Annotated in this window: 203 protein-coding genes, 1 tRNA gene, 7 pseudogenes and 1 riboswitch (1 of these 212 running past the window's edge); of the genes and pseudogenes, 111 read left to right on the top strand and 100 right to left on the bottom strand. The window is 70.7% G+C overall.

The features are described from left to right. Both IF78_RS0116550 and IF78_RS0116545 read right to left on the bottom strand, forming a co-directional pair. Positions 1 to 214 carry the start of a zinc ribbon domain-containing protein gene (locus IF78_RS0116550; RefSeq protein ID WP_078662472.1) on the bottom strand. Its footprint begins 530 nt before the window's first position, so the window shows 214 of its 744 coding nt (coding positions 1-214); its start codon is at positions 212 to 214; the stop codon falls past the left edge of the window. Then, positions 211 to 1068, bottom strand: coding sequence for a Nif3-like dinuclear metal center hexameric protein (locus tag IF78_RS0116545; protein WP_031476414.1), 858 nt, complete (start codon positions 1066 to 1068; stop codon positions 211 to 213). Before IF78_RS0116545 ends, IF78_RS0116550 begins: the two co-directional genes overlap by 4 nt. A gap of 270 nt (positions 1069 to 1338) precedes the next feature. Between IF78_RS0116545 and IF78_RS0116535 the strand changes: the two genes are divergently transcribed. Next, positions 1339 to 2493, top strand: a complete 1155-nt coding sequence (locus tag IF78_RS0116535; protein ID WP_031476412.1) for a hypothetical protein — start codon at positions 1339 to 1341, stop codon at positions 2491 to 2493. Positions 2494 to 2826: 333 nt separating this feature from the next. Here the strand turns inward: IF78_RS0116535 and IF78_RS0116525 are convergent, their stop codons facing one another. The 3 genes from IF78_RS0116525 to IF78_RS0116515 are packed head-to-tail and all read right to left on the bottom strand — an operon-like array spanning position 2827 to position 5778. Further along, positions 2827 to 3765 carry a 3-oxoacyl-ACP reductase gene (locus IF78_RS0116525; RefSeq protein WP_031476410.1) on the bottom strand — a complete coding sequence of 313 codons (939 nt, stop codon included), beginning with the start codon at positions 3763 to 3765 and terminating at the stop codon, positions 2827 to 2829. 11 nt (positions 3766 to 3776) lie between these two features. Continuing rightward, positions 3777 to 4853, bottom strand: a complete 1077-nt coding sequence (locus tag IF78_RS0116520) for a Zn-dependent alcohol dehydrogenase (protein ID WP_031476408.1) — start codon at positions 4851 to 4853, stop codon at positions 3777 to 3779. A 49-nt stretch (positions 4854 to 4902) separates the two neighbouring features. Beyond that, entirely contained in the window at positions 4903 to 5778 is an 876-nt protein-coding gene (locus IF78_RS0116515) for a MaoC/PaaZ C-terminal domain-containing protein (protein ID WP_031476407.1), read from the bottom strand. A gap of 693 nt (positions 5779 to 6471) precedes the next feature. On the opposite strand from IF78_RS0116515, the gene IF78_RS0116510 reads away from it, so the two are divergent. Together IF78_RS0116510 and IF78_RS0116505 are read left to right on the top strand one after the other, a co-directional pair. Further along, positions 6472 to 6678 (top strand): hypothetical protein, encoded by a 207-nt coding sequence (locus tag IF78_RS0116510; protein WP_158751405.1) that lies wholly within the window; start codon positions 6472 to 6474, stop codon positions 6676 to 6678. A 98-nt stretch (positions 6679 to 6776) separates the two neighbouring features. Next, entirely contained in the window at positions 6777 to 7409 is a 633-nt protein-coding gene (locus IF78_RS0116505; RefSeq protein ID WP_031476403.1) for a response regulator transcription factor, read from the top strand. A 31-nt stretch (positions 7410 to 7440) separates the two neighbouring features. Here IF78_RS0116505 and IF78_RS0116500 read toward each other — a convergent pair whose 3' ends face one another. The 3 genes from IF78_RS0116500 to IF78_RS0116490 form a co-directional block, all read right to left on the bottom strand. After that, entirely contained in the window at positions 7441 to 8274 is an 834-nt protein-coding gene (locus IF78_RS0116500) for a hypothetical protein (protein ID WP_031476401.1), read from the bottom strand. Further along, positions 8271 to 8813, bottom strand: a complete 543-nt coding sequence (locus IF78_RS0116495; RefSeq protein WP_031476399.1) for a SigE family RNA polymerase sigma factor — start codon at positions 8811 to 8813, stop codon at positions 8271 to 8273. The genes IF78_RS0116500 and IF78_RS0116495 overlap by 4 nt, the downstream gene beginning before the upstream one ends. A gap of 113 nt (positions 8814 to 8926) precedes the next feature. Continuing rightward, the gene (locus IF78_RS0116490; protein WP_031498319.1) at positions 8927 to 10375 is read right to left on the bottom strand and encodes an MFS transporter; all 1449 of its coding nucleotides are present in this window, start codon (positions 10373 to 10375) and stop codon (positions 8927 to 8929) included. A gap of 154 nt (positions 10376 to 10529) precedes the next feature. On the opposite strand from IF78_RS0116490, the gene IF78_RS0116485 reads away from it, so the two are divergent. The 6 genes from IF78_RS0116485 to IF78_RS0116460 all read left to right on the top strand — a co-directional run bounded on the left by IF78_RS0116485 (position 10530) and on the right by IF78_RS0116460 (position 16482). Beyond that, the gene (locus IF78_RS0116485) at positions 10530 to 12275 is read left to right on the top strand and encodes an MFS transporter (protein ID WP_031476395.1); all 1746 of its coding nucleotides are present in this window, start codon (positions 10530 to 10532) and stop codon (positions 12273 to 12275) included. Between the two features lie 109 nt (positions 12276 to 12384). Further along, positions 12385 to 13035: a class I SAM-dependent methyltransferase gene (locus IF78_RS0116480; RefSeq protein WP_031476393.1), complete on the top strand. Its 651-nt coding sequence runs from the start codon at positions 12385 to 12387 to the stop codon at positions 13033 to 13035. A 69-nt stretch (positions 13036 to 13104) separates the two neighbouring features. Then, positions 13105 to 14049, top strand: a complete 945-nt coding sequence (locus IF78_RS0116475; protein WP_031476391.1) for an N-acetylmuramoyl-L-alanine amidase — start codon at positions 13105 to 13107, stop codon at positions 14047 to 14049. 167 nt (positions 14050 to 14216) lie between these two features. Beyond that, positions 14217 to 15032: a DUF5336 domain-containing protein gene (locus IF78_RS0116470; RefSeq protein WP_031476389.1), complete on the top strand. Its 816-nt coding sequence runs from the start codon at positions 14217 to 14219 to the stop codon at positions 15030 to 15032. Positions 15033 to 15131: 99 nt separating this feature from the next. Continuing rightward, a complete protein-coding gene (locus IF78_RS0116465; RefSeq protein ID WP_031476387.1) occupies positions 15132 to 16142 on the top strand; it encodes an LLM class F420-dependent oxidoreductase in 1011 nt (336 codons plus the stop codon). Between the two features lie 46 nt (positions 16143 to 16188). Then, positions 16189 to 16482 (top strand): hypothetical protein, encoded by a 294-nt coding sequence (locus IF78_RS0116460; RefSeq protein ID WP_031476386.1) that lies wholly within the window; start codon positions 16189 to 16191, stop codon positions 16480 to 16482. 13 nt (positions 16483 to 16495) lie between these two features. Here the strand turns inward: IF78_RS0116460 and IF78_RS0116455 are convergent, their stop codons facing one another. The 3 genes from IF78_RS0116455 to IF78_RS0116445 all read right to left on the bottom strand — a co-directional run bounded on the left by IF78_RS0116455 (position 16496) and on the right by IF78_RS0116445 (position 19855). Beyond that, positions 16496 to 17566, bottom strand: a complete 1071-nt coding sequence (locus IF78_RS0116455; protein ID WP_031476384.1) for a prenyltransferase/squalene oxidase repeat-containing protein — start codon at positions 17564 to 17566, stop codon at positions 16496 to 16498. Beyond that, positions 17563 to 18297, bottom strand: coding sequence for a class I SAM-dependent methyltransferase (locus IF78_RS0116450; RefSeq protein WP_031476382.1), 735 nt, complete (start codon positions 18295 to 18297; stop codon positions 17563 to 17565). The genes IF78_RS0116455 and IF78_RS0116450 overlap by 4 nt, the downstream gene beginning before the upstream one ends. A 64-nt stretch (positions 18298 to 18361) precedes the next feature. Next, complete coding sequence (locus IF78_RS0116445; RefSeq protein ID WP_031476380.1) at positions 18362 to 19855, bottom strand: glycosyltransferase family 4 protein; 1494 nt, start codon at positions 19853 to 19855, stop codon at positions 18362 to 18364. A 209-nt stretch (positions 19856 to 20064) separates the two neighbouring features. Between IF78_RS0116445 and IF78_RS0116440 the strand changes: the two genes are divergently transcribed. Next, on the top strand, positions 20065 to 20682 hold the full coding sequence (locus tag IF78_RS0116440) for a TetR family transcriptional regulator (RefSeq protein WP_031476378.1): 618 nt from the start codon (positions 20065 to 20067) through the stop codon (positions 20680 to 20682). A 244-nt stretch (positions 20683 to 20926) separates the two neighbouring features. Here the strand turns inward: IF78_RS0116440 and IF78_RS0116435 are convergent, their stop codons facing one another. Next, a complete protein-coding gene (locus tag IF78_RS0116435; protein ID WP_031476376.1) occupies positions 20927 to 21160 on the bottom strand; it encodes a ferredoxin in 234 nt (77 codons plus the stop codon). A 3-nt stretch (positions 21161 to 21163) separates the two neighbouring features. Continuing rightward, positions 21164 to 22621, bottom strand: a complete 1458-nt coding sequence (locus tag IF78_RS0116430) for an aldehyde dehydrogenase (RefSeq protein ID WP_031476374.1) — start codon at positions 22619 to 22621, stop codon at positions 21164 to 21166. Positions 22622 to 22936: 315 nt separating this feature from the next. Here IF78_RS0116430 and IF78_RS0116425 point away from each other — a divergent pair, with 315 nt between their 5' ends. Both IF78_RS0116425 and IF78_RS49695 read left to right on the top strand, forming a co-directional pair. After that, on the top strand, positions 22937 to 24001 hold the full coding sequence (locus IF78_RS0116425; RefSeq protein ID WP_051827927.1) for a Strvi_7410 family MBL fold metallo-hydrolase: 1065 nt from the start codon (positions 22937 to 22939) through the stop codon (positions 23999 to 24001). A gap of 9 nt (positions 24002 to 24010) precedes the next feature. Next, positions 24011 to 24491: pseudogene (locus tag IF78_RS49695) on the top strand (nuclear transport factor 2 family protein); the annotation flags it as partial. A 223-nt stretch (positions 24492 to 24714) separates the two neighbouring features. Here the strand turns inward: IF78_RS49695 and IF78_RS0116415 are convergent. Together IF78_RS0116415 and IF78_RS0116410 are read right to left on the bottom strand one after the other, a co-directional pair. After that, entirely contained in the window at positions 24715 to 25857 is a 1143-nt protein-coding gene (locus IF78_RS0116415; protein ID WP_234439699.1) for an IS4 family transposase, read from the bottom strand. A gap of 95 nt (positions 25858 to 25952) precedes the next feature. Continuing rightward, complete coding sequence (locus IF78_RS0116410; RefSeq protein ID WP_031476368.1) at positions 25953 to 26606, bottom strand: phosphotransferase; 654 nt, start codon at positions 26604 to 26606, stop codon at positions 25953 to 25955. 33 nt (positions 26607 to 26639) lie between these two features. Next, a riboswitch (cobalamin riboswitch) is annotated at positions 26640 to 26785 on the top strand. A 117-nt stretch (positions 26786 to 26902) separates the two neighbouring features. On the opposite strand from IF78_RS0116410, the gene IF78_RS0116405 reads away from it, so the two are divergent. The 9 genes and pseudogenes from IF78_RS0116405 (at position 26903) to IF78_RS50675 (ending at position 35215) form a co-directional block, all read left to right on the top strand. After that, entirely contained in the window at positions 26903 to 28129 is a 1227-nt protein-coding gene (locus tag IF78_RS0116405) for an SCO2321 family membrane protein (RefSeq protein ID WP_031476366.1), read from the top strand. Beyond that, the gene (locus tag IF78_RS0116400; protein ID WP_031476364.1) at positions 28126 to 28776 is read left to right on the top strand and encodes an SCO2322 family protein; all 651 of its coding nucleotides are present in this window, start codon (positions 28126 to 28128) and stop codon (positions 28774 to 28776) included. Before IF78_RS0116405 ends, IF78_RS0116400 begins: the two co-directional genes overlap by 4 nt. Next, entirely contained in the window at positions 28769 to 29965 is a 1197-nt protein-coding gene (locus IF78_RS0116395; RefSeq protein WP_031476362.1) for a CbiQ family ECF transporter T component, read from the top strand. The genes IF78_RS0116400 and IF78_RS0116395 overlap by 8 nt, the downstream gene beginning before the upstream one ends. Then, positions 29962 to 31566: pseudogene (locus IF78_RS0116390) on the top strand (ABC transporter ATP-binding protein); the annotation flags it as partial. The gene IF78_RS0116395 and the pseudogene IF78_RS0116390, both read left to right, overlap by 4 nt. A gap of 107 nt (positions 31567 to 31673) precedes the next feature. Then, entirely contained in the window at positions 31674 to 32471 is a 798-nt protein-coding gene (locus IF78_RS0116385; protein ID WP_051827946.1) for an ECF transporter S component, read from the top strand. Between the two features lie 337 nt (positions 32472 to 32808). Further along, positions 32809 to 33225 carry an aggregation-promoting factor C-terminal-like domain-containing protein gene (locus IF78_RS0116380; protein ID WP_031476357.1) on the top strand — a complete coding sequence of 139 codons (417 nt, stop codon included), beginning with the start codon at positions 32809 to 32811 and terminating at the stop codon, positions 33223 to 33225. 361 nt (positions 33226 to 33586) lie between these two features. Continuing rightward, positions 33587 to 34366 carry an SDR family NAD(P)-dependent oxidoreductase gene (locus tag IF78_RS45055; RefSeq protein ID WP_078662471.1) on the top strand — a complete coding sequence of 260 codons (780 nt, stop codon included), beginning with the start codon at positions 33587 to 33589 and terminating at the stop codon, positions 34364 to 34366. A 26-nt stretch (positions 34367 to 34392) separates the two neighbouring features. Beyond that, positions 34393 to 34647 carry a PAS domain-containing protein gene (locus IF78_RS49140; protein ID WP_031476353.1) on the top strand — a complete coding sequence of 85 codons (255 nt, stop codon included), beginning with the start codon at positions 34393 to 34395 and terminating at the stop codon, positions 34645 to 34647. Positions 34648 to 35095: 448 nt separating this feature from the next. Further along, positions 35096 to 35215, top strand: coding sequence for a DUF397 domain-containing protein (locus IF78_RS50675; protein WP_324617251.1), 120 nt, complete (start codon positions 35096 to 35098; stop codon positions 35213 to 35215). Here the strand turns inward: IF78_RS50675 and IF78_RS0116365 are convergent. Next, on the bottom strand, positions 35203 to 36372 hold the full coding sequence (locus IF78_RS0116365; protein ID WP_031476351.1) for a steroid 3-ketoacyl-CoA thiolase: 1170 nt from the start codon (positions 36370 to 36372) through the stop codon (positions 35203 to 35205). The two genes, IF78_RS50675 and IF78_RS0116365, sit on opposite strands and share 13 nt — an antisense overlap. A 191-nt stretch (positions 36373 to 36563) precedes the next feature. On the opposite strand from IF78_RS0116365, the gene IF78_RS0116360 reads away from it, so the two are divergent. Next, on the top strand, positions 36564 to 37799 hold the full coding sequence (locus IF78_RS0116360) for a cytochrome P450 (RefSeq protein WP_031476349.1): 1236 nt from the start codon (positions 36564 to 36566) through the stop codon (positions 37797 to 37799). Between the two features lie 151 nt (positions 37800 to 37950). Further along, the gene (locus IF78_RS0116355) at positions 37951 to 39588 is read left to right on the top strand and encodes a hypothetical protein (protein WP_425314618.1); all 1638 of its coding nucleotides are present in this window, start codon (positions 37951 to 37953) and stop codon (positions 39586 to 39588) included. On the opposite strand, the gene IF78_RS0116350 is transcribed toward IF78_RS0116355, so the two are convergent. After that, complete coding sequence (locus tag IF78_RS0116350; RefSeq protein WP_031476347.1) at positions 39542 to 41599, bottom strand: bifunctional glycosyltransferase 87/phosphatase PAP2 family protein; 2058 nt, start codon at positions 41597 to 41599, stop codon at positions 39542 to 39544. The genes IF78_RS0116355 and IF78_RS0116350 overlap by 47 nt on opposite strands. Positions 41600 to 42136: 537 nt before the next feature. On the opposite strand from IF78_RS0116350, the gene IF78_RS0116345 reads away from it, so the two are divergent. After that, positions 42137 to 42805 carry an O-methyltransferase gene (locus IF78_RS0116345; RefSeq protein WP_031476346.1) on the top strand — a complete coding sequence of 223 codons (669 nt, stop codon included), beginning with the start codon at positions 42137 to 42139 and terminating at the stop codon, positions 42803 to 42805. Between the two features lie 13 nt (positions 42806 to 42818). On the opposite strand, the gene IF78_RS0116340 is transcribed toward IF78_RS0116345, so the two are convergent. Continuing rightward, positions 42819 to 43211 (bottom strand): FHA domain-containing protein, encoded by a 393-nt coding sequence (locus IF78_RS0116340; RefSeq protein WP_031476344.1) that lies wholly within the window; start codon positions 43209 to 43211, stop codon positions 42819 to 42821. A 98-nt stretch (positions 43212 to 43309) separates the two neighbouring features. On the opposite strand from IF78_RS0116340, the gene IF78_RS0116335 reads away from it, so the two are divergent. After that, positions 43310 to 43792 (top strand): DnaJ family domain-containing protein, encoded by a 483-nt coding sequence (locus tag IF78_RS0116335; RefSeq protein ID WP_051827923.1) that lies wholly within the window; start codon positions 43310 to 43312, stop codon positions 43790 to 43792. Here IF78_RS0116335 and IF78_RS0116330 read toward each other — a convergent pair. Both IF78_RS0116330 and IF78_RS0116325 read right to left on the bottom strand, forming a co-directional pair. Continuing rightward, positions 43756 to 44082: a hypothetical protein gene (locus IF78_RS0116330; protein ID WP_037640578.1), complete on the bottom strand. Its 327-nt coding sequence runs from the start codon at positions 44080 to 44082 to the stop codon at positions 43756 to 43758. The genes IF78_RS0116335 and IF78_RS0116330 overlap by 37 nt on opposite strands. A 5-nt stretch (positions 44083 to 44087) precedes the next feature. Beyond that, on the bottom strand, positions 44088 to 44657 hold the full coding sequence (locus tag IF78_RS0116325; RefSeq protein ID WP_037640575.1) for a hypothetical protein: 570 nt from the start codon (positions 44655 to 44657) through the stop codon (positions 44088 to 44090). Positions 44658 to 44765: 108 nt separating this feature from the next. Here IF78_RS0116325 and IF78_RS0116320 point away from each other — a divergent pair, with 108 nt between their 5' ends. Continuing rightward, positions 44766 to 45257, top strand: a complete 492-nt coding sequence (locus tag IF78_RS0116320) for a GNAT family N-acetyltransferase (protein WP_031476335.1) — start codon at positions 44766 to 44768, stop codon at positions 45255 to 45257. 362 nt (positions 45258 to 45619) lie between these two features. Here the strand turns inward: IF78_RS0116320 and IF78_RS0116315 are convergent, their stop codons facing one another. Then, positions 45620 to 47677 carry an MDR family MFS transporter gene (locus IF78_RS0116315; protein ID WP_031476333.1) on the bottom strand — a complete coding sequence of 686 codons (2058 nt, stop codon included), beginning with the start codon at positions 47675 to 47677 and terminating at the stop codon, positions 45620 to 45622. A 168-nt stretch (positions 47678 to 47845) separates the two neighbouring features. Here IF78_RS0116315 and IF78_RS0116310 point away from each other — a divergent pair, with 168 nt between their 5' ends. Then, positions 47846 to 48859, top strand: coding sequence for a peptidoglycan-binding domain-containing protein (locus IF78_RS0116310; RefSeq protein ID WP_051827919.1), 1014 nt, complete (start codon positions 47846 to 47848; stop codon positions 48857 to 48859). 242 nt (positions 48860 to 49101) lie between these two features. Here the strand turns inward: IF78_RS0116310 and IF78_RS0116305 are convergent, their stop codons facing one another. Both IF78_RS0116305 and IF78_RS0116300 read right to left on the bottom strand, forming a co-directional pair. Next, complete coding sequence (locus tag IF78_RS0116305; protein WP_031476329.1) at positions 49102 to 49779, bottom strand: HAD family hydrolase; 678 nt, start codon at positions 49777 to 49779, stop codon at positions 49102 to 49104. A gap of 196 nt (positions 49780 to 49975) precedes the next feature. Continuing rightward, on the bottom strand, positions 49976 to 50557 hold the full coding sequence (locus IF78_RS0116300; RefSeq protein ID WP_031476327.1) for a TMEM165/GDT1 family protein: 582 nt from the start codon (positions 50555 to 50557) through the stop codon (positions 49976 to 49978). Between the two features lie 374 nt (positions 50558 to 50931). Between IF78_RS0116300 and IF78_RS0116295 the strand changes: the two genes are divergently transcribed. The 5 genes from IF78_RS0116295 (at position 50932) to IF78_RS0116275 (ending at position 57037) form a co-directional block, all read left to right on the top strand. After that, the gene (locus IF78_RS0116295; RefSeq protein WP_031476325.1) at positions 50932 to 51576 is read left to right on the top strand and encodes an HNH endonuclease family protein; all 645 of its coding nucleotides are present in this window, start codon (positions 50932 to 50934) and stop codon (positions 51574 to 51576) included. 109 nt (positions 51577 to 51685) lie between these two features. Continuing rightward, positions 51686 to 53326, top strand: coding sequence for an alkaline phosphatase D family protein (locus tag IF78_RS0116290; RefSeq protein WP_031476323.1), 1641 nt, complete (start codon positions 51686 to 51688; stop codon positions 53324 to 53326). A 369-nt stretch (positions 53327 to 53695) separates the two neighbouring features. Beyond that, positions 53696 to 55609, top strand: coding sequence for an FAD/NAD(P)-binding protein (locus IF78_RS0116285; RefSeq protein ID WP_031476321.1), 1914 nt, complete (start codon positions 53696 to 53698; stop codon positions 55607 to 55609). A gap of 90 nt (positions 55610 to 55699) precedes the next feature. Next, entirely contained in the window at positions 55700 to 56137 is a 438-nt protein-coding gene (locus IF78_RS0116280) for a DoxX family protein (protein WP_031476319.1), read from the top strand. A gap of 276 nt (positions 56138 to 56413) precedes the next feature. Further along, a complete protein-coding gene (locus tag IF78_RS0116275; RefSeq protein ID WP_031476317.1) occupies positions 56414 to 57037 on the top strand; it encodes a DedA family protein in 624 nt (207 codons plus the stop codon). A 432-nt stretch (positions 57038 to 57469) separates the two neighbouring features. Here the strand turns inward: IF78_RS0116275 and IF78_RS0116270 are convergent, their stop codons facing one another. Beyond that, complete coding sequence (locus IF78_RS0116270; RefSeq protein WP_031476315.1) at positions 57470 to 57703, bottom strand: DUF2277 domain-containing protein; 234 nt, start codon at positions 57701 to 57703, stop codon at positions 57470 to 57472. Between the two features lie 89 nt (positions 57704 to 57792). On the opposite strand from IF78_RS0116270, the gene IF78_RS0116265 reads away from it, so the two are divergent. From IF78_RS0116265 to IF78_RS0116255, 3 genes are all read left to right on the top strand, one after another. Then, positions 57793 to 58713: a ketopantoate reductase family protein gene (locus tag IF78_RS0116265; RefSeq protein WP_037640573.1), complete on the top strand. Its 921-nt coding sequence runs from the start codon at positions 57793 to 57795 to the stop codon at positions 58711 to 58713. A 128-nt stretch (positions 58714 to 58841) separates the two neighbouring features. Then, positions 58842 to 59186: a hypothetical protein gene (locus IF78_RS0116260; protein ID WP_031476311.1), complete on the top strand. Its 345-nt coding sequence runs from the start codon at positions 58842 to 58844 to the stop codon at positions 59184 to 59186. A 46-nt stretch (positions 59187 to 59232) separates the two neighbouring features. Further along, complete coding sequence (locus tag IF78_RS0116255) at positions 59233 to 59775, top strand: GNAT family N-acetyltransferase (RefSeq protein ID WP_031476310.1); 543 nt, start codon at positions 59233 to 59235, stop codon at positions 59773 to 59775. A 69-nt stretch (positions 59776 to 59844) separates the two neighbouring features. On the opposite strand, the gene IF78_RS0116250 is transcribed toward IF78_RS0116255, so the two are convergent. Further along, entirely contained in the window at positions 59845 to 60399 is a 555-nt protein-coding gene (locus IF78_RS0116250; RefSeq protein WP_031476309.1) for a DUF1062 domain-containing protein, read from the bottom strand. A gap of 279 nt (positions 60400 to 60678) precedes the next feature. Further along, positions 60679 to 60753, bottom strand: a tRNA-Val gene (locus IF78_RS0116245). Positions 60754 to 60966: 213 nt separating this feature from the next. Between IF78_RS0116245 and IF78_RS0116240 the strand changes: the two genes are divergently transcribed. The 3 genes from IF78_RS0116240 (at position 60967) to IF78_RS46130 (ending at position 63492) form a co-directional block, all read left to right on the top strand. Then, positions 60967 to 61758 carry a DUF4097 family beta strand repeat-containing protein gene (locus IF78_RS0116240; protein WP_031476307.1) on the top strand — a complete coding sequence of 264 codons (792 nt, stop codon included), beginning with the start codon at positions 60967 to 60969 and terminating at the stop codon, positions 61756 to 61758. Between the two features lie 74 nt (positions 61759 to 61832). After that, complete coding sequence (locus IF78_RS0116235; RefSeq protein WP_031476305.1) at positions 61833 to 63245, top strand: hypothetical protein; 1413 nt, start codon at positions 61833 to 61835, stop codon at positions 63243 to 63245. Between the two features lie 25 nt (positions 63246 to 63270). Continuing rightward, a complete protein-coding gene (locus tag IF78_RS46130; protein WP_037640570.1) occupies positions 63271 to 63492 on the top strand; it encodes an FmdB family zinc ribbon protein in 222 nt (73 codons plus the stop codon). A 60-nt stretch (positions 63493 to 63552) separates the two neighbouring features. On the opposite strand, the gene IF78_RS0116230 is transcribed toward IF78_RS46130, so the two are convergent. The 3 genes from IF78_RS0116230 to IF78_RS0116220 are packed head-to-tail and all read right to left on the bottom strand — an operon-like array spanning position 63553 to position 68164. Then, positions 63553 to 64371, bottom strand: a complete 819-nt coding sequence (locus IF78_RS0116230) for an HAD family hydrolase (RefSeq protein ID WP_031476303.1) — start codon at positions 64369 to 64371, stop codon at positions 63553 to 63555. Further along, complete coding sequence (locus IF78_RS0116225) at positions 64371 to 66974, bottom strand: phosphoribosyltransferase (RefSeq protein ID WP_031476301.1); 2604 nt, start codon at positions 66972 to 66974, stop codon at positions 64371 to 64373. The genes IF78_RS0116230 and IF78_RS0116225 overlap by 1 nt, the downstream gene beginning before the upstream one ends. A gap of 23 nt (positions 66975 to 66997) precedes the next feature. Next, positions 66998 to 68164 (bottom strand): HpcH/HpaI aldolase/citrate lyase family protein, encoded by a 1167-nt coding sequence (locus IF78_RS0116220; RefSeq protein ID WP_031476299.1) that lies wholly within the window; start codon positions 68162 to 68164, stop codon positions 66998 to 67000. Positions 68165 to 68352: 188 nt separating this feature from the next. Here IF78_RS0116220 and IF78_RS0116215 point away from each other — a divergent pair, with 188 nt between their 5' ends. Next, entirely contained in the window at positions 68353 to 69177 is an 825-nt protein-coding gene (locus IF78_RS0116215) for a TerD family protein (RefSeq protein ID WP_031476297.1), read from the top strand. A 141-nt stretch (positions 69178 to 69318) separates the two neighbouring features. Here IF78_RS0116215 and IF78_RS0116210 read toward each other — a convergent pair whose 3' ends face one another. From IF78_RS0116210 to IF78_RS0116185, 6 genes are all read right to left on the bottom strand, one after another. Beyond that, the gene (locus IF78_RS0116210) at positions 69319 to 70056 is read right to left on the bottom strand and encodes a TerD family protein (protein ID WP_031476295.1); all 738 of its coding nucleotides are present in this window, start codon (positions 70054 to 70056) and stop codon (positions 69319 to 69321) included. Between the two features lie 124 nt (positions 70057 to 70180). Next, the gene (locus IF78_RS0116205) at positions 70181 to 71326 is read right to left on the bottom strand and encodes a DUF475 domain-containing protein (protein ID WP_031476293.1); all 1146 of its coding nucleotides are present in this window, start codon (positions 71324 to 71326) and stop codon (positions 70181 to 70183) included. A 125-nt stretch (positions 71327 to 71451) separates the two neighbouring features. Then, entirely contained in the window at positions 71452 to 72027 is a 576-nt protein-coding gene (locus IF78_RS0116200; protein ID WP_031476291.1) for a TerD family protein, read from the bottom strand. Between the two features lie 122 nt (positions 72028 to 72149). After that, on the bottom strand, positions 72150 to 72725 hold the full coding sequence (locus IF78_RS0116195) for a TerD family protein (protein ID WP_031476289.1): 576 nt from the start codon (positions 72723 to 72725) through the stop codon (positions 72150 to 72152). Between the two features lie 148 nt (positions 72726 to 72873). Continuing rightward, positions 72874 to 73332: a peroxiredoxin gene (locus IF78_RS0116190; RefSeq protein ID WP_031476287.1), complete on the bottom strand. Its 459-nt coding sequence runs from the start codon at positions 73330 to 73332 to the stop codon at positions 72874 to 72876. A 118-nt stretch (positions 73333 to 73450) separates the two neighbouring features. Continuing rightward, positions 73451 to 73888 carry a DUF3052 domain-containing protein gene (locus tag IF78_RS0116185; RefSeq protein ID WP_031476285.1) on the bottom strand — a complete coding sequence of 146 codons (438 nt, stop codon included), beginning with the start codon at positions 73886 to 73888 and terminating at the stop codon, positions 73451 to 73453. Positions 73889 to 74251: 363 nt separating this feature from the next. Between IF78_RS0116185 and aceE the strand changes: the two genes are divergently transcribed. After that, complete coding sequence (gene aceE / locus IF78_RS0116180; protein WP_031476283.1) at positions 74252 to 76999, top strand: pyruvate dehydrogenase (acetyl-transferring), homodimeric type; 2748 nt, start codon at positions 74252 to 74254, stop codon at positions 76997 to 76999. A gap of 92 nt (positions 77000 to 77091) precedes the next feature. Continuing rightward, positions 77092 to 77844 carry a potassium channel family protein gene (locus tag IF78_RS0116175; protein ID WP_031476282.1) on the top strand — a complete coding sequence of 251 codons (753 nt, stop codon included), beginning with the start codon at positions 77092 to 77094 and terminating at the stop codon, positions 77842 to 77844. Positions 77845 to 77996: 152 nt separating this feature from the next. On the opposite strand, the gene IF78_RS0116170 is transcribed toward IF78_RS0116175, so the two are convergent. Beyond that, the gene (locus IF78_RS0116170) at positions 77997 to 78302 is read right to left on the bottom strand and encodes a hypothetical protein (protein WP_031476280.1); all 306 of its coding nucleotides are present in this window, start codon (positions 78300 to 78302) and stop codon (positions 77997 to 77999) included. A gap of 238 nt (positions 78303 to 78540) precedes the next feature. Further along, complete coding sequence (locus IF78_RS0116165; RefSeq protein ID WP_031476278.1) at positions 78541 to 80160, bottom strand: MFS transporter; 1620 nt, start codon at positions 80158 to 80160, stop codon at positions 78541 to 78543. 66 nt (positions 80161 to 80226) lie between these two features. Between IF78_RS0116165 and IF78_RS0116160 the strand changes: the two genes are divergently transcribed. The 3 genes from IF78_RS0116160 (at position 80227) to IF78_RS0116150 (ending at position 83082) form a co-directional block, all read left to right on the top strand. After that, positions 80227 to 80853, top strand: a complete 627-nt coding sequence (locus IF78_RS0116160; RefSeq protein ID WP_031476276.1) for a TetR family transcriptional regulator — start codon at positions 80227 to 80229, stop codon at positions 80851 to 80853. 93 nt (positions 80854 to 80946) lie between these two features. Beyond that, a complete protein-coding gene (locus IF78_RS0116155; RefSeq protein WP_031476274.1) occupies positions 80947 to 82164 on the top strand; it encodes an alpha/beta hydrolase in 1218 nt (405 codons plus the stop codon). 57 nt (positions 82165 to 82221) lie between these two features. Further along, entirely contained in the window at positions 82222 to 83082 is an 861-nt protein-coding gene (locus tag IF78_RS0116150; RefSeq protein WP_031476272.1) for a DUF4429 domain-containing protein, read from the top strand. A gap of 118 nt (positions 83083 to 83200) precedes the next feature. Here the strand turns inward: IF78_RS0116150 and IF78_RS0116145 are convergent, their stop codons facing one another. Both IF78_RS0116145 and IF78_RS0116140 read right to left on the bottom strand, forming a co-directional pair. Further along, positions 83201 to 84214, bottom strand: coding sequence for an aldo/keto reductase (locus IF78_RS0116145; protein WP_031476270.1), 1014 nt, complete (start codon positions 84212 to 84214; stop codon positions 83201 to 83203). Then, complete coding sequence (locus IF78_RS0116140; RefSeq protein WP_031476268.1) at positions 84211 to 84681, bottom strand: MerR family transcriptional regulator; 471 nt, start codon at positions 84679 to 84681, stop codon at positions 84211 to 84213. The genes IF78_RS0116145 and IF78_RS0116140 overlap by 4 nt, the downstream gene beginning before the upstream one ends. Before the next feature lie 445 nt (positions 84682 to 85126). Between IF78_RS0116140 and IF78_RS0116135 the strand changes: the two genes are divergently transcribed. After that, a complete protein-coding gene (locus IF78_RS0116135; protein ID WP_031476266.1) occupies positions 85127 to 85942 on the top strand; it encodes a serine hydrolase domain-containing protein in 816 nt (271 codons plus the stop codon). Here IF78_RS0116135 and IF78_RS0116130 read toward each other — a convergent pair. Continuing rightward, complete coding sequence (locus tag IF78_RS0116130) at positions 85914 to 88154, bottom strand: MMPL family transporter (protein ID WP_051827917.1); 2241 nt, start codon at positions 88152 to 88154, stop codon at positions 85914 to 85916. The two genes, IF78_RS0116135 and IF78_RS0116130, sit on opposite strands and share 29 nt — an antisense overlap. A 90-nt stretch (positions 88155 to 88244) precedes the next feature. Next, on the bottom strand, positions 88245 to 88898 hold the full coding sequence (locus IF78_RS0116125) for a pirin family protein (RefSeq protein WP_031476262.1): 654 nt from the start codon (positions 88896 to 88898) through the stop codon (positions 88245 to 88247). A gap of 291 nt (positions 88899 to 89189) precedes the next feature. Here IF78_RS0116125 and fasR point away from each other — a divergent pair, with 291 nt between their 5' ends. From fasR to fabF, 5 genes are all read left to right on the top strand, one after another. Beyond that, positions 89190 to 90395, top strand: coding sequence for a fatty acid biosynthesis transcriptional regulator FasR (gene fasR / locus IF78_RS0116120; RefSeq protein WP_031476260.1), 1206 nt, complete (start codon positions 89190 to 89192; stop codon positions 90393 to 90395). An 89-nt stretch (positions 90396 to 90484) separates the two neighbouring features. After that, entirely contained in the window at positions 90485 to 91396 is a 912-nt protein-coding gene (locus IF78_RS0116115) for an ACP S-malonyltransferase (protein WP_031476258.1), read from the top strand. A 15-nt stretch (positions 91397 to 91411) separates the two neighbouring features. Continuing rightward, complete coding sequence (locus IF78_RS0116110; protein WP_031476256.1) at positions 91412 to 92443, top strand: ketoacyl-ACP synthase III; 1032 nt, start codon at positions 91412 to 91414, stop codon at positions 92441 to 92443. A gap of 102 nt (positions 92444 to 92545) precedes the next feature. Then, a complete protein-coding gene (locus tag IF78_RS0116105) occupies positions 92546 to 92794 on the top strand; it encodes an acyl carrier protein (RefSeq protein WP_004001566.1) in 249 nt (82 codons plus the stop codon). An 85-nt stretch (positions 92795 to 92879) separates the two neighbouring features. Beyond that, positions 92880 to 94151 (top strand): beta-ketoacyl-ACP synthase II, encoded by a 1272-nt coding sequence (gene fabF / locus IF78_RS0116100; protein ID WP_031476254.1) that lies wholly within the window; start codon positions 92880 to 92882, stop codon positions 94149 to 94151. A gap of 66 nt (positions 94152 to 94217) precedes the next feature. Here the strand turns inward: fabF and IF78_RS0116095 are convergent, their stop codons facing one another. Further along, on the bottom strand, positions 94218 to 94712 hold the full coding sequence (locus IF78_RS0116095; protein WP_031476253.1) for a DUF3145 domain-containing protein: 495 nt from the start codon (positions 94710 to 94712) through the stop codon (positions 94218 to 94220). Positions 94713 to 94966: 254 nt separating this feature from the next. Between IF78_RS0116095 and IF78_RS0116090 the strand changes: the two genes are divergently transcribed. Both IF78_RS0116090 and IF78_RS0116085 read left to right on the top strand, forming a co-directional pair. Beyond that, positions 94967 to 95854: an SGNH/GDSL hydrolase family protein gene (locus IF78_RS0116090; protein WP_031476251.1), complete on the top strand. Its 888-nt coding sequence runs from the start codon at positions 94967 to 94969 to the stop codon at positions 95852 to 95854. Between the two features lie 10 nt (positions 95855 to 95864). After that, positions 95865 to 96842 carry an aldose epimerase family protein gene (locus tag IF78_RS0116085; protein WP_031476249.1) on the top strand — a complete coding sequence of 326 codons (978 nt, stop codon included), beginning with the start codon at positions 95865 to 95867 and terminating at the stop codon, positions 96840 to 96842. A gap of 109 nt (positions 96843 to 96951) precedes the next feature. On the opposite strand, the gene IF78_RS0116080 is transcribed toward IF78_RS0116085, so the two are convergent. After that, positions 96952 to 99396 carry a beta-glucosidase H gene (locus IF78_RS0116080; protein WP_031476247.1) on the bottom strand — a complete coding sequence of 815 codons (2445 nt, stop codon included), beginning with the start codon at positions 99394 to 99396 and terminating at the stop codon, positions 96952 to 96954. Positions 99397 to 99466: 70 nt separating this feature from the next. On the opposite strand from IF78_RS0116080, the pseudogene IF78_RS0116075 reads away from it, so the two are divergent. Then, positions 99467 to 99769 (top strand): annotated as a pseudogene (locus IF78_RS0116075) (TetR family transcriptional regulator C-terminal domain-containing protein); the annotation flags it as partial. Here IF78_RS0116075 and IF78_RS0116070 read toward each other — a convergent pair. Beyond that, on the bottom strand, positions 99741 to 100142 hold the full coding sequence (locus IF78_RS0116070) for a RidA family protein (RefSeq protein ID WP_031476243.1): 402 nt from the start codon (positions 100140 to 100142) through the stop codon (positions 99741 to 99743). The pseudogene IF78_RS0116075 and the gene IF78_RS0116070 overlap by 29 nt on opposite strands. 49 nt (positions 100143 to 100191) lie before the next feature. Between IF78_RS0116070 and IF78_RS0116065 the strand changes: the two genes are divergently transcribed. Then, positions 100192 to 101124: a LysR family transcriptional regulator gene (locus IF78_RS0116065; protein WP_078662475.1), complete on the top strand. Its 933-nt coding sequence runs from the start codon at positions 100192 to 100194 to the stop codon at positions 101122 to 101124. A gap of 74 nt (positions 101125 to 101198) precedes the next feature. Next, positions 101199 to 102455: a pyroglutamyl-peptidase I gene (locus IF78_RS0116060; RefSeq protein WP_031476239.1), complete on the top strand. Its 1257-nt coding sequence runs from the start codon at positions 101199 to 101201 to the stop codon at positions 102453 to 102455. Here IF78_RS0116060 and IF78_RS0116055 read toward each other — a convergent pair. After that, complete coding sequence (locus tag IF78_RS0116055; protein ID WP_031476237.1) at positions 102445 to 103239, bottom strand: EI24 domain-containing protein; 795 nt, start codon at positions 103237 to 103239, stop codon at positions 102445 to 102447. The genes IF78_RS0116060 and IF78_RS0116055 overlap by 11 nt on opposite strands. Positions 103240 to 103309: 70 nt before the next feature. Further along, positions 103310 to 104173, bottom strand: a complete 864-nt coding sequence (locus IF78_RS0116050) for a hypothetical protein (RefSeq protein ID WP_031476235.1) — start codon at positions 104171 to 104173, stop codon at positions 103310 to 103312. Positions 104174 to 104356: 183 nt separating this feature from the next. Here IF78_RS0116050 and IF78_RS0116045 point away from each other — a divergent pair, with 183 nt between their 5' ends. Together IF78_RS0116045 and IF78_RS0116040 are read left to right on the top strand one after the other, a co-directional pair. After that, positions 104357 to 106927, top strand: a complete 2571-nt coding sequence (locus IF78_RS0116045; protein WP_031476233.1) for a M14 family zinc carboxypeptidase — start codon at positions 104357 to 104359, stop codon at positions 106925 to 106927. After that, positions 106924 to 108075, top strand: coding sequence for an EstA family serine hydrolase (locus tag IF78_RS0116040; protein ID WP_031476231.1), 1152 nt, complete (start codon positions 106924 to 106926; stop codon positions 108073 to 108075). Before IF78_RS0116045 ends, IF78_RS0116040 begins: the two co-directional genes overlap by 4 nt. Before the next feature lie 74 nt (positions 108076 to 108149). Here IF78_RS0116040 and IF78_RS0116035 read toward each other — a convergent pair whose 3' ends face one another. Both IF78_RS0116035 and IF78_RS0116030 read right to left on the bottom strand, forming a co-directional pair. Then, positions 108150 to 108569, bottom strand: a complete 420-nt coding sequence (locus IF78_RS0116035) for an organic hydroperoxide resistance protein (RefSeq protein ID WP_031476229.1) — start codon at positions 108567 to 108569, stop codon at positions 108150 to 108152. Between the two features lie 108 nt (positions 108570 to 108677). Then, positions 108678 to 109676, bottom strand: coding sequence for an NADP-dependent oxidoreductase (locus tag IF78_RS0116030; RefSeq protein WP_031476227.1), 999 nt, complete (start codon positions 109674 to 109676; stop codon positions 108678 to 108680). A gap of 101 nt (positions 109677 to 109777) precedes the next feature. Between IF78_RS0116030 and IF78_RS0116025 the strand changes: the two genes are divergently transcribed. The 3 genes from IF78_RS0116025 to IF78_RS0116015 all read left to right on the top strand — a co-directional run bounded on the left by IF78_RS0116025 (position 109778) and on the right by IF78_RS0116015 (position 113282). Then, positions 109778 to 110227 carry a MarR family winged helix-turn-helix transcriptional regulator gene (locus IF78_RS0116025; RefSeq protein WP_031476225.1) on the top strand — a complete coding sequence of 150 codons (450 nt, stop codon included), beginning with the start codon at positions 109778 to 109780 and terminating at the stop codon, positions 110225 to 110227. A 90-nt stretch (positions 110228 to 110317) separates the two neighbouring features. Beyond that, entirely contained in the window at positions 110318 to 113023 is a 2706-nt protein-coding gene (locus IF78_RS0116020; RefSeq protein ID WP_234439697.1) for a winged helix-turn-helix domain-containing protein, read from the top strand. A 55-nt stretch (positions 113024 to 113078) separates the two neighbouring features. Next, entirely contained in the window at positions 113079 to 113282 is a 204-nt protein-coding gene (locus tag IF78_RS0116015) for a hypothetical protein (protein WP_031476221.1), read from the top strand. Positions 113283 to 113308: 26 nt separating this feature from the next. Here IF78_RS0116015 and IF78_RS43680 read toward each other — a convergent pair whose 3' ends face one another. The 5 genes from IF78_RS43680 to IF78_RS0115990 form a co-directional block, all read right to left on the bottom strand. Continuing rightward, positions 113309 to 113686 (bottom strand): SHOCT domain-containing protein, encoded by a 378-nt coding sequence (locus IF78_RS43680; RefSeq protein WP_324617249.1) that lies wholly within the window; start codon positions 113684 to 113686, stop codon positions 113309 to 113311. 88 nt (positions 113687 to 113774) lie between these two features. After that, entirely contained in the window at positions 113775 to 114395 is a 621-nt protein-coding gene (locus tag IF78_RS0116005) for a GAP family protein (protein WP_031476219.1), read from the bottom strand. Between the two features lie 18 nt (positions 114396 to 114413). Then, positions 114414 to 114830, bottom strand: a complete 417-nt coding sequence (locus tag IF78_RS0116000; protein WP_031476218.1) for an SHOCT domain-containing protein — start codon at positions 114828 to 114830, stop codon at positions 114414 to 114416. A gap of 89 nt (positions 114831 to 114919) precedes the next feature. Next, positions 114920 to 116173 (bottom strand): hypothetical protein, encoded by a 1254-nt coding sequence (locus tag IF78_RS0115995; RefSeq protein WP_051827915.1) that lies wholly within the window; start codon positions 116171 to 116173, stop codon positions 114920 to 114922. 102 nt (positions 116174 to 116275) lie between these two features. Beyond that, positions 116276 to 116695: a DUF7144 family membrane protein gene (locus IF78_RS0115990; RefSeq protein WP_031476214.1), complete on the bottom strand. Its 420-nt coding sequence runs from the start codon at positions 116693 to 116695 to the stop codon at positions 116276 to 116278. Positions 116696 to 116865: 170 nt separating this feature from the next. Between IF78_RS0115990 and IF78_RS0115985 the strand changes: the two genes are divergently transcribed. After that, positions 116866 to 118176 carry a cation:proton antiporter gene (locus tag IF78_RS0115985; RefSeq protein WP_063762123.1) on the top strand — a complete coding sequence of 437 codons (1311 nt, stop codon included), beginning with the start codon at positions 116866 to 116868 and terminating at the stop codon, positions 118174 to 118176. On the opposite strand, the gene IF78_RS0115980 is transcribed toward IF78_RS0115985, so the two are convergent. Then, positions 118148 to 119584, bottom strand: coding sequence for a DUF2252 domain-containing protein (locus IF78_RS0115980; protein ID WP_031476210.1), 1437 nt, complete (start codon positions 119582 to 119584; stop codon positions 118148 to 118150). The genes IF78_RS0115985 and IF78_RS0115980 overlap by 29 nt on opposite strands. Positions 119585 to 119682: 98 nt before the next feature. On the opposite strand from IF78_RS0115980, the gene IF78_RS0115975 reads away from it, so the two are divergent. After that, positions 119683 to 121065: a diacylglycerol/lipid kinase family protein gene (locus IF78_RS0115975; protein WP_051827914.1), complete on the top strand. Its 1383-nt coding sequence runs from the start codon at positions 119683 to 119685 to the stop codon at positions 121063 to 121065. A 5-nt stretch (positions 121066 to 121070) separates the two neighbouring features. On the opposite strand, the gene IF78_RS45415 is transcribed toward IF78_RS0115975, so the two are convergent. The 6 genes from IF78_RS45415 to IF78_RS0115945 all read right to left on the bottom strand — a co-directional run bounded on the left by IF78_RS45415 (position 121071) and on the right by IF78_RS0115945 (position 128301). Further along, positions 121071 to 122099 (bottom strand): SCO2400 family protein, encoded by a 1029-nt coding sequence (locus IF78_RS45415; protein ID WP_031476206.1) that lies wholly within the window; start codon positions 122097 to 122099, stop codon positions 121071 to 121073. Between the two features lie 222 nt (positions 122100 to 122321). Then, positions 122322 to 123362 (bottom strand): galactofuranose ABC transporter, permease protein YjfF, encoded by a 1041-nt coding sequence (gene yjfF, locus IF78_RS0115965; RefSeq protein WP_031476204.1) that lies wholly within the window; start codon positions 123360 to 123362, stop codon positions 122322 to 122324. Continuing rightward, positions 123359 to 124459: an ABC transporter permease gene (locus IF78_RS0115960; RefSeq protein ID WP_031476202.1), complete on the bottom strand. Its 1101-nt coding sequence runs from the start codon at positions 124457 to 124459 to the stop codon at positions 123359 to 123361. The genes yjfF and IF78_RS0115960 overlap by 4 nt, the downstream gene beginning before the upstream one ends. After that, positions 124456 to 125994, bottom strand: coding sequence for a sugar ABC transporter ATP-binding protein (locus IF78_RS0115955; RefSeq protein ID WP_031476200.1), 1539 nt, complete (start codon positions 125992 to 125994; stop codon positions 124456 to 124458). The genes IF78_RS0115960 and IF78_RS0115955 overlap by 4 nt, the downstream gene beginning before the upstream one ends. A gap of 100 nt (positions 125995 to 126094) precedes the next feature. Next, positions 126095 to 127099, bottom strand: a complete 1005-nt coding sequence (locus tag IF78_RS0115950) for an ABC transporter substrate-binding protein (protein WP_031476198.1) — start codon at positions 127097 to 127099, stop codon at positions 126095 to 126097. A gap of 155 nt (positions 127100 to 127254) precedes the next feature. Continuing rightward, positions 127255 to 128301 (bottom strand): LacI family DNA-binding transcriptional regulator, encoded by a 1047-nt coding sequence (locus IF78_RS0115945; RefSeq protein ID WP_031476196.1) that lies wholly within the window; start codon positions 128299 to 128301, stop codon positions 127255 to 127257. A gap of 564 nt (positions 128302 to 128865) precedes the next feature. Here IF78_RS0115945 and IF78_RS0115940 point away from each other — a divergent pair. The 8 genes and pseudogenes from IF78_RS0115940 (at position 128866) to IF78_RS0115905 (ending at position 139184) form a co-directional block, all read left to right on the top strand. After that, positions 128866 to 130029: a mandelate racemase/muconate lactonizing enzyme family protein gene (locus IF78_RS0115940; RefSeq protein ID WP_031476194.1), complete on the top strand. Its 1164-nt coding sequence runs from the start codon at positions 128866 to 128868 to the stop codon at positions 130027 to 130029. A 37-nt stretch (positions 130030 to 130066) separates the two neighbouring features. Beyond that, positions 130067 to 131071, top strand: a complete 1005-nt coding sequence (locus IF78_RS0115935; protein WP_031476192.1) for a zinc-dependent alcohol dehydrogenase — start codon at positions 130067 to 130069, stop codon at positions 131069 to 131071. Between the two features lie 207 nt (positions 131072 to 131278). Then, entirely contained in the window at positions 131279 to 132241 is a 963-nt protein-coding gene (locus tag IF78_RS0115930) for a glycosyltransferase family protein (protein ID WP_031476190.1), read from the top strand. 137 nt (positions 132242 to 132378) lie between these two features. Further along, positions 132379 to 133491 carry a multiple monosaccharide ABC transporter substrate-binding protein gene (chvE, locus tag IF78_RS0115925; RefSeq protein ID WP_369122745.1) on the top strand — a complete coding sequence of 371 codons (1113 nt, stop codon included), beginning with the start codon at positions 132379 to 132381 and terminating at the stop codon, positions 133489 to 133491. A gap of 32 nt (positions 133492 to 133523) precedes the next feature. Beyond that, complete coding sequence (gene mmsA, locus IF78_RS0115920) at positions 133524 to 135074, top strand: multiple monosaccharide ABC transporter ATP-binding protein (RefSeq protein ID WP_031476186.1); 1551 nt, start codon at positions 133524 to 133526, stop codon at positions 135072 to 135074. Further along, complete coding sequence (gene mmsB / locus IF78_RS0115915) at positions 135071 to 136315, top strand: multiple monosaccharide ABC transporter permease (protein WP_031476185.1); 1245 nt, start codon at positions 135071 to 135073, stop codon at positions 136313 to 136315. The genes mmsA and mmsB overlap by 4 nt, the downstream gene beginning before the upstream one ends. Positions 136316 to 136378: 63 nt before the next feature. After that, positions 136379 to 137440: pseudogene (locus IF78_RS0115910) on the top strand (aldose epimerase family protein); the annotation flags it as partial. 151 nt (positions 137441 to 137591) lie between these two features. Further along, the gene (locus tag IF78_RS0115905; RefSeq protein ID WP_031476181.1) at positions 137592 to 139184 is read left to right on the top strand and encodes a pyridoxal phosphate-dependent aminotransferase; all 1593 of its coding nucleotides are present in this window, start codon (positions 137592 to 137594) and stop codon (positions 139182 to 139184) included. A gap of 118 nt (positions 139185 to 139302) precedes the next feature. Here IF78_RS0115905 and IF78_RS46125 read toward each other — a convergent pair. After that, positions 139303 to 139757: pseudogene (locus IF78_RS46125) on the bottom strand (RICIN domain-containing protein); the annotation flags it as partial. 337 nt (positions 139758 to 140094) lie between these two features. Between IF78_RS46125 and IF78_RS45410 the strand changes: the two are divergent. From IF78_RS45410 to IF78_RS0115875, 4 genes are all read left to right on the top strand, one after another. After that, positions 140095 to 141786: a nucleic acid/nucleotide deaminase domain-containing protein gene (locus IF78_RS45410; protein WP_063762122.1), complete on the top strand. Its 1692-nt coding sequence runs from the start codon at positions 140095 to 140097 to the stop codon at positions 141784 to 141786. A 96-nt stretch (positions 141787 to 141882) separates the two neighbouring features. Further along, positions 141883 to 142455 carry an SUKH-4 family immunity protein gene (locus IF78_RS0115885; RefSeq protein WP_031476175.1) on the top strand — a complete coding sequence of 191 codons (573 nt, stop codon included), beginning with the start codon at positions 141883 to 141885 and terminating at the stop codon, positions 142453 to 142455. A 67-nt stretch (positions 142456 to 142522) separates the two neighbouring features. Next, on the top strand, positions 142523 to 143362 hold the full coding sequence (locus tag IF78_RS0115880) for a nucleic acid/nucleotide deaminase domain-containing protein (protein WP_078662466.1): 840 nt from the start codon (positions 142523 to 142525) through the stop codon (positions 143360 to 143362). Between the two features lie 10 nt (positions 143363 to 143372). After that, positions 143373 to 145169: a hypothetical protein gene (locus IF78_RS0115875; protein ID WP_107049944.1), complete on the top strand. Its 1797-nt coding sequence runs from the start codon at positions 143373 to 143375 to the stop codon at positions 145167 to 145169. 102 nt (positions 145170 to 145271) lie between these two features. On the opposite strand, the gene IF78_RS0115870 is transcribed toward IF78_RS0115875, so the two are convergent. Next, positions 145272 to 145754, bottom strand: coding sequence for an ATP-binding protein (locus tag IF78_RS0115870; protein WP_031476169.1), 483 nt, complete (start codon positions 145752 to 145754; stop codon positions 145272 to 145274). A gap of 130 nt (positions 145755 to 145884) precedes the next feature. On the opposite strand from IF78_RS0115870, the gene IF78_RS0115865 reads away from it, so the two are divergent. The 3 genes from IF78_RS0115865 (at position 145885) to IF78_RS0115855 (ending at position 148354) form a co-directional block, all read left to right on the top strand. After that, on the top strand, positions 145885 to 146736 hold the full coding sequence (locus tag IF78_RS0115865; RefSeq protein ID WP_031476167.1) for a helix-turn-helix domain-containing protein: 852 nt from the start codon (positions 145885 to 145887) through the stop codon (positions 146734 to 146736). Next, positions 146733 to 146924, top strand: a complete 192-nt coding sequence (locus IF78_RS0115860; RefSeq protein WP_031476165.1) for a DUF397 domain-containing protein — start codon at positions 146733 to 146735, stop codon at positions 146922 to 146924. Before IF78_RS0115865 ends, IF78_RS0115860 begins: the two co-directional genes overlap by 4 nt. 287 nt (positions 146925 to 147211) lie before the next feature. Beyond that, positions 147212 to 148354, top strand: a complete 1143-nt coding sequence (locus IF78_RS0115855; RefSeq protein ID WP_031476163.1) for an ATP-binding protein — start codon at positions 147212 to 147214, stop codon at positions 148352 to 148354. On the opposite strand, the gene IF78_RS43675 is transcribed toward IF78_RS0115855, so the two are convergent. The 9 genes and pseudogenes from IF78_RS43675 to IF78_RS43665 form a co-directional block, all read right to left on the bottom strand. After that, positions 148344 to 149027 (bottom strand): DUF4232 domain-containing protein, encoded by a 684-nt coding sequence (locus IF78_RS43675; RefSeq protein WP_037640562.1) that lies wholly within the window; start codon positions 149025 to 149027, stop codon positions 148344 to 148346. The genes IF78_RS0115855 and IF78_RS43675 overlap by 11 nt on opposite strands. Positions 149028 to 149229: 202 nt before the next feature. Then, positions 149230 to 149469: a hypothetical protein gene (locus IF78_RS0115845; protein ID WP_031476161.1), complete on the bottom strand. Its 240-nt coding sequence runs from the start codon at positions 149467 to 149469 to the stop codon at positions 149230 to 149232. A 635-nt stretch (positions 149470 to 150104) separates the two neighbouring features. After that, on the bottom strand, positions 150105 to 150764 hold the full coding sequence (locus IF78_RS0115840; protein ID WP_031476159.1) for a DUF4360 domain-containing protein: 660 nt from the start codon (positions 150762 to 150764) through the stop codon (positions 150105 to 150107). Between the two features lie 368 nt (positions 150765 to 151132). Then, positions 151133 to 152047, bottom strand: a complete 915-nt coding sequence (locus IF78_RS0115835; protein WP_031476157.1) for a sulfite exporter TauE/SafE family protein — start codon at positions 152045 to 152047, stop codon at positions 151133 to 151135. Between the two features lie 129 nt (positions 152048 to 152176). Continuing rightward, positions 152177 to 153685, bottom strand: a complete 1509-nt coding sequence (gene arfA, locus IF78_RS0115830) for an arabinosylfuranosidase ArfA (protein ID WP_031476155.1) — start codon at positions 153683 to 153685, stop codon at positions 152177 to 152179. Between the two features lie 105 nt (positions 153686 to 153790). Continuing rightward, positions 153791 to 154765 (bottom strand): arabinan endo-1,5-alpha-L-arabinosidase, encoded by a 975-nt coding sequence (locus tag IF78_RS0115825; RefSeq protein ID WP_031476153.1) that lies wholly within the window; start codon positions 154763 to 154765, stop codon positions 153791 to 153793. Between the two features lie 21 nt (positions 154766 to 154786). Beyond that, positions 154787 to 155639: pseudogene (locus tag IF78_RS43670) on the bottom strand (carbohydrate ABC transporter permease). Beyond that, positions 155636 to 156583 (bottom strand): carbohydrate ABC transporter permease, encoded by a 948-nt coding sequence (locus tag IF78_RS0115815; RefSeq protein ID WP_031476151.1) that lies wholly within the window; start codon positions 156581 to 156583, stop codon positions 155636 to 155638. Before IF78_RS0115815 ends, IF78_RS43670 begins: the two are co-directional and overlap by 4 nt. Beyond that, a pseudogene (locus tag IF78_RS43665) lies at positions 156580 to 157849 on the bottom strand (extracellular solute-binding protein). Before IF78_RS43665 ends, IF78_RS0115815 begins: the two are co-directional and overlap by 4 nt. Before the next feature lie 278 nt (positions 157850 to 158127). Here IF78_RS43665 and IF78_RS43660 point away from each other — a divergent pair. The 3 genes from IF78_RS43660 to IF78_RS0115795 are packed head-to-tail and all read left to right on the top strand — an operon-like array spanning position 158128 to position 161395. Continuing rightward, complete coding sequence (locus IF78_RS43660) at positions 158128 to 158763, top strand: hypothetical protein (RefSeq protein WP_031476149.1); 636 nt, start codon at positions 158128 to 158130, stop codon at positions 158761 to 158763. 41 nt (positions 158764 to 158804) lie between these two features. Further along, on the top strand, positions 158805 to 159992 hold the full coding sequence (locus IF78_RS0115800; protein WP_051827941.1) for an MAB_1171c family putative transporter: 1188 nt from the start codon (positions 158805 to 158807) through the stop codon (positions 159990 to 159992). 59 nt (positions 159993 to 160051) lie between these two features. After that, positions 160052 to 161395: an NAD(P)/FAD-dependent oxidoreductase gene (locus IF78_RS0115795; protein ID WP_037640607.1), complete on the top strand. Its 1344-nt coding sequence runs from the start codon at positions 160052 to 160054 to the stop codon at positions 161393 to 161395. A gap of 99 nt (positions 161396 to 161494) precedes the next feature. On the opposite strand, the gene IF78_RS0115790 is transcribed toward IF78_RS0115795, so the two are convergent. From IF78_RS0115790 to IF78_RS45045, 3 genes are all read right to left on the bottom strand, one after another. After that, on the bottom strand, positions 161495 to 162346 hold the full coding sequence (locus tag IF78_RS0115790; protein ID WP_031476145.1) for an SMP-30/gluconolactonase/LRE family protein: 852 nt from the start codon (positions 162344 to 162346) through the stop codon (positions 161495 to 161497). Beyond that, a complete protein-coding gene (locus tag IF78_RS0115785) occupies positions 162343 to 163116 on the bottom strand; it encodes an IclR family transcriptional regulator (RefSeq protein ID WP_031476144.1) in 774 nt (257 codons plus the stop codon). Before IF78_RS0115785 ends, IF78_RS0115790 begins: the two co-directional genes overlap by 4 nt. Before the next feature lie 123 nt (positions 163117 to 163239). Next, positions 163240 to 163716 (bottom strand): hypothetical protein, encoded by a 477-nt coding sequence (locus tag IF78_RS45045; RefSeq protein ID WP_051827910.1) that lies wholly within the window; start codon positions 163714 to 163716, stop codon positions 163240 to 163242. Positions 163717 to 163905: 189 nt separating this feature from the next. On the opposite strand from IF78_RS45045, the gene IF78_RS0115775 reads away from it, so the two are divergent. Next, the gene (locus tag IF78_RS0115775; RefSeq protein ID WP_234439696.1) at positions 163906 to 164520 is read left to right on the top strand and encodes a DUF2269 domain-containing protein; all 615 of its coding nucleotides are present in this window, start codon (positions 163906 to 163908) and stop codon (positions 164518 to 164520) included. Between the two features lie 5 nt (positions 164521 to 164525). Here IF78_RS0115775 and IF78_RS0115770 read toward each other — a convergent pair whose 3' ends face one another. Genes IF78_RS0115770 through IF78_RS48885 form a run of 3 tightly spaced genes read right to left on the bottom strand, consistent with a single transcriptional unit; the run spans position 164526 to position 166248 of the window. Beyond that, entirely contained in the window at positions 164526 to 164789 is a 264-nt protein-coding gene (locus IF78_RS0115770; protein ID WP_031476139.1) for a hypothetical protein, read from the bottom strand. A 56-nt stretch (positions 164790 to 164845) separates the two neighbouring features. After that, complete coding sequence (locus tag IF78_RS0115765; RefSeq protein WP_031476137.1) at positions 164846 to 166093, bottom strand: PucR-like N-terminal domain-containing protein; 1248 nt, start codon at positions 166091 to 166093, stop codon at positions 164846 to 164848. A 2-nt stretch (positions 166094 to 166095) separates the two neighbouring features. After that, a complete protein-coding gene (locus IF78_RS48885) occupies positions 166096 to 166248 on the bottom strand; it encodes a hypothetical protein (RefSeq protein ID WP_167348315.1) in 153 nt (50 codons plus the stop codon). A 213-nt stretch (positions 166249 to 166461) separates the two neighbouring features. Here IF78_RS48885 and pgfA point away from each other — a divergent pair, with 213 nt between their 5' ends. The 11 genes from pgfA to IF78_RS0115705 all read left to right on the top strand — a co-directional run bounded on the left by pgfA (position 166462) and on the right by IF78_RS0115705 (position 179024). Beyond that, entirely contained in the window at positions 166462 to 167448 is a 987-nt protein-coding gene (gene pgfA / locus IF78_RS0115755) for a cell envelope lipid trafficking protein PgfA (protein WP_031476135.1), read from the top strand. Between the two features lie 225 nt (positions 167449 to 167673). Further along, complete coding sequence (locus IF78_RS0115750) at positions 167674 to 168870, top strand: glycosyltransferase family 4 protein (RefSeq protein ID WP_031476133.1); 1197 nt, start codon at positions 167674 to 167676, stop codon at positions 168868 to 168870. 136 nt (positions 168871 to 169006) lie between these two features. Continuing rightward, entirely contained in the window at positions 169007 to 169684 is a 678-nt protein-coding gene (locus IF78_RS0115745) for a class I SAM-dependent methyltransferase (RefSeq protein ID WP_031476131.1), read from the top strand. After that, a complete protein-coding gene (locus IF78_RS0115740) occupies positions 169681 to 173985 on the top strand; it encodes an alpha-(1->3)-arabinofuranosyltransferase domain-containing protein (protein ID WP_078662464.1) in 4305 nt (1434 codons plus the stop codon). The genes IF78_RS0115745 and IF78_RS0115740 overlap by 4 nt, the downstream gene beginning before the upstream one ends. After that, positions 173982 to 175448, top strand: coding sequence for a condensation protein (locus IF78_RS0115735; protein ID WP_031476127.1), 1467 nt, complete (start codon positions 173982 to 173984; stop codon positions 175446 to 175448). Before IF78_RS0115740 ends, IF78_RS0115735 begins: the two co-directional genes overlap by 4 nt. Continuing rightward, a complete protein-coding gene (locus IF78_RS0115730) occupies positions 175445 to 176185 on the top strand; it encodes a class I SAM-dependent methyltransferase (protein ID WP_031476125.1) in 741 nt (246 codons plus the stop codon). Before IF78_RS0115735 ends, IF78_RS0115730 begins: the two co-directional genes overlap by 4 nt. A 23-nt stretch (positions 176186 to 176208) precedes the next feature. Beyond that, positions 176209 to 177132 (top strand): hypothetical protein, encoded by a 924-nt coding sequence (locus IF78_RS0115725; RefSeq protein ID WP_037640556.1) that lies wholly within the window; start codon positions 176209 to 176211, stop codon positions 177130 to 177132. Beyond that, complete coding sequence (locus IF78_RS0115720; RefSeq protein ID WP_031476121.1) at positions 177129 to 177338, top strand: Trm112 family protein; 210 nt, start codon at positions 177129 to 177131, stop codon at positions 177336 to 177338. Before IF78_RS0115725 ends, IF78_RS0115720 begins: the two co-directional genes overlap by 4 nt. Further along, a complete protein-coding gene (locus IF78_RS0115715; protein ID WP_031476119.1) occupies positions 177335 to 178138 on the top strand; it encodes an FkbM family methyltransferase in 804 nt (267 codons plus the stop codon). Before IF78_RS0115720 ends, IF78_RS0115715 begins: the two co-directional genes overlap by 4 nt. Next, positions 178104 to 178703 (top strand): hypothetical protein, encoded by a 600-nt coding sequence (locus IF78_RS0115710; RefSeq protein WP_031476117.1) that lies wholly within the window; start codon positions 178104 to 178106, stop codon positions 178701 to 178703. The genes IF78_RS0115715 and IF78_RS0115710 overlap by 35 nt, the downstream gene beginning before the upstream one ends. A gap of 60 nt (positions 178704 to 178763) precedes the next feature. Then, entirely contained in the window at positions 178764 to 179024 is a 261-nt protein-coding gene (locus IF78_RS0115705) for a hypothetical protein (RefSeq protein ID WP_031476115.1), read from the top strand. A gap of 12 nt (positions 179025 to 179036) precedes the next feature. On the opposite strand, the gene IF78_RS0115700 is transcribed toward IF78_RS0115705, so the two are convergent. Further along, positions 179037 to 179915: an ATP-grasp domain-containing protein gene (locus tag IF78_RS0115700; RefSeq protein ID WP_031476113.1), complete on the bottom strand. Its 879-nt coding sequence runs from the start codon at positions 179913 to 179915 to the stop codon at positions 179037 to 179039. A 152-nt stretch (positions 179916 to 180067) separates the two neighbouring features. On the opposite strand from IF78_RS0115700, the gene IF78_RS0115695 reads away from it, so the two are divergent. Beyond that, positions 180068 to 181138: a MerR family transcriptional regulator gene (locus IF78_RS0115695; protein ID WP_031476112.1), complete on the top strand. Its 1071-nt coding sequence runs from the start codon at positions 180068 to 180070 to the stop codon at positions 181136 to 181138. 42 nt (positions 181139 to 181180) lie between these two features. Then, complete coding sequence (locus IF78_RS50670) at positions 181181 to 182272, top strand: S1 RNA-binding domain-containing protein (protein ID WP_078662463.1); 1092 nt, start codon at positions 181181 to 181183, stop codon at positions 182270 to 182272. Between the two features lie 43 nt (positions 182273 to 182315). Here IF78_RS50670 and IF78_RS0115685 read toward each other — a convergent pair whose 3' ends face one another. From IF78_RS0115685 to IF78_RS0115675, 3 genes are all read right to left on the bottom strand, one after another. Beyond that, positions 182316 to 183539: an acyltransferase family protein gene (locus tag IF78_RS0115685; protein WP_234439695.1), complete on the bottom strand. Its 1224-nt coding sequence runs from the start codon at positions 183537 to 183539 to the stop codon at positions 182316 to 182318. A gap of 32 nt (positions 183540 to 183571) precedes the next feature. Then, complete coding sequence (locus IF78_RS0115680; protein ID WP_078662461.1) at positions 183572 to 185971, bottom strand: glycosyltransferase; 2400 nt, start codon at positions 185969 to 185971, stop codon at positions 183572 to 183574. Positions 185972 to 186157: 186 nt separating this feature from the next. Beyond that, positions 186158 to 186865, bottom strand: coding sequence for a FadR/GntR family transcriptional regulator (locus tag IF78_RS0115675; protein ID WP_031476105.1), 708 nt, complete (start codon positions 186863 to 186865; stop codon positions 186158 to 186160). A 214-nt stretch (positions 186866 to 187079) separates the two neighbouring features. Here IF78_RS0115675 and IF78_RS0115670 point away from each other — a divergent pair, with 214 nt between their 5' ends. The 5 genes from IF78_RS0115670 to IF78_RS0115640 all read left to right on the top strand — a co-directional run bounded on the left by IF78_RS0115670 (position 187080) and on the right by IF78_RS0115640 (position 193483). Continuing rightward, complete coding sequence (locus tag IF78_RS0115670) at positions 187080 to 188468, top strand: SLC13 family permease (RefSeq protein WP_031476103.1); 1389 nt, start codon at positions 187080 to 187082, stop codon at positions 188466 to 188468. Between the two features lie 52 nt (positions 188469 to 188520). Beyond that, positions 188521 to 189966, top strand: coding sequence for an acyl-CoA synthetase (locus tag IF78_RS0115665; RefSeq protein WP_031476101.1), 1446 nt, complete (start codon positions 188521 to 188523; stop codon positions 189964 to 189966). Then, a complete protein-coding gene (locus tag IF78_RS0115660) occupies positions 189959 to 191314 on the top strand; it encodes a carboxyl transferase domain-containing protein (RefSeq protein WP_031476099.1) in 1356 nt (451 codons plus the stop codon). Before IF78_RS0115665 ends, IF78_RS0115660 begins: the two co-directional genes overlap by 8 nt. Positions 191315 to 191610: 296 nt before the next feature. Next, the gene (mreB, locus tag IF78_RS0115655; protein WP_031476097.1) at positions 191611 to 192672 is read left to right on the top strand and encodes a rod shape-determining protein; all 1062 of its coding nucleotides are present in this window, start codon (positions 191611 to 191613) and stop codon (positions 192670 to 192672) included. A gap of 514 nt (positions 192673 to 193186) precedes the next feature. Continuing rightward, positions 193187 to 193483, top strand: coding sequence for a DUF1876 domain-containing protein (locus IF78_RS0115640; protein ID WP_031476093.1), 297 nt, complete (start codon positions 193187 to 193189; stop codon positions 193481 to 193483). Positions 193484 to 193518: 35 nt separating this feature from the next. Here IF78_RS0115640 and IF78_RS0115635 read toward each other — a convergent pair whose 3' ends face one another. Both IF78_RS0115635 and IF78_RS0115630 read right to left on the bottom strand, forming a co-directional pair. Continuing rightward, positions 193519 to 194202 carry a response regulator gene (locus IF78_RS0115635; protein WP_031476091.1) on the bottom strand — a complete coding sequence of 228 codons (684 nt, stop codon included), beginning with the start codon at positions 194200 to 194202 and terminating at the stop codon, positions 193519 to 193521. A 13-nt stretch (positions 194203 to 194215) separates the two neighbouring features. After that, entirely contained in the window at positions 194216 to 195922 is a 1707-nt protein-coding gene (locus IF78_RS0115630) for a sensor histidine kinase (protein ID WP_078662459.1), read from the bottom strand. Between the two features lie 97 nt (positions 195923 to 196019). Here IF78_RS0115630 and IF78_RS0115625 point away from each other — a divergent pair, with 97 nt between their 5' ends. The 7 genes from IF78_RS0115625 to IF78_RS0115595 all read left to right on the top strand — a co-directional run bounded on the left by IF78_RS0115625 (position 196020) and on the right by IF78_RS0115595 (position 203816). Then, entirely contained in the window at positions 196020 to 197030 is a 1011-nt protein-coding gene (locus tag IF78_RS0115625) for a Bug family tripartite tricarboxylate transporter substrate binding protein (protein ID WP_031476087.1), read from the top strand. Further along, a complete protein-coding gene (locus IF78_RS0115620; RefSeq protein ID WP_031476085.1) occupies positions 197027 to 197563 on the top strand; it encodes a tripartite tricarboxylate transporter TctB family protein in 537 nt (178 codons plus the stop codon). The genes IF78_RS0115625 and IF78_RS0115620 overlap by 4 nt, the downstream gene beginning before the upstream one ends. A gap of 7 nt (positions 197564 to 197570) precedes the next feature. Beyond that, complete coding sequence (locus tag IF78_RS0115615) at positions 197571 to 199073, top strand: tripartite tricarboxylate transporter permease (protein ID WP_031476083.1); 1503 nt, start codon at positions 197571 to 197573, stop codon at positions 199071 to 199073. A 26-nt stretch (positions 199074 to 199099) separates the two neighbouring features. Next, positions 199100 to 199495: a universal stress protein gene (locus IF78_RS0115610; RefSeq protein ID WP_031476081.1), complete on the top strand. Its 396-nt coding sequence runs from the start codon at positions 199100 to 199102 to the stop codon at positions 199493 to 199495. Between the two features lie 2 nt (positions 199496 to 199497). Beyond that, positions 199498 to 200652, top strand: coding sequence for a DUF475 domain-containing protein (locus IF78_RS0115605; protein WP_031476079.1), 1155 nt, complete (start codon positions 199498 to 199500; stop codon positions 200650 to 200652). 167 nt (positions 200653 to 200819) lie between these two features. Then, positions 200820 to 202592 carry a VanW family protein gene (locus tag IF78_RS0115600; protein WP_051827908.1) on the top strand — a complete coding sequence of 591 codons (1773 nt, stop codon included), beginning with the start codon at positions 200820 to 200822 and terminating at the stop codon, positions 202590 to 202592. Between the two features lie 147 nt (positions 202593 to 202739). Further along, on the top strand, positions 202740 to 203816 hold the full coding sequence (locus IF78_RS0115595) for a hypothetical protein (protein ID WP_031476075.1): 1077 nt from the start codon (positions 202740 to 202742) through the stop codon (positions 203814 to 203816). Between the two features lie 23 nt (positions 203817 to 203839). Here IF78_RS0115595 and IF78_RS0115590 read toward each other — a convergent pair whose 3' ends face one another. The 15 genes from IF78_RS0115590 to IF78_RS0115520 form a co-directional block, all read right to left on the bottom strand. Beyond that, on the bottom strand, positions 203840 to 204355 hold the full coding sequence (locus IF78_RS0115590; RefSeq protein WP_031476073.1) for a YbaK/EbsC family protein: 516 nt from the start codon (positions 204353 to 204355) through the stop codon (positions 203840 to 203842). Then, complete coding sequence (locus IF78_RS0115585; RefSeq protein WP_031476072.1) at positions 204355 to 205698, bottom strand: glutathionylspermidine synthase family protein; 1344 nt, start codon at positions 205696 to 205698, stop codon at positions 204355 to 204357. Before IF78_RS0115585 ends, IF78_RS0115590 begins: the two co-directional genes overlap by 1 nt. Positions 205699 to 205736: 38 nt before the next feature. Beyond that, a complete protein-coding gene (locus tag IF78_RS0115580) occupies positions 205737 to 206417 on the bottom strand; it encodes a hypothetical protein (protein ID WP_234439694.1) in 681 nt (226 codons plus the stop codon). Between the two features lie 31 nt (positions 206418 to 206448). Beyond that, the gene (locus IF78_RS0115575; protein ID WP_051827906.1) at positions 206449 to 207438 is read right to left on the bottom strand and encodes a TauD/TfdA family dioxygenase; all 990 of its coding nucleotides are present in this window, start codon (positions 207436 to 207438) and stop codon (positions 206449 to 206451) included. Then, positions 207435 to 208721 (bottom strand): cation:proton antiporter, encoded by a 1287-nt coding sequence (locus tag IF78_RS0115570; protein ID WP_051827904.1) that lies wholly within the window; start codon positions 208719 to 208721, stop codon positions 207435 to 207437. Before IF78_RS0115570 ends, IF78_RS0115575 begins: the two co-directional genes overlap by 4 nt. Then, positions 208711 to 210495: an ABC transporter substrate-binding protein gene (locus tag IF78_RS0115565; protein ID WP_031476064.1), complete on the bottom strand. Its 1785-nt coding sequence runs from the start codon at positions 210493 to 210495 to the stop codon at positions 208711 to 208713. The genes IF78_RS0115570 and IF78_RS0115565 overlap by 11 nt, the downstream gene beginning before the upstream one ends. After that, positions 210492 to 210851, bottom strand: coding sequence for an avidin-fold protein (locus IF78_RS0115560; protein ID WP_031476062.1), 360 nt, complete (start codon positions 210849 to 210851; stop codon positions 210492 to 210494). The genes IF78_RS0115565 and IF78_RS0115560 overlap by 4 nt, the downstream gene beginning before the upstream one ends. Positions 210852 to 210878: 27 nt before the next feature. Then, the gene (ddaH, locus tag IF78_RS0115555) at positions 210879 to 211748 is read right to left on the bottom strand and encodes a dimethylargininase (RefSeq protein WP_031476060.1); all 870 of its coding nucleotides are present in this window, start codon (positions 211746 to 211748) and stop codon (positions 210879 to 210881) included. Positions 211749 to 211798: 50 nt separating this feature from the next. Continuing rightward, positions 211799 to 213043: an ATP-grasp domain-containing protein gene (locus tag IF78_RS0115550; RefSeq protein WP_031476058.1), complete on the bottom strand. Its 1245-nt coding sequence runs from the start codon at positions 213041 to 213043 to the stop codon at positions 211799 to 211801. Positions 213044 to 213064: 21 nt separating this feature from the next. Next, the gene (locus IF78_RS0115545) at positions 213065 to 214375 is read right to left on the bottom strand and encodes an MFS transporter (protein ID WP_031476056.1); all 1311 of its coding nucleotides are present in this window, start codon (positions 214373 to 214375) and stop codon (positions 213065 to 213067) included. Beyond that, positions 214372 to 215598: an FAD-dependent oxidoreductase gene (locus IF78_RS0115540; protein ID WP_051827902.1), complete on the bottom strand. Its 1227-nt coding sequence runs from the start codon at positions 215596 to 215598 to the stop codon at positions 214372 to 214374. The genes IF78_RS0115545 and IF78_RS0115540 overlap by 4 nt, the downstream gene beginning before the upstream one ends. 4 nt (positions 215599 to 215602) lie before the next feature. Further along, complete coding sequence (locus IF78_RS0115535; RefSeq protein ID WP_031476052.1) at positions 215603 to 217225, bottom strand: class I tRNA ligase family protein; 1623 nt, start codon at positions 217223 to 217225, stop codon at positions 215603 to 215605. Positions 217226 to 217227: 2 nt separating this feature from the next. After that, positions 217228 to 217590, bottom strand: coding sequence for a cupin domain-containing protein (locus tag IF78_RS0115530; protein ID WP_031476050.1), 363 nt, complete (start codon positions 217588 to 217590; stop codon positions 217228 to 217230). Positions 217591 to 217682: 92 nt separating this feature from the next. Then, positions 217683 to 219011: a lysine N(6)-hydroxylase/L-ornithine N(5)-oxygenase family protein gene (locus IF78_RS0115525; RefSeq protein WP_031476048.1), complete on the bottom strand. Its 1329-nt coding sequence runs from the start codon at positions 219009 to 219011 to the stop codon at positions 217683 to 217685. Between the two features lie 61 nt (positions 219012 to 219072). Continuing rightward, positions 219073 to 219255: a hypothetical protein gene (locus tag IF78_RS0115520; RefSeq protein WP_031476046.1), complete on the bottom strand. Its 183-nt coding sequence runs from the start codon at positions 219253 to 219255 to the stop codon at positions 219073 to 219075. Between the two features lie 434 nt (positions 219256 to 219689). Here IF78_RS0115520 and IF78_RS0115515 point away from each other — a divergent pair, with 434 nt between their 5' ends. The 3 genes from IF78_RS0115515 (at position 219690) to IF78_RS0115505 (ending at position 224099) form a co-directional block, all read left to right on the top strand. After that, positions 219690 to 220943 carry an ATP-grasp domain-containing protein gene (locus IF78_RS0115515; protein WP_031476044.1) on the top strand — a complete coding sequence of 418 codons (1254 nt, stop codon included), beginning with the start codon at positions 219690 to 219692 and terminating at the stop codon, positions 220941 to 220943. An 83-nt stretch (positions 220944 to 221026) separates the two neighbouring features. Continuing rightward, positions 221027 to 223579: an aminopeptidase N gene (pepN, locus tag IF78_RS0115510; protein WP_031476042.1), complete on the top strand. Its 2553-nt coding sequence runs from the start codon at positions 221027 to 221029 to the stop codon at positions 223577 to 223579. A 124-nt stretch (positions 223580 to 223703) separates the two neighbouring features. After that, complete coding sequence (locus IF78_RS0115505) at positions 223704 to 224099, top strand: hypothetical protein (RefSeq protein WP_031476040.1); 396 nt, start codon at positions 223704 to 223706, stop codon at positions 224097 to 224099. A gap of 72 nt (positions 224100 to 224171) precedes the next feature. Here the strand turns inward: IF78_RS0115505 and IF78_RS0115500 are convergent, their stop codons facing one another. Next, positions 224172 to 224363 carry a hypothetical protein gene (locus IF78_RS0115500; protein WP_031476037.1) on the bottom strand — a complete coding sequence of 64 codons (192 nt, stop codon included), beginning with the start codon at positions 224361 to 224363 and terminating at the stop codon, positions 224172 to 224174. Positions 224364 to 224662: 299 nt separating this feature from the next. On the opposite strand from IF78_RS0115500, the gene IF78_RS0115495 reads away from it, so the two are divergent. After that, a complete protein-coding gene (locus IF78_RS0115495; protein WP_031476036.1) occupies positions 224663 to 226435 on the top strand; it encodes a hypothetical protein in 1773 nt (590 codons plus the stop codon). A gap of 56 nt (positions 226436 to 226491) precedes the next feature. Here IF78_RS0115495 and IF78_RS0115490 read toward each other — a convergent pair whose 3' ends face one another. Then, positions 226492 to 227091, bottom strand: a complete 600-nt coding sequence (locus IF78_RS0115490; RefSeq protein WP_158751403.1) for a hypothetical protein — start codon at positions 227089 to 227091, stop codon at positions 226492 to 226494. 352 nt (positions 227092 to 227443) lie between these two features. On the opposite strand from IF78_RS0115490, the gene IF78_RS0115485 reads away from it, so the two are divergent. Then, a complete protein-coding gene (locus IF78_RS0115485; RefSeq protein ID WP_031476032.1) occupies positions 227444 to 227761 on the top strand; it encodes a hypothetical protein in 318 nt (105 codons plus the stop codon). Positions 227762 to 228527: the final 766 nt, after the last annotated feature.

Genomic DNA, 228527 nt, shown 5'->3' with positions numbered 1-228527 from the left:
CGTCCTGCTCGGCCTTGGTCTGCTCGCGGGCGCAGTCGCTCTCCTCGGTCTGCGCGGCCACGAGCAGGTCGCGCAGCTGGGTGTGGTCCTTGGTCAGCGACTCGATCTCGGCGTGCTCGGGCAGCGACCTCCGCTTGTGCGCGAGCTGCTGGAGGCGGACGTCGAGTGCCTGGACGTCGAGGAGTCGGATCTGGTCGGCCGGCGCGGCGTTCAGTTGGGGGCTCCAGTAGTGCTAGTGGGCGGGTTGGACGCCGCGTGGGCGGTCCAGGGGTCGGTGACCGTCTTCGAGACGTGGACGCGCAGGTCCCATCCGTGCCGGTCGGAGATCTCGTCGAGCTGGGCGGCGGCCAGCTCGCACCAGGGCCATTCGGTGGCCCAGTGCGCCGCGTCGAGCAGCGCGAGAGGAGTGTGGGCCACGGCCTCGGACGCCGGGTGGTGGCGGAGGTCCGCGGTGAGGAAGGCGTCCACGCCGACCGCCCGTACCTGGTCGAAGAGGCTGTCGCCGGAGCCGCCGCTCACGGCGATCGTACGGACCGTCGCCTCGGGGTCACCGGCCACGCGGATGCCCTGCGCGGTGGCGGGCAGCCGCTCGGCGGCCCGTGCGGCAAGTTCGCGGACGGTCAGCGGGTGGTCGAGCTCGCAGACACGGCCGAGGCCGCGGCGGCCGTCCGGGTCCGTCGGGTCGGGCACCAGGGGGCGTACAACACGCAGGTCCAGCGCCCCGGCCAGCGCGTCGCTGACTCCGGGGTCGGCTGTGTCGGCGTTGGTGTGCGCCACGTGCAGGGCGATGTCGTTCTTGATGAGGGTGTGGACGACCCGGCCCTTGAAGTGCGTCGCCGCGACCGTCGTCGTGCCGCGCAGATAGAGCGGGTGGTGGGTGACCAGCAGGTCGGCGTCGAGCTTCACCGCCTCGTCCACGATCTCCTGGACCGGGTCGACGGCGAACAGGACCCGGGAAACCTCCTGGTCGGGGTCGCCCACGACGGTGCCGACCGCGTCCCAGGACTCGGCCCGCTCGGCGGGCCACAGGTTCTCCAGCGCGGCGATGACTTCAGACAGACGGGGCACGAAGGACAGGCTACCTGGCTGTTCCGTACGGCTGTACCGGCGCCGGAGCCGTGGGATGGACCCCGTCATCGTCCCCGTCGTCGTCGCCGCCGTCGACCCCGCCTTCGCGACCCGGTGGCCACCCGGGGCCACCCTCGCTCCGCTCAGCACAACCACCCCCGTTTCCTCAGGCGAATCGTTCCTCGGCCACCCCTTTGTGTGAAGGGACAGCCCGCCGATCCCCCGCCTGTGCGTGCGAAAACTAGCTTCGTCACTGGAGGTGACCGGACGATGACGGCCTGTGCGATCGAGCCCGCGGCGGAGTCCGACAACGGCGACGCGCCTCGGGCGGAATGCACCATCACGGCGGACGGTTCCTACGCCGCCCGCCTCGCGCTGAACGGTGACTGCTGGTTCCCGGAGCGCTGGACCCTGGACGGCCCCGAGCCCTACGCCGTGCCGCTGCCCGCCCACCAGCCGGAGGAGCCCGGCACCGAGGTGCAGCCCATGGGCGACGGGCGGGTCCTCATCCGCCGCCCGACCGACGGACGGCACGTCTTCTCGCTGCTGTACCCGACCGGGCCCGGCACCGGCGAGCTGCCGCTGGGCGCGGTCCAGTGCCCGGAGGAGGGTGCCCGGCTGCGACTGCTGCCCCCGGCGCCGGGCGGCGACAAGGCGTACGCCCTCGCGGTGGGCCGGCGCTCCAGCGCGGTGTGGCTGGTGGCGGGGGGCGCCTTCGGGCCCGAGCAGGTCGCGCAGGTGCCGGGGCGTTGCTCGGGCGGGGTGTGGCTGGACCGGGGCGGGCGGATGCTGGCCCTCGACCGGGAGTCCGGGGGCCGTACGAAAGCCGTCGTGGTGGACCTGGGGCGGGGCGGCGAGGTGTCGCCGCTGTTGCAGATCGCGGACGGCAGCGACGACCGGTTGCTGCTCGCCGACCCGGACAGCGGGCTGCTGCTGATCCGGTCGGACGCGCCGTCGCCGGGGCAGGAACGGTTGGGCTGGGGGGTGCTGGGCAGCACGCTGCCGGTGCGTTTCCCGGAGTGCCTGCGGATGGCGGAGTGCGCGGTGACGCCGTTCGCGATCCAGCCGGGGCAGGTGCTGACGCCGGAGAGCTGTGGGGTGGCGCTGCGCATCGCCGGGCCGGTGGGGAGCTGGGTCGGGGTGTGGCGGCCGGCCGAACGGCGGGTTCGTCATCTTCCGGCGCCCGAGGGGTGGTTGGCGGGTGCCGGGTTGTGGACTCGGGACGGGGTGCTTCAACTGCCGTATGCCACGCGGGAGGTGAGGTGTGGAGTGGCGCGGGTGGGGTTGCCGTCGCCGGAGGAAGGACCGGAAGCAGAACCGGAGTCGAGGTCTTCCACGGCGGTGGAAAAGGAGCCTCCGGGTCCTGTCGCGCCCCGTCCCGTGCCGTTGCAGCAAGCGCCGTTGGGCGGTCTTGTAACGAAGTAGTGGCGGTTGGCGTGGCCGTCTGGATTCGGCCCGTGGTCGTCCGGTTAAACTCGCCCGGCTGTAAGAAAGATCATGTTGACGGGGTGAGTTTTCCGATGAGCAACGCCAGCACGACCCAGCCGGGGCCGGCCGACGTTCACGACGTTCAGAAGGCTGCCGGCCACGGCAGGCACCGGGGTCCGGTGTCGTCCCACGACAGCGAGACGGCTCCCCGCGGCCGTCACCGCAAGCCGGCCGAGGAGACCGAGTCAGCAGCCTGACACCGGGCGCCGACGACTGCGACGGCCCTGTTCCTCCTCGAGGGACAGGGCCGTTGCCGTACCTACCCGCCGCCTACCCGCGTTTCAGCGCCAGGACCTCTGCCGCCCCGAACGTCTCCCCCGCCGGCCGCTGCGCGTAGTGCGCGGTGAGCAGGGCGTCCAGCTCGTCGTACGTGAAAGCCTCCTGCTTGCTGTCGAACTTCGCGGACACTCGCGGCCGTTCGACGATCGCCACCATGCCGCCGTGCACGACGAGCAGCTGGCCGTTGACGCGGGCGGCGGCCGGTGCGGCCAAGTAGCCGACGAGCGGGGCGACATGCTCGGGGGCGAGGGGGTCGAGGCCGTCCTGCGGCTGTTGGAGGCCCGCGAAGACGTCCTCGGTCATACGGGTGCGGGCACGTGGGCAGATCGCGTTCGCGGTCACGCCGTACTTGGCGAGCGCGAGGGCCGTGGAGGTGGTGAGCCCGACGATTCCGCCCTTGGCCGCCGCGTAGTTGGGCTGCCCGGCGGATCCGGCGAGGAACGCCTCCGACGAGGTGTTCACGATCCGTCCGTACACCGGCCCGCCCACCGCCTTGGACCGCTCGCGCCAGTGCGCGGCGGCGAAGCGGGTGGTGTTGAAGTGGCCCTTGAGGTGGACCCGGATGACCGAGTCCCACTCCTCCTCCGACATGGAGAAGACCATGCGGTCGCGCAGGATGCCCGCGTTGTTGACGAGGATGTCCAGCTTGCCGAACTCGGTGATCGCCAACTGGACCAGTGCGGCGGCCTGTTGGTGGTCGGCGACGTCCCCGGTGTGGGCGAGGGCCTTGCCCCCCGCCGCGCGGATCTCGGCGGCGACCTGCTCGGCGGGGCCTGCGGAGGCCTCCCCCGAACCGTCCCGTCCGGGCCGTCCGTAGTCGTTGACGACGACCGCCGCGCCGAGCCGGGCGAGCTCCAGTGCCTCGGCCCGGCCCAGACCGCGGCCGGCGCCGGTGACGATGGCGGACAGTCCCTCAAGTGGCAGCGACACACGCACTCCCGTCAGATCTCGATGCACGTACGCAGCGCCGTGCCCGTGCGCATCTGATCCAGGGCCTCGTTGATGTCGGCGAGCGGCACGCGGTGGGTGATCAGGCCGGCCAGGTCGATGCGGCCGGCGCGCCAGAGCGCGACCGTCCGCTCGTAGGAGCTCAGGACGTCGCCGCCGCCGTACATGGACGGCAGGATCCGCTTCTCGTCGAAGAACAGCTCGAACATGTTGAGCTGGAGGAAGTCGTCCATGGCGCCCGCGCCGACGATCACGAGCGTGCCGCCGCGCCGGGTGTTCTCGTACGCCGTCCGGGCGGTGGCCGACTTGCCGACGACCTCGAAGACGTAGTCGAAGCCCTCGCCGGCGGTGACCTGCTGCTTGGCGTCGGCCAGCTCGTCCGGCGAAACGGCCCTGGTGGCACCGAACTTGAGGGCGGACTCGCGGCGCGAGGCGACCGGGTCGACGGCGACGATCTCGGCGGCCCCCTTGAGCCGGGCGCCCTGGATCGCGGAGATGCCGACGCCGCCGCAGCCGATGACGGCGACGGACGAACCGGCCGCCACGTCGGCGGTGTTGAGCGCGGCGCCGAGTCCTGTGGTGACCCCGCAGCCGATGAGGGCGGCGATGTCGAAGGGGACGTCGTCGGGGATCGGCACCGCGCAGCCGGCGTCGACGACGACCTCCTCGGTGAAGGTGCCGGTGCCGGCGAAGCCGAAGACGTCACCGCCGGGGCGCTTGAAGTTGGGGGTGCCGGCGTTCATGAACCCGGCCAGGCACAGCTGGGTCTGGCCACGTTTGCAGGCGGGGCAGGCACCGCAGGCGGGGAGCCAGCAGACGACGACGCGGTCGCCGGGCTTCAGGTGCCGTACGCCTTCCCCGACTTCGAGTATCTCGCCGGCGCCCTCATGACCCGGCACGAAGGGCGCCGGCTGCGGAAGCACCCCCGCCATCGCGGACAGGTCGGAGTGGCACAGCCCCGTGGCCCGCACCCGGACCCTCACCCTGCCGGGGCCAAAGCCCACCGCCTCGACGTCGTCGAGGATCTCGAGCTTGTCCTGGCCGATCTCGTGCAGTACGGCTGCTCGCATGGTGCGGCTCCCCTCTGGAGTACGGGCGTGAGGCTGTGCGGTGGCGGGCTCAGGTGTGTTCGACGACCGTGTCGGCGAGGACGGGAGCGTCGTCGCGCTCCACCGCGCCCACCTCCACCCGGACCCGGCCCTCCTGCCGCCACATGCGGATGCGCAGGGTCTCCCCCGGGAACACGACGCCGGCGAACCGTGTGACGTACGACCGCACCCGGCTCACGTCCCCGCCGAGCAGCGTGTCGACGACCGCCTTGAGCGTGATGCCGTAGGTGCACAGGCCGTGCAGGATGGGCCGCTCGAATCCGGCGATCTTGGCGAACTCCGGGTCCGCGTGCAGCGGGTTGAGGTCGCCGGAGAGGCGGTAGAGGAGGGCCTGGTCCGCACGAATGGGCCGCTCGACGACCTTGTCGGGGTGGCCGGCCAGTGGTTCGAGGCGTGCGGAGGGGCCGCGGTCGCCGCCCCAGCCGCCCTCTCCGCGTACGAAGATCTGCGCGTCGTTGGTCCACAACGGGCCGTCGGCGTCGGCGACCTCGGTGCGCATGACGAGGACGGCCGCCTTGCCCTTGTCGTAGACGGCGGCGATACGGCCGGTCGCGGTCGCGGTGCCCGCGACGGGCACCGGGCGGTGGACGGTGAGCGACTGCCCGCCGTGCAGGATGCGGGCGAGGTCGACCTCGATGCCGGGCATGGACAGGCTGCTGATCACGCCGGGTGAGCCGGCGCCGGCGACGGTGGCGAAGCTCGGCAGGACGTGCAGCCGGGACTCCAGGGTGTAGCGCAGTTCGTCGGGGTCGGTGGCGGGACCCGCGATGTCCGGGCGGGCGCCCGCGCCGATGCCGAGGTGGTAGAGCTGCACGTCCTTCGCGGTCCAGGAGATCTCGCCGGTCCGGGGTTCGGCGGCTACGGCCTTGGCGGCGTCGATGGGCATGGGGCTCCTGACAGAACGGGGCATCCGGCAGATCGGGCGTCCAGCAGATCGGGCATCCGGCAAACGAACCGGGGGCATCCGGTGTATCGGGCAAGACCTCGGTACGGCCGTCCGCACCGTCGGCCGCACCGAGGTCGTCACGGGCCGTTCTAGAACGCGTTCCAGTCCGGCGACCTCTGTATAGCCGAGCGCCCTGCACTTGTGAAGACTCCTGACGCCTCATCAGATGAGGTTCGCCGGATCGACGCGCCGGGGCCTTACCCGTGCCGGACCTGGCCAACGGACCGGCCCCAACGCTCACTCGCCGCCGAAGGCTGCGGGCGGTGGCGAGTTCGAGCCACGTTCACGGCTTCCGTCACCGATTCGCCTGCCGCTCACGGCACTCGGCCGAACCACCGATCATCGCTATCCGGTCATCAACTCCCTTGCGATCACGATCTGTTGTGTGCCGCGGCGGTAGACTGGCCGAGGCCCAGTCAACGGGTTGGACGACCCACGACGACGCGCAGGGGGATGCACATGAACACCTTGGGCCACGCCGGTTCCGCCGCGTGGTTACCCCGGGCCCGCTCCATGAGCGGCTTCCCGCGGTTACGGCCTCATCGCGTGGACATGGGCCGTCCGGGTGACGTGTGCGCTTGCTCCCACGGGATCCGGATGCCGATGTTCTGACAGAACTCGGAAGGATCGTCGTTGTCTGCTCCGTCTCCGGTGTGCAATCACCGGGTCTTCGTCGTCGTCATCGTTGCCCTCTTGTCGGTCATCGCGGGCATCATCGTCGGAATTCTCATGAGCGCAGGGGGCGCCGGGCTCCCGGCGGCGCTCATCGGCGGCGGGGGCGGTTTCGTCTCCTCCGTGACCGTGAGCCTGCTCATCACGAACGCCATCGGTCTGACGTGACCGGGACGGGTGGCGCGGCTCGAGAACCGGTTCCCTTCGGGTCGTGCCACCCGGGCTCTCACCAGGCCCGTCCCCCATACGCTGGCCGTGTGAACGAGATGCCCCGGGACCACCGGCCCGCGAAGTCCATCAGGGTCCTGCTCGCCGAGGACCAGGGCGTGACGCACGGGGCGCTCGCCTTACTGCTCGGGATGGAGCCGGACCTCGAGGTCGTGGTGCAGGTGCCGGCAGGGGAGGCGATCGTGGACGCCGCTCTCACGTACCGGCCCGACGTCGCCCTCCTCGACGTCGAACTCCCGGGGCGGAGCGGCCTCGACGCCGCGGCGGAGCTGCGCGACCAGGCGCCGGACTGCCGGGTACTGCTTCTCACCACCCACGGCCGCCCCGGCCACCTCCGCCGGGCCATGGACGCGGGCGCCGCCGGTTTCCTGGTCAAGGACGCCCCCGTCGAGGAACTGGCGACCGCGATCCGCCGAGTCCTGACCGGCGAGACGGTCATCGACCCGGCCCTCGCCGGCACCGCCCGCGACGCCGGCCCCAACCCGCTCACGGCCCAGGAGTGCGACGTCCTCAGAGCTTCGGCGAACGGCGCGACCGTCGCCGACATCGCCGCCCGACTGCACCTCCCCGAGCCGACGGTCCTCGACTGCCTCGTCTCCGCCACCGCCAGGACGGCCTCCGCCAACCACACGGAGGCGCTGCGGGAGGCCCGGCTGCGGGGGTGGCTGTAGCCCTTGTCGCGGACTCCGGCCGCTCCGCCTCCTACTCCGCCACATGCACCGCCTTGAAGACCGTGTCGTCCGGCGCCAGGCACACGAACCAGTTCACCGGGGAGCCGTCCACCGGGCGGATCGCCTCGTCGTCGGTGTTGATGTCGTAACCCGCCGGCACCTTGCGGACGTCGGTCATCGTGCCGTTCTGCCAGGTGCAGGTGACCGTCCGGGCGGTCTTGCCGACCTGTCCGATCACCAGGCGGTTGGGGGCTTCGGCATCCGGGTCCAGGGGGAGCGCGGCGGCCTCGATGTCCGTCCCGGTCATGCTGCCGTCCTCCTTGGTGAACACGTCCAGCATCGTGATCTGGGGCTCCGCGCCGGCGCCGTATGCGCGGGCCACGAAGAAGGCCTTCTTGCCGATCAGTTCGGAGGGCTTGTCCACCGGTCGGTTGCCGTAGGTGGCCATCGCCTCCCACTGGACCTGTGCCTCCGCCGCGTTCCTCGGCGCACCCCACACGTCGATCGTGACCGACCACTCCTTGCCGTGGTCGTTGCCGGTCGCGATCGTGGATCGCTGAGGCACGAACACATGCTCGTCCTGCGCCGACGGCGGCTGCGTCGCCACGTGCGAGCCCCGGCTCCCGTCCCCGCCCGGCAGTCCCGCCAGTGCCAGCGTCCCCGCCGAGCCGACCAGCACCAGGGCCGTCGCCGTCGCCACCACCCAGCGGCGGGCCCTGCGGCGGCGGCCGCCCCGGATCACCGCCTGGTAGGGGGCTATGCCGATCTCGGCCCCGTCCGCGGCGTCGGCCAGCAGCAGGGCGATGTCCGTGTTGCTGATGTCGTGGCTGCTCATGCCGTGGTTCGTCTCCCGGTCCGCGCTCATCGGCCCCGTCCTCCCTGCGTCACCATCTCGGCCAGTCCAGGTATGGCCCGGAGTTTCGCGATCCCCTTGGCCGCGTTGCTCTTCACCGCGCCGACGGAACAGCCCATCGCCTCCGCCGTCTGCGTCTCGGTCAGGTCCTCCCAGTAGCGCAGCACCACCGCCTCCCGCTGCCGGGGCGGCAGTTGGGTGAGCGCCGACAGCAGGGAGCTGCGGTCCTCGGCCCGGCCGATGCGGTCATCGGTGTCCGCCACCTCCCGCGCCAGCCCGGAGTCGTCCTTCGGCGCCAGGAACTCCTTGAGCCGTCGGCGGTGTTTGCGCGCGTGCGCGTTGATCATCACGCGTCGTACATACGCCTCCGGGTCGTCGGCCGAGCCGACTCTGCGCCAGGCCACATAGACCTGTTCCAGCGTCGACTGGACCAGGTCCTCCGCGGCGTGCTGCTCCCCCGTGAGGAGAAATGCCGTCCGCATCAGCCGCGGCCAGCGGCCGATGACAAAGCTCTGGAACTCCGTGTCCCGAGCCGCCTTGCGATCCCCCATGGGCACCTCCTTGATATTCAAAGGAGTCCACGGACCGTCCGGACCGTTGCCTCACGAGGCAGAAGTTTTTCAGGACGGCGCGTTGCCCACCGCCGAGCATGGCCGGGAGGATCTCAGGACGCGGAAGCCTTCCTCGGCAGCCACAGCAGCATCAGCACCGCCCCCGCCAGCAGCAGCACCGCCGACGCACGGAACACCAACGCATACCCCTCGGTCAGAGCCTGCGGCGTCTCCGTCAGCGCGTGCGGCCCCCCGCTCCCCGCCGAACGCCCCGCCGCAATCGTCGACATGACCGCGAGCCCCAGCGAACCACCCATCGTGCGGGAGGTGTTGACCAGCCCCGACACCAGCCCGGCCTCACCGGGACCGGCCTCGGACGTGGCCAGCGACGCGAGCGGCGTCATCCCCAGACCCGCGCCCAGCATCATCAGGATCCCCGGCACCATGATCGAGGTCACATACCCGCCCTCCACACTGAGCGTCGACTGCCAGCCGAAGCCGACGGCCGCGACCGCCGTGCCCAGCACCGCCACGGTGCGCGGGCCGACCGCACGCATCAGCCGGGGTGCCAGTTTGGAGCCGACGACCACGGCCAGCGAACTCGGCACCAGCGCCAGCCCGGCCTCCAGCGGGGTGTAGTGGAGCACGTTCTGGGCGTACAGCGTCATGAAGAACCACATGCAGAACATCGCCGACCCGGACAGGAACATGGCCACGTTCGCCGACGCCACGGCCCGCAGTCGCAGCAGCCCGAGCGGCATCAGCGGAGCCGCCGTACGTGACTCCACGACGAGGAAGACGCCGAGCAGAGCGGGGCCGGCGAGCAGCGGTACGACCGTGGCGGCCGCCATCCAGCCCGAGGCCTCCGTCTGCGAGATGCCGTACGCCAAGGTCGCCAGCCCGGCCGTCACCAGCACCGCACCCGGCAGGTCCAGTCGCCGCCGGTCCCCGGCCCGGCTCTCCGCGAGCCACCGCACCGCCCCGGCCAGCACCACCGCCCCGATCGGCACGTTGATCAGCAGCACCCAGCGCCACGACAGCACATCCACCAGCACCCCGCCGACGAGCCCGCCCGCGGCGCCACCCCCCGCACCGACGGCGGTCCACGTCCCGATCGCCCGCGCCCGAGCCGCCCCCTCCGGCACCGCCGCCGTCAGGATGGTCAGCGTCGAGGGCGCCAGCACCGCCGCGCCCAGCCCCTGCACGGCCCGCGCGACCAGCAGCTGCCACTCCTGCTGGGCCAGCCCGCCGGCCAGCGAGGCCAGGGTGAACAGGCCCAGCCCGACGAGGAACATCCGCTTACGGCCGTACAGATCCCCGGCCCGCCCGCCGAGCAGCATGAAGCCCGCGAAGGCGATGGCGTACGCGTTCACCACCCACTGCAGTCCCGGCGCGCTCAGCCCCAGGTCGGCCCGCATCGACGGCAGCGCGACGTTCACGACGGACACGTCGAGCACGACCAGGAACTGTCCGGCGCACGCGAGGGCGAGCACCAGCCAGGTGGGCGGGTTGGTACGGCGAGGGGCGCGGGTGACATCGGCGGCTTCGAGCATGAGTGTCATGCTCTCAACGACCGACGCTCCTGGCATCGGGAATTCGGTCTAGGACCGGCGCCCCCTCGCGCCATGAGCCCGTTCATCCAAGAGAAGGTCAAGAAATCGTTAGCTGGCCAAAGCATCGGAATAGTTGCCCAGGCACACCGGGTTGATCCCCCACATGACACAAACGACCAACGACCAGCCCACCAGCAGAGCGACCTCCGGCGCCCTCGTCCCGGTCCTCGCCTTCGCGGGCATCGTTGTCGCGGTGATGCAGACCCTGCTCGTCCCGGTCATCAAGGACCTGCCGCAGCTGCTGAGCACCGCGCCCAGCAACGCCACCTGGGTCCTGACCTCGACCCTCCTCTCGGGCGCCGTCGCCACCCCGATCATGGGCCGTCTGGGCGACCTCTACGGCAAACGGCGCATGCTGATAGCCAGCCTGTCGGTGATGGTGGTCGGCGCGCTGATCAGCGCGTTCACCAGCACCCTCCTCCCCATGATCGTCGGCCGTACCCTCCAGGGCTTCGCGATGGGCGCGATCCCCCTCGGCATCGGCCTGATGCGCGACATGCTGCCCCGCGAGCGACTCGGCTCGGCGATGGCCCTGATGAGCTCCTCGATCGGCGTCGGCGGCGGACTCGCGCTGCCCGCCGCGGCCCTGGTCGCCCAGCACGCCGACTGGCACGCCCTCTTCTACGGAGCCGCCGGCCTCGGCGCCCTGTCCATCGTCCTCACCCTCCTCGTCGTACCGGAGTCCAAGGTCCGCGCCGAAGGCTCCTTCGACGTGCTCGGCGCGCTCGGCCTCTCCGCCGGCCTGGTCCTCTTCCTCCTGCCGATCACCAAGGGCAGCGACTGGGGCTGGACCTCCGGCACCACCCTCGGCATGTTCGCGGCCTCCGCAGCCGTACTCCTCCTGTGGGGCGTCTACGAGCTGCGCACCAAGGCACCCCTGGTCGACCTGCGCACCACGGCCCGCCCCGCCGTCCTCTTCACCAACCTCGCGTCGATCATGGTCGGCGTCAGCTTCTACGTCGTCTCCCTCGTCCTCCCCCAGCTGCTCCAGCTCCCGAAGGCGACCGGCTACGGCCTCGGCCAGTCGATGGTCGTCGCCGGTCTGCTCGTCGCCCCGCTGGGCCTGACGATGATGTTCACGGCACCCGTCTACGCCCGCCTCTCGGCGAAGTACGGCCCGAAAGTCACCCTCATCCTCGGCATGCTGATCATCGCGATCGGCTACGGCGCCGGCCTCGGCCTGATGAGCGCCCCCTGGCAGAGCCTCGTCATCGCGGTCGTCCTGGGCGCCGGCATCGGCCTGGCCTACTCCTCCCTCCCCGCGCTGATCGTCGGCGCGGTCCCGGCCTCCGAGACGGGCGCGGCGAACGGCCTCAACACGCTGATGCGTTCCATCGGTACGTCGGTCTCCAGCGCCGTCATCGGCATGGTGCTGGCCAACACCGCGAACACGGTGGGCGGCGTCGAGATCCCGACCATGCACGGCTTCCGCGTCTCGTTCCTGATCGCGACCGCCGCGGTGGCCATCGGCCTGCTGATGGCCCTGTTCCTGCCGAGGCAGCGTCCGGCCGCCGCCCACCCGCAGCTGCGCGCCAGCAGCGAGGAGGACGCCAACCTGGAGCGCGCCGAGGAGGCATTGCGCGGCTTCCGCGGCCGCGTCCTGGACGCCGAGGGCACGCCGGTGGCCCGCGCCAGGGTGACGCTCATCGACCGCCGGGGCCGCCAGGCGGGCGCGACCCTCTCCGCCGAGGACGGCACCTACGCCCTCTCGGTCCCCGCCCAGGGCGCCTACGTCCTGGCCGCCCGGGCCGACGGCCACGCCCCGCTCGCCTCGTCGGCGACGCACACCGGCGATGACAGCCCGGTCGACCTGGACCTGTCGCTGCCGGGAGAGACGGTCACCGCGTAAGAGACGGTCACCGTGTGAGACCCGGCAGGTCACACCCCCCGTCGCACACATGACGGGGGGCGTGGTGCACCATGGGCGCCCAAACACCCGTACGACCGAGAGGACCCTCATGGCCCCGGCGCCCAAGCCCGAGATTCTCGCCGCCTTCGAGGCCGCCAAGGGCTTCATGCCGATGCACGAGGGGCTCGCTCTGTACGCGGCCGCCGTCGAGGCCGGGCGGCTCGGCCTGCCGCTCCTGGAGGTCGGCACCTACTGCGGCCGCTCCACGATCCTGCTCGCCGACGCCGCTCGCGAGGCCGGGGTGACGGCCCTCACGGTCGACCACCACCGGGGCAGCGAGGAGCAGCAGCCGGGGTGGGAGTACCACGACCCGGAGACGGTCGACCCCGAGATCGGCCTGATGGACACGCTGCCCACGTTCCGCCGCACGCTGCACCGCGCCGGTCTGGAGGAGCACGTCGTCGCCCTCGTCGGCCGCTCCCCGCAGGTGGCGAAGGTCTGGGGCGGCCCCCTCGGCCTCGTCTTCATCGACGGCGGCCACACCGACGAGCACGCGAACGCCGACTACGAGGGGTGGGCCCCGCATGTCGCCGACGGCGGGCTGCTCGTCATCCACGACGTGTTCCCGGACCCGAAGGACGAGTTCACCGGCCAGGCCCCGTACCGGATCTATCTGCGGGCACTGGAGTCCGGGGCGTTCACGGAGGTGTCGGTGACCGAGTCGTTGCGGGTACTGAAGCGGACGGGGACAGGGGTCTGATCCCACGGTCGGCGGCGCTCGACCGTGCCTTCCCCGCGGAGCGCGTGGTCGGCCCGTAAGGTGGCAGGCGTGTCGTACGTAGGACCGGACTTCGATCCACCCCAGCCCCGCCGCCCCCGCCGCCGCGCCCTGACCGTCGTGGCCGCCGCCCTCGTGCCGGGGGCGCTGCTCGGGTGGGTGATGTACGAGGCGATGGGTGACTCCGGCAACACGGGCGGAGCGGGCAACGCGGCCGTACGGCCGTCGGGCACGACTCCGGAGATCTCCGGCACGAGCGACGACAAGCCGCCGGGCCCGACGCCGACCACCGACTCCACCGCCGACTCCACGGCCGCCTCCGGCCCCCTCCAGGGCAAGGTCGTCGTCATCGACCCGGGCCACAACCCGAACAACTTCCAGCACACGGCCGAGATCAACCGCAAGGTGAACATCGGCACGAACTGGAAGGAGTGCGACACGACGGGTACATCCACCAACGACGGCTACACGGAAGCCGAGTTCACCCTCGACGTCGCCCACCGTCTGCGCACCCTGCTGCAGAAGCAGGGCGCCACGGTGAAGTTCACCCAGGACGGCGACCGGCCCTGGGGCCCCTGCGTGGACGAACGGGCCCGCATCGGCAACAAGGCACACGCCGACGCCGTCGTCTCCATCCACGCGGACGGCGCGGGCGCCGACCAACGCGGCTTCCACGTCATCCTCCCGGCCAAGGTGTCCGAGGGCGCCGCCGACACCGGCCCGATCGTCACCCCCTCCCGCGAACTCGGCGAACGCATCGCGGGCTCCTTCGTCCGCGTCACGGGCAGCGCGCCCTCCAACTACGTCGGCGGCGGCACGGGTCTCGTCACACGTAAGGACCTCGGCGGTCTCAATCTGTCAACGGTTCCCAAGGTGTTCATCGAGTGCGGCAACATGCGCGATAACAAGGACGCGGCGTTGCTCACCAGCGGTGCGTGGCGACAGAAGGCAGCGCGGGGGATCTCTGAGGGAATCGTGAGTTTCCTGCGCGGGTAGTGATCACCGGGCTGATACCGGCGGACACTCTCGCCGGTCGGAAGATAGGGTCGTCCCTACGATGAGGGGCCACCCCTGCGCTTCACACCGGGGCCTTACGGCGACATGGTGACAGCGACGCCTCCAGCGATGCCGATGACGAGACGACTGACGAAGGACCTCCTGAAGTGAATATCCGCTCCCTCACTCGAGGCGACGGCGTGGTGATCGGAGCAGCGGTGTTGCTGTTGATCGCGTCGTTCCTCGATCTCTACTCGATCGACGGGGCTTCCGACAGCGCCGACCTCCCGAATCTCTGGGGAAGTGGGCCGGTCCTGATGAGCGTCGTCCTGGCCGGGATCATCGGCGGCGCACTCGTCATCGTGTCCCGGGGCCTGCCGCAGGTGCCCAAGGTTGCCGGCCTGGACCTGGGGCAGTTCGGCGCCGCCTTCGCGGTCTTCGCTGCGTGGAGCGCGCTGGGCAACATCTTCGACGTGATGGGCGGAGCCGACAACGGCGGCACGGATATCGGGGTCAGCCCCGGCATCGGCCTGATCCTCGCCCTCATCGCCACCCTGGTCATGGCCGGCGCCGCCATCGCCACCCCCCTCGTCCCCGCCCTCCAGGCCGCCCTCATCCCGGCCCCCCGCCCCGCCGCCCCCCAGCCCTACGGCGGTCAGCCGCAGGGCGGTTACGGCTACCCGGGTGCCCAGCAGCCGCAGCAGCCCTACGGGGGTCAGCCGCAGCCCGGGCAGCCCTTCGGTGGGCAGCCCCAGCAGCCGCAGACGCCGCAGGCGCCCGCCGCGGACTTCTCTCCGTTCTGGTTCGCCGTGCCCGTGCCGCGTCCGCTGTTCGCGGAGGACGGCTCGCCCACGCCGATCGCCGAACTCGCGCCGGGCACCTGGTACCTGGCCGTCGAGCAGCGCGGCCCGGCCCTGGTGGCCCAGACGCAGGACGGCCGCCGTGGTGTGCTGCAGGACACCTCGGGGATCCAGCGCGGCTGAGCCCGCGAACCCCGCTCTACGGCCCCTCACCCTTCCCGGTGAGGGGCCGTTGTCGTACAGTCGCCCTCCCAGCTGACATACCGTCAGGAGGAGGCAGGCATGCGGCTCGGGCTCGCTCTCGGTTACTGGGGTCGCGGCCCCTCCCCCGACCACGTCCCCCTCGCCCAGGAGGCCGAGCGGCTCGGCTACGACTCCGTATGGACCGCCGAGTCCTGGGGGTCCGACGCGTTCGCCCCGCTCACCTGGATCGCCGCACAGACCTCAAGGATCAAGCTGGGTACGGCCGTTGCCCAGATGGCGGCCCGCTCACCGACCACGACCGCCATGCACGCCCTCACCCTCGACCACCTCTCCGGTGGCCGCATGATGCTCGGGCTGGGGCTGTCGGGGCCGCAGGTGGTGGAGGGGTGGTACGGGCGGCCGTTCCCGGCGTCGCCGCTCACCGCTACGAGGGAGTACGTCGATGTCGTACGGCAAGTCCTGCGTCGCGAGGCTCCGGTTGAGCTCGACGGGCGTTTCCACTCCCACCCGTACCGCGGCCCGGACGCCACCGGTGTCGGCAAGGCGCTCAAACCGATCACCCACCCCCTCCGCCCGGACCTGCCGATCCTTCTCGGTGCCGAGGGCCCCAAGAACGTCGCTCAGACCACCCGCATCGCCGACGGCTGGCTGCCGTTGTACTGGTCGCCGAGTAGGCCCGAGGTGTACGGGGACGCCGTACGCGACCTTCCACAGGGATTCCTCGTCGCTCCGATGGCGCGGGTGAAGGTATGTGACGACGTCTCCGACGGCCTCCTGCCCGTCAAGGCCATGCTCGGCTTCTACATCGGCGGCATGGGCCACGCGGCCCGCAACTTCCACGCCGACCTCATGGCGCGCATGGGGTACGAGGACGAGGCCAGGCGGATTCAGCGGCTCTTCCTTGACGGGCGCCGGGAGGAGGCCGTACTCGCCGTGCCCGACGCCTTCGCCGACGAGATCTCCCTGGTCGGGCCGCGTGAACGCATCGCGGAGCGGCTGGAGTTGTGGCGGAAGGGGCCGGTGACCGATCTGCTGGCACTGGTGCCGGATCGGGAGTCTCTGCGGGTGCTGGCGGAGCTGAACGCGTAGTCCGCCTCCGGGTTTCATCCAGACATCAAGGGCTACCCGAAGGGGCATGTCCCCTCGATATCGCAACGGTGCCAACCAGGCCGGCACGGTCATCGCGATCGTCGCCGACGTCATGGCCGTCATCCTGGGCCTGTGGATCCTGATGTATCTGCTGGACGCCAACCGCGCCAACGACTTCGTCCAGTTCGTGCATGACGCGGCGCGTTGGCTGGCGGGCTGGTCACACGACCTGTTCACGTTCGACGAGGAGTGGGCGAGGGTCGTGGCGGGCTACGGCCTGGCGGCGGTGGTCTACCTGTTCATCGGGCACGCGATAGCCAATCGAGTCCACCGCCACTGAAACGCGCTCGCTGTCAGGCGCAGCAGTCCGGGTCCAGCCCCAACGGCAGCCGGTCCCCGCCGAACACCGCGCATGTCGCCTCGTGCCCGCCCAGCGCCGCGACGGCGAGCAACAGCGACCCCGCCGTCCAAGTCGTCAGCTCCTGCGGCCAGATCGCGTCGTCGTCGAAGACATAGCCCGTCCAGTACAGGCCGCTCTGCGGATCCCGCAGATGCTGGATGGACTGCAGGATCTCCAGTGCCCGGTCCGACTCCCCCATCGCCCAGAGCGCGAGGGCGAGTTCGGCCGACTCGCCGCCCGTGACCCACGGGTTGGGCACGACACACCGCACGCCGAGCCCGGGAACGACGAAACGCTCCCAGCCGTCCTCCATCCGGGACTTGGCCTCGGCTCCGGTCAACGCACCGCCCAGCACCGGGTAGTACCAGTCCATCGAGTACCGGTCCTTGTCCAGGAACCGCTCCGGGTGCCGGCGGATCGCGTGCCGCAGTGCGCCCGCCGCCAACTCCCAGTCCGGCTGCGGCTCTTCCCGCTGCTCGGCGATGGCCAGCGCGCACCGCAGCGCATGGTGGATCGAGGAGGAACCGGTCAGCAGGGCGTCCGCCGTCGCCGTCCCGTCGTCGTCGCGCCGCCAGCCGATCTGCCCGCCCGGCTGCTGGAGCTGGAGGACGAACTCGATCGCGGCGTAGACGGACGGCCACATGCGGTCCAGGAACGTGTCGTCGCCGGTGGAGAGATAGTGGTGCCAGACGCCTACGGCTATGTAGGCGACGAAGTTGGTCTCGCGCCCGGTGTCGGTGACGTCGTCGAAGGCGCCGTCCTGGTAGGCGGCGTACCAGGAGCCGTCCTCGTTCTGGTGCGTCGCCAGCCAGGTGTACGCCCGCTCGGCGGCCGTGTGCTCACCGGCGGCGTCCAGCGCCATCGCGGCCTCTACGTGGTCCCACGGGTCGAGGTGGTGCCCGCGGAACCACGGGATCGCCCCGTCCTCCCGCTGTACCGCGAGGATCCCCGCCACGGTCGCGGCGGCCTGCCCTGCGGTGAGGACCCCGGGCAGGACGAGGTGTTCTGTCCGGGGGGTGGTCACCGGGCGTCCACCGCCGGCAGGTGGGGCTTGGTCGCGTACGCCACGAAGCTCTTGCCGATCAGCGGGTTCAGCGCCTGTTCGGCGACCCGGGTGGCCAGCGGTTTCTTCATGATGTCCCAGACCAGCAGCTTGTGGTACGCCCGCACCGGCAGCGCCTTGTCGTTGTCGACGCCGAACGCGCACTTCAGCCACCAGTAGGGCGAGTGCAGGGCGTGGGCGTGGTGGGTGCCGTAGGGCTTGAGGCCGGCCTCGCGGATCTTGGCGAGCAGCTCGTCCGCCTTGTAGATGCGGATGTGGCCGCCCTCGACCTCGTGGTACTCGTCGGACAACGCCCAGCAGACCTTCTCGGGGCCGTAGCGCGGGACGGTGATGGCGATACGGCCGCCGGGCCTGAGCACCCGCACCATCTCGGCGAGGACGCCCTTGTCGTCCGGGATGTGCTCCATGACCTCGGAGATGATCACGACGTCGAAGGACTCGTCGGGGAAGGGCAGCGCGAGGGCGTCGCCCTCCATGGCGGTGGCGGTGGCCCCCTCCGGCGCCTCCCCCGCCTCCTTCATCGCCGCGAACCACTTCGCGACCTCGCGGATCTCCTCACCGTTCTGGTCCAGCGCCACGACCTGGGCGCCGCGCCGGTAGCACTCGAACGCGTGCCGGCCGGCACCGCAGCCGAGGTCCAGGACGCGGTCGCCCGGGGCGAGCGGGAACCGGGAGAAGTCGACGGTCAGCACGTGGGCCTGCTTTCGCGGTCGGAACGATGGGCGGGGCGGGGGGCACCGGGCGTGTGTACGGCGGTCATTGGGCGGCCTCGGTCACGCGGGCGGCCTCGGTGACGCCGGCGGCGTCGGTGGCGCGCGCCGGCTCGGCGGGCTCGGTCACCCTCGCCGGTGCGGCATCCGTCGCGGCCGCGGAGCGGCCGGGAGCCGGGGTCGCGGAGCGGCTCGTCGCCGCCGCTGCGGAGCGGCGTGGCCCCCCGCCCGCGGAGCGGGCTATCGCCTCGCGGTAGCGGGCCACCGTTCCCTCGGCGGCCCGCGCCCAGGTGAAGTGCTCCAGCACGCGCTCACGCCCGGCGTGACCCAGCCGCACGCGCAGTTCCTCGTCCCCCAGCAGCCGGCTCAGCCCAGCGGCCAGCGCCCCCGCGTCGCCCGGCGGCACCGCCAGGCACGTCTCGCCGTCCCGCCCCGCCACCTCCGGGATCGCCCCGCCGGTCGTGGCGACCAGCGGCGTTCCCGTGGCCATGGCCTCGGCGGCCGGCAGGGAGAAGCCCTCGTACAGCGACGGCACGCACGCCACCTGCGCCGAGCGCACCAGGTCGACGAGCTCCGCGTCGGAGATGCCCTTGACGAACTCGACGGCGCCTTCGAGGCCGTACCGTTCCATGGCCTGGGCGACCGGGCCCTCCTCGGGCCGCTTGCCGACGACCACGAGATGGGCGTCGGGGTGCTCGGTACGGACCTTGGCGAGTGCCTCGACGAGGAAGACCAGGCCCTTGAGCGGGACGTCGGCGCTTGACGTCGTCACGATCCGGCCGGGGATCCGCCGTACCGACGGATCCGGCGAGAAAAGGTCCGTGTCCGCGCCGATGTGCACGACGTGGATGCGGTCCTGGCGTACGCCGAGATGGTCGACGATCTCGTCGCGGGACGTGCCGGAGACGGTGAGGAGGGACGGCAGGCGGCGCGCCACGCGCTTCTGCATGCGTGTGAAGGCGTACCAGCGCCGTACCGACATCCGTCGCTGCCAGCCCTCCGCCGCGTCCAGCTCCAACTGGCGGTCCACGGTGATGGGGTGGTGGATGGTGGTGACGAGGGGGGCGCCGACGTCGCCCAGCAGGCCGTAGCCCAGCGTCTGGTTGTCGTGCACGACGTCGAACTCGCCGCGCCGGGCGCGCAGATGGCGGCGGGCGCGCAGTGAGAACGTCAGCGGTTCGGGGAAGCCGCCGGTCCACATGGTTCCGACTTCCAGCGCGTCGATCCAGTCGCGGTACTCGTCGCGCTTCGGGGTGCGGAAGGGGTCGGGCTGGCGGTAGAGGTCGAGGCTGGGGAGCTCGGTGAGGGTGAGGCGGTCGGCGTAGTCGTCGCCCTCGTCGAGGACGGGGTACGGCTGGGAGCCGATGACCTCGACGCGGTGGCCGAGGCGGGCCAGCTCGCGGGAGAGGTGCCGTACGTAGACGCCCTGGCCGCCGCAGAACGGGTTCCCTTTATAGGTGAGGAGGGCGATGTCGAGCGGTCGCTGCCCGTCGGCGGCAGGGTCCTTGGGGGACCCGGCCTCCCTGGCCTCAGCGGTCACTCCGGACCCCCTTCTCGCTCTGCTGTCCCGCGAGATTACGACGGGACGCTAATCTAGAACAAGTTTCAGACTTGATCGTTCAAGAGCTCTGAATCTACCGGCAGGTAGCGCCGCTGTGAGCGATGGATCAGGTGATTCACGCCACGACCGACACCCTGGCATGCTCTGTCCGGTCACTCACCCTCACCGACTGTCACGGAACGGGATCCATGCCTGCGGAAGCCAGTAGCGCGAGCCCCTCCTCACCGCCCCTCACCGAGCGGCAGGAGGCCCGGCGCCGGCGCATCCTGCACGCCAGCGCGCAGCTCGCCAGCCGGGGTGGGTTCGACGCCGTGCAGATGCGGGAGGTCGCGGAGTCCTCGCAGGTGGCGCTGGGCACGCTGTACCGCTACTTCCCGTCCAAGGTGCATCTGCTGGTCGCCACGATGCAGGACCAGCTGGAGCACATGCACGGCACGTTGCGGAAGAAGCCGCCGCAGGGTGAGACGGCGGCGGAGCGCGTGGCGGAGACCCTGATGCGCGCGTTCCGCGCCCTGCAGCGCGAGCCCCACCTGGCCGATGCCATGGTGCGCGCCCTGACCTTCGCCGACCGCAGCGTCTCCCCCGAGGTCGACCAGGTCTCCCGGCAGACGACGTTGATCATCCTGGACGCGATGGGTCTGGAGAACCCCACCCCCGAGCAGCTCTCCGCCGTCCGCGTCATCGAGCACACCTGGCACTCGGCCCTGATCACCTGGCTGTCGGGGCGTGCCTCCATCGCCCAGGTGAAGATCGACATCGAGACGGTGTGCCGACTGATCGACCTCACGGCGCCCGCGGACACATGAATGACCTACGAGACGGGTTCCCTGCGCCGGTATTACCCGGATCAGGTATTGGGGGTCGCCTTCCGGCCTGACTGCTGCCTTCCGGCCTCTCAGCCCGGACCGTCGATGTCGGCCCCAGCGGAAGCCTTTGCTTCCCGCCAGAGTCGGCTACTCCGGTTCGGGCTCCCTCACTCGTCCCGTAGGCCTACCTCCATAATAGGACATCCGCCCGAAAACGAACCCCCTGAAGGGGACATTTCTGGCATTATTCCTCGGGTGGAAACACCGGCTCCCCGCTCTCCAGCATCGTGATCACGATCGCCTCCACCGGGCAGCTCTCCGCCGCGGCCAGGAGCTGCTCGTTCGCGTCGGTCTCCGGGTCGGCGGGATGGGACTGGCGGCCGGTGTCGAGGCGGAAACCGTCGGGAGCGTGGTGGACGCACTGGGCCGAGCCGATGCACACCGACCGGTCGACCTCGACGTGCCAGCGGTCGCCCATCCCTTACGCCTCCCAGCCCGCCGGGAGGTGGATCATCTTGTGCTCCAGATACTCGCCGTAACCCTCGGGGCCGAACTCCCGCCCCAGGCCCGAGTTCTTGTAGCCGCCGAACGGACCCAGCATGTCCAGGCTGAAGGTGTTCACCGAGTAGGTGCCGGTGCGGACCTGGCGGGCGACCTCGATGCCGTGCGCGGTGTCGGCCGTCCAGACGCTGCCGCTGAGGCCGTAGTCGGAGTCGTTCGCGATCTTCACGGCCTCGGACTCGTCGCCGTACGGGAGCAGGCAGATCACCGGGCCGAAGATCTCCTCGCGTGCGATCCGCATGGAGTTGTCGACGTCACCGAAGAGGGTCGGCTCGACGTACCAGCCCCTCTCCAGACCCGCCGGACGCCCGCCGCCCGTAAGGATCTTGGCACCCTCTTCCTGCCCGATCCGGATGTAGTCGAGGTTCCTGCGCTGCTGCCGCTGCGCCACCAGCGGGCCCACCTGGGTCGCCGGGTCCAGCGGGTCGCCGACCACCAGCGCGCCGGCCGCCGCGGCGAAGGCCTCGGCGAACTCGTCGTAGCGGGAGCGCGGCAGCAGGATCCGGGTCTGGGCCACGCAGGCCTGGCCGTTGTTCATCCAGGCCGCCGGGACGACACCGGCGACGGTCGCCGCGACGTCCGCGTCCGGCAGGACGACGGCCGCCGACTTGCCGCCCAACTCCAGCGTCACGCGGGTGAGGTTGCGGGCCGCGACCTCCATGACGCGCTTGCCCGCCGCCACCGAGCCGGTGAAGGAGACCTTGTCGATCCCCGGGTGCCCGACGAGGTACTCGCTGACCTCGCGGTCCGCCGGGAGGATCGACAGCACGCCCTCCGGCAGTCCGGCGTCCTTCGCGATCTCGGCGAGCAGGTAGGCGTCCAGCGGCGACTCCGGCGACGGCTTGAGCACCACCGTGCACCCGGTGAGCAGCGCGGGCGCGAGCTTGGCGGCGGCGACGAACTGCGGGACGTTCCAGGGGACGACGGCCGCGACGACCCCGACGGGCTCGCGCCGCACGAGGATCCTGCCGAGCACGCCGTCGCGCCGCTCCTCGTACGTGAAGTTCCGTGCGACCGTGATCGCCGCGTCCCACACCATCATCGCGCCGAGCGCCTGCGCGAGGACGCTCCAGGAGTACGGGGAGCCGTTCTCGGAGGAGATCACGCGGGCGATCTCCTCGTGCCGTACGGCGATCCCGTCCTTGATGCGGGTGACGACCTCGATCCGCTCGTCGAGGCTCATCCGCGGCCAGGGCCCCTCGTCGAACGCCTTCCGCGCCACCGCGACCGCCCGGTCGACGTCGGCCGGCGAGGCGTGCGGCACGCGTCCGATGACCTCCTCGGTGTGCGGTGAGATCACCTCGATGACGTCCTTGCCCACGGGGTCGGTCAACTCCCCGCCGATGAACAGCTGTCCGTGTTCCACGAGCTCGGTCATGGCCGACGCCTCCTGCGGAGCTGGAGCGGGTTCCTTGATTTCTGACGCTGTTTCAGGAACTGATACCAGTTCTACTACGAGGAGTCCACGGATCGCACATCAATGGCGCCTACGCTGATCGAGCTGGGACGACGTCGCACACGGCAACGGGGTGTCCGTCCAACGGGAGACGAAGAGCCCCGAGGAGATCAGGGAGTTCTGGACACCGGGCCGGATGCGGAACGCCAAGCCTGGATGACTCAGGCTCCCATCGAAACTCGTTCTAGTTATAGTGAACCGGTCGGCCGGAGGCGTGTCGCGGCGATTGGGGAGCCCATGACGCAGGTGTACGACCACGGCGGCGGCGTCCGGTCCATCCAGGTCCCCATCCCGGACAACCCGCTCGGCCATACCCTCGTGTACGTCGTCGACACCGACCGCGGCCCGGTGCTGATCGACACCGGCTGGGACGACCCGGCGTCCTGGGACACCCTGGCCGAGGGCCTGACGGCGTGCGGCACCGCGCCCGCCGAGATCCACGGCGTGGTGATCACCCACCACCACCCCGACCACCACGGCCTGTCCGGCAAGGTGCGCGAGGCCTCCGGCGCCTGGATCGCGATGCACGCGGCGGACGCGGCGATCGTACGGCGCACCCGCGCGACCCACCCCGAGCGCTGGTTCTCCTACATGGCGGACAAGCTCACCGCGGCCGGCGCCCCCGACGCCCATGTGTCCCCCCTGCGCTCCGCCCGCCGCCGGAGCACCCTGCCCGGCTTCTCCCCCGCCCTGCCGGACCGCGAGATCGTCCCCGGCGAACTCCTCGACCTCCCCGGCCGCCGACTGCGCGCGATCTGGACGCCGGGCCACACCCCTGGCCACGTCTGCCTGCACCTGGAGGAGGAGCACCCCGCCCAACTACCCGGCCACGGCCGCCTGTTCTCCGGCGACCACCTGCTCCCCGAGATCACCCCGCACATCGGCCTCTACGAAGACCCCGACGACACGACCGTCACCGACCCCCTCGGCGACTACCTCGCCTCCCTCGAACGCGTCGGCCGCCTCGCCCCCGCCGAGATCCTCCCGGCCCACCAGCACACGTTCACCGACGCACCCGCCCGGGTACGGGAGTTGCTGGCCCACCACGAGGAACGCCTCACCGGACTACTGGCGTTGCTGTCCGAGCCCCTCACGCCCTGGCAGCTGGCCGAGCGCATGGAGTGGAACCGGCCCTGGGAGCAGATCCCGTACGGATCGAGGAACATCGCCATCGCGGAGGCGGAGGCCCATCTGCGGCGGCTGGTGAAGCTGGGGCGGGCGGAGGCGGTGGCGGGGAGTGAGCCGGTGGCTTATGCGGCGGTGTCTCCGCCGCCCGCAGCCACCACCAGGTCCCCCGTTTAATGGATGACCATGGAGTGTTTTGAGCGCCTTCTCGCCGAACGCGCCTGCGAACGCATCGTCGTCGGCTTCGTCCACCGCCTCGATCTGGCGAACCGTCCTCCGTCGCCGAGCTGTTCACCGAGGACAGCACCTGGGAGTGGCCGGCGGGCGAGCGGCTCGCACAGGGGCGGGACGCGCTGCGCGTGTACTTCGGATCCCGCCCCGCCGACCGTCTCTCGCGCCGCGTGATGTCCGACATCCTCGTCACGGTGACGTCCCCCGACACCGCGACGGCGACCTCGTACTTCACGACGTACCGCGTCGACGGCCACCAGGGCGACCTGATCCCGCCGGGTCCTCCGGTCCAGGTGGGCCTCCCCCACTCTCGGCTTCGCTCGAGCGGGGGACCCCCATCCAGGACACGTTCCGCAGGTCGCCGGACGGCGTGTGGCTGCTGTCCGCCCGGGTCCTCCATCTGGCCTTCGGCGGGCCGACCCCGCGTCCGCCTAGCCCCAATGCTGTTGCTTTACGCGTTCGCAGGTTGGGGTCGTTGGACGCGGACTGCTCGGGTGCCAGTGCGGGTGGGCTGGGGCCAGGTGTGGTGTTCGGCCCGTTTGAGCCGGTAGTTGGACATCTTGCGTTTGACGACGCGGGGCTGGCTGCGCAGGCGTCTGTGCGGCAGGAGGCGTTCGAGCAGGTCGTGCTGGAGCACGACGAGGGCCCTGACCAGCAGGTCAGGGGGAAAAGCTGCCCGGCGTGACGGTCACGCTGCGCCGGGCGGAGCGCAGGGTCTCGGTGAAGGAGACCCGGTCGGCATCCAGGCCCCGGGTGGCGGCGGTTCTGACCATCAGCTCGCGCAGCGCGTGGTGGACCAGCAGGTGTGCCCAGATCTGCTGCAGGACGCCGTCGGGGGTTTTGCTGCTGAGCACGACGCGGGCGCCGCGTTGATGAGTCTTGAGCTCGGCGAAGACGGCTTCCGCCTCCCAGCGCTCTTGGTAGAGCGCGGCCAGCTGGCGGGCGGGATAGCGACGGGCATCGAGCAGGCTGGTCACCAGCCGGTAGTCCTCACCCTCACGGCCAGTGCCGTGCAGCTGGTAGGCCACCACCCGCACCGCGACCGGATCGGTGTGAGTGCGATCGGTCTGAGCGTGGATGCGGGAGATCCAGGAGCCGTCCCGCAACTGCCGCTCCAGGGGCAGGATGCGGTTGGCGGGCACCCGCCACAGCAGGTCGGCGCCGCTGGCGGTGAAGGCCCGCCACAGCGGCACGCCGAGGAACTCCCGGTCGGCCAGGACGAGTTGGCCCGGTCCGCAGGAGCGGGGCAGGCGGCCGACCAGGGTGACTTCGCCGGTGCGGCAACCGGCCAGCTCGGCGTCCAGGACCAGGTGGGTGCCCACCTCGATCAGACAGGCCATCCGCACCTGGGGAAAGGAGGACTTGTCGTGGCCGCGGCTGTTTCCGGGGCGGCCAAAGGCGGCCTCGTTGGCCGCGCCGTCGGCGACGTCCCAGCAGGTGGCGTCCACCGCCAGCAGGCGCAGCCCGCGCCAAAAGCAGCCCGGGGTGGCCTGGGTGCCGATCGGCTTTGCGGTCGTGGCGAACAGCACCCGCAGCGGCTCCGGACCCAGCCGCTGGCGGGCCCGAAACAGTGACGACTTCGCCGGGATGTGCCACTCGCCCAGCAGTCCCCGGCCCCGCAGGCCCTCGACCAGATGCCGCATCACTTCCAGATACGGCGCCGGGGAGAACAGGGCCAGCCCGAGCACGAAGTACACCACCAGCCGGGCCGGCAGCAGGCGTCTGCGCTGCTCCGCACGACCGCACGCGGCCACCACACGATCCACCAACCCGGACGGATACACCCAGGTCAGCAGCCCCAAGCCCGATAACTCACCGACGTCTGCAGACACCCGCACCACCCCCGGGAGCACTGCACAGCAGCGTACGCCCACGAGCTATTGCAACGGCATTGCGCCTAGCCCATGAACGACCGGACCAACTCCTCCGCCTCGCCGAGCACTTCGACCTCCCGCGCAGTCATCGTCGGGTTGGCGGCGCGCCGGCGCCGGGCCTCCGTCAGGCCGTCCGCGGTGAGGTCGGAAGGGTCGGCGAGGAGGGTGGTGAGCATGGTGCGGACGGGTGCGGCGAACTGTTCGTCGGCCATGGCCACCTGCGCGAGGATCATCGCGGACATGCCCCAGTCCAGGCCGGGATCTCCCTCCTCCGCGTTGGCCCAGTCGATGACGTAGGGGCCGTCGGGAGTGAGCATCACGTTCTCCGGGTGGAGGTCCAGGTGGACCACGCGTCCGGGGAGGGCGTGCAGTTGTCGCAGGAGACGGGCCAGGATGTCCCCGCTCTCGCACGCGTCGATCCGTCCCGCGACGAAGGCCTCCACCATCGTCGGCCCGTACAGCCGTTCCATGACCAGCTCGGACCGCGTGGAGTCGGCGAGCCGGACCCTCGGCACCGGGTAGCCGTGCGCGCGCAGCCGCTCCATCAGGGCGGCCTCAGCGAGTCCGTCGGCGTAGCCCTCCCGGTCTCGGCGCAGCACCCAGGCCTCGTCGATCTCGTACACGTCGGACGCGCGCCCCGAACCGAGCAGCCGTCCGGCGCTCCCCGTGATCCCCATGCGCCCGAACCTACCGCCTGGCACAGCCTCCCCTCTGCCGCTTCCCTACGGGCCGGTAGAGTGACGGCGTCGTCATCACACCCGTACAGGGGGAAGCCGGTGCAAATCCGGCGCTGACCCGCAACCGTGAGCCGGTCGTCGAAGCCGGCAAGCCGGATCGCCCCGTACGGATTCGTGACCGGCTCACGTGCACCGGCAACCGGCCGGAGCACGGCACCGTCGAGGTATACGGAGCCGAGCCGCCGGGGGTCTCCCCTGCGCTGCCCGGTTCCCTCAGGGAAGGGCACCCGCCGATCATGTACGTCCGCCGCAGCGCCGCGGCCCTGGCCGCCGTCACCGTGATCGGCACGGCCACCGCCGCGCCCGCAGTCGCCGCCGACTCCTCCCCGTCCGCCTCGCCGTCCGTCGCGCTCCCCGCCGGGCTGTACGGCACCACCGACCCGACGTACGACGGCGTCTGGCGCCAGTCCCTCGCGCTGCTCGCCCAGGACACGGTGGGCGTGAAGCCGGCCGCGAAGGCCGTGGACTGGCTCACCGGGCAGCAGTGCGCCGACGGGGCATTCGCTCCGTTCCGCGCCGACGCCTCGACGGCCTGCGACGCGAAGACGCCGGTCGACACCAACAGCACGGCCGCCGCCGTCCAGGCCCTCGCCGCGCTCGGCGGGCACGACGCCGCGACCGGCAAGGCGGTGGCCTGGCTGAAGTCCGTCCAGAACAAGGACGGTGGCTGGGGCTATGCGGCGGGTGGGGCGAGCGACACGAACTCCACGTCCGTCGTGGTCGGCGCGCTGGCCGCCGCGGGCGAGGAGCCGCAGAAGGTCGTGAAGGACGGCCGGTCCGCGTACGACGCCCTGATCCGGCTCGGCTTGCCCTGCGAGGGCGACGGCGCGGGCGCCTTCGCCTTCCAGCCGGACAAGAAGGGCGACCTGGCGGCCAACGCCGACGCGACGGCGGCGGGAGTCCTCGGCGCGCTCGGCGAGGGTCTCGTGGTGAAGCCCGGCAAGCAGTCGGACGCGGGCTGCGCCGACGCCGGTTACCCGACCCCGCAGCAGGCCGCGGCCAACGGTGCGGCCTACCTGGCGAAGGCGGTCGCGAAGGAGGGCTACCTGAAGTCCGCCCTGCCCGGAGCCGCGGACCAGCCCGACTACGGCAACACGGCCGACGCGGTCGTCGCGATCGCCGCGCAGGGCGGGCCGGCCGCGGCCCAGAAGCCCTTGCGCTGGCTGGAGCAGAACTCCGCGAAGTGGGCCGAGCAGAGCGGTCCCGCCGCCTACGCCCAGCTGATCTTCGCCGCGCACGCGACCGGCACCGACCCGCGTGACTTCGGCGGCACGGACCTGGTCGAGCAGCTCAACGCGCAGGGCCCGGCGCCGCGGACGGCAGCGGCCGAGGCACCGAAGGCCTCGCAGAAGCAGGACGACGACAACGGCGTCAGCGTGTGGTGGATCGTCGGCGTCGGCCTGGTCGCAAGCATCGGCATCGGCTTCCTGCTGAGCGGCCGCAACAAGGGCCGGCGACCGTGATCCGCCGCGCTGTCGCTCCGTTCCTGGCAGCGCTGGTCCTCCTGACCGTCGCGGCCCCGTCCCACGCGGCCGGCTACCGCTACTGGTCCTTCTGGGACCGCGACGGCGACACCTGGACCTTCGCCACCCAGGGCCCCTCCACCGCCCGCCCCTCCGACGGCGACGTCCAGGGCTTCCGCTTCGCGGTGAGCGAGGACTCCAAGGACGCGGCCCGCCCGAGGGGTACCGCCGTGTTCGAGGTGGTCTGCGCGAGGACGCCGGCGCAGGACGGCAAGAAGCGGGTGGCGTTGGTCATCGACTTCGGTACGGCGGCGGACGCCCCGTCGGGCGAAACACCGCCGACCCGCCGCACGGCATGCGCCCGCGTCGCCGAGGACGCCACCACGGCAGAGGCCCTGGCCGCGGTGGCCAAGCCCCTGCGCTACGACACGAACGCCCTGCTGTGCGCGATCGCCGGGTATCCGGAGACGGGGTGCGGGGAGCAGGTGTCGGGGGCGAAGGAGCCGACGGAGACCGAGCGGAAGACCGGCGCTCAGGAGGACGATTCGAACGACGGCCCGTCGCTGGGCTTGGTGACCGGGATCGCCGTGGTGGCAGTACTGGGAGCGGCGGCCCTGTGGCAGGCACGCCGTCGTCGACATGCGTAGCTGCGGGCAGCCGTACGGCTCGGACGGCACCCGTCCCGAAGAGAGCGGCACCCGGCCGGCGCCGGCGAGCCTCCCCACCCGCCGGCCCCGGCGCACGGCAGGTCGACAAGGCACGGTGCACCCAGGCGCCTGGTGGCTCTGGGCCCTGGCCCTCGGCACCGCCGCAACCCGCACCACCAACCCCCTCCTCCTCACCCTCCTCATAGCGACCTCCGCCTACGTGGTGACGACCTGCCGCCCCAACGCCCCCTGGGCCCGCTCCTACACGGCCTTCGTCAAACTCGCCCTGGCCGTCCTCCTCATCCGCCTGGCCTTCGCCGTGGCCTTCGGCTCGCCCCTCCCCGGCACCCACGTGATCGTCACCCTCCCCGAAGTCCCTCTCCCCCACTGGGCACAAGGCATCCGCCTGGGCGGAAAGGTCACCGCCGAGACGCTCACCAAGGCCCTCTACGACGGCCTGAGACTGGCCACCCTCCTGATCTGCGTGGGCGCCGCGAACTCCCTCGCCAACCCCGCCCGCCTCCTCAAGTCGCTCCCCGGCGCCCTGTACGAGATGGGCGTCGCGGTGGTCGTGGCCCTCACCTACGCCCCCAACCTGATCGCCGACGTCCAGCGCCTGCGCGCCGCCCGCCGTCTGCGCGGCCGCCCCGACAGCGGCATCCGCGGCCTCCTGCAGGTCGGACTCCCGGTCCTGGAGGGCGCGTTGGAGCGCTCGGTCGCCCTGGCCGCCGCGATGGACGCCCGCGGCTACGGCCGTACCGCCGACGTCCCGCCCCGAGTGCGCCGTACGACCACCGCGCTCACCCTCGGCGGCCTCCTCGGCGTCTGCGCGGGAACGTACGGGCTGCTGACCGCCGCGGGCGCCACCTACGGACTGCCGGTCCTGCTCACCGGACTCACCGCCGCCCTGGCAGGCCTCCGCCTGGGCGGTCGCCGCACCCTGCGCACCCGTTACCGTCCGGACCGCTGGGACATCCGGGCCTGGCTGATCACCGGTTCCGGCGCGGCGGTCGCCGCCCTGCTGACCCTCGCCGCGACCCGTGAGCCGGCGGCCCTGAACCCCGCCGTGATCCCCCTGACCGCACCCGCCCTCCCCCTGTGGCCGGCGGCGGCCGTCCTCCTGGGCCTGCTCCCGGCCTTCATCAGCCCCGCCCCCACCCCTGACCCCGCCCTCAAGGAGCCGTCGTGATCCGCTTCGAGAACGTCTCCGTGACGTACGACGGCGCCACCGAACCCACCGTCCAGGGCGTGGACTTCGAGGTCCCGGAGGGCGAACTGGTCCTGCTCGTGGGCCCGTCGGGCGTGGGCAAGTCCACCGTCCTCGGCGCGGTGAGCGGCCTCGTCCCGCACTTCACCGGCGGCACCCTGCGCGGCCGCGTCACGGTGGCCGGCCGGGACACCCGCACCCACAAGCCGCGCGAACTCGCGGATGTGGTGGGCACGGTCGGTCAGGACCCCCTCTCCCACTTCGTGACCGACACCGTCGAGGACGAACTGGCCTACGGCATGGAGTCGTTGGGCCTCGCCCCCGACGTGATGCGCCGCCGCGTGGAGGAGACCCTCGACCTCCTCGGCCTCGCCGACCTCCGCGACCGCCCCATCTCCACCCTCTCCGGCGGCCAGCAACAGCGCGTGGCGATCGGCTCGGTCCTCACCCCACACCCCAGGGTCCTGGTACTGGACGAGCCGACCTCGGCCCTGGACCCGGCCGCCGCCGAGGAGGTCCTGGCGGTCCTCCAACGCCTGGTCCACGACCTGGGCACGACGGTCCTGATGGCCGAACACCGCCTGGAGCGCGTAATCCACTACGCCGACCGGATCGCCCTGCTCCCGGCCCCCGGCGAGGCGCCGATCCTGGGCAGCCCGGCGGAGGTGATGGCCGTATCCCCCGTGTATCCACCGGTGGTCGCCCTGGGCCGCCTGGCGGGCTGGACCCCTCTGCCGCTGACGGTCCGCGACGCGCGCCGCCGAGCGGCAGACCTACGGCAGCAGCTTGAGAAGCGGGACATCGTCGCCCCCCAGGGGCGCGGGGCTGCAGTCGATTTGCGGCTACCGCCGCGTGGGCGCGATCAACCACAACAAACCCGCAGCCGCCAAGAATCAACACCCCCCGAGCTATTGGGCGAAAAAGCCACTCACCGCCGATGGTTCCAGCGCAGGCGCACCCCCACACCGCCCCCCTCGCCTTACACGGCCGAAGTACAAGACCTCGCCGTATCCCGCGGCCACATCCAGGCCCTCCGCAACATCAACCTCGGCCTCACCCTCGGAGAGATCGTCGCTGTCATGGGCCGCAACGGCGCCGGAAAATCCACCCTTCTCAACACCCTGGTCGGCCTCATCAAACCCTCCGCCGGCTCGGTCAACACCGGCGGAGCCGTCGGCCTGGTCCCCCAGGAGCCCCGGGACCTCCTGTACGCCGACACGGTCGCCGGCGAGTGCGCGGCCGCCGACGCCGACGCCGGCGCAACCCCCGGCACCTGCCGCGCCCTGGTCTCCGAGCTACTCCCGGACATCCCGGACGACACCCATCCCCGAGACCTCTCCGAGGGCCAGCGCCTCACGCTCGCGCTGGCGGTCGTCCTGACCGCCCGCCCTGCCCTGCTCCTCCTCGACGAACCGACCCGCGGCCTGGACTACGCGGCGAAGGCCCGCCTCGTCACCCTGCTGCGCGACCTCGCCGCCCGCGGGCACTCCATCGTCCTGGCCACCCACGACGTGGAGCTGGCCGCCGAACTGGCCCACCGGGTGATCCTGCTCGCCGACGGCGAGGTGATAGCGGACGGCCCGGGGGTCGCGGAGGGGAGAGAGGCCCGGGCATCCCCGCCCCCCCCCCCCCTGCCCCCCCCCCCCCCGCCCCCGCCACTCCCGACCGCTCTACCCCTCAGGCCCGCCCCATCCGCCTCGGCCCCCGGTCAGTCGCCGCCCTCGCCCTGGTCAGCGCGGTCGGTGTCGCCGCTCTCGGCTGGCCCTTCCTCGCACCGCCCGAGTCGGCGGTCGTCGCGCACAGCCAGGACGCCCCGTGGTTCTTCGCGTGCCTGCTGGTGCTGCTGGTCGCGGTCGTCGCGGCGACGATCTCCGAGTCGGGGCTCGGGCCGAAGGCGGTCGCGATGCTCGGGGTGCTGGCCGCGACGGGAGCCGCCCTGCGCCCGATCGGCGCCGGCACGGCCGGTCTCGAGCCGATGTTCTTCCTCATGGTCCTGAGCGGCCGCGTCCTCGGCCCCGGCTTCGGTTTCGTGCTCGGCTCGGTCACGATGTTCGCGTCGGCACTGCTCACGGGCGGGGTGGGCCCCTGGATGCCGTTCCAGATGCTCGCGATGGGCTGGGTCACCATGGGGGCCGGGCTGCTGCCGGGCCGTGACCGCCTGCGCGGTCGCGCGGAACTCCTTCTCCTGGGCGCGTACGGCGCCCTGGCGGCCTTCGCCTACGGCACCGTCACGAATCTGGCGGGCTGGCCCTTCACGGACCAGGCGGCCTCGTCCATCGCCTTCGACCCGGACGCCCCGGTGGCCGGCAACCTGGCCCGCTTCGTGACGTACTGCCTGGCCACCTCCATGGGCTGGGACCTGGGCAGGGCGGTCACGACCGTCGTCCTGACGCTGATCCTCGGCACGGTGATCCTCAAGGCGCTGCGCCGGGCCACCCGCCGCGCGGCCTTCGAGAGCCCGGTCACATTCGACGCACCCGCAGGGTGAAGCCCCGCACGCGGACCGTCACCCACCCGGTGAACCACCCCACATGACCCAGATCACCTACTACCCTCTTTAGTCGGGCAAATCGGAAGCCATGGCCATGCCAATACGGCCTCTGACCTGCACATTGAGAGCCACGTCACACAAACGACCTTCACCCCGCATACGACCACAACTAGCAAAAGGGCTCATTGCGGACGTCTTCCCGGCCTGCTTGTCTGGAGGACGTCGCACGGCGCCGACGTGCCCTCAGGGCCGCGGCGCCGACGCATGCCCCCCGCCTCGCATCGCGTGGTTCCGGCATGCCCGCGGCGAAGACGTCCCCGACGAAAGGCTCCCCGTGTCCGCTGTTTCCCTCTTCCGCCGCATCTCCGCCCCGAAGAAGGCCCTCGCCGGTGCCGCTCTGGCCGCCGCCACCGCCGGCACCCTGTTCGCCGCCGCCCCCGCGCAGGCCGCGACGACCTCGACCTCCTCGGCGCAGGCGATCGCGAAGAAGATGATCTCGGACTCGGCCCAGTACCAGTGCTTCTCGAACATCGTCGACCACGAGAGCGACTGGAACGTCAACGCGACCAACGCCTCGTCCGGCGCCTACGGCCTCGTCCAGGCCCTCCCGGGCAACAAGATGGCCTCCGCCGGCTCCGACTGGCAGACCAACCCGGCCACCCAGATCAAGTGGGGCCTGGACTACATGAAGGAGCGCTACGGCAGCCCGTGCGGCGCCTGGAGCTTCTGGCAGTCGAACGGCTGGTACTGAGCCGACTCTGCCCAGCGGAACTGAAGGCGGCGGCCCCCTGATCCCCGGGGCCGCCGCCTTCGCCGTATCCGCACCGTCCGCGCCGTACGGCGTGCGCCGGTCACCAGCGCCGTAAAAACAAACCCGCTGAAACGATCTGGAGCCGGCCGGAAGTAGGAAGGTAATGGTCCGTTTCCCGCCCGCGGCGCCGCGATCTCCGGAATCGCACAAGCTGATCAACTGCCCGCCACTCTTGAGTAGTTGAGGTTCGAGAGTCCGGGAATTCGCGCTAACCTGAGGTGAGTGACTGGACGGGGGCGCATCGGTGAGCTCCGCCGTCAGGCCCGCTCAGCCCGAAGCCCGGCCCTCCAGCGGAGATGTGATGAGCAGACGAGCCACGGTAGTGGTCACCGGAGCGGCAGCCCCGGGAATCGGCCAGGCGGTCACCCGCCGTCTGCTCGACAACTACCGGGTGATCGGCACCTACGGCGAAGCCCACATCGACGACGCCGAACAACTCCGCGAGGACCTGCGAGAACAAGAAGTCGACTGCGAATTGGTCCAGGTCGACCTCGGGAACCGCGATGAGCTGGACGGCTTTGTGACCCGCCTCTGCGAGGAGGCGCACAACGAGGATGAGGCTATCCACGCACTCGTCAACGCCGAGTACTACTTCACTCCGGAAAATCCCGACGACTTCGATCACGAGGAGTGGGACCGGAGCGTGGCCGTCAACCTGACAGCGCCCAACTTCCTTGTGCGGCAGCTGGTGGGGCAGCTCGCGGACCACGGCGCGATCGTGACGGTGACGAGCACCGAGGCCTTCGTCGGCTCGTACGGCGCTTCCGCGTACGCCGCGTCCAAGGCCGCCATTCACAACCTGACCAAATCCTGGGCCAATACGATGCCCCGGGACATCAGAGTCAACGCCGTGGCCGCGGGGTGGATCGACGGCGCCCTGGAGGAAGTCGTCACCAAGGAATCGAGCGTGATCACACCGCTCGGGCGTCCGGGAAAGCCCAAAGAGGTAGCCGCCGCAGTGGCCTTCCTGCTTTCCGAGGAAGCGAGCTTTGTGAACGGCACGGTCCTCACCGTGGACGGCGGATACACAGGTGCCGACACCGTGTCGAAATTCGAGTTCGAGCTGACGAAACAGGCATAGCACCGGCAGGCGTACATGGGGGTGGGGTGGCGGAAAACGTCAGTGCTCAGGGCCTGCCGGACGAGGGCGCGGAGCTGATCCATGCCCTGCTCGACCAGATACCGGTGAGTTTCTGGATGTCGCGCGGGCGCGACGGCGGGTACGAAATCGTGCTGTGGAACGCGGCGGCAAGCCGTATCTACGGCTACAGCAAAGCGGAAGCCATCGGCACCAGTTTCCTCGACCTTTTCGTGGAGCCGGAGTCCCGTTCCCTTCCCGAGAAGTGGAATGGGGAGGTGTGAGAAGCCGGTCGCTCTGGTGTTTCCGGACAACCTCGGCGATGTCGGTGTCCCAGTTGGCCGGTAGCTGCGAAGTCACGTCGAAGGTCGTCCATGCGAACATCTCCCCCACCCTCCATGACCGCCGTATCGTCCCCTACGGCCGCGGATTCCAGAGTAGCCGCGGAGCGCTGCCGGAGTTCCCCTTCTCAGGCCGGTAGTTGAGCGCCGCCATGGCACTCGAACCACACGGTCTTGCCGGCTCCGCACCTGACATCCACACCCCACTTGTCGGACACGGCGTCCAGCAGCAGGAGTCCTCGGCCGCTCTCGCCATCCGGTCGCGAATGCGGGCAGTTGGCCGAAGCCGTCGGTCGATCAGGGCGGATCCTGTGTCGAATGCGCGCCGCTCGGAACCCTGGCCTGGCGCAAGTCCACGCACAGCGGTGATCAGGGCGGCAACTAAGTCGAGATCGCCGAAACCCCCCACACCACCATCGCCATCGGCGACTTCAAGAACCCGGCGGGACCGATCCTCACCTTCGACCCCGCCGCCTTCAACACCTTCGTGGGTGGGGACTACAGCCGCTGAATGATCGTGCCGGTGGCCAACCCCCCACCCGCACACATCGTCACCAGCGCGAACTCCTTGTCCGCCCGCTCCAGTTCATGGAGTGCGGTCGTGATCAGCCGGGCCCCGGTGGCCCCCACCGGGTGCCCCAGCGCGATCGCGCCGCCGTTCACATTCACCTTCTCCAGGTCCTGCTCGAAGACCTGGGCCCAGCTCAACACCACTGACGCGAACGCCTCGTTGATCTCGACGAGGTCGATGTCCTTCAACGACATCCCGGCCTTCCCCAGCACCGCCTTCGTCGCGTCGATCGGCCCGTCGAGGTGGAAGTGCGGGTCGGCTCCCACCAGCGCCTGCGCCACGATCCGCGCCCTCGGCCGCAGCTTCAGCGCCCGCGCCATCCGTTTCGACGCCCACATGATCGCCGCCGCGCCGTCACTGATCTGGGACGAGTTGCCCGCCGTATGGACGGCCGTCGGCATGATGGGCTTGAGCCGCGCCAGGGCCTCCATGGAGGTGTCGCGCAGGCCCTCGTCCTTGTCGACGAGGCGCCACATGCCCTGCCCGGCGCGCTGCTCGTCCTCGGTCGTGGGGACCTGGACGGCGAACGTCTCCCGCTTGAAGCGCTCCTCGGCCCAGGCGGCGGCGGCCCGTTCCTGTGAGACCAGGCCCAGTGAGTCGGCGTTCTCGCGGGTCAGGCCGCGGTGGCGCGCGATACGTTCCGCCGCCTCGAACTGGTTCGGGAGGTCGACGTTCCACTCATCCGGGAACGGCTTCCCGGGCCCGTGCTTGGACCCCGACCCCAATGGCACCCGTGACATCGCCTCGACGCCGCAGCTGATGCCGACGTCGATGACGCCCGCCGCGATCATGTTGGCCGTCATGTGCGAGGCCTGCTGCGAGGAACCGCACTGGCAGTCGACCGTCGTCGCGGCCGTCTCGTACGGCAGGCCCATGGTCAGCCAGGCCGTGCGCGCGGGGTTCATGGACTGCTCGCCGGCGTGGGTCACCGTGCCGCCGACGATCTGCTCGACGCAGTCGGCGGGGATGCCGGTACGGCCCAGGAGTTCGCGGTAGGTCTCGCCCAGGAGATAGGCGGGGTGGAGGTTGGCGAGCGCGCCGCCGCGCTTGCCGATGGGGGTGCGTACGGCTTCGACGATCACGGGTTCGGCAGCCATGGGTGCGGATCCTCTCCGAGGGCTCTGCGGAACTAGTACGCGTTCTAGTTCCGTGTTGCAGTGTGCTGACGGAAGTTCAGTGACGGCAAGGGGTGTGCGGGCAACTGGGGGGTTCATGGCTATTGCCAGTTGTAGAACCCGTTACTACCGTCACGACGACCCCTTTGCTGATGGACCGTCAGGAGCTGTCCATGTCCTGTCCAGCGCTTCCCGACGGGTTCGACTTCACCGACCCCGATGTGCTGCACCACCGCGTACCCCTCCCGGAGTTCGCCGAGCTGCGCCGGGCCGAACCGGTCCGCTGGATCCCCCAGTCGGGCAACGTGGCCGGGTTCCAGGACGAGGGCTACTGGGCGGTGACCCGGCACGCGGACGTCAGGTACGTCTCGACGCACCCGGAGTTGTTCTCGTCCTCCCTCAACACCGCGATCATCCGCTTCAACGAGCACATCGAACGCGACGCGATAGACGCCCAGCGGTTGATCCTGCTGAACATGGACCCGCCCGAACACACCAGGGTCCGGCAGATCGTCCAGCGGGTCTTCACCCCGCGGGCCATCCGCGCGCTGGAGGAACGCCTGCGGACGCGGGCCGGGAACATCGCGGCCACCGCCCGCGCCCACTCCGGCCCCTTCGACTTCGTCACCCAGGTCGCCTGCGAACTGCCCCTCCAGGCCATCGCCGAGCTCATCGGCATCCCGCAGGACGACCGGGCCAAGATCTTCGACTGGTCCAACAAGATGATCGCGTACGACGACCCCGAGTACGCCATCACCGAGGAGGTCGGGCAGGAGTCGGCCACCGAGCTCATCGCGTACGCGATGAACATGGCCGCCGACCGGAAGGCATGCCCGGCGAAGGACATCGTCACGACGCTCGTGGCGGCGGAGGACGAGGGCAACCTCCGCTCCGACGAGTTCGGGTTCTTCGTGCTGATGCTCGCCGTCGCGGGCAACGAGACCACCCGCAACGCCATCACCCACGGCATGCACGCCTTCCTCACCCACCCCGAGCAGTGGGAGCTGTACAAGAGGGAGCGGCCCGAGACGGCGGCCGAGGAGATCGTGCGCTGGGCGACGCCGGTGGTGTCCTTCCAGCGCACGGCCACCCAGGACACGGAGTTGGGCGGTAAGCGCATAAAAAAGGGTGACAGGGTAGGCATCTTCTATGCCTCGGCGAACCACGACCCCGAGGTCTTCGAGAACCCGGACGCCTTCGACATCACCCGCGACCCCAACCCCCACCTCGGCTTCGGCGGCGGCGGCCCGCACTACTGCCTGGGCAAGTCCCTGGCCGTCCTCGAAATCGATCTCATCTTCAACGCCGTCGCCGACGCCATGCCCGACCTGCGGCTGGCCGGCGATCCACGCCGGCTGCGCTCCGCGTGGATCAACGGCGTGAAGGAACTGCGGGTCAGCACCGGCTGACCCGTCCCGAGGGAGGCAGGAGCACCCCCTATCCCTACGCCCCGTTCCTGCCTCCCCCGAGACGCCGGGCCTGCTGGTCGACATGCGAGCCGGCGTAGCCATCCTCACTCGCCCAGTGAACGCTTTCCCCTGATTCCACGTCTACGATCACGTGGCCCAAGCCGAGCAACTCACCCGCGCCCCAGTCCCAGAGACGGCGCCCCCTGCCCGGAACCAACTCCTGCGCACGGTCTGGACCCGCCACCGGATCCCCCTGCTGGCCACCCTCCCCACCATCCCCTTCTACGCGCTCTGGTGGGCCTTCCTCGCCACCGGCGGCGGCGACTTGGCCGCCCAGTACGCCTGGGCCGGCTTCGCCGCACGCCACGGTGAGTCGGCGTACAACCTGTTCTGGTACGGCGGCACGCACACCGCCAACTACAGCCTGATATCGCCGTATCTGATGGCCGCGCTCGGCGTGCGCGCGGTCACCGTCGTCTCCGGTCTCGCCGCCTCCTGGCTGGCGGCCGTGCTCATGGAACGCGCGGGCCTGCGAAGACCCCTCGGCCCGGCCCTCCTCGCCTCCTTCGCCCTGTGGTGCAACGTGGCCTCCGGCCGCACCACCTTCGCGCTCGGCGTCGCCTTCGGGCTCGGCGCCTGTCTGATGCTCACCGGCCGGCGCCGCGTCGTCCTGGCCGCCGCCTGCGCCGCCCTCGCGACCATGGCGAGCCCCGTGGCGGGGCTGTTCCTGGTGGTCGTGGGTGCCGGGTTCCTGCTCACCCGGGACTACGCACGCACCCTCGCCCTGCTCGTCCCGCCCGCGCTCACCGTCGGCGTGACCACCCTGCTCTTTCCCTTCAAGGGCGAGCAGTTGATGTTCGCGGGCCGAATATGGCCGCCGTTCTTCCTGGGCCTGGCCGTGACCGTCTTCGCCCCCCGCACCTGGCGCGTCGCTCGCTGGAGCGGTGCCGTCTACGCGGCCGGGACCGTCCTGACGTATCTCATCGCCTCCCCCATCGGCACGAACGTCGAGCGCTTCGCCGAACTGTTCGCGCCCGCCGCCCTCCTGGCCGTACTGCTGGCCCGGCCCGATCTCGCCAAGGCCCGCCGCAACCTGCTGATCGCCGCGCTGGTCTTCTCCGTCGCCTGGGTCGGCAAGAAGACCGGCGACGACCTGTACGTCTCCACCAAGGTGCCCGCCTGGGCCGCCGAGACCCGCGGAGTGGTCCGAGCCCTGGAGCACCTCGGCGCCGACCGCACCCGCGTCGAGGTCGTCCCGGCCCGCAACCACCGTGAGGCCAGCGGGCTCGCCCCGCACGTCAACATGGCCCGCGGCTGGAACCGGCAGCTCGACATGGAGCGCGCCCGGCTGTTCTACGACGGGTCGTTCTCCGCGGCGACCTACCGACAGTGGCTGGACCGCTGGGCCGTCGGGTACGTCGTCCTGCCGCTCGGCAAACCCGACGGGTACGCGAAGGTCGAGGCCCGGCTCATCCGCGAGGACCGGCCCGACTGGCTGGAGCCCGTGTGGCAGGACGCGCACTGGCGGGTGTTCCGGGTGCGGGACGCCGTGCCGCTGGTGTCCGGGCCCGCGAGCGTCGTGTCGACGTCCAGCGCCGACGTCGTCGTACGGATGCCGCGGGCCGGGACGGCCACCGTGCGCGTCGCCCATTCGCCGTGGCTGCGCGTCGACGGCGGCGGCTGTCTCGCCCCGAAGGGCGAGTTCACCCGGTTGACCGTGTCCGCGCCCGGCGAGTACCGGATCAGCTCGGAGTACGGTCCTTCACCGGAACCGGGGAGTCACTGCTGACCTTCTCCGCCCGCGCCGTCACCGTCCGGGCGCGCGGGCCCTGGAGCAGGTACGTCATCCCGAAGCCCGCGCCGACGACCAGTGCGCCGCCGGCCGCGTCCAGCACCCAGTGGTTGCCGGTGACGACGATCGCGGTGACCGTGAACAGCGGGTGCAGCAGGCCCAGGGCCTTCATCCACCCTCTGGGGGCGAGGACGAGGATCACCAGGCCGCACCACAGGGACCAGCCGAAGTGCAGGGACGGCATCGCCGCGTACTGGTTGGTGAGCTCGGTGAGGGTGCCGTAGTCGGGCTGGGAGAAGTCCTGCGGGCCGTGGACCGTGTCGATGAAGCCGAGACCGGGCATCAGGCGGGGCGGGGCGAGCGGGTACAGCCAGAAGCCGATCAGGGCGAAGACGGTGGCGAAGCCGATCGCGGAGCGGGCCCAGCGGTAGTCGACGGGGCGGCGCCAGTAGAGGACGCCGAGGATGGCGAGCGGGACGCCGAAGTGGAACGACTCGTAGTAGAAGTCGAAGAAGCCGCGCAGCCAGTCGACCGTTACCACCGCGTGGTTGGCCCAGTGCTCGATGTCGATGTGCAGGGCGCGTTCGATGGAGTGGATTTCCTCGCCGTGCTCCTCGGCGGTGGCCCGGCCGGCCGAGTTGGAGCCGCCGGCCGCGGCGAGGCGGATCTGGGCGTAGGCGTAGTAGGTGACGCGGATCAGCAGCAGCTCGAAGAGGAGGTTCGGGCGGCTGATCACCCGGCGCAGGACCGGCACCAGCGGGATGTGCCGGAAGCGGGCCGGGACCCGGTCCGCGTACCGGGTCGGGACCGGTGTCTGCCAGTACGGCGAGGTGCGCGACAGGAACGGCACGACGGCGGCCGTGGCGAGCGCGGCCAGGAGAACGAGGTCGGCGCGCAGGGGGTGGAAGAGCACCTTGTCCGGCACCATCATCCGCGCCGGCAGCGTCATGACCAGCACGATCGCGACCGGCCAGACGTAGCGGTCGGAGGCCCGCCTGCCCACCTGGCCGACGACCGCGAGCAGCACCCACAGCAGCTGGTGCTGCCAGGCGGTGGGCGACACGACGATCGCCGCGCAGCCGGTGATCGCGACGGCGAGGAGGAGCTGTCCGTCGTGGGCGTAGCGCACGGCGCGGCGCACGGCGAGGGCGGCGACGGCGGCGCCGAGGAGCAGGAAGAGGGCGATCTCCAGGGGCCCGGTGAGCCCCAGTCGCAGCAGCGCGCCGTGCAGGGACTGGTTGGCGAGGTCGTCGGCGCGCCCGCCGAGGCCGACGCCGGCCATGTGGTGGACCCAGTAGGTGTACGAGTCGTGCGGCATCGCCACCCAGGCGACCGCCGTGCACCCGGCGAACGTGGCCCCCGTGGAGAGCACGGCCCGGCGGCGGCCGGTGAACCACAGCAGCGGCGTGAACAGCAGCAGCGTCGGCTGGAGTGCGGCCGCGAGGCCGATGAGGACGCCGCTGGCGCGCTCGCCGCGCACGGCGAAGCAGCCGAGCAGGACCAGCAGCACCGGCATGATGCTGGTCTGGCCGAGGTAGAGCGTGTTGCGCACCGGCAGCGACAGCATGAGCAGGCTGATCGCGACCGGCGCGGCGAGCAGGGAGGTGCGCCGGCTGACCGGCTGGGGCAGGGCGCGGGCGGCGACCAGACCGAGGGCGACGACGAGCAGAAGGGTGCCGAAGGTCCAGCCCCAGCCGAGGGCCTGCTCGGCGGCGCGGGTCAGCGGCTTGAGGACGAGTCCGCCGAACGGGGTGCCGGTGAACTGCGTCGAGTCGTACAGCGAACCCTTCACATGCAGGACGCCGTACGGGCCGACCCAGGTCTCCAGGTCCGTCAGCCGCTCCCCGCGCGGGGTACCGAGGACGACGGCCACCTGTCGGACGGCGAGGATCGCGGCGACCATCCACAGGCCGAGCCGCGCCACGCGCACGCGTGCCTGAACAGCGCCGACGGCCGTGGCTCCGCCGAGCGCCTCCGCCGAGCGCCCACCGCGTTCCGCGTTCGCCACGCCTCGTCGGCCTCCCGCCCCGCCTCGTCCCACACGGCACATGCGTCAGGAATCCCCACGAACCCTATGTGCTCGCACCACCCCCGGGAGAGACGCCGGCAACCCCCGATTCACCTGACGTCCGCCTTCCTTTTGTCCGGATGACGATAGTCCGGGCCCGGTCCGCCCGCCTCCGGTGAGGTCACGCACCGGCGAGCTCGCGCACCGCGGCTCACGCCCGGCGGGGCACCAGCACCCCCAACGGACTCACGCACCGCGGGATCACACACCGGCAGGCTCACACCCCGCAGGTCACGCCCGGCACGGCTGCGCACGGTGGCCGGAATCCCGGCATGGCTGCTGACGGTGGCCGGCGCGCTGACGCCGGCCGTGGCGACGGCGGCGACATCGGCCGTACGACGCTCCCGCCGGCCTGGGACACCCCAGCGGCCGCCGGCCCAGGCACCTGCGCCGACCGCCGGAATCGACCATCCTGGTATCGCGGACCGGGAAGAGGGGTAGTTAGGGCATCTAACGACCCATACGAAAGGCAAGGCGATGAGCGAGTCGCAGCTCTGGGACGACGTCGACGAGTACTTCTCCGCCCACCTCTCACCCGACGACGACGTCCTCCAAGCGGCCCTGCGCGACAGCGAGGCGGCGGGGCTCCCGATGATCAGCGTCACCGCGCCCCAGGGCAAGCTCCTCCAGCTGCTCGCCGAGATCCAGGGCGCCCGCAACATCCTGGAGATCGGCACCCTCGCCGGCTACAGCACCATCTGGCTGGCCCGCGCCCTGCCCGTGGACGGCCGCCTGATCTCGCTGGAGTACGACCCCAAGCACGCCGAGGTCGCCACCCGCAACATCGCGCGCGCGGGCCTGGACAAGATCGTCGAGGTGCGGGTCGGCGCGGCCCTGGACGCGCTGCCCAAGCTGGCCGACGAGAACCCGGCCCCCTTCGACCTGGTCTTCATCGACGCCGACAAGGCCAACAACCCGCACTACATCGAGTGGGCCCTGCGGCTCACCCGCACCGGCAGCCTGATCGTCGTGGACAACGTGGTGCGCGGCGGCCGGGTCGCCGACGCCGGGAGCACCGCGCCGGACATCCAGGGCAGCCGCGCCGCGATCGAACTGATCGGCAGCCACCCGAGGTTGACCGGCACGGCGGTCCAGACGGTGGGCGGCAAGGGCTACGACGGCTTCGCGCTGGCGCGGGTGCTGTAGCCGGACGCCGGGCTCAAGCCTCGTGATAGAAGCCGACGTTGACGCTACGGGGCGCCGTACGGTCCTGGACGACGATCTCACCGCTGCCGCCCCTGGGCAGCGGGACCGTCCCGCCGTACGCGATCGGCTGGGCGTACTCCCCCACGGTCAGCCGCACCTCGGAGGACGGGTCGGCCTGCGAGCCGCGCAGCCAGGTCACCTGCCAGCCGCCGTCGGGCCCGCACAGGAACTCCAGGTGGACCCGCGACACGAACAGCCAGTCGTCCGGCGTCGCCAGCCGGCACACCGCCTTGTCCCGGCCCACCCGCAGCACGGCGCCCGGCTCGCTGGGCGCGTCGGCCATGAGCATGCCGGCCGTGGCACCCTCGTCCGCCGCGGACACGGCGGCCATGGTGAGTTCGAGCACGAGCGCCCCTCCTGAAACATCCTTGTACGACGGCCGTTTTGGCCACCGAGCCCGCATGATAAATCGCCCGGCACCGCCGCGTCCGGCACAATGAGCTCATGACCGAGCGAAAGCCCCCCGGCGTCCCGTTCGAGTCCTGGGTCGACAAGCAGATCCACGACGCGCAGGAGCGCGGCGACTTCGACAGCCTGCCCGGCGCGGGCGAACCACTGCCGAACGACCTGGAAGCCCCGTACGACGAACTGTGGTGGGTCAAACGCAAAATGGCCCGCGAGGGCCTGTCGGTCCTGCCCCCGGCCCTGGCCCTGCGCAAGGAGGCGGAGGACGCGCTGACGGCGGCATACGCGGCGCCCAGCGAACGGATCGTCCGGAAGATCATCACGGACGTGAACGTCAAGATCCGCGACATGCTGCTGAAGCCGCCGCCCGGCCCGCCCCTGGGAAAGAAGCCGTACGACGTGGAGGAGGTCGTACGTCAGTGGCGCGAGCGCCGGGAGGGAAACGGGCCGGCCGACGGGACTGAGGCGTCGGATGCGTCGGGTGGTCAGGTACGGAGAAGCCGTTCCGCCAGCTCCCGATAGTCGCGCAAGGCGAGCCGGAGCTGCTCCGTGTCGGCCGTGTCGGCGGCGTCAGCGGTCGCGGGGATCTCGTCGGCGCCGTCCGTGGACTGCCAGGTCCTGCGCAGGGTACGGCGGCGCTCGGCCAGGGCCTCGGTGAACCGGCCGACGAGGTCCTCTACCGCGTGATCGGCCTCCTCGACGGCGGCACGTGGCTGATCGACGAAGTGTGCCACCGCCTGCTGCACCCGCAGTTCGAGCTTGTCGCGCTCCTCATGGGCGAGGAGCGGGGCTGCTTTCGTGACGTCCGGCATGTCCCTCAACTCCTGCCCGCGTGCTGCTTGTGGGAGGCCCCCATCAGGTCCTCGAAGAGCGCGCGTCCCTCGATCATGGCCTCGCGCATGTCCTCCGTACCGGATCCTTCAGCGGGTGCGTGGGCGACCCGGTGGACGTGCCGGTAGCCCTGCACATGGGCGGCGTGGTGCACGGAGAGGGCGGAGAGTTGCTCCTCGTACTGCGCGCCGTCCGGGAACCCGCGCGCCCGCGCCAGGTCGGCGAGCAGCCGGTCGGCCTCACCGACCGCCTCGCGCGGCGCGTCGACGAAGTGCTCCTGGGCCGCCGTCCAGCGCGCCTCGAACCGCTCGGCCTCGGTCGGCTCCAGCGGCCGCTCACGCAACCCGCCGTGCCGTTCGACCCGCTGGGCGAGCTCACGCTCGGCGGCCTTGGTGTCGCCGTCGTGCCGGGCCACGGCCCGCTCGTACTCGGGACCGAAGCGCCGCTTCAGACCCCTGCTGCCCTGCGTACCCCGGGCACGCAGGGCCAGGACGGCCGCGCCGAGCACGATGACGACCGCCACGATCACTATCAGAACGATCACACCTGTGGACATGTCTGGCGGGTTGCCCCAAGGAGGTCCCTCAAACGGCCCGCGACTCGCCGCACCGGATTGTCATATTCGCTTGCGAAGCCATTGGTTCCCCCTCCCACAATGACGGCCATGACCTGGACCGTCGCCCCGGAACCCCACAACTCCCCCGTCGCCGCCGCGCTCTGGCGGGCGTACTACACGGAGGTCAGCGACCGCTACTACCTCCGCCACGAGGGCCACCGCACCGACCCGGCCGAGCTGGAAGGCGAGCTCGCCGCCCACACGGGTGCCGAACTCACCCCGCCCAAGGGCCGGTTGCTGGTCGCCCGATACGCGGGCGAGCCGGCCGGTTCCGCCGGCGTCAGACTGCTGGACGCGGACACCGCCGAGCTCACGCGGGTCTTCGTCCACGGGGCGCTGCGCGGCAAGGGCGGCGGCCAGGTCCTGGTCAGGGCCGCCGAGGAAACCGCCCGCACCTTCGGCGCCACCCGCATGATCCTGGACACCCGCCACGACCTGACAGAGGCACGGGCCCTGTACACCCGCCTCGGCTACGCGGAGACGGCGCCGCACAACGACGACGTCTACGCCGAGCACTGGTTCAGCAAGGCACTGCGGTGACTCTGGGCGGGGCGGGGGTGGGTGCACGGCCCGGCGCGACCGAGTGCCGCTGCGCCCACCCGTGCCGCCCCAGCGGCACGACTGCCCGCAGCTAGGCGGGCGTGCACCCCCACGGCCCGCAGCCGCCGACGGCGGGAAGGGGACGGGCCGGGGGGTGTCCGCCCGCAGTGGCCGGCGTCAACACGCAGCACCTCCCGGCCTAAGCCCAGCCGCCGGTCCGAGGACGGACACCCCCCGGCCCGGCCCCGACCCACAACCCACCCGCAGGCGCTACGCGCACCCCCACCAAACCCGCACAGGCGCCGCAGGCATCCGCACGCGCACCCCACCAAACCCGCGCAGGCCGCCGCAGGCACCCCGGCCTAACCGCCGGAGGCACCCGGCTGCTCACGATCCGAGCCGCACAACTCCTCGTTCAGCTCCTTCACCAACTGGATCAGATCGGTAGGCCGATCCGGCCCCCACCAGTCCCCCAGCAACTCCGCCAGCGACTCCTCCCGCACCCGGGCCAACCGCTCGGCAACCTCCCGCCCCCGATCGGTCAGCACAAGATCCAGCCCCTCCCGCCGGGCCAGCCCCCGCCCCTCCACCTGCCGCGCCGCATCGAGGACGACGGTCAACGGCACGGCACTGCGCTCGGCGAGCACCGCCGGCTCCACCCAGCCGTACTTCTTGATCCGCAGCAGCAGCCAGCCGGCCGCGGGCAGCAGGTCGTACCCGGCCCGCTCGGTGATCTTCCGGTACACCTCCCGCCGCCCCTCCCGCGTCCCCAGCACCGACAACGCCCGGCACACCTCGTCGTACGACGACCGCTCGACCGGATTGCTGGCCAGCGTCTCGGTGACGTCGGGCGCCCTGACGGACCCCCGCAGCCTGTCCTCCCGCAGGAACCAGGCGAGCACGAATCCGAGCAGCGCGACGGGAGCGGCGTAGAGGAACACGTCCGTGATCGCGGACGCGTACGCCTCCAGCGCCCCCGGCCGCAACCCGGTCGGCAGTTCGGCGATGCCCCGAGGGTCCGCCTCCAGCCCTTCCAGCGACACACCGCCAGGAAGCCGTACCCCCCGGAACGCCTCCACGAGCTTGTCGTCGAGCCGGCCCGCGAAGATCGTGCCGAAGATGGCGACGCCGAACGAGGCCCCGATGGACCGGAAGAACGTCGCCCCGGACGTGGCGACGCCGAGATCCTCGTACGACACGGCGTTCTGCACGATCAGCACGAGCACCTGCATGACCAGCCCGAGCCCCAGCCCGAACACGAAGAAGTAGACACTCATCTCGCCGGTGGAGCTGTCCATGTCGAGCTGGTGAAGCAGCAGCAGCCCCAGAACGGTGACCCCGGTCCCGGCGATCGGGAACACCTTCCAGCGCCCGGTACGACTGACGATCTGCCCGGACCCGGTCGACGACAGCAGCATGCCGACGACCATCGGCAGCATGTGCACCCCGGACATGGTCGGACTGATCCCCTGCACGACCTGCAGAAACGTCGGCAGATAGGTCATCGCGCCGAACATCGCGAACCCGATGATGAAGCTGATGACCGCGGACAGCGTGAACGTCCGCACCCGGAACAGCTTGAGCGGCAGGACAGGTTCGGCGGCCGCCCGCTCCACGGCCACGAACGCGACGGCGAGCACCACCCCGAGCAGCGCCAGCCCGACGATCTGCACCGATCCCCAGCCCCACGTAGTCCCCCCGAGGGACGCCACCAGCACCAGACAGGTGGCGACCGACGCGATGAGGAACGTACCGAGGTAGTCGATGACATGCCGCGTCGCCCTGTGCGGAATCCGCAGCACGGCGGCGATGACGGCAAGGGCGACGAACCCCAGGGGCAGATTGACGTAGAACACCCACCGCCAGCTCAGATGCTCGGTGAACACCCCGCCGAGCAGCGGCCCCAGCACACTGCTCGCCCCGAACACCGCACCGAACAGCCCCTGGTACCGCCCCCGTTCACGAGGCGGGACGATGTCACCGACGATCGCCATCGACAGCACCATGAGCCCGCCGCCCCCGAGCCCCTGAACGGCCCGGAAGGCGATGAGCTGAGCCATGTCCTGCGCCATGCCGCACAGCGCGGAACCGACGAGGAAGATCACGATCGCGATCTGGAAGAGCCGCTTGCGGCCGTACTGGTCACCGAGCTTGCCCCACAGCGGAGTCGCGGCGGTGGACGCCAGCAGATACGCGGTCACGACCCACGACAGGTGCTCCAGCCCGCCGAGGTCGCTGACGATGGTCGGCAGCGCGGTCGACACGATGGTCTGGTCGAGGGCGGCGAGCAGCATGCCGAGGAGCAGCGCGCCGATGGTGACGAGGACGTTGCCGGGCACGTTCTCGTGCGTCTGGACTCCCCGCCTCGGGGGCTGCGCGTCACGCACATTTCCCGTCATACCGTGCGCATCCCCGCCCATGAAGACCTCCCGAGACCGTCGTTACACCTCCCACGCATCTCCATCGTGATCGCTTCGCCCCGTTATGGCCTGTCGAGTCCCTTTGGAATCAGTTATTCCGGGGGTTGGGGAGGCCACGTGAGGAACGTCTGCATAACCTGGGGAGTTCACGAGGGGAGGGGCGAACACGTGAGCGAGCCGAGGGGAACAGCGGGACCGGAGGGTCCGGACGACCCGGGGCACCCGACGGACCGCCGGTGCCCGGAGTGCGGGGCGCCGAGAGCGGCCGACAACACCCCGTCGTGCGGCTGCGGCCCACGCGCGTCCGAGGCCCTGCGAGACGCCCGTACGGCGGAGGCGGCCGCGGCGGAGGATTTCGATCCGCTGCGGATACGTCCATACGTGGAACTGGAGGGCGGCGCCGACGAAACGATGCCGCTGCGGCCCGTACCGCCGATCGCGCCGTCCCCCACGCCGCCGTCACCCCCGGCGGCGGCACCGAGCCCACAGAACCTGAGCCTGTTCGAGCCGGACGCGGGCTCCTACGACGACGAGGCGGGGGACGGGGACGACGGCGGTGCCGACGACACCGCCCCGCGCCGGGCCCGTCGACGCCGCCGTACGGCTCTGCTTGGCGCGGGCGGGGCACTGGTGGCCGTAGTGGCGGCGGCGGGCCTGGCGAGCGGCATGCTCAGCTACGAGAAGCCGTCCCGGGACACGGCACTCCCGGACGAGTTGCGGCCGAGCATCCCGGCCGCCCCGTCGACGAGCGAGGCATCGCGGGAGCCGTCACCTGCCGGGCCGTCGACGCCGTCGGCACGGCAGCCCGCGTCCGCGTCACCCACGCAGAGCGCGTCTCCCTCACGGTCGAGGTCGAGCGCGTCCCCCACGCCGTCCCGCTCGGCGGAACCGACGCCGGCTCCCTCGACAGCGCAGCCCACGGCCTCCCAGGAGGGATCCGCCGCCCTCGAGCCCACACCTCCGACTCTGCGCCCCGGCGACCGGGGGCCCGAGGTCACGGAACTCGAACTCCGCCTGACCCAACTCGGCCTCTACACGCGGGAGGCCGGTGGCAACTTCAACGAGGGTGTCGAGGACGCGGTCGCCAGGTACCAGTGGGCGCGGGGGGTCCAGGCGGAGGAGTACGGGGTGTACGACCTGGCGACGAGGGAGAAGCTGGAGTCGGAAACGAGCGAGCCGTGACGCGGTTCGCCCAGGAGCTCGGGGGTTCGGGTGCGATGGCGCCGCGGGGTGTGTCGGGTTGCTCGCGCAGGTCCCCGCGCCCCTTGAGGTCGGCTGCGCCTGAGCCCACCCAAGGGCGCGGGGCTGTATCGACATGCGGCTCCGCCGCGATGGGGGTCCCCCCGCTCGAGCGAAGCCGAGAGTGGGGGAGCGACCAGCCACAAACCACCCGCAGCCGCCATCGCACCGACCACCCCGAGCCCTCAGGCGACAATCACCCGAATCCCCCCACCCTCCGCGCCCTCAACCCGCACCTGCCGCAAGTCCGCCACCACCACATCCGGCTCATGGAACCCGGCGCGAGGCCCAACCCCCACCACCCGCATCCCCGCGGAGCGCCCCGCCTCGATCCCCGCCCCGGAATCCTCGAACACCACGCAGTCCGCGGGCGCGACGCCCAACTCGGCAGCCCCCTTCAAGAACCCCTCGGGGTCCGGCTTGCTCGCCCCCACCGACTCCGCGGTCACCCGCACCTCCGGCAGCTCCAGCCCCGCGGCACCCATCCGCGCCGTAGCCAGCGCCAGGTCCGCCGATGTCACCAGCGCATGCGGCACCCCCCGCAACGACGCCAGAAACTCCGGTGCCCCGGCTATCGGCACCACACCCTCCACCTCCGCCGTCTCCTCGGCGAGCATGCGCGCGTTGTCGGCGTGGTTCTGCTCCATCGGCCGGTCGGGCAGCAGCAGCGCCATTGAGGCGTACCCCTGCCGCCCGTGCACGACCTTCATCACCTCGTCGCCGTCCAGCCCGTGCTGCTCGGCCCAGCGACGCCAGATCCGTTCCACGACGGCGTCGGAGTTGACGAGCGTGCCGTCCATGTCGAGCAGGAGGGCGCGGGCGGTGAGGACGGTGGGCACGGCGGGCACGGTGGTGGCCGGCATCGGCAGCTCCAAGGCGAGGGGCGCCCGGGGGAGCAGGGGCCCCCGGAGGGACAAGGTGGTCCCGCCCGCCGGTCAGGGAAAACGGGCGGGAGCCACTTTGTTCCCCCACGGTACAAAACCGATCCCGATTGCGCTACCGCCTCCAGAAACCGTTCACCGACAGTTCAGCTCGACCCGCTCCCGGTCCGCCGGCGACTCAGCCGGCGATCGCCTCCCACAGACTCCACGCACCCAGGCCCAGCATCACCAACGCCGCCACCTTGGTGATCAGCTTCAACGGCACCCGCCGCATCAGCGCCTTCCCCCCGACGATCCCGATCGCCGCCACGGCCCACAGCGCCAGCACCGCACCGAGCCCGACCGACAGCGGATCGTCGTACCGCGCCGCGAGGTTCGCCGTCATGATCTGCGTCAGGTCCCCGAACTCGGCGACCAGGATGAGCATGAAGCCGGCCCCGGACACCTTCCAGAAGGACTGGTTCTCCGGCTTGCGGACCTCCTCCTCGTCCTCGTCCCGCTTCATGAGCAGCACGGCGGCGCCGCCCAGGAAGAGCACGCCGGTGAGCGCCTGCACGATCTGCTGCGGCAAGAGGGTCAGCATACTGCCGGCCGCCACGGCCAGCGCGACGTGCACGGCGAACGCGGCGGCGACACCGGCGAAGACGTACGAGGCGCGGTAGCGCGTACCGAGGACGAGCCCGGCGAGCGCGGTCTTGTCGGGCAGTTCGGCGAGGAAGACGACGCCGAAGACGACCGCCGTCACGGTAAAGCTGATCAAGGTTCCTCAATCGGTCGGGGCCGCCCCACCGAGAGCATTGTCACTGCGCTGCGACACCTCGGCACGGCAGCACACTCGGCACCCGTGCCGTACGGCGCGGGCGTGCACTGCTTGCCGAAGGTCTCGCTGGCCGACCCGTGAACGAGGTCCGCCTCCGGGCGCCGGCTCAGGCGAGCTGAGCAGTATGTCGACGGTCCGGCGAAGAGCTACTCCCCTTCTGCGCCCACCATCATACGAGATCGTTTCGCCGTGAACCTTGTTATGTCATGTACGCGTCACTAACTTCTTACCGGACGCACACCTCCCGGCAATGCGGCGTGACGAGCATTCCATCGCTCGCTCGCCAACGCCCCCACCCCTCAAGGGAGTTCGCCATGTCGAAGTTCTACGCGCGTCGACGCGTCAGCATACTCGCGGCGCTGACCGGTGTCATAGCCTCCGTCGGCCTCTTCAACGGCCCGACCGCCTCCGCCGCGCTCCCCACCCCCGTCAGCGCCTCCACCGCCCGCACCTACCTCGCCTCGCTCACCGTGGCGACCGAGGACCGCACCGGCTACAGCCGCGACCTCTTCCCGCACTGGATCACCCAGTCCGGCACCTGCAACACCCGCGAGGTCGTCCTCAAGCGCGACGGCACGAACGTCGTCCAGGACTCCTCCTGCGCCGCCACCAGCGGCAGCTGGTTCTCCCCGTACGACGGCGCCACCTGGACCGCCGCCTCCGACGTCGACATCGACCACCTCGTCCCGCTGGCCGAGGCCTGGGACTCCGGCGCCGACAGCTGGACCACCTCCCGCCGCCAGGCCTTCGCCAACGACCTGACCCGGCCGCAGCTGATCGCCGTCACCGACAACGTCAACCAGGCCAAGGGCGACCAGGACCCGGCCACCTGGATGCCGTCGGTCAGCTCCTACCGCTGCACCTACGTGCGCGCCTGGGTGCAGGTGAAGTACTACTACGACCTCTCGGTCGACTCCGCCGAGAAGTCCGCCCTGACGAACTACCTCGCGAGCTGCTGACCACGCGCCGACGCGGTACCGCCGGAGTTCGGCAAACCGTGATCTGCGGAATCTCGCCGTTCCCCTCCGTCGTTCCGTACCGTACGGGGCGACGGAGGAGGGCATCGACGTGGCCGAACTGCGCCTGGGACCACTGCTGAGGTATGCCGACGGCTCGTCCGCGACCGTCTGGGTCGAGGCGAGCCGTCCGTGCACGGCCGAGGTGCGCGGTGCGGACGGAGCCCAGGGCGAGTCCCGTACGTTCCAGGTCGCCGGGCATCACTACGCCCTGATCCCGGTGACCGGCCTCACCCCCGGCACGGCACAGTCGTACGAGGTCCTGCTCGACGGCACGCGCGTGTGGCCGCTTCCCGGCTCCCCGTTCCCGCCCTCCCTCATCCGCACCCCGGCCGGCGGCGACCCCGTCCGCCTCGCCTTCGGCTCCTGCCGCTGGGCCGCGCCGCCCGCCGGCGAGGAGGACCCGGTCGGGCCGGACGCGCTCGACACACTGGCCGCCCGGATCGCGGCCGACCCGGACGGTGAGCGGCCGGACGTGCTGGTGCTGCTGGGCGACCAGGTGTACGCCGACGAGACGTCCAAGGCGACCAGGCGCTGGCTGGCCGCCCGGCGCGATCTGAGCGAGCCGCCGGGCAACGAGGTCGCGGACTACGAGGAGTACACCCGCCTCTACTACGAGTCCTGGCTCGACCCCGAGGTGCGCTGGCTGCTGTCCACCGTGCCGAGCTGCATGATCTTCGACGACCACGACGTCATCGACGACTGGAACACCTCCGCCGCCTGGCTGGCCGACATGCGGGCCACCCCGTGGTGGCGCGAGCGCCTGCTGAGCGGACTGATGTCGTACTGGGTGCACCAGCACCTCGGCAACCTCTCCCCGGCCGAGCTGGCCACCGACCCGCTCTATGCCGACGTACGCGAAACCCCCGACGGCACCGACGTGCTGCGCTCCTTCGCCTGCAAGGCGGACGCCGACCCGGCGTCCGTCCGCTGGAGCTACCGGCGCGACTTCGGCCGCGTACGGCTGCTGATGGTGGACACCCGGGCCGCGCGGGTGCTCGACGAGGGCGCGCGCTCCATGCTCCACCCCGGCGAGGAGCGGTGGCTGCGCGAGCAGGCGCTCGACGCGCGTGACTCGTACGACCACCTCCTCATCGGTACGTCGCTGCCGTGGCTGCTGCCGCACCTCGTGCATGACGCCGAGGCGTGGAACGCCGCCCTGTGCCGGGGTGAGCGCGGGGAGCGCTGGGCGCGGTTCGGGGAGGATGTGCGACGGCGGGCGGACCTGGAGCACTGGGCCGCGTTCCCCCCGTCCTTCGACGCGCTGGCGGAGCTGATCGCCGAGGCCGGGTCGGGGGCCGGGGCACCGGCGACGGTGTGTGTGCTGTCGGGGGACGTGCACCACGCGTACGTGGCCGAGCCGGCCTGGCCGCGGGGCGAGGGGCCCGACGCCCGGGTCTTCCAGCTGACCTGCTCACCGGTCCACAACGCCATCCACCTGGCGATCCGGCTCGGCTTCCGGTTCGGCTGGAGCGGCGCGGGCCGCTGGCTGGGCCGCCGGTTCGCCGGCCACGGAAGCTGTCCGCGCCCCCCGATCGACTGGCGCCGGACGGGCGGCCCGTGGTTCGGCAACCAGCTGATGACCCTGACGTTGAGGGGGCGTTCGGCGCGGTTGCGGCTGGAGCAGGCGCGGGAGTCGCGTGGGGGTGGGGCGCGGCTGAGGACGATTGCCGAGTCGGAACTCGCGCGATGAGCGTGAGGCGGTGCGCCTGAGAACTCGGGGTGTTCGGTGCGATGGCGGCTGCGGGTGGTTCGTGGTTGCTGTTGGTTGCTCGCGCAGTTCCCCGCGCCCCTGGAGGCGCGTCCGCTGCACGTCCGCAAGGGGCGCGGGGAACTGCGCGACCAGCCACACACAACCCGCAGCCGCACATGAACCCAAATCCCCCAAACCCCCCGCGAAGTCCGAACTCGCCCCCCATCGACCCATGACACGCGTGATGCATCCCACACTCACACACCCCCGGGCTCAGTCACCCCCGCTCCCGACGGCATGATGAGCCGGGCCCTCCGCTTCCAACCGGCGGCTCGCTCCACTGCGCCCCCACGCCCGGGAGTCCCCCCTTTGACTGCACCGCCCTCCGCACCGACCCCGGAGTCCCCCACGGTCTCCGTCGCCCTGGTCGGCGCCGGCCCCCGCGGCACCAGCGTCCTGGAACGCCTCTGTGCCTCCGCTCCCGAACTCCTCCCGCCCGGGGCGTGCCTCACGGTCCATGTCATCGACCCGGCGCCACCCGGTCCGGGCCGCGTGTGGCGGACCGCGCAGTCGGCCGAGCTGCTGATGAACACGGTGTCCTCGCAGGTCACGCTGTTCACCGACGACAGCGTGGACTGCTCCGGCCCGATCCGGCCCGGCCCCAGCCTCCACGACTGGGCGGCCGGCGCGCTCGGCCCGGACGAGTACCCGACCCGCGCCCACTACGGCCGGTACCTGGAGTGGGTGTTCGCGAAGGTCGTGCGCGAGGCGCCGCCCGCGATCCGCGTCGAGACGTACGCGGCCCGTGCGGTACGGCTCGACGACGCGCCCGACGGCCGCCAGGTCCTCACCCTCGACGACGGCCACACCCTGCCCGGCCTGTCCGCCGTGGTCCTCGCGCAGGGGCATCTGCCGACGGCCGCCGACGCGACCCAGCGCCGCCTCGCCGCGTACGCCGACCGGCACGGCCTGCGCCATGTGCCGCCCGCGAACCCGGCCGACGTCGACCTCTCCGCCGTATCCCCCGGCGAACCGGTGCTGTTGCGGGGCCTGGGCCTCAACTTCTTCGACCACATGGCCCTGTTGACGACAGGCCGGGGCGGCCACTTCGTACGTGACACCGGGCGACTGCGTTACGTCGCCTCCGGCAACGAGCCCCGCCTGTACGCCGGTTCGCGGCGCGGCATCCCGTACCAGGCACGCGGCGACAACGCGAAGGGGCCGTACGGCCGCCATCTCCCGCTCGTCCTGACCCCCGAGGTGATCGCCGGCTTCCGCAAGCGCGCGGACTCGGGCGAGGCACCGGACTTCCTGGCGGAGATATGGCCGCTGGTGGCGAAGGAGGTGGAGACGGTGTACTACACGGCGCTGATACCGGCCGGCCCCCGGCGGCCCGAGTTCACCGAACGCTTTCTCGCCGTCCCCCACCGCCACCCGCAAGAGGCCCTGATGCTCGACGAGTTCGGCGTCCCGGAGCGCGAGCGCTTCAGCTGGGACCGGGTCTCGCGGCCGTATACGGGACGCCACTTCACGGATCCCGGGCAGTGGCGCGACTGGCTGCTGGCGTATCTGCGCGAGGACGCCGCGCAGGCCGCCCGGGGCAATGTGGACGGCCCCCTGAAGTCGGCCCTGGACGTGCTGCGCGACCTGCGCAACGAACTGCGGCTCATCGTCGACCACGGCGGCCTCACCGGCGCCTCCCGCCGGGACCACCTGGACCGCTGGTACACCCCGCTCAACGCCTTCCTCTCCATCGGCCCGCCCCGGCGGCGCGTGGAGGAGCTGGTGGCACTCATGGAGGCGGGCGTGGTGGACGTGCTCGGACCCCGGCTGGAGGTGCGCGAGGAGGACGGGGCCTGGGTGGCGCACTCCCCCGAGGTGCCGGGCTCGGCGGTCCGGGCGACGGCGCTGGTCGAGGCGCGGCTGCCGGAGCCCGACCTGCGGCGCAGCGCCGACGACCTGCTGGCGCGGCTGCTGAAGACCGGGCAGTGCCGCCCGCATGTCGTCGACGGTTACGAGACCGGAGGGCTGGACGTTACGCAGCGTCCGTATCGTCTGATCGACCGTCAGGGTCAGGCGCACCCACGGCGGTTCGCGTTCGGGGTGCCCACGGAGGGTGTGCACTGGGTGACGGCGGCGGGCGCCCGGCCGGGTGTGGATTCGGTCACTCTTTCGGATGCGGACGCGGTGGCAAGGGCGGCGCTACGTGCTGCTGTTTCAGGGGCGGAAGGGGATATCGAGGCCGACTCTTGGCCGAATGTTGAACTTGCAAGTGTTGATTAGGGCTCCCTAACGTGGGGCTACCGATCAGTATCGTCCCCACACCGTTCCTTGAAGGGACCGGTTCACCGTCAGACCGAGGGAGTCCCCCACATGACCGGCCGCCTCAACAGCGCCCAGCCGTATGCCATCGGCCTGTTCCGCATCGTCGTCGGCCTGCTCTTCGCCTGCCACGGCGCCAACTCGCTCTTCGGCACCTTCGGCGGCCAGACCCCGCCGGCCGGCACCTGGCCCAACTGGTACGCCGCCGTGATCGAACTCGTCGGCGGCAGCCTGGTCCTGCTCGGCCTCGGCACCCGCGTCGCCGCGTTCATATCCTCCGGCGCCATGGCGTACGCGTACTTCAAGGTGCACCAGCCCCAGGGGCTGTGGCCCATCGAGAACAACGGCGAAGGCGCCGCCATGTACTGCTGGGCCATGTTCCTGCTGATCTTCACCGGCTCCGGCGCGCTCGGCCTGGACCGGCTGTTCGCCAAGCGTTCCGGCGCGCAGAGCGGCACAGCGGCCGACAAGACGCCGGTCGCGGCCTGACGGCTGCGACCGCTGCTGCGGCTTTGCGGCTGCGGCCGCAGCTACGGCTGCACGACGGCGCCCGTACCCGCGAGACTCACGCGGGGACGGGCGCCGTTCCCTTTGGCGGGCTGGCCGAGGGGCGGCCCGGTGAACATGTTGTGCCGATCACACGAGCCCCCGATGAATCTCCTGTCACACCCCAGGCGTACGCTGTATGGCTGTTACAGGCCGCCCCTGCCGCTCCCCCACGACGTCGCGGCACGGTCCGGCCACGGGGGTCAACGGGGAGTTGCGGTGCTCGACGGATTCGAGGACGTGGGTTCGCTCACGGCAGGCCCATGGATCTACGCGGTCGTGGCACTGTCGGTGCTGCTGGACGTGTTCCTGCCGGTCCTGCCCAGCGGAGTACTGGTGATCATGGCGGCGACCGCGGCGGCCGCGGGCTCGGGTGCCGCGACCGGACAGGTGCCCGGCGAGGTCCCGGACATCCTGGCCCTGACGCTCTGCGCCGCTACGGCGTCCGTCCTCGGCGACCTCGTCGCCTACCGCCTCGCCCGGCGCGGCGGCGCCCGGCTCGACCGCGCGATCGCCCGCTCCCGCCGCCTGACAGCAGCGCAGGAACGTCTCGGCACGGCGTTGGCCCGAGGCGGCGGCGCCCTGGTGGTCCTGGCCCGATTCGCCCCCGCCGGCCGCTCGGTCGTCTCCCTGGGCGCCGGCGCCACCCACCGCAGCGCACGCGACTTCCTGCCCTGGTCCGCCCTGGCGGGCCTCACCTGGGCGAGCTACAGCGTGGCCCTCGGCTACTTCGGCGCCCAATGGCTGGGCGCGACGTGGCTGGCGACCGGCGTGTCGGTGGCGGCGCTGTTCGGGGCCGGGGCGGTGGCGACGTATCTGATGCGGGGGCGCTGCGCCGGCTGAGCCGGTCGCCTGAGAGCTCTTGGGTTCGGGTTCGATGGCGGCTGCTGGGGGCCGGTGGCCGGTCGCGCCCACGCGGCGGAGCCCAGCGGCGCCCGCACATCTGGTCCAAGGACGGCGACTACGCCCTGGCCGACCTGCCGGAGTCGCCGCTCGCGGAGAGCTGGGCGGCCAGGTCGTCCCTACCCCTACCTCGACGGCCACTCCCCCACGGGCATCGCCGAGCGAGCGGCCCAGGCCCCCCGGACGACGGGAACACGTCCGAAGTGCGCGGGAGGCGGAGGGAGGCGACGGTGAACGACCCCCGCCGAGCGCACGGAGGCCCCGATGCATATCGATACAGCCCCGCGCCCCTTGGGGCGCTGCAGCGCCGTCGGCCGCGCGCCCCATCCCCTGCCAGGGCCCCACGCCGGGCAGCCCACGACCAACCCCCCGCTACCCGACCTTCTGGGCCGCCCTCGCCCCCCGCACCTCCAGCCCGCCGAGCAACTCGGCCGTGGCCTCGGCGATCGCATCCACGGCGTGGTCGAAGACCTCGCGGTTGTGCGCGGCCGGGGCCCGGAAGCCGGAGACCTTGCGCACGTACTGCAGGGCGGCGGCCCTGATCTCTTCCTCAGTCGCCTCTTCGGGCAACACGGGCGGACGAAGCGTCTTGATGCTGCGGCACATGCCTAACAGTCTCTCTCGGGGACGGGCCTGTCTGCCATGATCACCTCAGAGGCGGCCACCACCAGGGGCCGACCGACGAGAGGAACCGCATGACGGCGAACGACATGACGGCGAACGACCGACTCACCGTGGCGATACTGGGCCCGGGCGGCATAGGCGGCCTGCTCGCCGCGCTGCTGTCCAGGGCCGGCCACCGCGTCATCTGCCTGGCCGGCGACGAGACCGCGAAGACCCTGCGTACGACTGGAATCCGCGTCCGCAGCGGCCCGTTCGGCGACTTCACGGCCGAGGTCGAGGCGGACACCGAGCTCCGCGAGACGGTCGACGCCTGCCTGATCACGGTCAAGGCCACCGCCCTCGACACGGCCCTGACCCGCGTCCCGCCCACCGCGCTGGGCGACGCCCTGGTCGTACCGTTCCTGAACGGAGTGGAACACCCGCGGTCCCTCCGCGCCCGATACGGCCACGACCGCGTCGCCCCCGCCGTCATCCGCGCCGAGTCGACTCGCGTCGCCCCCGGAGAGATCGAACACGCCAGCCCCTTCGCCGAGATCGACCTCACCGGCGAGACCGTCCCCCACGACCGCCTGAACGCCCTCGCACAGGCCCTGGACGCGGCCGGACCCACCACCCGCGTCCTGCCCGACGAAACGGCCGCCCTCTGGGCGAAGATGTCCTTCCTGGCCCCGTTCGCCCTGCTCACCACCCGCCACGCCCTCCCCCTCGGCGACGTACGCACGCGCCACCGCGAGGAGTTGACGTCCCTCGTCGAGGAGACGGCGGCCATCAGCCACGCCTCCGGCGGCCCCGCCGACCCCACCCAGGCCCTCGCCCGCTACGACGCCTTCCCGCCCAGTACGAAGTCCTCCATGCAGCGGGACGCCGAGGCAGGCCGCCCCCTCGAACTGGACGCCATCGGCGGCGCGTTGCTCCGCTCGGCGGAGCGGCACGGGGTGCCCGCGCCGGTGACGGCCCGCCTGGTGGGCGAGTTGAGGGAGGCCGGCCACTAGCCGGGCTCACGGGGCGCACGGGGCCGACCGGGCGGACCGGGCGGAACGATCATCCGCCCACACACTCGTTCGCATGAACCACCCAAAGGCGCTCGCAACCCAAATTCGAACAGGCGTAGCATTGCGCCGTGGCTACGCCCTATGACTTCCCGAGTGACCTCCTCGCCGGCCAGGAGGAGCTGCATCAGGTCCGGGCCGAGCTGTCGGCCCTGCTGAGGCGGCTGCCCTGGTCGGTCGTGCCCCTGGACGGATTCAACGACGACAACGGCTGGCGCAAGGTCGAGCGCCCCGCCTCCCCCGGCTGGACGGAGGACGAACAGGCCGAGGTGGAAAAGCTCCGCCGACGCGAACACGAACTCGCGGTCTTCGTCAGCGGCCACCGCTTCTGGTCCGAGATGGCCGGCGCGGAACGCGTCGACGCCCGTACGCGGCTGAAGCACGCCCATGAGGCATCGGCGGCCGACGAGAGCTGAACTTATTGGTTTGCCGTCGGCCGGTCCGACCGGATAGGAAGCCTGGATGCTGAGAGGGAGAAAGGTCGGGCTCAGGGCCCGGCACGAGGAGGACATACCGGTCCTGCGGGCCGAGCTCTACGACGACGTGGTCAACTCCTCGCGAGCCGAAGCCGGGCCGTGGCGACCGATCTCGCCCGGCGCCAAGGATCCGCGGCTCATGGTGGACAACCAGGAACAGGGGCACGTCCCGTTCTCCGTGGTGGAGTTGGAGGGCGGCACGCTGGTCGGCAGCGCGAACCTGTGGGGGATCGACAACCACAACCGGTCCGCGCACATCGGGCTGGGCCTATTGCCGGCCTCCCGCGGCAAGGGCTACGGCACCGACGTGGTCGCGGTGCTGTGCCACTACGGGTTCGTCGTGCGCGGCCTGCAGCGGCTCCAGATCGAGACGCTGTCGGACAACGACGCGATGCTGCGCTCCGCCGAACGCAACGGCTTCGTCCGCGAGGGCGTGCTCCGTTCCTCGGCCTGGGTGATGGGCGAGTTCCTGGACGAGGTGCTGCTCGGGCTCCTCGTCCAGGACTGGAAGCAGGACTCGACGGTCTAGGGCACCGCTCGACCGTCCAGGGCCTGTCCGGCGGATCCCGCCGGACAGGCCCCTCGCCCCGAGGTGGGCTCAGCGCTTGAGCGTGAAGGTGAAGTCGCCGGAGAGCTTGCCGCTCAACCGGACCGCCGACACGAGCTTGCCCTCCGTGATCAGCCGCTCGACCTCGGCCCGCGAAAGACGGCAGCCTTCAGCGATCAGTCGCACGGGCCGGACCGGGATCCGCGCCGCGAAACGGACCGAGACGTCGAAAACCTCACGGTCCAGGTGATCCGATCCGCCGGTGTCGAGACGCCAGGCCTTGTCCCAGTCGAGGGCGATGCGGTTACGGCGCCGCACGACCGGATCCTGGAGCAGCTCGGCCGCCAGGTCGGGGTCGTTGTCATGCATGCGCTCCAGCAGATCAGGTCGTATGGAGCGCACGTTCATCCGCTCCAGGACCGTGAGCTTCGCCGTGTCCCCGCAAGCGGTACAGAGCACGAGAAGCCAGGCGTCGAGGAGCTTGTGGTTTGCGTTGACGCGAAATTTGCCGTTCGCCCGGAAGCGCTCGCACGCGCACGCGCACGCGTGGCAACGGCGGAGAACAAGCGGCAGGCAGGTGGGCACGACCGCCCAGGTATTGAGCACAGAAGTACACCGGTTTCAGTGAGAAATCCGCAGCAAGAAGCAGCGCGGCGCGCATGCGCGACGCGCGACAGATCAGCTCTCGGGAGGTCTCACACGGTGTACAACGGCACGTCCTTGCCTGGGCGACTCGGTCGGGCAGCACGGTACTGGCGCACAGCGACGCCGCTCCACTGGTTTTCGAGCGCCTCACTGGCCATCTGGTGAGCTCCGGGCACACGGAAACGGCCCCCGGAGATCTCTCCGAGGGCCGCGGAACACCAGCTGGGCTGGGTCAATCCTTGGTGGGCGCGGACGGTTTCGAACCGCCGACATCCTGCTTGTAAGGCAGGCGCTCTACCCCTGAGCTACGCACCCGGGACAAGCCGACAGCCTACATTGCCCAGGGCCCGGTCCTGCAAACCGGTATCACGGCACAACAGCGCCGGCGCCCGGGACCGGGGGCTAGCCCCACCTCGAGTCCGGTAGTCCGCCGGATCCCGCGGCGGAGCCGGGATCCGTACGGTCGAAGCACCGTCGAAGTCCCGGGCCGAGCAGGTCGGCCCGAAAGAGTCCCAGGGGGAGATCGTCATGGCCCGTACCGTTCCCGGTCGCGCCGCGTCGGTGAGGCGCCGCGGCGCCCTTGCCGGAGTCGTCGTCGTGCTTGTCGCCGGGGTGGCCGCCTGTGGGGCCTCCGCCTCGGACGACAAGGAGCCTGAGCACCGGGCCTTCACGTTGGAGGGGCGGACCCTGACCGTCGACTCCGACGACTCGGCGCTGGAGATCGTCGCGGCCGAGGGGAACAAGGCGGGCACGGTCGAGGTGACCCGGTGGTTCAAGGGGTCGGTCGCGGTCGGTTCGGATCCGAAGGTGACGTGGGCGATGGAGGACGACCGGCTGGTGTTGCGGGAGGAGTGCTCGGGCATGATCGCCAACTGCTCGGCCAAGCACCGCATCGAGGTGCCGCGCGGGGTCACCGTGAAGGTCGAGGACCGGGACGGGAGCGTGCGGGCGCGGGGGTTCCGCGACGCGCTGAGCATTCACACGGGGGACGGGTCCGTGCATGTCACCGACTCCACCGGTCCGCTGGACCTGGAGACGGGTGATGGTTCCGTGCGGGTCTCCGACGTCTCCTCGCGGCAGGTGAAGGCGAGGACCGGTGACGGCTCGGTGCGGCTCGAACTCGCCACCGTGCCCGACCTGGTGGAGACCCGCAGCGGCGACGGCTCCGTGACGATCGAGCTGCCGCGGGCCACGTACCGCGTGACGACCGAGACCGGCGACGGCTCGGTGGACGTGTCCGTGCCGCGGGACGACACCAGTGCCCATGTGGTCTCCGCCCGCACCGGCGACGGAAAAGTCACGGTGCGAACCGCGAACTAACCGGCCCGTGTGTTCGTCCTAAACCGGTGGGAGAATGACACCGGGCAGGGTGAATGACAGCACGGGAGAGGGATGTGACGGCGACACCTCCGCAGCCGCACTCGCCGTCAGCGCCGCGCGCACAGCGCCGGCGCCAGCACCACCCCGAGCGGGGCCTCCCACGGCCCGTCCTCCGTGACACCCTCACCCTGATCGCCGCCCTCCCGCTCGTCGCCGTCCTCGCCCTCCCCGCCGCCTTCGCCGGCGGCGGCACCCGGCGCTGGTTCGGTGGGCGGTCCGAGAGTCAGCGAGCCGAGGCGCAGGCCGCGAAGGACGCCGCGGCGGCCGCGTTCTACGAGCTGGACACCGCCCAGCGGGATCTGCGCATCTCGATCGAGACGATCACGGCCGTGGACGACTCCCCCGCCGCCCGCCGGGCGACCGGCGACTTCGCGGCGCTCGGACGGCGTATCGACGAGGTCTCGCACCAGTACATCAACGCCGTCGACGCCCACGACCTCGACCGCGACGACCTGGAGGCCTCGGCCGCCGCACGCGCGCGTACCGAGCTGACCAGGGCCAAGGACGAGCTCGACAACGTCAAGCGCGAGCTGGACCGGTTCGCGGACGGGCTCGGGCCGCTGCTCGGGAAGGCCGAGACCCAGCTGGCCCGCCTCGCCCCGGCCGTCGAGCGCGCCCGGCAGGGCCTGCTCGCCGCGTCGAACGCCCTGGACGCCGTACGGGCGTCGGGGCTGAAGGCGGACGACCTCGCCGCCCGGCTCGCCGCCCTGGCCCCGGAGCTGACCAAGCTGAACCAGGGTGCCGGGCAGCACGGCGTCCCGCAGACCCTGGACCGTGCCGAGCGCGTCGCGCGGGAGGCTGGGGCGGTCCGGGCGGAGGCCGAGCGGCTGCCGGAGCGGGCGGCCGAGATCGACCATCGGCTCGTCTCGCTGCGGACGCGCGCGCAGGCGCTCACCACCCGTGCCGGGCAGGTCGAGCCGGTGCTGAGCGAGCTGCGGCGGCGGTTCACGGCAGCCTGCTGGCAGGACCTGCAGAACGTCCCGGGCGGTGCCGCGGAGAACGTACGGCAGGCCGAGTTGAAGCTGGAGGAGGCCCGGGCCGCGCGCGACGAGCAACGCTGGCCGGACGCCACCGCGCTGCTGTCGACGGTGCGGGCACTGCTGAACTCCACCGATGAGTCGGTGTCCGCGGCGGGTGACCGGCTGCGCCGGCTGAACGCCGTGCAGAAGGACCCGCAGCAGGAGATCGACCGGACGCGGTTCGCGATCCGGGACGCCCAGCGGCTGGCCATGGCCGGGCGGAACACCCCCGATCCGCGGCACGCACGCCCGCTGGACGACTCCGTGGCACGGCTGGAGCGGGCGATCGGCACGCTGGAGGGGCGCCACCCTGACTACTGGCACTTCCTCACCGAGACGGAGGGGGTGCGGCGGACGGTGGCGCGGGTCGTCGCGCAGATCCGTGAGGAGCGCGGCGCCGGGCACTGACCCGTGCGGCGGTTAACCTGTGCGCATGCCTCGCTACGAGTACCGGTGCCGCAGCTGCGGCGACACGTTTGAACTGAGCCGTCCTATGGCGGAGTCTTCCGCGCCGGCGAGCTGCCCTGCGGGGCATGACGACACGGTCAAGCTCCTGTCGACGGTTGCGGTGGGTGGTACGGCCTCCGCCCCGGCCCCCGCCCCCAGGGCGGGCGGCGGGGGCGGCGGGTGTTGCGGCGGGGGCTGTTGCGGCTAGGTAGGCGGTGCGTTGTTGGCTGCGGGTGTGTGGGGGTTGATCGCGCAGTTCCCCGCGCCCCTATCGGGGCGCTTCCGGGCGAGTCATCTTCAAGAACTCCCGCAGGATCCGCTCCCCCGCGAGCACGCCCCGCTCCGGCAACCCACTGACCGCCGGAGCCGTCCACTCGGCGTCCGCCAGCTCCCCGTGCCCCGGCCGCCAACCCCTGTCGGCGGCCAGCAGCAGATCGGCGTCCAGCAAGGAGTCACCGGCCGCCAGCGTCAGGTCCGCCCCCGTGCGCCGGGCCACCTCGTGCATGGCGGCGCTCTTGGTGAGCGGCTTCGGCACGGCGTAGATCTTGCGGCCCTGCAGTGACACCGTCCAGCCGCGGTTCTCCGCCCACACCGCGAGTTCCTTCACCCACTCCTCGGGCAGCAGCTCGCGCTCGACGACCAGGTAGGCGAAGAGGTCCTCGGCGATGCGGTGCTTGCGCACCCAGGCCGGGGACGCGGTCGCCATCAGGTGGTCCTGGACCTCCGCGAGCGGCGCGCACTGCTCGGCCAGATGGGCGGTGACCCGCGCGTTCCAGTCGGGGTCGGAGACTCCGTCGACCAGCAGGTGGCCGCCGTTGGCGCAGATCGCGTACTTCGGCGCGGGGCCCGGCAGGTTGATGCGCTGGTACTGCTTGCGGGTCCGGGTCGTCGTCGGCACGAAGACCGCCGCGTCGCCGAGTTCGGTGAGCAGCTGGGCCGCCGTCTCGGTCATGTACGACAGCGGCTTGCTCTCGTGCACCTCCACGCACAGCAGCCTCGGTGCCCGCGCGTCCGGCATGGTCAGCGCGAGGGCCGCTGCGGAGTAGATCAGCGTACGGTCGAGGTCGCTCGCCACCAGCACCGGCATCAGACGTTCACCGCCTTGCCGTCGGCGCCCGTCGCACCCCGCGTGTACTTGGGGTGGATCAACCCCACGCAGGTGTACGGCAGTTCGGCCACCTCTTCCACCGGTACCCCTCTCTGTTCGGCCAGCAGTCGTACATGGTCCAGGTCGGCGCCGGCCCCGGCCCGCGCGAGGATCTTCCAGGGCACGCGGCGCAGCAGCACGCGTGTGGTCTCGCCGACGCCCGGCTTGACGAGGTTCACGTCGTGGATGCCGTACTCCTCGCTGATGCGCTCGACGGCGGCCCAGCCCTCCCAGGTCGGCTCGCGGTCGCCGGACAGCAGCTCCTTTGCCGTCGCGTCGACGGCGTCCACGACCTCCGGGAAGCGGGCGGAGACGGCGTCCAGGAAGGCCACGGACACGTCGGCGCCGGCGAGTTCGCGGTAGAACTTCGCGCCGTGGTAGTCGTGCGGGCCGACCAGGTCGGCGCGCAGGACGGTGCGTGAAATCAGGCCGGAGACCGTGGAGTTGAGGCACGCGGACGGGATGAGGTAGTCGTCACGGGTGCCGTACGTCCGCACGCAGGAGCCCGGGTCGGCCAGTACGGCGATCTCCGGGTCGAAGCCGGTGATGCCGTCGGACTTCTCGAACTCCTCCAGCGCGGCGGCCAGTTCGCGGGTGATGGCGCCCTTGCCGGTCCAGCCGTCGACGAAGACGACGTCACGCGGGTCGTGGTGCCCGGCGAGCCAGCGCAGCGCGTTGGCGTCGATGCCGCGGCCGCGCACGATCGACACGGCGTAGTGCGGGAGTTCGAGGCCGTGCCGGAACTGGGCCCAGCGGCGCATGAGGACGCCGACGGGCGTGCCTGCGCGGGCGAGGGAGACGAGCACTGGGCGCGGCGACCGCTCGGCGAGGACGATCTCGGTGACCGCGCCGGCCGCCTGCGCCAGCCGTGCCGCCGTCTCCTCCAGCGCGGCGTGGAACAGCGCCTGGTACTGCTCGCTCGGCTGGTACTCCACCGGCAGCGACTCCGCGTAGTGCGCGCCGCCGCTCTGGATGGCTTCCTCTCGTTCCTCGGTCGGCGCCTCCAGTGTCACGTCCGAGAGGTCCTGCAGCAGCCAGCCGACCTCTTCGGGGGCGTACGAGGAGAAGGCGGGGCCGCGGAGGGGCTCGGGCAGCATGGAGTGCCTTTCGGGGACGGACCTGTCGGGAAGGGCCAGGGGTCCGGGGACGTACGACGGTACGACCGCCAGCAGGACATGCGGGGTGTGGGCGGCGAGCTGCGCCAGCAGGCCCTCGGGCGCGTGCAGTTCGGGGGTGTCGGCGGTCGAGTCGACGACGGCTATGACGGCGTCGAAACCGGCGCCGGCGACGTTGTAGGCGTAGCGCTCGCCGGGGCCGTCGGCCGGGTCGTCGTGGGCCGGGAAGACGAGGCGGGTGCGTATCGCGTAGCCGGGGTCGTCGACCGCGAGGACGGGTGAGCGGGTGGTGGTGGAGTACCGGACCTCGACACCCTCCGCGATCTGCTCCAGCTCACGGGCGAGCCGGAGCGGGGCGTACATCAGCTCCTCGAAGCCGAGTACGAGGACGCGGCGCGTGTCGGCGGGAAGTGCCTCCGCCAGGCGGGCGGCCATGGCGGGGAGGGCGCCTTCGAGGCGGGCGCGGTGGGCGGGGGTGAAGCCGTGGCGGCCGCCGTCGGGGAGGCCGGGGGGCCAGTGCAGGTCTATGCGGGTGATGTGGGGGTGGGTGCGGTTGTCGTCCGGGTGTGGGCCGGTGGGGGCTGGTCGCGCAGTTCCCCGCGCCCCTGGAGGGTCGGCCACCGCAACGCCCGTCTTCAGGGGCGCGGGGAACTGCGCGATCGGCCACGTCGGCGCCGCAGACGACGAACCACCCTCCGCGGCACCCTCTGCCTCGTACCGCGCCACCAACTCCTGCCCCTTCTCCAGCACCCCCTCAGGCAGCCGTACGGTCCCCGTGGCGGCCGCCACCAAATCAACCCGGGCGCCGATCTCCCCGGCGAAATCCGCGAGGCGCCCCGCATCCGCCGCCGACCGCATGTCGACCAGCGCGACCACGACGTACCGCCGCCGCGGATACCGCTCGTGAAGGTCCCGGATGGTGTTCAGCACCGTGTTCCCGGTGGAGAACTCGTCGTCGACCAGCACCAGCGGCCCGTCCCCGACCAGCAGCGCGGGGTCCTCCGGCAACAGAAGATGAGACGTGGCGTGTGAGTGCGACTCCTCGAAGCCGCCCGCGCGGGCGACCCCGGCGACGGGGCGGCGGGTGGAGTGCAGATACGGCGCGAGGCCGATGCCGTCGGCGACGGAGTGGCCGAGGCCGGTCGCCGTCTCCGCGTAGCCGAGGACGACCGCCCTCGCGGCCTCGTCGGCGCCCAGAAGGTCCCGCACCCGGCGGCCGAGGGCGAAGCCGGCGCCGTACACCACGGAGGGTGACTGCGGTACGTGCTTGCCGAGCACGTTGGAGACCAGCAGATGCGCCCGCTTGGGGTTGCGGCGCAGGGCGAGCCCCAGCATCCCCGTGAGCTCGTCGTCGCCCACGAGCTGGACTCCGAGCCGCTCGGCGACCCAGCTGCCGGACCAGTCCCCGTCGTTCACTGCGTTGTTCATGCGTCCCTTGGATAGAGAAACGGTCAGGCCGGGATTCCGGCGGCGAGCAGTTCCACGAAGCCGATGTCCTCGTTGGCGACACCGAAAACCTCGGCCCGCAGCAGGGTCCGCTCGGCCCAGGCGCGGTGCGGTTTCACCTCATTCATCTTGTTCGTGTACTGCGACCGAAGTACACCCCCGCCGCCGCGCTCGGGCCGCAGGATGTCCTGGGCGTCACTGAACTCCTCGTGACTGACCACGGACAGCGCGTGCACCGGGAGCACGTGCGAGGGGTGGATGCAGGTCTTGCCGAGCAGGCCGTTGGCGTGGTCCAGCGTGATCTCGCGCAGGAGGCCGTCCATGGAGTGCTCGATGAGGGCCTCGCGCAGTTCCTCGGCCTGGCCCTCCAGGAAGGGGCTGCGGCGCAGCTGGGGCTTGAACATACGTTCCTGCACCCGGAAGTACTCCCACACCGGCCCGGTCACCGTGAACCCGGTGCCGTCGGCTCTGCCCAGCATGTTCACCACGTCGGCGATCACGGAGGCGACGATCTGGACGTCGTACGCGGTCATGTCGGGGGCGCGGCGAAGGCCGTACGAGGAGCAGAAGTCGGTGACGCCCAGGCGCAGCGCCAGCACCCGCTCGCGGTACTTGTCGACGGCGCGGGAGATGCCCTCCAGGGTCTCCACGCGCGACTCGCGGTAGAGCAGCTCGGGCGACTCCAGCACCGGCATGGCGAACAGGCGGCGCCCGCTGTGGGCCTCGGCGCTCGCGAGAGCCTCCAGGAAGGGCATGCCGCGCTCTTCGGTGAACTTGGGCAGCACGAATCCGGACAGCAGCCGGACGGCGGGGCCGAGCCGCCGTACGAGGTCGGGGATCTGCTCGGGCGTACGGACCCTGATGAACAGCAGCGGCAGACCCGTCACGGGACGGGCGGCGAGGTCGGTGAACTGCCGGACGAGGTTCTCCTCGCCCTCCGCCACGTCCTCGTCACCGATCGAGTCCTCCAGGCACAGCACCATCGAGACCACGCCGCGTCCGGTCTGCTTGACGATGTCGTCGGCGAGCCGCGGCCGGGTGGCCGGACTGTAGAGCGTGGCGCCCAGGGCCGCGGCGAGCAGCCGGCCCGGGGAGTCCGCGGAGAACTCGCACGGCTCCTGGTGGAAGAGGCGCTGCCGCACCTCTGGGGCGATGTGCCCGAAATGACGCATAGAACTCCCCCGTGACGGCTCAGTGGCCCCTGTGATCCGTTCACAGGTGGCCGGTAATAGTACGTAGATACCCATGTCAGGGGTTCCCGCCAGGCATGAATTTCTGGTAACGCGGACAAACACGCCCGCGCACGGCCGGTAGTACCCCCGCGTTGTCGTGACCAGGACGGAGAGGGCAGGATTGCCGCATGACGCACGCGATGTTGAAGGGGTCGAACGTCCCGCTCGAAGCCACGACGGTACGCGCCGTGCTGCGCTGGACGCCCGGGCAGGGGGTCCCGGATGTCGACGCCTCGGCTCTGCTCCTCGGCCCCGACGGTCGTGTGCGCTCCGACGAGGACTTCGTCTTCTACAACCAGCCCCGGCACCCCTCCGGGAAGGTCTGGCGGCTCGGCAAGAAGCGGCTGGCCGAGGGCCTCACCGACACCATCCAGACAGATCTCGCCGGTGTCGAGGCCGGCGTCGGCCAGATTCTGCTGGTCGCTTCGGCGGACGGCGTCGCCTTCGATCGCGTACGGGATCTGCGCATCCTGCTGTACGACGCTTCAGCCGCCGACGCCGATCCGCTGGCGTACTTCGACATCAAGCCGGAGACCGGTGAGGAGACCGCCCTGATCTGCGGCGAGCTGTACCGCCGCGGCGAGACCTGGAAGTTCCGCGCCCTGGGCGAGGGCTACGCGAACGGCCTCAAGGGCCTGGCCGTGGACTTCGGCATTTCGGTGGACGAGTCGGAGGCGATGCAGGAGCCGGCGGCAGCCCAGCAGGCACCGGCCCCGGCCCCGGAGGTCTCCCAGCCGCTCCCACCGGAACAGCCGACGACAACGGTCCCGCCCCAGCCGTCGTACGGCTACCCCCAGCAGCCCCCGGCAACGCAGCCGGCCTACGGCTACCCCCAGCCGACCAGCCAGCCGGCCGCGGCCCAGTCGGGCTACGGTTACCCGCCCCCCGTGACGGCGGCAGCGAACCAGGAGTTCCGCCTGCCGCCACAGGGCCCGCAATTCATCGGGCGGTAAGGGATACGCCCTCCAGGGGCGCGGGGAACTGCGCGACGGACCACCACCCGCCCGCAGCCGCCACACAGCCCACGGCCCGGAGCTCTCGGGCCCACCGGCCAAGACCCCGCGTCAGCTGGTCGCACCGGCCAGGACCCCGCGTCAGCGCTCCGCTTTGGTCTTGTATCCGCGCCCCCACTGCAGCCCCCACCCGAACAACCGATCCAACTCGGCCTGGAAGCCGTACACGAACTTCACCTCACGCCGCACCCACAGCTCCCCCTTGACGTTCTCGATCATCACCACCGCACATGACCGAGCCTGCGGATGCCGCTCATCGAGACCTATCTCGATCCGGGGTCCATTGCTCGGATACAGCGTGACGATCGCATGCGTACGGTCGAACGCCGGCGTCTGGTCATAGATGTACACGAAGACCAGCAGACGCTTGATGTTCTCCCGATGATCAAGGTTGACGTAGATCGTCTCCCCGGACGCCGACCCGAACCGGTCGTCCCCGCTGAGCTTCACGTACGGCGGCGCGTTGATCTCCCCGAGGAACCCGCCCAGCGGCTGGACGACGCCCTTCGTCCCGTCCGTCAGCTCATACAGGGCCCCGAGGTCGAGGTCGACGTTGACCATGCTCTGGCTGTGCCCGAGCACCTCCGGCGGCTTCAGCGCCTTGAACGGATGCCGCAGCAGGCTCTCCCGCTGTGAGCCTCCGATGTCGGACGTCCGCATCCGCCAGGTCAGATTGATCCGCAGATGCCCGGTCGCAGCGCCCTGCTTGGTGAGCGAGACCCGGTCGTGCCGTTTCGTCAGCTCGATCGAGTTCGTCGACGCGCTGCCCGAGTCGAACTCGGCCGCCCGGCCCCGCCAGAGCCCGTCCAAGAAGCCCATTCCGCCCCCACGTCCCACGAAAGACCCGCGTTCCCCACGAAAGATCCGCGTTCACTTGGAAAAACCGGCGGGGCGGCCGGAGGCCCGGCCGCCCCGCTCAGAGCGTTCCTCACCCGCAGGGCTGTCACACCCCGGACGAGACCTCAGTCTTCTCGTCCGAGGCCTCCGCTTTTCCCTCGGCCGCCGCGATCGCGCGGTTGCGGCGCACGGAGGACCAGAAGGACGCGCCGATCAGGACGACGCCGATCATGCCGGTGATGATCTCGCTGATCTCGTACTGGATGGTGATCAGCAGGATCGCGGCGAGGGCGCCGATCGCGTAGTGCGCGCCGTGCTCCAGGTAGACGTAGTCGTCGAGGGTGCCCTGACGGACCAGGTAGACCGTCAGCGACCGGACGTACATGGCGCCGATGCCGAGGCCGAGCGCCATCAGCACGATGTCGTTGGTGATGGCGAAGGCGCCGATCACACCGTCGAAGGAGAAGGACGCGTCCAGGACCTCCAGGTAGAGGAACATGAAGAACGCGGCCTTGCCGGCCAGGGCAACCGCCGAGCGCGGCTTGCCGCTGCGGACGGCCTCTTCCTCCGCCTCGTGCTCGCGCTCCTCCTCTTCCTCGAGCTTGTCCTCGAAGTAGCCGGAGAGACCGCCGACGACCATGTACGTGATGAGACCCGCGATGCCGGAGAGGAGAACCGTCTCCGCCTTGTCGGCGGGCCCGGCGTGCAGGTGGGCGTGGGTCGCGAAGGTCATGGCGGTGATCAGCAGGACGATCAGCGCGACGCAGACCGACAGCATGTCGATCTTGCCGAGCTTGGACAGCGGCCGCTCCAGCCAGCCGAGCCACTTGATGTCGCGGTCCTCGAAGATGAAGTCGAGGAAGATCATCAGCAGGAACATGCCACCGAAGGCGGCGATGGCCGGGTGCGCGTCGGTGACGAGCTGCTCGTACCGGTCCTTGTCCGTGAGCGCGAGGTCGACGGCCTCGATCGGGCCCATCGAGGCGGTGACGGCGACGATCACGACGGGGAAGACCAGTCGCATGCCGAAGACGGCGATCAGGATGCCGATGGTGAGGAAGATCTTCTGCCAGAAGGCATTCATCTTCTTCAGGATTCCGGCGTTGACCACCGCGTTGTCGAACGACAGCGAGATCTCGAGGATGGAGAGGATCGCCACGATGCCGAAGGCGGTCCACCCCCCGAAGAGGACCGCTGCAACGAGGCCGAGCGCGGTGACCGCGAACGACCAGCCGAAGGTTTTCAGAACCACTGGCAACCCAATCCTGTGTGTACGGGGCTCCCGCGCGCCGCACTCGGCTTTACGAACTTTTGAAGTCGAAGTCTAGTCGGCCACCCTTCACACCCCACGGGGCCCCGAGTTTTGCTCATATCGCGTTATGAGACGTTGACTCCGAAGTCCAGTGCGATGCCCCTGAGACCCGACGCGTACCCCTGGCCCACCGCCCGGAACTTCCATTCTCCCTGGTAGCGGTACACCTCGCCGAAGATCATGGCGGTCTCGGTGGAAGCGTCCTCGCTCAGGTCGTAGCGGGCGAGTTCCTGGCCGTCGGCCTGGTTGACCACGCGGATGAAGGCGTTGGACACCTGGCCGAAGGTCTGGCCGCGTTCGTCGGCCATGTGGATGGAGACCGGGAAGACGATCTTGTCGCAGGCGGCGGGCACCTTGGAGAGGTCGATCAGGATCGACTCGTCGTCGCCGTCGCCCTCGCCGGTGAGGTTGTCCCCGGTGTGCTCCACCGACCCGTCCGGGCTCTTGAGCTGGTTGTAGAAGACGAACCACTCATCGCCCATGACCCGTCCGCCGTTGCACATCAGGGCGCTGGCGTCGAGGTCGAAGTCGGCTCCGGTGGTGGAGCGTGCGTCCCAGCCGAGCCCGATCATCACCTGTGCGAGGTTCGGTGCGGCCTTGGACAGGGAGACATTGCCCCCCTTGGCGAGCGTGACGCCCATGATGCTGTCCTCCCCAGGTGTTGCTTCTTTGGTTGTCCTGCGCATCCGGCGCCGCACCCAAACGAATGCGGCGCCGGACTCGGCCAGTGACGCCCCGGACGTTCGCGCCCGGGTCGTGGAACTCAGACGTTCACACCGAAGTCCTGCGCGATGCCGCGCAGACCCGAGGCGTAGCCCTGGCCGATGGCGCGGAACTTCCACTCCGCGCCGTGCCGGTACAGCTCGCCGAAGACCATCGCGGTCTCGGTGGAGGCGTCCTCCGAGAGGTCGTAGCGGGCGATCTCGGCGCCGCCGGCCTGGTTCACGACGCGGATGAACGCGTTGCGGACCTGGCCGAAGGACTGCTGACGGTTCTCGGCGTCGTAGATCGAGACCGGGAAGACGATCTTCTCGACGTCGGCCGGGACGCCCGCGAGGTTGACCTTGATCTGCTCGTCGTCACCCTCGCCCTCACCGGTGAGGTTGTCACCGGTGTGCTCGACGGAGCCGTCGGCGCTCTTGAGGTTGTTGAAGAAGACGAAGTTGGCGTCGCTGCCGACCTTGCCCTCCGGGTTCAGCAGCAGTGCGCTGGCGTCCAGGTCGAAGTCGGTGCCGGTCGTGGTGCGGACGTCCCACCCCAGACCGACGATGACCGCAGTGAGGCCCGGGGCCTCCTTGCTCAGTGATACGTTGCCGCCCTTGCTGAGGCTGACTCCCACGAGTCCTCCATTGGTTTCCAGGGGCGGGGAGCCCCGCCGTGCGTGTGATATCGGATCAACGACTCGATCCTAGTGACGGGTTCCCGTGGCACGCAGGCCTTGATGCCGAAGAATCACAGGTGTCGGTCACTGGCGGGATCGGACGGGATCAGAGGGTGTCGAGCGCCTTGACGTACTCGTTCAGGTCGCGTGCGTCGGGCAGGGCGTTGACGACGGTCCAGCGGACGACGCCCTCCTTGTCGATGACGAAGGTGCCGCGCACCGCGCAGCCCTTGTCCTCGGCGAAGACGCCGTAGGCGCGGCTGACCTCGCCGTGCGGCCAGAAGTCGCTGAGCAGCGGGTACTCCAGGCCCTCCTGCTCGGCGAAGACGCGCAGGGTGTGGATGGAGTCGTTGGAGACGGCGAGCACCTGGGTGTCGCGGTCGGAGAACTGCGGCAGGTTGTCGCGCACCTCGCACAGCTCGCCGGTGCACACGCCGGTGAAGGCGAAGGGGTAGAAGAGCAGGACGACGTTCTTGGAACCACGGAAGTCGGAGAGCTTCACGGCCCTGCCGTGGTTGTCCTTGAGCTCGAAGTCGGGGGCCTTGTCGCCGACCTGGATCGCCATCGCGTGGATGTCCCTTCGGTGGGGGCTGTTCGGGTGGCTCCCACCCTATGCAGCGGCCACCGGGGCCCGTGCAGGAGGCCGGGCCGGGCCTTTCGGCCCGGCCCGGTACCGTCACCGGTTACTTCTTGGTCTTGGCGGCCTTCGGCGTCACCAGCCGGCTGCCGCTCCAGTCCTTGCCGACGCTGACACTCTTGGACGCCGACAGACCCGCCGTCGTCGCGGCTTCCGAGATGTCGCTGGGCTCCACGTAGCCGTCACGGCCGGTCTTCGGCGTGAGCAGAAGGATCGAGCCGCCCTCTTCGATGTACGTGGTGGCGTCCACCAGCGCATCCGTCAGGTCGCCGTCCTCGTCGCGGAACCACAGCACCACGGCATCGGCGACGTCGTCGTAGTCCTCGTCCACGAGCTCGTTGCCGACGACTTCCTCAATGGCCTCGCGGAGTTCCTGGTCTACGTCCTCGTCGTAGCCGATCTCCTGGACCACCTGCTCGGGCTGGAACCCCAGCCTGACGGCAGGGTTCGTCCGCTCCTCCGCGTGGTCCGCGGTCGCGCTCACGGGTTGCCTCCTGATCATGTCTTGGGAATAACTCAGCCACGCGCGTGCGCGAAGCATTGGCCGTAGTCCACACGGGCGGGACGGATCGCGCAAGTACCCGGCCGTTCAGACCGCCGAAACGGTGACGATCCTGAACGTGTCACCGCAACTCCAGGCACACCATCATCGTCTCAAGGTGACGCGCACCACACCAATCTGCCCCCTTTGTGCGTTTGGGAACCATGCATGGGCACTCAGCCGTTTACCAGACCCCCGGTTACCCCACAGTAGAGATGACGTTTGGCCCCCCGAGGTACACGATGGGGAGCGGTGCAGGCACTGAGAAATCCCAGAAACACAGCCCTCTGACAGGTAAGGAACAGCGTGGCTTCCGGATCCGATCGCAACCCGATCATCATTGGCGGCCTTCCGAGTCAGGTTCCTGACTTCGATCCCGAGGAAACCCAGGAGTGGCTCGACTCCCTCGACGCCGCCGTGGACGAGCGCGGCCGGGAGCGGGCCCGCTATTTGATGCTGCGGCTGATCGAGCGGGCCCGCGAGAAGCGCGTGGCCGTGCCCGAGATGCGCAGCACGGACTACGTCAACACGATCCCCACCAAGAGCGAGCCCTTCTTCCCGGGCAACGAGGAGATCGAGCGCAAGATCCTCAACGCCACGCGGTGGAACGCCGCGGTCATGGTGTCGAGGGCCCAGCGCCCCGGTATCGGCGTCGGCGGCCACATCGCCACCTTCGCGTCCTCCGCCTCGCTCTACGACGTGGGCTTCAACCACTTCTTCCGCGGCAAGGACGAGGGCGACGGCGGCGACCAGGTCTTCTTCCAGGGCCACGCCTCTCCGGGCATCTACGCGCGCGCGTACCTGCTGGACCGGCTGAACGAGGAGAACCTCGACGCCTTCCGCCAGGAGAAGTCGAAGGCGCCGTACGGGCTGTCCAGCTACCCGCACCCGCGGCTGATGCCGGACTTCTGGGAGTTCCCGACCGTGTCGATGGGCCTCGGCCCGATCGGCGCGATCTACCAGGCGCGGATGAACCGCTACATGGAGGCGCGCGGCATCGCGGACACCTCCAAGTCGCATGTGTGGGCGTTCCTGGGCGACGGCGAGATGGACGAGCCGGAGTCGCTCGGCCAGCTGTCCATCGCCGCGCGTGAGGGCCTGGACAACCTCACCTTCGTCGTCAACTGCAATCTGCAGCGCCTCGACGGCCCGGTGCGCGGCAACGGCAAGGTCATCCAGGAGCTGGAGTCGATCTTCCGGGGCGCCGGCTGGAACGTCATCAAGCTGATCTGGGACCGCACCTGGGACCCGCTGCTGGCGCAGGACCGCGACGGCATCCTGGTCAACAAGATGAACACGACGCCGGACGGCCAGTTCCAGACGTACGCCACGGAGACCGGCGCCTACATCCGCGACCACTTCTTCGGCGACGACCACCGGCTGCGCGCGATGGTCGAGGGCATGACCGACGACCAGATCCTGCACCTGGGCCGCGGCGGTCACGACCACCGCAAGATCTACGCCGCCTACTCGGCCGCCCGCGCCCACAAGGGCCAGCCGACGGTGATCCTCGCCAAGACGATCAAGGGCTGGACGCTGGGCCCGAACTTCGAAGGCCGCAACGCCACGCACCAGATGAAGAAGCTGACGGTCGACGACCTCAAGCGCTTCCGCGACCGGCTGCACCTGCCGATCGCCGACAAGGACCTGGAGAGCGGGCTCCCGCCGTACTACCACCCCGGGCGGGACACCGAGGAGATCCAGTACATGCACGACCGCCGCAAGTCGCTCGGCGGTTACGTCCCCACGCGCGTGGTGCGCTCCAAGCCGCTCGCGCTGCCGGAGGACAAGACGTACGCGACCGTGAAGAAGGGCTCGGGCCAGCAGTCGATCGCGACGACCATGGCCTTCGTGCGGCTCCTCAAGGACCTCATGCGGGACAAGGAGATCGGCAAGCGGTTCGTGCTGATCGCGCCGGACGAGTACCGCACGTTCGGCATGGACTCGTTCTTCCCGAGCGCGAAGATCTACAACCCGCTTGGCCAGCAGTACGAGGCCGTCGACCGCGACCTGCTGCTCGCCTACAAGGAGTCGCCGCAGGGCCAGATGCTGCACGACGGCATCTCGGAGGCGGGCTGCACGGCCTCGCTGATCGCGGCGGGTTCGGCGTACGCCACGCACGGCGAGCCGCTGATCCCGGTGTACGTCTTCTACTCGATGTTCGGTTTCCAGCGCACCGGCGACCAGTTCTGGCAGATGTCGGACCAGCTGGCGCGCGGTTTCGTGCTCGGCGCTACCGCCGGCCGTACGACGCTGACCGGTGAGGGCCTGCAACACGCCGACGGCCACTCGCAGCTGCTCGCCTCGACCAACCCGGGCTGTGTGGCGTACGACCCGGCGTTCGGGTTCGAGATCGCGCACATCGTCAAGGACGGTCTGCGCCGCATGTACGGAAGCTCCGAGGAGCACTCGCACGGCGAGGACGTCTTCTACTACCTCACCGTCTACAACGAGCCGATCCAGCACCCGGCCGAGCCGGAGGACGTGGACGTCGAGGGCATCCTCAAGGGCGTCTACCGCTTCAGCGAGGGCACGGCGGGTTCGATCCCGGCGCAGATCATCGCGTCGGGTGTGGCGGTCCCCTGGGCGATCGAGGCGCAGAAGATCCTCGCCGAGGAGTGGAACGTCAAGGCCGACGTCTGGTCGGCGACCTCCTGGAACGAGCTGCGGCGCGAGGCCGTGCAGTGCGAGGAGCACAACCTGCTGCATCCCGAGGAGGAGCAGCGGGTGCCGTATGTGACGCGGAAGCTGACCGGGGCCCAGGGGCCGTTCGTGGCCGTCTCCGACTGGATGCGGTCGGTGCCGGACCAGATCGCGCGGTGGGTGCCGGGGACTTACCAGTCACTGGGTGCGGACGGCTTCGGGTTCGCCGACACCCGCGGGGCGGCCCGCCGCTTCTTCCACATCGACGCGCAGTCGGTGGTCGTCGCCGTGCTGACGGAGCTGGCGAAGGAGGGGAAGGTGGACCGGTCGGTGCTGAAGCAGGCGATCGACCGGTACCAGCTGCTCGACGTCTCGGCCGCTGATCCCGGGGCTGCCGGGGGCGACGCGTAGCGTCAACGGCTCGATGGGGTGGTGTGCCCCGTGGGTGACCTGCGGGTGACCCACGGGGCACACCACCCCTTCACATTTCCTACGATGCGGCCATGAAGGAAGCTCCCGCACAAGTGCGTTGGGAACGGCTCACCCAGCGGCCCCTTTTCGGTCTGGCTCTGGCGTTCGCCGTGGCCTATGCCGTGCCGATCGTCCAGCCCGACGCGAGTGCGGACGTGGTTGCCGTGTGCCTCACCGTGGAGTGGGTCGTATGGGGTGCGTTCGCGCTGGACTACGTCATACGGCTCGTTCTCGCCGAGCGGCGCTGGGAGTTCGTGCGGACCCACTGGCTGGACCTGTGTGCCGTCCTGCTGCCGCTGGTGCAGCCGTTGCGGCTGCTGCGGCTCGTGTCGACGTTGCTGCTCGTGGGGCAGCGGGCGCGGATGGCCTCACAGATACGGCTGACGACGTACGTCGCCGGGTCGGTGGTCGGGCTGATGATGTTCGGCTCGCTGGCCGTGCTGTCCGTGGAGCGGGATGCGCCGGACGGGAACATCAAGACGCCGGGTGACGCGGTGTGGTGGTCCTTTACGACCATGACGACCGTGGGATACGGGGATCATGCACCGACCACGGGGCTGGGGCGCATGATCGCGGTGGGGTTGATGCTGTCCGGGATCGCCCTGCTGGGTGTGGTGACCGCGAACATCGCCGCGTGGTTCATAGCCCGGTTCGAGATGGATGACGTGGAGGAGCGGCGGCAGACGGAGGCGATACAGGTGCTTACGGAGGAGGTTCGGGCGTTGCGGGCGCAGGTCGCTGCGCTGTCGGGGGACCAGCAGGTCGGCGAGGGGCAGGTCCGTTAGCCGGTTGCCGGGCGTGGGGGCTGGTCGGGGGGCGCGCAGCCCCGCGGCTGAACGGACGGTGCTGCAACGCCCTTAGGGGCGCGGGGAACTGCGCGATCAGCCCCCACGACCCCGGAGGCGCCGTCGAACCAGAAGTCCCGAGCTCTCGGGCGCTAGAACAGCCCGTTACCCGGTGTTGTCGTCCCCGCCAGCCAGATGATCGCCAGCAGCGTGTCTATCGCGCCCAGCACCACGGCCACCAAGGCGGGGACGGGACGGGCTCCCGACCACGTGCGGCCCATGGCCAGCCAGCCGCAGGCGATCGCCACCGGGCCGAGGATGATGCCCAGTACGAAGAAACCGGCGATCGCGCAGATGGCTCCGATGATTCCCAGCGTCGCGCGATCCGGCCCGGTCCGTGACCACGTCCGGCCACGTGAGCGGGGGTACCTGCGCGTTCCGTGTCCGAAGCCCGCCATCGTCAACTCCCTGAGTCGGCGTTCGACTTGGCGAGTACCCACGGTGCGCCGGTCATTCCTGCGTGTTCCGAGCCGTCGGCGCGCTGACCCCCTCCGGCAGCGCGCCGCAGGCCCCGGATTGACCCACTGTGACCTGCGGCGCTTGCCGTTGGGAGGGATCTTTGGGGTTGTCACCCTGATAGGGGAACTCCCGCCGCGGATCCCTCCGTTCACCTTGCGTCCGCTCGCGTCGCTCGCGTCAGATGTGCGCCGAGCCCGCGCCCGCCTCCGCGTTCTCGCCCCGCTTGGTGAGGAAGGCGACGAAGACCGCGACGACCGCAACCCCCGCGGCGACCAGGGACGCCAGGCTCATGCCCGAGATGAACGTGTCGTGCGCGACATCCGTGATCTTCGCGGCGATGGCGTCCGGCGTGCCCGGAGCCAGCGGTGCCACGCCGACCTGGACCGCCTCGGAGGCCTGGGCCTCCTGGGCCGCCGTCAGCGGCGGGAGCCCCGCGGAGGTCCAGTTGCCGGCGAGGTCGCTGTCGACCTTGGAGGCCATGACGGCGCCCAGGACGGCCGTACCGAGGCTGCCGCCGATCTGCATCGCGGCCTGCTGGAGACCGCCGGCCACACCGGACAGCTCCATGGGCGCGTTGCCGACGATGACCTCCGTGGCGCCGACCATGACCGGCGCGAGGCCGAGGCCGAGCAGGGCGAACCAGAGCGACATCACGGCGCTGCCGGTGTCCGTGTCCAGCGTGGACATGCCGTACATGGCGATCGCGGTGGCCGCCATGCCGCCCGCCAGCGGGATCCGCGGGCCCAGCTTGGTGATCATCGCGCCCGCGAGCGGCGAGCCGACGATCATCATGCCGGTGAGCGGCAGGAGGTGCAGGCCGGCGTCGATCGGGCTCATGCCGTGGACGTTCTGGAGGTAGAACGTCACGAAGAAGAGTCCGCCCATGAAGGCGATGGCCATCAGGACCATCAGGACGACACCCGCGGAGAGCGGGACCGAGCGGAAGAGCGCGAGCGGGATCAGCGGCTCCTTCACCTTCGTCTCCCAGAAGGCGAAGAGCGCGAAGCCGATCACCGAGGCGGCTATGAACGCCCACGTCTTTCCGTCGCCCCAGCCCCACTCCGGAGCCTTGATCAGGGCCCAGACCAGGCAGAACATCGCGGCCGACAGCAGGGCGATGCCCAGGACGTCGAAGGAGCGCGGGGCGTTCTCGGCGCGGTGGTCGAGCAGGATCATGACGCCGAGGACGACGGCGAGGATGCCGACCGGCACGTTGATGAAGAACACCGACTGCCAGTTGACGTGCTCGACGAGGACACCGCCGAGGATCGGGCCGCCGGCCGTGGACGCGCCGATGACCATGCCCCAGATGCCGATGGCCATGTTGAGCTTCTCGGCCGGGAAGGTCGCCCGCAGCAGGCCGAGCGCGGCCGGCATCAGCAGCGCGCCGAACAGGCCCTGCAAGACGCGGAAGACGACGACCGCGGCGATGCTGCTGGACAGGCCGATCGCACCGGAGGCGGCGGCGAAGCCGACCACGCCGATCAGGAAGGTCTGGCGGTGCCCGAAGCGGTCGCCGAGCTTGCCGGCGGTGATCAGGGAGACCGCGAGGGCGAGGAAGTAGCCGTTGGTGATCCACTGCACCTCGGCGAAGGTGGCGCCGAGGTCCTTCTGGATGGCCGGGTTGGCGATGGCCACGATGGTGCCGTCGAGGGCCACCATCATGACCCCCACTGCGACGGTGATCAGGGTGAACCAAGGGTGGCCGCGCAGCCCCTTGGCCGGCGTCGCGTCCGACGGAGCTACTGGCGCCTTGTCCCCCGACCCCGTCGTTTCGATGGTGGTCTGACTAGTCATGTGTTCGAGGCTAATGACAGCCTCTGACAATTGACAAACCAATTCACAAGTCGGTAACTGACAGCTATGGAAACACTGCGCGAACGGAAGAAACAGCGCACCCGGGAAGCGCTGCTGCGGACCGCGCTGGAACTCTTCACCACCCAGGGTTACGACGACACCACCGTCGATGACATCGCCGACGCCGTCGATGTCTCGCAGCGCACCTTCTTCCGCTACTTCGCCGGCAAGGAGGAGGCCGCGCTCGCGCTGCAGGAGATGACGGTCGCGCACTTCCTCGAAGCGGTGCGGGCGCGCCCGCCGCACGAGGCGCCGATGGAGGCACTGCGACAGGCGGTGCTGGAGGGCTGGGACACGCTTCACGACGTGATCGACGCCGTCGCACCGGTCGAGGTGTTCCTGCGCATGTACCAGGTGGTCGAGTCGACGCCGGTCCTGCTCGCCGCCCATCTGCGGCGCTCCATGGAGATCGAGGAGGCGATCGCGCGCATCCTCGCCGAGCGCGAGGGCGTCGACATCGACGCCGATCCGCGGCCCCGGCTGGCGGTGGCCGTCTTCGGCGGGGTGATGCGGCTGACGGAGCGCCAGTGGAGCACGGGCGAGGACTTCAGCCTCGACGCCATGCGGGCACTGACCGTCTCACATCTCGAACAGGTGGGCCCCGCACTCAGCGAGAGCTGGCGAACACGCTGAGGTCATCGGCGCGTTCACGGGGGCGTGATCGAAACGTGATACCCATCACTTGGTTAACGCGAGACCCTCCCGTTCTCCTAGTGTGTCCTCCCAGTGACTTCCTTCGACACGTCCCCGCAACTGAACGTCTGGCGCGCGCTGCTCGCACTGGCCGTGGTGTTCGTGATGCTGGCGACCACCGGCTGGACCGCCCTGCGCAACCACCGGAGCGCCGCACCGCTCGAGGCCTCGATCAGTGCCTGGGAGCGCGGCAGCATCGCCGGACACCGTCTGCCGGACGCGGACTCCTCCCCCACCCGGCTCGCCCGGTTCTTCGCCTCGCTCACCGACCAGCAGCGCGGCACCCTCGCCATCCGCTATCCGCTCGCGGTCGGCAACATGAACGGGGCACCGGTGGGGCTGCGCTACCGCGCCAACCGGATCGCGCTCGGCGAGGCGCGCGACGTCGAGCGCAAGCGCATGCACGACAAGGGACTCACGCCCGAGGGGCAGCGTGAGGCGGGCCGCCGTATGCATCGCTTCGAGGCGATGATGCAGAGGGACCGGCACATCCTGGCCTTCGACCCGGAGGGCTCGGGGCGCGCCGCGGAGGTCTTCGGGGACCTGACCAAGGCCCAGCGGATCTCGGTCGTCGTCCCCGGCGTCGACACCAACCTGCTGACCTTCCAGCGCACCAGCCGCAAGTACTCCGCGCCGGTCGGCATGGCGCAGTCGCTGTACGCGGCCGAGCGCGCGGCGAGCCCTTCGACGCGTACGGCCGTGATCGCCTGGGCCGACTACACCTCGCCGGACGGCCTCGGCATCGACTCGGCGACGGCGATGCGGGCCGCGTCCGGCGCCGTACGCCTGAACGCGCTGGTGCGGGCGCTGCCCGGCGACTCGCCGGTCTCCCTGTTCTGCCACAGCTACGGCTCGGTGCTGTGCGGTCTGGCCGCGCGCACGCTGCCGCAGCGGGTGGCCGACATAGCGGTGGCCGGCAGCCCCGGCATGCGGGTCGAGACGGCCTCCCAGCTGCGTACGTCCGCGCGGGTGTGGGCGATGCGGGACGCGGACGACTGGGTGCAGGACGTGCCGTATCTCGAGCTCGGCGGGCTGGGGCACGGGGAGGACCCGGTGTCCGCGGTGTTCGGGGCACGGGTGCTGTCGGCGCGGGAGGCGAAGGGCCACGGCGGCTATTTCGAGCCGGGTACGGACAGCGTGGCGAACTTCGCCGAGATCGGGGTTGGCGCGTACGAGTCGGTGCGGTGTGCTGACGATGCCGAGGCCTGTCGGGCGGGTTTGTCCGACACGGCGTCGGCCGGACGCGCGTAGAGGCGCAGGAACTGCGGTCTGCGCGGGGTGGCGACGGAGGAGCGCGTGCCGCATACGATGAGCCGCATGGGTGACGTACTGGCCGGATTTCATGCCGCCTGGGAGTTCGAGTCCGACTCCGTGCTCATCCGTTACGAACGGGGGATTCGAACACCTAAGCTCTTTCAGGCCTTGGGGGAACGACGTGTTCCGCTCGAGGCGATCGCCGGGGTCACACTGACGCCGGGCAAGCGCGGGACGGTGGTACTGCGTGTCGAGCCTCGCCCCGGGGCCGATCCGTTGATGGAGGCGGCTGCCGGGCAGCTGAAGGAAGGCGGGGACCCGTATCGGCTGGTGCTGCCCGCCGAGCGGGAGACTCTTGCCGAGTACTACGCCGACGAGTTGCGGGCGCAGCTCACGGAGTCCGGGCCGGCGGAGGAGTTCCTTGTTGCCGCGCCTGAAGTGCCGTTGCAGTTCAAGGCGTACGACGGGAAGGCGTCCTTCGACGGGAAGGCCGTCCGTTTTCGGTGGTTTTGGACAGGGGCGTCCTCGGCGAAGTGGAAGGCCGGGGACCAGAGCTTTTCGGTGGCCGAGCTGAGTGGGGTCGAGTGGCGGTCGCCTGAGGTGTTCGAGGGGCATCTGCGGCTGCTACGGCGGGACTCCGCCGACGACCAGCCCGCGCAGGCGGATCAGGATCCGGCGGCAGTGGTGTTCGGGCTCGGGTATGGGCCGGTGCACGAGTCGCTGCCGTTCGCCGCCGCGGTGTTGGAGGCGGTGCGGAAGTCGGGGCCGGTCGCCGTGGTGCCGGCGTCGGCACCACGGCGCGACCCCGCCGACATCGCCGAGCGCATCCGCCACCTGGGAGAACTGCACGAAGCGGGGCTGGTGACGGATGAGGAGTTCTCGGTGAAGAAGGCCGAGTTGTTGGCGGAGCTTTAGGACTATGCGTCTGCCGGGTGCGGTTGTCTTTCGGCTGTGGACCGGCCGTGGCTGGTCGCGCAGTTCCCCGCGCCCCTCAGGGAGTTGCAGTTCGCGGCCGCCTGGAGGGCCGAAGCCGTTATTCCCGGCCCGCCGACGCGAACCGCATGTCCGCGTACCTGTCGCCTGCCACCTTTCCCGCGATCGGCTCCAGCAACGCCAACTCGTCCTCAGTCAGCACGACTCGGGTGGCAGCCACGTTTTCCTCCACCCGACCCGGCTTGCGCGTGCCCGGGATCGGGACCACCGGGAGGTCGTGTACGGCCGACTGTTGCTGCACCCATGCCAACGCGATCTGCCCCAGCGTGGCCCCGTGGGACTCGGCCACCGTGCGGATGGGGTCCAGCAGGGCGGCGTTCGCGGCCGCGTTCTCGCCGGTGAAACGGGGCTGTTGGCGGCGGAAGTCAGCGGACGTGAGGTCCTCTGCCTTGGCGAAGGAGCCGGTGAGGAAGCCCCGGCCCAGCGGGGAGTAGGGAACCAGGGTCACCCCCAGGTCGCGGGCCGCGGGGACCACCTTCGGCTCGATGTCGCGGCTGAACAGCGACCACTCGGACTGGACGGCCGCTATCGGGTGCACGGCCTGCGCGGCGCGCAGTTCGTCCGCCGTCACCTCGCTCAGGCCGAGTTGCTTGACCTTGCCCTCGCGGACCAGGTCCGCCATCGTGCCGACGGTCTCCTCGATGGGGACGTTCACGTCCCGGCGGTGCATGTAGTAGAGGTCGATCACATCGACGTCCAGGCGGCGCAGGCTCGCCTCGACGGCCTGGCGGATATACGGCGCGTCGTTGCGGATGACTCGGCGCGTCGGGTCGTCCGGCGGGATCGACAGGGCGAACTTGGTGGCGATGACGACCTCGTCGCGGTGCGCCTTGAAGAACGGCGACAGGAACTTCTCGTTCTCGCCCGCCCCGTACGCGTCCGCCGTGTCGTAGAGCGTGACGCCCAGCTCCAGGGCCCGCTCCAGGGTCGCCCTGGACTCATCCGCGTCCGAGGGGCCGTACCCGAAGCTCATGCCCATGCAGCCGAGGCCCTGGACACCGACCTCGGGGCCGTTGTCGCCGAGTCGTGCGGTCGGGATCCTGGCGTCGGTCATCGAACCTTCTCTCCTTCGTAGGCGGCGACGCGCCCGGCGTCCGCGTAGAAACTGATCTTCCGGTCCAGTACGGCCAGCGTGTCCTGCAGCTCGGCGATCCGGGCGAGGACGTCGCGGCGGGTCGTCTCCAGCAGCTCGAAACGCTCGCCGAAGGTGTGGTCGCCCTCGCGCACCAGCTCGGCGTACCGGACCATGTCGGCGACCGGCATGCCGGTGAGCCGCAGCTTGCCGACGAGGTCGAGCCAGTCCAGGTCCCGGTTGCTGTAGCGGCGCTGGCCGGTGTGCGAGCGGCCGATGTGCGGCATGAGGCCGATCCGCTCGTACCAGCGCAGGGTGTGGGCCGTCAGACCGGTGAAGGCGACGACCTCGCTGATCGTGTAACTGTCCTGGCCTTCCGGCCGCCGGTGCGGGTGCGGCGGGGCGGCGCAGCTGTCGGTCCTGGTACTCGTGGTCTCCATCACCGTCATGCGCTCCACGCTATGACCTTGGAGTGCGCTCCAAGCAAGCGGAAACGGTAAGAAAACCACGGGACATGGCGTGATCGCCGTGACTGGCGTGCGGGGCATAGTCCCCGATGGGGACAGTTCCACGGATTGGCACGCGGAGTCGCTGCCGGCGCTGAGAGCGAGGCTGAGCGAGGCGGACGGGGACTTCGCCGCGTTCGTCGTGGACCACCCGGGCCGGCCGGGAGCGCCGGCTGCGCCAAGCGCTCCGCTGAGAGTGCCACGCCATGCCGTCGGTCGCCTGCGGCACCATCGTGGCTGGTCGCGCCCACGCGGCGGAGCCGCATATCGATACAGTCCCGCGCCCCTAGGGGCGTTGCCGACCCGCTCTCCGTACGCGTCGCTCAGCTTCACCGGGAACACGGACCCTCGATGCAGCCGTACCTGTGAGCGGCTTAGGCTCACAGGCATGTCCTTGCAGAGCCTCGCACTGATCGAGAACTGGCCGGTGCCCACCGCCGCCGCGGGTGTCGTACGGGCCGACGGCACGGTCCCGGGTACGCACGGTCCCGTCGGACACCGCTTCCCCCTCGCCTCGGTCACCAAGCCGCTGGCCGCCTACGCCGTCCTCGTCGCCTACGAGGAGGGCGCGGTCGAGCTCGACGAGCCGGCCGGGCCACAGGGGTCGACGGTACGGCACCTGCTGGCGCACACCTCGGGGCTGGCCTTCGACGAGCACCGGGTGACGGCCCCGCCCGGCGAGCGGCGGCTGTACTCCAACGCCGGGTTCGAGCAGCTCGGGGATCACATCGCCAAGGCGACGGACATCCCGTTCGCGGAGTATCTGCGGCAGGCGGTGCTGGAACCGCTGGGCATGACGGCCACGTCCCTGGAGGGCTCCCCGGCGAAGGACGGCGTGTCGACGGTCGAGGATCTGCTGCGGTTCGCGGCGGAGGTGCAGGCGCCCAGGCTGCTGGATCCGCGTACGGTCGCCGAGGCGATGACCGTGCAGTACCCGGGGACGAAGGGCGTACTGCCGGGGTACGGGCACCAGAACCCCAACGACTGGGGGCTCGGCTTCGAGATCCGGAACGGCAAGTCCCCGCACTGGACGGGCTCCTCGTCCTCGCCGCGCACCTTCGGGCACTTCGGGCAGTCGGGTACGTTCCTGTGGATCGACCCGGAGGCGGGCGTGGCCTGCGTGGCGCTGACGGACAGGGCGTTCGGGCCCTGGGCGGTCGAGGTGTGGCCGGCGTTCACGGACGCGGTGCTCGCCGGGCTGTAGCCGGGTCCGTGGCCTTGGCTGTGCGGGCCTCGCCCTCCCCCTCGGTGTCGATGTGCGGCAGGACCCGGTCCAGCCACCGGGGCGTCCACCAGGCGTGCCGGCCCAGCAGTGTCATCACGGCGGGCACCATGAGCAGCCGGACCACGGTGGCGTCGATGAGCACACTGACGGCGAGGCCCAGCCCCAGCATCTTGACCACGATGTTGTCGCTGACGATGAAGGCCGCGAAGACGCTCACCATGATCAGCGCTGCGCAGGTGATCACGCGCGCGGTGATCTCCAGGGCGTGGGCGACGGAGTCCTTGGCGTCCCCGGTGCGCAGCCAGGCCTCGTGCACCCGGGACAGCAGGAAGATCTCGTAGTCCATGCTGAGCCCGAAGATGATGGCGAACATCATCATCGGCACATAGCTCTCGATGGGCACCTTGCCGTTGACGCCCAGCGCGGGCCCGCCCCAGCCCCACTGGAAGACGGCGACGACCACACCGTACGAGGCCGTGATCGACAGGACGTTGAGGACGGCCGCCTTCACCGCGACCAGCAGACCGCGGAAGACCGCGAGGATGATCAGGAAGGCCAGGGCGACCACGACACAGATGATCAGCGGCAGCCGGCTCGCGACGATGTCGCGGAAGTCGACCTGGGCGGCCGTCGTGCCGGTGACGTATCCCTTGGCGTCGGTGCCGGAGACCGCCCCGGGGAGAGTGTCGTCGACGAGCCGGTTGGTGAGGTCGGTGGTGTCCGCGTTCTGCGGGGACTCGGCCGAGTACACGGTGCCGACCAGGACGTCGCCGTCCTGCGTGGGCGTCAGGGGGCTGACGAAGGAGGTCCCGGACTCGTCGTTGAGCGCCTGCTGGGCCTTCGAGGCGAGGTCCGAGCGCTGCGCGTCCGGTACGGAGGTCTGGTCGATGACGATGGTGAGCGGGCCGTTGGAGCCGGGGCCGAACGCGTCGGTCATCAGGTCGTAGGCCCGCCGGTCGGTGAAGGACGTGGGGTCGGCGCCGTCGCCGATGTGGCCGAGCTGGATCGAGAGGACGGGGATGGCCAGCACCGCGATGGTGACCAGGCCGGCGGTCAGGAAGCGCAGCGGACGGTGCTCCACGCGCTTGGCGTAGCGGTGCCAGGTGCCCTCGGAGACGTCCCCCTCGGGGTCCGTCTCGGCGATGGGCTTGCGCAGGTGGTAGCGGTCGACGTTGCGGCCGATGAGCCCCAGCAGGGCGGGGACCAGGGTCAGCGCGCCGAGGACCGCCGAGACGACCGTGACGGCCGCGGCGACGCCGAGTTTCCCGATGAAGCTCACGCCGGACACCCACAGGCCCATGAGGGCGACGATCACCGTCGTACCGGACACGAGGACCGCGCGTCCGCTGGTGGCGGCGGCGTGCCCGGCGGCGCGCACCGGGTCGGCGCCGTCCATGAGGCCCTGCCGGTGCCGGGTGATCAGGAAGAGGGCGTAGTCGATGCCGACGCCGAGGCCGATCATCGTGGCCAGCGTGGGCGAGACCGTGGCGAAGGTGAACGCGATGGCGAGCAGGCCGAGGCAGGCCAGCCCGCCGACCACCCCGATCAGTGCGGTGACCAGCGGCAGCCCGGCGGCGATCACACTGCCGAAGCCGATCAGCAGGACGACGACGGCCACCGCGAACCCGATCAGCTCGCTCACCCGGTCGTCGGCCTCGGGCCGCGCCAGCTCGCCGAGCGATCCGCCGTACTCGACCTCGGCGCCGGCCGCTCTTAGCGGCTGTACTGCGTCGTCGACCCCGTCGAGGTAGGTGTCGCCGAGCAGGGAGGGCTGCTCGGCGAAGCGGATGGTGATGTAGCCGGTCCTGCCGTCGGAGGACACCGGCCCGACCTTCGAGGAGGTGGCGTCCAGCGGGTTCTGCACGGACAGGACGTGCGGCAGTTTCTGCAGGTCGGCGACGGTGGCCGACAGCTGTGAGCCGAGCGAGGACAGGGACTTGTCGGCGTCGTGCAGGACGATCTGGCTGCTGTAGCCGCCGGCCTGCGGATCGTGCCGCTTCAGGACGTCCAGGCCCTCCTGGGACTGCACGTCGGAGAGGGCGAAGTCGTCCGAGTACTCACCGCCGTGGAGGTGGTTCAGCGCCTGCAGCCCACCCAGCGCCACGACCCAGGCGACGATCACGATCACGAAGTGGTGGGCGCACCACTCGCCGAGTCGTCGCAGCCCCCCGGTGCCCTTGCGTCTGGCCATGCTCTCGGCTCTTCTCTGCCGAGCGGGTGTCCGACCTCTCCATTGGACGCCACGTGGACCACTCCGGCACCTCGGGCCCCAGCCGCCGGGCTACCCGGCCATCTCCCACACCAGCAGCTCCGCCCCGCTCACCCCCACCGCCTCCACGTCCTTGGCGTCCGTGATGCGCACCGCGTCACCGGCGCCCAACTCCTCGCCCCCCAGGCTCACTTCGCCGCGCACGACATGCACGTACACATACGCCGCGTCCGGCACCGCCGTCCGCTCCCCCGCCGCCAACCGCCGCACGTGGAGCATCGCGCCCGCCTCCGGGACGGCGTACGGCGTCGAGTCCGCGATGCCGTGGACGATCTCGTACGACGGGTCGCCGCCCGGCGTCAGCGGGGCCAGCCACGTCTGGATGAAGGTCAGGGGCGTGTCGGCGTCGTTGCGCTCGACGTGCCGTACGCCGCCCGCCGAGCTCAGCCGCTGTACGTCCCCGGGGCGGACCCGCGTCTCGTGGCCCGTGGAGTCCCGGTGGGTCAGCTCCCCCTCGACCACCCACGTGACGATCTCGGTGTGGCTGTGCGGGTGCTCGTCGAAGCCGGCGCCGGGGCCGAGCCGCTCCTCGTTGCACGCGATCATCGCCCCGAAGCGGAGGTTGCCCGGGTCGTAGTGCGGCCCGAAGGAGAAGGCATGGCGTGACTCGATACCCGCTGCCGAATCCCCTCCGGGATAGCGCTCCGCGGCGCGCCGTACATCCATCACGGCCACCACGGTAGCCCCGCCGGCCAGCCCACAACGACGCCGGGCAAGTGCCCACACCACCGCCGGGCGAGTGCCCACCAACCGCACTGGTCCGACGACACCGGCCGCGAGGGAGCCGTAGGGGCGCGTCGGTGTCGAGACGGCGAACGCGCGGAGGCCCGAAGGGTCGAGCACGATCGCCGTCTCGACACCGACATGTGGCGCCCCGGAGGCGACCGAGCCATCAACGAGGCACATCACAACCCCCTCCGGCACGCGCACCCGTCCCGATAAGGCAGTCTTGTCCCCGTGCCCGAACCCGAAGCCCGTAAGTCCCCAGCCTCCGTGCACGGCGTCCACTCGCACTCGGCGACCCTGAAGCGACTCGAGAAGTCCTCCGGTTCGCTCGCCGCGCAGGCCATCGCGCGGATGGACGAGACGCTGCCGTGGTACCGGGCCATGCCCCCGGAGAACCGTTCCTGGATCGGTCTCGTCGCGCAGGCCGGTATCGCCGCGTTCACCGAGTGGTTCCGGCATCCCGACGCACCCCAGGCGATCTCCACCGACGTCTTCGGCACGGCGCCCCGCGAGCTGACCCGAGCCATCACCCTCCGCCAGACCGTGGAGATGGTGCGCACGACCATCGAGGTCATGGAGTCCGCCATCGACGAGGTGGCGGCGCCCGGTGACGAGAGCGTGCTGCGGGAGGCACTGCTCGTGTACGCCCGGGAGATCGCCTTCGCCACCGCCCAGGTCTACGCCCAGGCCGCCGAGGCACGCGGTGCCTGGGACGCCCGCCTGGAGTCGCTCGTCGTCAACGCCGTGCTCAGCGGCGAGGCCGACGAGGGCGCCGTGTCGCGGGCCGCCGCGCTGGGGTGGAACTCGCCCGAGCATGTGTGTGTGGTGCTCGGGACCGCGCCCGACGGGGACAGCGAGCTGACCGTCGAGGCCATCCGGCGGGCCGCCCGGCACGCCAAGCTCCAGGTGCTCACCGGGGTGCTCGGGGACCGGCTCGTCGTCATCGCGGGCGGCAGCGACAATCCGATCGCGGTCGCGAAGTCGCTGATCGGGCCGTATGCCGCCGGGCCGGTCGTGGCCGGGCCCGTGGTACCCGATCTGCTGGCCGCCACGCGGTCCGCGCAGGCCGCCGCCGCCGGGCTGAAGGCCTGTTCCGCCTGGCAGGACGCCCCGCGGCCGGTGCTCGCGGACGACCTGCTTCCGGAACGTGCCATCGCGGGTGATCCGAGCGCGCGCGAACAGCTGGTGGAGGAGATCTACAGACCACTGGAGGAGGCCGGGTCGGCTCTGCTGGAGACGCTCTCGGTCTATCTCGAACAGGCGAGCAGCCTGGAGGGCGCGGCGCGGATGCTCTTCGTGCATCCCAACACCGTGCGCTACCGGCTTCGACGTGTGACTGACGTCACCGGCTGGTCGCCGTCCGATGTACGCTCCGCGTTCACTCTGCGGATCGCGCTGATCCTGGGGCGTCTGGTCGACGGCGATCTCCAGCTCTAGGGTTTTGTCGGGGGCCCACAAAACCCCCTCGTGTTCTTCGTCCTTGTCCCCACGGGCGGCTGCGGCCGTCCCCAAGAGAGAGTGTGAGAGTGCTCGTACTCGTCGCTCCCGGCCAGGGCGCCCAGACGCCCGGCTTCCTGACCCCCTGGCTCGAACTGCCCGGTGCCGCCGACCGCCTCGGTGCCTGGTCGGACGCCATCGGACTGGACCTCGCCCACTACGGCACGCAGGCCGACGCGGACGCCATCCGGGACACCGCCGTGGCGCAGCCGCTGCTCGTCGCGGCCGGCATCCTGTCCGCCGCGGCACTGGGTGACATCTCCCCTTCCGCGGTCGCCGGCCACAGCGTCGGTGAGATCACCGCGGCCGCCTACGCGGGCGTCCTGGACGACACCGCCGCGCTGACCCTCGTACGCAAGCGGGGCCTGGCCATGGCCGAGGCCGCCGCGATCACCGAGACCGGCATGTCGGCGCTGCTCGGCGGCGACCCCGAGGTGAGCGTCGCGCACCTGGAGAAGCTCGGTCTGACCCCGGCGAACATCAACGGCGCCGGCCAGATCGTGGCCGCGGGCACGATGGAGCAGCTCGCCGCGCTGAACGAGGACAAGCCCGAGGGCGTGCGCAAGGTCGTCCCGCTGAAGGTGGCCGGCGCGTTCCACACGCACCACATGGGCCCCGCGGTCGACAAGCTCGCCGAGGCCGCCAAGGAGCTCACGCCCGCCGACCCGAAGCTGACCTACGTCTCCAACAAGGACGGCCAGGCGGTCGCCACCGGTGCCGAGGTGCTGGAACGTCTCGTCGGGCAGGTCGCCAACCCGGTCCGCTGGGACCTGTGCATGGAGACCTTCAAGGAGCTCGGCGTCACGGCCCTGATCGAGGTGTGCCCGGGCGGCACGCTGACCGGACTGGCCAAGCGCGCGCTGCCGGGTGTCAAGACCCTGGCGCTCAAGACCCCCGACGACCTGGACGCTGCTCGCGAGCTCATCGCAGAGCACGCCTGACAAGGAGCCCGGAGCATGGCGAAGCTGAAGCCCAGCAAGGGCGCCCCGTACGCGCGCATCCTCGGCGTCGGCGGGTACCGCCCGACGCGGGTGGTGCCCAACGAGGTGATCCTGGAGAAGATCGACTCGTCCGACGAGTGGATCCGTTCGCGCTCCGGCATCGAGACGCGGCACTGGGCGAACGACGAGGAGACCGTCGCCGCGATGTCGATCGAGGCGTCCGGCAAGGCGATCGCCGACGCCGGGATCTCCGCCGAGCAGATCGGCGGCGTGATCGTCTCGACCGTGTCGAACTTCCGGCAGACCCCGGCCGTCGCCACCGAGATCGCCGACAAGCTCGGCACGAACAAGGCCGCCGCCTTCGACATCTCGGCCGGCTGCGCGGGCTTCGGCTACGGCCTCACCCTCGCCAAGGGCATGATCGTCGAGGGCTCCGCGGAGTACGTCCTCGTCATCGGCGTGGAGCGGCTCAGCGACCTCACCGACCTGGAGGACCGGGCGACGGCCTTCCTGTTCGGCGACGGCGCCGGCGCGGTCGTCGTGGGCCCGTCCCAGGAGCCGCACATCGGCCCGACCGTGTGGGGCTCCGAGGGCGACAAGTCCGAGACGATCAAGCAGACGGTGCCGTGGGACCAGTACCGGATCGGCGATGTCGCCAAGCTCCCGCTGGACAGCGAGGGCAACGTCAAGTTCCCTGCGATCACGCAGGAGGGCCAGGCGGTGTTCCGCTGGGCCGTGTTCGAGATGGCGAAGGTCGCCCAGCAGGCGCTGGACGCGGCCGGAATCACCCCGGACGACCTGGACGTCTTCATTCCGCACCAGGCCAACGAGCGGATCATCGACTCGATGGTGAAGACTCTCAAGCTGCCGGAGCACGTCACGGTCGCCCGCGACGTGCGCACCACCGGCAACACCTCGGCCGCCTCGATCCCGCTCGCGATGGAGCGGCTCCTGGCGACCGGCGAGGCGAAGAGCGGCGACACCGCGCTTGTCATCGGATTCGGGGCGGGTCTCGTATACGCCGCCACGGTCGTTACTCTCCCCTAGGCACTCCGTGCCGGATCATGCGAACCGGCACGGGAAAAAGCACCACCTGCCGCTGCCGCGGCGGGCGCCAAACCCTCTGAACAACTACGAAGGAGCGCCAACATGGCCGCCACTCAGGAAGAGATCGTCGCCGGTCTCGCCGACATCGTGAACGAGATCGCCGGCATCCCGGTTGAGGACGTCCAGCTGGACAAGTCCTTCACCGACGACCTGGACGTCGACTCGCTGTCCATGGTCGAGGTCGTCGTCGCCGCCGAGGAGCGCTTCGACGTCAAGATCCCGGACGAGGACGTCAAGAACCTCAAGACGGTCGGCGACGCGACCGACTACATCCTCAAGCACCAGGGCTGATCCACCGATCCGGCCCCAGGGCTGAACTGCCCCGCCACCCGGCGGTGGCGCCGCTGAATCCCCATTCCTTGGAGAAAGAATTCCCGTGAGCTCGACCAATCGCACCGTGGTCGTCACCGGTATCGGCGCAACCACACCGCTGGGTGGCGACGCAGCCTCTACCTGGGAGGGCCTGGTCGCCGGACGTTCCGGCGTCAAGCCCCTGGAGCAGGAGTGGGCCGCCGAGCAGGCGGTCCGTATCGCCGCGCCGGTCGCCGTGGAGCCGACCGAGGTCATCCCGCGGCCGCAGGCCCGCCGCCTGGACCGCTCGGCGCAGTTCGCGCTGATCGCCGCGCAGGAGGCCTGGAAGGACGCCGGCTTCGAGGCGAAGGCCGGCGAGGACTCAAGCGTCGACCCCGACCGCCTCGGTGCGGTCATCGCCTCCGGCATCGGTGGCGTGACGACGCTGCTCGACCAGTACGACGTGCTGAAGGAGAAGGGCGTCCGCCGCGTCTCCCCGCACACCGTCCCCATGCTGATGCCGAACAGCCCCTCCGCCAACGTGGGTCTGGCCGTGGGCGCCCGTGCGGGTGTGCACACGCCGGTCTCCGCGTGCGCGTCGGGTGCCGAGGCCATCGGCTACGCCATCGAGATGATCCGTACCGGCCGTGCGGACATCGTCGTCGCGGGCGGCACGGAGGCGGCGATCCATCCGCTGCCGATCGCCGCGTTCGGCAACATGATGGCGATGTCCAAGAACAACGACGACCCGCAGGGCGCGTCGCGTCCCTACGACGTCGCCCGTGACGGCTTCGTCCTCGGCGAGGGCGCCGGCGTGATCGTCCTGGAGTCCGCCGAGCACGCCGCGAAGCGCGGGGCGCGGGTGTACGCCGAGGCGGTCGGGCAGGGCATCTCCGCCGACAGCCACGACATCGTGCAGCCGGAGCCGGAGGGCCGCGGCATCAGCCACGCCCTGCAGAACCTGCTGGAGCGGACCGATCTGGACCCGGCGGAGATCGTGCACGTCAACGCGCACGCCACGTCGACGCCGGCCGGTGACATCGCCGAGTTGAAGGCGCTGCGGAAGGTGTTCGGTGACGATGCCGACCACATGGCCGTGTCGGCCACCAAGTCGATGACGGGTCATCTGCTGGGTGGTGCCGGTGGTGTCGAGACGGTCGCGACCGTGCTCGCGCTGTACCACCGGGTGGCTCCGCCGACCATCAACATCGAGAACCTGGACCCGGAGGCGGAGGCGAATGCCGACGTCGTCCGTGGTGAGGCTCGGAAGCTGCCCGTCGAGGGCCGGATCGCCGCGCTGAACGACTCGTTCGGGTTCGGTGGGCACAACGTGGTGCTGGCGTTCAGGACCGTCTGAGCGGCATCCGTACGTACGTGAAGGGCCCCCACCTCGAAAGGTGGGGGCCCTTCACGTGTCCCGGCTTCACACCACTTGGTGCAACCAGCGCACCGGCGCTCCCTCACCCGCGTACCTGAACGGCTCCAACTCGTCGTCCCACGGCTTGCCCAGGAGCTTGGCGATCTCCGCCTCCAGGTCCGTCTCGTCGCGCTGGGAGCGGGCGAGCGCCGCGCGCAGGCGGTCCTCCGGGATCAGGATGTCGCCGTGGATGCCGGTGACCGCGTGGAAGATGCCCAGGTCGGGGGTGCAGCTGTAGCGCTCGCCCTCGGCGGTGGGGCAGGGCTCGGCCGTGACCTCGAAGCGCAGCAGGTGCCAGCCGCGCAGCGCCGACGCCAGCTTGGAGGCCGTGCCGGCCTCGCCCTGCCAGCTGAACTCCGAGCGCCAGGTGCCGGGTGCGGCAGGCTGCCGGATCCAGTCGAGGTTGACGCGTGTGCCGAGCACGCCGGCGACGGCCCACTCGACGTGCGGGCACAGCGCGCGCGGCGCGGAGTGCACGTACAGAACTCCACGTGTCGTCACCGGTACCTCCGGGCAGAGCGGACATTGTGCGAACTGGCGGACGATCGTGGCCGGGCAGCCACGTTGATGGCGAGGCTACCGTGCGGCGGCGCAAGGAGTGTGACGTACCGTCGGTCCCGGTGCCGCCAAACGTCCGCCATTCACCCGGCAGGACGCTTGTACGGGTGTGAGCCGTTGCATCAGCCGGGTGGGAACCCTCGTGCGTTGTCATCGGTTGGAAACCATGACGGGGACGACGAGGGGATGGACCAGGGATGCGGAAGCGCCGGCACCTTGCGCGCGCTGTCTTCGCCGCCGTGACCGCGGGGGCAGTGCTGGGCGTCGCCGGCTGTGACGCCGTCGGCGGCAACTCCCCGGCCCCGACCGGCACCGAGGCGCACAGCGCGCGCCCATCGCCGACGCCGGCCTGGGACCGCAGCCCCGCCTCGATCGCGGCCGTGGGCGACTCCATCACGACCGGCTTCGACGCCTGCACGGTCCTGTCGGACTGTCCGGAGGTGTCGTGGGCGACCGGCAGCAGTCCCAAGGTCGACAGTCTGGCCGTACGGCTGCTGGGGGCGCAGAAGGCGGCCACCCGGAGCTGGAACTACGCCGTGACCGGGGCGCGGATGGCCGACCTGGCCGGGCAGATGGCGCGGGCGGTGACGCGCGAGCCGGAGCTGGTGGCGGTGATGGCGGGGGCGAACGACGCCTGCCGGGAGACGACCGACGCGATGACGTCGGTGGCCGACTTCCGGACCCAGTTCGAGGACGCCATGAGCACCCTGCGGGACGCCCTGCCGAAGACGCAGGTGTATGTGGCGAGCGTGCCGAATCTGATGCGGCTGTGGGAGCAGGGCCGTACGAACCCGATGAGCAAGCAGGTGTGGGGGCTCGGCATCTGCCCGTCGATGCTGAGCGACCCCGACTCCCTCACCACGGCGTCGAACCGGCGGCGCGAGACGGTGCAGGCGCGGGTCGAGGCGTACAACAAGGTGTTGAAGGACGTCTGCGAGAAGGACCGCGGGTGTCGTTTCGATGACGGCGCGGTGTACGACTTCCGGTTCGGTACCGAGCAACTGAGCCAGTGGGACTGGTTCCACCCGAGTGTGAACGGTCAGGCGCGGTTGGCCGAGATCGCCTACCGGACCGTCACGAACTAGTGTTTCGCTCATGAGCGAACACTTCGGCACACTTTCCGACGGCACGCCGGTCCACCGCTGGACGCTGGAGCGCGCGGGCGTGCGGGTGCGGGTGCTGTCGTACGGCGGGATCGTGCAGTCGCTGGAGGTGCCGGACCGGGACGGGCGTACGGCGAACGTGGTCCTGGGGTTCGCCGACCTGGACGGTTATCTGTCCCACCCGGGGCCCTACTTCGGCGCCCTGATCGGGCGGTACGCCAACCGGATCGCGGGCGGCCGCTTCGCGCTGGACGGCCTGACGTACGCGCTGGAGCCCAACAATCCGCCCAACTCGCTGCACGGCGGCGAGCACGGCTTCGACAAGCGGGTGTGGGAGGGGACGCCGGTCGAGCACGGGGTGCGCCTGAGCCGGGTCAGTCCGCATGGCGAGGAGGGTTTCCCCGGGCGGCTGGAGGTCTCGGCGACCTACACGCTGTCGTCCGACGGCGCGCTGCGCATCGTGTACGAGGCGGTGACGGACGCGCCGACCGTGGTGAACCTGACCAACCACGGCTACTTCAACCTCGCCGGATCCGGGTCCGGGAACGCGGGCGGACACGAACTGCGGCTGGCCGCCTCCCGGTTCACGCCCGTCGACGCGGATCTGATTCCGACCGGCGCCCTGGACGAGGTCGCGGGCACCCGCTTCGACTTCCTTCAGCCGCGCAAGGTGGGCGCCGGGTACGACCACAACTTCGTGCTCGACAAGGGGGTGACGGAGAGCGCGGAGGAGGTCGCCGAGCTCTACGACCCGTCGACCGGGCGGGCGCTGACGGTTTCGACCACCGAGCCCGGCCTCCAGCTCTACACCGCGGACCATCTGACCGAGCCCTACGCCCCGGGTGACGGGATCGCGCTGGAGACCCAGCACTTCCCCGACTCCCCGAACCGGCCGGACTTCCCGAGCACGGTGCTGCGACCGGGTGAGGTGTTCCGTTCGGAGACGGTGTACGGCTTCTCGGTGCGCTGATCCGCCGCACATCCGCCCCTGAGAGCCTGTGAACGCTCTCCGACACCACGAGCCCCGGTCCGGGCGTCAGGACCCGGACCGGGGCTGTTCCTGGGGTACTTCTCCCGGGTCAGACGTTAATCGTCACGGCCAGTCGGCGGTCGGCGATCGAGCGCCCGACCTGGATCTCGTACGAACCCTTCACAAACTTCCACGAATTGGTCTTCTCGTCCCACGTCTCGAAGGCGCGGCGCGGAAGCTCGACCATCGCCTCGCCGGTCTCCCCCGGGCCCGCCTCCACCCCTGCGAACCCGGCGAGCCACCGCGCCGGACGCTCGGTGTCGGCGTCGGTCTCCACCGGCGCGAGGTAGACCTGCACGACCTCGCGCCCCGCGCGCTCGCCGGAGTTGCGGACGCGGACCGTGACCGTGGTGCCCTCGGCCTCGGCGGACTCGTAGGTCCAGGCGGTGTAGCCGAGGCCGTGCCCGAAGGAGTACGAAGGGGCTCGGCCCGCCTTCTCCCAGGCGCGGTAGCCGATGAAGACGTCCTCGGTGTAAGGGAGTTCGCCGTCGGACGGGACGACCTGGCGGACCGGGGCGTCGGCCAGGGAGCCCCATGTGGTGGGCAGCCGGCCGCCCGGCTCGTGCGCGCCGGTGAGGACGTCGGCCAGGGCCGCGCCGCCCTCCTGGCCGGGGAACCAGCTCAGCAGCACGGCGGCGACGTCCGCGCGCCAGGGCAGCTCCACCGGGGAGCCGGAGTTGACCACCACGACGGTGCGGGGGTTGGCGGCGGCGACGGCGCGGACCAGGTCGTCCTGGCGGCCGGGCAGCGTCAGGTCCTGGCGGTCGAAGCCCTCCGACTCGACGCGCTCGGTGGTGGCGACCACGACGACGGCCGTGTCGGCGCCGCGGGCGGCCTCGACCGCCTCGGCGATCAGTTCGTCGGGATCGCGCTGCGGCTCCTGGTGGGAGAGCGTGAAGCTGACGACCTTCATCGGAACGTCCTCGGCGAACTCGACGACATGCGTCAGGGAGACCTCGACCGGTTCGCCGGCGGTGAGTTCGGGCCGGGCGCGCGGGACGGGGGCGCCGAAGAAGGTGATGAAGGGGTCGTCCTTGGCGGGGCGCTGTACGTCGTCGTAGTACGTCGTGCCGTCGATGGTGAGCCTGAACGCGCCGATGCCCTTGATGCCGAAGGTGTGCGGTCCGGTGTCACGCGGGGTGAACGTGCCGGTCAGCTCGACGGTGTGGAGGGCCTCGTGGGTGACGCCCTCGGGGAGGTCGGCACCCATCCACTGGATGTGCCCGTTGGGGGCCGACCCCCTGCCGATGACGTTCCCCGCCGCGTCCCGGCACACGGCACGCAGCTCGAAGCCCTGGTCGGCTACGCCGAGTTCGGTGTTCGGGTCGGCGCCGACGGCGTAGGTGAGGGCGCCCTCGGGGAGGGCGGCGGTGAGGCCGTCGAGCGGGGAGACGATCCGGTCGGGGAAGACGGTCGCGGAGCCGCCGCCGAGGACGCGGGCGTCGCGGGCGGCGGCGCCGATGAGCGCGACCGTGCCGCCCGGCGGCAGCGGGAGGGCGCCGCCCTCGTTGCGGACCAGGACGAAGGAGCGGCGGGCGATCTCGCGGGCCAGTTGGCCGCCGTCGACGGGTTCGGGGAGGTCGGTGACGACCGGCTCGGCGCCGTCCAGGATGCCGACGCGGGCGGCGAGCCGCAGGACGTTGCGTACGGCGTCGTCGACCCTGGCCTCGGCCACACGCCCGTCGCGTACGGCCCGGGCGAGGGGCTCGCCGTAGACGGTCCGGGGGCCCGGCATGGCGACGTCGAGGCCGCCCTCGATGGCGGCGACGGTGTCGCGGGCGGCCATCCAGTCGGAGACGTTGTAGCCGTCGAAGCCCCACTCACCGCGTAGGACCTCGTTCACGAGGTAGTGGTGCTCGGTCATCGTCGTGCCGTTGACCGTGTTGTAGGCGGTCATGATGCCCCAGGGATGGGCGTTCTCGACGATGATCTCGAAGGGTGCCAAGTACAGCTCGCGCAGGGCTCGTTCGCTCACGGTGTTGTTGACCGTGAAGCGCTCGGTCTCGGCGTCGTTGGCGACGAAGTGCTTGACGGTGGTGCCGACGCCGCCGGCCTGGACGCCGTTCACATACCCCGCGCCGATCGTCCCCGTGAGGTACGGGTCCTCGCTGTACGCCTCGAAGTGGCGCCCGCCGAGCGGGGAGCGGTGGAGGTTGACGGTCGGGGCGAGGAGCACATGGACGCCCTTGCGGCGGGCCTCCTGGGCGAGCAGCACCCCTGCCCTGCGGGCGAGTCCGGGGTCCCAGGTGGCGGCGAGGGCGGTGGGTGAGGGCAGCGCGACGGACGGGTCGTCGGCTGTCCAGCGCACGCCCCGGACGCCGATCGGACCGTCGGACATGACAAGGGACTGCAGGCCGATCTCGGGGAGCGCGGGCAGGGTCCACATGTCCTGGCCGGAGAGCAGCCGCGCCTTCGCATCGAGATCGAGCCGGGCGAGCGCGGCCTCGACGACCGCCTCGCGAGCTGCGTCGGCCTGGGTGCGGGTTCCCGCCATCGCGGTGCCTCCTCGTTGAGTCACTTACACGTCTCAATCCTTCCTAGGCCGCTGGGAAGGACTCGAAACCGCCATGCGGTCCGCCATCATCCAGACCTTTTGGGCACTGCTCGGCGAGAGTGTGACGGAGGGGCATCCGGCGCGCGAGTACTTCACCGAGCGCTACACGCGCGTGCGGGCCGGCATGGCCGAGGTGCTGCGCGCCGAGTACGGCGACCGACTGCCGAACGGGCTCACGCCCGAACGCACCGCTCCCCTCCTGGTGGCCGTGATGGACGGACTCCAGTACCAGTGGCTATTGGACCCCGAGTCGGTGGACATGCCGGGCGCGTTCCGGGACTTCCTCAGCCTGCTGGGCGAGAACCCGGCCTGACGGCCGCGACGACCTCGACCTCCAGGAGCGCCTCCGGCCGGAACAGCCTCGGAACCTCGAAGGTCATGCTGGTGGGCGGGATGCCGGTGAGGAACTGCCGGCGTACGGTGCCGTATTCCTCCAGGGTGCCGATGTCGGTGAGGCAGGTGCGGACGTTGATGACGTCCGCGAGGGTGGCCCCGTGGGCCTTGAGCAGGGCGGTGATCGTCTCGAAGATGCCGCGGGTCTGCTCGGCGACGGTGGCGCCCTCGGCGATCTGCCCGGACAGGAACAACAGGGCGCTGCCGTCGGCGTGTTCGACGCGGGCGACCTGGGAGTAGTACGGGCTGAGGGGCTGGGGCGCGGAGGCGGGGCTGTCGAGGGTGATCTGCATGCCTTCGACGCTAGGTCCGCACTTGAGATGCGACAAGCGAATGTCCAGCATGAACACCATGCCGAATCAGCATGGGTTTCCCGAGGTGTCCACCGTGTGGTTGCGGGCGTTCCTGGAGGTCGCCCGCCACGGCTCGTTCACGGTCGCCGCGCGAACCCTCGGGTGGACCCAGTCGGCCGTGTCCCGTCAGATCGCTTCCCTGGAGGGGGCGTTGGGCGGGACACCGCTCTTCGACCGGCTGCCACGTGGGGTGCGGCTCACCGAGGCGGGGCGGGTCCTCGTACCGTATGCCGAGGCCGTCGCGGCGTCGCTGCACGGGGCTGTGCGGGAGCTGGGTGCCGTGCGTGAAGTGGCCGGAGGGCGGCTGCGTTTCGGGGCCTTCGCCACGGCTGACGCAGGGCTCGTACCGGCGGCGCTGGCCGCCTTCCGTGCCCGCAACCCTCTCGTCCGCGTGACCCGCGAGGAAGGCTTCACGCCGGCGCTGCTGGAACGCCTGACCGCCGGGCACCTCGACCTCGCCGTCGTCTCGACCACGGGCCGCGCCCCTCTGGAGGCGTATGAACTCCACCACCTCCTCGACGAGTCCCTGTACGTCGCCGTCCCCATGACCCACCCCCTCGCCCGCCACGAAGGCCCCATACGGCTCGGCCGGCTCGCCGACGCCGACTGGGTCTCCGGCAGCTCCCGCCCCGAGGGCACCCTCCTCGACGCGGCCCTGCGGCAGGGCTTCCGGCCGCGTGTCGCGCATGTCGTCGGTGAGTGGACCGCCAAGCAGGGGTACGTCGCCGCCGGCCTCGGGGTGGCGCTGGTCCCCGCGTTGGCCGCGGCTTCCGTACGTCCCGATGTCCGTCTGGTGCCGGTGCTGGACGAGGGCGGCCCGGCGAGGGCCGTGTACGCGGCGACGGTACGCGGGCGCTCGCCGGCACCAGCGGTGGAGCCCTTCATCGGAGTGCTGCGGGAAGTGGCCGCCACGTCCCGCTGATCTACCCATGCCCCTGCTGTCACGCCATACTGCCGAGCACGCTCCCCCACGGCGACGGAAGGAACCTGACCGCCTTGAATTCCATACGTGTTCGGATCGGCGTACTCGGACTCGCGCTGCTGGCAGGGCTCGCGGCGGCTCCCACGACTGCGAGCGGTGCAGAGGCGGCCGTCCTCCCGCCGACCGTCGAGGAACAGCGCCTCGACAAGGCGGTTCCCCAGGAGATATTGCGCCGGTCGGGATTCGACTCCGCGGCACAGGAGTTCGCGCGTGATCTCGAGGCGGCTCGCTCCTACGCGCAGGCCCACCGCATCGTCGTACGCGAGGGATCGGCACTGTGGCGGCGAGCCGTCGACCGTGCGCAGGGGCGAGGTCCGGCCGGCGGTGATCTGAGCCGGGACGACGACCGGCCCCTGTACTGGGCGCGGTTGTCGATGACGCGCGATGTGCGGACCTGGGAGCCGGAGTTCGGGCTGAACGACACGCAACGGGCCGCGCTGCTGGACGTGCTGGAGCGGACGTCGCGCGGGCAGACCGACATCCGGTATCCGCATGGCGGGCTCAAGCGGGTGCTGCTCACCGGGTTCGACCCCTTCACCCTCGACCGCGACATCCGTATCTCCAACCCGTCCGGGGCGACCGCACTCGCCCTCGACGGCACGGTGATCGAGACGGCGGACGGGCCGGCGCGGGTGGAGACGGCCGTGTTCCCGGTGCGCTGGCAGGACTTCGCGGAGGGGACGGTGGAGCGGACGCTGCGGCCGTATCTGAGGAAGGTCGACCTCTTCACGACCGTGAGCCAGGGGCGGGTCGGCAAGTTCGACATCGAGCGGACCAACGGGGCCTGGCGGGGCGGCTTCCCGGACAACGAGAACCTCTCCCGCACCGAGACCGTCCCGGTCACCGACCCGGCCTCGCAGCCGCAGTGGACGACGACCACCCTGCCGTACAAGGCGATCGTCGCCGCGAACACCGGCCGGTTCCCCGTGTACGACAACACGAGCGTGACCGAGATCCCGGCAGGCGGCACGGAGGCCGTGGTCCGGCCGGACGGGCCGACGGAAGGGTCCACCGCGCGGGCCGGAGGCGGCGGGAACTACCTGTCCAACGAGATCGCCTACCGGGCGACGCTGCTGCGGGACCGGCTCGGACTGCACGACTCGCTGCCGGGCGGGCATGTGCACACGCCGGTGCTGCAGTTCGGGGCGGGGAACACGGACCCGGCGACGGGGTCGGTGACCGACCCCGAGTTCGTGCGGAACCGGCTGGACATCATCGCCCAGGTCCGGACGATCCTGAAGGTGGCGGCGGACAGCCCGGTCACCACCTGACGGGCTCTCCGTCGGGCGCGGGCGCCGCTTCCTCCTGGGTCTCCTCCCCCATCAGCTCCCGCACCATCAGGGTCGCCCCCGCGACCGCGCCCGGCATCAGGAACACCGCGACGAACGGGACCAGGAAGGCCGCGGCGAGGGGCGTGCCGAAGCCCCAGACCAGGGTCTTGCGGGAGCGGAGCATCGCCAGGCGGTCGCGGAGTTCGACGCGGCGGCGCTGCAGGGCGACCGCCGTGAGTTCCTCAGTGAGGAAGAAGCCGGTGACGACGACGCCGATCACCGGTACGACCGTCTGGCCGACGACCGGGATGAAGCCGAGGGCGAAGAGCAGCACGCCCCAGATCGCGGCACGCACCACGATCCGCAGGCTGTCGCGGCCCGAGATCCACAGCTCGTGCCAGAGCGGCAGGCCGGACTCGGGAGCCGTGCCGTCGGGGGAGACGTCCCGGTCGACCTTCTCGGAGAGGTTCTCGTAGAAGGGCTGGCCGATCAGGAGCGTGACCGCGGTGAACGTGACCACGGAGAGGAGGAGGCCGAGGGCGAACAGGACGGCGGTGAGGAAGCCGCGGAAGAGCCCCTGCCAGGGGCTCGACCAGTCGTCGGCGAACGGCGTCGACCAGGACACGAAGTCCTGGCCCCAGAGCGCGAGCGCGACCAGTGCGGCCGCGTAGAGCACCAGGGTGACCAGGCCCGGGATCAGCCCGAAGCCGTACTGCTTGCCGTGCCGGGCCACCCATCGCTGGCCCTTGAGGAGATATCTGAAACCGGCACCAAGATCGCGCATGCAGGGAACTCTAGTCGCGGCTTGTCACACGACAGTCACGGCCGTTTCGAGGCCCGGTCACCACGGCCGCTCACGCGGGCGTCACCGTCACCACGACCCCCCGCTCCGCCGCCGGACTCACCGCCGCCGACACCCGTACCGCCACCGCCCGTGCCACCCGTCCCGCCTGCGACGCCCCGGCGAGCAGCAGCGGCTGTATCCGTTCCAGGCCGGCCACCAGCAGCTCCTCCCCGGCGATCAGCACCGGACGCGCCGCCTTCGTGGTCGCCGCCGCTGCCTCCGTGAGGTCGGCGAGCGGCGGGAGGGTGGCCCGGACGACGTTCGTGCCGGCGGCGGCCGCGCGTTCCGCCAGGGCCACCTGGAGCGGCATCAGCGGGGCCAGCGCGGCCGTCAACGCGTCGGCGATGCGGCGCAGTTCCGGGGACGACTCGTGCAGGACCTCCGCCGCGGAGCGCAGCAGCGGGGTCAGGGCGAGCAGCGCGCCCGCCGCCAGGCCGGCCGTGGCCGGCAGCAGGGGCGAGGTCGCCTCGACCAGTTCGCCCAGTGCCGCCGCGAACTCCTCGACCGCCGGCTCCACCGCGTCCAGCACCGGCAGCAGGCTGTCGCCGAGCGCCGTCAGCAGGGCCTGCGCCGGTTCGCTCACCGGGTGGACCGCGAGGGGCGCCCCGCTGGTGCCGAGGCGGGTGAGGGTCTCGACGATGCGGTAGAAGGCCTCCTGGGCCTGCGGTGACGCGCTCGCCTCGGCCAGTTCGGCGGTGGTCTGCCGCAGTACGCGCAGGACCTCGGCGCCCGAACCGTCTCTGGGGTCGAAGGTGTTGATCGCGATACGGGTGATGTTCCCGGCCGTGTCCAGGAGTTGGCCGGTGATGTCGGTCGTGCTGCGTGCCATGCGGAGTACGTCGTCCCTGCTGGGGAGCGTGGGGATCGTGGCCATGGGGCTCTCCTCGCGTCCTGCCGCCGCCGGTGCCGGTGCCAGTTCCGCTCACAGCATGCCCTCTCCGGACCGCCCGGCATGGGCCGTCCGGGGCATCCGTGCCACCAACTCCCTCTTGTTGCCGTTGAGTCGAACAGGTACACCTCGCCGTACCGATCTTTGGAAGTTCCGGAGGAGGTACGCGTGCGCACCACGAGAACCGTTCCTGCGAGACCCGTTCCCACGAGGCCCGTTCTGTTCACCGCCCTCGCCCTCACCACGGCCGGCTCCCTGCTCCTCACCCCGCAGAGCGCCGTCGCGGCCCCCGAACCCCCGCACCGCGAGGCCGCGCTCGACCGGCAGGCGGCGCGGACGCCCGCGAGCGCCGCCCAGCGGGCCCTGACCACGACCGAGACCGTCTCCGAGGCGGTCTCCGACGACAGCCGGGGCTATCCCCGCCGTCAGGTCCTCACCCCCGACCCCGAGAACCCGGCCGACAAGTCGATCAAGCTCGGCCTCACCCCGTACCACGCCATCGCGCCGAAGCTGAACTCCCTCCAGGCCCTCGGCGACCGGGTGAGCGTCGAGGTCGCGGGCCGCTCGGCCGGCGGGCACCGGCTCTACCTCGTCACCGTCACCGCCCCGGAGACCGCCCGGCAGGCCCGCGCCCAGGCGCGGATGCGGGAGCTCATCGAGAGCGCGCCGGCCCTCGCGGCCAAGTCCCCCGAGGTCAGGAAGACGTACAAGACGCCCGTCTTCGTCAACAACAACATCCACGGCAACGAGTGGGAGGGCACCGACGCCTCCCTGGAGCTCATCGAGCGCCTCGCCACCGCGAAGGACGGCAAGACACGGGACCTTCTCGCCCACAGCCGCCTCTACTTCAACATCACGGCCAACCCGGACGGCCGTGTCGCGGGCACCCGCGCGAACGCGAACGGCTTCGACATGAACCGGGACTTCGTCACCGCCTCGCAGCCCGAGGTGCGGGCGATGCGGCAGATCATGGTCGACAAGCAGCCGGCCGTCATGCTCGACGTGCACGGCTACGTCAACGGCACGCTCATCGAGCCCACCACTCCCCCGCACGGCGAGAACTACGAGTACGACCTGTTCCTGAAGAACACCTACGCCAACGCCCTCGGCATGGAGGCCGCCGTCAACGGCCTCGGCTACACGCCTCAGAAGGACGGCGTGCAGCCCGCGCAGATCCCGTTCCGGGATCAGGAGGAGGGCTGGGACGACTGGCCGCCCATCTTCACCCCGCAGTACGCGGCCTTCCACGGCACGGTCGCCGCGCACACGGTGGAGATCCCGATGCGGGTGAACAACGCCGACTACAACGCCCTGCCGGTCACCGAGTTGCGCCGCAGGTCCGCCATCAACGTCGATGTCGCCGGAGCCGCCCTGCGCGCCACCCTCGACTTCGTCCAGGCGAGGCGGACCTCGCTGGTCGCCGACCAGATCGAGGTCTTCCGGCGGGGAGCGGCGGGCGCCGCGCAGGTGCCGGTGTCCGAGGAGACCGTCCCGGGCGTCCCCGGCATCGGCCCCGAGGACGTGTACACGACCAGCTTCCCCCGCGCGTACGTCATCTCCTCCGGGGGCCCTGCCACCGCCCGCCTCGTCGACCATCTCCTCGCCAATGACATACGCGTCACCCGAGCCGCACACGCCTTCCGGCTCGGCGGCCGGACGTACGCGAAGGGCTCCTACGTCGTCGACATGCGCCAGCCCAAGCGCGGCCTGGCGAACGCGCTCCTCGCGGACGGGCGGGACATCAGCGACAAGGTCTCGGTGATGTACGACATCTCGGGCTGGAGCCTGGGCCGGCTGTGGGGCGCGTCCGTCGGGACGCTGCCGGGTCTGCCGTACGGCGTGCTGCGCCCCGTCCGTGCGGCGGCCCCCGTCGCGTACGTCGCCCCGCGCGGCGACCTGCGGCTGCGGCTCGACGACCCGAACGAGATCGCCGCCCTCAACTTCCTGCTGCGCAGGGGCGTCGAGGCCCGCCGCGCCACCGACGGCAGCGCGATCGTGCCGGGCTCCGCCCGCCGCCAGGTGGCGGAGGCGGCCCGCACCTACGACGTCGCCTTCCAGGCCACGAAGCTCACCGGCACCACCCCGCTGCACCGCACCCGCGTAGCCGCCGCCGTCACGCCGGGTGAGCTGCTGGCGCTGCGGGAGATGAACTTCGAGGTCACGCCGGTCTCGACGGGTGTGCTGAACGCCGGGTTCGACTGGTCGTCGGTGGACGTGCTGTTCGTGTCGACGGGACTCGACCACGACGAGCTGAACCCCGCCGCCCGTACGGCGCTCGACGCCTTCCTCGCCGGACACGGCCTGGTCGGCCGGGGTGCCACCGGTGCCGCGCTCGGCTCGGCCACCGGGCTGCTGGCCGCGAAGGCGGTCGAGGGAAACGGGGACGCCAACGGTGTGGTGCGGGTCGTGAACTCGCGCGGCGCGCTGATGTCGGGCGCCCCGGACCACGGCTTCGTGTACGCGCCCGTGTGGTTCACGGACCTCGGCCCGCAGGTCCGGGTGGAGCAGTCGTACGCGACCGGAAACCCGCTGGTCTCCGGGCACTGGCGGGCGTCGGAGGACGGCTTGGGCGGCCCCGCGGACGCGGCGGGCCAGGCCTCGGTGATCAGCGGCCCGCGCGCGGTGCTCTTCGGCACCGAACCACTCTTCCGGGACCACCCCAAGGGGGAGTTCGCGCAGGTGGGGCGGGCATTGTTCACCATGGCACCCGCAACCGGCCCAGATGAGGAGAGCGGATGACGCAAGAGATCCACGGCACCGTCGCGGACGGCTTCGAGCCGGTCCGCGAGGAGTTCGCCGCGTTCGTGGGACGGGAACTGCCCGACTACGAGGGTCAGTTGTGCGCCTACGTGCACGGCCGCAGGGTCGTCGACCTGTGGACCGGTGACGGCTGCGCGGCCGACTCCCTCTACGGCGTGTTCTCCTCCACCAAGGGCGCCGCTCACCTCGTGGTCGCGCTCCTCGTGCAGGAGGGCACGCTGGAGCTCGACCGCAAAGTGACCTACTACTGGCCGGAGTTCGGGGCCGAGGGCAAGGGCGGGCTGACGCTGCGCGATCTGCTCGCCCACCGAGCGGGGCTGGTCGGCCTCGACGCCGGGTTCACCAAGGAGGAGCTGGCCGACGACCAGGCCATCGCCGAACGGCTCGCGGACCAGCGGCCGTTCTGGCGCCCCGGCACGGCCTTCGGCTACCACGCCCTCGTCATCGGCGCGCTCACCGGCGAGGTCGTACGGCGGGCCACGGGCCGCACGCTCCAGGAGATCTACGAGGAGCGGGTCCGCGCGCCGTACGGCCTCGACTTCCACCTCGGACTGCCCGAGGAACTGGAGCCCCGCTACCGCTCCGTGCAGCCGATGGCCCCCACGCCGGAGCAGCAGGCCGTACTGGACTCGGTGCCGACGGGTCCGCACACCCTGGCGTCGATCGCGTTCAACACGCACGTGCCGGATCCGGGCCGGCTGGTGGACCACGCCAACTCCCGTACTGTGCGCGCCAAGGGGCCCGCGTCGGCGGGCGGGGTCGCGGCGGCGCGCGGGCTGGCCGGCATGTACGCGGCGGCGATCAGCGAGGTGGACGACCGGCCGCCACTCCTGAAGCCCGACACCATCGCCGAGGTCGGCCAGATCCACTCGACCGGCTACGACCTGGTGGCCCGTACGCACAAATCGTTCGGCCTCGGCTTCCAGGCGGTCGCCGACACCTGGTACCCGTTCCTGGGCGCGGGGGCCTTCGGCCACAGCGGGGCGGGGGGTTCGCAGGCGTTCGCGGATCCCCGCAGCGGGGTCGCCTACGGCTACGTTCGGCGGCGTTGTGCCTTTCCTGGCGGGGCGGCGCCGGAGAATGAGCGGTTGGTGAGGGCGGTTCACTCGGCGGCGCTGGCCGTCTGAGACACCGTGCGCGCAGGACAGAGGCCGCACCCCACGTCCAGGGGTGCGGCCTCCGCCATGTGCAACGAACGGCGTCAGACCAGCGTCACGCTGATGTTGCCGCGCGTCGCCTTCGAGTAAGGGCAGACCTGGTGGGCCTTCTCAAGAAGGTCCCGGGCGGTCTCGGCGTCGACGTTCGGGATGTGTGCCGAGATCTCGACGATGATCCCGAACCCGTCCTCGTTCCTGCCGATGCCGACCTTCGCGGTGACGGTCGCGCCAGAGACATCGGCCTGTTCCTGGCGGGCGACGACGCCCAGGGCGCCCTGGAAGCAGGCGCTGTAGCCGGCCGCGAACAGCTGCTCCGGGTTGGTACCGGCGCCGCTGCCGCCCATCTCCTTGGGCGGGTTGACGACGACGTCGAGCCTGCCGTCGTCCGTGGCGACCCGGCCGTCGCGGCCGTTCTCGGCGGTGGCGACGGCGGTGTAGAGGACGTCGGTCTGCTGGATGGACATGCGGTGTCTTCTCCTCCTCGGTCCGCCGCGACTCGCGCCCACGATCGACGACGGTTTCGGAAAGAAGTTACCGCATGCCGGAAATCCAGCACAGGCCTCCCGAGGGACCTACAGCTTGACGATCATCTTCCCGGTGTTGTCGCCCCGCAGTACGCCGAGGAACGCCTCCAGGTTGTTCTCGATGCCCTCGACGAGGGTCTCGCGGTACTTCAGCTGCCCGGAGGCCACCCACGGGCCCACCTCGGCCACGAACTCCGGCTGGAGGTCGTAGTGGTCGCCGACCAGGAAGCCCTCGATGCGGCCGCGGGTCGCGATGAGGCGGGCGAGGTTCTTCGGGCCGGGGGCGGGCTCGGTGTCGTTGTAGACGGAGATCATGCCGCAGACGGCGATACGGCCGCCCTGGTTGAGGGAGCCGATGGCGGCCTCGAGGTGGTCGCCGCCGACGTTGTCGAAGTAGACGTCGACGCCGTCGGGGGCGGCAGCGCGCAGCTGCTCGCTCACCGGGCCGTTCTTGTAGTTGAAGGCCGCGTCGAAGCCGTACTCCTCCACCAGGAGCTTGACCTTCTCGTCGGACCCGGCGGAGCCGATGACCCGGGAGGCGCCCTTGAGCTTGGCGATCTGGCCGACCTGGCTGCCCACGGCACCCGCGGCGCCGGACACGAAGACGGAGTCGCCCTCCTTGAAGGAGGCGGTGCGCAGGAGGCCGGCATAGGCGGTGAGGCCGGTCATGCCGAGGACGCCGAGGTACGTGGAGAGGGGCGCCGCCTGCGGGTCGACCTTGACGGCGTTCTTGGCGTCCACCGCGGCGTACTCGCGCCAGCCGAAGAAGTGCAGGACGTGGTCGCCGACGGCGATGCCCTCCGCGTTGGACTCGACGACCTCGCCGACCGCGCCGCCCTGCATGACCTTGCCGAGCTCGAAGGGGGCGACGTAGGACTTGGCCGCCGACATGCGTCCGCGCATGTACGGGTCGACGGAGAGGTACTTGTTCCGTACGAGCACCTGACCCTCACCGGGCGTCGGCATCTCGGCATCGACCAGGGCGAAGTCCTCGGCCTTGGGCCAGCCGACGGGACGGGACAGGAGGTGCCATTCGCGGTTGGTCATGGGGGGCGCCTTTCCGGGGTGCGGGGGTTTTAGTTCAGTACCTGAAACAACCATGCTCCTGAATATTTCATGATGTCAAGTAATGGAGGTAAGCTGAGGGCATGGCCACCTCACCCAAGACCCACCGCCCCGATGAGCTGACCCTCGAAGTCGTCGACCTCATCGGCGCGGTCGTGGCCCGCTACCACGAGGAGTACGACGAGGCCGCCGCCGAGCACGCCCTCACCGGCGCGCAGGCGCGGCTGCTCAGCCTGCTGTCGCTGGAGCCGCTGCCGATGCGGAAGCTGGCGCAGAGGCTGCGGTGCGAGCCGTCGAACGTGACCGGCATCGTGGACCGGCTGGAGTCCCGCGGCCTGGTGGAACGCCGCCCGGACCCGGCCGACCGGCGGGTGAAGCTGGCGGCGGCCACCGAGGAGGGCCGGCAGGTGGCGCGCAGCCTGCGGGACTCCCTGCGCTTCGCCAGGGAGCCGCTCGCCGGGCTCTCCGACGGGGAGCGGCAGGCGCTGCGGGATCTGCTGCGGCGGATGCTGGGCGTGGACGAGCGGAGCTGAGACTTCGTTTGCGGGCCGTCTGGTGCGGGGCGAGGATCGGAGCGTGGGTGTAATACCGCTCGGGCATCCATGAGGTCTGTGATGGGCGTGATGTCGCACTCCGTCAAAGAGGGCCACGGCGATCCCAGCGAGACGGCGGTGACTCCGGACGGCGATCCGGTGCTCGCCGCACGGCTCACCGTGCCGACCGTGCCGGGGACGTTCGTGCGCAGGGAACGGCTCGTCGAGCAGCTGACCGAGGGTGCGCGCAGTCCCCTGACGCTGGTCAACGGTCCCGCGGGGGCGGGCAAGACGCTGCTGGTCGCCGACTGGATCAGGGCGCGCGAGCCGGGGGAGGTCGCCTGGCTGACCGTGGAGCCGGAGGACTGCGCACCCGGCGTCTTCTGGACGTACGTCCTGCACGCCTTCGGGCACCACGGGATCGCCCTGCCCGGGAACATCGGCAGCCCGGCCCGCCCCGGCGAGGTGGACCACTCGCTGCTGGCCCGGCTCGCGGCCTGGCTGAACGGGCGGGACTCCCGGGTGGTCCTCGTCCTGGACGAGTTCGACCGGGTGGCCGGCTGTGCCGAGGTGGCCGAGGGGCTGCAGTTCGTGCTGCGGCACGCCGGCGAGGGACTGCGCCTGGTGATCGTCAGCCGTACCGAGCCGCTGCTGCCGCTGCACCGCTATCGGGCCGCCGGTGAACTCGTCGACATCCGCGCCGACGACCTGGCCTTCGGCGCCGAGGAGACGGCCGCCCTGGTCGACCGGCACGGGCTGCCGCTGTCGGCCGACGGCGCGCGGGTGCTGACCGAACGCACCGGCGGCTGGGCGGCGGGGCTGCGGCTGTGCACCCTGGCCGCGCAGCGGGCCGGTGACCCGGAGAGCTTCCTGAAGGAGTTCGAGCCCGGGCACAGCACGGTGGCCGACTTCCTGCTGGGCGAAGTGCTGCGCGTCCACCCTGCCGAGACCCAGGACCTGCTGCTGCGCACCAGCATCCTGGAGGAGACCCACCCCGATCTGGCCAACGCCCTCACCGGGCGGGACGACGCGGAGCCCATCCTGGAGGAGCTGCAGCGGGCGAACGCGTTCGTCGAGCCCATCGGGCACTCGTGGTACCGCCTGCACCCGCTGTTCGCCGAGATCCTGCGGGTGCATCTCGGCGTCCGCCACCCCGGCCTGGCGCCGGAGCTGCACCGGACGGCCGCCCGGTGGCTGATCCGGGCGGGCCTGCTCGACGAGGCCCTGCCGCACGCGGCGGATGCCGGTGACTGGGAGCTGGCCGCCGCCGAGTTCATCGACCAGCTGGCGATCGGCCGGCTGCTGACGGGGCTGGCCGCCGAGCGGCTGGACGGCCTGTTCGCCAGGATGGCGCCGGAGGCGTCCGGGCCCGCCCCCGACCTGGTGCGCGCGGCGCGCGAGCTGGCCCACCACGACGTCGACCGGGGTGTCGCCTATCTGCGGCGCGCCGAGGAGAACCTGCCGGGCGGGGACGGCGGCGACGCGGCGGCCGTCCGGCTGAGCTGTGCCGTGCTGCGGGTGCTGGCCGCCCGGGTGGCGGGCTCGGCGGACATGGCCGAGACGGCGGCGCGGGCCGTCGCCCAGGCCGAGCGCGCCCTTCCCGCCGACCGGCTGGAGCGGTGTCCGGAGCTGACCGCGCTCACGCTCACCGACCTCGGCTCGGCCCAACTGTGGGCGGGCCGCTTCGATGCCGCCCGCGCGACGCTGTCCGACGCCGTGCGGACCGCGCAGGGCCCGTCGACGGCCTTCCCCCGCCACGAGGCGCTGAGCCGGCTGGCGCTGATCGACTTCCTGTACGGCCACCCCGGCCGGGCCGAGTCGCACGCCCGGGGCGCGATCGCCGAGGCGGAGCACTCGGGGCTGCCGGTGTCCGACGGGACCGGGATGGCCCGGCTGGTGCTGGCCGCCGTCGCGATCGACCGCGACGATCTGGCGGCCGCGCGGGACCATCTCGACCAGGCGGCCGCCACCACCACCGCCGCGCGTGATCCGATCGTGGCTGTGGAGCAGGCCATCCTGCGTTCCCGGCTGCTCTGCGCGCGGGGGGACTCCGGGGCGGCGCTCCTGGCCCTCGACGAGCTGGCGGAGCAGCGCCTGGTCTCCGCCGAGCCCTCTCCGTGGGTGAGCGAACGCATCGCCATGGCCACGGCCGCGGCGCAGCTGGCCGACGGCGATCCGCGGGCCGCGGTGAAGGTCTTCGAGGAGCGGCCGGGGCACAGCTGCCCGGAGGGCCTGGTGGCCGAGGCCTGGGCACGGGTGGCCGCGGGTGAGAGCGAACGGGCGCTGCGGATCCTCGACGGCCTTCCCGGCCCCGGGAACCGGGGGCCGGTCCTCGAGGTGTGGGGCCTGTTGACCCGCGCGCAGGCCGTCGACACGCTCGGCGACTCCTCCGCCGCGGAGAGCCTGCTCCTGAAGGCCCTCACGGCCGCCCGCCCGCATCATCTGCGGCGGCCGTTCCTGGAGGCCGGGCCGTGGGTCCGGCAACTGCTGCGCGACCGGCCCGCGCTCGCCCGGGAGCACGCCTGGCTCACCGGCACGCTCTCGCGGCGGCCGGTCGACGGGCGGTCGCGGGAGGAACGGGAGGAATACGCGAGCCCTCGCCCGGAGCCGCTCAGCGCCCGGGAAGGGGACGTCCTGGAACGGTTGGCCCAACTCATGTCCACCGAGGAGATCGCCGCCGATCTTCATCTGTCGGTCAACACGGTGAAGACCCATCTCAAGAGCATCTACCGCAAGTTGGCCGCCACCCGGCGCGGCGAGGCGGTCCGCCGGGCCCGCGAACTGGGGCTGCTCTGACGTGTCACCTCGCCCGGGTGATGCCGCCCGCCGCGTGGTCCCACAGCATGGGGACATGCGCTACGAGATCCGCGTCGACGGGCAGATGTCGGACGAGCTGACCACGGCGTTCCCCGAGTTGGACAGCTTCGTCGTCCCTCGCCAGACCGTGCTGTACGGCCAGGTCAAGGACGACTCCCATCTGTACGGCCTGTTGGTGCGGTTCCAGTCGCTGGGCCTGCGCATCCTGGAGTTCCGCCGGCTTCCCGAGCCCGAGTGAGGCACGGCCCGCCGCCACCGTACTGCTCAGCCCGAGAGCACGATCGCCTTGGCCCGCTCGTACTCGTCGTCGGTGATGTCGCCGTGGTCGTGCAGCCCGGCGAGCCTGGTCAGCTCGTCCGCACGAGTCGGCCGGGTCGCCTGGGTCGCCGGGATGTCGGCGGCCGCCTCCTGGACGTAGGACCGGAACGCCTGTTCCTGCTGCTGCAGCCGGCGCACGTCCCGTTCTCCCATGCCGCGTCCGCGGGCGATCAGGTAGACGAAGACGCCGAGGTACGGCAGCACGCAGACGAAGACCGTCCAGCCCGCCTTGGCCCATCCGCCCATGCCGTCGTCCCGGAAGATGTCCCCGATGACCCGGAACAGCAGCACGAACCACATGACCCACAGGAAGAAGCAGAGCATGGTCAGGGAACACGTTGAGGAGCGGGTAGTCCATTGTTTCCTCCGTTATTCGGAACGGGTGGGGTACCGCCGGGGGCGGATGCCGTGGTCAGGCGAGGATCAGCACGATGAAGATCACGCAGACCACGATGTTGACCAGCCAGCTGTGGGTGTTCATCCAGTCGCGCACCCGCGGCATGGCGGCGGTCGCCCGGTGCTGGAAGAGGAGCAGGACCAGCAGCGGAAGCGCGGCGATGAGCACGGTCGCCGCGATGAACGGCAGTGCGGCGACGAAGTCCGCGTCCGCCTGGGCCAGGTTCGTGCCCACGGTCAGCATGACGACGATGTCCGACGGCATCAGCAGGATGACCAGCAGTCCGACCTTGAGAGCTCGCCCGGCATCCGCCGACATGAGCGTGCCGAGCCATTTCGGTGGCTCGATGGTCTCCCGCCGGACCCAGTTCTTGATCGCCCCCGCTGCGAGGAGACCGACCAGCACGTACTGGATGACCCTGCCGCTCGATCCGGCGTCCCCGGGGTCTCCCAGGTCGAACAGTGAGGCGAGGCCGAAGGTGATTGCGGTGCCGACGGTGGTGGCGGCGGCGACACCGGTGAGGAAGCCGAGCGAGACCCGGACGGCCCGTGGTGCCGTGACGAAGACGATGGCCGACATGATCTGCGGGCCGAGCATCATCGTCACGGCCAACGGCAGCACATTCAGACCGTCCACGTCGGCTCCCGCGTCGCGTCAGGAGGTCAGGACCCTGGACTTGGCCTGTTCGTACTCGGCGTCGGTGATGGCTCCCCGGTCGTGCAGCGCGGCCAGCCTGCCCAGCTCGTCGGCCTTGGCGCCCGGTGCCTTGGCGCCCCGCGCCCCGGGGCCCTCGGCGGCGGCCTGCCGGACGTAGGCGCGGAACGCCTGCTCCCGGTCCTGTGCCCGGCGCAGCTCGCGCTCGCCCATGCCGCGGCCCCGGACGATCAGGTAGGTGAAGACGCCGAGGAACGGCAGCACACACACCGTCAGCGTCCAGCCGGCCTTCGCCCAGCCGCTGAGCGCGTCGTCCCGGAAGACGTCCCCGACGACCCGGAACAGCAGCATGAACCACATGATCCACAGGAAGAACCAGAGCATGGTCACGAAGACCTCGAGCAGGGGGTAGTCCATGGTCGCCTCCGCCGGCCGGCCGCCGCGACGACTGCGCGGCTCGCTGAGTCCCGAGGCCTTCACCATCCGCCGGGCCGGTCCGTGCGGCATCACCCCTCACGGGTGGGTCGCGACAACTCGACCCGGCCGCCGGCCGCGAGCAGCGCCAGCACCGCCAGGACGGCGAGCAGGACGAGCGCGAACACGAGGACGGTGAGTGTGGTGGGGCGGTTCCACACCGCGAAGACGAAGGCCAGGACCGCAAGGGCCGACAGGGCGATCGACCGCCGGTGGTTCTCGGCCCACACGCCCACCCGCCCGGCCCGGATCTCGTGCCCGTCGGCCCAGGCCGCCACGGAGTCCGCGGTGCGGTCGCAGGCCCGGCGGATCGCCACCGGCAGCCGGCCGGGGCCGATCAGATAGGCGCCGAGGGCGACCACGACCCCGACCACGATGGTCGTGACAAGGGCGTACTTGAGGAAGCGCAGCAGCGTGTCGAAGACGGCCGCCGCGGCCGCGTCCGACTGCACGGCGGCCGGGAGATGGTCCAGGTAGAAGCGGCGTACGACGACCAGGGCGATGACCACCACCAGGCAGGCGAAGGCGGCGCCCAGCGCGGTGCGGGCGAGCGCGCGCCGCCGTCGGCGGGCCAGCAGCACGCCGGCCACGCCGATCAGCACGGTGAGGACGGGCAGCCAGTAGCCGAGCTCGTCCAGCAGGTCCGCGCCCTCGCGGATCTTCTCCAGCTCCTCGGACTGGAACAGCACCAGCTGCTTGTCGACCTGGGGGATGTGCGCGGCGGGCGACAGCCCCACGTCGACGAGCTCCCGTTTGACCTCCTCGACGACCGTGCCGACGTCGAGGGTGACCGTGCCGCCCGCGACCCCGACGGCGCCCCGGCCCTCTCCGGTGAGGGCGTGTACGACGGCGTTGTGGGCCCGTTCGTTGGCGTTCTGCCACGTGGTGGCGAAGGCGTCGCTGTGCACGATCCGGGTGACGACCTTGGTCACCGCGCCGTCCACGGCCGAGTCGATCTGCGGCCCGAGCCCCCGTACGGCCGCGGTGGCCCGGGGCGGCAGGCCCTGGGACCGCAGCCACGCGGCGAGTTCCGCGGCGGCCTGGTCGCCGTCGATGCGGACGTCCACGGCCTGTGAGATCCGGTTGACGGCCGCGTCCTGGATGGCCGGCTCGGTGGCCAGCGGGGCGACCGTCTTCACATACCGGTCGGTGTCGAGCGCGATGTCGTGGACCCACACCGTGATCAGTGCGACCGGCACGAGGACGCAGGTGACCACGATCAGCACCGCGGACGCCGTGGCCCGGGCGATACGTCCGGGCGCGGAGGGCTTGTGCGCGGCGCTCATGCGGACTCCAGGTCGGCCAGGGGCCCCTCCCTCCCCTCCATTGCGTCCGCGCACCGCCGTAAGGGCATGCCGAGCGGGCCCATACGGGCGAGCGGCCCTCGGCTAATCGCCGTACGGGTCCCGCTTCACCACACACAGCGCCCAGATGGTGAACGCGTACAGCGCGATCAGCGTGAGCGACCAGACCGGGTAGTACGGGATGGACAGGAAGTTGGCGATGACCAGGAGTGCCGCGATACCGACGCCTACGACCCTCGCCCAGGTCCTGGCCGTGAACAGACCGAAGCTGACGATCACGGCGGCGGCCCCGAACAGCAGCTGGATCCAGCCCCAGCTGGTCAGGTCGAACTTGAAGACGTAGTTGGGAGTGGTGACGTAGACGTCGTCCTCGGCGATCGCCATGATCCCCCGGAAGACGTCGAGGATCCCGGCGATGAACAGCATCACTCCGGCGAACAGCGTCAGGCCGGTGGCAGCGGCCTGCCTCCCCTCTCGATGGCGGGGAGTAGCGGTGGTGGCCATGGCCGGCCTCCTTTCCTCACCGGGCTGCGGCGCGCAGCCGTACACCACCGAGCCTGATCCACGAGGGCCACGCCCGTCGTCACCCCCGGAGGGTGAGGACGCACCGGACGCCGCCCTGCTGCCATGGAGGACGGGGTCTTGGGCCGCCACGGCCCGAGGAGGTCGGCGCGATGAGCGATGGTGCCTGGGCGGGGCTGGCGGTGGCCGGTGTCACCGCCGCCTACGCGCTCGGCTCTCGCCGGCTGTCGGGTACGCGGGTCACCTCGGCGATCGTCTTCACGGGGAGCGGCGTCCTCATCGGTCCCGCCGTCCTCGACGTCATCGACATCGAGCACTACGCCGCCCCCGTCCTGGCGCTGATGGAGGCCGCGCTGACCCTGGTGCTGTTCACCGACGCCATGACCGTCCGGCGCCACCACCTGGTCTCGGGCGGCTTCCTGCCCGGGCGGCTGCTCGGCATCGGCCTCCCGCTGTGCATCGTCGCGGGCTGGCTGCTCGCCTGGCCGCTCTTCCCCGAACTGACGGTGTGGGAGCTGGCCCTGGTGGGCACCATCCTCGCGCCGACCGACGCCGCCGTGGGCAAGACCGCCATGTCCGATCCCGGCGTGCCCGCGGTCGTCCGCCACGGCCTCAACGCGGAGAGCGGTCTGAACGACGGCCTGGTGCTGCCGTTCTTCGTCGTCTTCGCCGCCGCCGTGCCCGGCACGTCCTACGCGCAGGAAGGCGTCGCGGGTACGTTCTGGCGCTCCCTGCTGCTCAGCAGCGCCCTGGGCCTGCTGGCCGGCGGCCTCGGCGGGCGGCTGCTGCGGGCGGCGCGGGCACGCGACTGGGTCGACCGGCGATGGGGGCAGGTCTATGTGCTGGGCGTCGCCGTGTCCGCGTACGAGCTGGCCGTCCTCACCCACGGCAGCGGCTTCATCGCGGCCTGGGTCGCCGGGTTCGCCTTCGCCCACGCCGTGCGCCTCCACCAGGTCACCGGCAGGGCGCCGGACCCGGACCACACCACCGAGTTCGCCGAGAACCTCGGCGCGCTGCTGGCGTCGATCAGCCTGATGGTGTTCGGGGCGGTACTGCTCGGCCCCGCGCTGCAGCACCTGACCTGGGAGATCGTCCTGTACGCCGGGCTCAGCCTGACGGTCGTGCGGATGCTGCCCGTGGCCGTCGCCCTGGCCGGGAGCGGGCTGCGGACGCAGACCGTCGCGTACATCGGCTGGTTCGGGCCGCGCGGTCTCGTCTCCGTGGTGCTGGCGCTGCTCATCGTCGAGGAACACGTGCCGGGGACACAGACGCTGGGCCGGGTGGTCGCGGTCACCGTGGCCCTCAGCATCCTGCTGGAGGGGATCTCGTCGGCGGCGCTCGCCCAGCGGTACGGCCACTGGTACGCGCGGGCGTCCGCAACGGCCGGCGGACGTGGGCTGCGGGAGGACGCGGGTGTGCCGGACCGGCCCCGAGTCACTCCGTCAGGTCGGTCCGGGCCGTGACGCGTCCTTCGGCCACCGCCTCGGCCAGTGCCCGGTGGTCGCGTTCGTTCTGGTCGGCGTAGGAGCAGGCGAACTCCACCAGGGCCCGGTCGAAGGTGTCGCCGCGGCCGAGGTAGGCGGCGATGGCGATCGGGTCGCCGGAGCGGGCGTGTGCCCGGGCCAGTGAGGCGCCGCACAGCCGGGCGAACCGCGCCAGGGTGCCGGCGTCCATGGTCTCGGGCCGGGCGATGCCCTTCCAGTCCCGCAACTGCCGTACGTAGAAGTCGCGTTCGCGGCCGTCGATGCCCGTGACGTGCTCCCAGCCGAGGAAGATGTCACTGGCCGCCTGCATGAGCCGCTGCCCGGCCACCACCCGCTCCCCCTGGTTGTCGTACGGGCTCGCACCGCAGTACGGGGCGAGGACCGACTCCCCCGCCTCCTTGGCCTGGAGCAGGAGCGGGTCCTTCTCGTCGCGGCCCAGCAGCAGGACGATCCAGCAACGGGTGCCGACGCTGCCGACCCCGACGACCTTGCGTGCCATGTCGACCACATGGAACCGGCCCAGCAGGTGCCGCCGCTCCGACGACAGGCTGTGCGCGTAGTCGGAGATCAGTTCCCGCAGGGTCCGCGCCAGTTCCCCGCCCTGTGTGCCGGGCAGCAGCTCCGTGAGGGGAGTGATCAAGGGGGGATCCGAGACGATGTGGGGTACGCCGTCCACCACCCGGGTCAGCTTCACGGCCGCCTGCAGACCGGTGCGCGAACGGGCCTTCGCCGCCGCCCGGGAGGCCCGCCGCTCGTCCTCCTCTGCAAGCGGCTCGGGCAGGAGCGCGGCGACCTGGTCGAAGTCGTCCCGCGCGTACCAGACGTCGAGGCTGCGCAGCCCGGCGAACTCGCGCATGCGCTCGCGGTAGGACCCCACCGCCGCGCGGACGAGGCTGTCGCACCGCTTCGCCGGGAACCCGTTGGCCCGGCCGGCGATCACCAGGCTCGCGGCGAGCCGCTTGACGTCCCACTCGAAGGGGCCCGGCAGGGTCTCGTCGAAGTCGTTGATGTCGAAGACGAGGTGGCGCTCCGGGGAGGCGAGGAGCCGGAAGTTCAGCAGGTGCGCGTCGCCGCACAGCTGGGCGTACAGCCCGGAGTGCGGCCCGGCACCGAGGTCGGACGCCATGATCGCCGCGGCTCCCCGGTAGAAGCGGAACGGCGATTCGAGCATCCTGCCGTACCGGACGGGGACCAGCTCGGGAACGCGGGTGGCGGACTGGCGCTCGATGATGTCGACGGGGTCCGGCCGTTTCTCGTCGGGCTCGTAGGCGGCCTGCGCCGAGCGCGGCACACGCGCGCGTGCCTCCTTGCCGAGTGCCGCACGCTCGGCCGGGGAGAGCACGCCGGTGTTCGTCGGAAAGAGCGGACCGTCCCGCGTCGTGGCCATGACCGGACCTCCTTGCCGCAGGGTCACAGCCCGGCGCCCCGGCGGGATCACCCGGAGCAGGTGATGTGGGACCGGGGCGGGGGCGGTGGGATGCCCCCGTGGGCGGTACGCGGAAGCCAGCTCGGACGTCCGGCACGGAGGACCGTCCCGGTGCGGCGGCTCAGAAGTGGGCGGCGCGCCTGGCACTGCTGGTCGCGGCCGCCGCGATCGCCCTTCTGCTGGCGGCCGCCGGGTTCAGGAGCCTCGGGCTGCTGGCCGTCGGCCTGGCCGGGCTCGCCGCGACGGCGGCCGCGCTGTGGTGGGCCCTCTCCCGACACGGCCTGCCCCGGGCACTCGCCACCGCGCTGGCCGTGCTGCTGCCGCTCGCGGTGCTGCTGAACTACGCGGTGGTCGGCCTGCTGTGGGCCGTGCTGTCCGCCCTCGCGCTGTGGCTCGTGGCGCTGCTGATCGGGCGGGCCGCCCTCGCCGCGGACGCCGGGCACGGCGGCCCCCGGGAACACCCGACCCCGGCGCCCCGGGCGCCGTTCCTCATCATGAACCCGCGCTCAGGGGGCGGAAAGGTCGGCAGGTACGACCTCGTGGCCAAGGCCCGGGCCCTGGGCGCCGAGGTCGCCGTACTCGATCCGGCTCACCCGCAGGACGTCGCCGAGCTGGCCCGCCGGGCCGTGGCGCGGGGCGCCGACCTGCTGGGGGTCGCCGGAGGCGACGGGACCCAGGCGCTGGTGGCGGGTGTGGCGGCACGGCACGGTCTGCCGTTCCTGGTGATCTCCGCCGGCACCCGCAACCACTTCGCCATGGACCTCGGCCTCGACCGCACCGACCCGTCGACCTGCCTCGACGCCCTCACCGACGGGGTCGAACTCCGCATCGACCTGGGTCTCATCGGTGGGCGCGTCTTCGTCAACAACGCGTCCTTCGGCGTGTACGCGGCCGTCGTGCAGAGTCCCGCCTACCGCGACGACAAGGTGCAAACGATCCTCCGGGAGCTCCCGGAACTGCTGACCCACCAGGTGGGGCCGCGCCTGACCGTCCGCGCGGGCGACGTGGTCGTCGACGCTCCCCAAGGGGTCCTGATCAGCAACAACCCCTACCAGCTGGGCGACCCCGCCGGTCTCGGCCGACGCCCACGGCTGGACTCCGGCGTCCTCGGCGTCCTCGGCGTCAAGGTCGACAACGCCGCCCAGGCGGCCGGACTGCTGAGGGGTCAGCAGTCGCGCGGACTCACCCTGCTGACCGCGACCGAGGTGGTGGTCGACTCCGACGCCCCCGAGATCCCGGTCGGCGTCGACGGTGAGGCGCTCCTGCTGCGCACTCCGGTCACCTGCCGACTCTCGCCCGGCACCCTGCGCGTGCGCGTGCCGCGCGAGCGGCCAGGAGGGCCGGGGGTGAGGCCGCGGGTGGACTGGCGGGCACTGGGGCGGCTGGCGTTCCCCCGCGCTCTTCCCTCAGCCGGCCGCATCCGCCGAGATTCGCGAAGGTGACCGGTTCACGCACACCACCACAGGAACCGGGTGCACGTCTGCGACGGCTCCGGGTCCGGGGTCGGGGCGGACGTGGTCGGCTCCTGCGTCGGCGCCTGGGTCTGCGGATCGGAGGGCTGGGTCGGCGCCGAGGTGGACGTATCGGAACCGCCGCCGCCCGTGGTCGCCGACTGCTCGTCCTTGTCGGGGGTCTTGTCCTCGCCGTCCTTCTTCTTGTCCTCGTCCTTCGGCGACTTCGAGGCCGAGGGGGACGTCGAGGCGCTCGGCGACGGCGATTCGCCGCCCGTACGCGTCGTGCCGTCCGTCGCCTCGGGGGACGCGGTCACCTCTTCCGACGCCGCCCCCTCCGCCGACTCGTCCCCGGCCGCGGCCGGGCTGTGCTTCGCGCCCGGGGCGTCCATGCCGAGCTCGGCGAGGCTCAGTCCTCCGGCGGCCAGGACGAACCCGGCGGCTATCAGCAGGGTCCGGCGACGGCGGCGCCGATGCGCGGCGGCTTTGCGATCGCGGCGGCTGGCGCCGCCCGACTCGCCGTCCTCGTTCAGGTCGTCGTCGTACTCGTCCTCGTACTCGGCCTGCTCGGCGTACTCGTCGCTCTCGGCGTACTCGTCGTGACCGCGCCTGCGGCCACGCCGCTGCGCCGCCCGCCGCGCGGCCCGTCCACCGACCGGCGCGACCGACTCGACCTCAGCCACCTCACCGGCGTCGGTGCCCGCGTCCGCGGCCTCTCCGGAGTGGCCGGCGTCGGCATAGCGGTCGCCGTACTCGCCACCGCCGTACTGTCCCGCGCCACCGCCGAACTGCCCCGCGCCGCCCCCGTACTGTCCCGCACCGCCCCCGTACTGCCCGTCATACGCAACGTACGAGCCCTGGCCGCCCACAGCCCCCGCAGGCGCCTGTACGGCCCGCTCGGCCAGCTGCGGGTACGCCTCGTCCGGCGCGCCCGCGTGCACGCGCAGCTCTTCGATCGCGGCACCACACCCCGGGCAGGCGAGGGCGCCGTTGAGGTGCCTGCGGCACGGGTGGCAGTAGTCCATGACGCGGGAAGACTAGGGAACCGACACGTACCTTTCCTAGCAGCTGCTGTGAAGGTTGTGTGCGGAACTGGCCTTTCCGGTTTGGTCGGTGGGGGTCAAGTCCGACCATTCAGCGCGATCCTCCGCGCAGGGTCCGTACAACAGCCCGTACAACAACGTCACGCGGCCCGTCGCACGTACGCCGTGCGACGGGCCGCGTCGGCCCAAGTGCCCAGGTCCGGCCTAGGTTTGCTTGCGGGCCGTCATCGCCCGCTGGATCAGGATGAACGCGCCCAGCAGCACACCCGTGGCGATCTTCGTCCACCAGGAGCTGAGCGTGCCCTCGAACGAGATGATGGTCTTGATCAGGCCCAGTACGAGGACGCCGAACAGGGTGCCCAGGACGTAACCGGAGCCGCCCGTCAGCAGCGTGCCGCCGATGACGACCGCGGCGATGGCGTCCAGCTCCATGCCGATGCCGTGCAGCGGGTCACCGGACTGGATGAACAGTATGAACAGCAGGCCGGCCAGCGCCGAGCAGAAGCCGCTCACCGTGTACACGGCGATCTTCGTGCCGCCCAGCGGAAGCCCCATCAGCAGCGCCGACTGCTCGTTGCCGCCGATGGCGTACACCCGGCGGCCGAAGCGCGTGTAGTGGAGGATGTAGAAGGCGGCGGCGACGACGACCAGGGCGACGAGGGCGCCGATCGACAGCTCCCCCAGTCCGAGCGACACCCGGGTCTGGGCCATGCTGCTCACCGTGGAGTTGCTGATGGAGATGGACTCCTTGCTGATGACCAGGCACAGGCCCCGGAAGAGGAAGAGGCCGGCGAGGGTCACGATGAACGGCTGGATCTCGAAGTTGTGGATCACATAGCCCATGAGGAAGCCGCCGAACGCGCCCACCCCCAGGGCGAGCGGGATGACCAGCAGCAGCGGCAGGCCCTGCTCCTCCACCAGCCACGCCGTGAACATGGTGGTGAAGCCGATCACCGAGCCCACGGACAGGTCGATGCCGCCGGACATGATGACCAAGGTGGCGCCGACGGCGGCGACCAGCAGATAGCCGTTGTCGATGAACAGGTTGAGGAAGACCTGCGGTTCGCCGAAACCGTAGTTCTGGTATCGGCTGATACCCGCGATGTACATCGCGAGGAACAGGCCGACCGTGACCAGGACGGGCAGCCGCCGGTCGCCGAGCAGACGCGTGGCCGCGGACGCCTGGGCGGGCTTGGACGCCGTACGGCCTTCCGCCGCCGTACGGGTCTTGGTGGTCGCGCTCATCGCGACACCTCCATCTTCGGGGCGGCGTCGGCCGGGGTGGCGGGCTCCGCCGGGGCGGTGGTCCGGGCGCGTCCCTTCGCGCCGAAGACCTTGGCCCGGAACTTCGGGGACTGCAGCAGGCAGACGACGATGACGACGACGGCCTTGAAGACCAGGTTGGTCTGCGTGGGCACGCCGATGGTGTAGATCGTGGTGGTCAGGGTCTGGATGACGAGGGCGCCGATCACGGTGCCGCCGATGGAGAACCGGCCGCCGAGCAGCGAGGTGCCGCCGATGACGACCGCGAGGATCGCGTCCAGCTCGATCCACAGGCCGGCGTTGTTGCCGTCCGCGGCCGAGGTGTTGGAACTGATCATCAGGCCGGCGATGCCCGCGCACAGGGCGCAGAACATGTACACCATGATCTTGATGCGCATGGAGCGGATGCCGACCAGGCGGCTGGCCTCGGCGTTGCCGCCGACCGACTCGACGAGCAGGCCGAGCGCCGTACGGCGGGTCAGGGCCACGGTGACGGCCACGACGGCGGCCACGATGAAGATGGAGAAGGGCAGGGTCAGCCAGTAGCCGCCGCCGATGAGCTTGTACGGCTCGCTGTTGATGGTGATGATCTGGCCGTCGGTGATCAGCTGGGCGACACCGCGTCCGGCGACCATGATGATGAGGGTCGCGATGATGGGCTGGATGCCCATCCGGGCGACCAGGAAGCCGTTCCACAGACCGCAGACCACGGCCGCCACCAGGCCGATGCCCACGGCGAGGAAGACCCCCGCCAACGCGCTCTGATCGGCCTGGTCGCTGATGTACGAACAGGTCAGGGCGCCGGTGATGGCGACCACGGCGCCGACGGAGAGGTCGATGCCGCCGGTGGCGATGACGAGGGTCATGCCGACCGCCACCAGGATCAGCGGCGAGCCGAACAGCACGATCGAGACGAGGCTGCCGTAGAGGTGGCCGTCGGTCATCCGGATCGCGAAGAAGTCGGGTGTGAAGGGGACGTTGACAAGCAGCAGGGCGATCAGGACCGCGACCGGCCAGAACAGGTGGTGCTGCGTCAGTGCTCGCCAGCGGGAGGGGGTGGTCGCTGATGGGGTACTCACTGGTGCTCTCCGCTCGCGATGGTCTCCAGGATCTTGCTGGTGGTGATCTCCGGCCCGTTGGTCAGCTGTGCCACGAGCTTGCGGTCGCGCAGCACTCCGATGGTGTGGCTGAGCCGGAGCACCTCCTCCAGTTCGGCCGCGATGTACAGCACGGACATGCCGTCCTCGGAGAGGGAGACCACGAGCTTCTGGATCTCGGCCTTGGCGCCGACGTCGATGCCGCGCGTGGGCTCGTCGAGGATCAGCAGCTTCGGCTGGGTGATCAGCCAGCGGGCGAGCAGCACCTTCTGCTGGTTGCCGCCGCTCAGCTGGCCGACGCGGGCCTCGGGGTTGGCGGGGCGGATGTCGAGGGCCTTGATGTACTTGGCGACGAGTTCGTCGCGCTGGGAGGCCGGGATGGGCCGGGTCCAGCCGCGGGAGGCCTGGAGGGCGAGGATGATGTTCTCGCGCACCGTGAGATCGAGGACGAGGCCCTCGGTCTTGCGGTTCTCCGAGCAGAACGCGACACCGGCGCCGATGGCGTCGTTGGGGGCGCTCATCGAGACCTGCTTGCCGGCGATGGTTACCTTGCCGCTGTCGGGCTGGTCGGCGCCGAACAGCAGCCGGGCCAGTTCGGTGCGGCCCGAGCCGAGCAGTCCGGCGAGGCCGAGCACCTCGCCCTTCTTGATCTCCAGGTCGAAGGGGGCGATACCTCCGGTGCGACCGAGGCCCTCGGCCTTGACGAGCGTCTCGCCGACGTCGGAGCGCAGCTGGTGCTCGTGCAGCCCCTCCAGCTGGTCAAGGGCCTTGCCGATCATCAGCTCGATCAGCTGGACCTGGTCGAGGTCGGCCACCATGTGCTCGCCGACCAGGGTGCCGTTGCGCAGCACGGTCATGCGGTCGCAGATCTCGTAGATCTGGTCGAGGAAGTGCGACACGAAGAGGATCGCGACGCCCTCGTCCCGCAGCTGCCGCATCAGGCGGAACAGTTCGAGGACCTCGTCGCGGTCGAGGCTGGAGGTGGGCTCGTCCAGGACGAGCACCTTGGTGCCGGAACCCTCGCCGTCGCTGTCGCCGTGGCCCACCGACCGTACGATCGCGATCAGTTGCTGCACGGCCAGCGGGTACGCGGACAGCGGTGCCGTCACGTCGATGTCGAGGCCGAGCCGGTCGACCATCTCCGCGGCCTGCGTGCGGACCTGCTTCCACTGGATGCGGCCCGCGCGGGTGGGTTCACGGCCGATGAAGATGTTCTCCGCCACCGAGAGGTTGGGGCAGAGGTTGACCTCCTGGTAGACCGTGCTGACGCCGGCGTGCTGTGCCTCCAGCGGGCTGCCGATCCGCACGGCCTTGCCGTCGAGGGTGACGGTGCCGCCGTCCAGGGGATGGACCCCGGTCAGCACCTTGATGAGGGTGGACTTCCCGGCCCCGTTCTCGCCCATGAGGGCGTGTATCTCGCCGGGGAAGAGCCGGAAGTCGACGCCCGACAGAGCCCGTACCCCCGGAAACTCTTTGACTATGCCCGTCATCTCCAGGACGGGCCGCGGCTCTGCCATGGCAGCGCTCCTCTTGAAATGGGTTCAGGCCCGCAGGGAGCCTCCCGGGACCGGATGGTCGCCGGTCGGCCGGAGGCTCCCTGCCGGTGGGTGCGGTCGGTCAGTACTTGCGGTTGGGGAGCTCGGCCTTGGCCTGGTCCTGCATGAAGTCGCTCTCCTTGGTCTTGACCCAGCGATCGACCTTCTCGCCGTTCTTGACCTTCTTCACGACCTCCATCAGCTGGGGGCCGAGCAACGGGTTGCACTCGATGATCGCGTTGATCTTGCCCTCGGCCATGGCGGCGAAGCCGTCCTTCACACCGTCGACCGTGACGATGAGGATGTCCTTGCCGGGCTTCTTGCCGGCCGCCTCGATGGCCTGGATGGCGCCGAGGCCCATGTCGTCGTTGTGCGCGTAGAGGACGTTGATGTCCGGGTTGGACTGCAGGAAGGCCTGCATGACCTGCTTGCCGCCGGCGCGGGTGAAGTCACCGCTCTGGCTGGCGACGATCTCCCAGTCGTCCTTGTGCTCCGCGTCCATGACCTCCTTGAAGCCCTTGGCGCGCTCGATCGCGGGGGCGGCACCGGTGGTGCCCTCCAGCTGAGCGATCTTCACCTTGCCCTTGTGGCCGGCCTTCTCCAGAACCTTCTCCAGGATCTTGGCGGCGCGGCGACCCTCGTCGGTGAAGTCGGAGCCCACCAGGGTCACGTAGAGGGAGTCGTCGGAGGTCTCGATGGAGCGGTCGGTGAGGACCACCGGGATGTTCTTGGCCTTGGCCTCCTTCAGCACCGCGTCCCAGCCCTTGACGACCAACGGCGAGAAGGCTATGACGTCGACACCCTGGGCAATGTAGCTGCGGATCGCGGAGATCTGGTTCTCCGGCTTCCCCTGGGCGTCGGAGAACTTGAGGTTGATACCGGCCTCCGGCGCGGCGGCCTTCACCGAGTCGGTGTTGGCGGTGCGCCAGCCGCTCTCGGAGCCGGTCTGGGCGAAGCCGAGGGTGATCGCCTTGCTGCCGCCGGAGGAGGAGTCGGAGGGTCCGCCGTCCTCCTTGGCGCAGGCCGCCAGACCGGCCGTGGCCGCCACGCCGACCGCCGCAGTGAGGAAGTTCCGTCTGTTGAGCATGTTCTTCTCCTTTGAAGAGCCGGCCCGGGGATGGACCGCTGGCACTCGTCTGGTACTCGTGTGGACCGGCTGCACTGCGTCCAGCCTGTCGATCATTGTTCGAAATATCGGTCACGTGGGTCCGAAGGACGAAAGGCGACCGGGGTGGTGCGGTGTCAGCCGGGAGCGGCTCCCGATTGCGGAACGTACGGGAACGTGCTTGCGCGGACGACGAGTTGGGGTTCGATGGTGACCTGGGACGTCCCGGAGGGGGTACGGCCCTCGATCAGGTCCAGCAGCAGGGCGATGCTTCGCTTGCCCACCGCCGCGAAGTCCTGCCGGACGGTGGTGAGCGGCGGGGCGAAGAACTCCGACTCCGGTATGTCGTCGAAGCCGGCCACCGCGACGTCCTGGGGCGTACGCACGCCCGCCTCACGCAGCGCCCGCAACACCCCCAGTGCCATCTGGTCGTTGGCCACGAAGACGGCGGTCAGGCCGCGCCCCACCCAGCCCGCCAGTTCCTGACCGGCCCGGTAGCCCGACAGCGGGCTCCAGTCCCCCCGCAGCAGCATCGGTGGTTCCACGTCCGCCGCTTCGAGGGTCGCCCGCCAGCCGTCGACCCGGTCCACCGCCTCCTGCCAGTACTCGGGCCCGGCGAGATGCCAGACCCTGCGATGACCTGCGGCGAGCAGATGGCCGGTGGCCAGCCGTGCGCCCAGATTCTGATCCACGTTGACGCTGGGGACCCCGGCGCCCGAGCCGGTGCCGACAGCCACCACCGGGAACGGGTGGCGGAGTTCGGCGAGGGCCTCGACCGCCGACCGCTGCGGGGCGATGGCGATGACCCCCTCCACGCCGCCCTCACTGAGGCGGTCCAGGGCCTCGGACAGCGTCTCCACCGTCAGCCTGCGCAGACTGACCGTCGAGACCAGATAGCCCTCGGCACGCGCCGCCTCCTCCAGCGCGAACAACGTACTGGCCGGGCCGTAGAGCGTGGTGTTGGAGGCGACCACACCCAGGGTGCGGGTGCGCCGGGTCGCCAGGGCCCGTGCGGAGAAGTTACGGCGGTAGCCCATCTCCTCGATCGCCCGCAGCACCTTGGCCCGAGTCTCGTCCCGCACATTGGGGTGCTCCCCCAGCACGCGGGACACGGTCTGGTGGGACACACCGGCCTGGCGTGCCACGTCGGCCATGGTGGGCGGCCGAAGCTGCGAGTGGGTCACGGCCGCACCTCCTTGACCGTCGTCTGCCGATAAGACCTGCGCCGAGGGCCGATGGTTCGGCGCCGGTGGCGTCATGTCGAAGCTCCGGAAGGACCGGCCGGAGCTCCGGAAGAGCCAACGGCACTGGGCGGGAAGGCGAGTTGGAGCACTGCTGACACGACGCTCATGCCTCCTTGGATGCCGTCGGGGCCGACTCGTGGCCGACTGGTGAATGCGGACGTCATTGTGAGCGCTAACAATTCACGGCGGTCAAGAGGGCTGCGTCAGGGAAGTCGTCACGGTTGAATAACGCGACAGGCGGCTCGAGTTGCGGTGTCGAGGGCGTTTTGCCTGGTCAAGAGCATCCTGAGTGCCATCATGGGAGGCATGTGCACGCCTTCGAAGGGCCCGGCGATCCTCGTGGCGCACCCCCGTCACATCCGTCTCGCAAGTCGCCCCAACCGTCGCGTCGAAACCGTTGTTTGTAGACCCATTGACACTCACATGAGGTCATCCCTACTGTCGCGACCAGCATTTCGAACGAGTGCCGATATTTCGAACAGACCGAAGAGGACAGGGAGTACCGTGCGCATCACGGGAATCAGCACACACGTGGTCGGAACGCCGTGGCGAAACCTGACCTACGTCCAGGTGCACACCGATGAGGGACTCACCGGCGTCGGCGAGACCCGCATGCTGGGCCACACCGACGCGCTGCTCGGCTATCTGCACGAGGCGAAGACGAACCACATTCTCGGCTCCGACCCGTTCGCTGTCGAGGATCTCGTCAAGCGGATGAAGTACGGCGACTACGGCCGGGCCGGCGAGATCGTGATGTCCGGCATCGCCGTGATCGAGATGGCCTGCTGGGACATCAAGGGCAAGGCGCTCGGCGTGCCGGTCTGGCAGCTGCTCGGCGGCAAGGTCACCGACAAGGTCAAGGCGTACGCGAACGGCTGGTACACCACCGAGCGGACGCCCGAGGCGTACCACAAGGCGGCCCAGGGGGTCATGGAGCGCGGTTACCGGGCGCTCAAGATCGACCCGTTCGGGACCGGCCACTTCGAGCTGGACCACGAGCAGAGCCTCTACGCGGTCTCCCTGATCGAGGCCGTGCGGGACGCCATCGGCCCGGACGCCGAGCTGATGCTGGAGATGCACGGCCGGTTCTCCCCCGCCACCGCCGTCCGCCTGGCCAAGGAGCTGGCGCCCTTCAAGCCCGCGTGGCTGGAGGAGCCGGTGCCGCCGGAGAACCTGAAGGCGCTGGAGAAGGTGGCCGCCAAGGTCGACATGCCGGTCGCCACGGGTGAGCGCATTCACGACCGCATCGAGTTCCGCGAGCTCTTCGAGAGCCAGGCCGTGGACATCATCCAGCCGGACGTCGGCCACATCGGCGGCATCTGGGAGACGCGGAAGCTGGCCGCCACCGCCGAGACGCACTACATGCTGGTCGCGCCGCACAACGTGGGCGGGCCGGTCCTGACCGCCGCCTCCCTCCAAGTAGGCTTCACCGCGCCGAACTTCAAGATCCTTGAGCACTTCAACGACTTCGCGGACGCGGAGATCAAGAAGGTGATCAAGGGCGCCCCCCAGGTGAACCCCGAGGACGGCTGCTTCCACCTCTCCCACGAGCCCGGTCTCGGTGTGGAGCTGGACGTGGATGCGGCGGCGGAGTTCCCGCAGCAGCAGGCCCGGTTCGACCTGTGGGCCGAGGGCTGGGAGCAGCGCAAGCCCAAGGGCACCGTGTGAGCGCCCACACCCGTCGGCCCGGCACCAGGAGGCCCCGTTGAGCACCGCCGTCGTGATCGAGGCTCCGGGCGAGCACCGGCTCGTCCCGCACGAGCCCCGGCAGCCGGAAGCGGGAGAGGCCCTGGTCCGGGTGCACGCCTCGGGGATCTGCGGCAGTGACCGCGAGGTCTTCCAGGGCAACCGGCCCGAGGGGTACGTCCGTTACCCGCTGACGCCCGGCCACGAGTGGTCCGGGACGGTGGCGGCGGTCGGCGCCGGGGTGCCTCAGTCGCTGGTCGGCCGCAAGGTCGTCGGCGAGGGCTTCCGGAACTGCCAGGTCTGCGACCGCTGCCACGCGGGTGAGACCACGCTGTGCAGCGCGGGCTACGAGGAGACCGGGTTCACCCAGCCCGGCGCCATGGCCGGCACGCTCACGCTCCCGGCCCGGCTGCTGCACGTCCTGCCGGACGACTGCGACCTCACCGCGGCCGCCCTGCTGGAGCCGGCCGCGTGCATCGCGGCCGCCGCGATCAAGGCGAACGCCCTGCCGGGTGAGCGCGTGGCCGTGGTCGGCACCGGGACGCTCGGGATGTTCGCCGTTCAGTTCCTGAAGGCGGGCTCGCCGGCCGAGCTGCTCGTGGTGGGCACCCGGAACGACCGCGAGGCGCTGTCGCGGCAGTACGGCGCCACCGACTTCCGCACCAAGGACCAGGAGCTCCCGGACGACTTCGACGTCGTCATCGAGACCGCCGGGTCCGCCGACGCGGCGCGCACCTCCGCGGCGCTGCTGAGGCGCGGCGGGCGGCTGGTCCTGACCGGGATCCCGGCGCCGGGTGCGCAGGGACTCGACCCGACCGATCTCGTCGTACGGCAGCTGGAGGTGCACACCGTGTTCGGGGCGCCGCCGGATGCCTGGGCGCACACGGTGCGCGTGTTCGGGGCCGGGCTGCTCGATCCGCTGCCGCTGGTCACGCACGAGCTGCCGCTCGCGGAGTTCCCGCAGGCGATCGAGCTCGTCGGGTCCGGCGATCCGAAGGTGGGCAAAGTCCTCCTCCGCCCCTAGACGTACGCCGGTACGGGAGCACCCTGACGGCTGTCGTACCGGCGTACACCCCAAGGTCCTGTCGTCAGATTCCCGTCTGCCCGGCGACGCCTGGCACGCCGCCGGGCCCGCCCTCCGGGCGGACGACGGGAATCTGACGACAGGACCTAGCCCCCCGCACCCAGAGCCGCGAACTTCGTCCGAAATATCGAATACTAAGGACACCTTGTGACCGACGCTTCCGCAGCCCGTCGACCCGGTGAGCCCGCGCTCACCGCCCTCGGCCTGGGCGCACCCGAACTCTCCCCCGCCGACGCCTCGCCCCACACCTTCCCGGGCGGCGGCCGCTGGCGCACCGAGATCCCCTCGTGCGAGGGTCCCGAAGCGCTGGCCGTCGTCCTGAAGGAAGCCTCGCGGCTCGACGTACCGATCCACCGGATCAGCCAGGGCAGCGGCATCTGGATGCTCACCGACGCCGAGATCACCGAGATGGTGGAGGCGACCGCCGAGCGCGACATCGAGCTCTGCCTGTTCACCGGCCCGCGCGGCACCTGGGACATCGGCGGCTCCACCCGTACGGACTCCAAGGGCGCCGGACTGCGCGCCCGGGGCCACGACGCGGTCGCCGGGTGCGTCGAGGACGCCGTACGCGCCACCGAGCTGGGCGTGAAGTGCCTCCTCGTCGCCGACGAGGGTGTGCTGTGGGCGCTGCACCGGGCGCGGGTCGCGGGGATCCTGCCGGCCGACACGACGCTCAAGGTGTCGGCGCTGATCGGTCCGGTCAACCCGGCGGCGTACGCCGTGTACGAGAACCTCGGCGGCGACTCGATCAACGTACCGAGCGACCTGACGCTGGATCACCTCACCGAGATCCGCCGCGTCTCCGCCGCCCCCATGGACATGTACATCGAGGCCCCCGACGACCTCGGCGGCTACATCCGCATGTACGAGGTCGCCGAGCTGATCCGGCGCGGCGCACCGCTCTACCTGAAGTTCGGGCTCTCCAAGGCCCCCGGGATCTATCCCTACGGGCACCACATGAGGGACCTGACGCTGGCCACCGCCAAGGAACGCGTACGGCGCGGACGCCTGGCGCTGGACCTCCTCGCACGGCACGGAGCTGACGGCGACATGGCGCCTCTCGGTTCACGGCTGCCCGGAACGCTGAAGCGATTCGAAACTCCCGCATAACGTTCCGGACAAACCCCCTTCACAGAAGAAGACGCAGTCGAACACAATCCGACACACCATCGGTCGAGCGTTCAGCTCTCGAAAGCGTCTTCCTTTCGCCAGACCGAGCCCTGCTCACAACATCAAGGATGATGACCATGCGCACTCGCAGAGCCGCACTCGCCGCCATAGCCGGAGCCGCCTCCCTCGCCCTCACCCTGTCCGCCTGTGGCCAGAGCGGTGAGGGCGGCAGCAAGGAGGAGGCCGGGGACGCCAAGGGCGGGACCATCGGCATCGCGATGCCGACCAAGTCCTCGGAGCGCTGGATCGCCGACGGCAACAACGTCGTCAAGGACCTGGAGTCCAAGGGCTACAAGACCAAGCTGGTCTACGGCGAGGACGACCCGGACCAGCAGGTCGGGCAGATCGAGAACCTGATCACCCAGGGCGTCAAGGCGCTGATCGTCGCGGCCATCGACAACAAGTCGATGAACAACGTGCTCCAGCAGGCCAAGGACGCGAACATCCCGGTCATCTCCTACGACCGCCTGATCCTGGGCACGGAGAACGTCGACTACTACGCCTCCTTCGACAACGAGAAGGTCGGCGAGCTCCAGGGCAACTACATCGTCGAGAAGCTCGGCCTGAAGGACGGCTCCAAGAAGGGCCCGTTCAACATCGAGCTGTTCGCCGGCTCCAACGACGACAACAACACCCGCTACTTCTTCCAGGGCGCGATGAACGTCCTGCAGCCCTACATCGACAAGAAGCAGCTCGTCGTCCGCTCCAAGCAGACCGCTCTGAACCAGGTCACCACCCTGCGCTGGGACGGCGGTACCGCCCAGAAGCGCATGGACGACATCCTGACCTCGGCGTACAAGAGCGAGCGCGTCGACGCGGTGCTCTCGCCGTACGACGGCATCTCCATCGGCATCCTCTCGGCGCTGAAGTCGGACGACTACGGCTCCAAGAGCAAGCCGCTGCCGATCGTCACCGGCCAGGACGCCGAGGTCGCCTCGGTGAAGTCGATCATCGCGGACCAGCAGTCGATGACCGTCTACAAGGACACCCGCGAGCTCGCCAAGGTGGCCTCGAACATGGTCGACGCCCTGCTCAACGGCAAGAAGCCCGAGGTCAACGACGAGAAGACCTACGACAACGGCTCCAAGGTCGTCCCGGCGTACCTCCTCGAGCCGGTCAGCGTCGACAAGACCAACTACAAGGAGACGGTGGTCGACTCCGGCTACATCAAGGAAAGCGACCTCAAGTAACCGCCGGCACACTCTGATTGGAAGGCACGACCATGGCGGGACCCGTCCTGGAAATGCGCTCGATCGTCAAGACCTTTCCCGGCGTCAAGGCGCTCTCGGATGTCACACTGACCGTCCAGCAGGGCGAGGTCCACGCCATCTGCGGGGAGAACGGCGCCGGTAAGTCGACCCTGATGAAGGTCCTCTCCGGCGTCCACCCGCATGGCACCTACGAAGGGGACATCCTCTTCGAAGGCGAAGTCTGCGAGTTCAAGGACATCCGGGCGAGCGAGCAGCGCGGCATCGTCATCATCCACCAGGAGCTGGCGCTGTCGCCGTACCTCTCCCTCGCGGAGAACATCTTCCTCGGCAACGAGCACGCCAAGGGCGGGTTCATCGACTGGAGGGAGACCCTGCGGCACGGCACCGAACTGCTGCGCCGGGTCGGCCTGTCCGACCACCCCGACACCCGCGTCGCCGACATCGGCGTGGGCAAGCAGCAGCTCGTGGAGATCGCGAAGGCGCTGTCGAAGAAGGTGAAGCTGCTCATCCTGGATGAGCCGACCGCGGCCCTGAACGACGAGGACAGCGGCAAACTCCTGGATCTGATCCTGGAGTTGAAGAAGCAGGGCATCACCTCGATCATCATCTCCCACAAGCTCAACGAGATCCGCAAGGTCGCCGACTCGGTGACGATCATCCGCGACGGCCAGACCATCGAGACCCTCGATGTGAAGGCGCCGGAGACCACCGAGGACCGGATCATCAGCGGAATGGTCGGCCGGGACCTGGAGCACCGGTTCCCGGAGCGCACCCCGCACGAGCCGGAGGAGGGCGCGGCCCCCGCGCTGGAGATCCGCAACTGGACCGTGCACCACCCGATCGACCAGCAGCGCAAGGTGGTCGACGATGTGTCACTGTCCGTGCGGCGCGGCGAGATCGTCGGCATCGCGGGCCTGATGGGCGCCGGCCGCACCGAGCTCGCGATGAGCGTCTTCGGGCGGACGTACGGCCGCTACCACGGCGGCACGGTCCTCAAGGACGGCAAGGAGATCCGTACGAAGACCGTCCCCGAGGCGGTCAAGCACGGCATCGCGTACGTCACCGAGGACCGCAAGCACTACGGCCTGAACCTCATCGACACCATCAACCGGAACATCTCGCTCAGCGCGCTGGGCAAGGTCGCGAACCGGGGCGTGGTCGACGAGCACGAGGAGCGGCAGGTCGCCGAGGGCTTCCGCAAGTCCATGAACATCAAGGCGCCGACCGTCTTCGAGCCGGTGGGCAAGCTGTCCGGCGGCAACCAGCAGAAGGTCGTCCTCAGCAAGTGGATCTTCGCCGGTCCCGATGTGCTGATCCTGGACGAGCCGACGCGTGGCATCGACGTCGGCGCCAAGTACGAGATCTACACGGTCATCGACCAGTTGGCGGCCCAGGGCAAGGCGGTCGTCTTCATCTCCTCCGAGCTGCCCGAGCTGCTCGGCATGTGTGACCGCATCTACACGATGGCCGCGGGGCGGCTGACCGGCGAGTTCTCGCGAGAAGAGGCCTCGCAGGAATCGCTGATGCGTCAGATGACTAAGGACAAAGAGGTATCCCGATGAGCACGGATGTGACCGCCAAGACCCCGGCCCCCGCGCCGCCGGGCAAGAGCGGAGGGGCCGCGGCCGACGGCCTGCTCCAGTTGGTGCTGGACGGCATGCGCCGCAACATGCGGCAGTACGGCATGCTGATCGCCCTCGGCCTGATCGTGGTGCTGTTCGCCGTGTGGACGGAGGGCGACCTGCTGCTGCCGCGCAACGTCTCCAACCTGGTGCTGCAGAACAGCTACATCCTGATCCTGGCGATCGGCATGATGCTGGTGATCATCGCGGGCCACATCGACCTGTCGGTCGGCTCGCTGACAGCGTTCATCGGCTCGATGGCCGCCGTGTTCATGGTCAAGAACGATCTGCCATGGCCCGTCGCCGTCATCCTCTGCCTCGCGATGGGCGCCGTCGCGGGTGCCGCACAAGGGTTCTTCATCGCCTACGGCGGCATACCATCCTTCATCGTGACCCTCGCGGGCATGCTGATCTTCCGCGGTCTCACCGAGATCTTCCTCGAGGGCCAGACCCTCGGCCCGTTCCCGGAGGGTCTGCAGAAGGTCGCCAACGGCTTCCTGCCGGAGGTCGGTCCGAACACCAACTACCACAACCTCACGCTGCTGCTCGGCTTCGGAATGATCGCGTTCGTGGTCTTCCAGGAGTTCCGCGACCGCCGCCGGCAGCAGGAGTTCAACCTGGACGTCCCGCCCTTCAACCTGTTCCTGCTGAAGCTGGTCGCGCTGGGCGCCGCCATCCTCACGCTGACGATGCTGCTGGCCAGCTACAAGGGCGCCCCGATCGTGCTGCTCATCCTGGGCGTGCTGCTCGTCGGCTTCGGCTACGTCATGCGCAACGCGATCATCGGCCGCCACATCTACGCGATCGGCGGCAACCTGCCCGCGGCCAAGCTGTCGGGTGTGAAGGACAAGAAGGTCACCTTCCTGATCTTCGTGAACATGGGCATGCTCGCGGCCCTGGCGGGTCTGGTCTTCGCCGCCCGCTTCAACGCGGCCTCGCCCAAGGCCGGCCTCAACTTCGAGCTGGAGGCGATCGCGGCCTCGTTCATCGGCGGCGCGTCGATGAGCGGCGGCGTCGGCACCGTCCTCGGCGCGATCATCGGTGGCCTGGTCCTGGGCGTGCTGAACAACGGCATGAACCTCGTCGGCATCGGCACCGACTGGCAGCAGGTCATCAAGGGCCTGGTGCTGCTCGCGGCAGTCGGGTTCGACGTGTGGAACAAGCGCAAGGTCGGTTCGTAAGTACAGAAGGAGGGCCCCGCCGGAAGGCGGGGCCCTGTTCCTTTCGGCGTTCATTTCAGCGACGGAGGCAACACGCCGGTGAAGTCCCTCTTCGGCACCCTCGCCGACGGCACCGAGATCCACAGCTGGTCGCTCGCCAACGGCGGCACGCGGATGAAGGTCCTCTCCTACGGCGGCATCGTGCAGTCCCTGGAGATCCCGGACCGCCACGGCCGGCTCGCCAACGTCTCCCTGGGCTTCGACAACATCGAGGACTACGTCGCGGGGAGCCCGTACTTCGGCGCCCTGATCGGCCGGTACGGCAACCGCATCGGCAAGGGCCGGTTCACGCTCGACGGGGAGTCCTACCAGGCCGACGTCAACGACGGCGTCAACAGCCTGCACGGCGGAGCCACGGGGTTCGACAGGAAGGTGTGGGACGTCGAGCCGTTCACCCAGGGCTCCGACGTCGGTCTGCACCTGTACTGCACATCCGTCGACGGCGAGATGGGCTACCCGGGCACGCTCAAGGTGAAGGTGACGTACACCCTCACCGCGCACGGCGACTGGCGCATCGACTACGAGGCCACCACCGACAAGACCACGGTCGTCAACCTCACCAGCCACGTCTACTGGAACCTCGCCGGCGAGGGCAGCGGCACGATCGAGAACCACGAGCTGAAGATCGCCGGGTCCCGCTACACCCCCGTCGACCCGGGCCTCATCCCCACCGGTGAGCCGGTCTCCGTCGAGGGCACCCCCTTCGACTTCCGCCAGGCCAAGCGCATAGGCGAGGATCTGCGCGACGCCCACCGGCAGTTGCTGTACTGCAAGGGCATCGACCACAACTGGGTGCTCGACAAGGGCATCTCGCCGCGCCCCGAGTGGTGCGCCACGCTGAAGGACCCGTCCTCCGGCCGCACCCTGCGCATGGCGACCACCGAGCCGGGCCTGCAGTTCTACTCGGGCAACTTCCTCGACGGCACCCTGGTCGGCCCGAGCGGCCGCACCTACCGGCAGGGCGACGCGCTGTGCCTGGAGACGCAGCACTTCCCGGACTCGCCGAACAAGCCGTCGTTCCCGTCGACGGTGCTGCGACCGGGACAGACGTACCGGTCGACGACGATCCACTCGTTCAGCCACTGACGTACTCGTGTGCCGTCGCCATCTGACGGCTATTCACAGATGGCACACAAGTTCACACCGATTTCCCAGTGGTTGAACAGCGCCACCCCAGCCTCCGTATGTAAGGGCGGCCCGTGCTCCCCCGCGCGGGCCACCCAAACACGGAGGTTCCATGGCCGACAACGTCACCTCGCTGTTCCGCAGCACCGCGGCACACAGCCCGTCCATGGCGGCGCTGACGCGTGAGGGCGGCGACGGGGCCGGTCCGGTCGACTTCTGCATCCCCTGCAACCCGTACTTCCCGACGCCGGAGATGTTCCAGGACATGGCGTCCCGGTTGCGGGACATCATCACCTACTACCCGAGCAGCGCCGACACGATCACGGCCGAACTGTGCAGCCTGCTCCAGCTTCCGCCGCAGTGCGTGGCGATGGGCAACGGCTCCACGGAGCTGATCACCTGGATCGACCACCTGATGGTCCGGGAGTCCCTCGCCATACCCGTCCCCACGTTCGGCCGCTGGACCGACCAGCCCATGGAGACCGGCAAGCGGGTCGACATGTTCCCGCTCCAGGAGTCCAGCGGATTCGCCCTGGACCTCGCGCAGTACGCCGAGTTCATCCGGGCCCGGGGCACCCGGGTCGCGGTGATCTGCAACCCGAACAACCCCGACGGCGGCTACCTCCACAAGCACGCGCTCGTGCAGTTCATGGACGCGATGGCGGACCTGGACCTGGTCATCATCGACGAGTCGTTCCTTGAGTTCGCGGACGCCGAGCAGGAGCCGTCGGTGGTCCAGGAGGCGATGCTGCGCCCGAACGTCATCGTCCTGCGCTCCCTCGGCAAGAACTTCGGTCTGCACGGCATCCGCTTCGGCTACCTGGTCGCCAACCCGGCCCTGGCCGGGATGGTCCGCTCGATGCTGCCCAAGTGGAACCTCAACGCCTTCGCCGAGCACGTGGTGTTCATGCTCAAGAACCACGGCGCCGAGTACGCGCAGAGCCTCCACCAGGTGCGCAAGGACCGCCTCGACATGGCCAGCCAGCTCGCCGCGCTGCCCGGTCTGACGGTCTACCCGTCCCAGGGCAACTTCCTCTTCGTGCGTCTCCCCGTCGGCGCGGAAGGCACCGTGGTCCGGGACCGGCTGCTCACCGAGCACCGGATCCTGGTCCGCGAGTGCGGCAACAAGATCGGTTCGTCCAGCCGCTTCCTGCGACTCGTGGTGCGCCCCCAGGTGGACGTGCGTCGCCTGGTGTCCGGCCTGGAGCAGGTGCTCTACGGGACCAGGAGGGGAGCGGCCGCCGTGCCCGAGCTGGATACAGGGACCTACAGCTCGGGTACGGCGGCCGTGGATCGGTTGGTCGGCTCCACGAACGGCAGGGGCATGCAGGGGCTTGCGGCGCAGGCCATGGCGACGCCCATGACTGTGCCTGCGGCGCCTCAGCCGCAGACGGTGCCGCCGGGGACCGGCATGCCCATGCCCATGCCGGCGCCGGTTCCTGTGGCGCCGGCGCCGACGCCGGCTCCCACGCCCGCGCCCGCGCCCGCCGCTGCCGCTCCCGCGCCGATGACGTTCCCGTCGCCTGTGGCGCCGGCCGCGGCGGCTATGCCTGCGCCCACCCCTCCGGGGGTGCCGGCTCGGGGCGGGCTTACGGCGGCGCAGGTGCGGGGGACCACGGGGCCCGGTTTGACCCCGGCCCCGGCTACTGGGTGGCCGAACAGTCAGAGCTGGCCCAATGCGGCGGGGATGGGGCAGGTCGGGTAACGCCTTCTCGCCATAGGAGGTACTGCGCGCGGGCGGCTGCGGGACCGTTGTGGCTGGTCGCGCCCACGCGGCGGAGCCGCATGTTGACACAGCCCCGCGCCCCTTAGGGGCGTTGCACCTACGCCGCGTTCAAGCGCCACTGTTGGCAGTTGTCGCCCAGCCAGCTCCACTGGCGTACGTCCGTCCCGTCCGTCGTTCCGCAGTTCGTCACGTCGGCCACCTTGCCGGTGGCCTGGTTGACGATGCGGACGTAGCCGCCGTCGGTGGCGATGAAGCGGAACCGCTGGCAGGTGTTGTTCAGCCAGGACCACTGGCGCAGGTCGGCGCCGTCGGCGGAGGAGCAGTTCTCGGTGTCGAGGGCCTTGCCGGTGGCGACGTTGACGAGGCGGCTGGTGTCGTCGCCCAGGTCTTCGATGCGCCACTTCTGGTTGTTGCCGCCGTTGCATGTCCCCTGCTGGACATTGACGCCGTCGGCGGTCGAACTCCCGGCTACGTCAAGGCACTTGCCGCTGTTGCGTTCGTGATGGTGTACGTCGTCGAGGTGGTCGACGGCTCGCCCGACGGGCCGGTCATTGGTAGGCCGACGCGGAGGACGGGAGGAGGGCGAGGAGGGCGGCGGCGGGGAGGGCGAGGAGGGTCGTGCGCTTGCGGCTCATGCGGACACTCCTGTTCTGTGCTCGGCTTCTGTCCCTGCGGTGCGTTTGTTCTGTATCTCGAACGACGACCGTCACTTCGGACGGGAACGTAGAATCGAATCACTTGCGCGTCAATGACCCGAGCGGCAACAGCTGGAATGCGGCCGCTGTGCGTCACTCGTGTCACAGAACAGGCCCAGTGCGCCTGAACGAGCTTGCTGGTGTGGGCCGTTCGAAGTTACGTTCACTCAAGTAACGTTCGAACGGGGGTTCTTGTGGGTGTCACTCTTCCGAGTTACCTGGACGAGGCACTTGATCTGATAGGCGTCAACTGGCCGAACGTCGACGAGGACGACTACCGCGACATGGCCCAGGCGATGCGGGAGTTCGCGGACGACATCGACGACGGCGCCGCCGACGCCCACGCGGCGATCGCCGACCTGATCGGAACCAACGAGGGCCTTGCGGTGCAGGCGCTCGAGAAGCACTGGGGCAAGGTCAAGGACACCCACCTCGCCAACCTCGCCGAGGCCGGCCGTCTGGCGGCGACCGCGCTGGACGGGGTGGCCGTACTGATCGAGGGCGCCAAGCTCGCCGCCATCGCGCAACTGGGCATCCTGGCGGCCGAGATCGCGGCGGCGATCGCCGCGGCACCGGTCACCCTGGGGCTGTCGACGCTGGGCGGTCTGGCCGGGACCCAGGTGACCCGGATCGCGGTCAAACGCATCTTCCAGGAGGTCTGCGAGGAGGTCGCCTCACGGGTGATCGAGGTCGCGATGGGCCCGGTCTACGAAGCCCTCGGCTCCATGGCGGGCGACCTGGTCGTGCAGTTGGGCGGCAACGCGCTCGGCGTACAGAACGGCGTCGACCTCAGCCAGACCGCCAAGGCGGGCAAGGAGGGCCTGGACGCGGGCATCGACAGCGCCAAGTCGGGCGGGGCGATGCAACTGGCCAGCGCGAACGGTCCCAGCGGCATGGGCGATCTGGGCGGCGGCAGCGGCCAGTTCAGCATGGACCCGGCCTCCTACGACCGCGCCGGCTCCCAACTCAAGGGCGCCGGCGGCAAGATCCGCGACGGCGCGGGCGGCAAGCTCTCGCGCGCCAAGTCCACGCACGGCCGCACCAAAGGCAAGGACCCGATCGCCGACGCCGCCAACGCCATGCTGGACCAGGTCATCGACGGCATCGAGAAGGGCGTCAAGCGCTCCGCCGCGCACCTGGACGAGAACATGACCGGCGGCTTGAGCAAGATGGCCAAGCGGCACCGGGACAATGACGACGAGACCGCCCTGTCCCTGTCCCAACTCAAGAAGGCGGGCACGGCCGACAAGACCCCTGTCTACCTCATGAGCGACGACGGAACGCTCAAGCGTCTGACGCCCGACGGAGGGCGCGACGATCTGACCCCCGAGGACAGATCGCGCATCGGTCTCAAATTCGACGGCGACAATGTCGGACGGCCGCAGGTCGGCGAACCCAACCTCAAGCTCAAGGGCAAGGAGAGGCCGCGTCCGCTCAGCAAGTCGGATCGCGTGGACCTCGGGAGCACGGAGCTGTCCCGAGCCGTACAGCTGGCCCGTCACGCGGACAACAGCTACGGCACTCACAAGAAGTTGGCGAACGGCGATGAGAAGTTCGAGAGCAACAACTACGCCGCCGCACGGTTCGACAGCAAGGGCGACGGCGGCTTCATCATGGTCGCGCGAAGCTCTGGCTTCCGGCACTCCGAGCGCATGCTCGGCTTCCCGGTCCTCAGGGATGGAGCGGGCGACCGAATGACCGAGCTGTACACGGAAAGAGCCCCCTGCCCCATACCCCCCAACTGCAGTGCGTGGATGGTGGAAAGACTTCCGCACGTCGAAGTCACCCACAGCATCGACTACGGGGACACCCGTGAATCCCGTGCGCAGGGAAATGCGGAAATGATGGATTACCTGGACCGCCTCAAATCAAACCGCAATAAATAAGGCACATATCCGGGCATGCAACGCAAACCCGTACCAGATCCACTTCGGTGCTAGCATCAGGGCATCCCCGCTATTCGCAAGGAGGCAGGTCACGCGATGACACCCCCCATCGACCGGGAAACCCTGGAGACCGAGTTCAGCCCGGATGAACTCATCACGTTTCCCGAAGCAGTGGTGGCGAACATCCAGCACGGACCGAGCTCGCACTTCCTGCGCCACATCGGCATTCCGTCTCGCCCCAACCCCTGGTTCGACCTGGTGGACGGGACGCCGGAGCAGGTGAGAGAACTCGGCAGCTGCTACGACGACCTCCGCGACCGATGGACGAACCTGCCCGAGGGGGCCGAAGGTTGGCTTCTCCTCGGGATGATCCCCTACGACGACATCGCTCTGGACGGGGTCACGGGTGTCGTTCACTGCCTTCCGGGTGACGAGTTCGAGATCTATCCGTTGAACAAGGATCTCAATTCCTTCGCCCACTTTCTCTACCTGCTGGAAAAGGAACGCCCCAACTACGACTTCGAGTCGGAGCAGGAGATCCTCGACCCTGAGGGAGCGGCCCGGCGACTGACCGAGGAAATGAGCGAGATCGACCCGGCGGCTCTGGAAGTGAGCCATTCACGATGGCACAACATTCTTGAGTATGTCGCCTACCCCGAGACGCGGTAGCCCGCAGGCGATCCGGGATGCTGTTGTCTCGAATGTGTACGAGTCCATTGATTAGGCGGAATCACCCATGACAGTCCCCGCAGGCAGCGTCCGGCATTTCCGGCAGGAGGCTGCCGGTGAAGCGTTGAGTACGGCCCCGAGCGTGCGGCGCCTGGCGGAGGTCGCCGTACCCGTCCAGGTCGGGCCGTACTTCGCCACCGGCCACGACGACGCCGTACTGCTGCAGGAGTTCGCGCAGTCCGCCGGGCGCACGGTCGTGCAGGAGGAGTGCCTGCAGTGGGCGCGGCTCGGCTCCGACCGGGGTTTCGAGATCTGCGCCGACCATGAGGGTGTCGTCCGCGCCGTACTCCTCGACTGGACCGAGGAGTTGAGGTTCGTGAACTCGGCTCCGGAAGCGTTCGCCCAGTCGCTCACCGCGCTCGACCGGGCCCTCGCCGCGATCCTCGGCACCGGCCTGCCGCAGGAGGCCGCCGCCGCGTACGCGGAACTCGAACAGCGGCTGCGGACGATCGACCCGCCGGCGTTCGAGGGGCGCGAGAACTGGTGGCCGCTCGTTCTCGACGACATCAGGGACACCGCGAGCGGGGAGTGGTTCACCGCGTTCGAGATCGTCGACGAGCGGGGCGAGAAGCAGATCGTCACGCAGGCCGGCGGGATCGGGATCCATCCGGAGGAGCGGCTGTGGGACCGGCTGCGGGCCGCGGGTGTCGTGCCGGAGCAAGTGCTGCGGATCCACACCGAGTTGGAGGCCTGTTTCATGCCGGGGCACTACTGCTCGCTGTGGCTGGGGCAGGTCTTCCCGGAGGCGCAGCTGACGCACAACTTCCCCTACGGGGAGACGGCCGAGTCCCGTGCCGAGGGCATCCGACTGCTGCGCGAGGCGGCGGAGCAGGCACCGTCTCAGTAGAACGCGGAACATGAACGAGGGAGAGCAGCACGCCATGACCGTCGGTGCCGCCGTACCGGACATCGCCTCCTGGCCGCCGTTGGACGACGAAAAGCAGGCCGCCGCAGGGCAGTTGCTCGACTGGGCGGCCGACGACAGTGGGACCGGGCGGCGGTTGTGCCTGGTACGGGGCGCCGCAGGAAGCGGCAAGAGCCAACTGCTCGCCTGGTTCCTGGCCGGGTCCACCGGCCACCCGCGGACGACCGTCCACGCCACCGTCCTGGCCGAGGGGCTGACGGCCGAGACCTTCGCGTGGGAACTGGGGCGCCAACTCGGCTACGGCCCCCTCTCCCCCGCACGCCTGCTGGACCGGGTGAGCCAGGACGAGCGGCCGTTGCTGCTCCTCGTAGCCGATCTGCACCGGTCCGGGGCGGGCCCCGCGGATCTGTCCGCAGCGGCACCGGCGACCCTGGCCGCCGGCCTCCTGGAGCCCTTGCTGTCACTCCCCCACGTGCGCGCCGCCGTGGAGATCGGCGACTCCGGACTGCTGCCCGCGGACGGTGCCGAGATCATCGACCTGGTCGGCGGCCGCACCGCCGTACCCGGCGACCATGAGAGCCCCGGAAAGAGCTCGTTCACGGAGCTTGTCACGACCGTTCCGCACACGCCCGACGGACGGCCTGACTGGTCGCGGGCGCCCGACCCCGCCCTCCGCCACATCCTCGACGCGGCCCTGCGAACCGACGACGAAGGCGCCGCCGTACGCAGCCTGCTGGCCGACCCCGGGTTCCTTGCGCACGGCTCGGCCACCGCGCTCACGGCCACACTCGCCGACGAACGCATCCCGGTGCCCGGACAGCTCCGCCAGGTGTGGAGACGTGCCGCACCCGAGCTGACGGCGTACCGCACCGACAGCGCCGAACGTGCCGCCCTGCTGCACACCGCCGCCGCAGGCACCGACGCGGCCCTGGCCGAGTACCTGCGCCCGCTCGCCCAGCGGCACTGGTGGTCGGCGGTGTGGGCGAGGCCGGACCTGCCGATCGCCGCGCTGGCACCGGTGCCGGGCGACGAACGGCGTCTGCTGACGGCCGATGTCACGGGGCGGATCCGGTCGTACGACATGGACACCGGCGCCGCAGCGGAATCGGCCGGTTCACCGCCGTCCACGCGCCCCGTCTCCATCGCTCCACGCGACGCCGGCTCGGCCCTGCTGCTCGACCAGACCGGCGTGCTGCTGCCGCTCGTGCCCGAGGACGATCCCATCGCCGGGTTCATGCTCGGGCAGATCGCCGAGCGCCACGGTGCGGCAGCCCTCGCCGACGACGCAGCCCAGGTGACCGCACTCGGCAACGGCGGCCCGCGGAGCCCGTACGCCATCGTCGGCGACCGGGGCGGCAACCTCCACGCATGGTCCCTGAGCGACTACCAGGACACGCCGCGCTCCTTCCGCGTCCACGACCAGCCCGTCACCGCCGCCGCCTGTCTCCGCCTCACCGCCGATGACCTGACCCTCACCTTCAGCGCGGCGCTGGACGGCTCGGTACGCATGTGGGAGACCTCGGGTGACCCCATGCCGGTCCCCGTGGAGCAGCGCGGGTGCCTGGCCACGGCGCTCGCGGCGACCGACACCTCCGTCGGTCCGGTGCTCGCCGTCGCCTGGAACGACGCGGAGTTGCACCTGTGGCACGTCTCCTCCGGCAGGATGCGCGCCCTTCCCCTGCTGCACGCGTGCACCACGCTTGCCCTGACATCCGAGGGGCTGGTCCTCGCCGGAAGCCCCGAGGGGCTGTACGCCGCGCGCTTGCGGCTGGACGGGCTCTGGAGCTAGGGCCTGACCGGCGGATCAGGCCGCCTGCAAGAAACGGCAACCTCGTCGACGCAGGTGAGCGTGCCGGGCCGCGCGACGCCGGCATGATCCGCCGGACAGGCCCTAACCCAGCGGGGCAGGGCCGTTGAGCGACAGCCACCCCGGCAGGTCCACCTCGGCACGGACCGTCTTTCCGGGTGCCGCGTCACGGTCCACCACCTCCCACCGGTCGGCCAGCGCCTCGACGAGGACGAGGCCTCGGCCGTGCTCGTCGAGAGGACTTGAGGGCCGTACGTCCCCGGGTTTCGAGGGCCGGGTCCCGGCACGCGTATCACTGACCTCGACCCGGATGCTGCCCGTCGGCAGCGACAGCCGCAGCTCGAAGTCCCGCCCGGGGACTCGGCCGTGCGTGACGGCATTCGCGGCCAACTCGGCGACGATCAGGGCGACGGCGTCGGAGGCACTGCTGCCGTGCGGGATGCCCCAGGTGTGGAGCTGGGCCAGGGCGAGGTGCCGGGCGAGGCGGGCGCCGCGGGGCGTTGCACTGAGGCGCTGGCTGAACATACGTACGGTGAGCGGCGATTGGGGGGTGAGCGGTGCTGGCATGCGCTCAATCTGGCCGCTGTGACGGGCGGTTCACCAGGTGGGCGGCGCGTACGCTGCGGGAGCGTACGCGGTTACGGGCTGGACAGTACTTGTCACTAGCCGTGACCATGAGCCCGGGAGGTGACCGACAGTGGTCGATGGCGCGGTGGGGACGGGTGCGGCTGCGGCAGGCGGCGAGCCGGAGTCCTCGGACAGTCTGCGGACGTTCGGGGCGGTCGTGCAAGCGTTGCGGGAGCATGCGGGGTTGAGCCGGGAGGAGTTCGGGGACCTGGTGGGGCTGTCCAAACACTCCGTGGCTTCGGTGGAGTTGGGGCGGCGGATGCCGGATCCGACGTTTTCGGAGCGGTCGGAGCCGGTGTTGGGGAACACGGGAGCCCTGCGGAAGGCGGCGCGGCATCTGGCTCGGCAGCCGGGGTTGGCGGCTTGGTTTCGGCGATGGGCGCAGCTGGAGACCACGGCGATCACGCTGTACACGTATGAATGCCGGTTGGTTCCGGGGCTGTTGCAGACGGAGGCGTACGCGCGGACGTTGTTCACGAACCAGCTGCCGCCTCTGAGCGACGAACAGATCGAGGCACAGTGGGCCGCGAGGGCGGAACGTCAGCAACTGCTGCGCGAGCGACCGAACACGGCGTTCGCCTTCGTCCTGGAGGAGCACCTCTTCCGTCGCCGGACCGGAGGGGCGGAGGTAACCCGGAATCTCATCGACCACGTGCTGGAGATCGCCGAACTGCGAAACGTAGAGATCCAGATCATGCCGACTGTGCGGGAGACACACGCAGGGCTCGACGGCCCGATGCAACTCCTGGAAACTCCGGAGAACAAATGGTTCGCCTACTGCGAGGGACAGCGAGGCGGTCTGCTCATCTCCGACGGGAAAGAGGTCAGCGTCCTCCAAAGGCGGTATGCCAGGATGCTTGCGCAGGCTCTCACCGTTGAAGACTCCGTGAGCCTGTTGCAGCGGATGCGAGGAGAGCTATGAGCACCAGCGAACTGGCCTGGTTCAAGAGCAGCTACAGCAGCGGCGGCGACGGCGACTGCGTAGAGGTCGCCACCTCCCCCCACACCATCCACGTCCGCGACTCCAAGAACCAGCAGGGCCCCCAGCTCACCCTCTCCCCCACCGCCTGGGCCGACCTCGTCACCCACGTGTGCGGGAGCGTTCGCTAGTACACCGCACCCTGCTTGAGAGGCACTGGTACCCGCCGCCATCGGTTCGAGCCGATGATTGAGGGCCTCAGGGGCGCTCGGAACGGGGCCGTACGCGGCTTCGGCGGGTCCCCGGACGCGCTCCCGGCACAGTGCGCGGCCCCTGCGCCGACCGCCTCCCCGCACGCCCTCACCCGCCCGTCCGGGGCCTCGACCAAACGGCTCTGACCTGGTGTTTTCCTGGATTCCTCCTAAGCTGGGGAGGTCTGCCGGACGCCATGGGAGGGGTCTTCATGAGTGGGGATGGCATGGGGTACGACGCTGCCCGAATCGAGGTGCTGGAGGGGCGGGCGGCCATTCGGAAGCGGCCGGGGATATACGTCGGCTCGATCGGCCAACGCGGCTTGCATCAGTTGGTGTTCGAGGTCGTCGGCCAGGCGGTGAACGAGGTCCTGGCCAAGGGTGCCGGTTCCGTCGACGTCACGCTCACGGCCGACGGAGGCGTGCGGGTCACCGACGACGGGCCGGGGGTTCCTTTCGAGGCCCGAGCCTCCGGTGACTCCGGCGGCACGGGCCTCGAAGCCCTGCTGACGAGTCAGTACGCCGGGTCGGCGCCCGGTGGCCGGAACCTCGCGGCCGTCGGCCCTGTCGGTGTGGGACTCGTCGTCGCCAACGCCCTTTCGAGCCGACTGACGGCCGAGGTGCGGTGCGAGGGGGTCCGATGGGTCCAGGAGTACGCGCGCGGTGTCGCTCTCGCCCCGCCCTCGGCCGTGGGGTCCGCGACCGGAAGCGGGACGACCATCGCCTTCTGGCCCGACACCGAGATCTTCGAGACGACGCGCTGCTCGTTCGCCGTGCTGGCAGAGCGTTTCCGGCAGTTGGCCTTCCTCAACAAGGGCCTGGGGATCTCGCTGACCGACGAGGGCCTGTCGGGCGAGGTCCGGGCGGTACGGTTCCGGTTTCCGGATGGAGTGCGGGACTTCGTGGCCGCCCTCGACGCGGAGGCAGGGGCGACCCTTCAACCGGACGTCATCGGCTTCGAGCAGGAGGACCCGCGGATGGCGGGCACGATGGAGGTGGCCCTCCTCTGGAGCGGCTCTCACGGAGAGAGAATCCGCAGCTTCGCCAACAGCCTGCCCACTCCCCACGGCGGCACGCACGTGGACGGCTTCCGCGACGGAGTGACCGCCGCGGTCACCGCGTACGCCCGGGACCGGGGGCTGCCGACGGCGAACTCCGTTCCCGCCGCCGACCGGGTCGGCCAGGGCCTCACGGCAATCGTGTCGGTGAAGCTCGACCGCCCCGAGTTCCTCGGCGCCACGCGCGGGCAACTGGGCAACACAGACGTGCGGGTCTGTGTCCGGGAAGCCGTCCGGGAGCGCCTCGGCAACTGGTTCGAGGAGCACCCGGAGCAGGCCATGGAGGTCGTCGACCGGATCGTCAGTAGGTGAGCGCGTCCTCAGCGGTGCCGAAGAAGCTGGTGACCTGGCCGTCGTTGACCGTGACGGGGCCATCGCCGACCGGCACGGTCGTGGGGCTCTCGGCGGGGGTGAGCGCGATCTCCACCTTGTCGGCGCTCTTGCCGCCCGCCGTGTCGGCGCGCGAGAACATGATCCCGGCGTAGGCGCGCTCGCCGGCCTTCAGAATCCAGTCCTTGCCCGCGGGTCCCATGTGCTCGGCGGCGCCGTCGAGCCCCGGAATCGTGATCACCAACTCGTTGGCCGGCAGCAGACAGGGGTCGCTGCCCTTGTTCTTCGCGGTCAGCAAGGCGTGGTTGACGGGCCTGGACGCGACGGTGACGTCGTAACTCAGGTCGGTCGTCTCGCACATGCCCACGCCTCCGTCCTGGCCGTCGTCGGACCCGGCCTCCGACGGCCGCGGGGTGCTGCCACCGCTGCCGGAGGAGCCCCCGCTCGCGCTGCCGCCGTCACCCGGGACGGCCGTCGTGGGCGCGTCGGAGCCCTGGCCCGTACCCGCAGGGGACGTAGGGGATGGGGTCGCCGTCGCGCTCGGTGCGGCTGTGTCCCCCTCGGCGTCGCCGTTGCATGCGGTCAGCGCCATGATGCCGAGCGAGAGAGCGGCCAGTACGGCGGCGATACGGCGTGAACGGGCTGCGTGAGCCATGAGAAGTCCCCCCGGAGTCGGAATGTCCCGGGGATCATGCCTCGTGAGAGCGATGGTTCCGCCTGATCACACGGAGCGGGAGCCGTTTCCGCACACGTTTGTGACACTGCGACAGCAAGCGAGGAAATACGAACCAATACAAGTGGACACAAGCCAACGGGCCCCCGGAACGAAATTCCAGGGGCCCGTTGCGCGCATTTCGTCAGTGAGCGGCGGCAGCGTGCGCGTGCACGCCCAGCGCGACACCCTCGGGCGAGACCGCGGCGAACACGTCGGCGCAGGCGACGGCGGACACGGACTCGGAGAGACCGCCGGCAAGGCCGCCGGAGAGGGCGCCCGCGATACCGCCGGAGGCAGCGGCACCGCCCGCCTGACCACCGGAGACGTTGTCCAGAGCGGCGTCGGCTATCTCAGCCGTTTCAATCTGCGGCGTGAAGCTCATGACCTGCGGTTCCCTTCGATTGAACAGATAGCGACAGGATGAAAGCACGCAGAAGAGGGAGACGGCCAGCCGCCCGATGACGTTCCACGACGCATTCCGGCGACCTGCTTCACCGCTATGACCGTCGGGTCACCGAATACGCCAACTCCTTCACCGGACCTGTCGCCTTACTGCGTTCCTGACGGTTGCAGCGCGATTCCCAAGGCGGACACTTCGGCGGCAAGACGGCGCGCGGCGCGATGGATGTGGTGGACGGCCAGGCCGGCATGAACTCCTGGTGCGCTGGTGTGGACATTTGCCGGAGGTTCGGGCCCGCCACCGTCCGTGCTGACCTGACAACAAACTTGACGAGCCGTCACTTTTTCAACTGACAGCTCATCAACAGCATCCCTCCTTACGGTGCCGTGCCCATGACAGGCTCATCTTTGAAGGGCACAGCAGAGGCAGCAACCCCCACCACGATCGGTCGCCGCACCGTCCTGATCGCCACCGGCGCCACGGCCGCCACCCTGGATCCCCGCCCCCGTCCCGCCGTACCACCGTGGGCCCCGGTCATGACAACGGACCGGAGCCCCGGCGTCGGCAGAACTACGTACGGGCGGAACCACGTACGGGCGGAACTACGAATCCCGCGGCTACTTGCCCGGGCACTCCTTCCACGCCAGGTGGTACACCGTGCTGATGTCCCCGTCCGTCGAGTCCATCGTCATGAAGCTGACCTTGTCCGGCGAGGACGTGCCCGCGTTTACCCTCAGCTCGGTGTTGATGTTGAAGTTGCGCTGAACTCCACAGGGTGCCCAGACCAGTTGGGCCCAGTCGGTGCTGTCGGTGGCCTGCCAGTTGTCGTTGAGGGGGCCGCTGAAGGGGTGGCTGCGGAACTGGGTGTTCGGGGAGCCCTGGAAGTAGTACGAGGCTCGCTGGATGGCGCTCGCGCCGGGCTGGAGGGCCGCGAAGCCGCGGTAGTCGGCGCTGGCGATGGCGTACGTGAAGCCCTGCGGGACGTGCACGACCAGGTTGAGCTGGCAGTTCTTGCGGAACGCCGTGGGGTCGGAGTTGCCGCCGACCTGGGCGAGGTAGTCGCTGTAGGTGACCGTGAAGGCGGTGTTGTCCTCGGAGACGGCGACCGCCGTGGTGCCCTGCGGGCAGCCGGAGCCGTTCACCGTGGCGACCTTGATGACGATCTTGTCCGGGGGCGGGTCCTCGAACGCCGGCGCCGCCTGCGCGGGCAGCGCGCCGGTGAGCAGAGCGGCCAGCGCGCCGCCGCTCAGCAGGAGTCTCAGGAGTCCACGTGCCATGGATCTCTCCCTGGGGTTGGGGGGTGGCTGAGCCTCCCGCTCGCAGAACCCTTGAAGAAACAGTGGGGTTTCTGTGAAGGCCGGAGGCGTTGGAATCGTAGGGAGCCCCCTGAATTCCAGCCAGGTCGAACTCCGGCCATTCACAAGCGAGTTGAGTGATGGATCCCGGTTTCCCCAGGCACCCGCGGATATGGCCTTCACCCACGACTCGTACACAGGCGGCGAGAACATTCACACCGGGCAGCTCTTCTTCGCTCTACGTGGTGTTTTCCGAGTACGGCGAGGTCGCCCCGCCCGTGACGGCACTCGGTGACAGCGTGTCCGACGGCTACAAGGCGACCTTGACAGTCAGGCCCAGTCAGGCCCAGTCAGGCGCTGACCGGCTGCCGTTCCTCGACGGGCTCGGCCCCGGCCGCCTTCCCCTCCCTCAGGTGGGCGCGGATCGAGTACGTCAGGGCGGCGGCCCACAGCGCGTACAGGGCGACGTAGACCGCTACGGCCGTCGCTCCGGACGCCGCGATCCAGTCGCTGTTCAGCAGGGTGCGGACGTTGGTGACGAGGATGACGCCGCCGACCGCCGAACCCAGCACCCGTGGCGGCAGGATGCGCACCAGCCACGCGGCGATCGGCGCGGCGACCAGGCCGCCGACGAGGAAGGCGGCGACCCACACGAAGTCGATGCCCTGCGAGCCCAGCGAGAGAAGGAAGCCCAGGCTCGCCGCCACCGCCACCAGGAACTCGCTGGTGTCGATCGAACCGATGACCTTGCGCGGCTCCATCCGCCCGGAGGCTAGGAGGGCGGGCGTACCGACCGGCCCCCAGCCCCCGCCGCCGGTCGCGTCCAGGAAGCCGGCGACCAGTCCGAGCGGGGTGAGGAAGCGGCGCCGCAGCGGCAGGCCCACCCGGTCCTTGGGCAGACCCCGGAAGGTGAACCGGGACATGACGTACACGCCCAGACCCAGCAGGATGAGCGACATCAGCGGTGCGGCCACCTCGGTCGACAGCTTCGACAGGACCGTCGCGCCGAGGAAGGACCCGACCGCGCCGGGCACGCCGATCTTCCCCACGACCTTCCAGTCGACGTTCCCGAACCGCCAGTGCGAGGCGCCCGACATCAGCGTCGTACCGATCTCGGCGAGATGGACCGTGGCCGAGGCGGCGGCCGGGTTGGTGCCCATGGCCAGCAGCAGAGTCGTCGACGTCACGCCGTAGGCCATGCCGAGGCTGCCGTCCACGAGCTGGGCTCCGAGGCCCGCGAGGGCGAGCAGTATCAGCGTGCGCATGCGGCCGGTCCCGTCTTTCCAAGGTTTCCTACCGGGTTGGTAGGGATGGACGGGACCGGACTTTAGGGCATCAAACTGAGGGCGGGCTGAGAGTGTCCGAGATTTGGACGGGTGTCCAAGGTGTGGACATCAGCCCAGCCGGATCACGTTCCAGGACAACGGTTCCAGTACGGCGGTGAGGCGGCCGTCCTTCAGCTCGGCGCCCTGGACCTGGTGTGGGGCCACCCGCTCGGGGTCGTCGAGGGTGTTGCGGGCGTCGGGGTCGGCGTCCGCGAGGGCGCTGTGCTCGACGACCGTCGTCAGGTCGAGACCGTTCAGGGCGACTTCCAGAGGCAGCGCCTCGGTACGGCTGCGGTTGACGGCGAAGACGGTGACCGTTCCGTCCTCGGCGCGTACGGCCGTGGCGTGCAGCAGGTCGGCCTGGCCGTACTTCTTCGTCTCGTACGTCGGGGAGTCCACCCGGACGTCCAGGACCTGGCCACGGCCGTACTTGGCGGCCTGCGCGAAGGGGAAGAACGTCGTCTGCCGCCAGGCCGGGCCGCCCGGCTCGGTCATGATCGGGGCGATGACGTTGACGAGTTGCGCGAGGCAGGCGACGGTGACGCGGTCGGCGTGGCGGAGCAGGGCGATGAGGAGCGAGCCGAAGACGACCGCGTCCATGACGCTGTAGTTGTCCTCCAGGAGACGGGGGGCCTCCGGCCAGTCCTCCTGCGACTTGGCGTGCTCCTCCCACTCGGGCAGGTACCAGACGTTCCACTCGTCGAAGGAGAGGTTGATCTTCTTCTTGGACTTCAGCCGCGCGCCCACGTGGTCGGCCGTCGCGACGACGTTCTCGATGAAGGACTCCATGTCGACGGCGGAGGCGAGGAAGGAGTCGAAGTCGCCGTCCTGCGGCCAGTAGTAGGCGTGCAGCGAGATGTAGTCGACGAGGTCGTACGTCTCCTTCAGGACCGTCGCCTCCCACTCGGCGAAGGTCGGCATGGACTGGCTGGAGGAGCCGCAGGCGACGAGTTCGACCTTGGGGTCCATCTGGCGCATGGCGCGGGCCGTTTCGGCGGCGATGCGGCCGTATTCCTCCGCCGTCTTGTGGCCGGTCTGCCAGGGGCCGTCCATCTCGTTGCCGAGGCACCAGAGCTTGATGCCGAAGGGGTCCTTGTCGCCGTGGGCGACACGGAGGTCGGACAGGGCGGTGCCCTCGGCGTGGTTGGCGTACTCCTGGAGCTCGAGGGCCTCCGCGACGCCGCGTGTGCCGAGGTTGATGGCCATCATGGGTTCGGACTGGGGGCCGATCTTGCGGAGGAAGGCGATGTACTCGGAGAGGCCGAAGCGGTTGGTCTCCGTCGAGTGCCAAGCGAGGTCGAGGCGGCGGGGGCGGTCTTCGGCGGGGCCGACGGAGTCTTCCCACTTGTAGCCCGAGACGAAGTTGCCGCCCGGGTAGCGGATGGTGGTGACGCCGAGTTCGCGGACGAGGTTCAGGACGTCCTGGCGTAGGCCCTTGTCGTCGGCTGTGGGGTGGTCCGGTTCGAAGATGCCGGTGTAGACGCAGCGGCCGAGGTGTTCTACGAAGCTGCCGAAGAGTCGGGGGTTTACCTCGCCGATGGTGAAGGCGGGGTCGAGGGTGAAACGGGCGGTGTGCATGGTCGCCTTTCGAAGGGGGTCGTTCTGAGTCGTTGGCGGGTGCGGGTGCGTGGGGGTTGCTCGCGCCCACGCGGCGGAGCCGCATATGGACACAGCCCCGCGCCCCTAAAAAGCCTTTGGCCAGCCGGTACTTGTCCAGCTCAGGCGGTTCAGCCCTAGCTTGGGGGTGCCCTCGCCCTCTGCGTCGTAGTAGTGGTACGCCAGCCAGTCCTGGCCGTCTCGGGCTCGGAATACCGACTGGCCGCCGGTGCCGACATACCGTCCGTGGCCCGCGAGGAGCAGGTCTCCCCCGCCCTCCAGCAGTGGCTTGCCCTCGCTGTCCATGTACGGGCCTGTCACGGTCGTCGACCTGCCCACCCTGATCTTGTACGTCGAGTTCACGCCCGCGCAGCACTGGTCGTAGGACGCGAAGAGGTAGTAGTAGCGGCCGTGCTTGACGATGTACGGGCCCTCCACCGCGTACGGAGCGTCCGGGCGGGTCGCCAGGTGGTGGACCGGGGCTCCCTGTGCCGCCTTGCCCGTACGCGGGTTCAGCTCGACCATGCGGATGCCCGTCCAGTACGAGCCGAACGACATCCACAGCCTGCCGTCCGCCTGGACGAGCGCCGGGTCGATCGCGTTCCAGGAGTCGGTGGTCTCGGACGTGAGGACCTTGCCGTGGTCGGTCCAGGTGCCGGGCAGGCCGGAGCGGGACGTGGCCACGCCGATCGCGGAGTGGTTGGTGCCCCAGCTCGACACGGCGTAGTAGAGCCAGTACCTGCCTGCCCGGTAGGAGATGTCGGGCGCCCACGGGTCGCCGCTGTCGTTGTACTCGTACCACCAACTCGGCGGCTCGGCGAAGGCGTTGCCGGCGTCGTCCCAGTGCCTGAGGTCCTTGGAGAGCCGGGCGCCGAGCACGCCGCCCGTCGAATAGGCCACGTAGCCGCCTGACCTGAGGCGGATGATCGTCGGGTCGTGGATGATCTGCTGACCGGTGAGGGGCTGGGGGTCGGGGTACGTCGGCTCCGCCTGTGCCGTGGTGGTCGGCAGCAGGGCGAGTACGGCGGCGGCGAGCAGGGTCGTGAGTCTCCGGCGCTTCAAGGCGGGGTCTCCTCTTGTCGCTTACTGGCCTGCCAGACCTGTGTGGGCCACGCCCCGCACGATCTGGCTCTGGAAGAAGACGAACACGGCGATCAGCGGCAGGCCCGCGATGATGCCGCCGGCCATGAGCTGGGGCCAGACGATGCCGAAGGCGTTCTGCACGGTGGCGATGCCGTTCGGCATGGTCATCAGGTCGGGGTTGTTGGTCACCATGTACGGCCAGATGAAGTTGTTCCAGGACGCGATGAACGTGAAGATGCCGACCGCCGACAGCGACGGCTTCGACAGCGGGGAGCACGATCGTGAAGAAGATCCGCCAGCGGCCGGCGCCGTCGATGAAGGCGGCCTCCTCCAGCTCGCGCGGCAGGGACTGGAAGAACTTGTAGAGGATGTAGACCATCGCGGCGGGCGCGCACTGCGGCAGGATCATGCCCCAGTAGGTGTCGACCATCCCTAGCGACTGCACGGTGGTGAACAGGGGGACGCCCAGGACGGCCGGGGAGAACATCAGGCCCGCCATCGTGAGCGCCATCAGGGCCGACTTGCCGCGGAACTCCGTGCGGGCGAAGCCGTATCCGGCCAGCGACGACACCAGCAGCACGATGAAGGTGACGCAGACGGAGACCACGACCGAGTTCACGAACCAGTTGGGGATGTTGCCGGCCTCGATGACGCCCCTCCAGGACTCCAGGGTGAAGTCCTCGGGGATCCAGTGCGGGGCGGCCACGGACTCTGTCGGGGTCTTGAGGGACGTGGACAGGGCCCACAGCAGCGGGGCCAGCCAGATCGCCGAGAGGGCGGCGGCGACCAGGGTCAGGGCGATCTGGCCCGGGGTCCAGGTGCTGCGGGGCGTGCGCAGTACGGGAGTTGTCATCGGGTGTACTCCTCGCGCCGGCGCAGCAGCCACATCCGTCCGAGGGCGACGGCCGCGATGATCAGGAACAGGATGAAGGAGATCGCGGAGGCGTAGCCGACGCGGTAGCTGGTGAAGCCCTGTTCGAGCGTGTACTGGACGAAGGTGCGCGTCGAGTCCTCCGGCCCCGGGCCGAACTGGTACATCACCACGGCCTGGTCGAAGACCTGGAGCGAGGCGAGGACCTGGAGCGCGATCACCAGGCCGGTGATGTTGCGCAGGTTGGGGACCGTGATGTGGAGCAGTCGCTGGAAGGCGTTCGCGCCGTCCAGCTCGGCCGCCTCGTAGAGGTGGTGGGGGATGTTCTGCAGGGCGGCCAGGTAGAGGAGGAAGGAGAAGCCGACCGTCCACCACAGGGTGGCGATCACGATCGCGAGCAGGGCCGTCGACTTCTGGGTCAGCCAGGGCGTGTCCAGGCCGAGGACGTGGTTGACCATGCCGTTGGTGGGCTGGAACAGCCACCACCACAGGTTGCCGATCACCGCGGAGGGGAGCAGGAAGGGGGCGAAGAAGCAGAGCCGCCACAGCCACTTGAAGTGGAGCGTGTGGTGGGCGATGAGCGCCATCAGCAGGGCTACGACGACGATGGCGGGGACGACGTACAGAGTGAACCGCAGGCTGTGCCCGAGGGAGGACCACACCAGGTCGTCCTGGAGGGCCTCGCGGTAGTTGTCGAGGCCGACGAAGCTGGTGTGGTCGCCGGAGATGTTGGCGTCGGTGAAGCTGAGGTAGAGGCCGCGGACGACCGGCAGGATGACGAAGAGGCCGTACAGGACGAAGAACGGGGCGACGAACCAGCCGCCGTGCTGGAAGCGGTTCGACCAGCGCAGGCGTGCCGAGTCGGCGGCGGTGGCCGCGCGGGGGCGCAGCGTTCCGGCGGCGACCGTGCTCGTGGTGCTGCTCATGCGCCGGCTCCCTTCAGCTCCTCGGCGGCGGTCAGGCCGCTCATGGGGTTGTGGGCGGCGAGCAGCTGCGCCAGGGCGGATCTCATACGGCCCGCCGCGGCCTGCGGGCTGACGGAGCCGAGGTTGGCGGCGGCGATGATCGGGCCGATGCGCGTGGCGAGGATGCCGGTGGAGCCCGCGAACCAGATGTGGGGTTCGGTGGCCGGGTGGTCCATGGCGGGCTTGGAGTACTCGTTCTGGGGGGCGAGTTTCAGATACGCCGGGTCCTTGAAGGTGGGCAGGTAAGCGGGGATGTGGCCGCCGTTGGCCCAGGTGGTGGCGTGGGTGACCAGGTAGGCGGCGAGACGGTGCGCACCCTCGTTGGCGGCGCCGCCCCGGTCGGCCTGGTGGGGCAGCACGAAGGAGTGCGACTCGGCGTGGGTGGCGGGCCGGCCGAAGACCGGGGGCAGCGGTTGGGCGCCGTACTCGACCTTCTCCGCGTTGAAGTACGGCACCGACCAGTTGCCCTCCCAGGTGAAGGGCGAACCGGCGAGGAAGGCCTCGCCGTCGGTCGCGCCGAGGGTGACGTAGCCGTCGGTGACGTGCTTGCGGAAGAACTCCAGGACCTGGGTCGCCTTGTCGACGTCGAAGGTGAGCTCGGTCTGGTCGTCGTTGAAGTAGGTGCCCTGGAGCTGCTGGTAGAAGGCGACGAAGAACCACCAGCAGAAGTTGGCGTCGTTGGCGTGCAGGCCGAGCGTCTGCACGCCCTTCTTCAGCTGCCCCTTGGCCGCCTTGAGGATCTCGAACCACTCGTCGGGGGAGGTGGCGGAGGGGAGCCGGCCGTCGGCGTCGAGGAGGCCCGCCTTCTCGCAGACGTCCTTGCGGTAGAAACTCAGCTGGACGTGGATGTCGAGGGGCAGGGCGTAGAGCTCGCCGTCGACGATGCCGCGCTGCCACAGCACGGGGTTGAAGTCGGCCTCCCGTACGCCGAACTCGGCGAGCGGGTCGATGTCCCAGGGGTCGAGGAGGTCGGCCGGGTGCGAAGCCGGGGATGCGGCCCTGGTGCATGACCGCGAGTTCCGGCGCGCGGTTGCCGGCGGCGGCCATGGCGACCTGGTTGTTGCCGTCGCCGCCCTGGAAGAGGTTCCAGTACCGCACCCGGGTGCGGGCACTGGAGGCGAGCGCGTCGGCGCCGGTGCCCAGTGCCGCGAAGCCGAAGCTGCCGGCCACCGCCAATCCCCCGGCGGTGGCCAGAAGTTGCCTGCGATTCAGGTCAGGTCGTCCCATTCCCCGCCCTAACTGTTCGGCATTTCGAATTGCGCACGTAACTTCGAACGGGACCGTAGGGTGGAAGCGCTTTCTAGTCAATGCCTCGTGCACGAATTACGGATGGGGCGGCGCTGCCCGGGGCAGGGGTCGGACGAGGTCTGGCAGCGGCCGGTCGGGGCATCCGCTCGGTAGTGGTCGTTACCGGTTGAACAACGGTCGCCGGTTCACATGACGCGGACAGTTCGGGACGCGTAGGCTCGAACAGCCCGCCGAGCGGCGGAGGAACAGGGGGTGCGATGGACATCGCGGGCGCGCGCAAGAGGGCGGCCCGGGTCGTTTCGCTGCTACGACCGCGGCGCTCTCACGGCGCCTCGGCGATGCGCGACCTGGCCTCCGATCTCAGCGCCACCCTGCGTGCCAGACCCCACCCCCCGGCCGGCGTACGCGAGTTGTGCCACGCGCTGTGCGCGGAGATGAGCGCGCGGCGCGACGGGCGGCCCGTCGAGCTGCGCTTCGAGCGGTTCCCCGACGAGATCGAGGTGACCGGGCTGTGGGTGGAGTTCCAGGACTTCGACCTGGTCATCGTCGAGGAGCGGGCCGAGGCGGTGCAGCAACTGGTCATCCTCGGCCATGAGTTGTGGCATCTGCACACCGGGCACGGGCACGACCACACCGCCGGCACGGCGGCCGTGCACGCCCTGGCCGACCGGCCCGGGTGGAAGGACGTCGCCCTCGCGGTGGCCGCCCGCGACGGCTCCCGGGAACGGCACGAGGCCGAGGCCGACGACTTCGGGCACCGACTGGCCGCCGCCTTCCGGCCGTTGCTGTCGGGGCGGGGCCCGGACGCGCCGCTCGGGCCCGTGCAGCGTTCGATGGGGTATCGCGGAAGCGGAAGCGGTGGCGGGAACGGAAACCGGGGGACGGCGCGGTGATCGGCCCGCTGGCCCAGGAACCCTCCGACCTCCTCGGCGACATGTACATCTCGTTCTGGATCCCGACCGTCATCCTGACCGCCGCCCTGGCGATCAAGCTGCCGAGCATCCTCAAGATGTGGCGGGACCCGCTGCTGCGTGCCGTCGGCGGGCTGCTGCTGTTCGCCTGCGCCGTGTTCGTCTTCGCGGCGCCGAACACCATCGCCTGGACCAACCGTGTCACCGGCGTGCCGAACATCTCGGCGCCCTGGGTGTACTCCCTGATCACCGCGCTCTGCGCGTCCTGGCTGCTGCTGATCATCGCCTGGCGCAACGGTCTCTCCGACGGCTCGACCGCGACGCGCCGCGCGACCCGCTGGGTCGTCTCCGTGTACGCGGGCGTGGTCGCCGCCCTGTGGACGCTCTTCGCGCTCGCCGACGCCCCCGTGGAACGGTTGCGGGACCTCGACACGTACTACGCCACCACGCCCTTCATGCGCGAGATGATCCTGCTCTACCTCCTCGCGCACACAGTGGCCTGCACCATCACGGCCCGGCTGATCTGGAACTGGATCCGCACCGACGGCCTCGACGCCTGGCTGCGCTGGGGCCTGCGGTTCCTGGGCGTGGGCTACGCGACGAACCTGCTCTTCGACGCGTCCAAGCTCACCGCCGTCGTCGCCCGGTGGCTGGGTCACGACCTGGACTGGCTCAGCACCGACCTGGCGCCGTCGGCCGCCTGCGTCTCCGCATCGCTGGTCGCGGTGGGCTTCATCATCCCGCACGCCGGCCAGTACCTGCACGAGCGCTGGCGGATCCGGCTGCGCCGCCTGCGGCTGCGGCCCCTGTATCTGCTGCTGCGGTCCGTCACCGGCGGCCGCGAGCCCCTCGCCCTGCGCGGCACCGGCGAACTGCGCCTGATCCGCCGTGAGACGTTCATCCGCGACGGGCTGCTCCAGGTGTCCCGGCACCTCGACGAGGACCTGCGCGGCCGGTCGTACACCGCGGCCCTGGCCCTCGGTTTCGAGCCCGCCCGGGCGGAGGCCCTCGCCGCGGCCGTGACGATCCTGGACGCCGTCGAGACCAGGAAGCGGTCCCCCGAGACCGAGAGCACCGCCTCCCCGTCCGGCCCGGACACCGCGTATCTGCTGCGGGAGATCCAGGCCGTGTCCCGAGTCCTCCGCCGCCCCGACGACATCAAGGCGGTACGCGCCCGCGCGGCCGCCCTGGCAGAGAGTGCTCGCGCATGACTGAACACCACACCCCCGAGGCCACCAGAGCCGTCGTCCTCGGGGGTTCCCACACCGGCATGCTCGCGGCCCGCGCACTGACCGAGTTCGTGGACCGGGTCGTCGTCGTGGAACGCGACGCCCTGCCCGAGGGGGCCGCGCCCCGCAAGTGCCTGCCGCAGGCTCGGCACGCGCACATGCTGTGGTCGGGCGGGGCGCGGGCCGTCGCGGAACTGCTGCCCGGGATCGACGAGGCGCTGCGGGCCGCCGGGGCGCACCGGCTGCCGGTCACGACGGACATCGTCGCCCTGTCGCGGCGGGGCTGGTTCCGGCGCTGGCCCGAGTCGCACCATGTGATCCTGGCCGGGCGGGACCTGCTGGACGCGACGATCCGCGCGCAGGTCCTCGCCGACGAGCGGGTCGAACTCGTCGAGCGGGCCGAGGCGGTCGGCCTGGCCGGTACGGACGCCGCGGTGACCGGCGTACGGATCCGCACGCACGACGGCGCCGAACGCACCCTGGAGGCCGGCCTGGTCGTGGACGCCACCGGCCGCGGCTCCGGGGCGCCCCGCTGGCTGTCCGCCCTCGGGCTGCCCGCGCCGGAGCGGCGCGAGGTCGACTCGGGCCTGGCGTACTCCAGCCGGCTCTTCCTCGCCCCCGAGCCGGCCCGGGAGGGCTTCCCGGTCATCAACGTCCAGCCCGATCCGCGCGACGGCAAGCCCGGCCGGGCCGGGTTCCTGCTGCCCATCGAGGACGGCCGGTGGATCGTCACCCTCTCCGGCACCCGCGGCGGCGAACCGTCCGCCGACGCCGAGGACTTCGTACGGTTCGCCCGGGAGGAACTGCGGCACCCGCTGATCGGCGAGCTGCTGGCGAACGCCGAGCCGCTGTCCGACGTGTCGGTCACCCGGGCCACGGTCAACCGCCGGTACTTCTACGAGCGGATGCCGGTGTGGCCACGGAACTTCGTCGTCCTCGGCGACGCGCTCGCCGCGTTCAACCCGGTGTACGGGCACGGGCTCGCCGTGGCCGCCCAAAGCGCTCTGCTCCTACGGAACGTGATAGGGCGTCAGGGATGGGCGGCACCGGGAACGGCGCGCGCGGTCCAGCGGGCGGTGGCCCGGCCGGTCGGCGCGGCCTGGGACATGGCCATCGGGCAGGACGTGTTCTACCCCGGCGTCACGGAGAACGGGCCCACGCTCAGGGAACGGCTCGTGGCGGCGTACGTCGACCGGCTGATGTACACGGCCACCGGCAACGGCCGCATCGCCCGAAGGGTGACGGATGTGACGTCCCTGGAGCGGGGCGCGGAGGTGCTGCTGACCCCGTCGGTACTGCTGGCGGCGTTGGCCGGCCCACTCAAACCGGCGTTGAGCGGGCCGCCGTTGACGGCGGAGGAGCTGAAGGCGGCGGGGTTGCGGTAGCCCACGGCCGAGGTCTCCGCGCCACGGGGACGTCAGCGGGCGGGGAGTGCAGGCAGCGGGCTGGCGGTTGCCCACGACGAGCCCCCCGCCCCGGGAACGTCAGCCGGCGAACGCCGGTTGTGGCAGGCCCTTCCCCGCCCCCGGCACGACGAACACCGAGCCCGACAGCGGGGGCGGTGAGGCCAGTCCCACTCGGGCCGTCGTGATGTACAGGTCGGTCAGGTCGGGACCGGCGAACGCGCAGGCGGTGACCCTGGGCACCGGCAGTGGGATCACCCGGTCCAGCTCGCCGGCCGGCGTGTAGCGGCGTACGGCCGCGCCCTCCCAGAGGGCCACCCAGACGCAGCCCTCGGCGTCGACCGTGAGCCCGTCGGGGAACCCGGCGCCGTCCTCGATCGTGACGAACGGCCGCCTGTTCACGACCCGCCCGCCCTCGTGGTCGAAGACGTCGACCCGGCGCGTCGGCGAGTCGATGTAGTACATGAGCCGCCCGTCCGGGCTCCAGCCCGTGCCGTTGCTCACCGCCACGTCGTCGAGGATCACCTCGGCCGAGCCGTCACCGGTGAGCCGGGACAGGGTGCCGCCGCCCGGCGCCTCGTCGTAGCGCATCGTGCCGGCCCACAGGGAGCCGTCGGGAGCGACGGCGGCGTCGTTGGCGCGGCGGCCCGGGACGGGCTCGTGGCGCAGCCAGCGGAAGCCGTCGTCGGCGTCCAGCAGTCCTACGCCGTCCCTGAGGTTCAGCACGAGGCCACCGCCGACGCGCGGCTTGACGGCGCCGACGTGCTGCGGGGTCGTACGGACGGTGCGACGCCCGGAGACGGGATCGTAGCTGTGGACCCGCGACCCCAGGATGTCGATCCACAGCAGCCGCCCGGTCGCCGCGTCCCAGGTCGGCCCCTCACCGAGCTCGGCCTCGGCCCGCACGGCGACCTCGTACTGCTGCGCCGTCATGCCACGCTCCGGTGTCCGAGCCGCTCCGACAGCTCGGCGGCACCCTTGGCGGCGAGCTGCTCCAGCTCGACGCGGCGCTCGTCGCTCCAGCGGATCATGGGCACGGAGATGGAGAGGGCGGCCACGACCTGCCCGGTACGGTCCCGCACGGGCGCGGCCACGCAGGACACGTCCGGGTTGGACTCCCGCCTCTCGACGGCGATCCCCCGCTCCCGAATCCCGGCAAGGGCCTCGCGCAGGGCGCCGGGGTCGGTGATGCTGTTGGGTGTCATGGCGACGAGCTCGGCATTGTCGGGGACACGTGCGGTGAGCTCCTGCTCGGGAAGGGAGGCCAGCAGCATCTTGCCGACGGAGGTGCAGTGCGCGGGCAGCCGGCGTCCGGCGGCGGAGACCATCCGCACCGCGTGCGTCGAGTCGACCTTGGCGATGTAGATGACGTCGGTGCCCTCGAGAATGGCCACGTGCACGGTCTCGTCGCAGGTCTCGGCGACGGACCGGGCGACCTGCTGCCCCTCGGCCGCGAGGTCGAGCTGCTCGGCGTACCGGCTGCCGAGCTGGTAAGGCCGCACCCCGAGCCGGTAGCGTCCCGGCTGACCCGGTACCTGGACGATGTACGACCGGGCGGCGAGCGTGGTCACCAGCTCGTGGACGGTGGTGCGCGGCAGCTGGAGCTTGCGCACGATGTCGGGGGCGGAGAGTGTGCCGTCCCCGTCGAGGAAGAGCTCGAGAATGTCGAGAGCTCGGGTCACGGCTGGTACGAGGCGTCCCACGTCCGGCCCCCTCCCTTGGATGTCAGAGGCTGCGTTCGAGATTTCAACAGCCGATCGGAATAACGAACACAGGCTACTCAAATGACGTTTCCCGCGGCAATGGCCCTGCGCGGACCATTGCCCTCAGCTGCTCGGTTTCCCCGTGCGGACGAACGTCACGTCGAAGTCCGTCGTCCACTTCTCGCCGTCGGGTGACTGCTCCCAGCGGCCCTCGATCGTGGTGCCATCGGGGCTGACGGTGGCCGTGAGGCGCTGGTGGAAGCCGGGGGCCGCTCGCCACTGGCGCCAGGTGCGGTCGGTCATGCTGCCCTGGTAGACGCGGGACACGCCGCGGCCGTCGGCGTAGAGGACGGTGTACTGCTCGGTGGTGTCGTCGTAGCCGGTCAGGGAGACGGTGGGGAAGGGGGCGTGGGTGGCCCACACGCCGGGGAGGGCGGTCTCGGGGCCGACGTCCGCGCGCTGGACGAGGAAGGCGCCGCTCTCCGCCCAGGCGAACTCCGTCCGGAAGGGGCCGGCGCTGCGGCCGGCGGCCCACATGTCCCACTCCCCCACCAGGATGTCCAGCTGCCGCAGGGCGGGGTGGGGTGTCGGTTGCCGCATCGGGGTCTCCTCTGCTCGAAGTGGGCGGCTGTGCTCCTACTCCGTTGATGACCGAGTTCCACGTCCGAAGTCATCGCCGCGAGGTGCCGCCGGAGCAGCCGGAGCGGCGCCGCGTACGCCGACGTAAGTACACGGGGTTACTCCCGCTGTCAGACGTCCTCGCCGGCCTTGCCCGGCACGGTGTTGTCCATGTCTTCCACGCCGTCCGCGCCTGCCGCGCCTGCCACGACTTCCGCCGCTTCCACGTCGTCCGCCGCCGCCAGGAAGCTGAGCCGTCCCGCCCGCCGGGCCTTCCTCGTCGTCCATGTCGTCGCCTCCGCGTGCTGGCTCGGGCTCACGCTCGGGCTGCTCGCGCTCGCGGTCACCGCGGGCACGACCGGAGCCGCGGTGACCGTGGAGGCGTCCGTACGGGCCATGAAGCTGTTCGCCGACTGGCTCCTGCTGCCCGTCGCGTTCCTCACGCTGGTCAGCGGGCTCGTGCTGTCCCTCGGTACGCAGTGGGGGCTGGCCCGGCACCGCTGGGTCTACATCAAGTTCTGGATCACCCTCGCCACGATCACCGCCACCACCTTCGCCCTGCGCCCCGGCCTGGGCACCACGGTCGCCGCCGTCGCCGCGGGCGGGCCGGTACCCGACCCCGGTGACCTGCTGATGGGGCCGATCGTGTCGCTGTCCGCGTACGTCTTCATGACGGTGATCTCGATCCTCAAGCCCTGGGGACTGACGCGCCGGGGCCGACGCCTGCGCGCGGCGTCCACGCGCCGGCCGGTCCACACGGGCGGACCGGCCCGCCGGAACGCCTGACCGGATCAGAGATACTGACCGTCGTCCGCGCCCTTCACCGACTCCGGCCACACCTTCACCGCCACCACATGGGCGAAGTTGACCAACGCGAAGCCGTTCTCGGCCTCGTCCGGAGCGATCAGTTCGAAGCGCAGGATGCGGCCCTCGTCGAAGGCCTCGTTCAGGGCCACGACCGCCGAGTCCAGGGTCGCGAAGTCGGCGGTCCGGACGGTCAGCGGTTCCCCTTTGACGGGCTGGAGCCAGAGGTGCAACTCCGGGTTCTCGGGCATACGACCACGATGCGCGCCCCGGCCGTCACACACAAGTACCCCTCGCCTACCGGCGCCTATCGGGGCGTCTCTCCCAGCACCCCCCTCAACCGCTGCGCCCGCAACACCAGTTCCAACTCGAACCGCCGGTCCGGGTCGTCCATCTCGTCGCCCCACAGCTCCCGGATCTGGCGCAGCCGATAGCGGACCGTCTGGGGATGCACGCCCAGGCGGGCCGCCACCTCCGGTGCCCCGCCCCTGATCTCCAGCCACGCCAGTAACGTCTCCGCGAGCCGCCGCCCGTGGGTGGGACCGCAGTGCTCCAGCGGTGCCAGGCACCGCACCGCCAGGTCGTCGATCAGTTCCTCCGGCTGCAGGAGCACCAGCGCCTCGGTGTGCTCGGTGCAGTAGAGGACGTCTCCGGCCGGCAGCAGCTTGCGCTCCATCAGGCGGACGGCCGCCTCGGCCCAGCGCAGCGACTTCGCCGCGTCGGCGAGCGGGACCGGAGGGCCGATCGCGCCCGACCAGCCGGTCAGGGCCCGGTGGAGCAGTTCGGGGCGGCCGGCGGCGTCCGGTTCGGGGACGACCATGCGCGGCTGCTCGTACTCCATGTCGAGCAGCACCCCCTGCCCCACGGCCGGCGCCACCGCCTCCCGCGCCGGCCGTAGCAGTACGCCGACGGCCACCTTCTCGGGCAGCGGCCACCCGATCCGTGCCGCCCGCTCGCTCAGCGCGTCGGCCGGATCGCCGCGATGATGCTCGGCCAGCAGCAGCTCCATCAGGCGGCGTTGGAGGCGTAACCGCTCGCCCGCCTGGCGCGCCGCGGCCTCCGCGTAGCCGCGCACCGACTGGTCGACGAGGCCGTCCAGATACTCGTAACCCGCGTCCACCAGCTCGTACATGGCGGGCGGCGGGATGTCGACGCGCTGGCCGATCTCGGCGAAACGGCGCCAGGCCAGCCGTACGCCCATCCGGTAGATCGCCTGGAGGGAGTCGAGGGAGCGACCGTGCAGGCCTTCGCCACGGCCGAACTCCTGGAAGACGCCCGGCGGTACCGTCGGGCGGCCCTCCGACGTCTCCAGGTGCTGGACGAAGACCTCGATCGCGCGCCGGATGCCGACCAGGGCCATCGGCTCGCCCGACTCGTCGAGGACGACGGGCAGATGCGGGTACTCGCGCTGGATCTCGCTGAGGATCTCCTCGGCGAGGGCGGGGGCGTCCGCCATGGCCAGCTCGGCGAAACGGCGGACCTGGAAGCGGGGTACGTCACGCCAGGCTGAGCGGGTGGGCGCGGCCGGGGAGGTCGTGGAGCGGGTGGCGGCCACGGTCAACTCCCCTGGCCCGCTTGCTCGTACGTGATCAACGGGGTGTTGGGCTGGTCGGGCGTCGCTTCGAGCAGCGCGACGACGCCGAGCGCGGCGCCCACCGCGAGGACGGCGGCGAGCGCGACCGTCAGCGCGGCGGCGAGGAGTCTGGACATCGCAGGGTCAGCCTCTCTGCATCCGGAGGTCGTCCCCACCCCGGTGGTGCCAGCCTGTTCCGAAACCCCTGCCTGTCGGGTTCAGTCTCGACAAGCCGGGACAGCCCGTCAAGACATTGACACTTCGTCAAGGGAACGCCTACGGTTCCCGGCCCAAGAACGGCCAGGCATCGACCGTGCATCGACCATGCGTCAAACCCTCAGGAGTGCCGGATGCGCCGTACAGCCTCACCTCTCTCGTTGATCCTGCTGGGCATCGGCACGTTTCTGCTGGTACTGGCGCCCATGCTGGCGTGGTACGTGACCCCGCGTGCCGCCCTGAACCCCATCGACATCGACACCACCGCCGTTTACAAGGGCACCGGAAGTGTCTTCGACACCGACAAGATCGAAACGGTGCCGGACCAGACGATCACCGTCACCCAGCGGGTGCGCGGCAATGTGGCGGAAAGTGAGCGCAGCGGCGACGCCGTCTGGGACGTGATCACCACCGTCGACACCGACAAGTCGCTGCCGGCCGCCGACCCGCACGACGCGCTGGACTTCACCCCGCACCGCTGGGTGATGGACCGGAAGACCACCAGGCCCGTGCACTGCTGCGGCGAGGAGCCGTACATCGAGGGCGAGGCCTATCTGAAGTTCCCGTTCGACGTGCAGAAACGCTCCTACCAGTGGTGGGACAACACCGGCGGGACCACGGTCACCATGCGCTACGACGGCACCGAGAAGATCCAGGGCTACACCGGCTACCGCTTCACCGCGACGGTCGCGCCCCGCAAGGTCGGCACCCGGCTCGTCCCCGGCAGCATCGTCGACCAGCCGGACCGGCCACAGGTGCTGGCCGAGGAGTGGTACTCCAACCACGGTTTCAAGCTGGTCGTGGACCAGCGCACGGGGCGCGTGATCTACGCCCAGACCGGTCCGCGCCGCACCCTGCGGGCGCCCGGCGGTGACCAGGACGCGGCGGTGCTGCTGGACAGCGAGAAGATCGCGTTCACCACGGCCACGCAGAAGGAGGCCGTGCGGCAGGCGGAACGGGACAGCGGGCTGCTGCGCATGGTGGGAGAGACACTGCCGATCGGGACTGCTGGGGCAGGATTCCTGCTTGCGGCGGTCGGTGCCGTTTTGGTGGTACGCGGGCGAAAGCGTCCGGAATCCGCCGGTACGGTCGAGATGCCCCAGCCCTCGCTCACAATGTGACGTGACGTCAGCTCTAATAAAGCCGGAAATTGTCACGCCGGTGAGTAGCCCTGGCGAACGTCCGGGCGAAAACTGTCCAATCCCACCCGGACACAGCCTGTCCACACCCCACGCACAACGACCGTAAGCGACCAGGAAGCTCCAAATCCCCCCACGGGACGACAAACCCTCCCTCTCCCCCACCCCCACGCTGAGTTCCGCACCCTGAGACGAGTTGGAGCACCCATGCCCCAGCACGTGCCCTCCCCTCCCCCACTCTCGAATTCGCTCGAGCGGGGGGACCCCCACCGCGCCAGTCTCCCCTTGGCGCCGCAGCACCCTTCGGCGCTCCCCCCACATCCGCGCCGAATCGTTTTTCTCGCCCACCGTGACCTGGGCAACGAGGCCGCCGGCGGCTCCGAGCTGCTGGTCGACCGCCTCGCTGACGGGCTCACCCGGCTCGGCCACCAGGTCACCCTGCTGTGCGGGGGGCCTGCGGCGTACCGCGACTACCGGGTCGTGTCGGCGGGCGGTTCCTATGGCCACTACCTGCGCGCCAGATCCGCCTTCGCCCGTCAGGTCGGCGACTGCGATCTGCTGGTCGAGGTCTGCAACGGGATGCCGTACTTCGCGCCGCTGTGGCATCGCGGGCCGACCTTGTGCCTGGTCAACCATGTGCACACCGATCTGTGGAAGATGCGGTTCGGCGGAGCGTTGTCGCCTGCCGCTCGGCTTGGCCGAAGACTTGAGCACTGGGCGCTGACCGGTGTGCAGCGGCGCAGTCTGATGGTTGCCGTTTCTCCGTCGACCGCGCATGCGCTGCGGGCGATCGGGGTCGAGCGGGACCGTATTCGGGTCGTGCACAACGGGGTGGAGGAGCCGGGTCCGCTTGGTGACCGGTCTTCCGAGCCGTTGTTCGTGGCCGTCGGGCGGCTCGTCGAGTACAAGCGGATCGATCTGCTGCTGCGGTTGTGGGAGCGGGTGCGGCCCGTTACCGGGGGGCGGCTGATCATCGTGGGGGACGGGCCGGAGCGGTCGTCCCTTGAGCGTATTGCCGGGCCCGGTGTCGAGTTCGTCGGTCATGTGTCGGAGGCGGAGAAGCATCGGCTGTTGTGTGCGGCGTGGTTGTTGCTTCATCCCTCGGCGGTGGAGGGGTGGGGGTTGGTGGTCACCGAGGCTGCCACTCGGGAGACGCCGACGATTGCCTTTGATGTGCCGGGGCTTCGGGATTCCGTCGTGGACGGGGAGACCGGGGTGTTGGCGCAGGGTGAGTCTTCGTTTGCCGCCGCTTGGTGCACGCTGGCGTTGTCCGGGCATCGCCGTGAGCTGATGGGCAAGGCGGCTCGTGACCGGGCGGCGCGGTATCGCTGGGAGCGGACGGTTCGGCAGTTCATGGCCGTTGCCGGCGAGGCGGTGAGAGGTCGTGACGCCTATGCGCCGTAAGGGCCGGGTTGTCTCGCGAGTGCCGCTGGTTCGTGGCTTGTCGCGCAGTTCCCCGCGCCCCTTGAGGGAAACTGCAGAACCCCTCGTCTTCAAGGACCCCTCGTTTCGGCGCTCTCTCGCCCTCTTCCGGGCTTTCATGCGTGAGCAGGACGATCCCGACGGCTGTTACTCGCTGCTCGCTCGTGATGCCGCTGATCAGGTCGAGGCCTACGGCGGGGCCCTCTCCGGGCGGACCGTCGTGGACGTCGGCGGTGGCAGTGGGTACTTCACCGAGGAGTTTCGGCGGCGGGGGGCGTATGCGTACCTCTTCGAGCCGGACGTCGGCGAGCTCGGTGCGAAGCCTCCCGACGGAGCCGTCGTCGCCGACGGGTATCTGCTGCCCCTGCGCGACGGAGTCGCCGACGTCGCCTTCTCCTCCAATGTGCTCGAGCATGTCGCCGACCCGCAGACATTCATCAGTGAGCTGGCGCGGGTCACCCGGCCCGGTGGGCTGATCTATGTGTCGTTCACCAACTGGCTGTCCCCGTGGGGCGGTCATGAGTGGGCGCCCTGGCACTACTTCGGGGCCGAGCGGGCCCGTGCCCGTTATCGGCGCCGTACCGGACGGGACGCCAAGCACACCCTCGGCGAGAACCTGTTCGCCGTGCACATCGGCGCCACCCTGCGGCAGGTCCGTGCCCGTGACGACGTCGAGATCGTCTCGGCACGCTCCCGCTACTGGCCGTTCCTCGCCGAGACGGTCGTGAAGGCGCCCGGCATACGCGAGTTCGCCACCTGGAACCTCCTCCTCATCCTCAGGCGGTGCCCACCATGACGACGACCACGGTCCAGGCTCCTCCCCCGGCAGCCGTGCCCACCTCCGCGCCCGCCTCGGGGCCGCCGGAAGGTCCGCGCTCGCGGCGCTGGCTGCTGGGGTTCTGGGCCGTGGTGTTCGTGCTGTTGCTGGCGGTGCAGCCGGGGCGGCAGACCTTCGACACCAAGCTGGGTGTGACCGTCGATCCGGGGCAGTTCTTCGCCGATCTCGGCCAGTTGTGGCAGGACGAGGGCAGCTTCGGCGGGATCCAGAACCAGTACTCGGGCTATCTGTGGCCGATGCTGCCGTTCTACTGGCTGGCCGATGCCGTACGGCTGCCGGTGTGGCTCGCGGAGCGGTTGTGGCTGTCGCTGATCGTGTCGGTCGCCTTCTGGGGCGCGCTGCGACTGGCCGAGCGGCTGCGGGTGGGGAGTGGGGGGTCGCGGCTGGTGGCCGCGGTCGTCTACGCATTGTGGCCCGTCTTCACCGTCGTCGTCGGGTCCACGTCCGCCGCTGCGCTGCCGGGCGCGTTTCTGCCCTGGGTGCTGCTGCCGCTGACCGACGAGCGGTACGCGGCGCGGGTGGCCGCCCTGCGGTCGGCCCTGATCATCCCCTTCATGGGTGGTGTCAACGCCGCTTCGACGCTGGCCTCGCTGCTTCCCGTCGGGCTGTATCTGCTGTCCCGGCCGCCCGGGCCACGGCAGCGGAAGCTGATCGCGTGGTGGGTACCGGGGGTCGTTCTGGCGACCGGCTGGTGGGTGATACCGCTGCTGCTGCTCGGTACCTACGGCGAGAACTTCCTTCCGTACGTCGAGAACTCGCAGACCACCACCGAGACCATGGCGGCGACCGAAGCACTGCGCGGGGCCGGGAACTGGGTGGCCTATCTGCACTTCGGGGACGCCTGGCTGCCGGCCGGATGGACCGTCGCCGCGTCCGCCGTCGTGATCGTCTGCTCGGCGCTCGCCGCCGGGCTGGGGCTCGCGGGTCTCGCGCGGCGGGACATGCCGGAGCGGCGGTGGCTGGTACTGACCGTGGTGACGGTCGCGCTGATCCTGCTCGCCGGGTACGGCGGGGCGTTCGGCGCGCCCTTCCACGGGATCGTGCAGGACTGGCTGGACGGCGGGCTGGTTCCCTTCCGGAACATCTACAAGTTCCAGACCGGGCTCGCCCTGGCGCTGGTGCTGGGGCTCGCCCATCTGGTGGGCGTGGCGGCCGAGGTGCGCGGGGCGCGGCCGGTGCGGGGGCGGCGGTTCGCTCCGCTGATCGCGGCCCTGCTGGTGCTGCCGGGACTGATGTGGCCGTATCTCAACGGCTCGATCCTCAACCCCGGGTCCTTCAAGGAGATCCCCAAGTACTGGCAGGCCACGGCCGACTGGATGGAGAAGTACTCCCCGGACGCCCGCACCCTCGTCGTGCCCGCGACCGCGCACGGCATCTACACCTGGGGCTCGACCATCGACCAGCCCCTCGACGTCGTGGCCGACTCGCGCTGGGCGCAGCGGGATTACGTCCCCTTCGGCACCCCCGGCAACCGGCGCGCCATGGACGCCGTCGAGCAGGCGCTGGTCAGCGGTGGCCAAGTGCCGGGACTGGCCGACTACTTGAGCCGGGCCGGCATCTACTACGTCGTCGTCCGCAACGATCTCGACCCCGATCAGATCGGCCAGGTCCCCACGACGACCGTGAAGCGGACCCTGGAACAGTCCGGGTACGAGCGGGTGACGGGCCTCGGGCCGGTCATGACCGCCGGGACGATCGCCCCGGACACCCCGCTGCAGGTGGAGGGGCTGTATCCGCGGCAGCGGGCGGTGGAGATCTACAAGCCGGCGAGCCAGGACGTGGCGCGCCCGCACCAGGCCGGGCTGCAGCCGGTCGCCGACACGGCCGTCGTCTCCGGCGGCCCGGAGGCGCTGCTTCCGCTGGCGTCCGAACTGCGGGGCCGGGCAAGCGTGCTGACCGGCGACAACCATCCCGGGCTTGGCTCGCCGCCGGTGCAGGTGGTCGGTGACGGGCTGCGCCGCGCGGACACCCGGTTCGGGCTGGTCAACGCCAACACGTCGTACACGTACACCGAGAGTGAGCGCAATGCGCCCGACGCCGCACAGGACGCGGGCGAGAAGCCGCACCAGATCCTGCCGACCACCGGCCTCGACCACCAGACGGTGGCCGAGCTGCGCGGCGCGCGGTCGGTGACGGCGTCGTCGTACGGCAGCTGGCTCTTCCATCTCCCGCAGTTCGACCCGGTGAACGCCTTCGACGGCAACCCGGACACCGCGTGGACCGAGGGCGCGGAGGGTTCGCCGGACGGGGAGTGGCTGCGCATCGCGTTCGCGGGCGGCTCGTACGACATGCCGTCGTCGTTCAAGGTCGCGCCGCTGCCGCAGGAGGGCGTGCGGGAGGCGCCGACGCGGGTGCGGGTGGAGACGGAGAAGGGGTCGGTGAGCTCCTTCCTCCGTCCCGACGGCTCGGCGCAGACGGTCAAGGCGCCCGCGGGCGAGACCGGTTGGATGAAGCTGACGATCACGGACTCCGTGTCCCGGCGGGCCGGGCTGACCGGGGCCGGCTTCTCCGAGATCGATCTGCCGGACGTGCAGGTGACCCGGCTGCTGCGGCTGCCCACGGACGCCAAGGGCTCCGGTGCGGGCGCCGAGATCGTCTCCCTGTCCCGTACGGCCGACCCCACCGGGCTGTCCCCGACGGGCACGGAGGCCGGCCTGCACCGGCGCTTCACGACGTCCACGGCGGGGACGTACGAGATACGGGCGAACGCGGTGCCGGTGCCCGGCGAGGAGCTGGACGAGCTGCTGTACAAGGTGGCGCCGGAGCAGCGGAACCAGATCGTCGCCACCGCCGACTCCACGGCACGGCTGGGGGCGGGCCTGTCGCCGCGCAACCTCACCGACGGCGACCTGACCACGGCGTGGATCGCCGGCGACCGGCCCACCGTCCACCTGCGCTGGCCCGGAAAGCAGGCGGTGGGAGAGGTCGTGCTGGCGCCGGCCGGCGGCCTGTCCACCCGTCCGTCCGAGGTCCACATCAGCTCGCCGGACGGCGCGGCGATCGCGGGCGTCGACGAGAACGGCGTGGTCCGCTTCCCGCCGATCACCACCGACCGCCTGGACATCACGATCACCAAGACGGCGCCCCTGACCCTCTACAACCCGATGGTGGGCGAGGACCTGCAACTGCCCGTGGGCCTGACCGAGGCGTACATCCCGGCCCTCGACCAGTACCGGACCCCGCAGCCGAGGGAGACCAGGCCGTTCTCGCTGCCGTGCGGCGAGGGGCCTGTGGTGTCGGTGGACGGGGAGCTGTACGAGACGAGCGTGCGGGGGACCGTACGGGATCTCATGGAACGCCGACGGGTCGACGTGACGCTCTGTCAGCGCGGGCGTGCCGACGCCGAGTTGCAGCTCACCGCCGGTGACCATCAGGTCGAGGCCGGGGACGCCGGGCCCCTCGCGCTCACCGACGTGACGCTGACGCGCGGCACGGTCGCCGACGCCTCGGCGGCCACGCGTGAGCTGGGGATACGGGACTGGCTCGGCGACCGGCGCGCGGTGACCGTCGGGTCGGGGGCGGCGAGCTACCTGACGACGTACGAGAACTTCAACGACGGCTGGCGCGCCACGCTGAACGGCGAGGAACTGACGCCGGTACGGCTGGACGGCTGGCAGCAGGGCTGGCGGATCCCGGCGGGCGCCGGTGGCACGGTCCAGCTCTCCTACGAGCCGGCGGTGACGTACGAGGGCGGGCTGATCGGCAGTGCGGTCGCTCTCGTGCTGCTGGCCGGGCTGGTGCTGTGGCGCCGGCGGGCCCCGAACCCCGACGAGCCGCAGGCCGCTCCGCCGCTGCCGGGGCTGTGGCTGGGCACGGTGGCCGTGACGGTGGTGGGGGTGCTCATCGCCGGGTGGTTCGCGCTGCTGGTGCCGGTGCTGGCGCTGGTGGCCTGGCGCAGGCATGCGCTGCTGGTGCCGGTCGCGTTCGTGGCGCTGGCGGGGGCGGGGGTTGTCGCGGCGGTGGGGGCCGGGGAGCCGGTGGGGGCGGAACAGGGCGCATTCGGTCCTGTGGCTCAACTGCTGGCTCTGATCGGGCTGTTCGCGGGCGTGGTGGGTGTGCGGGAGCGAGAGGAGGCGGTCGGTGTGCCCGCTTCGGAAGCGTCGGCGCCGCCGCTGCCGCAGCGGGAGCGGGGGCGCAGTCCCCTGGGGACCGGGCCCGATCCGGCGGGGATCCCCCGACCCGACGCGGGACCGACCGTCTCCGCACGCGGCCCCGGCGGGCCGCAACCCAGCGACACGGGGAAGGGCGAAGCCACATGACCGCACTGCAGCAGCCCGCACGCGCCGACGGCCCGCTCCGGCCGCCGGTCCGGATCCCGTTTCCCGTCGTGGACGAGGTCGCCCGGCACTGCCTCCAGGAGGAGGAGCCGGAGACGGTGCACATCGAGGTCCATCTGCCGGGGCGGCTGGATGCGGGGCGACTGCGTACGGCCTTCGCCGAGGCGTTGCGGCGGCATCCGCGGATCCTCATGCGGGAGGCGCCGGGGCGGTGGTACCGGCGCCGGTACGAGTGGGAGCTGACGGCGGAGCCGGATGTGGAGGTGGTGACCTTTCCGGCGCCGGGGAGGGATGCGTTGCGGGATGCGCGGACTCGGGCGCTGACCGAGGCGCCGCCGTTGTCTTTGTCGCCGCCGATCCGGTTGGAGGTTGTGGAGGGGGCGGGGGCTGTTGAAGGGAGCGAGGCGTCGGATGCGGTTGGTGGTGTCCGTTCCGGTAGTGGGGGTTCGCGTGGAGGGGATTCGCTTGCCCGCGCCGGCGGGGTGCCGCTCTCTGTGGGCCGGGAGCCAGCTCAGCAGCACGACTGCCCGCAGCTACGGCCGTCACGCGGCACCGTTCTCTTTCTCACCATCAACCACACCGCCCTCGACGGCCCCGCCTGCCTGCGTGTCCTGGCCACCGCCGCCGAGCTCTACGGCGGCAAGGACAACTCACCCGCAACCGCGCCCATTCGCACGACGGAGACCCAACCACAACCTGAAGCGATCCCCTCCAACTGGTCACCCCCCGCGCGGGTAGCGCCCGGCACCCCCGAGCCCTCCCCCGGCAACGGCATGCTCGTCACCGAACTCCCCCTCCCCCACCGCCCCAAGGGCTCCCCCTACACGGTCAACGACCAGCTCATGGTCACCACCGCCCTGACCATCGCCCACTGGAACCGAGAACACGGCGCCCACCCCCGACCCCTCCGCATCACCATGCCCGTGGACGACCGCCCCCGGGACGCCACCATGCCCATCGGCAACGGCACCAGGCTGGTCGAAGTCCCGTTCAGCCCCGAGGAGTTGAAGCGGGCCGAGGACGACATGCCGGGCCTGCTGGGCCGCACGGCACTGCGGACCCGCGCCCTCAAGTCCCTTCCCCGCCCCCAGCTCGGTCACGGCGCCTCCCTCCTCACCGCCCCCTGGGCCCCCGTCGCCGTCCGCGCCGCCCTCACCCGGGGCCTGCGCAGAGCCGTCGCGCCCTGGACCTCGACCACGCTGCTCAGCAACATCGGCCGTATCCCGTACCCCTTGGACTTCGGCGAGGACGCCGGTCGCGCCCACGCCGTGTGGTTCTCGGCGCCCGCCCGGATGCCGCGCGGTCTGACCGTCACCACCGCCTCCACGGCGGGTCGGCTGCACCTCGCCCTGCGCTGGTCGAGGGCCCTGCTCAGCCACGGTGACGGCGCCCATCTCAGGGACCTGTTCGAGCACTACCTGCACACCACGGAGGTGACCCCGTGACGACCTCCCCTGCGACGACCGTGAAACCCCCCGAACTGCGCGACTTCTACGAGAACCCCGCCGTGCCCGTCGCATCCGGCACCCCCCGCAGCCGCCGCCAGGCCCGCATGCTGGCCGACGCTCTCGGGCCCGCCTCACCACCACGGACGATCCTCGACATAGGGTGCGGCGACGGAACCGCGGCCGCCACCGCCGCCCCCTTCCTCCCCGGCCACCGCATCGTCGGCATCGACTGGTCCCAGGACGCCCTGCGCCGGGCCCGCACCCGGATCCCGTACGCCGTCCGCGGTGAACTCACCGGCGGCGGGCTGCCCTTCAGGACCGCTTCCTCCGACGCCGTGCTGTTCAGCGAGGTGATCGAGCACCTCGTCGACCCGGATGCCGCGCTGGACGAGATCCGCCGAGTGCTGCGACCCGGCGGGCATCTGATGCTCTCCACGCCCAACCTGGCCGCCTGGTACAACCGCGGCCTGCTGCTGGCCGGGGTGCAGCCGGTGTTCTCGGAGGTCAGCCTGCGGGGGATCCACGGGCGGCCGGGGCGGGAGGTGGTGGGGCATCTGCGGCTCTACACCGCCCGCGCGCTGCGGGAGTTCGTGGCCGCGTCGGGCTTCGAGGTCGTACGACTCGCCGGCGCGCCCTTCCACGGCGTACCGCGCGCCCTGCGCCCACTCGACCGGCTGGCCTGTGCCAGGCCCTCGCTCGCGTCGATCCTGCTGCTGCACGCCCGGCGGACGTAGGGGGCGTGACCATGTGGTGGGGAGTGGCCGCTGCCCTGATGGCGAACACCCTGTACAGCCTCGGTTTCGTGCTGGAGAAGCGGGCGCTCACCTCACTTCCGCAGGTGAGCATCCGGCAACCCGCCCGGCTGCTGCGGCTGGTGATCGGCAGCCCGCTGTGGATCGGCGGCTCGCTCTCCCTCGCCGCCGGGTTCGGGGCCCAGCTCGTCGTCTACCGCACCCTGCCGATCGCCGCCGCGCAGGGCATCTTCGTCTCCGGGCTCGTCCTGCTCGTGCTGCTGTCGGCGCGGCTGCTGGGCGAGGAGACCAGCGGGCGGGAGCGGTACGCGCTCGGCGCGATCCTCGCCGCGCTGCTGATGGTCGTGCTGTCGCTGCGGGAAGGACCCGATGGAGGGGAGACGGTGGGCCAGGCCGCGCCGTATCCGCTGATCCTGCTGGTGTGCGTGCCGTCGCTGGCGGCGGGCGTGTGGCTGTACAACTCCGCCGAGCGCAGGACCCGGCACCGGCACCGGCTGCCGACGACCGGCGTCGAGTACGGCGTGGCGGTGGGGCTGCTGTACGGGGTGAGCTCGCTGGCGATCAAGGGGGTGTCGAGCCATCTGACGACGAGCGGGATCGGCGGCGCGGTGCTGGACCTGCTGCGCTCCCCGTACCCGTATCTCCTGCTCTTCACCGGCGCGTTCGGGCTGGTCATGTCGCAGGCGGCGCTGCAACGCTGCCGGGCCTCGCTGATCGTGCCGGTGTGCACGACGGTGACCTGCGTCTACACGGCCGTGCTCGGCACGCTGTCGTTCGGCGAGGCGCTGCCCGAGGACCCGCTGCGGCTGGCGCTGCGGGTCGCGGGTACGGCGCTCGCCATCGCCGTACTGCTGTCGATGCCGCGGCACGACCCGCCGGCACGCTCCCCGCAACCCCCCATAGGTGGCAAGGAGTTGACACCACCATGAAGCCCGACGACCCACTGCTGCAGATCCTGGCGTGCCCGCTCGACAAGGGGCCCCTGCACCTCGTCGCACCGGACGACGCGCTGTACAACCCACGCCTGCACCGCCGCTACCCCATCGTCGACGGCATCCCGCAGCTGCTGCCGGCCTCCGGGGAGCAGGTCTCCGACGACGAACACGAGGAACTCCTCAAACGGATGACTCCATGACTGTGACCGCGAGCATCGCCCCGCTGCTGCCCACCCGCCTGGTCGCCGCCGTCGCCCGGGCCGTGTACCCGCGCTTCGAGCCGGAGCTGGCCCGGCTGGCCGAGCTGTGTCCCGCCGAGTGCGGGACGGCCGTGGACGTCGGCGGCTGGTACGGCCCGTGGACGCGGCGGCTGTCGCGGCGGGCCCGCCGGGTGGTGACCGTGGAACCGGTCCCCCATCTGGCGCGGCTGCTGTCGGCGACGGCCCCGCCCAACGTCCGGGTCGTACAGGCCGCAGCGGCCGAGCGCCCCGGCGCGGCCCGGCTCTGGCTGCCGCCGCACGACGCGGGCGACCGGGGGGTGTCCTCCCTGGTACGCCGGGACATCCACGCGACCGCGGTGCCGGTCAGCTGTGTCACCCTCGACGAACTCGGCCTCAAGGACGTCGGGTTCGTCAAGGTCGACGTGGACGGCAGCGAGCTGGCGGTGCTGCGCGGCGCGACCGGCATCCTGGCCCGCGACCGGCCCGCCCTGTTCATCGAACTGGAGTCCCGTATCCAGCCGATCGGCCCGGTGGTGACGTATCTGTCGCTGCTCGGCTACGAGGGCTGGGTCCTGCCCGGCCGTGACTGGGTGCCCCTGTCCCGCTTCCCGCTGGCGGCCCACCAGGCCGAGGCCTGCCATGTCGTCACCCGGGGGCTGCTGCGTCGTGTGCTGCCGTTCCGGGGTCCGCGGTACGTCAACTCGGTTCTCTTCCTGCCCGACGGCCGCCGCCCGATCGGCGACCATGGAGCGCATGCCCTCCGCAAAGCGCCCCGCTAGCCCGTTCACCGCACTGGACTTCCAGCTGGTGCTGCTGCGCCGCATGTCCGACCACAACCCGGACCTGGTGGAGGACGCCCGCCGTGAACTGGGCGTCTCCCTCGCCGACATGCGCGACGCGAACAAGCGGTGGCAGGCGATGATCCGCTCCCCGCGAGCACGGGCGGCCACCTCGCGCTACCGCTCCGTCCTGGGCGCGCCCGAGTCCGTCATCACCCGCAAGATCGGCGACCTGGACTGCGAGGCCTGGCTGTGGCCACTCCCCCTCTGGCCCGACCTGCGCTTCGAGGTACTGCTCGCCCCGAACGGCGCGGTGTGGAACGAGTGGCTGGTCCGCGCGCCGGGAGCGCCGGGCCCGACCCTGCGCACCCTCGCCGACCTCACCCCCTGGTCGTGCACGGTCGACGAGGCGGCCCGCGCCTTCGCTCCCGCCCGGCCGCTGGAGGGGACGGCTCCGACGCGGTGGGGGCTGGCGTTCACGGCGCCGGACGGGGAGGGCGTGCGGCGGGAGGTGGTGGCCGAGTTCACGTGGGGGTTGCTGCAGCGGGTGGCGGTCAGCGGCTGAACCACGCGCCTGGGCACCGCGCCGCATGCTCAGTGGCACCCGTGTGCGATCGTTCGGCCCATGAGTAGCGACTACGACCGCATCCGCACCGGCATCGAGTTCATGACCGCCTACGTGTCCGGGAACGAGCTTCTGGCGGCGTACGTGGCAGAGCGCCGCCGCGAGGACCCATCGGCGGCCGAGGCGCTGATGGACGGCACCGCGGCCCTGTGCGCACTGCTGCTCCGCAAGATCGCCCGGGAGACCGGGAAGCCCGAGCACGAGATTCTGCAGGAGCTGGCCCGCGGCACCCACCGGCACGAGCAGCAGTTCGGCGACTGACCCGGAGCCGCGCTACGCCGCCGCCTGAAGGATCGCGTCCCTGACCGCCGGCACCGAATCCGGATGCAGCGACAGGAACAGGTTCGGCTCGACGAGCTCCAGCTCCATCACCCGCGGCTCCCCGTCCGGCCCGTCCTCCCCGTCGACGAGGTCCACGCGCGCGTACAGCAGCTCGGAAGCCACCGGTACGGCGGCCAACGCGCGTTCGGCGACGGCGAGTTCGGCCGGGGTCGGGGTCCAGGGCTCCAGCCCGGGATGGGCGACCTTGCGCTCGTCGTACGGCGTCCCGGGGGTGAGCACGGCCCCCTTGCGGCTGGCGTGCAGCAGGCGCCCACCGTAGAACTGCAGGGCCCGCTCCCCGCTGACGTCGATGCCCTTCACATACGGCTGCACCATCGCGGTGAACCCCTCGGAGTACATCCGCGCGAGCTGCCGTACGGCCGTGTCGTGCTCGTCGGGCGTGTAGCGGGCGGCGAAACGGGCGCCCGCGCCAGAGGTGGGCTTGACGACGTACTCGGTGTCGCCCGGGAGCTCGGGGATGTCGCCGGGGGCGAAGTACCGGGTGGGCACGACCGGCACCCCGGCCTCGGCGAGATCGCCGAGGTAGCGCTTGTCGGCGTTCCAGCGCACCACCTCGACCGGGTTGGCGAGCCGCGTGGCCTTGCCGCACCGCTCCGCCCACGCCAGGAACTCCGCGGCACGCCAGCTGTAGTCCCAGGTGGAGCGGATCACGGCGAGGTCGTACCCACCCCAGTCGACGTCCTCGTCGTCCCAGTACACGACCTCGGCCTCGGCCCCGGCTTCCGCCAGCGCCCGCACCAGCACGGGCAGGTCGCGGTCGACGCTGACCTCGGGGCCGGGGCGGCAGGTGACGAGGGCTGTGCGGGGCACGGCGGGCTCCTCCCGGATCGGACGGTTGTGCGATGCGCAGGCTAGCAACCGCGTCGGGAACCGGGACAGGCCGCTTGACCTTCACCTTCGGTGAAGCCGCAGCATCGGTGCGAGGAACCGGAAGGGATCGCGATGAGCAGGAGGGGATCGCGATGAGCAGGGACATGCTGACGATCGGGGCCTTCGCCAAGGCCTGCCGCCTGTCACCGAAGGCACTGCGGCTGTACGACGAGCTGGACCTGCTGAGGCCCAGCCGGGTCGACCCGGACACCGGGTACCGGTACTACGCCGTCGAGCAGCTGGAGCAGGCCCGGCTGGTGGCGTGGCTACGGCGGCTGGGGATGCCGCTGGCCCGTATCCGTCAGGTGTGCGCACTGCGGCCGGCCGACGCCGCCCATGAGATCCGTGCCTATTGGGCGCAGGTCGAGGCGGAGACGGCCGCGCGGCGCGATCTCGCCGAGTTCCTCGTCCGACACATGTCCGGCACACCGAGGAAGGACACCACCATGCTGGAACTCCGCTACTCCGCCCACTCCGACCGGGGCCTGGTCCGCCCCGCCAACCAGGACACCGCCTACGCCGGCGCCCGGCTTCTCGCGGTGGCCGACGGGTGCGGTCCCGCGGGCGCGCCGGCGAGCAGCGCGGCGGTGGAGGCGCTGCGCTTCCTGGACACGGACGAGCTCCCGGCGGGCAACGTCCTGAACCTGCTGGAGGACGCGGTACAGGGCGCGACGGAGGCGGTCCGGGACGCGGCGAACGGCGCCGAGGAGGACACCGGCACGACACTGACGGCGCTGCTGTGGACGGGCTCCCGCCTGGCCTTGGTCCACATCGGCGACTCCCGCGCCTATCTGCTGCGCGACGGCGCCCTGTTCCGCATCACCGACGACCACACGGTGGTGCAGGCGATGATCGACGAGGGCCGCCTGACCCCGGAGGAGGCCACGACCCACCCCCAGCGCATGCTGCTCCTCAAGGCCCTCTCCCCGACCGCCCCCGCGACCCCGGACCTCCGTCTCCAGGACGCCGAACCCGGCGACCGCTACCTGCTGTGCTCCGACGGCCTCTCCCGCGTCGTCCCCGACGCCGCCATCCGCCACCTCCTCAACTCCGCCCCGGCCCCGGACGCCGCCGTCCACGCCCTGATCGCCGCGGCGAACGAGGCCGGCGGTCCGGACAACGTCAGCTGTGTGGTGGCGGACGTGGTGGAGGCGGCAGCCTGACGTCAGCGGCGGCCGCAGGGTTCGTACGGCAGGATCGGCGGCATGTCGATCTCCGGAACGGACGCGTACGCCAAGGAAGTTCACCTCCCTCCGCTCGTCGAGCGAGCCCTCGCCGCGGCCCGCGCCCACGGCTTCGCCCACTCCCGCCGCCCGGAACAGGGCCGTCTGCTGTACGCCCTGGCGGGCGGTGCCGGCACGCTGATCGGCGAGACGGGCACGGGCTGCGGAGTGGGGCTGGCCTGGCTCGCGGCGGGCGCCGGGGTGGGCGTACGGCTCGTCGGCGTGGAGCGGGATCCGGAGCGCGCCCGGGTCGCCGCCGAGGTGTTCGCCGACCGGCCCGAGGTGGAGGTGCTGTGCGGCGACTGGCGGCGGATCGAGGAGCGGGGGCCGTACGACCTGCTCGTGCTGAACGGGGGTGGTAGCGCCAAGACCGAGGACGACAGCCCCGCCGATCCGGCCCGGCTCCTGGCCCCGGCCGGCCGGATGGTCATCGACGACTTCGCCCCTGCCGCCGACTGGCCGCCGCTGCACGAGGGGGCCGTGGACCGGGCCCGGCTGCACTGGCTGCGGCATTCCGCGCTGGAGACCATCGAGATCCCGCTCGCCAGGGACCTCGCCACGCTGGTGGCCACCAGGCGCCGGATCGCCGGAGCCGAGACGTCGTGGCGGGGCTTCGAGCAGGGACAGGTCGTGCGGGGAATCGTCAGCCGCATCGAGAGCTTCGGGGTGTTCGTGGACCTCGACGGCACCGAGGGCTTCATCACCGCCCCCGAACTCTCGCGGCACCACATCGACTCCTTCGACGAGGTGGTCCACGTCGGTCAGGAGATCAACGCCGAGGTGCTCGCCTTCGAACTGTTCCGGCCGCAGGTACGGCTGTCGCTCGCGGCCCTCGCCCCGGACCCGCTGGCGGAGTTCGCGCGGAACGGAGGATTGGGCCGGGTCGTGCGCGGCCAGGTGACCAAGGTGGTCCCGTTCGGCGTGTTCGTACGGGTCGCCGAGGGCGTCGAGGGGCTGGTGCACTGCGACCTGCTCGGCGACTCGGGGTGGCCCGACGCCGGTGACGAGATGTCCGTCGAGGTCATCGACATCAATCTCCGACTGCGCCGGGTCGCCCTGACGCCGCTGCTCTGACCCGGAGGGGGCAGGCAGCGGCGCAGAAAGGTCGCCGAGCGGATCAACGCACCGCAGGCTCAGACTCCCGCCGCGGCTCCGGCTCCGGCGTCGGCGTCTGCTCCGGATAGAACTCCCGAGGCCGCCCCTTCTTGTCCCGCAGCCCCACCAGCAAACTCCCCGGATACTCCACCACCCAGTAGCTCACCGTCGCCACCAGCACCCCACCCGCGACCACGAACAGCACCGCCAGCGGGAACCCCTCCTGGGAACGGGGCAGGGCGCCGCTGTCGTACAGGAGCAACATCAGCGGCTCGTGCCAGATGTAGAGGCTGTAGCTGACCAGGCCCACGCCCGTCAGCCACCCCGAGCGCAGCAGGGCGTGCCAGCGAGGGCGGGCCGCCCCGCGGACGTGGAGGGTGGCGTAGAGGAGGGCGAACCAGAGGACGGCGGCGAGGGGGTGGTAGTAGGTGTGCCAGGTGTTCTCCGGGGCGGAGAAGTACGACAACGCGTACAGGCCCGCCACCGCGGTCACCGCCACCACCGTCGCCCGACTCGCACCGACCCGACCCCTCTCGCCCAGCGCCACCAGCAGCACCGCCAGCAACATCCCCGCCGCGAAGCCGCCGAGACGGGCCTGGGGGCCGAAGTACACGGGCCAGTTGGTGTGCGGGATGCCGAGCGCGTGGTGGGCGACGGCGATCCAGGCGAGCGGGGCCAGGTAGAGCGCCGCGCAGCCCGTCGCGCACAGGGCCACGCGGGCGCGGCGGGTGTGCAGGCGGCGGCAGGCACGGATCGCCAGGGGGCCCACGGCGACCAGGGTGAAGTAGAACGCGATCTCCAGGGAGAGCGACCAGGTCGGGCCCAGCGTGTAGAAGATGCGCTGCTGGTCGAAGACGTGCGTGAACGTGAGGTGTTCCAGCAGGTCGCGCCAGTCGCCGGGGAGGGACGGGTTGCGCAGGGACCAGACAACGAGGACCGCGAGGAAGTAGAGCGGGAGGATGCGTGTCGCCCGGCGGAAGAGGAAGTCCCTCGCCGGGCGGGTCCGGTCCTCGCCGTCGATCGCGGCCCGGGCGTAGGAGAGCGTCAGCAGGTACGCCGACATGACGAAGAACAGGTCGATGACCTCCAGGGAGATCAGCGCCCCGAGGTAGGGATTGTCGATCGGCGGGTGGGCGCCCTGTGCGTCGTACACGTAGTACTGCTGCCAGACGTGGAAGACGACCGTGCTGAGGGCGGCCAGGCCCCGGAAGCCTTGGAGTTCGAGCCGGCGGGTGCCGCTGCTCATTCCTGCCCCACTGCTCATTCCTGCCCCACTGCTCATTCCTGCCCCACCGCCTTCGCCGCCGCCGTGCGGGGTGTGACCCGCCAGCGGCGGTCTCCCAGCAGTTCCTTGAGGTGCGACTGGCGGGCGACGATGTTCTTGAAGTGGGTGTAGAAGACGGTCGACACCAGTGCGTGGCGCCAGAACCAGCCCCGTTTGCGGCGCAGTTCGGGCAGGGCGAGCCGGCCCGCGAACGCCGTCTGTACCAGGCCGGCCGAGAGCGTGAAGGCGAAGGCGAGCAGGCAGGCCGGGGTGGCCCAGTCGATACGGTCCGCGCCGCCCGCGCGGATCGCCGAGTGGAGCAGGATCGGCAGGATCTGGAGCGACAGCCACGGCTGCACCTCGCGCCAGCCCAACAGGACCACGAGGCCCGCTTTCTGACGTGGTGTGAAGGACGCCGACCGCAGTGCCTGCCCCAGGTGCCGCAGCGACACCTGAAGCCAGCCCTGTGCCCACCGTGATCGCTGGTTCCACAGGGGTTTGAGGCGGGTGGGCGCCAGCTCCCGGGAGATCAGCGTCCGGTCGGTGGCGATGCGCGCGCCCTCCCGCAACGCGCGTAGCGTCGAGTCGATGTCCTCCGTCAGCATCGAGCCGTGCATCCGGGTGCGGGCCAGGAGGTCGGTGCGCCAGAAGCCGTTGGAGCCGCCGAAGATGCCGAAGCCGTACAGCCGGGTCCGGCCGGGGTGGCTGACGGCGTAGATCGCCTCGAACTCGGCGGCCACCTGGCGGGCCACCCAGGAGCTTTCGCCGTTGCGGATCACGCAGTGGCCCTGGACGACGTCGTAGCCGTTCGACAGCCAGTCCCAGGCGTGGCGGAAGGCGTCCTGCGCCGGGTGGTGGTCGGCGTCGAAGATGCCGACGAACTCGCCGCGCACGCGCGTGACGGCGGCGTTGATGTTCTGTGCCTTGGAAGTGCTGCCGGGCACCGGGAGCAGCACCAACCGCCGGTCGCGGCGGGCGATTTCGCGCAGGGTGTCCTCGACCGGCAGCGCGTGGGGTGTGTTGTAGGCGAGGACGATCTCCAGGTCGTTCGGGTAGTCGAGGCGCAGGAAGGACTCCACCGTGTCGACGATCGTCGCGGCCTCGTTCGGCAGGTACGCCGCGATGACCGCGCTCGCCGGTGGGTACGGCTGGGCGGGCGCGGCGGGCCGGGTGGGCGCGTCGAGCGAGAAGAGGCATTCGAGGAGGATCAGTGTGGCGGAGAGGACGAGTCCGGCCACCACGGCCCAGTACACCGCCGACGCGATGTCCCAGCCGAGCGCCGCGTACGTCTGCTCGTACAGCGCGAACGGCACGCCCACGCCGATCAGCAGCGCGAGCAGCGGGGAGAGGGCGAGGAGGAGGGGGCGTACGACCTTCCTCGCGCGGCGGCGCGGGGCGGCGGCCGCCCGCATCCACGGCTCGTAGCGGACGGGCCGCAGGTCGCGGTGGCGCAGCGCCTCGGCGACGGCGTCGACCGCCCGCTCGACCGCGCGGCCGTCGGGGGCGTCCTCGGCGTCCGCGAGGGGGAGCCAGCCGACGGCCGGGGTCAGCCGGACGTTCTCGTCGGCGACGACGAACCGGGTGCCGGCCACCGCGGTGGCGAATTCCGTCAGTGCGCGCCGGGCCGTCTCCTCGTCGACGCCGGGCATGAGGACGAGCAGCCGCCCCTCCTCGTCCCGGCCGAGCCGGTCGCTGCCGGCGCCGAGCCGCTCGGCGACACCGGCGAGACGTTCGGCGACCTCACGGCGCACCCGCGCCCCGAACCGTTCCTCGAGCGCGTCCGCCTCGGCCACCGCGACCACCGCGAGGACGCCTTCGCGGCGGCCGGGGCGGCTGCCGGGGCGGCGCAGTTCGCGGTCGAGTTCAGCGCGGAAGTGGGGTGCGGAGTAGAGGCCGGTGCGGGGGTCCTGGGGCAGCCGGTCGACGGGGACCGGGACACGGTGGCGCTTGGCGTCGATCCGGGCCGACAGTTCGACCGGGTCGGCGGCCTCGGGCAGACAGTCGTCGGCTCCGCTGCGCAACAGCCGTGCGACACCGGCGGGTTCACGGTCGGCGGTGAGCATGACCAGGGGCAGGACCTGGCCCTGGGGTGCGGTGCGTATCTCCCGTACGACGGCTACGGCCTGCTCCAGGCCTCCGTGGCCGTCGAGGGCGACGATCGCGTCGGGCGGGGTCCGCTGGACACTGGGGCCCACTTCGCCCGGGGCGGCGTGGGTGACCGCGTAGCCCGTGGATTCGAGGGTGCGGGTGAGCTTTTCGCGTCGGGGGCCGGGGGCGCCGACCGCGAGGACGTGGCCTTGGAGTAACCCGTCGTGGTCTTGTGGTGATCCGTCGTGGCCTTGTGACGGCCCGTCGGCCGGTGGGCAGGCGGGAGTGTTCCGGGGCGCGGGTGCGCGCCTCAGTTCGGTGTGCATGTATGTGGGTCCAATCCTGTTCGGATGTGGGGGGGAGGACCTTTTGTCGGTACGTAGCCTCGCCTGGTGCTGTGACACCACACCTGCGCCGTTGTAAAACCTTGATTGCCGTTACGTGTCCATACCAAGGAAATGGGGGAATCGCGTGACCGAGTGTGAGAACAGCGGTCAGCGTGGAACCGGCGGCTAGCGTTCTCCGTCCGGCTCCCAGTCCAGCAACCGCACCTTCGCCACCGTACGGACGTGGCGGCGCATCGCGGCGGCCGCCTGAGCGGGGCGGCCCGCCTCGATCGCGTCGAGGATGGCCTGGTGCTGGGCGAGGGAGCGGGCGGGGCGGTGGGGCTGGCGGAGGGACTCGGTGCGGCTCTCGGCGATCTGGCCGGCGATCGAGCGCATGAACTCGGCGAGGATGCTGCTGTGCGCGGCGGCGGTGACGGCGGCGTGGAAGAGGCGGTCGCCCTCGACGCCGTGGCCGCCCTCCTCGATCTCCTTGGCCATGTGTGCGAGCGCCGACCGCATCGCCGCGAGGTCGTCGTCCGTGCGGCGCTCCGCGGCCAGTTCGGCGAGCTTCGTCTCCAGGGCCTCCCGTGCCTCCAGGACGTCCGGGAGGCGCCGGCGACGCTCCACCATCCGCTCCACCGGCTCCACATCGAGGCTGTCCCGCACGAGGTACGTGCCGCCCCCGTGCCGCACCTCCACCAGGCCCTGCACCTCCAGGACCACGATCGCCTGCTTCACGGAGGCCCGGCTGACCCCCAGCCGCTGGGCCAGGTCACGCTCGGTCGGGAGCCGGTCCCCGGCGCCGAGGCCGCCCTCGGCGACGTAGGCGCGCAGCCGGTCGAGCACCTGCTCGTAGAGGCGCTGCTTGGTCATGGGGCGCAGGGCGTCGGTCACGGGGTCCCCCTCTCGCCGGGAGCGTAACACCGGGGTGACCAGTGGCCGAGTGGCTCAGCCAATTCATGCGTGACCCCTTGACGTCCCCCCGCCATGCGCCCACGCTAACCAGCCAGCAGCGCGAATTGGCTCAGCCACTTGGCCACTGCCGGTCCGCCAGGCAAGAGAAAGCCGTATCCTCCAACCGCTCCGGGACCCAGAGACGGGAGCCCGTATGTCCCCCGAACTCATCTCGATCCTCGTCCTCGTCGTGGTGTTCGTCATCGCCACGACCCGCTCGATCAACATGGGCGCGCTCGCCTTCGCCGCCGCCTTCGGGGTCGGCACCCTTGTCGCCGACCTCGACGCGGACGGCATCTTCGCCGGCTTTCCCGGCGATCTGTTCGTCGTCCTCGTCGGCGTCACGTACCTCTTCGCGATCGCCCGCGCCAACGGCACCACCGACTGGCTGGTGCACGCCTCCATCCGGCTGGTCCGGGGCCGGGTGGCGCTCATCCCCTGGGTGATGTTCGCCCTCACCGGCGCGCTCACCGCGATCGGCGCGGTGAGCCCGGCCGCCGTGGCGATCGTCGCGCCGATCGCGCTGAGCTTCGCCGCCCGCTACGGGATCAGCCCGCTGCTGATGGGCGCGATGGTCGTGCACGGCGCGCAGGGCGGCGGCTTCTCACCGATCAGCATCTACGGCTCGATCGTCAACGGCATCGTGGAGCGGGAGAAGCTGCCGGGGAACGAGGTCGCGTTGTTCCTCGCGTCCCTGATCGTCAACATCGTCATCGCGGCCGTCGTCTTCGTCGCGTGCGGGGGCCTCAGGCTGTGGAGGGAGGGCGCCGGAGACGCACCCAAGGGGCGCGGGGCTGCAATTGATTTGCGGCTACCGCCGCGTGGGCGCGACCAGCCACAACGGGGCGGCACAGGGGCGACAACAGACCCCGGCACCCACCCCTCCCCCACGAGCACCACAACCGTCACCCGCGAAGCCACCCCCGCCCCCGACGACACCCTCCCCCTCACCCCACCCCGCCTCGCCACCCTCCTCTCCCTGATCGCCCTCGTCATCGCCGTCCTCGCCTTCGACCTGGACGCGGGCCTGACCGCGATCACCCTCGCCGTCATCCTCAGCGCCGTCTGGCCGGACGACAGCCGCAAGGCCGTCGGCGAGATCGCCTGGCCGACGGTTCTGCTGATCTGCGGTGTGCTGACGTACGTCGGCGTGCTGGACGAGATGGGCACCATCACCTGGGCCGGCGAGGGCGTCGGCGGCATCGGCGTACCGCTGCTGGCGGCAGTGCTGCTCTGCTACATCGGCGCGATCGTCTCCGCGTTCGCCTCGTCCGTCGGCATCATGGGCGCGCTCATCCCGCTCGCCGTGCCGTTCCTGGCGCAGGGCGAGATCGGGGCGGTCGGCATGGTGGCGGCGCTCGCGGTGTCGGCGACGGTCGTGGACGTGAGCCCGTTCTCGACGAACGGCGCGCTGGTACTGGCCGCCGCGCCGGACGTCGACCGTGAGCGTTTCTTCCGGCAGCTGATGGTGTACGGAGGGATCGTGGTGGCCGTGGTGCCCGCGGTGGTGTGGCTGGTGATGGTCGTGCCGGGCTGGGGGTAGGCCGGCATACGACAGCAGCCGGTGTCCGACAGACAGTTAAGGAGTACGACGCGTGTCCTCTCTCTTCCCGGCCCTGACGGGCGCCCCGGCCGACCGGCCCGCCCTGCGGTTCGGCGACCGCTCCCTGACGTACGGCGAGCTCGGCGCCGCCGCCGGTGCCCTCGCGGCCCGGATCGACGGGGCGGGCAGAGTGGCCGTCTGGGCCACTCCCGCGCTGGAGACCGCCGTGGCGGTGGTGGCGGCGCTGGAGGCCGGGGTCGCCGCCGTGCCGCTCAACCCGAAGTCCGGGGAGAAGGAGCTCGGGCACATCCTGTCCGACTGTGCGCCGTCGGTGGTGCTGGCCGCCGCGGGGGACGAACTGCCCGCTCCGCTGGGCGACTTGGAGCGCATCGACGTCGACGTGCACGGCGCCGGCCCGCTCCCCGGCCCCCGGCCGTCCCACGAGGACCCCGCCCTGATCGTCTACACCTCCGGCACCACCGGCCCGCCCAAGGGCGCCGTCATCCCGCGCCGGGCGATCGCCGCCACCCTGGACGCGCTCGCGGACGCCTGGCAGTGGACCGCCGACGACGTCCTCGTCCACGGCCTGCCCCTGTTCCACGTCCACGGCCTCGTCCTCGGCATCCTGGGCCCGCTGCGGCGCGGCGGATCCGTGCGGCACCTGGGCCGGTTCGGCACGGAGGGCGTGGCACGGGAGCTGAACGAGGGCGCGACCATGGTGTTCGGTGTGCCGACGATGTACCACCGCATCGCCCAGGCCCTCCCCGCCGAGCCGGAGTTGGCGAAGGCGCTGGGCAGGGCCCGCCTGCTCGTCTCGGGCTCGGCCGCGCTCCCCGTGCACGACCACGAGCGGATCACGGCCGCGACCGGACAGCGGGTCGTCGAGCGGTACGGCATGACGGAGACGCTGATGAACACCAGCGTCCGCGCGGACGGCGAGGCCAGGGCCGGGACCGTAGGTGTGCCGCTGCCGGGCGTGGAGCTGCGGCTCGTGGAGGAGGACGGGACGCCGATCACGTCGTACGACGGCGAGACGGTGGGCGAGATCCAGGTGCGCGGCCCGAACCTGTTCACGGAGTACCTCAACCGCCCCGACGCGACGACCGCCGCCTTCACGGCGGACGGCTGGTTCCGCACGGGCGACATGGCGGTGCGCGATCCCGACGGGTACGTCCGTATCGTCGGCCGCAAGGCCACCGACCTGATCAAGAGCGGGGGTTACAAGATCGGGGCGGGTGAGATCGAGAACGCGCTCCTCGAACACCCCGGGGTGCGGGAGGCGGCCGTCACCGGGGAGCCGGACGCGGACCTGGGCGAGCGGATCGTGGCGTGGGTGGTCCCTGAGAACCCCCAATCCCCGCCCACGGCCGACGAGTTGGCGGACCACGTGGCCCGCCGTCTCGCCCCGCACAAGCGCCCGCGGGTGGTCCACCACCTCTCCGCGCTCCCCCGCAACGACATGGGGAAGATCATGAAGCGGGCCCTGCGCCATGACTGAGCGGCGGACCGCCCGGGAGGCCGTGGCCCTGGTGACCGGGGACTTCGCCGAACTGCCGTACCCGGCGCGGGACTCCGCCCCCGACGGCCCCCTCGCCTGGCAGGGCTACGACGCCTCGCGCGCCCGCGCCACCGGACGCACCGGCGAGGAGGAGTCGGTGGTCTGCGGCACCGGCACCGTCGAGGGCACGCGGGCGGTCCTGATCGCGTTCGAGTTCGGCTTCCTGGGCGGCTCGCTGGGCGAACGCACCGGTGACCGGCTGGAGACGGCGTACACCTACGCCCGCGCCCGCCGCCTCCCGGTGGTCTCCCTGGTCGCGACGGGCGGCAGCCGCATGCAGGAGGGCATGCTCGCCCTGACCCAACTCCAGCGTGTGGCACGGCAGTCCATACTGACGCGCGAGGCCGGTCTCCCCCAGATCGCGGTCCTGCGTGACCCGACCACGGGCGGCGGCTGGGCCACCCTCGGCGCGGGCGCCGACGTGACCCTCGCCCTGCCCGGCGCCCAGGTCGGCTTCGCGGGCTCCCGGGTCCGCCCACCCGACGCGGACCCGGCGGCGTACACGGCGGAGGCACAGCTGGCGGCGGGGGCGGTGGACGCGGTGGTCCGCCCGGAGGAGCTGCGCCACTGCCTCGGCCGCTGGCTCCGCCTCCTCACCACCCCGTCCACGGAACCGGCCCCACCGCCACGCCCCCTCGGCGCCACCGGCCTGCCCGCCACCGGCTGGGACGCGGTGCGGCGGGCCCGCTCGCCCCGACGGCCGCGCGCGGATGCGTACCTGTCGGCCTACTTCACGCACCGCGTCACCCTCAACGGCGACCGCTGCGGCGGCGCCGACCCCGACGGCATCCTCTGCGGCTTCGGCGAGCACGAGGGCCGTACGGTGGCCTACGCCGCCCATACCGGCACCGCGACCCGCCCCGCCGGGTACCGCACGGCCACCCGCCTGCTCCGCCTCGCGGACCGCCTGGGCATCCCGGCCCTGACCCTGGTGGACACCCCCGGCGCCGCGAACGACGCGGAGGCGGAACGGCAGGCCGTGGGCGCCGCGATCGCGGACCTGTTCGGCGCGGTGGCCGCCGCCCGGGTGCCGATCACGACGCTGCTGATCGGGGAGGGCGGCTCGGGCGGCGCGCTGGCGCTCGCGGCACCCGGCGACACCTGGGCCACGCCGGACAGCTACTTCTCGGTGATCGGGCCGGAGATGGCGGCGGCGATCCTCAAACGGGGGCCGGAGGAGGTCGAGGCGACTGCTGATCAGCTGCGGATTCGGCCGCAGGACCTGGTCGAGCTGGGGGTGATCCGGGGCATCGTCGGCGACCGGAGCGGCAGCGAACCCGGGACCTGACGTCGCGGCGGCCTGCCGCACGTTCCGTCTGCCCGGCCACCTCGCCCTCGCCATACTCGAAGCCGTCCACTCCCGGCGGCCCGACACACCGTCTGACTCCCCCTCAGCGACAAACCCCCCATTCAGCCGCACCCCACCCGGCCCCCTCCAAAAGGCGCATCCCACTGGGCCGACCGCACGATCGATGTCAAGGAGGCCCACCATGAGTCGGCCCCGCGAACACGACCCACGTCACCCCAAGCGAGGCCCGCCACCCACCCGGCGGACCCATGGTCTGCGTTATCGGGAGGACCCCCATGACCGCCACGCTGGAGCAGCTGCGCCGCTGCCACTTCGCCGTCGACCTGGGGGCCGCCAGGACCCGCGTCTATGTGAAGGGCTCCGGACTCGTCGTCGACCAGCCCTCCGCCGCCGCCATAAACACCCGCACCGGCGCCCTCATCGCGGTCGGCGAGCTCGCGGAGCGGATGACCGGGCGTACCCCGCACTACATCCGCGTCGTACGGCCCGTCTCCGGCGGCACCGTCGTCGACATCGAGATGGCCCAGCGGATGCTGCGGCACCTGCTCGGCGACAAGATGCGCCGCACACTGCGCCGCAAGCCCTTCCTGCGCGCCGCGGCCTGCACCCCGCACGACGCCGACCCGCTCGCCCAGCGCGCCGCGATCGAGACCCTCGTCGGCCTGGGGGCCCGGCGCGTCGAACTCGTCGACACCCTCATCGCCGCCGCCGTGGGCTGCGGGCTGCCCGTGGAGCAGCCCGAGGCCAGCATGATCATGGCGTGCGGGGCGGCGGCGACCGAGGTGGCCGTGATCTCCCTCGGCGCGATCGTCACCGCCGAACGCGTCCGCGTCGGCGGCGAGGCCGTCGACCACGCGATCGTGCAGCACCTGCGGCATGCGCACGAGCTCATGCTGCCCAGCCAGAACGTACGGCCGCTGCAGCTCGCCCTCTCAGGCAACGGGCTCACGCCCCACGGCCCCAAGTCCACCGAGATCCACGGCCGCGACATCTGCACCGGTCTCGCCCGCAGCGTCAAGGTCGACACCGCCGCCGTGCGGGACGCCATCCAGACCCCGCTCACCGCGGTCCTCGACAGCATCGGCAAGGTCCTGCGCGACTGCCCGCCCGACCTGGTCGCCGACCTCGCCGACCGGGGGATCATGATGGTCGGCGGCAGCGCGCTGCTCCCCGGCTTCGACCAGATGCTGCGGCAGGCCACCGGCATGCCCGTGCACATCGCCGAGCGACCCGACGTCTGCGCCGTACAGGGCCTGGGCACCATGCTGGAGGGCAAGATCGAACCAATGGAGCTGGCCCCGGCCGACCCAGCCGACCCGGCCGACCCGGCCGACTGAGCGCCGGGCAGTGTCGGCTTACGACACCGAGGCACCGGGCACGACCGGCTCACGGCACTGAGCGCCGGGCACGGCCCCGCTCACGACCCGACGTCGTCCTCGACGACCAGTAGGCGCATGCCCTCACGCTACGTCCGCGAGGGCGGCCCGGTCCGGTGTCAGTACGGCAGGATCCGGCCCGAGGGGGTGCGCCGGTCGATCTCGCCCCTGGTGTCGCGGGGGGCCGCGGGCCTGCGGGTGACACGAACACGGACGTGGGCCTGGCGGTTCATGGCGCCCTCCTCGTTCTCTGGCTCGGGTCCGTTGCGACCAGCGTGCTCTCCGCAACCTTTCGGCACATCGTGCCCACGGAGGCTCTTGTCATGCCTCCGCGGTGGGAGCGGATGAGCGCCGGGGTACTTCCCCGGGAGGACGGCGCCCCCGATTCGCGTCACCGTCGACTCGCGCTGGACCGGGCCCGGGAACAGGCGCACGCTCTTCAGTAGGGTTCCCGACCCCTACGGAAGTGATCTCGATGGAAGACAAGAACTGGACCGTCCGGATCCACATCACCGAGGACGGCGACGACACCCGTGCAGAGGCCGTGCTGACCACGGAGAACACGCCTCAGGACATGCTGACCGTCACCGGACGAGGCATCGCCCACCGCAACCCGATCGACCGGCCCATCCCCGAGATCGGCGACGAACTCGCCGCCAGCCGCGCCCTGGAGGACCTGGCGATCAGGCTGCACGACATCGCGTCGGACGACATCGTGGAGCTGGCCGGTCCGGTCGACCGGGGTGGCAGCCGGTCGTGGGAGAGGCCTTAGGTGTGCCGTCCGGCGGATCACGCCGGCGACGCGGGCTACTGGGCGTCCACCCAGCTGTACCGCCGCTCCGGCCGTCCCGCCTGCCCGTACCGCAGTGAGACCTCGGCCTGCCCGGTGACGCTGAAGTGCTCCAGGTACCGGCGGGCGCTGACCCGGGACACCCCGAGGCGGGCCGCGCACTCGGCGGCGGAGAGGCTGCCGTCGGTCGCGCGCAGCTCGCGCTCGATCAGCTCGGCGGTCTCCACGCTCATGCCCTTGGGGAGCGTGGTCGCCGTGGCGGCCGGGGCCGCGCCGCGGGCCAGCGCCCGGTCCACGTCGGACTGGCCGCTGACCACCGCGGTGTAGAGGTTGCTGCGCCGGGCCGCGTACTGCTCCAGGCGCGCCCTCAGGTCCCCCGCGTCGAAGGGCTTGAGCAGGTAGTCGACGACGCCCTGGCGTACCGCGCCGCGGACCGCGTCCGACTCGCGCGCCGCGCTGATCACCATGACGTCGCAGTCGTGGCCTGCGGTCCGCAGCCGGGGGATGATCTCCAGCCCGAACATGTCGGGCAGGTAGAGGTCGAGCAGGACCAGGTCGGGTTGCAGCTCGGCGACGGCGGTGAGCGCCTGCTCGCCACAGTTCGCCGTGCCGACCACCTGGAACCCGTCGACGTCGTTGACGAATCCGCGGTGGATCCGCGCCACCATGAAGTCGTCCTCCACGATCAGCACATCGATCATCGGACTCCCTCCGTCATCTGACCCCCTCCGTGGCTCGTTCGGCCGGTCGGCCGACGGACATCCGGGCGGTGAACATGGCGCCCGCCCGCGTGTTGGTCACCGACACCTCACCGCCCCGGCGTTTGCACACCAGCCGGGTCAGCGCCAGGCCGATCCCCCGGTCGCCGCCCTGCGCGGCCTTCGTGGTGAACCCGTGCGAGAACACCTCCTGCGCCAGCTCGGGAGCCACCCCCGGCCCCGAGTCCCGTACGACGATCTCCACGCTGGAGGCGTCCTGGCGCAGCTCGACCTCCACCCAGGCGCCGTCCCCCTCCGGGGAACCGCTCTCTTGGGAACCGATCTCTCTGGACCCGCTCGCGGCCGCGTCCACCGCGTTGTCCACGAGGTTGCCGAGCACAGTCGCCACATCCGCGGAATCGGTCGGCTCGAGCCGCTCCAGCGCCGTGCGCTCGGAGATCTTCAGCCGCACCTTGCGTTCCGCGGCGAGCGCCGACTTGGCCATGAGCAGCGCGGCGACGGCCCGGTCGCGGACCCGGCTGGTGAGGTGCAGGTCGAGCGACTCGCGGTGTTTGCGCAGGGCGCGTACGTAGCGTACGACCTCGTCGTGCTCGCCGATCTGGATGAGCCCGGAGATGGTGTGCAACTGGTTGGAGAACTCATGGGCCTGGGCGCGCAGCAGCTCGGTGGTGCTGCGGAAGGAGCCCAACTCCCGTTCCAGCTGGGCGAGTTCGGTGCGGTCGCGCAGGGTCGTCACGGAGCCGAGGCGGCGGCCGTCCTTGGTGACGTCCATGCGGTTCATGACCAGGACGCGGCCGCGGCGTACGACGACCTCGTCACGGCGTTCGGCGCCGGCCTCGTCATCCGCGCTCCCGGCCAGGACGTCGTACAGCCGCCCCTCGATCCCCAGGTCGGCGAGGCTCATGCCGACGCAGTTCTCGGGCAGGTCGAGCAGCTTGCGCCCGACCGCGTTCACCAGCGTGAGCCGCTGCTGCGGGTCGAGGGCCACCACTCCCTCGGCGATCCCGAACAGCATCGCCTCCCGGTGTTCGGCGAGCCCGGCGATCTCGCGGGGCTCCATGCCGAAGGTCTGCCGTTTGATCCGCCGGGCCAGCAGCCAGGAACCGGCCACGCCGAGGACGCTGGCGACGCCGAGGTAGACGAGCAGATAGGACGAGGCGCCGACCAGCCGTTGCCAGACCGAGGGCGAGGCACGCCCGATCATCACGGTGCCGAGGTGGTCCCCGGCGTTCTTGTTCTCCGCCCCCAGCACGGGCGCCTGTGCCACCAGCTCGGTCACGCCGTTCACCGGCAGCTCACCGGACCAGCCCCGCCCCGCGGCGATCTGCGGACCGTCGGACGGCATCCGCGTCCCGACCAGCGTGGGGTTGGTCGAGGCGACGATCTTGCCGTCGGCGTTCGCGACCGTGGCGGAGGTGACGCCGGACCTGGTCAGCGTGGACTGGAGCAGCGGCGCGAGCATCTCGGCGGGAGCGGGGCGCACGAGCTGGGTGCGCACGAGGGGGTTGCCCGCCATCTCCTCGGCGAGCGCGGTGACCCGTCGCCCCTCGACCCGGTCGAAGGTCGACTGCGACTGTGCCAGCGAGACCGCGGCCACGGCGACAAGCACGATCACGACAATGGCGAGCTGCCATCTCAGCAGCTCACCGGCGAGCGTGTGGCGGCGCTGCTTACGCGACGGTGACCGTGACGTTATGACCACTATGAACTCAACCTTCAATGGTCACACAACCGAGACGGGGTGTCTCAGGAACCGCACAATCATGGCGCCGGAACGGGCCGAGCGAAAGAGATGAGCCATGAGAACTCGACGAGCCGCACTTGTCGGAGCTCTTGCCGCCGTGTCGATGATCGCGGTGAGCGCCTGCGGTGCCACCGCCGACAAAGAGGAGTCCGGAAGCGGAGGCGGGTCCGACAAGCCCGTCACCGGCCTCCGGCTGATGGTCCCCAACACCCCGGGCAGCGGTTACGACCTCACCGCCCGCACCGTCACCCAGGTCATGCAGGACACCAAGGTCGCCTCCGGCGTCCAGGTGTTCAACCTGCCCGGCGCCAGCGGCACCGTGGGCCTGCAGCGCCTGGTGAACGAGAAGGGCAACGGCAAGATGGCCATGCAGATGGGCCTCGGTGTCGTCGGAGCCTCGTACACCTCCAAGTCCAAGGCGACGCTGACCGACACCACGCCGATCGCCAAGCTGATCGAGGAGGCCGGCGCGATCGTCGTGCCGAAGGACTCCCCGTACAAGACGATGGACGACCTCGTCACGGCCTGGAAGAAGGACCCCAAGAAATTCGCGGTCGGCGGCGGATCGTCGCCGGGCGGCCCCGACCACCTGCTGCCGATGCAGCTGGCGAAGGCCGTCGGCATCAAGCCGAAGGACGTCAACTACGTCTCCTACGACGGCGGCGGCGAGCTGCTCCCGGCCATCCTCGGCAACAAGATCGCGTTCGGTGCGAGCGGCTTCGGTGAGTTCCTCGACCAGGTCGAGGCGGGCCAGGTGCGGGTGCTCGCGGTCAGCAGCGAGAAGCCGATCGACGCGCTGAAGGACGTCCCCACTCTCAAGGACTCCGACATCGACCTGGTCTTCACCAACTGGCGCGGCATCGTGGCCCCTCCCGGCATCACCGACGAGCAGAAGCAGACCTGGATCGACTCGCTGACCAGGATGCACGACTCGGACGAGTGGAAGGCGCAGCTGGAGAAGAACGGCTGGGTCGACGCCTTCGCCACCGGTGACGAGTTCGCCGGCTACCTGACCGAGCAGGACAAGGCGGTCGCCGACCTGCTGACCGAGCTCGGGCTGGCATGAGCTCGCAGACAGAGGACCGGACCGTGGAGGACTCCCGTCCGGGCCGGGAGGGCGGGGACCGCGCGCAGTACGGCGTGTGCGTGTTCCTCGCCCTGCTGGGCACCGCCGTGATCGTGGACGCCCTCGGCATCCCGCACATCACCAGCGGCACCGACCCGGTCGGGCCGCGCGCGGTCCCGCTGATCCTGGGCGCGCTCCTGGTGCTGCTCGCCGTGCTGTACGCCGTCGACGTGGCCCGGGGCGGCCGCGGTGAGCCGGAGGCCGGCGAGGACGTCGACCTGTCGAGCGGCAGCGACTGGCGCACGGTCGTGCTGCTGATCGCGGTGTTCCTGGCGAACGCGCTGCTCATCGAGCGGCTCGGCTGGGTGATCAGCGGCGGCCTGCTCTTCTGGGGCACGGCGTTCGCGCTCGGCAACCGCCACTACATCCGCAACCTGCTGATCTCCGCGACGCTCTCCCTGACGACGTTCTACGCGTTCGCGATCGGCCTCGGCGTGAACCTCCCCGCCGGCGTCCTGCAAGGAATCCTGTGAGGCCCTGATGGACAACCTGAACAACCTCATGCAGGGCTTCGCGGACGTCATGGACCCGATGAACCTGCTGCTCGCCCTCATCGGCGTCGTCATCGGCACCGCGGTGGGCGTCCTGCCGGGGATCGGCCCGGCGATGACGGTGGCCCTGCTGCTGCCGGTGACGTACGGCATGGAGCCGGTGCAGGCGTTCATCATGTTCGCCGGCATCTTCTACGGCGGCATGTACGGCGGCTCGACGACGTCGATCCTCCTCAACACCCCCGGCGAGTCCTCGTCCGTGGTCACGGCCATCGAGGGCAACAAGATGGCGAAGGCGGGCCGCGCGGCCCAGGCCCTCGCGACGGCGGCGATCGGCTCGTTCGTGGCGGGCACCATCGGCACCCTGCTGCTGGTCCTGATCACGCCGTTCGTCGTCGACTTCGCGGTGAGCCTCGGCGCCCCCGACTACTTCGCGCTGATGCTGCTGGCGTTCATCGCGGTGACGTCGGTGCTGGGCTCGTCCCGCATCCGGGGCTTCATATCCCTGCTCCTGGGCCTCACGATCGGCCTCGTCGGCATCGACTCGGTGTCCGGCCAGCAGCGACTCACCCTGGGCATACCGCAGCTGGCCGACGGCATCGACGTCGTCGTGGTCGCCGTCGGCATCTTCGCCGTCGGTGAGGCGCTGTGGGTGGCCGCGCATCTGCGGCGCAAGCCGGCCGAGGTGATCCCGGTCGGGCGCCCGTGGATGGGCAGGAAGGACTGGAAGCGGTCCTGGAAGCCCTGGCTGCGCGGGACGGCATACGGCTTCCCGTTCGGCGCGCTGCCGGCCGGCGGCGCGGAGATCCCGACCTTCCTGTCGTACGCCACCGAGAAGCGGCTGACCAAGCACCCCGAGGAGTTCGGCAAGGGCGCCATCGAGGGCGTGGCGGGCCCGGAGGCCGCGAACAACGCGTCGGCCGCGGGCACCCTGGTGCCGATGCTGGCGATCGGCCTGCCGACAAACGCCACGGCGGCCGTGATGCTGGCGGCCTTCCAGTCGTACGGCATCCAGCCCGGACCGCTGCTGTTCGAACGCGAGGCGAGCCTGGTCTGGGTCCTGATCGCCAGCCTCTTCATCGGCAACCTGCTGCTGTTGCTGCTGAACCTCCCGCTGGCCCCGGCCTGGGCGAAGCTGCTGCAGATCCCGCGGCCGTACCTCTACGCGGGCATCCTGTTCTTCGCCTCCATGGGCGCCTACGCCGTCAACGCCCAGCCCCTGGACCTGTTCATCCTGCTCACCCTGGGCCTCCTCGGCTTCGCCATGCGCCGCTTCGGGCTGCCGGTGCTGCCGCTGATCGTCGGCGTGATCCTGGGCCCGCGCGCGGAGCTGCAGGGCCGGCGCTCCCTCCAGCTGTCCGGCGGCGAGCTGTCGGGGCTGCTGGGCGGGCCGGTGTCGTACACGGTGTACGCGGTGATCGCGCTGGTCCTGGTGTGGCCGTTGATCGGCCGGTTCGTCGTACGTCCGCTGCGCGCGCGAAGCGCCGCCTGAGGCATCCGAGACATCTGGAGATCGAGATGACCATTCTGGTCGGCTACGTCCCCTCCCCCGAGGGCGAGGCGGCCCTGCGCGCGGCGGTCGACGAGGCCCGTCGGCGCGACGAGAAGCTGCTGGTGGTGAACACCTCCCGGGGCGACGCGATCGTGGACCCGCGTTTCGCCCAGGAGCCCGACCTGACCCACGTCCGCGAGGACCTCGCGGACGTGGGCGTCGACTTCGACATCCGTCAGGTGCTCGGCGCCCGCGACGCCGCCGAGGAGATCATCGACCTCGCGGAGCAGACGGACGCGTCCCTGGTCGTGATCGGTCTGCGGCGGCGCAGCGCGGTCGGCAAGCTGATCATGGGCTCGGCGGCCCAGCAGATCCTGCTGGGCGTGGGCTGCCCGGTCCTCGCCGTGAAGGCGGAGGGCTGACGATGGTGCTGCGAACCTTCGGCTGGTCGTTCGCCGTCACGGCGCTCGGCCTGGCCTTCGCCGCGTGGCAGTGGGGCTGGGAGGCCTTCGGGATCGTCCTGATCCTGTCGGTCCTGGAGATCTCGCTGTCCTTCGACAACGCGGTCGTCAACGCCGGGATCCTGAAGAAGATGAACGCCTTCTGGCAGAAGATCTTCCTCACGGTCGGCATCCTGATCGCGGTGTTCGCCATGCGGCTGATCTTCCCGGTGGCGATCGTCGCCATCAGCGCCCAGGTCGGCCCCTTCGAGGCGGTCCACCTCGCCCTCGACGAACCCGAGCGCTACGAGGACCTGGTCACCGACGCCCATCCGGCGATCGCGGCCTTCGGTGGCATGTTCCTGCTGATGATCTTCCTGGACTTCATCCTGGAGGACCGCGACATCAAGTGGCTGGCCTGGCTGGAGCGCCCGCTCGCGAAGCTCGGCAGGATCGACATGCTGTCGGTCTGCGTGGCCCTCGTCGCCCTGCTGGTCACGGCGATGACCTTCGCCACCCACGCCCACGTCAGCACGGGCCACGCGGACAAGACCGCCACCGTCCTGCTCTCCGGCGTCGCCGGTCTGATGACCTATCTCGTGGTCGGCGGCCTCTCCGGCTATTTCGAGGACAAGCTCGAAGACGAGGAGGAACACGAACACGAGGAGGAGGAGAAGGCCAGGGCCGAAGGCAGGCCGGTCTCTGCGGTCGCCCTGGCCGGCAAGGCCGCGTTCTTCCTCTTCCTCTACCTGGAGGTCCTGGACGCGTCCTTCTCCTTCGACGGCGTGATCGGCGCCTTCGCCATCACCAACCACATCTTCTGGATGGCCCTCGGCCTCGGCATCGGCGCGATGTACGTTCGGTCGCTGACCGTGTACCTCGTGCGCCAGGGCACCCTCGACGACTACGTCTACCTGGAGCACGGCGCCCACTACGCCATCGGTGCCCTCGCCGGCATCCTGCTGGTCACCATCCAGCACCAGATCAGCGAGATCATCACCGGCCTGATCGGCGTCGTCCTGATCGCCGCGTCCTTCGTCGCCTCCGTCCGCCGCAACAAGTCACTGGCGGCGCCCGAGGGGGCCGAGGTGACGCCGGAGGGTAAGGGCGAGAAGGCGGAGGTGCCGTCAGGGGCGTGACGGGCCGAGGGGGCTCCCGGGCGGTGACACGCGACGTGATCTGAAACATACGTGGTCTGCGACATAGGCGTTTTCGCCCGATTATGGCTAGCTGGATGTGCTTGCCTCGCGCACAGCGGCGCGTCATCGGACGCGCCGTCCCAGCCGATCATCCGCCCGGGAGACCCATGCGCCTGCGCGTACCCCCCTTTCCGCGAAATGCCTCAGCCCCCCGTATCGCCGCCATTCCGCCCCTCGCCCTGGCCGGCGGCGCGCTGACCGTCGGAGTCGGCGGCCTGTACGTCGCCGGGCTGCTGCTCGCGGGTGGGGACATAGACGCCGGCACCTCCGTGCGCGGTGTCGACATCGGGGGCCTCAGCCGGGCGGAGGCCATCCGGAAACTGGAGGACCGGCTGGACCCGGCCGCCTCCCGGGAGCTGACCGTGACGGTCGGTGACCGCAAGGGTACGGTCGACCCGAAGCAGGTGGGCATCACCTTCGACTACGCGAAGACGGTGGACCACGCGGCCCGCACCCACGACGCCGACCCGTTCACCGTGATCGGCGGGCTCTTCCGCTCCGGCGGTGCCGTCGAACCGGTCGTACGCGTCGACGAGGACAAGGCCCACTCCGCCCTGACGAAGCTGGCGAAGTCACTCGACCGGAAGGTCCGCGACGGCGCCGTCACCTTCGCGGACGGCCTGGTCCGCCAGGTCACCCCGCACAACGGCTACGCCCTCGACACCGACGCGGCCGTCGCCCCCCTGCGCACCGCCTTCCTGAACGGCGAGGCCGACGTCACCGCCCTGCCCGCCCGCGAGACCAAGCCGAAGGTCACGGCGGCGGAAGTGCGGCGCGCCGTGCGCGAGTTCGCCCAGCCCGCCATGTCGGCCCCGGTCATGCTCACCGCGGCCGGCGAGCGGTTCAGCCTCGGCCCGGTGGTCCTCGGCGAGTATCTGACGATGCGGCCGGACAAGGACGGCAAGCTCACTCCACACCTGGACGCCAAGGGACTGCGCGCCGCGCCCGCGGTCACCGAGCCCCTGGCCGACCTGTCCGCCAGGCCGCGGAACGCCACGCTGAGCCTGGAGGGCGGCCGGGTCGTGGCGGCCGACGACGCCAGGGCCGGCGTACTGGTCACCGACAAGGCGCTGGGCAAGGCGGTGCTGCCGCTGCTCACCAAGTCGGGGTCCGCCCGCGCCGGTGAGGTCGCCGCGCGTGTGACACAGCCTCAGGTGACCGCCGAGAACGCCGAACGGCTGGGCCTGACGGAGGAGATGTCCTCCTTCACCGTCAACTTCGAGCCGGCGCCGTACCGCACGAGGAACATCGGCCGGGCCGTGGAGCTGATCAACGGCTCCGTCGTGCTGCCGGACAACACCTGGAGCTTCAACCGAACGGTCGGCGAGCGCACCGAGGCCAACGGCTTCACCGAGGGCGTCATGATCCTCAACGACGAGTTCAGGAAGGCGCCCGGCGGCGGTGTCTCGGCGGTGGCGACGACCATGTTCAACGCGATGTTCTTCGCCGGGGTCAAGCCCGTGGAGTACGGCGCCCACTCCTTCTACATCGAGCGCTACCCGGAGGGCCGCGAGGCCACGGTCGCCTGGGGCAGCCTGGACCTGAAATTCAGGAATGACTCGGGCCGGGCCATCTACATCCAGGCCGAGTCCACCGACACCTCGGTGACCGTCACCTTCCTGGGCACCAAGAAGTACGACGAGATCGAGTCGGTCACGGGTGAGCGCACCAACGTCAAGGAGCCGGAGAAGAAGGTCAGCACCGACAAGAAGTGCGTGCCGCAGACTCCGCTGGAGGGCTTCGACGTCACCGTGCAGCGGGTGTTCGTCCAGGACGGCGAAGAGGTGAAGCGGGAGCCGTTCCGCACCCACTACACGCCGCGGGACGAGATCGTCTGCGAGACTCCGCGGCCGAGCGGTGAGCGTCCGGCGACCCGGTGACCGCGCGCCGAGACCGGGACAGCAGATGACGGCAGCCGACACGCCGTATGGCGAACGATCGAAATGCCTTGTGCGGGGCCGGTCAGCCACGTAGAAAAAGGGACGCTCCACAGACTCTCCACATCAGCGGAAGGGATGTCGATCAGATTGCGAGCGTCAGGCCTGCCGAGGCTCGGCCCCGATGGCAGGGCGATCTACGAGCTGGCCCTGACCGGTCCCGGCGTGCTGCCCTCCGCGCTGCCCGGACAACTGGACCGCGAACCCGCCGTGATCGAGAGTGCGCTCGCCGACCTCCAGGCGCTGGGCCTGTTGTGCCCGGGCGACGACGAGACCGGGATGCTCACGGCCGTCAGCCCCGACAGTGCCGCCGCGCAGACGCTGTTCCCGAGGGAGCAGGCGGTGAGCGAACAGCTGAGCGAGATCGCCGAGGCCCGCGCCGAGATGGAGCGGCTGCGACCGCTGTACGCCGCCGCGCGTGCCAAGTGGCTGCAGAACAGCGCGATCGAGATACTGCCGAGCCTGCGCTCCGTGCGGAGCGTGCTCAGCGAGCTGGGCGCGGCCTGCACCAGCGAGATGCTCACCTCGCAGCCCGGCGGCGGCCGCCCCACCCCGGTGCTCGAGGAGGCGATCGCCCGGGACGAGGCGATGCTCCGCCGGGGGGTCCGGGTCCGTACGCTCTACCAGCACACGGCGCGCTACAACCAGCCGACCGTCGCCTACGTCGAGCGGGTCGCCCGGCTCGGCGCCGAGGTGCGCACGCTCAGCGACGGGTTCCCGCGCCTGATCGTCTTCGACCGGCAGGCCGCCGTGATCACGCTGCACGGGCGTCCCCTGGGCGGGGTGCTGGTGCACGACCAGAGCATCGTGGACTTCGCTGTCGCCTCCTTCGAGCGGGCCTGGCCGAGCGCCACCCCCTTCACCGCCGAGTACCAGAAGGAGCAGGTGCACGCCCTGTCGACGGAGGTGAAGCAGGACATCACCCGGCTGCTGGTGTCCGGCCTCGACGACCGGGCCATCGCCCGCCGACTGGGCATGGGCCTGCGCAGCTGCCAGCGCCATATAGCCGAGATCATGGAGCAGTTGGGCGCGCGCAGCCGCTTGCACGCCGGCTATCTGATCGGCCGGGCCGGGCTGCTCGACGTCGCGGACCCCGAGGGCACCGAGCCGGCGGTCGCGGGCACCCCGCCCGCGGTGTTCGACACCGAGGGGCTCGCCGAGAGGTGACGGGCGGGGCGCTCGCAGCACACCTAGGCCACCGTGGGCACGGGCGCGTCGGCCACCGGTTCTATCCGGGGGTCGGCCAGTTTGACGTAGTCCCCGGTCCGCAGGGCCACCGACCGGTCCAGGCGGGCCGCGTTGAAGAAGATCTCCTCGTGGTCCAGCAGGTCCGGGTCGACGAGGAGGTCCAGCCCGGGGTCGAAGCTGAACGGCATGATCGAGCCGCTGACGCTGCCCGCGAGGCGCTCGGCGACGTCCCGTGCCGCGAAGGCCGCGTCCGTGCCGTCGTAGAGACCGCGCACCCGCTCGAGGTCGGCCCGGCGGTCGCCGGGCACCACGGTCAACACGTAGCGGCGGTGCTTCTTGCCGAGTCCGACCCGGATGACCAGGCACTTGGCGGCCTGCTCCAGCCGGTGGCCGCGTAGTCGGGACGCGAGGTCGGTGCGTCCCTCGGGGGCGTGGTGGATGAGACGGTAGCGCGCTTCGGAGCCGTCCAGGAGGGTGATCAGCCGGCTGTACGCGTCCTCGGTCACCGTCCGGCTCATCAGGCGTCCGCGGTACGCGCGTGGAAGACGGTGCCGGTCGACGCCCCGGTGCCGAGGTTGATGACGTCCACGCGGGAGTCCGTGCGGGTCGCCCGGACGAAGACGCCGCCGCTGACGGTGGCGGTGGTGAACACGCCCCACACCGGCGTCCACGGCACCAGGGTGCCGTCCTCGTCGGCGCAGTGCTCCGGGACGGGGTGGATGCGCCGTTGCAGGACGTACGGGCCGTCGACGGCGTCCCGCACCCGCGCGGCCCACTCCTCGGACGTCAGGCCCTCCTGCCAGCCGAGCAGCACCGCCTTGCCGCCGTGTCCCAGGGTCGCCTTCAGCACCAGGTCCTCCTGGTGCTCGACGGCGTGGGTGAGGAGGTCGACGCGGCTGCCGTCCTCCAGGGTGACCTCGCCCTCGCGTACGGTCCTGGTCCAGGGCAGGATCCGGTCCAGCGCGGCCAGTTCCTCCGGGCCGAACAGATGGCGGTTGGCCTCGTCGGAGAGCATCGCCAAGGCCGCCTTGCAGCCGAACAGTTCGGCGTCCATCGGCGTGAAGATCTTCACCTCGCCGCGCTCGGCGGCGTCCAGGACCGGGTCCATCAGCGCCACCGCGTCGGGCGCCGACGCGACGTCCTCCAGCATGAACAGCCGGTTGACGACGTCCACCCGGTGCTCGCCGAGCCAGAGGCCGCCGTCACGGGCCTCCAACTCGCCGATGTGGCACGCGTGCGCGTCGACGCCGAGCGTGCTCCAGTGCTCGGCGACCGCCCGCATGTACGGCGCGAGCGACTCGTAGCTCTCGGGCCAGTCGGTGATCGCGACCACCGGTCGGGTGCCGGGCTCGATCCCGCACTCCAGGCGGATCGTGTCGAGGTGGGCCCGCATGGTGTCGACGTGGTCCAGGTCGTGCTCCTCGACGAACTCCTTCATCCGCGCGTCGTTGAGGAGAGCGCGGTTGATGTGGACCATGTCCGAACCGCCGATGGCGCTGCCCATGTTGTACTCGAGCAGCCGGAACCCGCCCGCGTCCGCGTACAGGTCGGAACGGCTGAACCGGGTCACGCTGGTGCCCCGTCCGCGCAGCACGCAGCGGATCTGGTCGTCGTTCATGCCGAGTGCGCGGGCGAACGCCGCGAGATCGCCGTCGAACAGCCGGTCGGGCAGGCTGATCAGGGCGCTGCGCAGCACGTCCAGGTCGGCGAGCAGCCGCCGGCGTTCGTCCGCCTCGATGAAGAGCGGGCGGGTCAGCAGGCAACCCCGGTAGAAGATCCGCACCAGCTCCGACTGCGGATCCACCGGGACCGGCGTGGGCACGGCCTTGAGGAACTGCGCGGTGAGCGCGTTGCGAGCCACGTGAATACCCTTCGAGGATTGAGTGTCGGCCAACGGGCCTACGGCGACGTCGAGTTGGCGCCGACGGTGATGGCCAGGTAGCAGTAGTCGTCGAGCATCTTGGGCAGCGGACGGGACGGGCGGCCGAGCGTCTCGGCGAAGGTGAGCGCGTCCTCGACCCGGATGCCCAGCCGCGCCTCGGACAGCAGGCGGGCCGCCCAGTCGCGGCCGAGCCGCTGGTGCGCCGCGTACGCGGCTCCGTCGCGGGCGCCGTGCAGATGTGCGGCGATGGCCTCGTCCCACGGCATCAGCGTGTGCGGGCGCAGGGCGTGCAGCGCCTTCGCGGCGGCCGTCGGGCCGAGGGCGCGGACGCGCCCGGTGGCGGGAGACAGGGCCGCGGGCGCCGCGGCCAGTTCGGTGAAGCAGTCGCCGAGCACATCGACGTCGTCGTCGGTGAGCTCGGCCAGGGCCCGGCGGGGGAGGTCCGCGCCCCGGCTCCGCCACCAGGCGGCCAGACCCTCGTCGAAGGGGTCCGGCTCGCCCGGCTTGGGATACCGGATGCGGCAGCCCGCCGCGTTGAGCCAGCGCAGCAACGCCTTGCGGTGCGCGGGCTCGGCGAGGTCGGGCCGGTCGCCGGTGGCGGACAGGTAGTCGCGCCAGATCTCGTCGACCCGCGTGTACTGCGCGAACCTCCGCACCGCGGCGGTCAACAAGGCCTGGTTCATGGGCAGTTCGGGCACGACTACTCCTCGAAGGGGGACGGGGCGGTGATCACCGGGACAGTATGTAGCCGTCCTGCGGCCGGTGGCCGCGCGAGCGGCGCAGGTCGGTGAGCACGAAGGTGCGCTGCAACCAGCGGTCGTTGCCGTCGTAGCGGGGGGAGAACGCGGTACGGCCGTGCAGCGTCACCCGGTTGTCGACGATCGCCAGATCGCCGGCGGCCAGCTGAACCGTGTACGACACGTCGTCCAGCGCCTTCTCCAAGGTGTGCAGCGCCTCCTCCGCACGCGCTGTCAGACCCGTGGTGGCGGCGAAGTCGACCCGGATGTCCGGGTCCTGGGGGTCGCCGAACAGGACCGGGTGGGCCGGGGTCGCCTCGTCCCGCGCGCCGAAGGAGGGCGGCGGCTGCGTGGAGAACTCCGGAGCGGCCAGCGCCTCGACGACGGCCGGGGGCAGCAGCGGCAGCGCCTCGCGGATGCCCGCGGTGCGCAGCCCGGCCTCGCTCTCGTGGTCGGCGCGCAGGCACAGCAGCATCACATGGTCGGGGCGGTGCTCGTGGAAGGCGTTCTCGTTGTGCATCATCAGCGCCACCGAGCCGGCGTTGCCCTGGAAGGTCTCCTGGCCCGGCACCGGCACGACGTCCTGGACGAGGGCGCCGGACTTCTCGGCCCGGAACGCGGCCGGGTCGCCCAGGCCGCAGGCCATCATCATCAGCACCGCGGCGGGCACGCTGGCCTCGCGCTGGACGGACCCCTTCACGGTCGGCGTGGGCGGCAGGGCGGTGGCGTCCACCGGCAGGCCGCGGACGAGGAGCGCGCCGGTGGGGCCGGAGTTGCGGCGGTACTCGCGGGCCGTGCGGCGCAGCGAGGCCGGCAGTTCCTCCCACGCGGACCGGGCGGCGGCCACCCAGCGCGGGTCGTCGACCTCGGGCAGCGTGGCGCACAGGTCACGGGCCGCCGCCTCGATGCGGGCCGAATCGTCGGGGGCCAGGGCGAATACCGCCGGGTTGGACCGGGTGGGTATGCCTGCTGTTGCTGTCACTTCATCACCATTTCTGTACGTGGAGCGGCGTGCGTCCGTCGGGCTGACACACGGTCGATCAGGGTCAGAGCGGGAGCGGTGAGCATGGTGGTGACGAGCGTCATCACCACGAGCATGGTGAAGACGGTGGGGGTGATGACCCCCAGCTGGAGACCGACACCGAGCACCACCAGCTCGGTGAGGCCACGGCAGTTCATGAGGGCGCCGAGGGAGAAGGAGTCCTGCCAGCCGAACCCGGTCAGCCGGGCGGCGCCCGTGCTGCCGGCCCACTTGGCGAGGATGGCGACGGCCGTGATCAGCGCGCACCAGCCCCACAGCACCGGGTCGGCGCCGATCAGCCGGAACTCGGTGCGCAGGCCGGACTGGACGAAGAACAGCGGGAGCAGCATGACGAGGGTCAGCGAGCGCATCTTGTCCACCGCGCTCGCCACCACGGAGTTGTCCCGCGGCACGACCGCGCCGAACAGGAAGGCGCCGAAGATGGCGTGGATGCCGATCCACTCGGTGGTGAACGCGGCCAGCAGGATCCCGGACAGGACCACCGGCAGGGCACTGCGGCCGGCCGGCCACCGGCGGACGGCTCGGGCCAGCGCCGGCCGCAGCCCGAACCACACGGCGCAGATGAACGCCAGGGTCAGTGCGGCGGTCACCAGGACCGAGAGCGGCGAGCCGCCCTTGGCCAGCGCGGTCACCAGGGCCAGCAGACACCAGGCCGTGATGTCGTCGACGGCCGCGCAGGTCAGCGCGAGCGCCCCGACGGGGGTGCGGTCGATCCTGCGGTCGGTGAGGATGCGGGCGAGCACCGGGAACGCGGTGATGCTCATGGACACCGCGATGAACAGGGCGAACGTCGGGAAGCCGACGTCCTTCCCGGCGAACCGGTCGTACATGGCGAAGGCGAGCAGCACTCCGCCGAGCAGCGGTATCGCGATGCTGACGTTGCTCACGAGGACCGCGGCGCGCCCGCGGTCGCGGACGTGGCCGAGGTTGAGCTCGTAGCCGACCAGGAACATGAACAGGACCAGGCCCAGCTGGGCGAGCGCGTTGACCACCGGCAGCATGTTCTCGGGGAACAGCCAGCGCTGGCCCTCGGGCCACACCGCGCCCAGCAGCGAGGGGCCCAGCGCGATGCCGGTGAGGATCTCGCCGATGACCGGGGGCTGGCCCAGCCGGCGGGACAGCCGGCCGGCCAGCAGACAGCAGAGCATCATGACCGGCAGGGCGAGCAGCAGATGGCCCGTCGGCTCCAGCTTCGGGAGCGCGACCGCCAGATCAGCGCTCACCGGCGTCGTCCGGCTCGTCGGTGAAGTACCAGTTCTCGGGGTTGATGAAGCCGAGCGGGTTGATCGGCTCGACGCCCTGCAGGCTGTTGGCGACCTCGAAGACGCGCAGCGGGAAGTTGGGCATCCAGATCACCGGGACCTGCTCGGCCAGGTAGTCCTGGTAGGCGTACAGGTCGGCGAGGTCGTCGCTGGTGACCGTCTTCTCGATCAGTTCGTCGGCGACCGGGTCCGAGTAGCTGCCGAAGTTGCAGCCGGCGCCGGTGCGGTAGAGCAGTTCGCCGGTGGGGTGGAAGTTCGGCCCGTACACCCAGCCGCCGTTCCAGCAGGACAGCTCCCAGGTGGTGGTGCCGGTGGTGTCCTGGCCGACCAGGACGGAGGGGTGCACCTCCTCGAGGACCAGCTCGATGCCGGCCCGGGCGGCGTCGTCGCGGAACTTGCGCAGCAGCCGGGTCAGGGTCTTCTCGTGCCCGGAGGCGTACCGCAGCGTGACCGTCAGCCGGGTGCCCTCGGGGATGCCCTCGCCGGCCTGGCCGGCGCCGGTGCCCGGGTTGACGCAGACGGCCGGGGTGACCGAGGTGTCCCAGCCGTTCTCGGTGAGCAGCCGGCGGGCCTTGTCCACGTCGAACGGGAACGGGTTGGCCTTCTGGGCCGGTGACTGCAGTTCGGTGGCGGGCAGGGCCGGGACCGGGCCGTAGGTCGGATAGCCGTAGCCCTGGTAGATCTCCTGGAAGGAGCCGTCCTGGTCGAGGCAGGTCTGCAGGGCCTGCCGGAAGTACAGCCGGCGGAAGATCTTCCCGGCGATCGTCGGGTTGGAGAAGTTGAACGGGAAGTAGTGGATGGCGTACAGGATCTGCGGGACGATCCGGTAGTGCTCGGCCAGCGGGTTGGGGCCGCCGACGGTCGGGTCGGAGGCCGGCTCGGTGATCCGGTCGAAGGGCAGGAAGCCCATGTGGATGGCGTCCGGGCCGTGCGGGCCCCGCTCCAGCCACTGGTACTGCTGCTCGTCGGTGTCGGTGGGCACCAGGCGGAACTCGTCGGCGTAGGGCTTGTTGGGGCCGGAGTAGGACGGGTTGGGCACCATCCGGACGAGGCCGTCCATCGCGTACTCGGCCAGCTTCCACGGGCCGTTGACGACCGACCAGACCGGGCTGTCGGCCCAGCGGGTGCGGTGCCTGTTGTCCTCCGCGTAGACGTCGCCGTTCTGCGCCATCAGGTAGTCGTAGACGGCGTACGCCTCGTCCTTGTTGCGGGTGGCGTCGGCCGGCCCGTCGGCGGTGCGGTCCCAGGCCTTGGGCAGCGGCGTGATCAGGCTGAACTGGTTCATCAGGACCCAGTTGCGCGCGTACGCCTTGTCGAAGGTGAAGCGGACCTTGTCCTCGGCGACCTTCTCGTAGGAGGTCAGGTTGTCCGGGAAGTACCCCGGCACATAGCCGCCGTACTCCTCCTTCTTCGCCTCCAGCAGATGCATCCAGAGCATCACGCCGTCCGCGTTGACGGTCTCGCCGTTGGACCACTTGTACGGCTTGACGGTGAGGGTCGCGGTGCGGCCGTCCTCGCTCCACTCGGGCGGCTCGGCCATGCTCAGCTCGTAGTCGACGCTCGCGTCGCCCTTGGTGCCGTACCAGTACAACGGCCGGTACATCAGCATCTGGAACTCGTAGAGGCTGCGGGCGCCGAATCGGCCCGGGGGCAGCAGCGGGAATATGCAGGCGGGCGGGAAGCCGGGTGTGCAGGCCCAGCTGATGGTGCCGCCCTTGCGGGGAGTCCGGGTCATGACTGTCCTCGGTCGGTGGAAGTGGCGTCGCGGGGGAGCTCTTCGATGCAGGAGGTGCCGCTGTCGGCGTCGGGGCCGTACCGCTCCCAGGTCTCGTGCAGCCGGATCCGGCCGTCGGGCAGGATCTCCGGGACGCTCTCGCAGTGTCCGGAGACGGTCCGGCCGTCGGACAGCACCATCGTGTAGGCGAACGTGAGCCTGCCGTCGGGGGCGGAGAGACCGGTCAGGGACCCGCGGCGGACGTCCGCGCCCGCGGAGGAGCCCCAGACCAGGTCGCCGTCCTGGCGGTAGTGCGCGACGGGGGCCTCGGGGCCGGCCGTCACCTTCCTGAACCGTTTGCCGTCGTAGTTGATCACTTTGCGCTCCGTGGCTGGTGGGGTCGCTCAGGCGGCGTCGCGCAGCTCCAACGTGCAGCACTTGACGCTGCCGCCCGCCTTGAGCAGCTCGGACAGGTCCACGCCGCGCGGCTGGAAGCCCCGCGCGCGCAGTTCGTCGATGAGGTGGGTCGCCGCCTGCGGCAGCAGCACGTTGCGGCCGTCGCTGAAGGCGTTGAGGCCGAAGACCGCGGCGTCCGCGTCGGTCGCGAGGATCGCGTCCGGGTACAGCTCGCGCAGCACGGCCCGGCTGCCCGGCGTGAACGCGGCGGGGTAGTACATGACTTCGGTGTCGGACAGCACCGCGAGCGCGGTGTCCAGGTGGTAGAACTCCGGGTTGACCAGGGTCAGCCCGGTGACGGGGACCCCGAAGAACTCCTGTGCCTCGGCGTGCGAGCGGGGGTCGGTGCGAAAGCCCGTGCCGGCCAGCAGCCGGCGCCCGGCCAGCAGGTAGTCGCCCTCCCCCTCGTTGATGTACTCCGGCCACAGCAGCTCCGTGAAGCCCTGCCCGCGGAACCAGTCGAGGTAGGCGGGCCCCTCGGCGGTGCGCTCGGCGTGCCGGAAGCGCGCGCCGAGCACCTTGCCGTCGACGACGGTGGCGCCGTTGGCGGCGAACACCATGTCGGGCAGCCCGGCCAGCGGCTCGATCACCTCGACGGTGTGCCCGAGCTCCTCGTACAGCGCGCGCAGGTTCTCCCACTGGGCGAGCGCGAGCTCGGTGTCGACGGGCTTCTCCGGGTGCATCCACGGGTTGATCGAGTAGTGCACGTCGAAGTGGCTGGGGCGGCACATCAGCAGCCTGCGCCGGGTCACGGTGCGGGCGCCGGCGACGGTCTCGTGGACGGTCTGGCGCGGCAGGATCGGCTCGGTGTACGGCATCGCAGTTCTCTCCCTGGGGTGTGGGAACGGGGTGGGGCGGGTGACCGTGGTCAGTGCGTCAGCCGTACGTCGATGGCGCGGGCGAGATCTGTCGCCGTGCTCATCGCGTCCTCGAACGAGGTGCCGGTGACGCCGAGGAAGCCGAGGATGGAATTGCCTTCCGGGGGACGGCGGATGATGTCCCCGGGGCGGGCCGTGATCTTGAAGAAGAACACCTTGTCGGAGCCGGTGACCTCGTCCGGTACGACGACCTCCGCGATCTGCCCGGAGTCGCACAGCAGCGCCATGCCGGCGATGTGCACGCCGGTCGGGGTGTACGGACCGAGCTTGGGGCGCGCCCCGCGCGCGGTGTCCATGAGGGTGCGGATCGGGCAGTGGCCGGCGGTCAGCCGGGCGATGTGGTCGAGGCCGCCGCCGCCGGGCCGGATCGCGATCTCCAGGATGTGCGGGGCTCCCTGGTGGTAGCGGACCTCGGCGTGCAGCGTGCCGTGGGTGACGCCCTGGGCGCGGACACCGGCCCGGACCGCCTGGTGCAGGGCCTCGACCTGGTCGGGGGCGAGCGAGGTCGGCGCGGCGTGCACGTCGTCGTCGAAGGTGTCGCCCTCGACGGTGACCCGGTCCACGATCGAGCCGAGGTACACCTCGCCGTCCCAGGCGACCGCCTCGCACAGGAACTCCCGGCCGTCCAGGAAGGACTCCACCAGCAGGCCCTGCGGCCCGAGGTCGATGCCGTGGGCCTCCATCCGGTACCAGGACATGTCGTCGATGCCGGCCAGCGCCTGCGGGAAGCGCTCGGCCATGTCGTCCGCGTTCTCGATCCGGAAGACGAAGTTGCTGGCCGCGCCCAGCGTCGGCTTGAGGATCACCGGGTAGCCGAACTCCTCGGCCGCGGCGAGCGCGTCGGTGAGCTCGGGCACGAAGCGGAAGCGCGGGATGGGTGCCCCGCCCTTCTCGTGGGCCTGCCGCATCAGGTACTTGTTACGGCTGGTGCGGGCGGCCTCCACGCCGACGCCGGGCAGCCCCAGCGCCTCGGCGACCGCGGCAACGGTCACCACGCCGGCCTCCGAGAAGGTCAGGACGCCCTCGAAGCGCTCCTCCTCGTGCCAGGCGCGGGCGGCGGCGACGATGTCGCCGATCTGCTGGGATCCGACGACTCGGTAGCGCTCGGCGGGCCAGTAGTCCTCCTCGCCCAGGCCGTTGAGTACGTACAGGTCGGCCCCGAACTCCTCCACCTGCCTGTAGCGCGACAGGTAGTAGTGCGCGTTCTGCAGAGCCTCGACGGCGAGCAGTTTCATGGCTCGTGCTCCTTCCTTCGGTCAGTTGGTGGGCTGCGGGGCCACGGCCGGCTCGGCCGCGCCCGTCGCGCCGGGCAGGTCGGATGCGGTGGTGGCGGCGGCCTGCGCCCGGTCCGCTTTCTCCTGCTGTGCGTAGAAGCCCCGCATGGTGGCGATCGCGGCCAGCGGGACCACGCCGATCAGCACGGACAGCGCCCAGAAGGCGGCGGCCACCGAGTGGTGGTCGGCGAGGTAGGACAGCGAGATCGTGACGACGAGGCCGGCCGCGAGGCTCACCGCGTTGACGGTGCCGAACACCCGGCCCGAGCGGCTGTCCTCGATGGCGCGCATCAGCAGGGTCCGCGAGGAGATCGCCGCGAATCCGAAGGAGAACGCGGCGAACGGGATCGCCGCCATCAGTCCGGCGATGTGGAACGGCTCCACCGCGATCAGCGCCGCGTTCCCGAAGAAGCCGAAGGCGGCCAGCGTCAGGTTGGAGAACCGGTGGGAGACCCGCTTGTAGACGGCGGCCCCGATCAGCATGCCCACTCCGGCCAGCGCGTCGACCAGACCGAAGATGCCTTCCTTCTGCTGGAACACCTGGATGACGAGGACGACGAGCAGCACGTTGCTGACCGTGATGTTGACGCTGCCGACCGCCAGGAGCAGCCCCAGGCGCTTGACCGGGCCGCCGGTCGCCGGCGCCTCGGTCTCCCCCTCGGTGGCGTCGGCCGTGCTCACCGCGGGCTTGTTGCCGAGCAGGATCCAGCAGACCGCGGAGAACGCGAACGTGACGGCGTTGAAGTAGAACATCGGCATCAGGCCGAAGATCTGGATCAGGAAGCCGCCGATGGCCGCCGACAGCAGCGAACCGGCCTGCGTGGACATCGCGAAGTTGGCGTTGAACGGGCCGAGCCGCTCATAGCGCACCCGCTCGCGCACCAGCGCGTTGCTCGCGGGGTTGAACGCCGCCGCGATCATCGACAGGGCGAAGGTCACCGCGTAGGCCGTGTACTGGGTCGACGCCCCCATCGCGATGGCCACGGGCAGCGCCAGCGCGGCCACCGCGCTCGCCACGTCGCACACCAGGCACATCACCCGCCGGTCGAACCGGTCGACGAGCCGCCCGAAGGGCACCGACAGCAGCACCTGCGGAATGGCCAGCACGATGAACAGCCAGCCCACCGACAGCGCGGTCTTCTGCTCCTCCAGCACCAGCAGCGAGGCGCCGAGGAGCTGGATGCCGTTGCCCAGGTAGGTGACGAAGTTCGCCGGGAGGATCAGCCACTCGGCGCGGTCGGCCTTGGGCGGTCCTCCCGCCTGATCGGGCTTGGCGAGCGGGGCGGTGGTCATGGTGCGACTCCTGTTGTCGACTGGTGGGGGGAGATGGCCGAGGAAGGCGGGGCCTGCGGGGCCTCGCCGGCCGGGGAGTCCTTCGGGGACGCGGGGATGGCCAGTTCGCCGGGCATCCGGACGGGGTGGTCGACCGCGGTCAGGCCGGTGGGCACCCGCGGTCCGGTGCCCAGGGCCCGGCGGGCCAGCGAACGGGCGATCAGCGGTGCGAACTTGAACGAGGACCCGCCGCAGGCGGCGTAGATCCACGCGTTGTCGTCGCCCAGCTGCCCGAGGACCGGGCCATGGGTCTCCCGGTCGGCGAGGTAGTAGCTGTCCTCGGCCCGTTCGATCCACTCGGCCCGGAAGCCGCCCAGCAGGGACGTGAAGTGCAGCACGAGGCGGGTCTGCACGTCGCGGGGTGCGACGCGGTCACCGGTCCGCTCGACCGGGCGGCAGGCGACGGCCGCGCTCAGCTTCAGCGGGGCGCCGCCCACCGGCGGCACCAGCCAGGCGCCCTCGGCGGTGCCGAGCGAGGGGATGGCCGGGGTCCGTTCCCACACCTCGCGCATGGACGCCGGCACCGCGCACATCAGCTGGGTCTGCCGGTACAGCGTCAGGCCGCCGGAGAGCTCCGGGCCGAGCAGCTCGCGCGACCACAGGCCGGCCGCCACCACCACGGCGTCGCCGCGCAGGACCGTGCCGTCCGCGAGGCGCACCAGGCCGAACGGCGCCTCGACGCCGGTCACCCGGTGCCGCGGCAGCAGCCGTACCCCCGGTCGGGCGGCCAGCACCTCGGCGGTGCCGGCCAGGATCCGGTCGGCGAGGAGCACGCCGCCGTCGCGTTCGAGGACGGCCCGGCTGCCGCGCGGCAGCCGCAGCTGCGGATACCGCTCGGCGGTCTCGTGTTCGCTCAGCCGGCGCGCGCCCGGCAGTTCGGCGAAGGTGGCCGCCGAGGCCTCGGGCTCGCCCGGCCCCAGCACGGTGAGCGCGCCCACCCGGTGGTAGACGGTCGTGCCCAGCCGGGACTCCACCTCGGCCCACCGGTGGTGGGCCTCGATGGCGGCGGCGGCCTCCGCGGGGCCCGGGTGCAGGGCGCGCAGCACCCGGTGCCGGTCGTAGGAGGTGGCCTCCGGATTGGGTATCCCGCCCCGGTCCACGACGCTGACCTCGGCGCCGGCCAGGGAGCACTCCAACGCGGTGAGGAGGCCGATGACCCCGCCGCCCACGACGATGATCCGCACGACGTCAGCCGATCTGTTCCGGGAGCGTGTCCAACGAGGGCAGCGCGAACGGCTTGACCTCGGAGATCGCGAAGGCCTCGAAGCCGAGGGAGCCGTCGAACCCGCCGGCCAGCGTCGCCGCCTCGGCCAGGTCGATCAGGATCGGCGAGGCGCACGCGATGAGCGCCCGGACCTCGACGAACAGGTCGCCCAGCGCCGCGCGGTCCAACTCCGTCTCGGTCAGGTCGAGTTGCTCGGCCCACCGGGTCAGCCGCTCCAGCTGGACGCAGATCAGGTCGGCGGCGCGGGTGAGGCTGTAGCTCTCCAACTCGTAGCAGCCCGCGAACCGGTCCAGCATGATCGCGGCGTGCTTGCGGGCCCGGTCGGAGACGGGCAGCGCGTCGGACCCGGCCCGCTCGGTCGCCTCGGCGAGCCGGGCGCGCAGCCGCCGCCAGGGCCGGACCAGGCGCTCGTCGGTCACCTTGTCGAGGGCGGCCCGGCTGAAGTTGGTGCGCTGGTTCTCCGGGTTCGCCAGCGCGAGGTAGAACCGCACGAGATCCCGGGGGACCTCCTTGAGCAGTTCCTCGGCGTACAGGACGTGGCCGCGGCTCGTGGAGAACTTCTCGTTCTCCAGCTCGTAGAACTCGTTGACCACCATGGCGTCCGGCACGATGTACCGGCCCTCGTGCGCCATGATCAGCGCCAGGTGGGTCAGGCCCCAGAACCAGATGTTGTCGAAGCCGATGAAGTAGACCAGCTCGTGGTCGCGCCGGGTCTGCCACAGCTCGTCGGAGGACGCGGTCTCCTCACCGAGCTGCCGGGCCGCGTAGTCGGTGGTGTACATGACGGCCGGGATGCCTTCGACCCAGGCGTTGATCACCTGGCCGGGCGTCTCGGCGAACGGCGCCGGGATGCCCCAGCCGATCGGGTACGTGATCGCGAAGTCGGGCAGCGGGCGGTCCAGCAGCTCACGGATGAGCTGGGCCATGTGCGGCCGGAGGTAGGGGAGCTTCTCGGCGTAGTACGTGGTGAGCCGGTCCCGGTACTCCTCCATGGGCAGCACGAGGATCTCGGCCTCACGGGTGGTGAGGACGTCGGTGGGGTCGACGGTGGAGCGGGCGCCGATCAGCTCGTCGAAGTTGTTCGGGTGCCCGCAGGTCTCGCACAGGCCGCCGCGGCTCTCCGACAGGCAGACGGGGCAGTCGCCGCAGATCAGTCCCTCGACGAGGAACTCGCCGGTCTTCTGCGAGTAGGGCAGGTTCACCGTGCGCAGCCGGAACTTGCCGGCGTCGTACAGCTCCCGCACGAACCGCAGCACCGTGGCCCGGTAGCCGTCGTCGTACGGCGCGAAGCCGTCGACGGACATGCCCATCGTCGCCAGGGTGTCGCGGATGCCGTGCCAGGAGCGGGTGGCCAGCTCCTCGGGGCTGACGCCCAGCTTGCGGGCGCTGGCCAGCACATACGTCTGGCTCTCGTCGGTGCCCGAGGAGTAGAGGACACCGCGGCCGGTGGCCCGCAGGTAGCGCGCGTGGACGTCCGCGCCGATGAACGGGCCGGCGAGGTGGCCGATGTGCAGGCTGCCGTTGGGGGTGGGCGGGGTGTCGATGACGATGACGCGGCGGTCACCGAGCTCGTCGATGGAGGTCATGATCATGCCTCGCTCTCGTGCCGGGTGCTGAAGGCCCGGGTCATGTCGGTGTCCCACCAGATGCTGAACATCTCGAAGTCGGTGTCGGTGTCGTTGATGACCTGGTGCTCGTGACCGGGCGGGAAGTGCACGATGTCGCCGGCGACGAACGGCAGCCGCTCGCCGCGCGACTCGATCCAGGCCTCACCCTTGACCGCGACGAAGATCTCGTACTCGTGGTGGGCGTGACGGGGGGACGAGGAGCCGGCCCGGATGACGCTCTGGGCCCCTTCGAAGGGCGCGTTGAGCGTGGGCCACGGCAGCAGTCGCTGCGACCAGCTGTTCTCCGCGCTCAGCGCGGCACGGTCGAAATGACGGATGTCCAAGGGAGTTCCTTCGGGAGACGGGCCTGGGGCAGGGCGGGCGGGGCTGGTCAGGGGTGCCGGTCCGTCCGGTGACGGGGCGGGACCGGGACGGATCAGTGGCTGCCCGCGACGACCGGCTCGCGGTCCCTGCCGGTCGGTACGGGCTCGATCAGGTCGGTGGCCGGTGCCGCGTGCCGGATCAGGCTCCGGGCGATCTCCTCGCTGCGCTGCGCGAGGATGCTCAGCAGGGAGTCGGCGATGCCGTGCGTGGCCTCGTTGACGCCCTGGAGGTGGACGGTGGCGGTGGACTGCTCGCCGATGTCCAGGCGGTAGTCCCGGCCCACCTCGACGTCCTCGAGACCCAGCGCGTCGGCGAGGCCCTGGATGACGGCCGGCTGCTCGGACCGGAAGCCGGTGCCCAGGAGGACGACGTCGCAGGACAACTCCTCCCTGGCGCCGGTCAGTTGGTTGACGAGGGTCAGGACCAGCTCCCGGCCGGTGTCCCGGGCCGCGGTGACCTGGGTCATGGTGCGGATCGACTGCCGGTCCCGGCCACGCATCCGGTCCAGGTAGACCTGCCGGTACAGCTGCTCCAGCATGGGCGGGGTGAGACCCGCGTAGTTGGTGCGGTGCATCTCCTGGAGGATGCGGGCGCGTGCCTCCGGCTCGGCGTGGAAGAACTCGTCGACGAACCCCGTGTAGAACAGCTCGTTGGTGAACTTGCTGGTCTCGTAGTGGTTGAACCCGATCGAGCGCATGACCAGCGTCGGCTCACAGCCGGGCAGGTCCTGCTGCACGGAGTGGAACATCTCGGCGGCGCTCTGCGCCCCGCCGATCACCACGACCCGCTGACCCGCGGTCCGCGGCAGCTCGGCGATCCGGTCCATGTACTGGGTGCTGTGGATGACCCGGTCCGCGCCGAGCCCCTGGAAGACCGTCGGTATGTTCGCGTCGCGCCCGGCGCCCACCACGAGCTGACGGCCCGTGACGGTGCTGCCGTCCGCCATACGCGCCACCCAGCCGTCGACCGCGCCTCCTCCGTCGCGGCGCGGGCGAAGCGAGGTGACCCGGGAGCCGTAGCGCACCCGGACGCGTTCCAGGGACTCGGCCACCCAACGCTGGTAGTCGGATATCTCGCTGCGGTACGGGGTGAAGGTTCCGAGGTTGATGAAGTCCTCCAGCCGCCCCGTCTCGTGGAGGTAGTTGACGAAGGAGAACTTGCTTCTCGGATTGCGCAGGGTCACGAGGTCCTTGAGAAAGGAGACCTGGCTCTGCGACCACGGGAGCAGCATGCCGCGCTGCCAGGCGACCCGGTCGCCTTGTTCGAGCAGGAGCGTGCGGTCCGCCAGGTTCGCTGGCGCGAGCTCCTCGAGCGCCACGGCCAGGGCCAGGTTGGCCGGGCCAGCTCCGATGGCCAGGACTTCGACGTCGTGGTTGGACATGAACTTCCCCTCGGTGCAGTGGCATTACTCCTGGCGGTGTGCCGGAGCGGGCTGAACGGCTTCAGACGCGCGGCTCGGCCGGCGCGGCCTCGGCCGACGTGAGCGAGCGGCCCCAGCCGGAGTCGTCCGCCTGGACCGAACCCCAGCCGGAGTCACCGTCGGTGGGGTTCGCGGCGCCGGTCAGGGCCACGACCAAGGCGGTGAACGACAGGGCGGCGACTACGGCAGCACGTGTGCGGGACATGACTGCTCCTCGAATCGTTGAGTTCGGGTGGGAACTTGGGCCTCAACCGGCGGGTTCGCTCGGGATGCCTCGGCAACATTGACAGCCAGTCGGGCGGAGTGCGGGATTCCCTGCCGACCGTCAAACCGCCTGGCAGGAATACGGCACTTGGACAGACCGCCCATATGCCAGGAAACAGCGATGAATGAACCGTTCCGGTGACGCCCAGTGGCCGCCCAGATCCGGAAAGGGCACGCTGAGGGCAGACCTTCATCCCTGTCTGCTCGTTTTCCTACGGGTTTGTCACCGTTCACCTGATTCCTGCACCCGGCAGGTTCCCGCCTGGCGGATTTCTGGCCCCGTGTGCACCCCGTCAACTCGTGGTCGAACGGCGATGGTGGTGGACGGGGCCGACCTCCGGTCCCCGATCCCGTCGAGGCTGAGGAGCCGGCACCATGACCGCACAGACCGACGCCCTGCTAGTGATCGGCAGCGGCCAGCAGCGCTACCGCGAGTACCTGCTCGCGTCGGCCGCCGAGCGGCACCCGCTGTGGCTGATCGACGCGGCCGAGCCGACCTGGCAGCGCCCCCACGTGGCGGGCTTCAGCGTGGTGCCCCTGCTCGACCGGGCCCGGCTCGTCCCGGACCGCGAGCGGATCCTCGCCACCGCCGAGGAGATCGCCGCCTCGCGCCGGATCGCGGGCGTCTTCACCTACGACGAGACGATGGTGACGACCGCCGCGCTGATCGCCGAGAAGCTGGGCCTGCCGGGCCTCACCGTGGACGGCGCCGACCGCTGCCGCAACAAGCACCGCACCCGCTCCGCCCTCACCCTGGTCGGGCTGCCGCAGCCCCGCTTCGCCCTCGCGTACACCCTGAAGGAGGCACGCGAGGCGGCCCCGGCGGTCGGCTTTCCCATGGTCCTCAAGCCGCGCGGCATGGGCGCCAGCATCGGCGTCGTACGCGTCGACGACCCGGCCGCCTTCGACGACTCCTTCACCATGGCCGAGCAGGCCGGGCACGGCGGCTCACCGGACTACGAGGGCGGCGTGCTGCTCGAGGAGTACATGACCGGCCCGGAGATCAGCATCGACGGGGTCTGCGTCGACGGCGTGTACGAGCCGATGTTCATCGCCCACAAGCAGACCGGCTTCGAGCCGTACTTCGAGGAGACCGGGCATGTGGTCGACGCCGCCGACGACCTGCTGACCGACCCGGACCTGCTGCACGTGCTCAGGTCCGCCCACGAGGCGCTGCGCGTCTCCACCGGCATCACCCACACCGAGGTCCTCTTCACCGAGCGCGGTCCCGTCGTGGTCGAGGTCAACGCGCGCCTCGGCGGCGACCTCATCCCCTGGCTCGGCGAGCTGGCCACCGGCATCCGGCCGGGCCGGGTGGCGGCCGAACTCGCCCTCGGGGAGCGCCCCGACCTCACCCGCACCGAGCACCGCACGGCCGGCATCCGCTTCACCTACCCCCCGCGGGACTGCCGCGTCCAGGAGGTGTCCGTCCCCTCCGTCGACTCCGTCGAGGGGCTGCTGCGCGCCGAGGCGATCGCGGACGAGGGCACCGAGCTGCGCCTGCCCCCCGGGGGCTATCTGAGCCGGTACGCCTATGTCGTCTGCGCCGCCCCCGAGCGGACCGCCTGCGAGCGGAGCCTCGACGAGGCGGCCGGTGGCGCGCACCTGACGTCCGTGCCGCTGGACTGACGGCCCCGAGCAGATCCGGGGCGCGGCCTCACCCCGCCGCGCCGGCCCCGCCCCTCCCTCCGCAGACAAGGAGCACCCCACCGGTGTCCGCGATCACCGAACTCACCCGAGCCGAGGCCGACGAGCGCGGCCGGCTGTTGCAGACCGACTCCTACCTGATCCGCCTCGACCTCACCCACGGCCCCGATGTGTTCCGGTCGGAGACGCTCATCCGCTTCACCGCCGAACCGGGCGCCACGACCTTCGCCGAGCTGGTGCCCGAGCACATCCACGCCATCGAGCTCAACGGCCGGGAGCTGGAGCCGGGTGCGGTGTACGCCGAGGGGCGGATCCGGCTCGACGCACTGGCCGAGCGCAACGAACTGCGCGTGGTCGCGGACTGCCGCTACACCAACACCGGCACCGGGCTGCACCGGATGACCGACCCCGCCGACGGCAGGGTGTACCTGTACACCCACCTCCAGGTGGCCGAGGCGGCGAAGGTGTTCGCCTGCTTCGACCAGCCGTCCCTGAAGGCCCGCTTCACCCTGAGCGTCACCGCGCCGGCCGGCTGGCAGGTCTTCTCCACCTCACCCACGCCCGCCGAACCCGACGGCGACACCTGGCACTTCGAGCCGACCCCGCCGCTGCCGACGTACGCGGTGGCCCTCGTGGCCGGCGAGTACCACGTCGTCCGCGACGACACGTACACGGCCCCGGACGGCCGGCGGATCCCGCTCGCGGTGGCCTGCCGCGCCTCGCTCGCCGGGCACCTCGACGCGGACGAGATCCTGCACACCACGCGCCAGGGACTGGCCCACTACACCGAGCTCTTCGGGCCGTTCCCCTTCGCCAAGTACGACCAGATCTTCGCCCCCGAGCTCAACGTCGCGGCCATGGAGAACGCGGCCTGCGTCACCGTCCACGAGAACTACGTCTTCCGCTCCCTGGCCACCGAGGCGGTCCGGGTGCGCCGGGCCGGGACCATCCTGCACGAGATGGCCCACATGTGGTTCGGCAACCTGGTCACCATGCGATGGTGGGACGACCTGTGGCTCAGCGAGTCGTTCGCCACCTACGCCTCCGCCCGCTGCCAGGCGGAGGCGACCGAGTGGACCCAGTCGTGGACGATGTTCGCCAACGTCGAGAAGACCTGGGCCTACCAGGCCGACCAGCGGCCCACCACCCACCCGGTCGTCGCCGACATCGACACCCTCACCGACGTGCAGGTCAACTTCGACGGCATCACCTACGCCAAGGGCGCCGCCGTCATCAAGCAACTGGTCGCCTGGGTCGGTGACGACGCCTTCAACGAGGCGGTCCGCGACTACTTCCACCGGCACGCCTGGTCCAACGCCTCCCTCACCGACCTGCTGTCCGTCGCCGCCAAGAGCTCCGGCCGCGACCTGGCCCACTGGGCCGGGGAATGGCTGCGCACCGCGGGCCCCAACACCCTGCGCCCGGAACTGTCGGTGGACGCCGAGGGCAGGTTCACCTCCTTCGCCGTACTGCAGGAGGCCCCCGCCGACCATCCCGTGCTGCGTTCCCACCGGATCGCCGTCGGCCTGTACGAACTGCGCGACGGCCACCTCGAACGCGTCCGGCGTGTGCAGGCCGACATCACGGGCGCCCGCACCGAACTGCCCGAGCTGCACGGGGTCCGCCGCCCCGACCTCGTCCTGCTCAACGACGACGACCTCGGCTACACCCGCGTCCGCTTCGACGACCACTCCCTCGCCACCCTGCTGCGCCATGTCACGGCGCTGCGCGGCCCGGTGCAGCGGGCCGTGTGCTGGTACGCCCTGTGGGACATGGTCGGCAGCGCCGAACTGCCCGCCCGGGCCTATCTGCGCACGATCGCCGACTGCCTGCCCCACGAGGCCGACTTCGGCGTGGCGCAGGTCCAGCAGCGGCAGGCGCAGACCGCCGTCACCCAGCTCACCGCACCCGCCCACCGCGACCGGGCCCGCGACGCGCTCGCCGCCACCTGGTGGCGGCTGCTGGACGGGGCGAAGCCCGGCGGCGACTTCCAGCTGATGTGGGCCCGCGCCTTCGCCGAGACCGCCCGCGCCGACGCCGACCTGGACCGGGTGGCGGCGCTGCTGTCCGGCGCACTCGTCGTGCCGGGTCTGGAGGTGGACGCCGAACTGCGCTGGCAACTGCTCACCGCGCTCGCGGCGGCGGGCCGCGCCGACGCCGCCGACATCGACGCGGAGGCAGCCCGCGACCACACGGCTGTCGGCCTGCGCCACGCGGCCCGCGCCCACGCCGCCCGCCCGACCGCCGAGGCGAAGGCGGCCGCCTGGGAGTCCGTCGTCCACCACACGGACCTGCCGAACGCCGTGCAGACGGCCGTCGCCGGCGCCTTCAGCGGCCTGCCGCAGGACGGGGGCGAGCTGCTGCGTCCGTATGTCGCCGCGTACTTCGAGGTGCTCGAGGACCTCTGGCGCGAGCGCGGCGGCGACGTGGCCAAGGGCGTGGTGGACGCGCTGTTCCCCCGCGCCCTGGTCGAGGAGGCCACCCTCACCGCGACCGACGCCTACCTCGCCACCCACAGTCCGGCCCCCGCCCTGCGCCGCCTGCTGCTGGACGCACGGGAGGACGTGTCCCGCGCCCTGCACGCCCGCCGGCACGACGAGCGGGCGACGGCGAACTGACCGCGGAGCGGTTGTGCCGGCCCGCGGTCCTCTTGGTCAGTAGCTGTCCGGTTCGCCTCCGCCCAAGCACCTCGCCTCCTGGGCGAGTGTCTGACCCGGCCACCACGAGTGCGTCGGCCGCGCCATGAACGCCAAGGTCCGGCCCGGCAACCCCTACCTCGAGGGTGCCCTCGACCTCGCCGCCTTCGGCGCGGTGCGAACCGAGGACACCTACCTGCAGGCCCGCCACAAACGGCTGACCTCACGCCGCGGCCCGCTGCGGGCCCTGGTCTCCGTCGAGCACTCGATCATCGCCGCGATCTGGCACATGCTCACCGACAACGTCCCCTACCACGAGCTCGGCGGCACCAACTTCACCCAGCGCGCCCCCAACGCGCCACCCGCCGCGCGATCAACGAGCTCAACCAGCTCGGCTACACCGTCACTCTCAACCGAGGGAGCACGCAGCCTGACCGACAACCCCGGACACCTGGCGACCCCAAGGCCACCGCGCGTCCAGTGCTGCCCACACCCATCCTGACCTGCTGCTATTTACACGTCAGAGACCAAACGGCCCCTGCTTCGGCGGGGGCCGTGTGCGTTGCCGCACGCTCTACGGGGTCTTACCCTCGGGCTGATCGGCGGTAGAGCTGAGCCGGGTCGAGCCCCGCCCCTTCTTCTGCCGCGTGAACCACAGCACGTGGATGGTGCGCCCGCCGGTCGCCTCGCGGAAGGCGGTCGCCGCCTCGGCCTCGTCAGCCGCCGCCCTCCCAGCATGAACATCAGTCAGGTCGACTCGGACCATTTTCGCTGTGCGACTCCACGCGTGCAGCGTGTACGGGGTGGCGAATTTGCCTCTGTGCCACCGGAGTTGGGCGTGATGAGATTGCTTCGAACATACGTACCCATGGAGGGGAATCGTTGAGAAACACACGAATAGGTACGGCGCTGCGCTGCATGGCAGCCGGCGCCGTCCTTACAGTTCTGGCCGGGGTGGGAACAGCTGCCGCAGCCGACTTACCGAAGGCACCTGATCCACTGGCTGCGCCGCCCCAGGTCCACGGCCCGGAGGAAAAGGGTCTGGCCGCGGCAGGGTCACGGCCGGTGTCCGGCCGTACCCCCGAGGCGGGGCTGCCGTTCAAGAGTGCGAGCGGCAAGTGGCAGGTCAACACCATCACTCCGACGCTGCGCAACACGGTGACGGACGCGGACGGCGACAAGGTCAACCTGACGTTCGAGGTGTGGACGGCCAAAGCCGACGGCACTCCCGGCACCAAGGTCAAGCTGACCGACGACAACGAGTACGGGGTGCTGGTCTCCCCCTACGTGAACTCGGGGCAGAAAGCCCAGGTCAAGGTCCCGGCCGGTCGCCTGAAGAACAACACGACCTACATGTTCCACACCAACGCCTACGACGGATCCCTGTACGAAACGACCTGGTCTCCGTGGGCGACGTTCACGGTACGGGCCGGGATCGACCTGACCCTCCCCGCTCGGGACAGCACCAGCCCGAACCCCAACCAGACTATCCAGGAACCAAGCAGTTCCCCGGAGAAGCCTCTGGTCGTGAACACCTCGTCGCTGTCGGCGCAGCCCCACAGCAACAGCGGTGGCGGCAAGGAACAGTGCGGCCCGGTCGGCAAGGACGGGGCACAGGTTTGCTTCGGTAAGCCGGTGCCTGCGGACAAGGGCCCCAAGATGCCGTCGACCCTGGCCCCGGCGGAACCCGGTGGCGCTGCCGGGGTGGCCGACTGGTGCGACGACGATCTGACACTGGTCCGCGCCACCCGAACCCTGGTCTGTGAGAACCGCAAGGTGCCCGCCTACTACCGCAAGGACGGCCAGGTCCAGGCCACAGCCTGGTTCCTGTTCCAGCGGCTGATCAGCCTGGACGGGGTGAACAGCTTCAGCGAGACGCTGACCGTCAAGCCGATCAGCATCCCCGCCGACTTCTACAGGATCCAGCTCGGCATCTACCAGCACCTGTGCGAAGACGGCTGTGACCCCGTCGAAGCCGATCCCTCCGCCTGGAAGGGCAAACCCGACTGGACCGCCGGGGACACCCACATCGCCTACATCACCTCCAGTTATCTGTGGGATGACTCCACCGCCGACAAGCAGTACACGTTCAAGCCGGACGTACAGATCAACGGCATCATCGACCCGGTCGGTGAAGAGACCATCCAGACCATCGGATACCAGTGGAGCCTGGGCGGCGTCAGCGACTTCGACGAGGTGCGCTGCGACACCAAGGCGCAGTCCACCAAGGCGGGCTGCGTCATCCCCGCCTACGCGCCCACGTACACGTTCAATGCAGGCAAGAACCCGCAGGCAGCGGCACACGCCTGGCTGATCCAGCAGGCCACGCCCAAGACCCCCGGCGTGCAGAGCGCGGGAACGCCGCTGTACTACCTGCCCGGCGGCCGGGACGGCAAGAACCGCGCCGTCATCTGCGACGAGGACGGCTGGGCGAAGAACAACCACGACGCGGACGCGATGAACAGCAGCACCGACACTCCGGACTGCGACGAGTTCACCTTCAACGCCACGTACAACAGCGGCGGCATGCCCGCCAACCTAGGCGGCCTGAACCCGGTGTCGTCCGGATCGAAGTGCATCCAGTCCTACGCGACCAAGGTCGACGGAACGATCCACCTACGCAACCTGCCCGGCGCCCTGACGACCTTCAAGGAAGTCTGCGGCCGGTCTGCCATGTCCGGCAGCCAGAACCGGGGATCGATGGGCGCGTTCTCCGCCGGCTTCGTGAACAACATGCGACTGATGGACAAGGACGCCTACTGGCTGGAGACCAACATCACCGGCAACTGCACCAGCGCGAACAGTGATGCCTGGCGCTGCAAGCTGACCCTCAAGTAGCCCACACACGCACGACTGCGGGGCGGCACGGACCCCATCCGCGCCGCCCCGCAGCGTTACGCATAGGGGCCGGTCAGCCTGGCTGCGGGCATGAGGCCCTGCTCCACCTCTGCCCGGGGGATGCCGATGCCCAGGATGTCGCCGACGGCCTGCCACACCACGCCGTGCAGACCCCCCTGCTGCGCGTCGAGAAGGGCATGCCACTGGGGGACGGTGTACCCCTCCGGGCAGGTCGCCCCGGCGGCTTTCAGGCCCTCCCCCAGGGCGGCCAGCTTGCTGCCTTCTACCGCATGCGGGCGGTCCGTCAGATCGTCGCCGAAGTTGTTCAGGTACACGTTCCCGTCACCGGGCGCGTAGACGAGATAGCTCGGATTGACCGCTACGTTCGCATTCAGACAGATCAGCTCGACCCCGGGCGCGGGAGTCATCTTGTCCTCGTCCTCGAAGAACCATTCGCACCAGGTGCACGACCCTCGGTCCTCCAGCACGTACGCCCACTCACCGGACGTGCCGTACATGCAGGGTGCGTCCCTGGTCGGGTGGAAGTCCCGGTACGGCATACCGCGCGCTATCTCCTCCTCATCCGCGCCCAGCCTGAGCAGCAGATCCCGGACAGGGACCCCGCGCATCGCGGTCATGGAGATCCCGCCGAGCATGCCGTGAGCCGAAGGTTTATCGAATGTGTGCTGCCCAATCCACTTCAAGCCTTCCATCACTGCGCTGCACCTCCTCGGTGGCGTTGGGTACCGACCGTCATGATGCTCCGGCCTCCAGCAGGAGGCCGGAGCATCATGACGGTGGGTCTGATGCACGATCGGGTGCCATCTGAACTAGCTTGCCCTGTGGGCCGGTCTCAGGCTGGCCAGAGTCCGCGGCAACCACTTCGCGATCATCATCAGCGCCTTCGTACGGGCTACGACGACCACAGGACATCTCGTGGCCTCGACTCCCGATCCGTGAGAATCCTCGTGCTGCGCGCTGTGACGTGGCCGCTCCTCGCCGCGTTCAATGTCGCGGCCCGCGTGTGAACGCTACTCGCTCGACCAGCCACCGCAGAGCCCGCCGCCTGGCGGTGACACCGCCCGCCAGGCCGGGCAGGCGGCCGAGGCACGGCTGCGTGCCACCGCCCACTCCTACACGGAGGGCACGCCACTGGAGTTGCGTCTTCTGATCGTCGAGGACCATTTCACGCGCGGAGTGGGCTGGGACCTGTTCACTCCGACATCCCCCGCCTGTCAGGTGTCCTGCCGGACGCGTCTGACCGCTTACTACAGTTCCCCGCTGCCGTTGGCCGAGACCATTGCCAGGATCCTCGACGCGGGGTGACCAGGGACTGTCCTGTATGCCCTTCACCCATGACACAGCCCGCGAGGATAGTTGCCGCGAACTGTCCCAGGTCGGATACCTTGACGTGCGATCAGTCAGGCTCGCCGATTCCCGAGCCCGAACGTCCGGCGAATGCCCATAGATTCGTGTGCGAACCCCCGACGGCGAGCGTGAGCAGAATCCGCCGCCAGTACGGCACGGTGTTCGCGCCGGCCCTGTGGCCGACCCACTACTACTGGATCCCACGATGACAGGCCCCGCCGCACCACGCAGGCGCGGTCGGCACCATCGACGTGTCAGTCCGCATCCGCGCGTCCGCTGAGGACTGATGGGACTTCGAACGTGGTGGAGAGACACAAGGCAAGCCGCTCGGACGGTCAGGAACGCGTGGCTTTGGTGGCGCCTCCTCCTGAACACGCGGTGGGATGGTTGCGGCACCGCCTCGTGCACGACGGCGCAGGCATACTGCAGCAGGAGCACAGCTGGACCATGAGCGGAGTGCCTTACCAGCAGCGACTTCGAAACCATCGCCCGGACCACGGTGCAGCCGGTACGCGCAATCGACCTCACATAACGGGGGAGGCGGACGACCTCCTCGCCTACACCGCCGCCGCACCGACGACGCGGACTACGGCGCGACAGCTCTCGCAGCGACAGCATCTACGAATGTCGGTGGCCTCTGAAAAGTGGACCAGTAGTGGCCTTTGAGAGTTGACCCCCTTCAGAGGTCTGGCTCGTTGAGTCAGGCCGGGAGGAAGGGTGATCG

It is taken from the genome of Streptomyces bicolor, from assembly GCF_000719285.1.
GTDB lineage: Bacteria > Actinomycetota > Actinomycetes > Streptomycetales > Streptomycetaceae > Streptomyces > Streptomyces bicolor.
The sequence above is the reverse complement of the archived record's forward strand: the minus strand, read 5'-3'. Positions and strand labels throughout refer to the sequence as shown.

Bases quoted from the DNA above. Each gene is read 5' to 3' on its own strand.
- IF78_RS0116440 (WP_031476378.1), top strand. From the start codon at position 20,065: ATGCCTGCGGAAGCCAGTAGCGCGAGCCCCTCCTCACCGCCCCTCACC.
- IF78_RS0116360 (WP_031476349.1), top strand. From the start codon at position 36,564: ATGTCCTGTCCAGCGCTTCCCGACGGGTTCGACTTCACCGACCCCGAT.
- IF78_RS0115490 (WP_158751403.1), bottom strand. From the start codon at position 227,091: ATGCTCGGCGGGATCTCCATGACCGCGATGCGCGGGGTCCCTGTCCGG.
- IF78_RS0116495 (WP_031476399.1), bottom strand. From the start codon at position 8,813: ATGGGGGATCGCAAGGCGGCTCGGGACACGGAGTTCCAGAGCTTTGTC.
- IF78_RS0115485 (WP_031476032.1), top strand. From the start codon at position 227,444: ATGTCGCGGCCCGCGTGTGAACGCTACTCGCTCGACCAGCCACCGCAG.
- IF78_RS0116000 (WP_031476218.1), bottom strand. From the start codon at position 114,830: ATGGACTACCCCCTGCTCGAGGTCTTCGTGACCATGCTCTGGTTCTTC.
- IF78_RS0116125 (WP_031476262.1), bottom strand. From the start codon at position 88,898: ATGGATGTACGGCGCGCCGCGGAGCGCTATCCCGGAGGGGATTCGGCA.
- IF78_RS0116110 (WP_031476256.1), top strand. From the start codon at position 91,412: ATGGCGAAGCTGAAGCCCAGCAAGGGCGCCCCGTACGCGCGCATCCTC.
- IF78_RS0116040 (WP_031476231.1), top strand. From the start codon at position 106,924: ATGACGCAAGAGATCCACGGCACCGTCGCGGACGGCTTCGAGCCGGTC.
- IF78_RS0116130 (WP_051827917.1), bottom strand. From the start codon at position 88,154: ATGGCCAGACGCAAGGGCACCGGGGGGCTGCGACGACTCGGCGAGTGG.
- IF78_RS0116395 (WP_031476362.1), top strand. From the start codon at position 28,769: ATGCGTAGCTGCGGGCAGCCGTACGGCTCGGACGGCACCCGTCCCGAA.
- IF78_RS0115515 (WP_031476044.1), top strand. From the start codon at position 219,690: ATGACCGCACAGACCGACGCCCTGCTAGTGATCGGCAGCGGCCAGCAG.
- IF78_RS0115740 (WP_078662464.1), top strand. From the start codon at position 169,681: ATGACGACGACCACGGTCCAGGCTCCTCCCCCGGCAGCCGTGCCCACC.
- IF78_RS43660 (WP_031476149.1), top strand. From the start codon at position 158,128: ATGGACATCGCGGGCGCGCGCAAGAGGGCGGCCCGGGTCGTTTCGCTG.
- IF78_RS0115880 (WP_078662466.1), top strand. From the start codon at position 142,523: ATGACAGTCCCCGCAGGCAGCGTCCGGCATTTCCGGCAGGAGGCTGCC.
- IF78_RS0116050 (WP_031476235.1), bottom strand. From the start codon at position 104,173: ATGGCCACGATCCCCACGCTCCCCAGCAGGGACGACGTACTCCGCATG.
- IF78_RS0115680 (WP_078662461.1), bottom strand. From the start codon at position 185,971: ATGCACACCGAACTGAGGCGCGCACCCGCGCCCCGGAACACTCCCGCC.
- IF78_RS0116480 (WP_031476393.1), top strand. From the start codon at position 12,385: ATGGCCCCGGCGCCCAAGCCCGAGATTCTCGCCGCCTTCGAGGCCGCC.
- IF78_RS0115505 (WP_031476040.1), top strand. From the start codon at position 223,704: ATGAACGCCAAGGTCCGGCCCGGCAACCCCTACCTCGAGGGTGCCCTC.
- IF78_RS0115715 (WP_031476119.1), top strand. From the start codon at position 177,335: ATGACTGTGACCGCGAGCATCGCCCCGCTGCTGCCCACCCGCCTGGTC.
- pgfA (WP_031476135.1), top strand. From the start codon at position 166,462: ATGCGCCGTACAGCCTCACCTCTCTCGTTGATCCTGCTGGGCATCGGC.
- IF78_RS0115745 (WP_031476131.1), top strand. From the start codon at position 169,007: ATGCGTGAGCAGGACGATCCCGACGGCTGTTACTCGCTGCTCGCTCGT.
- IF78_RS0116220 (WP_031476299.1), bottom strand. From the start codon at position 68,164: ATGCGTCATTTCGGGCACATCGCCCCAGAGGTGCGGCAGCGCCTCTTC.
- IF78_RS0115685 (WP_234439695.1), bottom strand. From the start codon at position 183,539: ATGAGCAGCGGCACCCGCCGGCTCGAACTCCAAGGCTTCCGGGGCCTG.
- IF78_RS0115790 (WP_031476145.1), bottom strand. From the start codon at position 162,346: ATGACGGCGCAGCAGTACGAGGTCGCCGTGCGGGCCGAGGCCGAGCTC.
- IF78_RS50670 (WP_078662463.1), top strand. From the start codon at position 181,181: ATGTCGATCTCCGGAACGGACGCGTACGCCAAGGAAGTTCACCTCCCT.
- IF78_RS45055 (WP_078662471.1), top strand. From the start codon at position 33,587: ATGAGCAGACGAGCCACGGTAGTGGTCACCGGAGCGGCAGCCCCGGGA.
- mreB (WP_031476097.1), top strand. From the start codon at position 191,611: ATGACCGCCACGCTGGAGCAGCTGCGCCGCTGCCACTTCGCCGTCGAC.
- IF78_RS0115770 (WP_031476139.1), bottom strand. From the start codon at position 164,789: ATGCCCGAGAACCCGGAGTTGCACCTCTGGCTCCAGCCCGTCAAAGGG.
- IF78_RS0115835 (WP_031476157.1), bottom strand. From the start codon at position 152,047: ATGCGCACGCTGATACTGCTCGCCCTCGCGGGCCTCGGAGCCCAGCTC.
- IF78_RS0115535 (WP_031476052.1), bottom strand. From the start codon at position 217,225: ATGACCTCCATCGACGAGCTCGGTGACCGCCGCGTCATCGTCATCGAC.
- mmsA (WP_031476186.1), top strand. From the start codon at position 133,524: ATGGCGGGACCCGTCCTGGAAATGCGCTCGATCGTCAAGACCTTTCCC.
- IF78_RS0116490 (WP_031498319.1), bottom strand. From the start codon at position 10,375: ATGACACTCATGCTCGAAGCCGCCGATGTCACCCGCGCCCCTCGCCGT.
- IF78_RS0116025 (WP_031476225.1), top strand. From the start codon at position 109,778: ATGGCCACCTCACCCAAGACCCACCGCCCCGATGAGCTGACCCTCGAA.
- IF78_RS0116015 (WP_031476221.1), top strand. From the start codon at position 113,079: ATGCGCTACGAGATCCGCGTCGACGGGCAGATGTCGGACGAGCTGACC.
- IF78_RS0116020 (WP_234439697.1), top strand. From the start codon at position 110,318: ATGTCGCACTCCGTCAAAGAGGGCCACGGCGATCCCAGCGAGACGGCG.
- mmsB (WP_031476185.1), top strand. From the start codon at position 135,071: ATGAGCACGGATGTGACCGCCAAGACCCCGGCCCCCGCGCCGCCGGGC.
- IF78_RS0115500 (WP_031476037.1), bottom strand. From the start codon at position 224,363: ATGGTCCGAGTCGACCTGACTGATGTTCATGCTGGGAGGGCGGCGGCT.
- IF78_RS0116315 (WP_031476333.1), bottom strand. From the start codon at position 47,677: ATGGGCGGGGATGCGCACGGTATGACGGGAAATGTGCGTGACGCGCAG.
- IF78_RS0116030 (WP_031476227.1), bottom strand. From the start codon at position 109,676: ATGACCAACCGCGAATGGCACCTCCTGTCCCGTCCCGTCGGCTGGCCC.
- IF78_RS0115950 (WP_031476198.1), bottom strand. From the start codon at position 127,099: ATGCTCAACAGACGGAACTTCCTCACTGCGGCGGTCGGCGTGGCGGCC.
- IF78_RS0116430 (WP_031476374.1), bottom strand. From the start codon at position 22,621: ATGACCGAGCTCGTGGAACACGGACAGCTGTTCATCGGCGGGGAGTTG.
- IF78_RS0116485 (WP_031476395.1), top strand. From the start codon at position 10,530: ATGACACAAACGACCAACGACCAGCCCACCAGCAGAGCGACCTCCGGC.
- IF78_RS0116365 (WP_031476351.1), bottom strand. From the start codon at position 36,372: ATGGCTGCCGAACCCGTGATCGTCGAAGCCGTACGCACCCCCATCGGC.
- IF78_RS0115590 (WP_031476073.1), bottom strand. From the start codon at position 204,355: ATGAGCCGGACGGTGACCGAGGACGCGTACAGCCGGCTGATCACCCTC.
- IF78_RS0115640 (WP_031476093.1), top strand. From the start codon at position 193,187: ATGGAAGACAAGAACTGGACCGTCCGGATCCACATCACCGAGGACGGC.
- IF78_RS0116270 (WP_031476315.1), bottom strand. From the start codon at position 57,703: ATGTGCCGCAGCATCAAGACGCTTCGTCCGCCCGTGTTGCCCGAAGAG.
- IF78_RS0115875 (WP_107049944.1), top strand. From the start codon at position 143,373: ATGAACGAGGGAGAGCAGCACGCCATGACCGTCGGTGCCGCCGTACCG.
- IF78_RS0116035 (WP_031476229.1), bottom strand. From the start codon at position 108,569: ATGTCCATCCAGCAGACCGACGTCCTCTACACCGCCGTCGCCACCGCC.
- IF78_RS0115860 (WP_031476165.1), top strand. From the start codon at position 146,733: ATGAGCACCAGCGAACTGGCCTGGTTCAAGAGCAGCTACAGCAGCGGC.
- IF78_RS0116225 (WP_031476301.1), bottom strand. From the start codon at position 66,974: ATGAACAACGCAGTGAACGACGGGGACTGGTCCGGCAGCTGGGTCGCC.
- IF78_RS0115980 (WP_031476210.1), bottom strand. From the start codon at position 119,584: ATGGCCACGACGCGGGACGGTCCGCTCTTTCCGACGAACACCGGCGTG.
- IF78_RS0116190 (WP_031476287.1), bottom strand. From the start codon at position 73,332: ATGGCGATCCAGGTCGGCGACAAGGCCCCCGACTTCGAGCTCAAGGAC.
- IF78_RS0116170 (WP_031476280.1), bottom strand. From the start codon at position 78,302: ATGGCGGGCTTCGGACACGGAACGCGCAGGTACCCCCGCTCACGTGGC.
- IF78_RS0115550 (WP_031476058.1), bottom strand. From the start codon at position 213,043: ATGAAACTGCTCGCCGTCGAGGCTCTGCAGAACGCGCACTACTACCTG.
- IF78_RS0116070 (WP_031476243.1), bottom strand. From the start codon at position 100,142: ATGCAGATCACCCTCGACAGCCCCGCCTCCGCGCCCCAGCCCCTCAGC.
- IF78_RS0115855 (WP_031476163.1), top strand. From the start codon at position 147,212: ATGGGGTACGACGCTGCCCGAATCGAGGTGCTGGAGGGGCGGGCGGCC.
- IF78_RS0115705 (WP_031476115.1), top strand. From the start codon at position 178,764: ATGAGTAGCGACTACGACCGCATCCGCACCGGCATCGAGTTCATGACC.
- IF78_RS0116160 (WP_031476276.1), top strand. From the start codon at position 80,227: ATGGAAACACTGCGCGAACGGAAGAAACAGCGCACCCGGGAAGCGCTG.
- IF78_RS0115565 (WP_031476064.1), bottom strand. From the start codon at position 210,495: ATGACCCGGACTCCCCGCAAGGGCGGCACCATCAGCTGGGCCTGCACA.
- IF78_RS0116320 (WP_031476335.1), top strand. From the start codon at position 44,766: ATGACCTGGACCGTCGCCCCGGAACCCCACAACTCCCCCGTCGCCGCC.
- IF78_RS0116230 (WP_031476303.1), bottom strand. From the start codon at position 64,371: ATGCCGGTGCTGGTGGCGAGCGACCTCGACCGTACGCTGATCTACTCC.
- IF78_RS0115520 (WP_031476046.1), bottom strand. From the start codon at position 219,255: ATGTCCCGCACACGTGCTGCCGTAGTCGCCGCCCTGTCGTTCACCGCC.
- IF78_RS0116065 (WP_078662475.1), top strand. From the start codon at position 100,192: ATGAACACCATGCCGAATCAGCATGGGTTTCCCGAGGTGTCCACCGTG.
- IF78_RS0116200 (WP_031476291.1), bottom strand. From the start codon at position 72,027: ATGGGCGTCACGCTCGCCAAGGGGGGCAATGTCTCCCTGTCCAAGGCC.
- IF78_RS0116210 (WP_031476295.1), bottom strand. From the start codon at position 70,056: ATGGGCTTCTTGGACGGGCTCTGGCGGGGCCGGGCGGCCGAGTTCGAC.
- IF78_RS0115775 (WP_234439696.1), top strand. From the start codon at position 163,906: ATGTCTTCCACGCCGTCCGCGCCTGCCGCGCCTGCCACGACTTCCGCC.
- IF78_RS0115990 (WP_031476214.1), bottom strand. From the start codon at position 116,695: ATGGCCACCACCGCTACTCCCCGCCATCGAGAGGGGAGGCAGGCCGCT.
- IF78_RS0115800 (WP_051827941.1), top strand. From the start codon at position 158,805: ATGTACATCTCGTTCTGGATCCCGACCGTCATCCTGACCGCCGCCCTG.
- IF78_RS0115815 (WP_031476151.1), bottom strand. From the start codon at position 156,583: ATGAGCAGCACCACGAGCACGGTCGCCGCCGGAACGCTGCGCCCCCGC.
- IF78_RS0115615 (WP_031476083.1), top strand. From the start codon at position 197,571: ATGGACAACCTGAACAACCTCATGCAGGGCTTCGCGGACGTCATGGAC.
- IF78_RS0116145 (WP_031476270.1), bottom strand. From the start codon at position 84,214: ATGACCGACGCCAGGATCCCGACCGCACGACTCGGCGACAACGGCCCC.
- IF78_RS0116165 (WP_031476278.1), bottom strand. From the start codon at position 80,160: ATGACTAGTCAGACCACCATCGAAACGACGGGGTCGGGGGACAAGGCG.
- IF78_RS0116410 (WP_031476368.1), bottom strand. From the start codon at position 26,606: ATGGGGATCACGGGGAGCGCCGGACGGCTGCTCGGTTCGGGGCGCGCG.
- IF78_RS0116305 (WP_031476329.1), bottom strand. From the start codon at position 49,779: ATGCCGGCCACCACCGTGCCCGCCGTGCCCACCGTCCTCACCGCCCGC.
- IF78_RS0116085 (WP_031476249.1), top strand. From the start codon at position 95,865: ATGAGCGAACACTTCGGCACACTTTCCGACGGCACGCCGGTCCACCGC.
- IF78_RS0115620 (WP_031476085.1), top strand. From the start codon at position 197,027: ATGAGCTCGCAGACAGAGGACCGGACCGTGGAGGACTCCCGTCCGGGC.
- IF78_RS0116255 (WP_031476310.1), top strand. From the start codon at position 59,233: ATGCTGAGAGGGAGAAAGGTCGGGCTCAGGGCCCGGCACGAGGAGGAC.
- arfA (WP_031476155.1), bottom strand. From the start codon at position 153,685: ATGCACACCGCCCGTTTCACCCTCGACCCCGCCTTCACCATCGGCGAG.
- IF78_RS0116135 (WP_031476266.1), top strand. From the start codon at position 85,127: ATGTCCTTGCAGAGCCTCGCACTGATCGAGAACTGGCCGGTGCCCACC.
- ddaH (WP_031476060.1), bottom strand. From the start codon at position 211,748: ATGCCGTACACCGAGCCGATCCTGCCGCGCCAGACCGTCCACGAGACC.
- IF78_RS0115795 (WP_037640607.1), top strand. From the start codon at position 160,052: ATGCTCGCGGCCCGCGCACTGACCGAGTTCGTGGACCGGGTCGTCGTC.
- IF78_RS0115845 (WP_031476161.1), bottom strand. From the start codon at position 149,469: ATGAGCTTCACGCCGCAGATTGAAACGGCTGAGATAGCCGACGCCGCT.
- IF78_RS0115695 (WP_031476112.1), top strand. From the start codon at position 180,068: ATGAGCAGGGACATGCTGACGATCGGGGCCTTCGCCAAGGCCTGCCGC.
- IF78_RS0116465 (WP_031476387.1), top strand. From the start codon at position 15,132: ATGCGGCTCGGGCTCGCTCTCGGTTACTGGGGTCGCGGCCCCTCCCCC.
- IF78_RS0115735 (WP_031476127.1), top strand. From the start codon at position 173,982: ATGACCGCACTGCAGCAGCCCGCACGCGCCGACGGCCCGCTCCGGCCG.
- IF78_RS0116330 (WP_037640578.1), bottom strand. From the start codon at position 44,082: ATGCCGGACGTCACGAAAGCAGCCCCGCTCCTCGCCCATGAGGAGCGC.
- IF78_RS0115605 (WP_031476079.1), top strand. From the start codon at position 199,498: ATGGTGCTGCGAACCTTCGGCTGGTCGTTCGCCGTCACGGCGCTCGGC.
- IF78_RS0115545 (WP_031476056.1), bottom strand. From the start codon at position 214,375: ATGACCACCGCCCCGCTCGCCAAGCCCGATCAGGCGGGAGGACCGCCC.
- IF78_RS0115955 (WP_031476200.1), bottom strand. From the start codon at position 125,994: ATGGCAGAGCCGCGGCCCGTCCTGGAGATGACGGGCATAGTCAAAGAG.
- IF78_RS0116150 (WP_031476272.1), top strand. From the start codon at position 82,222: ATGAGCCGCATGGGTGACGTACTGGCCGGATTTCATGCCGCCTGGGAG.
- IF78_RS0116055 (WP_031476237.1), bottom strand. From the start codon at position 103,239: ATGCGCGATCTTGGTGCCGGTTTCAGATATCTCCTCAAGGGCCAGCGA.
- IF78_RS0115625 (WP_031476087.1), top strand. From the start codon at position 196,020: ATGAGAACTCGACGAGCCGCACTTGTCGGAGCTCTTGCCGCCGTGTCG.
- IF78_RS0115750 (WP_031476133.1), top strand. From the start codon at position 167,674: ATGCCCCAGCACGTGCCCTCCCCTCCCCCACTCTCGAATTCGCTCGAG.
- IF78_RS0116140 (WP_031476268.1), bottom strand. From the start codon at position 84,681: ATGACGGTGATGGAGACCACGAGTACCAGGACCGACAGCTGCGCCGCC.
- IF78_RS0115600 (WP_051827908.1), top strand. From the start codon at position 200,820: ATGCGCCTGCGCGTACCCCCCTTTCCGCGAAATGCCTCAGCCCCCCGT.
- IF78_RS0115660 (WP_031476099.1), top strand. From the start codon at position 189,959: ATGACTGAGCGGCGGACCGCCCGGGAGGCCGTGGCCCTGGTGACCGGG.
- IF78_RS45415 (WP_031476206.1), bottom strand. From the start codon at position 122,099: ATGGACTACTGCCACCCGTGCCGCAGGCACCTCAACGGCGCCCTCGCC.
- IF78_RS0116295 (WP_031476325.1), top strand. From the start codon at position 50,932: ATGTCGAAGTTCTACGCGCGTCGACGCGTCAGCATACTCGCGGCGCTG.
- IF78_RS0116435 (WP_031476376.1), bottom strand. From the start codon at position 21,160: ATGGGCGACCGCTGGCACGTCGAGGTCGACCGGTCGGTGTGCATCGGC.
- IF78_RS0116325 (WP_037640575.1), bottom strand. From the start codon at position 44,657: ATGTCCACAGGTGTGATCGTTCTGATAGTGATCGTGGCGGTCGTCATC.
- IF78_RS0116520 (WP_031476408.1), bottom strand. From the start codon at position 4,853: ATGCGAGCAGCCGTACTGCACGAGATCGGCCAGGACAAGCTCGAGATC.
- IF78_RS0115995 (WP_051827915.1), bottom strand. From the start codon at position 116,173: ATGAGCGCCGCGCACAAGCCCTCCGCGCCCGGACGTATCGCCCGGGCC.
- IF78_RS45045 (WP_051827910.1), bottom strand. From the start codon at position 163,716: ATGCGGCAACCGACACCCCACCCCGCCCTGCGGCAGCTGGACATCCTG.
- chvE (WP_369122745.1), top strand. From the start codon at position 132,379: ATGCGCACTCGCAGAGCCGCACTCGCCGCCATAGCCGGAGCCGCCTCC.
- IF78_RS0116175 (WP_031476282.1), top strand. From the start codon at position 77,092: ATGAAGGAAGCTCCCGCACAAGTGCGTTGGGAACGGCTCACCCAGCGG.
- IF78_RS0116425 (WP_051827927.1), top strand. From the start codon at position 22,937: ATGACGCAGGTGTACGACCACGGCGGCGGCGTCCGGTCCATCCAGGTC.
- IF78_RS48885 (WP_167348315.1), bottom strand. From the start codon at position 166,248: ATGTCCAGACTCCTCGCCGCCGCGCTGACGGTCGCGCTCGCCGCCGTC.
- IF78_RS0115720 (WP_031476121.1), top strand. From the start codon at position 177,129: ATGAAGCCCGACGACCCACTGCTGCAGATCCTGGCGTGCCCGCTCGAC.
- IF78_RS0115885 (WP_031476175.1), top strand. From the start codon at position 141,883: ATGACACCCCCCATCGACCGGGAAACCCTGGAGACCGAGTTCAGCCCG.
- IF78_RS0116505 (WP_031476403.1), top strand. From the start codon at position 6,777: ATGCCCCGGGACCACCGGCCCGCGAAGTCCATCAGGGTCCTGCTCGCC.
- IF78_RS0115840 (WP_031476159.1), bottom strand. From the start codon at position 150,764: ATGGCACGTGGACTCCTGAGACTCCTGCTGAGCGGCGGCGCGCTGGCC.
- IF78_RS0115905 (WP_031476181.1), top strand. From the start codon at position 137,592: ATGGCCGACAACGTCACCTCGCTGTTCCGCAGCACCGCGGCACACAGC.
- IF78_RS0115710 (WP_031476117.1), top strand. From the start codon at position 178,104: ATGGAGCGCATGCCCTCCGCAAAGCGCCCCGCTAGCCCGTTCACCGCA.
- IF78_RS0116405 (WP_031476366.1), top strand. From the start codon at position 26,903: ATGTACGTCCGCCGCAGCGCCGCGGCCCTGGCCGCCGTCACCGTGATC.
- IF78_RS43680 (WP_324617249.1), bottom strand. From the start codon at position 113,686: ATGCTCTGCTTCTTCCTGTGGGTCATGTGGTTCGTGCTGCTGTTCCGG.
- IF78_RS0115525 (WP_031476048.1), bottom strand. From the start codon at position 219,011: ATGTCCAACCACGACGTCGAAGTCCTGGCCATCGGAGCTGGCCCGGCC.
- IF78_RS0116080 (WP_031476247.1), bottom strand. From the start codon at position 99,396: ATGGCGGGAACCCGCACCCAGGCCGACGCAGCTCGCGAGGCGGTCGTC.
- IF78_RS0116345 (WP_031476346.1), top strand. From the start codon at position 42,137: ATGAGCGAGTCGCAGCTCTGGGACGACGTCGACGAGTACTTCTCCGCC.
- yjfF (WP_031476204.1), bottom strand. From the start codon at position 123,362: ATGAGCGCGACCACCAAGACCCGTACGGCGGCGGAAGGCCGTACGGCG.
- IF78_RS0116460 (WP_031476386.1), top strand. From the start codon at position 16,189: ATGTCCCCTCGATATCGCAACGGTGCCAACCAGGCCGGCACGGTCATC.
- IF78_RS0115670 (WP_031476103.1), top strand. From the start codon at position 187,080: ATGTCCCCCGAACTCATCTCGATCCTCGTCCTCGTCGTGGTGTTCGTC.
- IF78_RS0116280 (WP_031476319.1), top strand. From the start codon at position 55,700: ATGACCGGCCGCCTCAACAGCGCCCAGCCGTATGCCATCGGCCTGTTC.
- IF78_RS0115870 (WP_031476169.1), bottom strand. From the start codon at position 145,754: ATGCCAGCACCGCTCACCCCCCAATCGCCGCTCACCGTACGTATGTTC.
- IF78_RS0116240 (WP_031476307.1), top strand. From the start codon at position 60,967: ATGGCCCGTACCGTTCCCGGTCGCGCCGCGTCGGTGAGGCGCCGCGGC.
- IF78_RS0116105 (WP_004001566.1), top strand. From the start codon at position 92,546: ATGGCCGCCACTCAGGAAGAGATCGTCGCCGGTCTCGCCGACATCGTG.
- IF78_RS0116515 (WP_031476407.1), bottom strand. From the start codon at position 5,778: ATGCCCATCGACGCCGCCAAGGCCGTAGCCGCCGAACCCCGGACCGGC.
- IF78_RS0116335 (WP_051827923.1), top strand. From the start codon at position 43,310: ATGACCGAGCGAAAGCCCCCCGGCGTCCCGTTCGAGTCCTGGGTCGAC.
- IF78_RS0115635 (WP_031476091.1), bottom strand. From the start codon at position 194,202: ATGATCGATGTGCTGATCGTGGAGGACGACTTCATGGTGGCGCGGATC.
- IF78_RS0116090 (WP_031476251.1), top strand. From the start codon at position 94,967: ATGCGGAAGCGCCGGCACCTTGCGCGCGCTGTCTTCGCCGCCGTGACC.
- IF78_RS0116500 (WP_031476401.1), bottom strand. From the start codon at position 8,274: ATGAGCGCGGACCGGGAGACGAACCACGGCATGAGCAGCCACGACATC.
- IF78_RS43675 (WP_037640562.1), bottom strand. From the start codon at position 149,027: ATGGCTCACGCAGCCCGTTCACGCCGTATCGCCGCCGTACTGGCCGCT.
- IF78_RS0116535 (WP_031476412.1), top strand. From the start codon at position 1,339: ATGACGGCCTGTGCGATCGAGCCCGCGGCGGAGTCCGACAACGGCGAC.
- IF78_RS0115610 (WP_031476081.1), top strand. From the start codon at position 199,100: ATGACCATTCTGGTCGGCTACGTCCCCTCCCCCGAGGGCGAGGCGGCC.
- IF78_RS0116265 (WP_037640573.1), top strand. From the start codon at position 57,793: ATGACGGCGAACGACATGACGGCGAACGACCGACTCACCGTGGCGATA.
- IF78_RS0115985 (WP_063762123.1), top strand. From the start codon at position 116,866: ATGAGCGATGGTGCCTGGGCGGGGCTGGCGGTGGCCGGTGTCACCGCC.
- IF78_RS0116215 (WP_031476297.1), top strand. From the start codon at position 68,353: ATGACGCACGCGATGTTGAAGGGGTCGAACGTCCCGCTCGAAGCCACG.
- IF78_RS46130 (WP_037640570.1), top strand. From the start codon at position 63,271: ATGCCTCGCTACGAGTACCGGTGCCGCAGCTGCGGCGACACGTTTGAA.